Annotated in this window: 142 protein-coding genes, 2 tRNA genes and 4 pseudogenes; 74 read left to right on the top strand and 74 right to left on the bottom strand. The window is 45.8% G+C overall.

Translation table 11 applies throughout. The features are described 5' to 3' along the window. Positions 1-222: 222 nt before the first annotated feature. From RIC07_RS31875 to RIC07_RS31845, 7 genes are all read right to left on the bottom strand, one after another. Positions 223-3,375, bottom strand: coding sequence for a transglutaminase family protein (locus RIC07_RS31875; protein WP_446398020.1), 3,153 nt, complete (start codon positions 3,373-3,375; stop codon positions 223-225). Between the two features lie 431 nt (positions 3,376-3,806). Beyond that, complete coding sequence (locus RIC07_RS31870; protein WP_446383358.1) at positions 3,807-4,379, bottom strand: zinc ribbon domain-containing protein; 573 nt, start codon at positions 4,377-4,379, stop codon at positions 3,807-3,809. A gap of 135 nt (positions 4,380-4,514) precedes the next feature. Beyond that, positions 4,515-4,661: an alpha/beta hydrolase gene (locus tag RIC07_RS31865; protein WP_446398019.1), complete on the bottom strand. Its 147-nt coding sequence runs from the start codon at positions 4,659-4,661 to the stop codon at positions 4,515-4,517. Between the two features lie 234 nt (positions 4,662-4,895). Beyond that, entirely contained in the window at positions 4,896-5,141 is a 246-nt protein-coding gene (locus RIC07_RS31860) for a hypothetical protein (protein WP_446398018.1), read from the bottom strand. Positions 5,142-5,474: 333 nt separating this feature from the next. Further along, the gene (locus tag RIC07_RS31855; protein WP_446383354.1) at positions 5,475-5,618 is read right to left on the bottom strand and encodes a ribbon-helix-helix protein, CopG family; all 144 of its coding nucleotides are present in this window, start codon (positions 5,616-5,618) and stop codon (positions 5,475-5,477) included. Positions 5,619-5,812: 194 nt separating this feature from the next. Continuing rightward, on the bottom strand, positions 5,813-6,067 hold the full coding sequence (locus RIC07_RS31850; protein ID WP_446359448.1) for a hypothetical protein: 255 nt from the start codon (positions 6,065-6,067) through the stop codon (positions 5,813-5,815). 256 nt (positions 6,068-6,323) lie between these two features. Further along, positions 6,324-7,574, bottom strand: coding sequence for a 2,3-bisphosphoglycerate-independent phosphoglycerate mutase (locus RIC07_RS31845; RefSeq protein ID WP_446398017.1), 1,251 nt, complete (start codon positions 7,572-7,574; stop codon positions 6,324-6,326). 329 nt (positions 7,575-7,903) lie between these two features. Here RIC07_RS31845 and RIC07_RS31840 point away from each other — a divergent pair, with 329 nt between their 5' ends. From RIC07_RS31840 to RIC07_RS31820, 5 genes are all read left to right on the top strand, one after another. Next, the gene (locus RIC07_RS31840) at positions 7,904-8,665 is read left to right on the top strand and encodes a hypothetical protein (protein ID WP_446398016.1); all 762 of its coding nucleotides are present in this window, start codon (positions 7,904-7,906) and stop codon (positions 8,663-8,665) included. Between the two features lie 206 nt (positions 8,666-8,871). After that, the gene (locus RIC07_RS31835) at positions 8,872-9,438 is read left to right on the top strand and encodes a hypothetical protein (RefSeq protein WP_446398015.1); all 567 of its coding nucleotides are present in this window, start codon (positions 8,872-8,874) and stop codon (positions 9,436-9,438) included. A gap of 117 nt (positions 9,439-9,555) precedes the next feature. Beyond that, on the top strand, positions 9,556-12,564 hold the full coding sequence (locus RIC07_RS31830; RefSeq protein ID WP_446398014.1) for an HAD-IC family P-type ATPase: 3,009 nt from the start codon (positions 9,556-9,558) through the stop codon (positions 12,562-12,564). Between the two features lie 232 nt (positions 12,565-12,796). Beyond that, on the top strand, positions 12,797-13,987 hold the full coding sequence (gene metK / locus RIC07_RS31825) for a methionine adenosyltransferase (protein ID WP_446398013.1): 1,191 nt from the start codon (positions 12,797-12,799) through the stop codon (positions 13,985-13,987). Positions 13,988-14,037: 50 nt separating this feature from the next. Next, entirely contained in the window at positions 14,038-14,241 is a 204-nt protein-coding gene (locus tag RIC07_RS31820; RefSeq protein WP_446398012.1) for a hypothetical protein, read from the top strand. A gap of 5 nt (positions 14,242-14,246) precedes the next feature. Here RIC07_RS31820 and RIC07_RS31815 read toward each other — a convergent pair whose 3' ends face one another. Together RIC07_RS31815 and RIC07_RS31810 are read right to left on the bottom strand one after the other, a co-directional pair. Further along, the gene (locus tag RIC07_RS31815) at positions 14,247-15,830 is read right to left on the bottom strand and encodes a serine hydrolase (protein ID WP_446398011.1); all 1,584 of its coding nucleotides are present in this window, start codon (positions 15,828-15,830) and stop codon (positions 14,247-14,249) included. Positions 15,831-15,960: 130 nt separating this feature from the next. Further along, positions 15,961-16,767 (bottom strand): RNA methyltransferase, encoded by an 807-nt coding sequence (locus RIC07_RS31810; protein ID WP_446398010.1) that lies wholly within the window; start codon positions 16,765-16,767, stop codon positions 15,961-15,963. A 741-nt stretch (positions 16,768-17,508) separates the two neighbouring features. Between RIC07_RS31810 and RIC07_RS31805 the strand changes: the two genes are divergently transcribed. The 12 genes from RIC07_RS31805 to RIC07_RS31750 all read left to right on the top strand — a co-directional run bounded on the left by RIC07_RS31805 (position 17,509) and on the right by RIC07_RS31750 (position 31,287). Further along, on the top strand, positions 17,509-21,288 hold the full coding sequence (locus RIC07_RS31805; RefSeq protein WP_446398009.1) for a putative Ig domain-containing protein: 3,780 nt from the start codon (positions 17,509-17,511) through the stop codon (positions 21,286-21,288). 321 nt (positions 21,289-21,609) lie between these two features. Next, positions 21,610-21,762, top strand: coding sequence for a DUF2256 domain-containing protein (locus tag RIC07_RS31800; protein ID WP_446337469.1), 153 nt, complete (start codon positions 21,610-21,612; stop codon positions 21,760-21,762). A 23-nt stretch (positions 21,763-21,785) separates the two neighbouring features. Next, positions 21,786-22,718, top strand: coding sequence for an isoaspartyl peptidase/L-asparaginase (locus RIC07_RS31795; protein ID WP_446398008.1), 933 nt, complete (start codon positions 21,786-21,788; stop codon positions 22,716-22,718). Positions 22,719-23,139: 421 nt separating this feature from the next. Further along, positions 23,140-23,547 (top strand): response regulator transcription factor, encoded by a 408-nt coding sequence (locus RIC07_RS31790; protein ID WP_446398007.1) that lies wholly within the window; start codon positions 23,140-23,142, stop codon positions 23,545-23,547. 365 nt (positions 23,548-23,912) lie between these two features. Beyond that, positions 23,913-24,548 carry a uracil phosphoribosyltransferase gene (upp, locus tag RIC07_RS31785; protein WP_446341941.1) on the top strand — a complete coding sequence of 212 codons (636 nt, stop codon included), beginning with the start codon at positions 23,913-23,915 and terminating at the stop codon, positions 24,546-24,548. 32 nt (positions 24,549-24,580) lie between these two features. Further along, positions 24,581-25,072 (top strand): ureidoglycolate lyase, encoded by a 492-nt coding sequence (locus RIC07_RS31780; protein ID WP_446398006.1) that lies wholly within the window; start codon positions 24,581-24,583, stop codon positions 25,070-25,072. Positions 25,073-25,181: 109 nt separating this feature from the next. Beyond that, positions 25,182-26,117 (top strand): Rpn family recombination-promoting nuclease/putative transposase, encoded by a 936-nt coding sequence (locus tag RIC07_RS31775; RefSeq protein WP_446398005.1) that lies wholly within the window; start codon positions 25,182-25,184, stop codon positions 26,115-26,117. Between the two features lie 210 nt (positions 26,118-26,327). After that, complete coding sequence (secA, locus tag RIC07_RS31770; protein ID WP_446378220.1) at positions 26,328-29,126, top strand: preprotein translocase subunit SecA; 2,799 nt, start codon at positions 26,328-26,330, stop codon at positions 29,124-29,126. A 263-nt stretch (positions 29,127-29,389) separates the two neighbouring features. Continuing rightward, a complete protein-coding gene (gene psb28, locus RIC07_RS31765; protein WP_446378218.1) occupies positions 29,390-29,779 on the top strand; it encodes a photosystem II reaction center protein Psb28 in 390 nt (129 codons plus the stop codon). A 7-nt stretch (positions 29,780-29,786) separates the two neighbouring features. Continuing rightward, positions 29,787-30,698 carry a thylakoid membrane protein ThyD gene (gene thyD / locus RIC07_RS31760; protein WP_446398004.1) on the top strand — a complete coding sequence of 304 codons (912 nt, stop codon included), beginning with the start codon at positions 29,787-29,789 and terminating at the stop codon, positions 30,696-30,698. 152 nt (positions 30,699-30,850) lie between these two features. Next, entirely contained in the window at positions 30,851-31,168 is a 318-nt protein-coding gene (locus tag RIC07_RS31755; RefSeq protein WP_446398003.1) for a hypothetical protein, read from the top strand. Beyond that, the gene (locus tag RIC07_RS31750; protein WP_446398002.1) at positions 31,165-31,287 is read left to right on the top strand and encodes a hypothetical protein; all 123 of its coding nucleotides are present in this window, start codon (positions 31,165-31,167) and stop codon (positions 31,285-31,287) included. Before RIC07_RS31755 ends, RIC07_RS31750 begins: the two co-directional genes overlap by 4 nt. A 120-nt stretch (positions 31,288-31,407) precedes the next feature. Here RIC07_RS31750 and RIC07_RS31745 read toward each other — a convergent pair whose 3' ends face one another. The 3 genes from RIC07_RS31745 to RIC07_RS31735 all read right to left on the bottom strand — a co-directional run bounded on the left by RIC07_RS31745 (position 31,408) and on the right by RIC07_RS31735 (position 36,143). Continuing rightward, positions 31,408-33,723: an NACHT domain-containing protein gene (locus RIC07_RS31745; RefSeq protein ID WP_446398001.1), complete on the bottom strand. Its 2,316-nt coding sequence runs from the start codon at positions 33,721-33,723 to the stop codon at positions 31,408-31,410. Between the two features lie 12 nt (positions 33,724-33,735). Continuing rightward, complete coding sequence (locus RIC07_RS31740) at positions 33,736-35,847, bottom strand: pentapeptide repeat-containing protein (protein WP_446398000.1); 2,112 nt, start codon at positions 35,845-35,847, stop codon at positions 33,736-33,738. 83 nt (positions 35,848-35,930) lie between these two features. Further along, positions 35,931-36,143 carry a DNA-binding domain-containing protein gene (locus tag RIC07_RS31735; RefSeq protein WP_446353240.1) on the bottom strand — a complete coding sequence of 71 codons (213 nt, stop codon included), beginning with the start codon at positions 36,141-36,143 and terminating at the stop codon, positions 35,931-35,933. A gap of 577 nt (positions 36,144-36,720) precedes the next feature. Between RIC07_RS31735 and RIC07_RS31730 the strand changes: the two genes are divergently transcribed. Both RIC07_RS31730 and RIC07_RS31725 read left to right on the top strand, forming a co-directional pair. Beyond that, complete coding sequence (locus tag RIC07_RS31730) at positions 36,721-37,344, top strand: type I restriction endonuclease subunit R (protein WP_446397999.1); 624 nt, start codon at positions 36,721-36,723, stop codon at positions 37,342-37,344. A gap of 112 nt (positions 37,345-37,456) precedes the next feature. Next, positions 37,457-38,038 (top strand): sugar O-acetyltransferase, encoded by a 582-nt coding sequence (locus RIC07_RS31725; protein WP_446378201.1) that lies wholly within the window; start codon positions 37,457-37,459, stop codon positions 38,036-38,038. A gap of 777 nt (positions 38,039-38,815) precedes the next feature. Here RIC07_RS31725 and RIC07_RS31720 read toward each other — a convergent pair. Beyond that, a complete protein-coding gene (locus RIC07_RS31720; protein WP_446397998.1) occupies positions 38,816-39,781 on the bottom strand; it encodes a protochlorophyllide reductase in 966 nt (321 codons plus the stop codon). 355 nt (positions 39,782-40,136) lie between these two features. Between RIC07_RS31720 and RIC07_RS31715 the strand changes: the two genes are divergently transcribed. After that, positions 40,137-40,325 (top strand): hypothetical protein, encoded by a 189-nt coding sequence (locus RIC07_RS31715; RefSeq protein ID WP_446364869.1) that lies wholly within the window; start codon positions 40,137-40,139, stop codon positions 40,323-40,325. 365 nt (positions 40,326-40,690) lie between these two features. Here the strand turns inward: RIC07_RS31715 and egtC are convergent, their stop codons facing one another. Then, a complete protein-coding gene (egtC, locus tag RIC07_RS31710; RefSeq protein ID WP_446397997.1) occupies positions 40,691-41,479 on the bottom strand; it encodes an ergothioneine biosynthesis protein EgtC in 789 nt (262 codons plus the stop codon). Positions 41,480-41,657: 178 nt separating this feature from the next. On the opposite strand from egtC, the gene RIC07_RS31705 reads away from it, so the two are divergent. Both RIC07_RS31705 and RIC07_RS31700 read left to right on the top strand, forming a co-directional pair. Continuing rightward, on the top strand, positions 41,658-42,122 hold the full coding sequence (locus RIC07_RS31705; protein WP_446397996.1) for a WG repeat-containing protein: 465 nt from the start codon (positions 41,658-41,660) through the stop codon (positions 42,120-42,122). A 229-nt stretch (positions 42,123-42,351) separates the two neighbouring features. After that, complete coding sequence (locus RIC07_RS31700; protein WP_446397995.1) at positions 42,352-42,993, top strand: ABC transporter permease; 642 nt, start codon at positions 42,352-42,354, stop codon at positions 42,991-42,993. Between the two features lie 81 nt (positions 42,994-43,074). On the opposite strand, the gene RIC07_RS31695 is transcribed toward RIC07_RS31700, so the two are convergent. The 3 genes from RIC07_RS31695 to RIC07_RS31685 form a co-directional block, all read right to left on the bottom strand. Beyond that, a complete protein-coding gene (locus RIC07_RS31695; RefSeq protein WP_446397994.1) occupies positions 43,075-43,347 on the bottom strand; it encodes a hypothetical protein in 273 nt (90 codons plus the stop codon). Positions 43,348-43,539: 192 nt separating this feature from the next. Beyond that, positions 43,540-44,154 carry a Uma2 family endonuclease gene (locus tag RIC07_RS31690; protein ID WP_446397993.1) on the bottom strand — a complete coding sequence of 205 codons (615 nt, stop codon included), beginning with the start codon at positions 44,152-44,154 and terminating at the stop codon, positions 43,540-43,542. 9 nt (positions 44,155-44,163) lie between these two features. Continuing rightward, positions 44,164-44,808 (bottom strand): ABC transporter permease, encoded by a 645-nt coding sequence (locus RIC07_RS31685; RefSeq protein ID WP_006105685.1) that lies wholly within the window; start codon positions 44,806-44,808, stop codon positions 44,164-44,166. A 298-nt stretch (positions 44,809-45,106) separates the two neighbouring features. On the opposite strand from RIC07_RS31685, the gene RIC07_RS31680 reads away from it, so the two are divergent. Together RIC07_RS31680 and RIC07_RS31675 are read left to right on the top strand one after the other, a co-directional pair. Next, the gene (locus RIC07_RS31680; RefSeq protein WP_446397992.1) at positions 45,107-45,745 is read left to right on the top strand and encodes an HAD-IA family hydrolase; all 639 of its coding nucleotides are present in this window, start codon (positions 45,107-45,109) and stop codon (positions 45,743-45,745) included. A 622-nt stretch (positions 45,746-46,367) separates the two neighbouring features. Beyond that, positions 46,368-46,439 (top strand) — tRNA-Asn (locus RIC07_RS31675). 212 nt (positions 46,440-46,651) lie between these two features. Here the strand turns inward: RIC07_RS31675 and RIC07_RS31670 are convergent. Together RIC07_RS31670 and RIC07_RS31665 are read right to left on the bottom strand one after the other, a co-directional pair. Further along, on the bottom strand, positions 46,652-47,731 hold the full coding sequence (locus RIC07_RS31670) for a tetratricopeptide repeat protein (RefSeq protein WP_446397991.1): 1,080 nt from the start codon (positions 47,729-47,731) through the stop codon (positions 46,652-46,654). 42 nt (positions 47,732-47,773) lie between these two features. Next, positions 47,774-48,433 carry an RNA polymerase sigma factor gene (locus tag RIC07_RS31665; RefSeq protein ID WP_446397990.1) on the bottom strand — a complete coding sequence of 220 codons (660 nt, stop codon included), beginning with the start codon at positions 48,431-48,433 and terminating at the stop codon, positions 47,774-47,776. Between the two features lie 289 nt (positions 48,434-48,722). Between RIC07_RS31665 and RIC07_RS31660 the strand changes: the two genes are divergently transcribed. The 3 genes from RIC07_RS31660 (at position 48,723) to RIC07_RS31650 (ending at position 51,403) form a co-directional block, all read left to right on the top strand. Beyond that, positions 48,723-49,319 carry a glyoxalase-like domain protein gene (locus RIC07_RS31660; protein WP_446348101.1) on the top strand — a complete coding sequence of 199 codons (597 nt, stop codon included), beginning with the start codon at positions 48,723-48,725 and terminating at the stop codon, positions 49,317-49,319. A gap of 453 nt (positions 49,320-49,772) precedes the next feature. After that, on the top strand, positions 49,773-49,907 hold the full coding sequence (locus tag RIC07_RS31655; RefSeq protein ID WP_446378182.1) for a ribbon-helix-helix protein, CopG family: 135 nt from the start codon (positions 49,773-49,775) through the stop codon (positions 49,905-49,907). Between the two features lie 683 nt (positions 49,908-50,590). Continuing rightward, positions 50,591-51,403: an SDR family NAD(P)-dependent oxidoreductase gene (locus tag RIC07_RS31650; RefSeq protein ID WP_446397989.1), complete on the top strand. Its 813-nt coding sequence runs from the start codon at positions 50,591-50,593 to the stop codon at positions 51,401-51,403. A gap of 113 nt (positions 51,404-51,516) precedes the next feature. Here RIC07_RS31650 and lexA read toward each other — a convergent pair whose 3' ends face one another. From lexA to RIC07_RS31635, 3 genes are all read right to left on the bottom strand, one after another. Next, complete coding sequence (gene lexA, locus RIC07_RS31645) at positions 51,517-52,122, bottom strand: transcriptional repressor LexA (protein ID WP_446397988.1); 606 nt, start codon at positions 52,120-52,122, stop codon at positions 51,517-51,519. Between the two features lie 318 nt (positions 52,123-52,440). Continuing rightward, a complete protein-coding gene (gene argF / locus RIC07_RS31640; RefSeq protein WP_446397987.1) occupies positions 52,441-53,358 on the bottom strand; it encodes an ornithine carbamoyltransferase in 918 nt (305 codons plus the stop codon). Between the two features lie 163 nt (positions 53,359-53,521). Beyond that, the gene (locus RIC07_RS31635) at positions 53,522-53,656 is read right to left on the bottom strand and encodes a hypothetical protein (RefSeq protein ID WP_446397986.1); all 135 of its coding nucleotides are present in this window, start codon (positions 53,654-53,656) and stop codon (positions 53,522-53,524) included. A gap of 17 nt (positions 53,657-53,673) precedes the next feature. Here RIC07_RS31635 and RIC07_RS31630 point away from each other — a divergent pair, with 17 nt between their 5' ends. The 3 genes from RIC07_RS31630 to truB all read left to right on the top strand — a co-directional run bounded on the left by RIC07_RS31630 (position 53,674) and on the right by truB (position 59,315). Continuing rightward, positions 53,674-56,037 (top strand): adenylate/guanylate cyclase domain-containing protein, encoded by a 2,364-nt coding sequence (locus tag RIC07_RS31630; protein WP_446397985.1) that lies wholly within the window; start codon positions 53,674-53,676, stop codon positions 56,035-56,037. A 112-nt stretch (positions 56,038-56,149) separates the two neighbouring features. Beyond that, positions 56,150-57,838 (top strand): alpha/beta hydrolase, encoded by a 1,689-nt coding sequence (locus RIC07_RS31625; RefSeq protein ID WP_446397984.1) that lies wholly within the window; start codon positions 56,150-56,152, stop codon positions 57,836-57,838. Between the two features lie 583 nt (positions 57,839-58,421). Further along, complete coding sequence (gene truB, locus RIC07_RS31620) at positions 58,422-59,315, top strand: tRNA pseudouridine(55) synthase TruB (RefSeq protein WP_446397983.1); 894 nt, start codon at positions 58,422-58,424, stop codon at positions 59,313-59,315. Positions 59,316-59,455: 140 nt separating this feature from the next. On the opposite strand, the gene RIC07_RS31615 is transcribed toward truB, so the two are convergent. The 9 genes from RIC07_RS31615 to RIC07_RS31575 form a co-directional block, all read right to left on the bottom strand. Beyond that, positions 59,456-60,073: a transposase gene (locus tag RIC07_RS31615; protein ID WP_446397982.1), complete on the bottom strand. Its 618-nt coding sequence runs from the start codon at positions 60,071-60,073 to the stop codon at positions 59,456-59,458. A 2-nt stretch (positions 60,074-60,075) separates the two neighbouring features. Further along, positions 60,076-60,357 (bottom strand): hypothetical protein, encoded by a 282-nt coding sequence (locus RIC07_RS31610; protein ID WP_446397981.1) that lies wholly within the window; start codon positions 60,355-60,357, stop codon positions 60,076-60,078. Between the two features lie 204 nt (positions 60,358-60,561). Beyond that, positions 60,562-62,523 carry a response regulator gene (locus RIC07_RS31605; protein WP_446397980.1) on the bottom strand — a complete coding sequence of 654 codons (1,962 nt, stop codon included), beginning with the start codon at positions 62,521-62,523 and terminating at the stop codon, positions 60,562-60,564. 66 nt (positions 62,524-62,589) lie between these two features. Then, the gene (locus RIC07_RS31600) at positions 62,590-62,916 is read right to left on the bottom strand and encodes a hypothetical protein (RefSeq protein WP_446397979.1); all 327 of its coding nucleotides are present in this window, start codon (positions 62,914-62,916) and stop codon (positions 62,590-62,592) included. Continuing rightward, a complete protein-coding gene (gene kaiC / locus RIC07_RS31595) occupies positions 62,903-64,420 on the bottom strand; it encodes a circadian clock protein KaiC (protein WP_446397978.1) in 1,518 nt (505 codons plus the stop codon). The genes RIC07_RS31600 and kaiC overlap by 14 nt, the downstream gene beginning before the upstream one ends. 50 nt (positions 64,421-64,470) lie before the next feature. Then, the gene (locus tag RIC07_RS31590; RefSeq protein WP_446397977.1) at positions 64,471-64,767 is read right to left on the bottom strand and encodes a circadian clock KaiB family protein; all 297 of its coding nucleotides are present in this window, start codon (positions 64,765-64,767) and stop codon (positions 64,471-64,473) included. Positions 64,768-64,807: 40 nt separating this feature from the next. Then, positions 64,808-65,677, bottom strand: coding sequence for a response regulator (locus RIC07_RS31585; RefSeq protein WP_446397976.1), 870 nt, complete (start codon positions 65,675-65,677; stop codon positions 64,808-64,810). A gap of 368 nt (positions 65,678-66,045) precedes the next feature. After that, entirely contained in the window at positions 66,046-68,478 is a 2,433-nt protein-coding gene (locus RIC07_RS31580) for a PAS domain S-box protein (RefSeq protein WP_446397975.1), read from the bottom strand. A 217-nt stretch (positions 68,479-68,695) separates the two neighbouring features. Continuing rightward, positions 68,696-69,577: an MBL fold metallo-hydrolase gene (locus tag RIC07_RS31575; RefSeq protein ID WP_446397974.1), complete on the bottom strand. Its 882-nt coding sequence runs from the start codon at positions 69,575-69,577 to the stop codon at positions 68,696-68,698. Between the two features lie 232 nt (positions 69,578-69,809). Here RIC07_RS31575 and RIC07_RS31570 point away from each other — a divergent pair, with 232 nt between their 5' ends. The 7 genes and pseudogenes from RIC07_RS31570 to RIC07_RS31540 all read left to right on the top strand — a co-directional run bounded on the left by RIC07_RS31570 (position 69,810) and on the right by RIC07_RS31540 (position 81,652). Beyond that, positions 69,810-70,301 carry a MarR family winged helix-turn-helix transcriptional regulator gene (locus tag RIC07_RS31570; RefSeq protein WP_446397973.1) on the top strand — a complete coding sequence of 164 codons (492 nt, stop codon included), beginning with the start codon at positions 69,810-69,812 and terminating at the stop codon, positions 70,299-70,301. A 93-nt stretch (positions 70,302-70,394) separates the two neighbouring features. Further along, a complete protein-coding gene (locus RIC07_RS31565; RefSeq protein WP_446397972.1) occupies positions 70,395-71,153 on the top strand; it encodes a hypothetical protein in 759 nt (252 codons plus the stop codon). 229 nt (positions 71,154-71,382) lie between these two features. Further along, entirely contained in the window at positions 71,383-72,204 is an 822-nt protein-coding gene (locus RIC07_RS31560) for a TrmH family RNA methyltransferase (protein WP_446397971.1), read from the top strand. Positions 72,205-72,542: 338 nt separating this feature from the next. Continuing rightward, the gene (locus tag RIC07_RS31555; RefSeq protein WP_446397970.1) at positions 72,543-73,613 is read left to right on the top strand and encodes a hypothetical protein; all 1,071 of its coding nucleotides are present in this window, start codon (positions 72,543-72,545) and stop codon (positions 73,611-73,613) included. A 385-nt stretch (positions 73,614-73,998) separates the two neighbouring features. Further along, on the top strand, positions 73,999-76,119 hold the full coding sequence (locus tag RIC07_RS31550) for a S8 family peptidase (protein ID WP_446397969.1): 2,121 nt from the start codon (positions 73,999-74,001) through the stop codon (positions 76,117-76,119). 403 nt (positions 76,120-76,522) lie between these two features. Further along, a pseudogene (locus RIC07_RS31545) lies at positions 76,523-77,442 on the top strand (hypothetical protein); the annotation flags it as partial. 331 nt (positions 77,443-77,773) lie between these two features. After that, positions 77,774-81,652, top strand: coding sequence for a tetratricopeptide repeat protein (locus RIC07_RS31540; RefSeq protein WP_446397968.1), 3,879 nt, complete (start codon positions 77,774-77,776; stop codon positions 81,650-81,652). Positions 81,653-82,000: 348 nt separating this feature from the next. Here the strand turns inward: RIC07_RS31540 and RIC07_RS31535 are convergent, their stop codons facing one another. After that, the gene (locus tag RIC07_RS31535; protein WP_446397967.1) at positions 82,001-84,214 is read right to left on the bottom strand and encodes a caspase family protein; all 2,214 of its coding nucleotides are present in this window, start codon (positions 84,212-84,214) and stop codon (positions 82,001-82,003) included. A gap of 532 nt (positions 84,215-84,746) precedes the next feature. Between RIC07_RS31535 and RIC07_RS31530 the strand changes: the two genes are divergently transcribed. Both RIC07_RS31530 and RIC07_RS31525 read left to right on the top strand, forming a co-directional pair. Then, positions 84,747-85,562 (top strand): ChaN family lipoprotein, encoded by an 816-nt coding sequence (locus RIC07_RS31530; RefSeq protein ID WP_446397966.1) that lies wholly within the window; start codon positions 84,747-84,749, stop codon positions 85,560-85,562. 29 nt (positions 85,563-85,591) lie between these two features. Beyond that, positions 85,592-86,077, top strand: a complete 486-nt coding sequence (locus RIC07_RS31525) for a hypothetical protein (protein ID WP_446397965.1) — start codon at positions 85,592-85,594, stop codon at positions 86,075-86,077. Positions 86,078-86,203: 126 nt separating this feature from the next. Here RIC07_RS31525 and RIC07_RS31520 read toward each other — a convergent pair whose 3' ends face one another. The 5 genes from RIC07_RS31520 to RIC07_RS31500 form a co-directional block, all read right to left on the bottom strand. Beyond that, a complete protein-coding gene (locus RIC07_RS31520; RefSeq protein WP_446375666.1) occupies positions 86,204-86,692 on the bottom strand; it encodes a Dps family protein in 489 nt (162 codons plus the stop codon). 163 nt (positions 86,693-86,855) lie between these two features. Beyond that, on the bottom strand, positions 86,856-87,119 hold the full coding sequence (locus RIC07_RS31515) for a ParB N-terminal domain-containing protein (RefSeq protein ID WP_446397964.1): 264 nt from the start codon (positions 87,117-87,119) through the stop codon (positions 86,856-86,858). Between the two features lie 273 nt (positions 87,120-87,392). Next, positions 87,393-90,068 (bottom strand): AAA-like domain-containing protein, encoded by a 2,676-nt coding sequence (locus tag RIC07_RS31510; protein ID WP_446397963.1) that lies wholly within the window; start codon positions 90,066-90,068, stop codon positions 87,393-87,395. A gap of 325 nt (positions 90,069-90,393) precedes the next feature. Then, positions 90,394-91,005 (bottom strand): hypothetical protein, encoded by a 612-nt coding sequence (locus tag RIC07_RS31505; RefSeq protein WP_446397962.1) that lies wholly within the window; start codon positions 91,003-91,005, stop codon positions 90,394-90,396. A gap of 12 nt (positions 91,006-91,017) precedes the next feature. Further along, entirely contained in the window at positions 91,018-91,569 is a 552-nt protein-coding gene (locus RIC07_RS31500; protein ID WP_446397961.1) for a hypothetical protein, read from the bottom strand. A gap of 578 nt (positions 91,570-92,147) precedes the next feature. On the opposite strand from RIC07_RS31500, the gene RIC07_RS31495 reads away from it, so the two are divergent. After that, the gene (locus RIC07_RS31495) at positions 92,148-95,936 is read left to right on the top strand and encodes a hydantoinase B/oxoprolinase family protein (RefSeq protein ID WP_446397960.1); all 3,789 of its coding nucleotides are present in this window, start codon (positions 92,148-92,150) and stop codon (positions 95,934-95,936) included. A 67-nt stretch (positions 95,937-96,003) separates the two neighbouring features. Here the strand turns inward: RIC07_RS31495 and RIC07_RS31490 are convergent, their stop codons facing one another. From RIC07_RS31490 to RIC07_RS31470, 5 genes are all read right to left on the bottom strand, one after another. Continuing rightward, a complete protein-coding gene (locus RIC07_RS31490) occupies positions 96,004-96,606 on the bottom strand; it encodes a hypothetical protein (protein WP_446397959.1) in 603 nt (200 codons plus the stop codon). 335 nt (positions 96,607-96,941) lie between these two features. After that, positions 96,942-97,400, bottom strand: a complete 459-nt coding sequence (locus RIC07_RS31485; RefSeq protein WP_446397958.1) for a peptidoglycan-binding domain-containing protein — start codon at positions 97,398-97,400, stop codon at positions 96,942-96,944. A 488-nt stretch (positions 97,401-97,888) separates the two neighbouring features. Then, positions 97,889-98,776, bottom strand: a complete 888-nt coding sequence (locus RIC07_RS31480) for an alpha/beta hydrolase (RefSeq protein WP_446397957.1) — start codon at positions 98,774-98,776, stop codon at positions 97,889-97,891. A 205-nt stretch (positions 98,777-98,981) separates the two neighbouring features. Continuing rightward, positions 98,982-100,439: an Asp-tRNA(Asn)/Glu-tRNA(Gln) amidotransferase subunit GatA gene (gene gatA / locus RIC07_RS31475; RefSeq protein ID WP_446397956.1), complete on the bottom strand. Its 1,458-nt coding sequence runs from the start codon at positions 100,437-100,439 to the stop codon at positions 98,982-98,984. Between the two features lie 116 nt (positions 100,440-100,555). Continuing rightward, the gene (locus tag RIC07_RS31470; RefSeq protein WP_446397955.1) at positions 100,556-100,954 is read right to left on the bottom strand and encodes a DUF4359 domain-containing protein; all 399 of its coding nucleotides are present in this window, start codon (positions 100,952-100,954) and stop codon (positions 100,556-100,558) included. A 118-nt stretch (positions 100,955-101,072) separates the two neighbouring features. Here RIC07_RS31470 and RIC07_RS31465 point away from each other — a divergent pair. Next, a tRNA-His gene (locus tag RIC07_RS31465) sits at positions 101,073-101,145 on the top strand. A 322-nt stretch (positions 101,146-101,467) separates the two neighbouring features. Here the strand turns inward: RIC07_RS31465 and RIC07_RS31460 are convergent. From RIC07_RS31460 to RIC07_RS31450, 3 genes are all read right to left on the bottom strand, one after another. Continuing rightward, positions 101,468-103,300, bottom strand: coding sequence for a glycoside hydrolase family 15 protein (locus RIC07_RS31460; RefSeq protein WP_446397954.1), 1,833 nt, complete (start codon positions 103,298-103,300; stop codon positions 101,468-101,470). A 126-nt stretch (positions 103,301-103,426) separates the two neighbouring features. Beyond that, complete coding sequence (locus RIC07_RS31455) at positions 103,427-105,358, bottom strand: ABC-F family ATP-binding cassette domain-containing protein (RefSeq protein WP_446397953.1); 1,932 nt, start codon at positions 105,356-105,358, stop codon at positions 103,427-103,429. Between the two features lie 345 nt (positions 105,359-105,703). Then, positions 105,704-106,165 (bottom strand): SRPBCC family protein, encoded by a 462-nt coding sequence (locus RIC07_RS31450; RefSeq protein ID WP_446397952.1) that lies wholly within the window; start codon positions 106,163-106,165, stop codon positions 105,704-105,706. 201 nt (positions 106,166-106,366) lie between these two features. Between RIC07_RS31450 and RIC07_RS31445 the strand changes: the two genes are divergently transcribed. The 4 genes from RIC07_RS31445 to msrA all read left to right on the top strand — a co-directional run bounded on the left by RIC07_RS31445 (position 106,367) and on the right by msrA (position 108,789). Next, complete coding sequence (locus RIC07_RS31445; RefSeq protein WP_446379082.1) at positions 106,367-106,720, top strand: hypothetical protein; 354 nt, start codon at positions 106,367-106,369, stop codon at positions 106,718-106,720. Between the two features lie 159 nt (positions 106,721-106,879). Beyond that, positions 106,880-107,446, top strand: a complete 567-nt coding sequence (locus RIC07_RS31440) for a Uma2 family endonuclease (RefSeq protein ID WP_446397951.1) — start codon at positions 106,880-106,882, stop codon at positions 107,444-107,446. 384 nt (positions 107,447-107,830) lie between these two features. Then, a complete protein-coding gene (locus tag RIC07_RS31435) occupies positions 107,831-108,091 on the top strand; it encodes a hypothetical protein (RefSeq protein ID WP_446397950.1) in 261 nt (86 codons plus the stop codon). A gap of 239 nt (positions 108,092-108,330) precedes the next feature. Next, positions 108,331-108,789, top strand: a complete 459-nt coding sequence (gene msrA, locus RIC07_RS31430) for a peptide-methionine (S)-S-oxide reductase MsrA (RefSeq protein ID WP_446397949.1) — start codon at positions 108,331-108,333, stop codon at positions 108,787-108,789. Between the two features lie 432 nt (positions 108,790-109,221). Here msrA and RIC07_RS31425 read toward each other — a convergent pair whose 3' ends face one another. Further along, positions 109,222-110,865 (bottom strand): Ppx/GppA phosphatase family protein, encoded by a 1,644-nt coding sequence (locus RIC07_RS31425; protein WP_446397948.1) that lies wholly within the window; start codon positions 110,863-110,865, stop codon positions 109,222-109,224. A gap of 152 nt (positions 110,866-111,017) precedes the next feature. Here RIC07_RS31425 and RIC07_RS31420 point away from each other — a divergent pair, with 152 nt between their 5' ends. The 3 genes from RIC07_RS31420 to RIC07_RS31410 all read left to right on the top strand — a co-directional run bounded on the left by RIC07_RS31420 (position 111,018) and on the right by RIC07_RS31410 (position 113,376). Further along, positions 111,018-111,902 carry a 4-hydroxybenzoate solanesyltransferase gene (locus RIC07_RS31420; protein ID WP_446397947.1) on the top strand — a complete coding sequence of 295 codons (885 nt, stop codon included), beginning with the start codon at positions 111,018-111,020 and terminating at the stop codon, positions 111,900-111,902. A 171-nt stretch (positions 111,903-112,073) separates the two neighbouring features. Beyond that, positions 112,074-112,406 (top strand): hypothetical protein, encoded by a 333-nt coding sequence (locus tag RIC07_RS31415; protein WP_446397946.1) that lies wholly within the window; start codon positions 112,074-112,076, stop codon positions 112,404-112,406. Positions 112,407-112,590: 184 nt separating this feature from the next. Next, a complete protein-coding gene (locus tag RIC07_RS31410; protein WP_446397945.1) occupies positions 112,591-113,376 on the top strand; it encodes a DUF3891 family protein in 786 nt (261 codons plus the stop codon). 396 nt (positions 113,377-113,772) lie between these two features. Here RIC07_RS31410 and RIC07_RS31405 read toward each other — a convergent pair whose 3' ends face one another. The 4 genes from RIC07_RS31405 to RIC07_RS31390 all read right to left on the bottom strand — a co-directional run bounded on the left by RIC07_RS31405 (position 113,773) and on the right by RIC07_RS31390 (position 115,184). Beyond that, positions 113,773-114,186, bottom strand: coding sequence for a type II toxin-antitoxin system VapC family toxin (locus RIC07_RS31405; protein WP_446397944.1), 414 nt, complete (start codon positions 114,184-114,186; stop codon positions 113,773-113,775). Between the two features lie 11 nt (positions 114,187-114,197). After that, positions 114,198-114,491, bottom strand: a complete 294-nt coding sequence (locus RIC07_RS31400; protein WP_446397943.1) for a type II toxin-antitoxin system Phd/YefM family antitoxin — start codon at positions 114,489-114,491, stop codon at positions 114,198-114,200. Between the two features lie 74 nt (positions 114,492-114,565). After that, entirely contained in the window at positions 114,566-114,943 is a 378-nt protein-coding gene (locus RIC07_RS31395; RefSeq protein ID WP_446397942.1) for a type II toxin-antitoxin system HicB family antitoxin, read from the bottom strand. Further along, on the bottom strand, positions 114,909-115,184 hold the full coding sequence (locus RIC07_RS31390; RefSeq protein WP_446397941.1) for a type II toxin-antitoxin system HicA family toxin: 276 nt from the start codon (positions 115,182-115,184) through the stop codon (positions 114,909-114,911). The genes RIC07_RS31395 and RIC07_RS31390 overlap by 35 nt, the downstream gene beginning before the upstream one ends. 251 nt (positions 115,185-115,435) lie before the next feature. Here RIC07_RS31390 and RIC07_RS31385 point away from each other — a divergent pair, with 251 nt between their 5' ends. From RIC07_RS31385 to RIC07_RS31360, 6 genes are all read left to right on the top strand, one after another. Then, positions 115,436-116,062, top strand: a complete 627-nt coding sequence (locus RIC07_RS31385) for a heme-binding protein (RefSeq protein ID WP_446397940.1) — start codon at positions 115,436-115,438, stop codon at positions 116,060-116,062. A gap of 80 nt (positions 116,063-116,142) precedes the next feature. Beyond that, positions 116,143-116,607 (top strand): XisH family protein, encoded by a 465-nt coding sequence (locus RIC07_RS31380; RefSeq protein ID WP_446397939.1) that lies wholly within the window; start codon positions 116,143-116,145, stop codon positions 116,605-116,607. Continuing rightward, a complete protein-coding gene (locus RIC07_RS31375) occupies positions 116,574-116,897 on the top strand; it encodes a XisI protein (RefSeq protein ID WP_446397938.1) in 324 nt (107 codons plus the stop codon). The genes RIC07_RS31380 and RIC07_RS31375 overlap by 34 nt, the downstream gene beginning before the upstream one ends. A 187-nt stretch (positions 116,898-117,084) precedes the next feature. Further along, positions 117,085-118,092, top strand: coding sequence for a toll/interleukin-1 receptor domain-containing protein (locus RIC07_RS31370; protein ID WP_446397937.1), 1,008 nt, complete (start codon positions 117,085-117,087; stop codon positions 118,090-118,092). 71 nt (positions 118,093-118,163) lie between these two features. Next, complete coding sequence (locus RIC07_RS31365) at positions 118,164-119,324, top strand: hypothetical protein (protein ID WP_446397936.1); 1,161 nt, start codon at positions 118,164-118,166, stop codon at positions 119,322-119,324. A 310-nt stretch (positions 119,325-119,634) separates the two neighbouring features. Next, positions 119,635-120,408 (top strand): class I SAM-dependent methyltransferase, encoded by a 774-nt coding sequence (locus RIC07_RS31360; RefSeq protein ID WP_446397935.1) that lies wholly within the window; start codon positions 119,635-119,637, stop codon positions 120,406-120,408. Between the two features lie 140 nt (positions 120,409-120,548). On the opposite strand, the gene RIC07_RS31355 is transcribed toward RIC07_RS31360, so the two are convergent. Further along, positions 120,549-121,172, bottom strand: coding sequence for a hypothetical protein (locus RIC07_RS31355; protein WP_446398024.1), 624 nt, complete (start codon positions 121,170-121,172; stop codon positions 120,549-120,551). A 163-nt stretch (positions 121,173-121,335) separates the two neighbouring features. Continuing rightward, positions 121,336-121,956 carry a DNA-3-methyladenine glycosylase family protein gene (locus tag RIC07_RS31350; protein ID WP_446397934.1) on the bottom strand — a complete coding sequence of 207 codons (621 nt, stop codon included), beginning with the start codon at positions 121,954-121,956 and terminating at the stop codon, positions 121,336-121,338. Between the two features lie 503 nt (positions 121,957-122,459). Here RIC07_RS31350 and RIC07_RS31345 point away from each other — a divergent pair. The 6 genes from RIC07_RS31345 to RIC07_RS31320 all read left to right on the top strand — a co-directional run bounded on the left by RIC07_RS31345 (position 122,460) and on the right by RIC07_RS31320 (position 129,623). After that, positions 122,460-122,957 (top strand): TIGR00725 family protein, encoded by a 498-nt coding sequence (locus RIC07_RS31345; RefSeq protein WP_446398023.1) that lies wholly within the window; start codon positions 122,460-122,462, stop codon positions 122,955-122,957. A 263-nt stretch (positions 122,958-123,220) separates the two neighbouring features. Further along, on the top strand, positions 123,221-123,820 hold the full coding sequence (locus RIC07_RS31340; protein WP_446397933.1) for a superoxide dismutase: 600 nt from the start codon (positions 123,221-123,223) through the stop codon (positions 123,818-123,820). A gap of 119 nt (positions 123,821-123,939) precedes the next feature. Continuing rightward, positions 123,940-124,149, top strand: a complete 210-nt coding sequence (locus RIC07_RS31335) for a hypothetical protein (RefSeq protein WP_446397932.1) — start codon at positions 123,940-123,942, stop codon at positions 124,147-124,149. Between the two features lie 400 nt (positions 124,150-124,549). Next, the gene (locus tag RIC07_RS31330) at positions 124,550-125,413 is read left to right on the top strand and encodes an Npun_R2479 family HD domain-containing metalloprotein (protein WP_446379116.1); all 864 of its coding nucleotides are present in this window, start codon (positions 124,550-124,552) and stop codon (positions 125,411-125,413) included. A gap of 220 nt (positions 125,414-125,633) precedes the next feature. Continuing rightward, on the top strand, positions 125,634-128,849 hold the full coding sequence (locus RIC07_RS31325) for a TIR domain-containing protein (RefSeq protein ID WP_446397931.1): 3,216 nt from the start codon (positions 125,634-125,636) through the stop codon (positions 128,847-128,849). 30 nt (positions 128,850-128,879) lie between these two features. Continuing rightward, a complete protein-coding gene (locus tag RIC07_RS31320) occupies positions 128,880-129,623 on the top strand; it encodes a DUF928 domain-containing protein (protein WP_446397930.1) in 744 nt (247 codons plus the stop codon). Between the two features lie 96 nt (positions 129,624-129,719). Here the strand turns inward: RIC07_RS31320 and RIC07_RS31315 are convergent, their stop codons facing one another. The 4 genes from RIC07_RS31315 to RIC07_RS31300 form a co-directional block, all read right to left on the bottom strand. Beyond that, positions 129,720-130,937 (bottom strand): RNA-guided endonuclease InsQ/TnpB family protein, encoded by a 1,218-nt coding sequence (locus RIC07_RS31315; RefSeq protein ID WP_446397929.1) that lies wholly within the window; start codon positions 130,935-130,937, stop codon positions 129,720-129,722. A gap of 272 nt (positions 130,938-131,209) precedes the next feature. Continuing rightward, entirely contained in the window at positions 131,210-133,882 is a 2,673-nt protein-coding gene (locus tag RIC07_RS31310) for a CHAT domain-containing protein (protein ID WP_446397928.1), read from the bottom strand. Next, on the bottom strand, positions 133,882-138,357 hold the full coding sequence (locus tag RIC07_RS31305; RefSeq protein ID WP_446397927.1) for a two-partner secretion domain-containing protein: 4,476 nt from the start codon (positions 138,355-138,357) through the stop codon (positions 133,882-133,884). The genes RIC07_RS31310 and RIC07_RS31305 overlap by 1 nt, the downstream gene beginning before the upstream one ends. 456 nt (positions 138,358-138,813) lie before the next feature. Beyond that, positions 138,814-140,031, bottom strand: coding sequence for a DUF790 family protein (locus RIC07_RS31300; protein ID WP_446397926.1), 1,218 nt, complete (start codon positions 140,029-140,031; stop codon positions 138,814-138,816). 100 nt (positions 140,032-140,131) lie between these two features. Here RIC07_RS31300 and RIC07_RS31295 point away from each other — a divergent pair, with 100 nt between their 5' ends. Continuing rightward, positions 140,132-141,124, top strand: a complete 993-nt coding sequence (locus RIC07_RS31295) for a tetratricopeptide repeat protein (protein ID WP_446397925.1) — start codon at positions 140,132-140,134, stop codon at positions 141,122-141,124. 314 nt (positions 141,125-141,438) lie between these two features. Here RIC07_RS31295 and pckA read toward each other — a convergent pair whose 3' ends face one another. From pckA to RIC07_RS31280, 3 genes are all read right to left on the bottom strand, one after another. Further along, positions 141,439-143,106 (bottom strand): phosphoenolpyruvate carboxykinase (ATP), encoded by a 1,668-nt coding sequence (gene pckA / locus RIC07_RS31290; protein ID WP_446397924.1) that lies wholly within the window; start codon positions 143,104-143,106, stop codon positions 141,439-141,441. A 675-nt stretch (positions 143,107-143,781) separates the two neighbouring features. Beyond that, positions 143,782-145,038: a leucine-rich repeat domain-containing protein gene (locus tag RIC07_RS31285; protein ID WP_446397923.1), complete on the bottom strand. Its 1,257-nt coding sequence runs from the start codon at positions 145,036-145,038 to the stop codon at positions 143,782-143,784. A gap of 497 nt (positions 145,039-145,535) precedes the next feature. Beyond that, on the bottom strand, positions 145,536-145,673 hold the full coding sequence (locus tag RIC07_RS31280; protein ID WP_446397922.1) for a hypothetical protein: 138 nt from the start codon (positions 145,671-145,673) through the stop codon (positions 145,536-145,538). A gap of 52 nt (positions 145,674-145,725) precedes the next feature. Between RIC07_RS31280 and RIC07_RS31275 the strand changes: the two genes are divergently transcribed. After that, complete coding sequence (locus tag RIC07_RS31275; protein WP_446397921.1) at positions 145,726-147,426, top strand: glycosyltransferase family 39 protein; 1,701 nt, start codon at positions 145,726-145,728, stop codon at positions 147,424-147,426. 140 nt (positions 147,427-147,566) lie between these two features. Further along, positions 147,567-148,775, top strand: coding sequence for a glycosyltransferase (locus RIC07_RS31270; protein ID WP_446397920.1), 1,209 nt, complete (start codon positions 147,567-147,569; stop codon positions 148,773-148,775). A 207-nt stretch (positions 148,776-148,982) separates the two neighbouring features. Here the strand turns inward: RIC07_RS31270 and RIC07_RS31265 are convergent, their stop codons facing one another. Together RIC07_RS31265 and RIC07_RS31260 are read right to left on the bottom strand one after the other, a co-directional pair. After that, positions 148,983-149,435: a DUF2267 domain-containing protein gene (locus RIC07_RS31265; protein ID WP_446397919.1), complete on the bottom strand. Its 453-nt coding sequence runs from the start codon at positions 149,433-149,435 to the stop codon at positions 148,983-148,985. 226 nt (positions 149,436-149,661) lie between these two features. Further along, positions 149,662-152,358 carry a cation-translocating P-type ATPase gene (locus RIC07_RS31260; RefSeq protein WP_446397918.1) on the bottom strand — a complete coding sequence of 899 codons (2,697 nt, stop codon included), beginning with the start codon at positions 152,356-152,358 and terminating at the stop codon, positions 149,662-149,664. A 536-nt stretch (positions 152,359-152,894) separates the two neighbouring features. On the opposite strand from RIC07_RS31260, the gene RIC07_RS31255 reads away from it, so the two are divergent. From RIC07_RS31255 to RIC07_RS31245, 3 genes are all read left to right on the top strand, one after another. Next, positions 152,895-153,521 carry a DUF2459 domain-containing protein gene (locus RIC07_RS31255; RefSeq protein WP_446397917.1) on the top strand — a complete coding sequence of 209 codons (627 nt, stop codon included), beginning with the start codon at positions 152,895-152,897 and terminating at the stop codon, positions 153,519-153,521. Positions 153,522-153,982: 461 nt separating this feature from the next. Continuing rightward, complete coding sequence (locus tag RIC07_RS31250) at positions 153,983-154,984, top strand: adenosine kinase (RefSeq protein WP_446397916.1); 1,002 nt, start codon at positions 153,983-153,985, stop codon at positions 154,982-154,984. Between the two features lie 230 nt (positions 154,985-155,214). Continuing rightward, complete coding sequence (locus tag RIC07_RS31245) at positions 155,215-156,327, top strand: matrixin family metalloprotease (protein WP_446397915.1); 1,113 nt, start codon at positions 155,215-155,217, stop codon at positions 156,325-156,327. A gap of 341 nt (positions 156,328-156,668) precedes the next feature. Here RIC07_RS31245 and RIC07_RS31240 read toward each other — a convergent pair. The 5 genes and pseudogenes from RIC07_RS31240 to RIC07_RS31220 form a co-directional block, all read right to left on the bottom strand. Next, positions 156,669-156,779 (bottom strand): annotated as a pseudogene (locus RIC07_RS31240) (antitoxin TumA); the annotation flags it as partial. Between the two features lie 112 nt (positions 156,780-156,891). Beyond that, positions 156,892-157,158: a ribbon-helix-helix domain-containing protein gene (locus RIC07_RS31235; RefSeq protein ID WP_446397914.1), complete on the bottom strand. Its 267-nt coding sequence runs from the start codon at positions 157,156-157,158 to the stop codon at positions 156,892-156,894. A gap of 311 nt (positions 157,159-157,469) precedes the next feature. After that, the gene (locus RIC07_RS31230) at positions 157,470-158,429 is read right to left on the bottom strand and encodes a ribonuclease Z (RefSeq protein ID WP_446397913.1); all 960 of its coding nucleotides are present in this window, start codon (positions 158,427-158,429) and stop codon (positions 157,470-157,472) included. A 206-nt stretch (positions 158,430-158,635) separates the two neighbouring features. Continuing rightward, a complete protein-coding gene (locus RIC07_RS31225) occupies positions 158,636-159,211 on the bottom strand; it encodes a DUF421 domain-containing protein (RefSeq protein WP_446397912.1) in 576 nt (191 codons plus the stop codon). A 14-nt stretch (positions 159,212-159,225) separates the two neighbouring features. Then, positions 159,226-159,888: a DUF389 domain-containing protein gene (locus RIC07_RS31220; RefSeq protein ID WP_446397911.1), complete on the bottom strand. Its 663-nt coding sequence runs from the start codon at positions 159,886-159,888 to the stop codon at positions 159,226-159,228. Positions 159,889-160,197: 309 nt separating this feature from the next. Between RIC07_RS31220 and RIC07_RS31215 the strand changes: the two genes are divergently transcribed. From RIC07_RS31215 to RIC07_RS31195, 5 genes and pseudogenes are all read left to right on the top strand, one after another. After that, on the top strand, positions 160,198-161,346 hold the full coding sequence (locus RIC07_RS31215; protein WP_446397910.1) for a SpoIID/LytB domain-containing protein: 1,149 nt from the start codon (positions 160,198-160,200) through the stop codon (positions 161,344-161,346). A 79-nt stretch (positions 161,347-161,425) separates the two neighbouring features. Continuing rightward, positions 161,426-162,382, top strand: a complete 957-nt coding sequence (locus RIC07_RS31210) for an endonuclease/exonuclease/phosphatase family protein (RefSeq protein ID WP_446397909.1) — start codon at positions 161,426-161,428, stop codon at positions 162,380-162,382. 173 nt (positions 162,383-162,555) lie between these two features. Further along, a complete protein-coding gene (locus RIC07_RS31205) occupies positions 162,556-162,912 on the top strand; it encodes a hypothetical protein (RefSeq protein WP_446397908.1) in 357 nt (118 codons plus the stop codon). Positions 162,913-163,242: 330 nt separating this feature from the next. Next, complete coding sequence (locus tag RIC07_RS31200; RefSeq protein ID WP_446397907.1) at positions 163,243-163,506, top strand: AbrB/MazE/SpoVT family DNA-binding domain-containing protein; 264 nt, start codon at positions 163,243-163,245, stop codon at positions 163,504-163,506. Continuing rightward, positions 163,493-163,883 (top strand): annotated as a pseudogene (locus RIC07_RS31195) (type II toxin-antitoxin system VapC family toxin). The gene RIC07_RS31200 and the pseudogene RIC07_RS31195 overlap by 14 nt, the downstream one beginning before the upstream one ends. Before the next feature lie 212 nt (positions 163,884-164,095). Here the strand turns inward: RIC07_RS31195 and RIC07_RS31190 are convergent. The 4 genes and pseudogenes from RIC07_RS31190 to RIC07_RS31175 all read right to left on the bottom strand — a co-directional run bounded on the left by RIC07_RS31190 (position 164,096) and on the right by RIC07_RS31175 (position 168,541). Next, complete coding sequence (locus tag RIC07_RS31190) at positions 164,096-164,425, bottom strand: element excision factor XisI family protein (RefSeq protein ID WP_446397906.1); 330 nt, start codon at positions 164,423-164,425, stop codon at positions 164,096-164,098. A gap of 44 nt (positions 164,426-164,469) precedes the next feature. Further along, positions 164,470-164,907 (bottom strand): annotated as a pseudogene (locus RIC07_RS31185) (element excision factor XisH family protein). A gap of 67 nt (positions 164,908-164,974) precedes the next feature. Further along, positions 164,975-165,448: a YbjN domain-containing protein gene (locus RIC07_RS31180; RefSeq protein WP_446397905.1), complete on the bottom strand. Its 474-nt coding sequence runs from the start codon at positions 165,446-165,448 to the stop codon at positions 164,975-164,977. Positions 165,449-165,499: 51 nt separating this feature from the next. Then, on the bottom strand, positions 165,500-168,541 hold the full coding sequence (locus RIC07_RS31175) for an eCIS core domain-containing protein (RefSeq protein ID WP_446397904.1): 3,042 nt from the start codon (positions 168,539-168,541) through the stop codon (positions 165,500-165,502). 543 nt (positions 168,542-169,084) lie between these two features. On the opposite strand from RIC07_RS31175, the gene RIC07_RS31170 reads away from it, so the two are divergent. Next, the gene (locus RIC07_RS31170; RefSeq protein WP_446397903.1) at positions 169,085-171,229 is read left to right on the top strand and encodes an ATP-binding protein; all 2,145 of its coding nucleotides are present in this window, start codon (positions 169,085-169,087) and stop codon (positions 171,227-171,229) included. Here RIC07_RS31170 and RIC07_RS31165 read toward each other — a convergent pair. The 3 genes from RIC07_RS31165 to RIC07_RS31155 form a co-directional block, all read right to left on the bottom strand. Further along, complete coding sequence (locus tag RIC07_RS31165; protein ID WP_446397902.1) at positions 171,200-171,451, bottom strand: hypothetical protein; 252 nt, start codon at positions 171,449-171,451, stop codon at positions 171,200-171,202. The genes RIC07_RS31170 and RIC07_RS31165 overlap by 30 nt on opposite strands. After that, positions 171,448-172,788: an ATP-dependent protease ATP-binding subunit ClpX gene (gene clpX / locus RIC07_RS31160; protein WP_446398022.1), complete on the bottom strand. Its 1,341-nt coding sequence runs from the start codon at positions 172,786-172,788 to the stop codon at positions 171,448-171,450. Before clpX ends, RIC07_RS31165 begins: the two co-directional genes overlap by 4 nt. A gap of 72 nt (positions 172,789-172,860) precedes the next feature. Further along, positions 172,861-173,061 (bottom strand): hypothetical protein, encoded by a 201-nt coding sequence (locus RIC07_RS31155; RefSeq protein WP_446397901.1) that lies wholly within the window; start codon positions 173,059-173,061, stop codon positions 172,861-172,863. A 281-nt stretch (positions 173,062-173,342) separates the two neighbouring features. On the opposite strand from RIC07_RS31155, the gene RIC07_RS31150 reads away from it, so the two are divergent. Beyond that, positions 173,343-173,864, top strand: a complete 522-nt coding sequence (locus RIC07_RS31150) for a transcriptional repressor (RefSeq protein WP_006104329.1) — start codon at positions 173,343-173,345, stop codon at positions 173,862-173,864. A 266-nt stretch (positions 173,865-174,130) separates the two neighbouring features. Next, positions 174,131-176,038 (top strand): 1-deoxy-D-xylulose-5-phosphate synthase, encoded by a 1,908-nt coding sequence (dxs, locus tag RIC07_RS31145; protein WP_446397900.1) that lies wholly within the window; start codon positions 174,131-174,133, stop codon positions 176,036-176,038. A 140-nt stretch (positions 176,039-176,178) separates the two neighbouring features. Here dxs and RIC07_RS31140 read toward each other — a convergent pair whose 3' ends face one another. Further along, entirely contained in the window at positions 176,179-176,553 is a 375-nt protein-coding gene (locus RIC07_RS31140) for a DUF3598 family protein (protein WP_446398021.1), read from the bottom strand. Positions 176,554-176,808 lie beyond the last annotated feature (255 nt).

Below are 176,808 nucleotides of genomic sequence, written 5' to 3'. Positions count from 1 at the left end.
GTGGATTGAATCCTGGGTGTGATTCGTTGGCGCGATATAGCAGAAGGCAGAGGGCAGAAGGTTTATTATTGATTAAATTGAGAGGTTATCGCTAACTATCATAGGGTACGGCAATGCCGTACCCCTACCCAATCAATTATCTCTGAAATGCGGTAGGGGCACGATACCATCGTGCCCTGATATAGGGCTTCTCTCGCCTACGACAAACAGGATTTTATCAAGTTATGTCTCTTTCTTAAACGAATTCACCCGTCGCAAGTCTAATGTCAACGGATATTCCGGACTCAATGATAAGGGTGGAATCGAAATTATTCCCGGTGTATGATCCTGGGGAATAAACCGTTCCAAAATCCGCGACTCCGCTTCTCGGTGATTAACGGGAAACTTATCATAAACGATGCCATTGGGATGATTAACATGATAGCGACAGCCGCCAATTGAGCGTTGCGTCCAAGTATCTACAATGTCAAAGACTAACGGAGAATGCGAATTAATTGAAGGATGCAATAACGCCGCATATTCCCTGGCGCGGAAGCGTACCCCACCCACATAGTCTCCCGGTATTCCGGTAGACTTTAATGGCACTGGATTCCCATTACAAGTAACCTGATAACGGGACGAAAAATTATCTCGATTGGGGGAATGTCCCATAGCTCCCCGCAATCTTACCTGTATCCGTTCCATAGAAGAATCCACATAACGAGCGGTTCCCCCATTACCCGTTTCTTCCCCTAAAACGTGCCAGGGTTCGATCGCGTGTCGTAATTCTAACTCTATTCCCTCTCGGCTAATCTCGCCATAGCGGGGGAACCGGAACTCAAAAAATGGCTCAAACCACTCCCATTGAAACGGATACCCCGCCTCCTGTAACTCGCGGATCACCTGCCGCAAATCCTCGCCGATGTAGTACGGTAACAGAAAGCGATCGTGCAACATTGTACCCCAGCGAATTAAATTCTGGGTATAGGGATGCTCCCAGAACCACGCCACTAGCGCCCGAATTAGCAGCATTTGTAGTAAACTCATTCTCAGATGGGGTGGCATGGCAAACGCCCGAAACTCCAGTAATCCCAACTGATTGCGGTAATTTTCTACCGGATACAGCTTATCAATACAGAAGGCGGTGCGGTGAGTATTTCCCGTTACATCAACTAAGAGATTCCGTAACAGTCTGTCTACTAATTCTGGCGCTACATCTTCACCCGGCTGTAACGTTTGAAACGCAATTTCTAACTCATACAAACTTTCATGGCGTGCCTCATCTACACGGGGCGATTGACTGGTGGGTCCCACAAATAACCCCGCAAACAAATAGGACAAACTGGGATGATTTTGCCAATAACTAATCAAACTGCTTAATAAATCCGGACGCCGTAATAGAGGACTCTCTAATGGAGTTTTGCCGCCAATCGTAATATGAGCACCTCCCCCTGTACTTACCCGCCGTCCATCTAGGGTATATTTTTCAGTTCCCAGACGACAAAGCCGTGCCTCTTCATACAGGGTTGTGGTAATATCAACTAATTCTTGCCAACTTCCGGCTGGATGAATGTTAACCTCAATCACACCCGGGTCAGGCGTAATTTGAAACCCTTCAATTCCCGCATTACTGGGAGGCGTATAGCCTTCAATTAACACCGGAATTTTGACTTTAGCGGCGGTTTGTTCAATCGCAGTGATTAAATCTAAGAAACTTCGCGCCGACGTTAAAGGCGGTAGGAAAATATGTAAAATTCCTTGGCGAACTTCTACACTTAACGCAACCCGAATGCTATTGTCAGGCGAATCAATAAAGTCAGGACTAGGTAGGGCTGGATTCGCCTCCAAGGGGACAATTCCTTCCTGTACCAATTCCTCAGACCAATCGATGGAATTCAGGGGTAAACGGAATCCGGCGGGAGAATCACCCACTAACAAATTCAGCCTCTCATCAGGGAATCGCCAATGACAGGTACTCCAATACAATTGCTCATCTTTTAATACAGGTAATATCGGTAAAACATACCCACCGATGTCCCCTTCATATTCATAGGCGGGAATAATACAGTCAGGATTAACACCTAGATGCTTCGCTAACGCCTGAATAAATATCTCCCCCTGTTTTGCTGTATGTCCATAATCCTTGCCTTCTTCTGCATACCACTCTCGATTCCGCCAAATGGGACGACCATCACTGCGCCAGTAGCATCCTAAAGCCCATCGGGGTAAAATTTCACCGGGATACCATTTTCCTAACCCATAATGCAGTAATCCACCGCCCTTAGAAAACCGGGATTCTAAGCGTTTGAGTAACTGTCCGGCAATTTTGCGTTTCTCGTCCCCAAGGGCGGCAATTTGCCATTGGGGAGATTCAAAATCGTCAATGGAGACAAAGGTGGGTTCACCTCCCATGGTTAAACCCACACCTGCACGGTGTAGGGTTTCGTCTACGGCTTTGCCTAAACTATCAATCTGTTGCCATTGGGCTTCTGTATAGGGTTTACTGGGGCTGGCGATGTTCTCATGACGCGACACCTTCACCGCAAACTCTAACTGAGATTGACAGGGTTCACTTGTACCCATCACCGGAGACGCCGCCTCTGGGGATGGAGTACAGACGAGGGGAATATGTCCTTCCGCCGCTAAGTAGCCGGATGTGGGATCTAATCCAATCCAGCCAGCGCCGGGAAGATAGACTTCTGCCCAAGCGTGAAAATCGGCACAATCGGCTTCGATGCCTGGGGCTCCATCGACAGGGGGATTGTCTGCTTTGAGTTGAATCAGATAGCCAGATACAAATCGCGCCGCTAAACCATAATGTCGTAATATTTGCACCAGTAACCAGGCGGTATCGCGACAGGAACCGACTTTTTTGGTTAGGGTTTCTGCACAGGATTGAATCCCGGTTTCTAAGCGTATGGTATGAGTAATATCCTGGGCAAGCTGTTGGTTAATAGAGCATAAAAAATCGGTAGTGTAGATATCCGTTTTGCGATTGTTTTCTAGCCAAGCAGATAATAGTTCCCCTGATTCCGTTATGTCTAAAAAGGGACTCAGTTCTTTTTGAAGCTGGGGATCATAGTTAAAGGGATAGCGTTCAGCATACTGTTCAACCAAAAAATTGAAGGGATTAATCGGTTGCAGTTGGGCAATAATATCGACTTCAATCGCGAGAGTATCGGTAGGCTTGGGGAAATTCAAGCGGGCTAGGCGGTTCCCGTAGGGGTCATTTTGCCAAGTCAAGCTATGCTCTTGAGGCTGGATAGTTAGAGAATAACTTTGAATGGGTGTGCGACAGTGAGGGGATGGATGTAATCCTAGGGTGTGAGGACCAAGAATAACGGGGCGCTCGAAGTGATAAGCAAGTTGATGATTTAGGCTAACTTTAATGGGCATTGGTCATCCTTTTGTCATTCGTCATTTGTCTTATGTCATTCGTCATTTGTCATTCGTCATTCGTCATTCGTTATGCCTGTTGCCTCATCCCAACCGTCAACATTAGTTTTGTCCGACTACTTATGTTAAGGCGTAGGTTGGATTAGAGTTTGGAAGCAAACCAGAGTTTGTTGGGTTGAGCGAAGTCGAAACCCAACCTACATAATGGCAAGATCTGAGTTAAATCCAAGCGACTGGATTGACACACCTAAAATGGTGGATTAGTCGATTTTATGGGCGCACGCTATGCGCCCCTACGGTTTCTGGATGGAAGTTGTAGGTTGGGTTGACGCAAGGAAACCCAACGGAATCTAATCCACCGAATTAGTTATGCTACACCACGATGACTTGGCAATCGATGGTGTACCTTGTTCGAGTTTCTTCGATCGCAGTTAATTTAGCTGATGTCCGCAACTTGAACAAAAGCGATCGCTAGGCGTCAGGGATGAGCCGCATTGAGGGCAAAAGCTTTTACTGCTTTGAGCCGGAGATGAAGATGACTTCGGTGATCCCATCCGCATCTCCATATTGCCCATTCGCATTTCCATGGGGTTCATGTTCATTTGCATGTCTCCCATATTCATCGGCTTCATCGGTTCCATGGGTTTCATTGGTTCCATGGGCTTCATCGGTTCCATTGAAGGCGTTGATGAAGCGGGTGTGCTATCGACTTGCTGCACTTGCATTTGTTGGGAACTACTAACAGACGGAGTTCCACTGGTTACGCTCATGCTGCTTCCTTGCACTTGGATAAAATGATCCCCTTGCGCTGTAGAAATCTTTAACACCACACCATTAGGCGTGCGGAATACCTCCGGCGGTGATGTCCAGTTTCCGGTTTGAAACCCGTTACTGGCTTGTTGCTGTTGTCCTGGACTACCACTGAGAGTGGTGACAACTGTCTGTGTTCCTTGATTATCGAGGTAAACTCTGTGGCCCGTGCCTATCTCGCATACGTAAGCCATAATAACCTCTCCCAAAAAATTCTCCTTATATCATTATTCAGGGGAAAGGCACCATTGGTGAAACTTCTTAACAATTGTGTTAGATCACATCCCATCAGTCAGTCAGCAGGGGTGAGGATCTTCATTTGTCATTTGTCAGGGAACAGGGAACAGGGAACAGGGAACAGGGAACAGGCAATGGGCAATTGGCAATTGGCAATGGGCAATTGGCAATTGGCAATGGGCAATTGGCAATGGGCAATTGGCAATAGGTAAGGTAGAGTTTTGAGTTAACTTACTCATCTCCCCCTGCTTCCCCTGCTTCCCCTGCTCCCCCTGCTCCCCCTGCTCCCCCTGCTCCCCCTGCTTCCCCTGCTTCCCCTGCTCCCCCTGCTCCCCCTGCTCCCCCTGCTCCCCCTGCTTCCCCTGCTTCCCCTGCTCCCCCTGCTTCCCCTGCTCCCCCTGCTTCCCCAGCTCCCCCTGCTCCCCCTGCTCCCCCTGCTCCCCCAGCTCCCCCAGCTCCCTCTTCTCCCCTCCTCAGTGCGAATCTCCAAGCGGAACCTCTAGGCGTTTCTGGGAAACTATCCCATGTAATGCCACAGTCGAGGTGGTGCGATCGGCGAAAATTGGCTTCTGGGTTCCCAGCATTTCCAGAATCATCTGGAAGTTCTTGGCATCTAAATCAGCGGTGCGTTCTTGTTCACCATCAGCATAAGTAAACCAAAAGTGACCTTTGTTTTCCAGAGATTTCCACAATGCCTGATAGCTGGTAATTCGTTTCATCTCACCTGCTTCATATCATGTCCGGTTGAATGCTTACACGTTGGTACTGCCCAAGGCAGATGGCAGATGGCTCCAGGATTCCAAGATGAATGAGGGAATGAGGGCGATAAGGGAGATAGGGACTCTCTTTTTAATGCTTGCACTTAATCGGGGCGGGTTTAGTGGCATCTGGGAGAGATCAAAAACGATAGTTGTAAAACCCGTCTCTACACAACACTCTCCTTTTTTTCACCTCCCCCATCTTGCCTATCAAAACCGAGGCTGAGAACCCCCGTGTCCCTTCACTTCGTTCGAGGGCAAGTTTAACCGGGGGATGAAAGCTTCGATAAGGTTTTAACCTAATGTGTCCTGTTTTACTTCGGCATATTGTCGAATAGCCTCCCTGATTAGCTCGTTTATTGACCTTTCGGTGCTTGCTGATAGTCTTTTGAGCGCCTCATACTCTTTGTCTGACAACCTCAAGTTGTATCGTTGCATAATCCCATATTTGTGCTAATATAATACCACCTTAGCAGCACAGGATGAGAAACTCCAAAAACAAACGTGTTAGCTAAGTTACTAGTAAAATTAAGCTGAGAGATAAAGTGAAGTGATGCGGTTTTAACCCGTCACTGAACAAGGTCTGGCGAATCCACGTTTTTCAAAGCGTGGAGAAGTCAACTCTGTTCCAATTATGCCCATGCTCCAGTCTGGATATCATTGTCGGGCCAATGTACGGCAACAGCAGATGTGGAGTGATCGCCGAAAATCGGCTTATCTGTATCTAAGATATCGAGCATGATTCGGAAATTGTCTGCATCTAAATCTTCCGTGCGTTCTCTATCGCCATCAAAATAGGTAAACCAAAAGTGACCTTTATTATCCAGGGGTCTCCACAGTGCCTGATAACTGGTAATCCGTCTCATTTGCATTTCAGGTTTTTTCATATCTGGCTGACTTTGAATGCTTTTACTTTCCATCGTTGACAGATGCCCCTGTTGCGTTTTAGTTCTAATTATTTATGTACTTATGTTTCGATTTTACGCTAAAGCTTCCCCAATAGCTGAGGAGGCGATTGAAATCGCGGAACTACACAAACAAAGTCCGCCTGCGCGGACTAAATTCATAGCTATGGGAAGGGCGCATCGCTATGGGAAGGGCGCATCGCTATGCGCCCCTACGTGTCCGCTTAATGTTGATTAATTACGCCCCATACTTGCGTAATCGTCCTGCATGTGCCAACGCTAATCCGATCAACTGCACTCCAGGACGCAATCCTAACATCCCCCGCCCACAAGCATATTCATCAAATGTCGCGACATCATCCACTTGGGCATATTTACTATGAATCATCACGGGGACAGGATGCCAACTGTGTTGTCCCATTACCGCCGGGGTGGAATGATCCGCACTCACGACTAACACATCGGGATTGAGTCCAGTAACTAAAGGCAAAAGCTGATCCACTTCTTCAATGACTTTTACCTTACCCTCGAAGTTACTATCTTCTCCCTTACTATCGGAATGCTTAACATGGAGGAAATAGAAGTTGTACTTTTCCCCATAAACCTCTTGTAGCGCTTGAAACCGTTGTTTCATGCCACCGGGACGGGGGACAACATTCATGCCGATTAAGCGACTCACGCCGCGATACATGGGATAATCAGCCACACAAACACCATCGAGTTTAAAGCGATCGCGGATGGCTGGCAAGGGTTGATAGCGTTCAAACCCACGCATTAAAATCCCAGTAGCTTGGTCTTCATCGGCTAAAACCTGCTGTACCTGATCAATAAACGATCGCACTAATTCGGCGGTTTTCTGGGAGTCTTCTGATTCAGGCGTCGGATCTTTAGCGGGAACGCCTGTGGTTTGCGGATCAGTATCCGGTAAATTTCCCCCTAATCCCTGACCCCGTAACACAAATACCGCCCGGTGTTCGCTGACGGTTTCAAAGAAATAGTCCCCTTCAAAATCCAAGCTAACCTTGTCTCGAATCTTTTCACAGAGACGGCGATTCACATCCGTCGCAATTCGACCCGCCCGTCTATCGGAAACATTACCCTGTTTATCAATCGTGGCAAAATTCACCCGCGCGGCGATATCATTTTCCTTAAGGTCAAACTCGATTCCCAACGCCGATAAAACACCGCGACCCACATTGTATTTCAGGGGATCATAACCAAATAAAGACAAATGACCCGGACCACTACCCGGTGTAATTCCCGGACCGACAATTTCCAATAGACCACAACTCGATTCTTGTGCCAATTTATCTAAATTCGGCGTCTGGGCGACTTGCAATTCCGTCCCACCTTTATCTGGATCAGACAATCCGCCCACCCCATCTAGAATTAAATAAACAATCTTACCACCTTGTTGCCAAGCTAAGTCTTCCCAAACTGTACTAATATCCATAATAATTCGTTTCCCTTGAGCGTCCCTCACTGGCATTGTTAACTGAATTCAGCGAAATAGGCAATTCAACTTAAGGTAGAAAGCTTTTCAATTTGGAATTTTGAAGTCTTACAGACCAATTTAATTACTATACCAACGCTCTCCAATCTATCTACCTTAAGGTAGATATTATTTTTTTCTCTGGGTAGAAGTCAAACGAAGTAATCACCGTTAAGCTTCTTTTAGCTCAATCAAGCAAATCGTGCCATTTTCTGCCAAATTTGGGAGTTAAGACAACCCAGCAGCCTTAAGAGCGCGTTTTGACATAATTTATTTACTCAGAAGGTATACATGTGAAGAGTTTCGCTTTCAGACAAACCTGTTCTTTGATCAGTACTATTGCCTTAATAATAGTATCGAGTATACCGTCAGTTCGAGCGCAAACGGCGGAATCCTCTCCTCACCAAGGAATAGATGCACCCTATCCGTGGCAAAATGTTTCTACCCGTGCGGAAAGTTTAAAATCTCCTGGACGTGCAATTTCTCTTGATCAAAGGAGGTTCCCAACTAATCCTTCACAACTCAACCGCACTGGCGATACAGGAAATATACTCCCCGCAACTCCCCCACAAAACCTGGCTCAGCAAACCGTACCTCCACCGGATGCTCCAACCGAACCCCTGGACATTGATACAACAGATGTGTCGCCCGGTCGAGCAACTCGTTCAGGTTCCAGCTATATCGGAATTGGCGGTAATATCGGAGTGGGAGATGGTGATACGGCTCTGGGTGAAACAAGCTTCGCTGTCTTCAGCAAAATTGGCTTAACCAGCAATGTTTCGGTTCGTCCATCAGTCCTCATCGAAGATGAGCCAACGATTCTGCTACCTGTCACCCTCGACTTTACCCCTGCTGTCACCGACGTGACGGTAGATGTAACTGAAGACGTGGGCGCTAGAGTATCTCCTTATGTTGGCGCTGGAATCGCTATCTCGACAGGAGATGACAGTTCAGTGGATTTGCTGGCTACGGGAGGTGTGGATGTACCGTTGACGACTCAAGTAACAGCAACGGCTTCCTTAAATATCTCGCTGTTTGACAACCCGGCTGTGGGATTGTTGTTGGGAGTCGGTTATAACTTCCAATAATTGGCAGGGTTGATGGTTGATGGTTCATGGTTCATCGCCATCAACCATCAAGGATGAACCATGAACATCCTCGCCTTGCTCAAGTTTGTGATCTAGTTAACATAGGTTTGTCCGGAAATCTTTTCTAATCTAAATCTAAAGAGTGATGCATTCAAAAATTAATTGAATTACATTTCCTCTGTGGGTAAACCAGAGGAGGCTTGATCATGGCGTCAGACTATGAGACTCAAGACGCAACAGAGACATTAACGATAGAAGGACTCAGTGCGATCGCACTCGCACCCATTGTACTTCCCGCCGCCGCTATACTGGATCAGCCGTTAGCCAAAGCTGCACTTAAAGAAAGCATTGCTTTTTCCCAACGCTGTCAGGAAGCCGTAGCCCAAGCCAGAGAACGCCTCGATGATGCGATGGCGGAGATTCAGGCGGATTTAGGGGAACAACAGCAAGCAGAAGCCAATGGGAAAGCTGAACCCACCTATGTTCCTCATACAAAAGCCCGGGCATTTACTGAGGTCATGGATTCAATGGATGACCTCAATGAACAAGTGAAACAGTTAACCAATGGGGTAGCCGATTTACAGGTGTTTTTATCCATAGGATTTGGCGCATTGGCGGTGCGACAGTTACTGACCAAAGGATTACAACTGGATGACGTTCCTTGGATTACGTTTGCTTGGTATTCCTTTGATAGCTTTGTTAAACTCCATGACCGAGATAAATCGCCATTACCTCCAGGAAAAGAGCAAAAAAGGATGACGGATGAAGAATAAAAATGTAGGGGCGGGTTTTACAACTATCATTTTTTGTCTCACCCGGATGTAACTAAACCAGCCCTGACCTAACCGTTCAATTATCACAAATAACGAATGACCAATGACAAATGACAAATGACCAACCACATTCAAGCCATTCATACTCGCGTAAACGGAAGGGCAAGATATAAGGTTAATGCCCTTTACCATTCGCCATCCCTAAAGAAATACCTGGAACGACAACTCTCAGATCGGGCAGAAATTCGGCAGATTTCGGCTAACCCGTTAACGGGTAATCTTCTGGTTTTATTTAATCCTGATAAACGTCACAATCAGATCGCCGAGCTGATTGAAGACGTGGTATTAGATTATGAAAAAAATCAGAAATATGAATCAAAAAAACCTCAAGCCAAATCTGAGACAAAACCAGCGGTTGAACCCAGTGAAGATCAACCGACCAAAGACTGGCATTTGATGGATATTGAGGCGGTATTGGAGGCGTGGAATACCTCAAAAGATTCCGGATTATCGCCGGATCAAGCTGAATCAAACCTGAACAATTATGGTACAAACACCTTAGCCGAATCTGAGTCTCGTTCTGATTGGGAAATCTTAAGCGAACAGTTTAACTCCTTACCTGTCGCCTTACTCGGTGTCGCCGCTGGTATTTCGCTGCTAACGGGCGGATTTGCCGATATGTTAGCGATTGTGGGTGTAGTTGGCGTGAATGCGGCGATTGGCTACACCACAGAAAGTCAGTCGGAAAAAATCATTCGTTCTCTGAAGGGCGATCGCGAATTATCTGCCTTGGTGATGCGAGAGGGGACACAGCAAGAGATTAATGCTGATGATATCGTTCCCGGTGATATTTTAGTCCTGCAAGCGAGTAATTATGTTGCGGCTGATGCGCGATTAATTGAAGCCGATAATTTGCAAATTGATGAGTCGGCTTTAACGGGTGAAAGTCTTCCGGTTCACAAAACCACAAAACCGCTAGAAGGTCAAGACGTTCCCTTAGCTGAACGGGAAAATATGGCGTACAAAGGCACATTTATCACCGCCGGAAAGGGATTGGCGGTGGTTGTCGCCACGGGAAAATTTACCGAAATCGGCAAAATTCAACAAATGGTGGGTGAAACCACAGCAACGGAAACCCCTCTGCAAAAACAACTAGATGAAGTGGGATCTCAATTGGTGATGTTAGGGGGCGGAATTTGCACCCTGGTATTTGGTTTAGGATTGCTGCGAGGGTATGGTTTATTACCGATGCTGAAAACCTCCATATCCCTAGCCGTTGCGTCTGTTCCCGAAGGACTTCCGACAATTGCCACGACAACATTGGCACTGGGAATTCAGGATATGAGAGAGCATAACATCCTGATTCGGGGTTTGGATGCAGTTGAGGCATTGGGTTCAGTACAAACGGTTTGCTTAGATAAAACCGGAACCATTACCCAGAATAAGATGATCGTGACCGAAGTGCATACGGCGATGGGGGTTATTACCCGATCTGAGGATCACTTTGTCACAGAAGATGACCAACCGATTAATCCCCAGGATTATCCAGAACTATTAAAACTGATTCAGGTATCGGTACTTTGTAGTGAAAGTGAGGTGAATCGCAGCGAAAACGGCGACTATGAGGTGAATGGATCAGCCACAGAAAACGCCCTGATTTATATGGCGATTCAGTTTGAAATTGATGCGATCGCGCTGCGACAGGAGTATCCTTTAGTAACGATGAATCCCCGCAGCGAAGGGCGGAATCTAATGAGTACGGTTCATAAAACCGATGAATCTCACAAGTTTGTCGCCGTGAAAGGAAGTCCGGCTGAAGTCTTGGAACTGTGCAATTCCTGGATGAAAAATGGAAAAATTCTCCCCTTGAATGATGAGGATAAACAAGCATTAGAACTGGAAAATGAGAAAATGGCGGGTAAGGCGCTACGAGTGTTGGGAGTGGCGTACACCACGATAGAAAACTCTGATAAAGACGCAGAAACTGACCTAATTTGGTTGGGACTTACGGGAATGGCAGATCCAATCCGTGAAGGGATACCTCAGTTGATGGAAGGGTTCCATAAAGCGGGGATGAATACGATAATGATTACCGGGGATCAAAGTCCCACAGCTTATGCGATCGCCAAAACCTTAAATCTGAGTCGCGATCAGCAATTAGAAATCTTGGATTCCTCTGATTTAGCCCATTTTGACCCAGAAAAGATGCAAGCTTTATTTGATAAAGTAGATGTCTTTGCCCGAATTAGTCCAGCCGATAAATTACAAATTGTCCAAGCTTTGCAAGCATCAGGACAAGTTGTGGCGATGACAGGAGATGGAATTAACGATACCCCAGCGTTAAAGGCGGCGAATGTGGGAGTCGCCATGGGTTCCGGCGGCGGTGAGGTGGTTCACGAGGTTGCTGATGTGGTGGTTGAGGATGACAACCTACAAACCCTAATTAATGCCGTGAGTCAGGGACGCACGATCTACAACAATATTAGAAAATCCGTGCATTTTCTCCTCTCTACCAACCTCAGTGAAATTATGGTGACGACGATGGCGACGGCGATGGGATTAGGAGAACCTCTGACTGCCATGCAACTGTTGTGGTTAAATTTAGTCAGTGATATTTTCCCTGGACTTGCCTTAGCATTAGAACCGCCTGAACCAAATGTTTTAGAATCATCCCCTCGTGATCCGGAGGAACCGATTATCAAGGAATCAGATTTTGCCCGAATTGCTTCGGAATCGGCGGCAATTTCCCTGAGTGCGATGACGGCTTATAGTTATGGTCTTTTAAGATATGGTATGGGGCAAAAGGCAAGCACAATTATTTTTATGAGTCTAACCATGGCACAAATTTTACACACCCTAAGTTGTCGTTCGGAAAGCCAGAGTATTTTTGATGTTGATCAAGATCCCTTGCCACACAATCCTTACATGGATGGGGCAATTATTGGTTCCTTTGCCATTCAACTTTTGCCGACAATGGTTCCAGGGTTAAGAACGTTGTTAAATCTGGCGCCAGTGGATGTTCTGGACTGTCTGGTGATTGGGAGTAGTGCTTTCGTACCTTTCGTGGTGAATGAAAGCACCAAGAAGCAAAATTTTGATCTCAAAATGTCACAGCAGGAGACGTAATTTGTCATTTGTCATTTGTCATTTGTCATTTGTCCTCTGTTGAAAACTGCTTGCACTCTGTCGGGGCGGGTTTAGGGACATCAGGGTCAAAATCAAACGTTAGCGGTAAAACCCTCCCCTACAACTCCCTAAACTTCCCCATCTCCCCCATCCATTTCCCCCATCTCCCAGACGTTCCACCGGAACGTCTCTACAACCCCATCTCCCTGTTCCCAATTTAAGGAGGAAGACTATGAAAAAAAACTTCATGTTCACATCCGAATCCGTGACCCCAGGACATCCAGATAAACTCTGCGATCGCATCAGTGATGCTATTGTAGACCGTTTATTGCAGCAAGACCCTTATGCTAGGGTAATTACCGAATGCGCCGTATCTACCGGAATTGTCTTCCTCGCTGCCCGATTTGAACCCAATGCTAATGTTGATTTCACCAATGTCGCCCGAAAAGTTATTGCTGAAGTCGGGTATGACCGACCGGATTTCAATAGTAAAACCTCAAGTATTTTAACCAGTCTAGAAGAATTACCACCCGATAAAATCCATAATTTTGATGAGAAAAAGCTATCGGATGCAGAAATAGAGGAAATCCCGGTTAAGAATCAAGTTACCGTCTTTGGATTTGCCTGTAATCAAACTCCAGCCTTGATGCCCTTACCGATATGGTTCGCCCACAAACTAGCACGACAATTAGATATTGCCCGACGCGATAAAACACTTCCCTATCTCGCCCCCGATGGCAAAACCCAGGTTGGGGTTGAATATAAAAATCGCCAACCGACTCGCATTCATAGCCTGACGATTATTGCTAGTCAAAATACTGAGACAAAACCCAACCTCGATCAACTGCGCCATGATATTCAGGAGGCGGTGATTCAGCCTGCGCTAAACGACGAAGCGATTCACCCGGATGAAAATACTCGCATCTTCGTCAATCCCGATGGTTTAGTGATTGGCGGGGGACCCTCACTGCATTCCGGATTGACAGGACGGAAGAACGCGATCGATACGTATGGAGAATATTCTAAACATAGTGGCGCAGCATTAAGTGGAAAAGATCCGATTCGGATTGATAGAATTGGGGCGTATGCTGCCCGATATGCGGCAAAAAATGTGGTGGCGGCAAATTTAGCCGATGAATGTGAGGTGCAATTAAGTTATACGATTGGACTTTCTCGACCGGTGAGTGTTGAAGTGGAAACCTTTGGCACAGGTAAAGTTGATGAACAGGAAATTATTGCTCGTTTAAAGGATAATTTTGATTTTCGTCTGGCGGGAATTATTCGTCAGTTTAATTTAAGATTTCTGCCGTCGTTGACTAAGGGAGGATTTTATCAAAAATTGGCTACTTATGGTCATGTGGGCAGGATGGATCTGGAATTGCCGTGGGAAAAAACCGATAAGGCTGAATTTTTGAAGGGGTGAGAAATGAAAAAACGGTTGATAATTCCATAAAAACATTGTAGAGACGTTGCATGCAACGTCTTTACAATCAGGGAAAAAGGGTTATAAAATACAGAATGTTTATCAACTATCAACCTGGGCGAGTTCCCAAAAATAGTTGTAGGTGGGCAAGGACGATACAGCTTGAAGTATTATCCTTGCGATCGCAAACTGGATCAAGGGCGCAAGCCTTGCGCCCCTACAAATTAACGAATGACAAAGAATATAAGACATAAGACAATTACAAAATCGTCCCCTGTAAACCAATCAGCAATCCACTCACCATCATGGCAGGCGTGCTAATGGGCATGGAGTTCAGACTTGGTGTCGCCGTTGGTTTATTGAAATAGTCATAAACCGTGCGGGAAAGGTTGCGAATTAACTCTGAGGCACTCGCATCATTGTGGGGACGTTTTACCAAGGTGACGATGAGATAGCGTTTGCCTGTGGGCATATCCACAATACCCACATCTCCTAATACTGAACCAATATCCCCCGTTTTATGGGCAACCGTCGCCCCTGAATCCAATCCTTGAGGAATTAGGGAATTATTCACAGTACGCTGCATGATATCCAACAACCGATCGCGCGATCGCAGACTCAATAATTCGCCTTGATTCACCTTATACAGCAAGTTTGCCATGTCTCTGGCATTGGTGGTATTCGTTCCTTCTAAATCCGGTAAGGGGTTATTGATTGTTGTTGCGGTTAATCCCCAGGAGATGAACCGTTGATTAACGGCTTGGATACCGCCGAGGCGATGAATAATCATATTCGTGGCAGTGTTATCACTAATCGTGATCATCTTGGTTGCCACTTCCAAGGCACTATACTGCGTCCCAGGTTTTTGATATTGCATGTCCCCTGAACCTTTGGCGATCATTTCCGGTTCCATGGTTAGGGGTTCATCTAAGCGAATTTTGCCCGCATCAACCTCTTGAAAAAATGCCACCAGAATCGCGACTTTAATCGTGCTGGCGGCGGGGAAGATAGAGTGACTTTGCCAGTCTAAGTAGGCACCGGTATCCAAATCCACCACAAAAACACCGGGTTGTAATTTCGGATTTTTGGCGACTAAGGTTTGGACTTGGGCTTTCAGGGGAGAGATTTCTTGGCGCAATGGGAGGGTTGGGGTAATGCTTTGATTCGTCGGGCTTTCTTGAGGGTTTTCCTGCGCCGCCTCACTTGATCGCATCGACATTTTGCTAGTGGGATCTAATACTGATAATAGAGTCCCTGCGATCGCGCCAATGCCCACGCCAAGAATCAATAGGCGAATAACGTGAATCCATATACCCGCCGAGCGTTTTTGGGAACGCCGACTGCGCCGGGATTTCCCCGTCTGAGTGGGTTGAGAACGAGGCGATTGACGCTTCGGTTTCGCCTCGGATTGAGTTGAGACAGTTGAACGCCGCGTTTGCCGACGGGGGCTATTGTCTCGACGTGGGTTCAAGGGTTGGGATAGGGGGGTTGCAGCCGGAGGGCGACGCATCTGACGATTTCCCAGAGGTGTTTCTCTGATGGGTATCCCGTTAATCGTCCGCAGTTTGGGTAGCTTCAGATTGGGGTAAATCGAGGGTTCACTGGGATTCTGGGTAGAACGGTTTAGGGGTATGGGCTTGGGGCGATTGGGATTTGAGGAATTAGGCTGAACCGCACGCAGACGACGTGGTGAGGGGGAAGAGGAGGGAGGATGAAGATCCTGTTCTAAGGGCAAGGGTTGTCGAGGGCGACGTTGACGAGAAGCCCGACGAGAACGATAGATTCCTCGGGGTTTGGACTCGTTGCGATCGGGTTTATACGGATTGCCCCTAGACACTGCCACTGAACATACCTCCAAACACAACTAACGTCTAAATCTCTACTCTTCAAGCCGTCATCAATGCTTTCCTGACGGTGTGAACCTGGCTATTGTCACAATTTATCGACGGAAAGTCTATAGTCTAAGACAGTAGCTAGGATTCTGACTCCTCCTGTTCTGACTCCTCCTGTTCTGACCTCGGCATAAATTGTACCGCCCATTCCGTCTGACGGAGAATACCTCTCAGCATGGCGACATCCTCTGGGGTGAGCATAGCTCGGTAATACAGGCGTCTAAACTTTTCCATGCGGGATGTCGCGGTATGGGGATGTAGGTAGCCAATCTTTAATAATACGGCTTCTAAGTGTTGGAAGTAAGCCTCGATTGCATCTAAGGAAGCTGTGGGAGCCTGTAGAGACGTACCATGGTGCGTCTGGGGAGCTTGTAGAGACGTGCCATGGCGCGTCTGGGAAGATGGGGAGGCGAGTTGAAACAGTTCATAACAGCAAACTGCCACCGCCTGCGCTAAATTTAACGAGGGATACTCTGGATTAGCGGGGATACAGACAAATCGCTGGGCATAGTTGAGTTCATCATTACTTAACCCCCGATCTTCGGGTCCAAAAATCAGGGCAGAGGTGATATTCTCCTCCAATAACCAGGGTAATGCCAAGCGTGGTGGTTCCAGAGTCGTCGGCAAATGACGAGTACGGGCAGTGGTTGCGATCGCACGTTGACATCCCTGTAACGCTTCAGGTAACGTTGCCACCTGTTGGGCTGATTCTAAAACATCGATACCATGAACCGCCATCTGCCGCGCTTCTGATGCCCTCGGATTACAATGAGGATTGACCAACCATAACTGGTGTAACCCCATATTTTTCATCACCCGCGCAACTGATCCTACGTTTAAAGCACCTGCAGGTTCGACTAAGATAATTCGTACATTCGCTAACGTCATGCCTTGTCTGCGGACAGATAGTCTGCTAATTTACTGCCTTTGTTCTTATTCTCGGATAAATATCGCACTTTTCGAGACAAATAGAGCCGCTTCTCCACCCCTTCCCTTCCCTGTCTTCAGAACGATGGTTAGAAATTTGGAATTGTCCTACACTAATACATAGGTAGACATAAATTCAACGCTGTTAGGTTTTGTAATCATGATGTCAATCCCGACCAAGCTTCAATGATCCCAGACAAATGACCCGCCTCACGCACTAATACGGCTCCGCGAAAACCTGTCGTATTTTAGCAGAAAAAGTTTTATCTGAAAGCAAATTAATCGAGACATTATGCACGGCTGTACTAGGTATTTATGTCCCTGTATATTAGTCAACGCTGATCACCTGACAGACCCGATTGAACTCTGGTCACTTGAGAGAGCTTGAGCAACTTTACCTAACCCGGTTTATTCTACTTTAGCTTTATAAAGTCTTCATCATAGAAACAAAAAGTCTTTATGAAGTTTTAGTAAAGTACCCTCAATCCCACCTGTCATTTTCCAATTATTGTTCTATTTATAGATATAGAGGGTGTAATTTCCATGCGTTACCCTAGAAACAGGAGCGAAACTTGTTTATCTCATTTGGTTTGAAAAGAAGAAGGAATCAACTATCGCTACACGACTCTCTACCCTGACAACCCCGCTGAAAACGAAAAGCAAAACACTGTAATTTCGCAAAATATTCTCGGAGATTGAATAATGCCACAACAGCTTATTGTTACCAACACACAAGACAATGGCGCTGGTTCTTTAAGAGAAGCACTGACTTTAGCCCAATCGGGAGACACGATTAAATTCAGTTCCAGTATCGCCGGAGACACGATTACCCTGACCACAGGTCAACTAGAAATTAGCCCAGGGAAAGATATTACCATTGATGGGGCGGACGCTCCTGGTTTAACCATTAGCGGGAACAAAGAATCCCGCATTTTTTATGTCAACTCGAATCAAGATTTCAACGCCAGTCTGACGTTAAAAAACCTTGACCTGATCAACGGCTATACCAATGAACGCGGTGGCGCAATCGAAATCACCCACCAAGGCGCATTAACGGTCGATAATGTTCAGTTTAAGAACAATGTCGCGGATAATGGTGGCGGTGCAATCTACAGCGCCTGGGAAACCGATTTAATCGTTAACGCCAGCACCTTTGATAATAATAAAGCCGTTGCCGGAAATGATGAACGCGGTGCTGGTGCCATTGCCTTTGTTAGTCCCGGAGAAATCACTGTAACCAATAGTGAATTTACCAACAACCAAGGGATTAACGGCGGGGCAATTAATAGTCTCCAAGGCAAATTAACCATTGAGAACTCCACGTTCCTCAACAACCACACTACTGCCGCATTTTACGATACTGGCAACAAAAATCCATTCTTAAGAGGGTACGGGGGTGCCGTCTACACTGACCGCGCTAGTAGTGGAAGTGATGCCACCTCTGGCACAATTCAGATTATCGATAGTGTTTTTGAAGGAAATAGAGGTCGCGGGGAAGGCGGTGCGGCTTACCTCTACACAGGAACTCAAGACAACGTAATTATTGAAGGTAGCCTCTTTGAAAATAACGAAATTTTAGCACTCCCTAACGGCGGAAATAAAGGGAATGGAGGTGCCGTTGTCCAACTCAGCAATGGACTCAACAAAGGATTAGTTGTTCGTGACACAACCTTTGCTAATAATACAGCAGCCAATCAGGGCGGTGGTTTATGGACCTATGACGCCCCGGCGAAAATTATTAACAGCACGTTTTCCGGGAATCAAACCACAGGCGATACATCAGGAAGTGTCGGCGGTGGAATGACATTGTACAGTCCCACGGAAATTATCGACTCGACTATTGCTTACAATAACGCGAGCTGGGTTGGTGGTGGAGTATCGGCTAGCAAGAATGCCGATGTCAGCGTCAAGAATACCATCTTTTACGAGAATACAGCTGATAATGGCACAAATGATTGGGGGATTCAGCAACACACGAATAAGGAATTAACTGACAAGGGTGGGAATGTCCAATATCCACCGAAAGCCACCAATAACTGGAACGATTACAATGCGACTGCCAAGATTAGAATCATCGATGCCCAATTAAGTCCATTGCAGGATAACGGGGGTTCGGTTCCGACGCATACTGTGGGAAATCCTGAGGTAACAGCAGGGGCTTTCTTTGAAGATTCGGGTTCAACTGATGGCGGTGATGTGACAAACAATGACCCCACATTAGTCTCTCCCATCGCTGACCAAACGGTTGAAGCCGAAGACTCCTTCAGTTTAGATATCACCAATAACTTTACTGATGCTGATGGCGATAATTTAACCTACTCTGCCACATTAGCAGATGGAACTGCCCTTCCTTCCTGGTTAACCTTTGACTCACAAACTGGTACATTCAGCGGTACTCCGGACACAGGTGATGAAACTCAACTGAATATCTTGGTCACAGCATCAGATGGGCAAGGGGGTACACAAACTGATGGGTTTGAGTTAGATATTAATCCTGCACCTGTAGTTAACAATGACCCCACCTTAGTCTCTCCCATCGCTGACCAAACGGTTGAAGCCGAAGACTCCTTCAGTTTAGATATCACCAATAACTTTAGTGATGCTGATGGGGATAATTTAAGCTACAGCGCCACATTAGCAGATGGAAATGACCTTCCTTCCTGGTTAAGTTTTGACTCACAGACTGGTACATTCAGCGGTACACCAGACACAGGCGATGAAACTGCACTAAATATTTTAGTCACAGCATCGGATGGGCAAGGAGGAACACAAACCGATGGGTTTGAGTTAGATATCACTCCTGCACCTGTAGTCAACAATGACCCAACTTTAGTTTCTCCCATCGCTGACCAAACCGTTGAAGCCGAAGACGCCTTCAGTTTAGATATCACCAATAACTTTACTGATGTAGATGGCGATAGTTTAACCTACAGCGCCACATTAGCAGATGGAAATGCCCTTCCCTCTTGGTTAACCTTTGACTCCCAGACAGGTACATTCAGCGGTACACCAGACACAGGCGATGAAACTGCACTAAATATTTTAGTCACAGCATCGGATGGGCAAGGAGGAACACAAACCGATGGGTTTGAGTTAGATATCACTCCTGCACCTGTAGTTAACAATGACCCAACTTTACTCTCTTCCATCGCTGACCAAACGGCAAAGACTAAAGAAGTTTACAGTCTAGATATCAGTGACTATTTCACTGACCCCGATGGCGATGCCCTCACCTTCTCTGCTACAGGTTTACCTAAAGGATTAAACCTGAATCCGGGCACGGGTGTAATTAGTGGCACTCCCCGCAATAAAGCTATCGGCACTAACCCGATTACTCTCACCGCTAATGACGGTAATGGCGGGGAAATCAGTGATGTCTTTGACTTAACAGTTAATCGGGGAACAACAAATAATGGCAATGCCAAACCGAAACTCAAGTTCAACAATGATCTGTTGTTCCTCAAGGGTAACTCTCAAGCCAATAATCTCCTGTTCACACTTACGGGTAACAACTCACCTTTTGTCAGTGAAGTTGGCATTTTTGAAGTGGATAACGTGGCGGGAAAGATTAATGGGATTAAACCCGGAGAAACCGGTTATCTGCAAGCCGCTTTGAACGAAGGAAACGTTCTGTTCTCCAGTTTGCCCAATGATTTTGCTGGCAATAACTTGACCCGGATTTTAGATGTGGAGCAAGTTTTCGGTGAGACGACTCCCAATCTGGGATTTTATCTGGTGCAAAACAGCACAACGGATAATGTTCGAGCCGCTTTAGACGCAGGACAAACACCAACGAATGTCTGGTTTAGTCTTCCGGGCGCTAATGCCAACAGTACGGATTATTTTGAGGTACTGAATGGGGAGAGCAATCAGTTTACTCTCAATTGGCAAAACTCCATGGCAGAGAGTAACGATACTCTGACGCTAACCGTTGAACCGACAAATGAGTCTCCAGCGTTAGGAACTCAATTACAAGGAGAACGAGAACTCATTGATTTACGTGGACAAACCAATCCGGTAGACGCGAATTTTATCGAGATCAAGAGTCATGCTGGTTTCGATAATTCCGTCGGCTTGTATGTGATTGAAAACGAAGAGGGAGCCGTTGAAGACCCCATGACAGGTCAACTGATTTACCCAGAAAACGAAGGTTATGCCCAAGCCGCCCTTGCCCAATCAGTGGTTAGTGATGTGAATCGGGGGATGGCGACATTTGACACCCAATTAGAGGGAGGAAGTCTGCTGGCACCTTATATTATCGCCAATGGAACCACGGAGGAATGGTTTGCCGAGAATTCTAACAATCAGTACCTGGGTTATGGAGAACCCATTGCCTACTTTGCCCATTTAGGTGCGAATCCTGATGGGGTTGACCACATTCGCCTTCTGGGTGATAACACCTTTGGCTTTGAGGATTTGTATGGAGGTGGTGACCAAGATTTTAATGATTTCACCTTCCAGGTTGATTTAACCGTTGCCTAACGTCTGGCATTGAAGAGGGCGACCCGATTTTATTGAAGGGATTGGAGTTGTTAATTGATGCAGGCGGGTCGCCCCTACAGGTTATTTGGCATCATTTTCAATCCCACCCAATTGTAGGGTGCGTTAGCGTTCGCGAAGCGTTCCCGAAGGGTAGCGTAACGCACCGTTGTTCTGGAAAAATTAACTATTGGTGGGTTACGGCGGATAGTCAATTAAATAGTATTTGCCCGAATAAAGTTCTGCCTAACCCACGATGGCGGTTTACAGGATTACAGGTTACAAGGAGTTACGATTGAGGAGTTAACTGCTCCTGAACGTAACATGGCACGAGTACGCTCTAAGTCAGATCTACCGACCAAAATCTGCCCCGTCTGCGAACGTCCTTTCACTTGGCGCAAAAAATGGGCGAAATGCTGGGATAATGTAAAGTTCTGCTCGGAACGCTGCCGCCGACGCAAATCCCAAGCCAGTTGACTATCAAGGAGTTCGTGAATTCAATGCAACCCAAATTAATTATTCATGGTGGTGCCGGAAGCGCCCTGAAAACCAAAGACGCCACCCAAGCGGTGCGCGATTCGCTTTATAAAATACTTGATGAGGTGTATGCCTTGTTATCATCGGGTGCAAACGCCCGTGAAGCGGTGATTCGAGGTTGTCAACTCCTCGAAGATGAACCCCGCTATAATGCCGGAACGGGTTCAGTCTTACAATCTGATGGACAGATTCGCATGAGTGCATCGCTGATGGATGGTAAACCTCAACGCTTTAGCGGTGTGATTAATGTCTCACGGATTAAAAATCCCATCAATTTGGCGAAGATTTTGCAAGATTGTCCCGATCGCATTCTCTCGGATTTTGGGGCGGCGGAATTGGTGCGGGAAGTGAATGCACCGATTTACAACCCCTTGACGGAAAAGCGTTTACAGGAATGGTTACAGGATAGACAGGACAACTTTGAACGGACGATGGCGGATGTGGTCAGCGAACCAGAACTCCTTTCTTCGGAAGCCGGACGTGGCACAATTGGAGTTGTGGCATTAGATAGTCAAGGCGGCTTGGCGGCGGGTACATCCACCGGAGGAAAGGGATTTGAACGCATTGGTCGAGTCAGCGATTCGGCAATGCCTGCGGGGAATTACGCCAACTTAAACGCCGGGGTAAGCTGTACCGGAATTGGGGAAGATATCATTGATGAATGCTTCGCCGCACGGGTGGTGGTGCGTGTCACCGACGGTTTATCCTTAGCCGAAGCCATGGAACGTTCTATAAAAGAAGCAAAGGAGAATCGGCGGGATTTAGGTGCGATCGCCATTGACGCTAGGGGTGCGATCGCCTGCGGAAAAACCAGCCAAATTCTCCTTGCTGCTTACCATACCGGACACCAAAAGGGAGACACACTAGAAATGATTGAGGAGGTGCAAACGGTATAGCAGAGGTTATCCTTCATCAATAGGCTCAATCAACCAATCTCGCGGGTTGCCTGGATGGAGACAGTATTTCTGGGCAAGACGTGCTGTTCCATCCCAGCTTCCGGCTAATTATGGATTAATCAGCCTTTGTTTGGAGTTAACCACAACTAACGTAATACGCTTGTTTACAGTGTATTACGCTCTTGTCTGTAGTTTCACTGATCAACTCGCTTGAGTCAAGTTTTGTTTGCAAATCTTTATAAGGATAGATATCTGTAAATTCTAGGAGAGGGTTCCCCAACGATAAGCAACGTCTAGTTTTCCCGAAAACTTGAAAAATCTAGAGAATTCACGGATGAAACCCCTCAACTGTTAGGGAATAATAAAGAAGAACAACATGATTCAATCCAACTAAAACGCCAGTAGGGGAATAGGCGAAACAATGCGAAGAATTCTAATCATTGAAGATGACATAAGCCTGCGTGATAATTTATCCGAAATTTTAGCAATGGAAGGATATAACCCGTCCAATGGCTATGATGTAATTTCCACAGATAACGGGTCAAGTGGCGTCAACTTTAGCTTATGTCTGAACCCAGAATTAATTATTTGCGACATTAATCTGCCCGGATTTGATGGGTATACTGTGTTATCACAACTGCGCCGATTTGGTCGCCAAACCCCGTTTATTTTTTTGACAGCAAAATCCGAACCCAGGGATATTGAACGCGGGATACGTCTAGGAGCGAATCTGTATGTAACCAAACCTTATGTCTTGGAGGAATTTATCAGTATGGTGAAGCGAGTGTTAACGGATATCCCTTCTCCCTCTTCTGCATCAAAAGTATAGCGCTACGCGCCAGGGAATAGGCAATAGGCTTTCTTGCAATAGTGAAGTTGTAGAGACGTTGCATGCAACGTCTCTACCATAAGATGCGTCTCCCAAGATCCAGTCGTCTTTAGACGACTGGATAAGAGTTTTAGTCCATTGCCCACCAACTATGACGTTACCCATTGACTTTGCTAGTGTAAAATAGGCTAATAGTCTCACTGTTATATTGTTTTTATTTTGGATATTGCAAAAATGAATTAAATCCATTTTGCAAATACATTTTATCTTATATTCCTTATCTTTGCTGTGATTTGGCAACAGGAGTGGTATACTCTCAGGAAGATTAACTTTTATACAGATAAAAATCTGTCTACTATTAACAAATGATCCCTCAAGTTACAGTAATCGATCACCCATTCGTACAGCACAAGCTAACCCTTATGCGTCAGGCTGACACCAGTACAGCTAAATTTCGTCAACTGATGAAAGAAGTTGGCGGCTTGCTAGCTTACGAGGTAACGCGGGACTTACCGCTTAAATACGCACCGATTAAAACACCTCTGGCTCCCATGCACGCTCCCATGCTGGCTTCAGATAAGAAAATGGTGATTGTTTCGATTATGCGGGCAGGGCAAGGGCTGGTTGATGGTATCTTAGAATTGATCCCTTCCGCCCGCTTGGGGCATATTGGCTTGTATCGCGATCCAACGACTCGGATTCCGATTGAATATTATTGCAAACTGCCTCATGATATTGAACACCGAGACATCTTGGTTGTTGATCCCATGGTGGCTACAGGGAATACAGCCGTAGCAGCCGTGGATCGGGTGAAGGATTTTATCCCGTTGTCCATTAAATTTTTGTGCTTGCTAGCTGCACCGGAGGGAATCGCAAATTTCCATGATCATCATCCGGAAGTCCCTCTGTATACCGCCGCGATTGATGAAAGCTTAGACGAGCATGGTTATATTTTGCCCGGACTTGGGGATGCAGGCGATCGCTTGTTTGGGACAAAATAGCAGTAAGCTTTGTGTTGCAATTGATATCTGTCATGAATCGCACTATTTCAGTGAAACAGCTTCCAGTAGAAGAAATTAGCGCCGAACGCTTTCAACCCTTCGGTCAATTAATCACACCGACAGCCGATGATAAACCCTATGATGCAACAGATGCCCAATTAGTTCTGCACGACGGTACTCCCCGCTTTTACATCATGCGCTTGTATCACAGAGGTCGCAAATTTCACACAATCACGCGCCATCAGCAATGCACCCAATGTTTGGGTTCTCTAGAAGGGAAAGACTGGTGGATGGCGGTTGCACCTGCTTGTGAACGTGAACAACCTGCCATTGATGACATTAAAGTTTTCCGAATTCCGGGAAACTGTTTCATCAAGTTAGAATTAGGAACTTGGCACGCCGGTCCTTATTTTGAACATGATGTTGTCGATTTCTATAATTTGGAACTGAGTGACACAAATGAGGTTGACCACTTTACCTATGATTTGAAGGAAAGCCACAATTTAGAGTTGGAAATTGTTTGACGTATCACCTCAATAAACTTGTCACTTGTTAGTAAATGAAATACGGGGCGATCGCTGTGCTAGAATCGGACTTTATTCCATCTATTTATATTGAAAGGGGAGACCTAAAATGAGGTTTATTAGTCCCAAAATCGATTATGCCTTTAAAAAAATATTTGGTTCCGAACAAAGCCAAGAGATTTTAATCAGTTTTCTCAATGCAATAATTTATAACGAAGAAAAAATCATTCAATCCCTAACAATTGTCAATCCCTATAATCCGGATCAGGTGATGACCTTAAAAGAAACGTATTTAGATGTCAAAGCTGTTTTAGCGGATGGGTCTATTGTGGTCATTGAAATGCAAATAGCGCCGATGACTGCCTTTAACAAGCGGGTAGCTTATAACTTGACCAAAGCCTATAGTAACCAGTTAAAAACAGGCGATGATTATCCTTTACCGAATCCAGCAATTGCCGTAACAATTACTGACTTTACCTTGTTTGCCAACACAGATCAGGTAATTAACCAATTTGTCTTTCAAGAGAAAACCCAAAAAATTGAACTTCTAGATGGTGAATTGAAGCTAATTTTTGTCGAACTTCCCAAATTCAATAAAACCTTGTCTGAACTACAGAGTTTAACCGATAAATGGATTTATTTCCTGAAAGAAGCAGCGAGTTTGGAGAGTGTTCCTGATAATTTAGGGGAAGTTTCAGAGATAGAACTTGCTTTAAACCTTGCTAATCAAGCCACAATGACGGTAGAAGAGTTGGAGGTGGTTGATCGGCGAGGCATAATGTTGCAAGATGAAAAAGGGCGGCTGGCTTATGCTGAAGAAAAAGGAAAAGAAAAAGGAAAAGAAGAAGGGAAAGAAGAAGGGCGACTACAACAGACCAAAACTCTAGTAGGGCGTCTAATCCTGAAGCGTTTTGGCGAAATCCCGTTGGCAATCAGCCGCAAAATTGAAGAATTACCGTTGAGTGATTTGGAACGGTTAGCTGAGGAAATTTTCGATTTTCAAAGTTTGCCGGATTTAGCCAGTTGGTTGGAGGATCGCCAGTAGGAAGGACGAAGCGCCCCTCAATCTGAGCAAAAATGGTAGGATGATCATAAAAATGCCGCCCTAAGCGGTGGTTTATTATGGGTTAGCCGTTAGCCACTGGGACTCGTGCAAGATTGCCTGTGAACGCTGACTCCCCTATTCATGCCCTTAGTCTTGAGTGTCTAACCTTAACCCTAGACAAAGCGCGATTAGACGTATCCCTCTCCTGCTATGTTAAAAAACTTACTTGGCGATCCAAACACCCGCAAACTTAAAAGATACCAACCGTTCGTTGCCGATATCAACGTTCTGGAAGAAGATATCCGATCGCTCTCCGATGAGCAACTCCAAGGGAAAACCGTAGAATTCAAGCAGCAGCTTGAAAAAGCGACAACCGATCGTGAGCAAGAAGAACTGTTAGAGGATCTCCTACCCGAAGCCTTTGCCGTCGTGCGGGAAGCTGCATGGCGGGTTCTGGGAATGCGCCATTTTGATGTGCAGCTATTAGGTGGTGTTGTGCTGCACCGGGGAGAAATCGCGGAGATGAAAACGGGTGAGGGGAAAACCCTTGTATCCACCCTCCCAGCTTATCTCAACGCTCTAAGTGGCAAAGGGGTACATATTGTTACCGTTAACGATTACCTGGCACGCCGGGACGCGGAATGGATGGGACAGGTACACCGCTTCTTAGGATTAACGGTAGGACTGATTCAGTCAGGGATGGGTCCTGCGGAACGACAGCGCAACTACGGCTGTGATATTACCTATGCCACAAACAGCGAGTTGGGGTTTGACTACTTGCGGGATAATATGGCAACCTCAATGAATGAGGTGGTGCAGCGTCCCTTCAATTACTGCATCATTGACGAAGTAGACTCCGTACTCATTGACGAAGCCCGCACCCCCCTGATTATTTCTGGACAGGTGGAACGCCCTACCCAGAACTATATGAAAGCGGCTCAAATCGCTAAAATGCTTCAGCCGGAGGAGCATTATGAGGTTGATGAAAAAGCGCGTAATGTCATCCTCACGGATGAAGGCTTTATCGAGGCGGAAAAACTCCTAGAGGTTGGGGATTTGTATGACCCGGAAAATCCTTGGGCGCACTATATCTTCAACGCGATTAAGGCAAAGGAACTGTTTACCAATGACGTAAACTATATCGTGCGTAACGACGAAGTGGTCATCGTCGATGAGTTTACCGGACGGGTTTTACAGGGACGACGTTGGAGTGATGGACTGCACCAGGCGATTGAGGCAAAAGAAGGCGTCGAGATTCAAAAAGAAACCCAAACCCTAGCGACAATTACCTATCAAAATTTCTTTTTGCTTTATCCCAAGCTAGCCGGGATGACCGGAACAGCCAAAACAGAAGAAGCCGAATTTGAAAAAATCTATAACCTACAAGTCACGATTATCCCCACCAATAAGCCCCCCGGACGGCGGGATATGTCGGATGTAGTGTATAAAACTGAGGAAGCCAAATGGAAAGCGGTGGCACGAGAATGTGCGGACATGCATGAGCAAGGACGCCCAGTATTGGTGGGTACAACCAGTGTGGAAAAATCAGAAGTGCTTTCGCGTTTGTTAAGCCAATTGGACGTTCCCCATAATCTGCTCAATGCCCGACCGGAGAACGTGGAACGGGAATCAGAAATTGTTGCCCAAGCGGGGCGCAAAGGGGCGGTGACGATCGCGACGAACATGGCAGGACGTGGTACCGATATTATCTTAGGGGGTAACGCGGATTACATGTCGCGGCTGAAAGTGCGGGAATATTTCATGCCGCAGATTGTCATCCCCGAAGAAGAAGATTCTTTTGCGGCTATGGCAGGAGGGGGTGGGAAACGCTCCCAAGCCCAAGGGTTTGCGCCAGGGAAAAAGGTGAAAACTTGGAAGGTAAGTCCGCAGATTTACCCGACTCAGTTGTCTCCGGAAACCGAGCAAAAGCTGATTGAGGCGGTGAAGTTTGCGGTGCAGCAGTATGGGGAACGCAGTCTACCGGAATTAGAAGCCGAAGAAAAAATAGCGATCGCGGCGGAAAATGCCCCGACGGATGACCCAGTGATCCAAAAGCTGCGGGAGGTTTGTCGGGCGGTGCGAAAGGAATATGAAGCCTTTACTCATAAAGAACAGGATGAGGTGATCAAAACCGAGCCGATCGGCGGATTGCATGTGATTGGTACCGAACGCCACGAATCTCGCCGGATTGATAACCAACTCCGGGGACGGGCGGGACGCCAAGGTGACCCGGGTTCGACGAAGTTTTTCCTCAGCTTAGAGGATAACTTGCTGCGGATTTTTGGGGGCGATCGCGTGGCGGGGATGATGAATGCGTTCCGGGTAGAGGAAGATATGCCGATCGAATCGGGAATGTTGACTCGTTCCTTAGAAGGGGCGCAGAAAAAAGTGGAAACCTTCTACTATGACACCCGGAAACAGGTGTTTGAATATGACGAGGTGATGAATAATCAGCGGCGGGCAATTTATGCCGAACGTCGTCGGGTGTTAGAAGGATTAGATCTCAAAGAACAAGTCATCCAATATGCGGAGAAGACGATGGATGATATTGTAGACGCCTACGTCAACCCGGATTTGCCGCCGGAAGAATGGGATTTAGGCAGCTTGGTGTCCAAGGTACAAGAATTTGTCTATTTGCTGCAAGATCTCCAGCCAGAACATCTGGATGATATGACAGTCACGGAGATTAAAACCTTTTTGCATGAAGAAGTCCGCAAAGCTTACGACATTAAAGAAGCCCAAATCGATCAAATTCAACCGGGATTGATGCGACAAGCAGAACGGTTCTTCATCTTGCAGCAGATTGATACCTTGTGGCGGGAGCATTTGCAATCAATGGATGCGTTGCGTGAGTCAGTCGGGTTACGCGGTTATGGGCAGAAAGACCCACTGATTGAGTATAAGCAAGAAGGATATGAAACCTTCTTGGAAATGATGATTGACATTCGTCGCAATGTGGTGTACTCACTGTTCCAATTCCAGCCGCAAGTGCAACCGCAAGCGGTTTAGTCATTTGTCATTTGTCATTTGTCATTTGTCATTTGTCCTTTCCGATACGAGGGTTTAATCCTGCGCTAAGCAAGGGCGCAAGCCTTGCGCCCCTACGAATCATCAAATTACTTCTAAAAACAAAAGAAGGGGGACAATTTTCTCCGACCCCCTTCTTTTCTAGAATCCTTAGTCATTGATGCTAAGAAAAAGTCACGCTGACTCGTCTTTATAATAGGGATCTGTTGGAGTATACTGAACAATATAGTATTCGCCATTTAAAAATGACTTCCCAAACGCCATCGATTCAATTTTTTGAAGGACTTCCTGAAGAACTGAGCAATGTTAGCTTACGGCGAAATCGAAGTTCGGGCGTGCGTTCAGTATTAATGAGTTTCGATTCCTTAAAAGCGATAGAAAAATTCCAGAGTTATACTAAACGATTCGCCAACGCCTTGCTCTTAATTGATGAAGAAGGGCAGATTAGTGTGGAACCATCATCGGTTAAATTTATATTCGGTGGTCCAGAAGGCGATGATTTAAGGCGGGTAGACTGCGAATTTGAAGTCGAACGCCAAGATCACTGGGATCGTTTCATGCGCTTTATGCACCGCTATGCCGAAGCCAATGGTATGGCTTACGGTGACACAAAACAAGCACAGGGAGCAGAGTAGGTTAATCGTGAAAATCGCTATTACTGGAGCAACCGGATTTATTGGTTCTCGCTTAGTCAAGCGTCTGCTTGAGTTAGAGCATCAACCGATGATTTTAACCCGAAACCGAGCCAAAGCAACTCGGCTGTTTCCTGATTTAGAGATTGTCGGCTATACTCCCACCGAATCGGGATCTTGGCAAGACGCGATCGCAGGGTGTGATGGGGTGGTGAATTTGGCAGGAGAACCCATTGGAGAGAATCGCTGGACACCGGAACGGAAACAAGCAATTCTTGATAGTCGCCAACTGGGAACTCGGCGAATTGTTGAAGCAATCAGCCAAGCTCAACCAAAACCCAGCGTTTTAGTGAATGCGTCGGCTGTTGGCTATTACGGGACTAGCGAAACGGCAACGTTTGACGAAACCAGTCCCCCCGGAGATGATTTCCTCGCCCAAGTCTGTCAGGCGTGGGAAGCGGAAGCGCAGAAGGTGAAAGAGGCTGGGGTGCGATTGGTTATCCTCCGGTTTGGCATTGTTTTAGGAGATGGTGGCGCACTAGCGAAAATGTTACCTCCATTTCAACTATTTGCTGGGGGTCCAATTGGTAGTGGGCGTCAGTGGTTTTCTTGGATTCACCGAGAGGATTTGGTGAACTTGATTATCAATGCACTCACCCGTAATGAAATGGAAGGAGTTTTCAATGCTACAGCACCCAATCCTGTGCGGATGTCGGAATTTTGTCAGACTTTGGGGGATGTTATGAATCGTCCCTCCTGGTTACCTGTTCCCAGTATTGCCCTAGAAGCGTTATTAGGAGAGGGGGCTAAGGTGGTGCTAGAGGGTCAAAAGGTGTTACCTAAGCGGACAACTAGCAGTGGTTTTAACTATGACTATGCCAATGTCAAACCTGCGTTAGCTGATATTGTGACTTCTAATTGAGTATTCAACCGGACATAAGTAGGTTGGTGGAAATAAACTCAACTAGATCAAGTTATATTAACAAGCCTCAAACCCTTACAAATGACGAATGACGAATGACAAATGACGATCTCTACCATTAACTTTAATTTTCCCCACCTACTTAACATAATATGACCCAGCAGCAAACCCAGCGCCCCTTACGTCGAGGTCGAATATTTACTCAACATACAATACCGCCGCAAGAACTAGCAAGACGTAAAGCAGAACGAGACGCACGGTATCAATGCTGTTTCTCGGTTTTTGAACGAGTTCGGGATGAGTTAATCGGGGATCACTATAACTGGTTTATACTAATTGAGCCAAATAGTGGGGACTATTTTATTGATCCCGATGAAGATAAGGCGGTGGAAAAGGTGCGTCAAAAGTATCCGACTGGCTGGTTGATGACATTCCGGATTAATCAGACGGGAGCCTGCGGCATGATATGATTTATGGCAGATTTGGCGATATTGGTGAGCTTTTTTTTGAGATTGATTTGATTACAGCCGAGGGTGAAGCGTTTCAAGTTGATGCGTTGTTGGAACGGGATTTACGACAGGTTGGTTAGCGGTTAATAGTCAAGATATCGATGATGCGCCAGTGGGAGTGTTAACGTTAGAGCACCGGGGGAGTAATGGGAGTTAGAGTGATGTTGGGTATTGATTTGTAAGCTTTATCCGGTGGGGGTTTAGCGTTCAAGTTCCATCTGGGCGAAATGTTCCATCAGCATCCGGTGGATGAAGATATAGCCACCACCTACTTTTTGGAGGAAGATGCGATCTGCGGCATAGTCGAGGAAGTGGGCATAGTTCCAGGGAATAGCACCACTGTGCCAAAGGACAAGGCGCAGAAATAGATGTTTGAGCAAAGGTAAATAACTCAAGCAAGCCAAAAAGCCAAGAATACAAGAAATGACTCGATAGTATGTGGCTGGCCTCTGGAAGGCTATGATAGAAGAAAGACAGAAAAGTATTGAACTTAAAAATGCAGTTTTTGAAGCTTCTTTTACTCGATAGTTCGGAGCTAGCGAATCTTCTATTTTTTCTGCTGTCAAAACATTAAATAAGCTTATAAACACATAAAAAATGAATGGCATCAATCCTAGAATAAATGTCAATATTTTTAAAGATAGGTTGATTAACAAGCCTCCTTTTAATTTAATCATATGTGCATACTGATACAGTATCGCATATAGAATATAATTTGAGTTTTGATTGGAATCTGTTGAGTCGTTGACTTCATTAGCAACTGCTCTAGAGTTTTGAATTAGCAACTCAAAATATTCTTTTGAATTGCTGCCTAACCTTTCCATGCCGATTGTATAGGCTAATTTTCCGAAAAGTATATGAATTGGTATGATAATCGGCAATAGCAATATCTTCCACATCCACTCGGACATCAATAAAGCGTGTCCTAGCGAATGTTGCAAAACTTTATCTTTCAAATCTCTCAGTGAAGGGGCTTTTAATCGAAATCTTGAAGAGAGATCGATGTCATGAAGAATAGGTATGTTATCTTGAAACTCTCTTGGTAGCTTCTTCCTGAATAGACAACAAAAAACTTGAACGATGGGATACATTATTAATCGGCGAGCATCAGCTTTGGACTCAGTAGATAAAATAAATCCAAACCATGAGCCGAATAGTAAGATGCGATTAGAAATAGATGACCATGATATTGAATGTTCAGGCAAGAACCATTGCAAAATAACAATCGTAGCAATAGTTCCAGCAGTCACTAAATTCATTATGACAAGTAAAACCCAATATTGCCATTGACGAAATTTATTTTTCAGATAACGAGGCTGCATTCCTTCAATGAAAAATACAGTTTGCGACTCCTGAAGCATTCTCTGTGCTAGCCAACTCAGCCAATGCTTTGTTTGAAATTTTGAATATCTCTGTTCACCCTTTGAACGATTAGGGCGATGAAACATTTTCTCAATGTAATCATCAAATAGCTGCTTACGCCGTTCTTCTGCCATCTCAGTTTTTGGCAAATCCTCAACCGCTACCCCCTGATAAACCAGAGTCATAATATTGAGCATCAAAGGAGATTGGGCTAACTCTTGCAGTACCGTGTCCTCTTCCATTAATGCCCTCAACCCTCTCAAATCACCACCGACATTATCCAAGTAATCACAGATTTGTTCTAAATTCAGCAATCTTATATAAACAGCACTTTGAAAATTCAGACGACTAGATAAGGCTTCATAGTCTTTAATGCGACTGCACACTACCAACTCTGCACCATAATACTCCTGCTTGAATTGGTTCAAGGCTGCAATACAGTCATCTCGATACTCCGCCTTTACTTCATCCAAACCATCCAGCAATGGTAGCAGTTGCTGTTGTGTTACCCAGGTTTGTCCAATTTTCTTAGGCACATCATACTTACTATTCAGTTCCTCTACTAACCAATCAGCTATCTTTTCTCGTTTATCTGCCCAAGATGAAAGAGTAAAAACAACAGGAATCAGCAGCTTAATATTTTGTTCAGCACGGGCGATTAAATCGCGTGTGAGTTCCAATAACGTCGTGGTTTTTCCTGACCCCGGTTCCCCTAAAATGAGTAGCGTTCGACCTATGCCGATTTGGTCAAATATATCGATTATTTTAGTTCCATCGGGGAGAGGTTGAGGTGAGTCATTCGTCTCTATAATGGCACTCCAAGGATTAGTAATAGCGTCGGGGCGTTCCTCCAATCCCAACTCAATCATCACCTGATTGTAGAGGGATTTTTCTAGAACATCTTTGACCCAAAATTTGTTGACTTTATTGAGTAACGCCTGACGATTGCGGTCTTCTTGGCGTGGAGTTAAACTTTTGCCACCCCAACCAAAGAAAAAATTCCAGACCCAGTTACCCTTTCCCTGTACCTGGACATTTCTATCGCCAATTGCCGCCTGTTGTCCACCGCCCATTGAACCTGCATTTTTCTGCTGAACACTTGGTTCAGGCTGGGACTGTTGTGAATGGGGTTCATGGGACGGTGGTTCACACATTTGTTATAACGATTAGAGAGTACCGAAGAAAGAACCTGCGGCTGCACCTAACCAACCTGCAACTTTAACGAGAATTGGCTTAACTTTTGTGAATAAAGTAGTGCCAGCTTCTGCTACCTTACTGGCTTTGTCTAGTTGTTCTGCTACTCCTTCTAGGTTAATGTTTACCCGTTCTTTGTTAGGTTCTTCTTTCTCAACAGCTTTTTTCGCTGCCCCCAAGTAAGTGTTTGCTTCTTCTTTAATCTCTTCTGGGATTTCAGCCGAATCAATCATTTGCTCAATCTGTCCCAGCATTTGCAGAACGTCTTGTTGGGTTAGCTGTTCCCCTGCGGATGCAGCCGCTTGAGTGGACATCGTTTGCTTGTTTTGGTCACCGATAGCGCCTTGCTGTCCACCTCCCATTGAACCTGTATTGGATTGAGAAATACCACCAGGATTGTTAGTCATAATATCTACCTGTTCAACTTGCGTGTTTGTATAAAAACTTGGACGCTGTAGCGCCGTCTCTACCATAGTCTCTAAACTGGAAATTCGGCTATCTTTCTCAGCGAGTAATGCCTGTACTTCTGCCTCAGCTAAGGCTTTGATCTGATTATAAGTCTTGAAATACTCAGCATTCAGCTTAGAATGGTCAGCGTCAGGAGCAGTTGCTGCACGGAGTAATAACTTATCTTTACCCCGTTTCTCCATCGCCACAATCTCTAACTCAGCCTCTGGGTTATTTTCAGCTAACTGTTTGAGAGAAATTGCAATAGCGCGAGGGTCAACCCCCTGATTATGATAGAGGTCAAGGGTATCAACTATAGGCTTAATAAAGTCCGCAAAATCCCCATCTTCAAACTCTTCTTCCCGGTTATCGGGTTTGCGGCGAGGTTCAGGGTCATCTTTAGTCGGTAAACGCATGAAGACATACCGACATCTAATCCCCTGTAATTGGGTATGACTGGTGATGTTCCAATCTTCAATTGTGGCTCCGGTAAGTGTTGCACCTGTTAAATCTGCTTCATCTAATTGGGTTTGTACCAGTTTAGCTCTGGATAAGTCCACGTCTTGTAGATTGGCTTCGTTTAAGTCAGCGCCGATAAAACTAGAGTCGGCTAGGTTTGCGCCTTGTAAGTTGACACCACGCAGGTTTTGGTAGTCAAAATTTTGGTCTTGTCCTTGTCCTGTAATCAGCAATTGGCGTAGGTTGGCATTTTGTAGGTAGGTATTACCAGGGCGAATCCGGTTAAGTTTTTTTGTGTTACGCCAACAAGTTCGGGTTAGAATAGCTCGTCTGAAATCTGTACTTTTTAGCGTGGCAGATGTAAAACCAACGTTGGTTAAATTGGCATGGCGAAAACTGGTTCCACCTTTAGTAGAAAACGCAATGGCATTTGTGTGAATGATGGCGTATTTTTCATCTCCAGCCAATGCTTGCCAGCTAATGTAAGCGCACAACAGAACGAAGGTGGCAGCGAAAGCCAAAGCGACAGCAGAAATTCTAATGAAATTTCCAGTGAAAGCGACAGCTCCAGCGAAAGCGAAAGCGAAAGCAACAGCTCCAGTGACAGCTCCAGCGACAGCTCCAGCGACAGCGACAGCGACAGCTCCAGTGAAAGCTCCAGCGACAGCGACAGCGACAAATCCAGTGAAAGCTCCAGTGACAGCAATAGCAACAGCTCCAGTGGCAGCTCCAGTGACAGCTCCAGCAACAGCGACAGCTCCAGCGACAGTGACAGCGACAGTGACAGCGACAGAATTAATCCCTTTGTGGATAATGACAATCAAAAAGACAATAATTAAACTGAGGGAAACCCAACCAATAAGAACATTTAACAAACCACCAGAGAATAGGATTAATACAAAAAATATAGGAAACCAACATAAAAATCCTGAAAATACTGACACAAGTAAAGCAATTACGGTTAAACTAATCTGCCATCGTCGCTGTAGTCCAGCTTTTGCTCCACAAAACTTGGCATCTTTGAGGTAAGCATTGGTAAAATTTGCCCCTCGAATATCCGCCTCACTAAAATCTGCCCCCTTCAGGTCTTTTCCTTTGAACGATTGACCACGCAGATTTACACGGCGAAAATCCCTCTCCCCGGCTGCATATCGTCTCAGAACCTCATCAGCTTTCATGCCATTCGCTTTCGGTGTCAGTATGACTAAGAATATTGTCTAGGGTTAACTGTTAGTCCTTTCTGCCAACAGGTTGCTGAACATTAGCCTCCCTTAACCAACCCCTCCAACACCATCATTTTCGCCTCAAGAGATGCCACCCGTTCATTCAGGGGAATCTCCTCACTACACCCCATATAAGACGCCAACGCATTAATCACTACCTCCGTCTTTGACAACCCCGTGCGTTCAATGTAGTCAGTCAGACGTTGGTTAAGATGGGTAGGAATGCGGATACCGAGTTGGACTGAGTTCATCGGGAAAACCGGAAAAAGATATTTTAATCTAGCCAATGCCTAGCGGAATTTGACAAGAGGCTTGTATCAAATCTTAAACGTTTCACCCTAACCCCTTGCCCAATCAAGGCATCGCACCCGTTGAGTCATTCCGCTGCAAGCCTTATCCTGTAGAGGATGTAGGGTTCAGAATCCGAGTTTTCAGTTAGCACCAACCGTCGTAGGGGCTTGGTAACCAAGCCCTATCCCAGAAAATCCGAATTCATCGCCCCGATTCGGCTTATACCAAATCCGGGTTAGCTATCCCCTTTATAGCGCTACGCGCTAGGCAATAGGCAATAGGCAATAGTGAAGAAAAACACTGATTCATCAAGGGATTGAGCGATTTAAATTTTTCTTTTTTTGTCCTAACCTTAGAGTGTAGTGCTATATAATCTAGTCCGCGCAGGCGGACTTTGTTTGTGTAGCTGCGACTTCCAGTCGCCATTGCATCAAAGACGGATTCGGCTTACAGGTTGACAATCACCCCCTACAATAAAAGAACGCGCAGGCGTCGCCAACTCCCAGAGAAATCACCTCTTTATCTGAAATCTATGCCATGCCCCAGGTTATTGGTGTTACCAAAGCGATTACAAACTTAAACCAGGCGCATCATACCTTTCAATTGCAGCCGACAACCAACCCCACCTTCTTCCCAGAATGGCTAGAACCCTTACCAGAACTCAGCCTGGGGGAAATCGAAAAGTGCGATCGCCTACGAACCCGCTATCGTTATTACCAAGCCGAAGGTGCGATTACCGAAAGTACCGTAAACCTGATTATAATTGCTCCAATTCTAGAACTATTAGGCTTGTACGATCCCCCCTATCTCATCAAAGGGGAAAAATACATCAAAATTGAAATCGAAGACAAAGACCAAATCCTAGAAGGACTCATTGATATTTTAGTCATGCAGGAACAATTGTGGCTCATCCTTTTAGAAACCAAACGCTATGGTTTTAGTGTGATGCAAGCTTTACCCCAAACCCTCGCCTACATGATGTCTAACCCGACAACCGAGAATCCCGCTTATGGTTTAATTACCACCGGAGAAGATTACCTTTTTGTCAAACTAGACCCTCAGCAAAAAGAATATGATTTATCTGATAAATTTACCCTTTCAACTCGCCGTGATAACCAACTGCATCGGGTGATTCAAATTTTAAAACGACTCATAGAGTAGAAGAAAACTGTTAAGCACAAACGCCCTTTATGGTAGGGGCACGGCATTGCCGTGCCCCTACAGGTAGCTTACAATAAATGGTGTTATGGAGACACGGAAAGACAGGTTTCTGATGAGCGAAAAACAAAAAATGTTAGCGGGAGAGCTATATCTAGCATCTGACCCTGAATTAAAAGCATTACACAATCAAGCCTGTCATCTCACCCGCTTGTACAATGCCACAACCGAAGACGAAGTAGAAACGCGATCGCACCTTTTACAAAACTTATTTGGCAAGCTGGGATCTAATCCTCAAATTAGTCCTCCCTTTTACTGTGATTATGGCAGTAATATCTATGTTGGCGATAATCTCTATATGAATTATGGCTGTGTGATTCTCGACTGTAATACAGTTCACCTAGGCGATAACCTTTTATGTGGTCCCTATGTGCAGATCTATACCGCCTATCATCCCACTGATCCCGCCCAAAGACTCACTGGACGCGAACTGGCTGCACCGATTAAAATTGGCAATAATGTCTGGATTGGTGGCGGTGCAATTATTTGTCCAGGTGTCACCATTGGCGATCACACAACTATTGGTGCGGGTAGTGTTGTGACCAAAAGTATTCCCGCCAATGTTATCGCAGCGGGAAACCCCTGTCGGGTTATTCGACAAGTGAGTCCAACTCAACCTCCAATCTTAGAAGTTTAACCCAAAAAAAGGCGATCGCCCTCTCTTGTTGAAAGAGAATAAACAGCGATCGCGTATTCTTATCTATCAGTGGCGTTGATTAAATAAAGACCCTTATCAAACACGTCACTTGAATCTGAAAATGCACCCTAACATCCATCTGCTATCACTAAAGTTTCACTTACCAGTAACTGTTCGCGTAGAGCCATCTCTTTTCAACGAATTGCTCCACTCAAACAGGTTTTGCCGTTCTACAAAACTTTGTCTAGATTAAAAACACAAAGCTTGAACAACCTAACGGCTTGTTGGGTAAATGCGCCCTATCTAAATACCGTCAACATCAATCGTCCACAGCAATGGAATTTTCTTCTGGCTGTGAGAGTAAATTCCCTTACTGTAATACATCTAAGTCACCTTCTTTAGAAGGAATATTAACTATAGTAGAAAAGGATACAATAATTGTCAACGCTTTCGTAATACACTGTATTATTTCTTCGATTAAGTCGTCAGGACATGGACAAGGGAACAGGAAACGGGGAATAGAGAACAGTCAGAAGTTGACACTTATTAATATTTCTTAATATTTTATATCCAAGGATTAACCAATTTTTTCCAAAATTATAGTCGGGGCAATTTATGAATCACCCCGACTCATGATATGGAGTAATTGGGACGAACGTTGACACCTAAGCTGTTTGGGATTTCAACCTTAATCTCAATAATGGTGAAATCCTTGTCGGGTGAGCATTTTGCTTGCTACCCATTGCCAATTTAAATGGGTGACAGCTTAGTCTCCCATCAAGCAACTCCGACTAACTTGGCGCTTAACTCCCACATCCGTTCCCCTTTTTGATCATCGCGGGCTTGGGGAGAAACCTTCTGCACAAAGGATTTACCCTCTTTCTTCTGTCGGTTCCCCCAACTCCAATAGACACCGGATTGGCTATATTCAGGATCGGCAACGACAGCAGCAACCCGTTCACCTGCCAACTCCTGGGACACATACCCACCCGTGATGTGTTTCTGGAACAAGGGAAAGATTTTCTGAAACAGGGGATAGTGATTGCGGAACAGGGGTGTATCAGCCACACATCCTGGATAAAGCGAACTGAAGACGATACCAGTTGACTCGTGATAGCGCCGATGCAGTTCTCGCATAGTCAGAACGTTACAGACTTTGCTGTCTTTGTAGGCTTTGACGGGTTCAAACTTTTTGCCGTCAATCATCGAGTGAGGCTCTTTGAATCCCGCTTCAAACCCCTTGAGTTCCCCTAAATCTGGACGCGGTGGAATCTTTCCACCCAATTCATCGGGATTGTGAGTCACCGTTCCCAAAATAACCAGCCGGGGAGACTCAGCCGAGGAATGTTTCAAATCCTCCAGCATCAGATGAGACAAGAGGAAATGTCCCAGGTGATTTGTGGCAACGCTTAACTCATACCCTTCTGGCGATCGCAGAGGTTCCTTGAGTAAGGGCATATAAATGGCAGCGTTGCACACCAAGGCATCTAAGGATTTGCCGCTTTCCCTGAATTTAGTTACAAACTGGCGCACACTCTCTAAGCTACCCAAGTCGATATGCATAATCGTGTAGCTGTCCTCCGGCATCCCCACCTCTTGGGCAGCGTTTTGGGCTTTCTCTAAATTCCGACAAGCCATCACGACATGCCAGTTTCCCCGTTGTGCCAGGGCTTTGGCAGCATACAAACCCACCCCTGACGAGGCACCCGTAATTACAACCGTTGATTTTTGATGTTGTTCCATTGGCTTTAAAACTCCGTTAACTGCCGTTAACTGCTTTTTAGGATTTCATCCCACTGATCTAACGATTTTACATTTCAGTAGATCCAGTTGATCAAAAAAGTTTCCGATGGATTGGGTAGAGAGGCAGAGGTAAAATTTGTGACCTCGCTCACCAAAGGGATTCTATCTAGTCACGCTGACGTTGCATTGAAATTACTTATCCAGACCATACAGTATCACCCATCTTCTTGCCAATCATCACCTGGGTTGTGTTATTCAATGCCTAGATCTTTTCTTTACAATTCAATATATTTGTTAAAAGAAGTTTAGAAAATCCGTGACTTGTAGTTAATTAATAATTATCGGAAGATTAATAATGACTTATTACCAACTCTCTCATAACCAATCTCAGCACGGAGATAAATTGTCGTTAAAACTACGGTACAAAATGTTCAACTCAAAAACTGAGGATAAGTTTGAGGCGTGGATTACCCAAATAGAAGACGACTGGAACGATGAAATCGCTGCCTGTCTTCAGGGTCAATTTCCCGATTGGCGTAGCTAATCAGGAGTTGTCTTCGGCAGGGTATGAATGAATAAACCTAGGGTATGAGGCGATAAGTGCAGGCATCTAGAATGCAGGAATCCCACCAGATAACGGGATTCCGCAATACTGTTAAAAGATAGTGAAGCCTGAAAAAAATACCCTGGACTTATCTCAAACTAATCTTAAGAGCTAAGCTATAGAACTTAACCTATGCCTATTCGACTTAGTTAGACATCTAAGAAAACCCGAGCGTGAGAGAGCGCTGGGTTGAGAAAAATGAGATGGTAGGTATTTATTAGAATAACACAAACTGCAACGGCATTGAGATTGCGGTGCATCAGCAGCCTCTGGAATAGGTCAAGTTCCATGACATTATCCGTTCTTTAGAATTGATTGATGCGAACTTCCAAATCCTCTTTAACCACCAGCAGGCTATTGGTTGGGCAACTGTGCCAATTCCCCGCAAATAAGGGTTCAGAGGCAATGAGGACAGCGTTAGGGTAATTAGGATCATCCCGTAACCAGTATAGTGTGGGCGCACTACTACCCGATGCGTAGCGACTAGCAACGAGGCTATGCCCATCACTGATAATCACATTGGCAGAAAAGTTGACGTGGTAGGATTCGGCTAGTTGTGTCAACTGGATCAAGGTTTGCGACAATGCCTTCTCTAAGGAAGCATCGGGAACCGTTTGGAGTTCATTGACAAGGAGGGCAAAAATATGCTCAGAATCGGTTGTACCGTGGATTGACTGGTAAATTTCATCACTCAGGCGATCGCGAATCGGTCGATAGAGCGTTTGGCGGAACCGTTCGATAAAACCATTGTGAATGAATAAGATGCGATCGCGGCGAAAGGGTTGACAGTTTCCCATATCCAACGCTTGACCCGGTGTCGCACTCCGTACATAGGCGAGTACACAGTCAGAGTCCACATAACGGCTCAATTCCGGTAGATTACTATCATTCCAGATGGGTAGCGTATTTTTGTAAGTAAACGGATGAACATCCTGGGTTGAGTGATACCAGCCAATACCCAATCCATCCGCATTGACAACCCCCGATGTCATCTCCTGGGGTAAGTAACTCTGAACAACCAGGGAACGTTCCGGTTTATACAAAAGCTGATCGAGTTGGAGAGGGGAACCTAGGTAGCCTAGTAATCGGCACATGCTTATCTTCCATTGAATCCAATTGCATTTTAGGCTGGAGTAGTAACTTTAGTATAATTTTTTAATTTAACGATTAGGCGACCTACTGGCAAACTTCCCTAACAAGTAAGTCTAGGCAATGAGCGCGACTCTACCTAGTGGATACTTTCCCGAATGACTGGAGAAGGAAGAAATAACCATGAAAAAACCGATGACCGCACTAATAGAGAAATGGGGCTACATTGATGAAACAGGCAATGTCGTCATCTCACCCCAATTTAATCAAGCGACAAGATTTACGGAAGGATTAGCAGCGGTAAAAATAGAGGAAAAGTGGGGCTATATTGATCAAACAGGTAACGTCGTCATCTCACTCCAATTCGATGATGCCAAAGAGTTTGCAGAAGGATTGGCGCTGGTGAGGGTAGAAGCCAAGTTAGGCTATATTGATAAGAGTGGTGAATTAGCCATTCCCTTTCAATTTGCTGAAGCTCATAACTTTTTCCAGGGACTAGCCGCTGTACATTTTAACCGAGCTTGGGTTTACATCGATAAGACGGGAAAAGTAGCGCTACAACCACCAGTAGCAGCGGCTAATCTGGGTATCTTTTCTCAGGGACTAGCACGGGTATGGGTTAATCCTAAATCGGGGTCTCGGTGTTAGTTGATCGTGTTATGAATACCCTCGGTTGTTTGTGTTTTTATCAAGATTAATATAAATTGGGTATTCCCTGTTCCCTGTTACACACCGAGCGTGTTACCGAGCGCAGTTCGACCAAGCTCACTGACCATCGAGGTAAGCGTTCGACGTCTCGCCGAAGTCTGAGCGCTCACGCCGAAGTCCGAGGTGTTCCCTAATCTCAACCATCCACTTTAATTTTGTCTGACTCCTGATGAACTATATTATTAAAAATCCTGAAGATATTATTCAATTACTGCTCGAACATCTCCAGATGACGAGTTTAGCCGTACTGATTGCTATCGCGATCGCACTGCCTTTATCGGTGCTGATCACTCGCTACCGTTGGCTGAGTATCCCAGTCGTGGGTATTCTGGGCATCCTCTACACCATACCCAGTCTGGCGCTAATTATTCTGCTTGTGCCACTTTTGGGGTTAAATCGCCAATCAGTCATTGTAGCAATGATTCTCTATACCCAGGTGATTCTAGTCCGCAATTTTTTAGTCGCCTTACAATCGATTGATCCGAAAATTCTAGAAGCCGCACGCGGAATGGGGATGAATGCTTGGCAACGTTGGTGGTGGGTACAAATTCCCCTAATTTTACCCATTGGTATTGCCGGAATCCGTTTGGCAACCATTGTCGCGATCGCGATCTCCACAATTGGTGCTAAATTTGGGGCGGGAGGATTGGGGGTACTCCTCTTTGATGGGGTGTCTCAGAGTCGCTACGATAAAATTTGGGCGGGGGCAATCACTGTGGCGATTCTGGCGTTTGCTTTAAATGGTATCTTGCTGGGATTACAGTGGCTATCGAATCCGCAACGAAAAATCAAGCTGATGAGTGAGGGTTGATTGGGAGTAGGGATTGGTAAAAGAGTTGGAGCGGGTGTCGTTGTATCTTGATGAGGTGACTGACGTTCAATCTGCCGTAAATCATTTTACAGTACGCTCAATCGCGCCACCAAAGCTGACAGCAACATCATAACCAATCCGCATCGTAAATAACCTGGCGTTTGGTTTCTTCTGCTTTAATTTTAATGCTGTTTCTACGCCAGTTTTATCAATTCCATATTCGCCTGTTTCAGAATCAATCACAATTATTTTGCCAATGTTATCACCATACTCAACTTGTTGGCGAATTCCATTTTCGTAAAATTGTTTAGCTCTGTAGGCAACTTCTTCTACACTCCAAAAAATAGCCTGCATGATAATGACACCTGCTTTGTGCTTTTTAATTATTATATTAGGATGAATATTAATGCTTTATAATAAGTAGGTTGGTGGAAATAAACTTAACTAGATTAAGTTTTGTAAAAGCACCTCAAACCCTTACAAAGGACGAATGACGAATGACGATCCCCACCGTTAACTGTAATTGTCCCCACCTACTTACCATTTTCAATCCCAAACTCGACGCAGATTCAACACAAAACCTGGTAACACTGCTTCACCCGACAATTCAGCCGGATTCTCCAACACCTCCACATCCTTACCCGCTCGATAAATCTCCACCCGTCGCTGCTGCGGATCGATTAACCATCCCAATATAGCGCCATTGTCGATATACTCCCTCATTTTATCTTGCCCAGATTTGAGAGTATCTGAACTAGAGCGTAACTCAACCACAAAATCTGGGCAGATATGAGCAAAGGTTCCTTTTTGTTCCGGAGGAAGCGCCTGCCAACGTTCCCGACTCACCCAGGAGGCATCAGGAGAGCGAGTTGCACTATTGGGTAAAATAAAGCCAGTCGAGGAGTCAAAGGCTTCACCCAAATCCTCATTTTCTTCGTACCAGCGATCAAGTTGTCCGGTGAGGCTGCGGTTGCGTCTTCCAGTTTCCCAGCCTGTTGGTGGGTTCACAATTAACTCTCCTTTGGCACTTCTTTCCAGTCTCAAGTCGCGGTTGGCTGCGGCTAAAGCAGTAAACTGTTCCTGGGTGACGTACAGCCCAATCGCCTTGGGCAATTCAATCGATAGGGTTTCAGTGTCTTGACTAGCAGGTGTCTGTACCATCTTTTTCTCTTACGCGCTATGTGAGGATGTCAATCGTTGTAAAGCAGTCAAACTCACCTCCGCAACTAATGCCAAGATTGCCACAGGAATAGCACCTACTAATAAAATACTTTGATCATAAAGCGCAAACCCCAACACAATAAAACTCCCTAATCCCCCCGCGCCAATAAAAGCAGCCAGAGTCGCACTGGCAATTACTTCAACTGTCGCCGTTTTAATCCCAGCAATAATGACGGGTAAGACTAACGGGATTTCGATTTGTTGCAGAATTTGCCGGGGAGACATCCCCATTCCTTTGGCGGCTTCGATGATAGTAGGTTCAATATTGCGAAAGGCAACATCTGTGCTGATCAAAATCGGTGGTAGTGCTAAAAGCGTCAACGCTACCGCCGCCGATTTGAAGCTTAGCCCCAAATAGGGAATGGCAACGAATAAAATCGCTAAACTGGGAATGACTCGTAAGCCATTGACGGTATTAATCAAGACAGTTGAGGCAGTTCGCGATCGCGCACTCAGCAGCCCTAACGGTAAACCCAGCACCAAGCTGATTGTCAGTGGTACGAGTACCAATAACAGATGTTGCCCTAGGGCTTCCCTAAAGTTGTCTGGATGACTAGCAATATAATTTAGGACTTCAGTAAATTTCTGAAACATTTGAGTTTTTCAGCCATTAACGTTTATCATACAGTCATTCTGCCCGTGCCAGTGGCTGTAGTGATCAGGCTATCTGCCCCAGTGTTTATCCCTACAACCCGGATTTTACTTGGTTTTCATGCTGTCATGTCAAGTTTTTTATCTTTCCCTGCACTATAGATCCTACGCTTACGGAATTCGGAAAAAATCTTGGACAAGAAACTGAGATGTTCCGACGTTGGCGTTTTAGCAGAATGTCTAGATAGATTTTGAGGCATCTGTTGACATTTCGGTTATTGTCAATTGTCGGAGCCAACTCATGAGTATAAAAGTCATTGTTTTTGATTTTGATGGCACTTTAGCGGATACTTTCAACGCGATCGTCCGGATCGCGAATCGTTTAGCAGACGACTTTGGATATAAACCGTTAATGCCATCAGATATTGAGAGAGTTAGAAATTTAAGCGCTCGCCAGATTATTAAAGAATCAGGAGTTCCATTATTCAAGATTCCTTTTTTGCTGAAGCGGATTCAATCAGAATTACATCAGGATATTGAATCGCTCAAGCCTGTTGCTGGAATCCCTGAGTTGTTAAAGGAGTTGAAAAATCAAGGAAAAATTATCGGCATCTTAACGTCAAATAGCGAAGAGAATGTTAGGAAATTCTTAAAAATACATGGGTTAGACTGTTTTTTTAGTTTTATTTGTTCAGAACCTTCAATTTTTGGTAAATCACGCGCTTTAATAAACTTGATCAAATATCACTACTTTCAATCTAACTCTCTTATGTATATAGGAGATGAAACGCGAGATATCTCCGCCGCCAAGAAGATTAACATAAAGGTGATAGCCGTAGCTTGGGGATTTAATTCGTTCAGTGTATTAAACCAATACAATCCTGATTTTTTAGTTGACCATCCTCGTGATGTATTGAACATTATCGCACAATTGGATTAAGTTTATAGGGAAAAAGGGAATAGGCAATAGGCAATAGCAGGAGAGAGATGCGTCTGTCCATCTCTCTCTCACGCCATCTCCCCATCTACTCTATCTGCTACCTTTGAACACAACTTGGGATGAATTCCTGGCGGGTTAACGCTGTCACTTAGCGAGCGAGACGATCGCACTACGGTTTCCTCGCTGAGGGGGTGACAAGAGACTTGATGGTACTACTGGGTTTAGGATGTCGGGTGTCGGGTGTCGGGAAAAATTGACGCTTCGACTCCGCTCACTTCGACTCCGCTCAGCGTCAAACTTTACTCAGGGAGTCACCAAAATTGAGTCACCAAAATTGTTTATTCGTTGACTCGCCTGGAGAGCGCTCGCTCCTTACCCTATCTCATCTTATGGGCTTTTGTGTTTCTTACCGATTTTCCCCACACCCCACACCCCATACCCCACACCCTGCCTACCTTTAACGCGAGTTTGTCACCCCTTCAGGTGTCCTTGAAATTACAGGTATGGCGGGAAATCCGAAGGCGTAACAGCGGATGCTCTAAAAAAAATTTTGCCAGAGGACTTGCCAAATCATCCCTTTACTGGGTAAGATTAGTAATCGTGGCAAGCATTGAAGTCATGATCCTCAGTAGCTCAGTGGTAGAGCGGTCGGCTGTTAACCGATTGGTCGCTGGTTCGAATCCGGCCTGGGGAGTTAACAAATAACTTATTGTAGATGCTCAACACCAAGCTTGTTGCTCGGCGTTGAGGAAGATATAGCGCTACGCGCTAGGCTTTCTTGCAATAGGCAACACCTCGGCTTACCTCGACTTCGCTCGGTAACACGCTCGGTACAAGTCGCTCAGGGTCAAAGCGATTTTAATTTTTCTTTTATGTCCTAACCTTAATGCGTAGTGCTATAGAAGTTCAATCCCCTCTGTCATAAAGGAGTTGGGCTAACTGATTCCGTAATAAGGCTTCTTGCTGAGTTTCGCCGATCGCATTGGCAAGGGCGATCGCTTGTTCGTAAAATTGCTTGGCTTTCACTACATTGCCTCTGGCGAGGTAAAATTCGGCAAATAACCGTAGTGTAACGAGTTCTCTGCTTAAGCTTTCCTGTTCTTGGGCTAAGGCGAGATGCTGATTCAGGTATCGAATCGCCAGCAAATCTGGACCAATGATGCTGTAGGATTTCGCCAATCCCCGCAAGGCGCGAAACTGATTGGGAATATCCTGGCTATCTTGTGCCAGTTGTAAGGTATAGCGATAGGAGCCAATCGCATCTTTGTAGGAGGCGATCGCGAAATAGGCATCCCCTAAATTATTACGGGTATTTGCTTCTCCCAAGGGATCGCCTAATCGCCGCCGCAAGGTTATCGCCGCTTTATACTGTTTAATCGCCTCTAAATAATCACCCGCACGAGCCGCGACTAAACCCAGGTTGCTCAAACTAAGTCCTTCCCCTTCGCGATCGCCCACTGTGCGAGCAATGGTTAGGGCTTCAGTAAAGCTTTCTTGGGCGGCGTCGAGATCGTTCGATTGCAGCAGCACCGTACCCACGTTATTCAAGGCATAAATTTGTCCCTGAAAATCTTGGAGGAAACGAGCCACCCCTAACCGACGGCGCAGAGACTCTTCAGCTTGGGGAAAGCGTCCCAAATCAGCGTAAGCGAGACCGATATAATTGTAAGCTAAGCCCTGTCCTTCAAAATCGCCAATTTTCTGATAAAGATCCAACGCCTGTTGCCAATAGGCGATCGCTTTTTGCAAATTTTCTTGACGCTTTGCCTCTCCGCCGAGGCGCAACAGTACATCCGCCTCATTTCTAGCTTCCCGTTGAATCGTGCTATCTAAGGGAATCGTCAATTGCTCTTGTAAGTCAAACCCCTCGGTGTCATTGGAGACAGTTTGACTTTGAGCCGGGTTACTCGCCAGCAGTACCGCCCCAGAAATCAGAGCCATCGCTGTGCGACGAATCACCTTCACCGAGAGATATCCTCTGTTCATGGCTGATGTTTTAATCGGGATAAGAAATTTCTATCCTATAGTTTATACGGGGACAGGGTTGAATTCGGACTTGCCATCAGCCTGATCCGTCGCTTTCTGTAAGTAAATCTCGCGAATATCATCAGGTAAGTTTGCCTCTAATCGCTGATACCCTTGCTGGAGTTGATTTCTGACTTGAGCGGGTGCGATCGCTTCGCCTTCGGCTTGTAAATAGGCGGCGATGCGGGTTTCACTCCACTTAAAGGTTAAAGCCATGATGATGATTAACCGCATGAGCGCAGGTAACTGCTCTAATGCCGCCTCCAGATAACACCATAATGGCGGTGGTGCGGCTTGCAGGCTATAGTGAATAGACTCCACTGGGGGTAACTCCGCTTGATTGATGCAGACGGCTGTCATGTTAATCAACCAGCTTTGGAAGGTATTGGATTCACTCGCCGCCTCTTTGATAAAGTCCATTCCCCGCAATTCATAGAAAATATGACGCCAAGTAAGGGCAAAGAGGTAGTCAGCTTGCACAGGCGATCGCGCGGAATGACGAATTAAGGTATAGACAATCGGACTATAGCGGCAAAAAATCGCCGTGAAATACTTTCCCTGTTCCGGATAGCGCTGAAACAGAGTCACCAGTTCGCGATCGCTGTAGTGAAACAGGGATTTGACTAGCGGATGGTTGGATTCAGAAAAATGTGGAATATGCACAGTCTTTACGTTCTAGCTAGAATTCCGAATGCGCGGCGTTAACTCTCCAGTAGATGCCTCCCTTATGCAGGTGTTATCCCTTTTGTCAAGGATTTAACAGTGAGTTGCTGACGCCTATCATACTTAGCGTGTAAGTTGTACCTACCAGAGCATTAGCATAGCTCGTTGAGCTTAGCTAAAATTAGTAACATCTAGTAACATCTATAGGACATCAGATGGTATTCATCATAAACCTGTAACAGGAAAACCGATTCGTCAAACTTAAATCAACTCAACATAGCTTGTCAGAATGATTCTATCAGTTGATATTATTGCCTTTCGACTACCGCTCCTGCCTTTGGGTGCTTTTTTACCGTCTCTGCCATTAGATAGCCTTTTTTCCACCCAAGGCATTATGGTTATGCTCTTGGCAGCTTATGCGGTGGCGATGTGGATGTTTCTCACCAGTGCGCCAAAAGTACATACCATTATGGTGTCTGATTTGGAGGTGGCACGGCAGTTTTACGAAGGCTTGCTGGAATTGTCCGCAGCGGAAGTTCCCTTACATTACTACTACAACTATGAGCAAACCCTAGGTGCAACTGGGATCGATCCCCTCTATCTATCTACCAATACCGGAACCACGAGTGCGACTCAACTCCAAGGAACCGAGGGACTTTGGTATCAGCTTAAAAAAAATACCCAACTCCATGTCATTTCCGGTGCCAGCTATGGGAATAAAAATCGACACCGCCATGTCTGCTTTGATCATGATTGCTTAGAACAAGTGTTGATGCGGGTACAAATGCGACGCCTCAAGTATAAGGTTCGCGCTCAAAAACCGTTGAATTTTTTAGTCAAGGATTTAGAGGGGCGCGTTATTGAAATGGCAGAAGTCTCGAATTAAGGCATGATGATTATCGCTTAAGCGGTGAAGGAATGAAAGGGTTTTCATCAAATCCGTGACGATTAGTTTTACTATCGTCACTTTTTTTTTGACTTCTCCACGCTTTGAAAAACGTGGATTCGCCAGACGTTGTTCAGTGACGGGTTAAAACCGCATCACTTCACTTTATCTCTCAGCTTAATTTTACTTAAACTTTGGCGCTTATCATACGCCCTACCCACCTCGACCCTTCGACCAAGCTCAGGGCTGTATGGATACTTTGGTATCTTCCAACCGTGAAGATTTTACGCACCAACGGCTATATTTCTATACTTCTTGGTGCAACCCTATATCTTTAGTTGTCATGGTTCAGTAACTTAGCTGACACGTTTGTTTTTGGAGTTTCTCATCCTGTGGGCTAAGTTCATATCATATTAGCACAAATATGGGATTATTTAACAATACAACTTAAGATTGCCAGACAAAGAGTATGAAGCGCTCAAAAAACTATCAGCAAACACTCAAAGGTCAATCAATGATTTAATTCGAGAGGCAGTTAGGCGTTATGCAGAGCTAAGCCGAGGTGTTGCCTATTGCAAGAAAGCCTAGCGCGTAGCGCTATATCAATGCTCTCATCAGTTGATAGTTCATTGTTGATTGTTCATTGTACTCGCGAAGGGTTAAGCCAGCTACAAGTCAATCGGGACAAGGTTTTCACAGTTTGTAAACAAATGTTACAAGGAATTTATTAAAAAATATTGCCATTGTCTTGAAAGAATTGCTAATGTATGCGTAATGAGTCGATTCTAATAGAAGCTCATCTAGTCTATAGGAGGCTAATTGTATAAGCACTGCGTTTATCTTGACGGTCAGGTGGTTGGCTGATTTAGCGAATTACCAACCAGATATGTATCGGGACACTCGATCAACAACTCACGCTTCCACATTCACCGAGTTCCACTGGAGACATATCATGATCATGATTCACTCTTTGCAGTTACCGCATGACTGGAGATCATGTTCGACTCACGGGTCAGCTTTTCATAGAACCCGTTAATTTCAAAGATTTGATTACTGTTTTAACGCTAAATCACTCGCCAATTCACTTAAAAAATGGCGAAGCGTGAAACAAGTCCTACTCTTCAAAGTTTTAGTGCAACGACAGAAATAATCCAACGTTTTGATTACTTATGTCTCACTTCATGCTGAGGCGGTTAGGAGGAGTTATGTACCCCTGAGCATGAATAATCGGAAAAAACCGAGTGAGACTCAACAAGAGTGAGGTTTTTGCCATGAATATTCAAGGAAAGACTGCTTTGGTTACCGGAGCATCGCGGGGAATTGGTCGCGCGATCGCCCTCGAACTTGCCAAACAAGGTGTTAAGCGCCTAGTCTTAGTCGCACGCGATCGCCAACGTTTAGAAGCCGTGGCGACGGAGATTGAAAACTTAGGAGTCGAAGTCGCTATTTTGGCGTTAGATTTAACCCAACTGGTAGAGGTCAATGTGGCAATTGCTCGCGCTTGGCGCACCTATGGACCTGTTCACATCTTGGTTAACTGTGCAGGCGTTGCCCATCAAACTCCCTTTTTAAACGCGAAACTGCCCAAGATGCAGGAGGAGCTGGCAATTAACTTGATGGGATTATACACGATTACCCGTCTGCTTGCCAAACGAATGGCAGCTCAACGCCAAGGAGTCATTATTAACGTCTCCAGTTTAATGGGCAAAGTCGCCGCGCCGACGATGGCGACGTATTCCGCCACCAAGTTTGCGATTTTAGGCTTCACCCAAGCCTTGCGGGGCGAACTAGCTCCCTATAATATCCGGGTGATTGCCTTGCTCCCCTCCCTCACGGATACTGATATGGTGCGGGGTTTACAGCTATTTCGCTGGGTTATGCCCATGACACCTGAGCAAGTTGCCAAAGCCCTAGTCACGGGACTGCAAAAGGATTGTTCACCGGAAATCCTGGTGGGATGGCAAAGTCATTTAGCCGTGTGGTGCAGTCGGATTGCACCGTGGCTGATGGAGAAGGTATTAAAAATGGCAGCGCCTCTCTCCCGCACGGGTGCATTACCCCCTGCGGTTCCCAGTCATCATTGAGCCGAATTGGACAATTGTGGATAATTAGGGGTTTTGGAACCAAGCCAGTAGGGGCTTAGGAACCAAGCCAGTAGGGGTTTTGGAACCAAGCAAGGGGCTTGGAAACCAAGCCCCTACTCAAAACTACGCCAGACGCCGACTAATACACCTTGTACCTCTACCTTTTCTGTTTCCACTTCTATGGGCGGATAATTAGAATTAGCAGGTTGCAGGGTGATCCTATCCTCTTGCCGATAAAAATGTTTTAATGTTGTACCGTATCCTTCGACTCTAGCGGCGACAATCTGACCATTTTTCAGTTGATCAGGTTCAGGAACGGGTTGCATAATCACCAAATCACCTTCTCGAATTAAGGCTTCAATCATGCTATCCCCTGTAACCCGGAGGGCAAAATTACCGGGTTGGGTGAATAAACCGGATAAATCAATCCGATCCATCCCATCGATAAAGGGTTCAACCATCCCCCCCGCCGCGATCGCACCCAGAACAGGTACTCCTGATGCCGTACTACTGAGAATCCGAATCGTCCGGGCTTTGCCTTCTGTCCAATCAATGTAGCCTTTATTGCGTAGATGTTCGAGCCGACTCTGAATCGGTGCGGGCGATCGCAGGTTCATCGCTCGCATCATTTGCCGGATTGAGGGCGCGTGTTGGGCGGTTTGAATATAACCAACCAGCCAATCATAGAGTTCTTTCTGGGCTTGGGTGAGGGGTTCCATAATCCTATAAATTACACTAGATTTTGACGTTACAAGTTGTCAAGCAGATGGCTCAACCATTCGACTTACCAGTCTTTATGGCAGTCAATCTGCCCTGAGAGGGGTTAAATTGAAACCCATTATTCAACTCAACGAATACTATTTACTATAAGACATTAGTAGTACGAATGTCCTATACTTGTTCCGTTAAAAGCAATGTTTAATCAGTTTTATGTAGGGGCGGGTTTCCCTATTAACGTTTTTGACCTCACCCAGATACAAGTAAACCCGCCCCAACTTAACCATAGGCTTTACCGTTAAACCATCCCCTCCGCCCTGTTAATCAGCGTCTAAAAGACTAGCCAGTAACGCTTTCTGGGCGTGCATCCGGTTTTCGGCTTGATCCCATATCCGCGATCGCGAACCTTCCATCACCTCGTCAGTAATCTCTTCGCCTCGGTGGGCGGGTAAACAGTGCAACACGATCGCATCCTTTGCCGCTAAACTCAACAGTTGTTCATTGACCTGGTACGGTAAAAAGACCGGAATTCGCGCATCGGCTGACGCTTCCTGACCCATACTTGCCCAGACATCGGTATAAATCACATTAGCGTCCTTAACGGCTGCCTTTGGATCATCCGTAATCGTCACTTCACTGTTGACCGCCAGTTGTTTGGCTCGATCTACAATTAAACTATTCGGTTGGTAAGCTGATGGTGTGGCAACTCTGACATTCATCCCCATGAGGGCGCATCCTACCATGAGTGAGTGAGCCACATTATTACCATCTCCCAAATACACTACCGTCGCACCCGCTAGTGAGCCGAAGCATTCTTGAATGGTCAACAAATCTGCCAAGACCTGACAAGGGTGTTCTAAGTCAGTCAGGGCGTTGATAATCGGAATCTGAGCATACTCAGCAAATGTTTCTAGTTCTTTTTGCTCGAAGGTGCGAATTGCCAGGATGTCCAGATACCGATCCAAGACCCGGGCTGTATCTACCACAGGTTCTCCTCGACCCACCTGGGTGACATTGGGGTTCAAGTCAATCACTTGACCCCCCAGTTGGTACATTGCCACCGAAAAACTGACTCGGGTTCGGGTCGATGCCTTATAAAACAAAAGCCCTAACACCTTATTGCATCGCAGGTTAACCTGACCGGTTTTCAACTGGATAGCTAGATGCAACAGTTCGTGAATTTCATCCGCACTCAGGTCAGCTAAACCTAACACGTCTCGTCCTTGTAATGCCGTCATGTTCCTTCTCCGATGACTCAGTGGATCGGCGCTTGTCAGAAAGCACGTTGGCTGAGGTAATCTCACCCAGCACCACTTTTTACCGATGTCAGTCTCCTACGGCTACCCAGGTTTTGGCAAGAAGCACCGTCCTAAAAATTTAGCAGATTTTTATCGGATCAGTTTAATTTTGAGGCGGATGATGTAAAATAATAGTTTTTTTTCGGAAGCGTTGAGAACCGATCGCCAATATCAACTCTTGATCCCTGTAGATTCCGGGAGTTGGCATTGACTTGATTAAATCGATGCATTTAACCATCCTAAACTCTAAACCTTATGAAACGCTCCGTCATCCTTCTCTGTGTCGTTGCCATTATTAGTACCAATCTTGGTTTTTTCTATCTGGCATCTGGGTATCTTACTGAAGAATTTTATCCCACTCAGAAACTCCTCTGGCTGGTTTTGAGCTTAGGGAGTCTGAGTTTAATTTTGGCACTCCCGATCGCCTTAGGATTGATTAAGGCTTTTTCTACTGTTCAAGATAATGCCAAAAACCCTCGGTTTGGTGAGGTTCCCACCTCGCTCCCGTTTCCGGATAACCCTAACAGTAAACAATCCGGCGATCGCATCTCCTCAATCATCGCTGCTCAACTCGCCACAAACCAAGCCTTAACCACCAATAAAGAGACCACCCCCCCCGTTCTCAACCAGCCCGTTAACCAACAGCCACCCTTTCGCGATCGCCTCCAGGAAATCGCTGAATATTTATCTGATCAAGACCTTAATTTTCTTTCCCAGGAGTCAACTATTAACCCTTCTGCACTGATGGCAAACGTTAAGCGGGTTGCCAATTTTACCGATACCCTTTTCGATGCCTTCAGCTTAAAGCCCAATCCTCCTCAACCTCTCAATCCGTCAGTCGATCTACGCTCCATCACTCAAGACGTGTTAGAGCTTTGTCAACCCTTAATCCGGCAAAAAAATTTACAATTACGCAGCTCCATCGCTGGCGATTTCCCCCAATTTAAGGCTGATGCCGATCAATTGCAGCAAATTTTGTATAACTTAATCATTGACATGATTAAGTTTACCGAACAAGGCGCGATCGACGTTTCAGCCACGATTACCCCTGATCAATTAAAACTGACTATCGCTGATATCGGCATCACTATTCCGGCAGAGCAATTACTAGAAAATGCCTATAGTGCCACCATCCAACAGTACAGCAGTACCGCCGTAGGATTGATCTTGACCCGACGTCTGGTCGAACTCAATGGGGGTCAACTGCGGGTTGAATCAATCGGCAACCAGGGTTCACGCTTTATTTTGACGCTACCCATTTCTGGAAATCAACCAACCCGATTAGCGGCACCTAGTAAAAAGTCTCTCTCTCTAGTAAAACCTACTAATAAAATAGCTACAGGATTTAAACCATCCTCCGTTATAATCCAACCTTTCAAGATTTTAATCATAGACAATCAGACTGTCAATTGGCAACCCCTAATTAAACCATTTTTGTTCTCTGACAATTACGCCATAAAACTGGCAAAAAATGGCAATCATGCTTTCGCGGAAATCGAAAAAGGTTTTCAGCCTAACTTACTGATTGTGGATGCCGGAATTTCTCCCATGGATGGCTATGAACTTTGTCAAACAATTCGCAATTTTTTCTCCGCCAATGAATTGCCGATTATTCTCGTTGACGATAAAGAAAACCAACCGGATTGGCAAAAGATAGGGAGCTACCGGATCAATGATTATTGGACGAAGCCGATTAACCCCAATGAGATGCTTGCTCGAATTAATCCTTATCTGAAACTGAACCAGATCAATGCCAACTGTGACCGCTTCATTCCGCCTAAATTACTACAAATTTTAGGGTATACCAACCTCGGTGAGGCTCAATTAGGGGATTGCGTTCAACGAGATATGACGATTATGTTTGCCGATATTCGGTCATTTACGACTCTATCGGAGAAAATGTCGCCCCAGGAAAATTTTGATTTCATCAACAATTATTTTAAGAAAGTTGTCCCCACCATCCGTCAGCACAATGGTTTTGTGGATAAGTACATCGGGGATGCGATCATGGCAGTCTTTCCCGAAAAAGCCGAAGAAGCATTAGACGCGGCGATTGAAATGCAAAAACAGATCGCCATCTATAACGGGAAGCAGGAAGAAAACGGAACCCTACCGATTTCAGTGGGCATGGGACTCCATAATGGTAGTCTAATGCTAGGTACCATTGGAGAAGAACAACGGATGGAGGCAACCGTCATTTCTGATGCCGTGAATCTGGCATCTCGCTTGGAAGGATTGACGAAGATTTTTGGTGCGTCGATTATCTTTAGTGAAAAGTTTTTGCTGAGTTTGGATAATCCGTTAAGCTATAATTATCGGTTTTTAGGTAAAGTTCCGGTTAAAGGACGGAAAAAAGCCGTCTCTGTCTTTGAAGCCTTTGATGGTGAACCCCTGACGTCGGTTAATCTGAAAATTAAGCATCGAGGCAAGTTTGAGTTGGGTATTCATCTTTTTTATAGCCGAAAATTTGCTGAGGGATACAAAATATTTAAAGGAATTTGTCAAGAAAATAATCAGGATAAAACCGCTCTCTTCTACATGAAGCGTTGCCGCAAGTTCCACAAGCTATGGAGGTGGGGGCAATGGGATGATTTTAATAGCAAAAGATATCAATTTTAAAAGGAAGCTGGGGAGCGGGGGAGCGGGGGAGCGGGGGAAGCTGAGGGAGCTGGGGAAGCAGGGGGAGAGGTTTCTAATCAACGAATGACAAATGACAAATGACAAATGACAAATGACAAATTTCAAATTAGGACTTGCCTTAGTGAATCTGGGATTATCGGTTGCGCCTGTGGTGATGGCGACTCCGGTTCAGGGTGCGACGAAAATTTATATTCCTTATGGTCCGTTAGAATTTTCTCTGCCCATTGAGGCACTGGAAATTTACGCCACCGAGGGTAAAATTGAGCCAGAATTGGCGTTTTATGCTAGTTATGTGGAACCGCAACAGTTAGAACGGTTGCGGCAGGTTTTAGTTACCCCCGTCGATGTGAGTCCAGTTGCGATCGCACAGTTTCTCTATTCGCCTCAAGGGGAAGCCATCCTGGAACGGTTGGGGGAAGTGATTCAAACCAAAGCGGGTCAAGAGGGATTTTATGCGATTCGGGCGGCATTAATCAAAGCGGCGGCTAAACCGGGGGGGCTAACCTTATTAAATGTACTGCGGGAGTTTCCCACTTATGGGATACGGATTAACTCTGCCCGGAGTTTTGAGATCATTGAAGAACTATCTCGATTAAGTCGGCAAACCCAACAAGCGATCGCAGGGGTGAATCAGGAGGCGATGGCGGAAGTTCAAGCCCTGATTGAGTCCCAGTTTCCCCAAATGCTACCCGACTTTTCCGAATTACCTGATTTGCGCGAACCCGGACCCGTTGCCTATTCTCAACAAACCCTGACATTGAGTGATCCCAGTCGCGGACGCCGATTTCCGGTGGATTTGTATTTACCGTCTTCGATATCTGCTGGAGAAGGATTAACTCCCCTAATTGTAATTTCCCACGGACTCGGTTCTGATCGGATGACGTTTGAATATTTAGCCCAGCACTTGGCGTCGTATGGGTTTGCCGTAGCCCTACCGGAACATCCTGGCAGTAATGCGGAACAATTACAAGCCCTGAGTCGAGGACTAGCCAGTGAGGTGACGCCACCGTCAGAATTCATTGACCGTCCCTTGGATATTACCTTTTTGTTGGATCAACTGGAACAATCCTATCAAGGACAGTTAGATCTGGATAATGTTGGCGTATTAGGTCAATCCTTTGGCGGTTACACCGTGTTGGCGCTAGCGGGTGCTGAACTGAATTTTGAACGATTGCAGCAAGTTTGTGGTAATGCAGAGGATTCCTTAAATGTATCGCTGTTGCTGCAATGTCGGGCATTAGAGTTACCCCTGGCGGACTATGACTTTCGTGATCCACGGATTCAAGCCGCGATCGCGATTAATCCGGTGGGGAGTGCTATCTTTGGCAAATCGGAGTTTGCTCAGATTCAAATCCCCTTGATGTTGATTTCGGGAAGTAGTGATACTGTAGCACCTGCCCTCCCGGAACAGATTCAACCCTTTACTTGGTTAACCATGCCAAATAAGTATCTGGCGTTGCAGAATAAAGGGACTCACTTCTCTAACCTCGGTGTCTCGACAACGGCGGTAGAATTGCCGCCAGAGGTGATGGGTCCTGATCCCGCGATCGGGCGTGCTTACACCCAGGCGTTGAGTGTTGCCTTTTTTGAAGTCTATATTGCGGGTCAATCGGAATACCAGCGTTACCTGAATGCAGCTTATGCCCAATTCCTCAGCCAAGACCCCATGCCGTTGAGTTTAGTGGAATCTTTAACCCAAAATCAGCTTTCTGAACAGACGGATGAACCGCAAAACTCCTCACCCCCACCACAGGCACCGTTTTTAATCCCGCTTCCGTAAACTTATGTTTCAAAATTTTGTCGTTTTTAAACAAATATAAAAGACTCTATCAAGGGGTTGCCTATCTCAGAGAACGTGCTAAATTGAATATAAAGCTACATAACTTCTGGACGACAGATAAAACAGCTTAGTCTACAAATGTTGAATGAAGTTAGGAGGAAGAAAAAACCTGTCTCATTTAATATCTGTCTCATCAGAAGATAGCAACAAACACCATAACAGCAGCAACATTCATCGAGAACGTTGATAGTTCCTCAAATAGAATCTAGGAAGCTGTGTAACTGAATAATTGATTTATCAGTACCACTTCAAGTTTTATTGCCCACAGGAGGAAATCACTCAGCCAGTATTGCTTGAATGTTGTTGCTGTTTATCGCAACACTGATTTCACGGATTTTATCGAACTGGTAGGGGTGGGGTGGGATAGGTTAGCCGCACTGATTTCACGGAGGTGTTAGTTCTCAATAGGCAAAGGATGATTAGATTGTCGGCGAGATTATTTCGTTGTTTGTGTTAATCTGTGTCATTCACTATTGAGTCTTCTGGAGAATGTCACTGCTGTCTGTGTAATCTGTGTTGACAAATGCAAGGATTTTTAAATTTAAACAAACCCACAGAATTCACGTCTCACGACTGTGTGGCGAAAGTGCGGCGTTTACTGCGGCTGAAGCGAGTTGGGCATGGGGGAACGTTAGATCCATTGGCTACAGGGGTTCTGCCGATCGCACTGGGTAGAGCCACCCGTTTGTTACAGTATATGACCTCAGAGAAGGCATATCAGGCGACGATTCGGTTGGGGGTGAAGACAACAACTGATGATTTAGAGGGAGATATTGTGGCGACGGCTTCTGCTTCTGGATTAACCCTGGAGACAATTGTGCCGTTACTGCAACAGTTTCAGGGAACAATTGAGCAAATTCCTCCGATGTACAGTGCGGTTCAGGTTCAGGGAAAGCGGCTGTATGAGTTAGCTAGGGCGGGTAAAACGGCGGAAATTCCCAGGCGACAGGTTGAAGTGTATCAGATTGAGGTATTAGATTGGCGTCCAGGGGAATTGGCGGAATTGGATCTGGCGATCGCATGTGGTGCGGGAACCTATATTCGTTCCATTGCCCGTGATTTGGGAGAGGTGCTTAAGACTGGTGGAACCTTGGCGTCTCTGATTCGGACTCAAAGCAGTGGATTTAGGTTAGAGAATAGCTTGAGTTTAGAGGAATTGGCAGCACAGGTACAAGCCGAAACCTTTACTCCGATTCCACCTGAAGCCGCGTTAGAGCATTTAGCGAAGGTTATTTTATCGCCAGACGATGCTCGTCGTTGGTGTCAGGGTCAACGTATTATATATCAAGACGCCTCGACTGATTCTTCTGCCAATATCCGGCGAGTTCACCACGAAAATGGCACATTTCTGGGTATTACTCAGGTGATTGAATCAGACGGTGAGGTATTGCTTGCGCCTAAGATGGTTTTGGTGTAAGCAACCCAAGTCAGACTGGCAAATAAATTCTGATTAAATCGAATTCCCCATGCATCTAATTTGAACATTTGAACGTAGGGGCGCATAGACGTGCGCCCTCGCGACTATCCCACTATCCCATCAATCAATTGTCTTATGATTCAGAACGGCAAATCAATTAAAAATTGTTGACTGTTTGAGTCAAGGTGGGTATTTTCGGGGTCATCCGTCCACATTTTTGGATTATTAATAATGTATTCTCGGACAGGGTTAAGAGAATCTGGATCGCGCACAATTGATTCATAATAATTGCGTTGCCAGATTGGTGGATTAGAGGCTTGACGGATAGCGTTAATCCTGATGGTGACAGCGGATTTCAATCCAGCAATAAACGAGGACAACGAACGGGATTGACGCTGGGGAATTACGGATTGATTAAGGGGTTGGTTTTTCGGCGTTGGTAAGGGCGCACATCTATGCGCCCCTACGGGATTACCGTTGGTGTTGGTGTCGGTAATAATGACAATGCCATGGAAATGATTGGGCATAATTACCCATTCATCCAATTGCAGGCTAGGTCGAATTTGGCATGAGCGAATCCATTCTTGGGCAACAATTTTACCAATTTGGTTAAGATACATTTTGCCGTCACGGATATCTCCGAACCAACATTGTCGTTGGTAAGTACAGATAGTGATAAAATAAGCTCCAGGTTGAGCGTAATTGTATCCCTTAAGGCGAATAGAACGGCGATGATGTTTTTGCGGATCAAATTTCATAGTCACAGGGAAAATTGATCAGGATATCTGTAGGGGCGCATAGACGTGCGCCCTCTCATCCTATCAGCGATCGCGATAATCATAAATTGCCGATTAAATCCAACCACCATTCCCCCAATCAAACGTAGGGGCGCATAGACGTGCGCCCCAATCCCCTGGACAAACACCAAAACACAACAAAACCTGATTCCCCATTCACCAACATCAGGCAACGTAGGGGCGCATAGACGTGCGCCCCAATCCCCTGGACAAACACCAAAACACAACAAAACCTGATTTCCCATTCACCAACATCAGGCAACGTAGGGGCGCATAGACGTGCGCCCCAATCCCCTGGATAAACACCAAAACACAACAAAACCTGATTTCCCATTCACCAACATCAGGCAACCTTTCAGACGATCGCAACGGTTCATTTATCTGGGTTGGGGAAAAGATGATCGCACATCATTACCATACCGTCAAAGCCATCGTTTCCGGCGTTTTTATCACTGAATCAAAGTCGCGATCGCATCCACAATCTGATCCGGTTCCACTGGCTTAGAAATATGACGATTAAACCCCGCCGATAATGCCCGTTCGTGATCGGTTTCTCCTGCATACGCCGTCAGTGCGATCGCCGGAACCAACCCGCCGCGATCGGGTGGGAGTTCTCTCACCTGGCGAATTAACTCATAGCCATCCATTCCTGGCATCCCAATATCACTGATTAACACATCCGGTTGCCCTTGAGAAAACACAGCCAGCGCCTCATTTGCTGAAGTCACCCCCTTAACCCTTGCACCATAGCTTTCCAAGATAATCGTGAGCAAGTCGAGGGTATCCACCTCATCCTCCACCAGGAGTACCGTCACCTCGGTTAAATCTAAACCCTCATCGTCTGGCGAGGACTTGTGAGTATTAATTGGTGAATCTGACATTAGTGGTAACGTAACTGTAAACGTTGCGCCCTGTCCAATTCCCTCACTTTCTGCCTCAATTCTCCCTCCGTGCAGTTCAATCAAATGGCGGACAATGGCTAATCCTAATCCCAACCCGCCCACACTCCGGGTTGTTGTACTATTCTCTTGCCGAAAATAATCAAAGATGTAGGGGAAAAAGTCGGGACTGATCCCCTGTCCCGTATCGCTGACTTGGATTTGTGCATGGGAGTCAATCGCTTGTAATCGCACCGTGATCCGTCCACCCCTAGGTGTAAACTTCACCGCATTGGACAGCAGATTCCACACCACTTGCTGGAGACGGTTGGGATCACCCGACACAAATCCCACCCTTGAATCCAATTGGGTGTCAATCTCAATCGACTTGGCGGCGGCGGCTAAACGCATGGTTTCAATCGCCGCTTGAATCACCCGCACTAAGTCTACTCGCAAGGTTTGCAGACTCAACTTACCGCGTAAAATTCGCGAAACATCGAGTAAATCATCAATCAGTTGGGCTTGCAAGGAAGCATTCCGTTCAATGGTTTCTAAAGCCTGATCGACCTTATCTTGATCCAGTTTTCTTGTCCGCAGTAGTTTTGACCAGCCCAGAATTGGATTCAGGGGAGTACGCAACTCATGAGAAACAATCGCCAGAAACTCATCTTTAATCCGATTTGCGGCTTCGGCTTTTTCTAAGAGTTGAATCCTCTCTTGTTCCACAAGCTTTTGTTGAGTAATGTCTCTCAGGGAAACCAGGTAGCCTTTCTTTCCTTGCCACTCAATTTTTACCACACGCATTTGAGCCACTCGACTTTCCCCAGTTCCCGTCCGCACATCCACTTCCGTGTTATCCTCGCCCACGACTGGAAAGCCTAAGACTTGACCCAAGAGTTCATCTTCTTCACGACTAAAGAGGGACAGGGCGGATGGGTTGATAAACCGGACAATACCGTTGGCATCTATCACGATAATCCCATCCGGATTCTTGGAGATTAAAACCTGAAACTGGGTTTCACTTTTGATGAGTGCTGCTTTGATCTGTTCCTTTTCTAAATTTTCCTGTTGGGATTGTTCTGAGAGTTTCGCCACGGTTGCAGTTTGGGCTTGCAACTGTTTCTGTAAATCCGTAGAGTCAACTGTATTCTGGGGTTCACTGTTCTTTGCTTCTAATGCTTGCTTGATAACGTGAGGAAGCTGTGAGACTTGCTCATGAAGCAGATAGCCCGCTGCGCCAGCTTTCATATAATCGACGGCAATCGACACACGCTTACTATGACTAATGATAATGACCGGAATAGTCAGATTCTGTTCTGGCAGATAGGAAATGGCTTCAATCCCATTAAATTCGGCTAAGGGATAGTCGATTAAAATTAGGTCAATGGTGGGATTTAGGTGATCCAAATACTCCGCTTTTGTACTGACGCGCTGCCACGTTACCGTCAGCCCAGCTTCAGATAATAGCGATAGTATTGGTTCTGTTGCCAGAGTCGAGTCTTGTAGAATTAGAAGGTTCAAGTCATTTGTCATTTTTCATTCGTCATTCGTCATTGGTCATTGGTCATTGGTCATTGGTCATTGGTCATTGGTCATTGGTTAGGGAACAGGGAACAGGGAACAGGGAATAGGGAATAGGGAATAGGGAACAGTTAACAGGGAATAGGGAACAGTTAACAGGGAATAGTTAACAGTTAACAGGGAATAGTTAACAGTTAACAGGGAATAGGGAACAGTTAACAGGAAACGTTTTGAGTGAACTCCCCCCGCTTCCCCAGCTCCCTCAGCTCCCCCAGCTTCCCCAGCTTCCCCAGCTCCCTCAGCTCCCCCAGCTCCCCCCAGCTTCCCCAGCTTCCCCCGCTTCCCCAGCTCCCAGACGTAGCATGCTACGTCTCTACAACCCCATCTTCCCTTAAGTCTCTTCAAACAAACCACCGAGGCGGTCAATTTCACTCTGAGTCATATACGTCGGAGTACCGGAGAGAATGCCTGTAATGTTGCGGAACGGTTTACCGATGTGCATCCCGCTTTCATCAATGGTAAACTCCCGAATTTCCTTATCATGTTTTGAACCGCGCATTTTTAGCACCGTTAAGCCCCGGCGAATTTCTCCATAAACTTCCACATAGCGTAGTAATATAATTGAATCCGTATTGGTGGAAATATGGGATTCTGTTATCGACATTCCACCCATTAATGCTGGTGTATTCGCCGTGAGTAGTCCCATAATTCGTGCGTCTTTTAAGATAGCATTTAGGCTGAGTATAAATTCCCGAAATCCTTTAAATGGGGCGAGCTTTTCCAATGCTGAAACGCTATCTACTGCCACCCGATCTGGCTGAAACGCTTCGATAACTTGCTTAATTTTCACCAAATGATTTTCCAGCCCGGTTTCTTCAGGATAGCGACAGAAAACCTTCAAATTGCCCTCTTGTTCCATCGTCTCAAACCCCCTGCCCCAGCCAGCCGCATTTCTATATAGCTGTTCCCGGCTTTCTTCAAAGGCAAAGAGCAAACATCGTTCTCCCTGGTTAACACCCCCTGCCAAAAATTCGGTCACGATTAAGGTTTTGCCTGTACCTGTCGCCCCCGATACCAGAATAATCGAATCGCGGAAAAACCCACCTCCACACATGCTATCTAATTCAGTATTGCCCGATGTAACTCGCCGTTTGGAGGATTGTCGATCTAATCTGGAGGCAGTTAAGGGAAGGACAACAATACCTTGATCAGGCAAAATCGTAAAGGGAAATTCACCATGTTGATGAGGAGTGCCTCGGTATTTGAGAATTTCAATCGTGCGGCGACGTTTCTCTTCCACTAATACATTGCGTAAAATGACTACATTATCGGCGACAAATTCTTCTACACCATAGCGACTAATGTCCCCGTATTCCTGAGTCCGTTCTGAGGTCAATATTGAGGTAATTTCCCGTTCCCGCAATGCCCAAGCAATATCAAATAAATCGCCGCGTACTTGAGCCATATCAGGTACATAAGAGAACACGGCGCCTAAGGAATCCATAGAAACTCGTTGCGCTTGGACTTGTTCTATGGCATATTCTAAGCGAGCCAACAAGGGACCGAGATCATATTCACCACTAACTAAGGGTCGATTTCCGCTTTTCGGAGACGCATCAACAAATGCCCATTTTTTTTCAGCTTCCCATTGTTCAATCTCCCAACCAAAGCCGCGCATATTTTTGCGAATGGCTTGGGGGGATTCTTCAAAGGTGACAAAGACACCGTTTTGTCCTTCTTTGATTCCCTCGATCAAAAACTGACAGGCAAAAATCGTTTTTGCACTGCCTGCTGTACCTGCCACTAAGGTGGTTCGACCTTTAGGTAGTCCCCCTTCTGATAATAGATCAAAGCCAGAAATGCCCGTTTTTACTTTTGCGATAAACTCTGGCGGTTGTTGTTGAGTCATTCCGTTGCTTCTTTAGTAAACTTGGGAAATCTAGAATAGCATTCGGGGGGCTATTGCTCAATCTTGTTGAGGCTGATGCCGATATTCAACCCCCATAAAACCGTTTCCTTGTCGGACAAATCTCCGACAATTCGCTGGACAGGATTGGGAAATTCTTTAATTAAGGTCGGGGTAACCAAAATATGTTCCGCCTCCGCCAGTTGGGGAGATTTGGTCACATCAATAACCGTTATCTTATATTGACCCGGTAGTTCTTGGTCACAGAGTCGATATAAGTTGGCGATCGCGCGTTGCGATCGGGGGGTATCTCCGGTAACATAAAGCTTGAGTTGATATTGTTCACACATGTTAGAGTAATCAAGGACTTTAACATACTGCTGTTTATTTTTACGACGGACTGGACTTGTTAGCATCTTTTTCTAAGTTGATTTTACTCAATCCAATGAAATATCTGCGATAGTAAGCGGTTAAGTTGCCCATAATTTCTAAAAGTAAAAAGCGTCCTTCTGTGGTATAAGCTTGTGCCTTACGCCGATTCACCGCTTGGCTTTTTTGTTTTAAGGTTGTCGTATGTAGCTCGATCAGATCACGGGGAGAGGCTTGGAGTAACCCCAACTGTTCGGCGAAATTCGTTAGATGCATCGATAGCTGATGGTCAACTTTATAGACACGTTCTTCTAATGCCCATTCCATGAAATCACCATAGCGTTGCCTGAGTTCCTCCAATACATCCGGCATTCTCTTATGCAGGGGTTCGACACTGACCGATTTTGGCGTCGAGTGGATCTCGCCAGAGATTAACTTTTCTAACTCTTCCAGCTCTTGCTGCTGCTGATGGTGTTCGAGTTCAGCCAGTTGATATTGTCGCTCCAAGGCGGCGCGAATCGCGTAGACGAGTAAACTGGTATTCAGCTTTGCCTTGGGTAAATAGCCATAAGCTCCCATTTCCAGGGCTTTAACCGCCACTCGCTCATCTTCGAGAACACTTTGGACGATAATCGGTACATCGGGTGCTGTTTGCTGCATTTGTCGGAGGGTGTTCATCCCCCGACTATCGGGTAACATTAAATCTAATAGCACGACATCGATACCTCCTTGCGCCAAATAACCTCGTCCCTGATCTAGTGTCTCAGCACAAAGGAGTTCAAATCCTCTGCTAAATGAGGGAGATTTGGCTTGAGTTATGAGTTTTTCCAGTTTTTCGATGTCATCGGGGTCATCTTCAACCAGTAAAACGCGGCAACAGTGATCCAGCATGAGTGGCGATTTCAGATATTCACTTCTCCAATACTATAATTATCGAACCCATTCATAATGTAGGATTTAAGGCAAGGTTTTAAGTAGGGGTTTGGTAACCAAACCCCTACTGTGTCTATCTACTCCTTGACATTTTCCCCCTCATCCCCTAACCCCTTCTCCCACCCCCCTCGTTCCCCCCTACAAGAGGGGGGAGGACAGAGGATGCTTCGCTTTTTTTGCACGGGAGAAGGGGGATCGGATTTTCTTGCTCCCCTCTTGCTCCCCTCTTGCTCCCCTCTCCCAAGCTTGGGAGAGGGGCTGGGGGTGAGGGCTGGCTTGGGAGAGGGGTTGAGCTTAACTTGACACGGGTGGATATTATCGTGTCCCTACAAGTAGCTTGAAGAGTCAATCTCCTTTGTCGGTAGTGTAATCGTAAACATTGCCCCTTCGCCTGGAACGCTAGAGGCGGTAATCGTTCCTCCGTGACGTTGAGCAATTTTGCGGCAAATTGTTAACCCCAATCCTGTACCCTCATAGTGACGGCGACTGTGTAAGCGTTGAAATGCCTCAAAGATTTGCTCCTCATACTCTGACTTAAAGCCAATCCCTTCATCTTTGACCACAATTTGATCCTGATCCGGGAGTTGATTCGGCTGGGCATAAACCTTGACAACAGGCGCTATTTCTGAATGATGAAACTTCAATGCATTACTTAACAAATTCTGCATCAGTTGACGCATTTGTAGGGGATCAGCATTGACAGTGGGTAACGCTTCGACATCAACAGTTCCCCCCGTTTCCTGGAGTTGAATATCCAAATCAGCTAACACCTCTTGGACAACCGTATTTAAATTGACTGGAACAAAGGGTTGAGCTTGAGTCATCACCCGCGATAACATCAATAAATCATTGATAAAGGTTTGCATTCGCTCTTTGACCTGACGCATCCGTCTCAGGTACTCCTGCCCTTGTTCATCCAAAACCTGACCATAGTCTTCTGTCAGCAAGTCATTCAGCATTTGCAATTTATGCAGGGGGGAGAGTAAATCATGGGACACGACATAAGCAAAGTCTTCTAATTCCTGATTACTGCGTTCGAGTTCAGTTACCAGATTGTTCATCTGGATTTGGGTTTGTTTGATCTGAGTAATATCTTGAATTTGTCCAACAAAATACAACGGTTGTCTCTGACTATCGCGCACCAAAGAAACACTTAATCGTATCCAGATGATATGTCCTTGCTTATGAAAATATCGCTTTTCCATTTCATAAGTTTGAATCTCATCTGCTAACAGTTGACGCACGTAGCGCAGATCCACCTCCAAGTCATCGGGATGGGTAATGTCCTGAAAGGTTGTCGCCAGTAATTCCGATTCCTGATATCCTAATAATTCACATAAAGCACGATTGACGCGAATAAACTGACCATCAGGCGTCACCAAAGCTTCACCTGTTGCAGCATCATCAAAGGCACGGCGAAAGCGTTCTTCACTTTGGCGAAGTTGTTCTTCGATTTGTTTCACTTCGGTGATATCTCGCCCTTCGGGAATCAGCAACACCACTTGTCCGGTATCATCGGTAACAGACTTGAGAGAAAAATCAATCGTGGCAATCCGATCGCCTGCCCCTTGCACATCAACTTCATAGCGGATAAACTCACCTTGAGCGGCTTGCGCGATCGCGTCTTTCAATCGGGCTTGAGTTTGGGCTGAAATCGTCCACCATCTTGCTTGCCAAAAGGGTTTACCAATCACCTGATCACGCCGCAATCCGCCAAAATCCAAAGCAGTTTGGTTCACTTCCAGCAATGTACCATCGGGTTTGAGTAAACCAATAAACTGAAACGTCTGGTCAAAAATGGCATGGAATTTCTGTTCACTGGCTAACAACGCCTGTTGAAACTGTTGTCGCTGGGCATCAATGGCATTCAATCGTCTGGCATTACACCAAATTAATGCACCAAAAATAATGATTGCCAAGACACTGCGAAAAGCAAATCCAAAGACAGGCGGATAGAGATCAGCGCGAAAGCCCAGTAATACCAACCAGCCCAACACAGGCGGAATACTAATCACCACTGGGAGGAGACGTCGTGCCATAATACCCCCAGCGCGATCGCTAATCACCACCTTCATCGCCCCCCAATTGGCAGAAGCACCGAGAATCCCGATCGCCAGTAAAATAAAGCTAATGGCAGTATGAATTGCCATGCCTGTATAAGAACCAACACTATAAAAGAGAGGAACTTGGTACAGGTGACCGATTAACCCAAAAGACGCCACCAAGAAAACCAAAATCGTAAAAAACTGGGCGGAAAGATAAGCCTCTTTCCCTAACAGCAGCAACGCCGAACCCAATAGCAAAAAGTTAGACGCCGTATTCGGTGCCATCCGCCCCCCAGCAGCAACGTCTATCGCATCAGGGCGTTCATGAATGAGCAGTTGGTCAATGCCTAAGTTGAGATTAAAACTATATTGAATAATAGTCAGCAAACCCAGCACGATGACGAATACCGCGAGCACCTGTGAACCAATCAATGATGACCGATAGGGTGAACGCTTTTTGCTTTTCCCTTTACCCATAAGCCACAGATAGAGGGAAGCCCCACTAACAATAAAGCCAATAGCTGTATTGGCTTTCATCGTCACCAATCCCGGTACAACGCTTTTAAATAGGGAAAGGTTAAACATCCAACCCAACAGCCCCAGACAGCCGATCCCGATGACAATCATACTGACAGCTTTAGAAAGGGATTTGAGTTGCTGACTCAGAACAGAAGCCGGTCGAATATTAGGGGGTTGGATGTAGTCATGAGTCATAGCTTAGGAAATCGGAGATGGGGAAGATGAGGGAGATGGGGGAGATGGGGGAGATGGGGGAGATGAGGGAGATGGGGGAGATGAGGGAGATGGGGAAGATGAGGGAGGGTGTAGAGACGTAGCATGCTACGTCTCTACCTTACCTATTGCCCATTACCTATTGCCCATTACCTATTGCCTATTGCCTGACAAATAACCAATGACCAATGACCAATGATTAACGCACCGTTTCCATCCAAGCGATACACTTTTGCATCTGTTGGCGCATCGTTTCCTTATCTGCATGATACCGCCGTCCATGTCCTGGAAGTACCCACTCAAACGGATAGGTAGCCAGACGCCGCATAGAATTCAGCAATTCTGACCAGGAGTACCAGCAGACATGGCGAAAAGCATAGAGTTGATGTAAGTGGTCAGACCAAGCCAGATGATCCCCACTAAAGAGAAACCGTTGCTGATAGAGTAAAACAGTATGACCTTTGGTGTGACCGGGAACCGGGATAATTAACAAATCGGGGGAGAGTGCGATCGCGTCATCCCCGGTTAGCTGAATTTCCACATCGCGAGTCTTTGCGGTAATATCATCACGATGCAGAATGCGATCGCACCCGAAATGATCTCGAAACTTTTGATGGTCGGCAATATCATCACGATGGGTGAGATACAGATAGCGAATATCCCCCTTCTCTTCTAACCGTTTCACCAACGCTGGCGTAAATCGAGGCGAATCCACTAAAATATTCCCCTGATCCCGGACAATCAAATAACTCGCCGCCCCATAAGATCCTTCTGCATGATACCCACAGTGGTAAACATTATCCGCATCCGCGATCGGAATCGGAAACGTCTCCTGAACATCTTTAATATCCTTCGGCTTATCAACCGTCCCAATCGAAGCCGTAGGACAGGATAGCAACGCCTGCATCGCCGCTAACCGTTCAGCCTCATTCGTCGGTTGATGATAAACCGCAGATTGTGCATCCACCCGATGGAAGACATTGGGCGCCATCCAGCGACAAGTATCACAATCAATACAAGTTTCATCCACATAAACATCACCCTTAACATTTTGGGGACGACGTTGATCAAGAGTAGCCATCGTTTTATCGGAATTTTAACTATATGATCAGATGCAATACTTATAAAGTAGGAAATATAAATAAAAATGCCCTCTATCCCAAGGGGAAGAGAGCATTGTGTGGTTTTGAGGTGTGAGGAGTGAATCAATATCACTTAGTTACACTCTAGTCAGTGGATGTGACGCATCTGTGACGCTCCCATGACAATATGTTAGTGGTTAATGTCAAGTCCGATAATATAGAAACAAATCCATGTTGGAATTAGAAGATTTTCCCAACTCTGAAACACTAAAAGTATTCGCCGCACGATTTCCGGAGTTAGACATCAGCGCCTTACAAACCTGGTTAACTCTCATGCACGTTTCCGGTGAGGTTGTATCCTACCTAGAGGATTACTTATCAGATTACGGTCTTTCCCAGCGGAAATTTTTCATCCTAATTCTGCTAGCGCGAAATCCCAATGGATTGAATATTTCCCAACTCGCAGAGAAAACGGGAGTGTCCTGCGCCTCAATCACGGGGGTAGTCGATCGCATGAAAAAAGCCAACCTGGTGACGAGGGAAGAAGACAGCCGCGATCGCCGAGTCATGGTGGTTCGACTCGCTCAAGCGGGAGAGACGCTGCTGGAGAAAGTTCTACCCGATCATTATCGCCGGGTGGCTGAGTTGATGTCATCTCTGAACCAGCAGGATCGGCATAGCCTACAGACGTTGCTTGAACGAATCCGTCTTAACCTGCGCTGAATCGGAGGTTCGCCAATCCGTGACTTGACAGGTTAGCTTTTATTTAGCATATTAAATATTAACTACTTAAACAAAAGCCGTTTCACAGGAATCATGATCAAAACCACTCATGTACTGGTTCTGTTGTCTGTGGTTGTAGGCATTGGCGCTTCCCTGGGATTGACCGGTGCCAGCCAGTTTCCCCAAACCAGCCAACAGAACTCACCCCTAGATAAATCCAAAGACGTACAATCCGAACAGCAAAGCATGATCACCCAATCACTCAACCCCTCTATTCCGGCGAACCAACTGGCTGAAATTGAGCAAAGGGTAGAGATTCCCAGGGGCTTCATTCTCACCACCAGTCAATCCGTCACCATGGATGGCGAAGCCGTTTGGCATCTCCGGTATGAACGAGACGATCAACAGAATCAGGGACTCTATGGAGAACACTTCAGTGTGGTGGTGTCACAGGATAGCAATCGGCTTAAGGGAATCACCCGAATGGATGCCAAGCTAAGTCATGGAGATCTTCCCAACAAACAAAGCGCCCAAAACGTTGCGATCGCCTATCTGCAAAACTATGCTCCTGATCTGTTGAACTCAATGGAGGTTCAGTGGATTAAGCCTCATGACGAACAAATACAGATCCGCCAGGAAACGGGGGAACCACAAACCGTTACCATCACCGGGATGAAGGTAAAATGTTACAACCCAGCCGACGGCAGTTATTTCTGGGTAATTGTCGGACCCCAGGAGCAGATCATCACCTTTGAGCGAGACATCATCTGGTCAACCAATTTGGGACAACGCCAAACAGAAAAATGGCTGCATGATCAATGGGTAGCACAGCAGCAAACGACTCCCAGTTAAGCAGAATGGTAGGGTGGGCAGTGTCCACCTTACTGGACTGACACAGCTAAAATTGTGGAATAGATTTTACCATTGAATCGGGCGCAAAGCTTTGCGCCCCTACGGTTTCGGGGCGTAATTCTAATTCATCAAATAAGGTGTGTCACGCCACTACTGGACTGACACAGCTGAAATTGTGGAATAGATTTGACCGTGAAATTGGGAACGAGCAAAAAATCCCCACCTAACAATGACAGCAAAAAAAACAAAGCATCCCAGAGATAAATTTATTACAGTCTATGGCAGAAAACCCGTATTAGAAGCCTTATCGAAGCCAGATATTATTATCGATAAACTCTTAATTGCCAATAATGCCAGCGGCGAATTCATTGACGAAATCGTAAAACAAGCCAAACAACGCGGTGTCAAAATTTCGCGAGAATCCCCCAAATACATTACCCGAATTTCGCGCAACGGTCGTCATGATCAAGGCGTCGTTGTCGATGTCATTCCCCCCGCGATGGAAGCCCTATCCACCTATTTAGAACGCGAACAATCTCATCCCCCCAACCAGAAACCCCAAACCTGCCAATTCTTGGCTTTAGATGGCGTCAAAAATCCCAGTAATGTCGGCATGATCATCCGCACTTGCCTAGCCGCTGGATTTGACGGAATTATCCTCCCCCGAAAAGGATGTCCTGACTTAAATCCCCTCGTAATTAAAGCCTCAGCAGGCACAGCCTTTTATACCAGAGTATTGCGCTGTGCGGAACTATCTGAAGCCCTCCAGCAATTGCGTCAGGCAAACTATACAATTTATGGCTTAAGCGGCACAGCCACCTCAACACTCTATAACCTATCCTTTTCTCCCTTTTCAGTATTTGTCCTCGGAAATGAAACCGAAGGAATTCATCCCAATCATCACCAATTAATTGATACATGGGTATCAATTCCCATTGACTCCCCAGCCGAATCCTTAAACGTCGCCTCTGCCGCCGCCGTCGTGTGTTTCGAATTAAAACGTCAACATTTAGAGCAGCGTTCCAGTAGCCGCAATTCAATTAACTTGTAGGTTGGGAAAACGTAAGGAAACCCAACGGATACCAAATCCGGATTAGCTACTGATAGTCCAGTCCTTACCTTGCGGACTTGGTTTGTGTAGCAGCGATTTCAACCGCCTTTTCATATAAAAACAAACAATAACCAATGGCTAGCAATTCAAAATATTAAATAATCGATTATCTATTTTCCAGTATAAAATCAATGAATGCTGATAAAAAAATATCGGCACTGGATTTCACGTACAGAATAGTCAGCCGAGATGAGCCTAATAATGTTCGTTGTAACTTCTTCCCTGTTCCCTGTTCCCTATTCCCTATTCCCTATTCCTTATCCCTAATTCCCTGAAAAATGACACGACAACCTCATGACCAATTTGCCAAGCAGTATCTAGAAGAATTGTTAGCCCCTCTAGGTACAGTAGAAACCAGCCGCGATGTACCCAGTGAAGTGCGCCAGGTTGATGTTTACTTTATACCCACACCCTCACCCTCCACAGAAACTTCTAATCTAGGATTACTGGGTCAAATGGCAACAACCGCTTGTCTATTTGAACCCTTTCGCAATGCACCTACCCCAGTAGAAGTGCGAACTTGCATGTCGAAATTGAATTCTGTAGAAGCTGAACTCTTACGAAAGGCGCGACGAGAAAGACGTTCTCTACCAGAAGCGGATTTACCCCGTTTATGGATTCTGTCGCCATCTTGTTCTCGACGCTTACTCAACGGGTTTTGCGCCAAGTTGAGTCAGGATGAGAATTGGGGAGAAGGGGTTTACTTCTTACCGGAGTTTCAAAGAACAGCATTAGTTGCGATTAACCAATTACCCCTAAATCAAGATACACTTTGGTTAAGAGTTTTAGGAAAAAGGAGAACGCAGCAACAGGCAATTGATGAATTAGTCGGGTTAGCCCAAGAGAACCCACGACGGCGCAATATCCTAGAAATACTAGCCAACTGGCGCATCAATGTAAGCAGTAGTGAAACATTAAGTAATGCAGATCGGGAGTTGATCATGAACTTATCACCAGCGTATTTTAAATGGCGGGAAGAAACCTTACAAGAAGGAAGGCGGCAAATGGTGGAAAACTTTCTGAGAGTGCGGTTCGGTGAAATCGATGCAGTATTAGAAAGCGCGATCGCACCGATGTTACAGTTACCACCAGATGTGTTGACTCGTCTGCTGTTTAACCTTTCCAAGGAAGAGTTATTACTGTGGTTTGGCGAGGGTTCTGGGCGAGATCAGAGATTAGGCGAAGGGGGGAGAGAAAAGGTGGAGAACCTGCTGAGAGTGCGGTTAGGTGAGGTTGATCAGGAGTTAGCAGGCGCGATCGCATCCATATTAGAGTTACCCCATCAAGAGTTGACTCCTTTGCTGTTAACGCTTTCTCGTGAGGAATTATTAGAACGGTTTGCTGGGTAGAAATGCTTGATTATTGGGCAGCGTTTACATTACAAGGAGAATGGAATTAAATCCCAAAATTGTCTCAAACCGTAGGGTGCGTTAGCGCAGCGTAACGCACCGAACTATCGCCATAAGCTAAAACGCATTTAAATTGTGTATTCCCTGTTGCCCGTTGCCTGTTGCCTGTTGCCTTTCAGGGTTTTAGGTATCCCAATTTAAATGCCGAACAGCTTACCGAACCGAAACATGGTGCGTTACGGCGCTCTTATGTGTTGAAATGATAAATGTTAATCCTCAAATGCGCCTAACGCACCCTACAACTTATAATTATACTCTCTGATTTGCATAAGCTTCCCTACTCCAGAAGTAGAGATACATCGTAGCGTATACAAGGATACTCAAGATGAAGCGATTTGTATCTGCCATTTTAATCACAGCCTGTTTGTGGAACATTGACAATCTAGGTTCACATCCTCAAGCCTCTCTAGCTCAAACCCAACCGACTGAAGCACTATCCTACTCATTCTATGGCAAACAAATTCCCCTAAATCTACGTAACGATGTGCTGGCGGTTCGCTTCAAAGCCATTCAGCCGCGAGGGAATAAACCCCTATATTTGCAACTCCAAGACGATTTAACTACAAGGAGAATTCAAGGGCGAGGTTCGACGTTACAACCGAATACCAATTTACAAGTTGACCCTCTCGGTAATCAGTTAGCGTTGGTTCGGCTTCCGGCTGGGGTGCGAACGTCTACCCGGTTGTTAACCAATCAGATTCAACAACAGCCTTATGTTGAGGAAACCTTACCCGTTCTCAACCAAGGGGAATCTGAGGATAGGGAGAATGAAAATTTGATTGTGTTACCCAATGAAATCATCATTAGTTTTGCACCAGAGACATCCGAAACCCAGAAGCAACAAGTGTTGAACGAGCAGAATTTAGAAATCATTCGTCCCCTCCGCTTCAGTCAAAATCGCTATGTCGCCCGGTCAAAATCGGCATCAGGGACAGAAATAATTACCGTTGCTAATCAACTCAATCAAGTCAGTGGGATTCAGTCAGCGACACCTAATTTTATTCAAGCCATTTCGGATAAAATTGTCCCCCAAACCAACCTGATTAATTCTAGCCAAGAAATTCTTGATCCGGAGCGAATCCTGCAACAACGCCTTGCTCGTTTACCTAAGCCCAAAGACACTCCCTTTTCAACCGCCTTATTACCGCTACTGTGGCATCTCGATAGTACACCGCAACGAGGCAAGTTTTTACCTCGTACCGATATTGGCGCGATCGCGTCTTGGCAAGCCAGCCAGGGTGGGGAAGGAGTTGTGGTTGCGGTGATTGACAGTTTGATCCAGTGGGATCACCAGGATTTAGCTAACAATATTTATACCACAGATCATTATCCCGACAAACTCCCCGGTGAGGTCAAGGGGTGGGACTTTTCTAGTTCTGGACAAGGCGATCCCGATACTCGATTGAGTCTGAATGAACGGGATATTATTCAGCCCCATTTTCGCGATACCTTTGAGCTATCTTGTCAGGAAATGGTGGAAGAGTATAAAAACATAGCCTTCCTATTCGCTCAGAACAACCCTGATGCGTCTGCTTGTGAAAGGGGTAATTCAATTAAACAACACTTTCGCAGTCAGATAACATCTGAATTTCATGGAACCTGGGTGTCTGGTGTAGTGGCGGCGCATTCTCCAAATCAAAAAGGAATAGTCGGGGTTGCACCCCAGGCAAAAATTTTACCTGTCCGCGTCTTTGGATTAAATGGTGCAATAGATTCCATCTCTTTAATTGAAGCAATTGGCTACGCGGCGGCACGAGATGCTGATGTAATTAATTTGAGTTTAGGCGGATTAATGCCTCATCAAGCATTAAATGAACAAATCTTGAGTGTTTTAGAGGCAAATCCTCAACTGGTAATTGTGGCTTCAGCCGGAAATGAAAATCGGTCTGGAATTAGTTTCCCGGCGGCTATTCCCCAAGTTCTTTCTGTCGGGGCGACGAATATGCAAGGTGAGCGCAGTTCCTATAGTAATTATGGCAAAGGGTTGGATGTGGTTGCTCCTGGTGGAGATATCAGTCGCAGTTTGAGTGGGGGTATTTTAACCACCGGGGGGACTGGATTATCATCATTATGGCAAGGGATAACGAAACCTGACTATGCTTGGGGATATACTCTCGATCCCTTGGGTAACTATGTGCAAGTTCAGGGAACATCCTTTGCTGCACCTGCTGTATCTGGGGTAGTGGCTTTAATGAAAGGAGTGAATAATACCCTGAATCGAGAGCGAATTATAGACGTGTTGGAAGAAACAGCTAGTTATCAGGGATTAACGCTAACGGAAACAGAACAGGATCTTTATCAAAGTTATCAACAAGCCCGTTTAACTGGGGAAAAAGCCGAAGAAAGACCCGAATTTTTAGTATTTCCTGAACCCAGTTCCGCTGAGAATTATTTCTTTGGTCTGGGTTTGGTGAATGCAGAAGCGGCGATTCAAGCTGTGCAGTAAGCTATTCGGTATTTAAACCTGAATAACAATAACGGCGAAATCCTTGTAGTTTGTAGAGACGTTGCATGCAACGTCTCTACAAAAGGTATTATTTGGTCGCTCTTGTTACAGTTTTTTTGAATTATAGGATCAATTTCGATTACTAGACCGATGTTCTAGGGGAGGATGGAAAAGGAGTTAGGAAATGAGGATAAAACGCTCGCTTAGATTGATGAGCGATAAAATAAACAAATTAATCCTACATTATTGTTTTTTTATTTAAATATCGTTAGGCATAAACTCCACGATAAAATCCTTGTATAACGAACGAAAAACTCCAATCGTTGTGGGGGTTGAATTACAGCAGCTTATGCCGGAACGGGAGTAATAAGTTATCGGTTTTATCATCCCTGTTCCTTGACCTATGACACGACAACCTCATGACCAATTTGCCAAGCAGTATTTGGAAGAATTATTAGCGCCACTGGGGACAGTAGAAACTAGCCGAGATGTACCCAGCGAAGTGCGCCAGGTGGATGTTTGGTTTGTACCAGCACCCTCTCCCTCGACAGATTCTTCTAATCTGGGATTATTGGGTAAAATGGCAACTACCGCTTGTCTATTTGAACCGTTTCGTAATGCCCCTACTGTAGCCGAAATACACGGTTGCTTATTGAAATTGTATTCGCTACGAGCTGAACTTTTGAGAAAGGCACGACGAGAGAAACGTTCTGTGTCAGAGGATGAGTTACCCCTTTTGTGGATTCTATCGCCCTCTTGTTCTCAACGGTTACTCAACGGGTTTGGTGCCAAGTTGAATCAGGAGGAGAATTGGGGAGAAGGGGTTACTTCTTACCGGAGTTTCAGAGAACAACATTGGTAGCGATTAACCAATTACCCGTAACTCAAGATACACTTTGGTTAAGAGTTTTAGGAAAAAGGAGAACACAGCAACAAGCAATTGATGAGTTAATCGGGTTACCCCAAGAGAACCCACAACGGCGCAATATCCTGGAAATACTAGCCAACTGGCGCATTAATGTGGGCAGGAGTGAAAGGTTAAGTAATGCAGATCAGGAGTTAATTATGAATTTATCACCAGCGTATTTTAAATGGCGGGAAGAGGCAGTCTTAGAAGGCAGACAAGAAGGCAGACAAGAAGGTAGGCTGGAAGGCAGACAAGAAGGACAGCGACTCATGGTGGAAAACTTCCTCCGAGTGCGGTTTGGTGAGATTGATGCCGAATTAGAAGCGATCATCGCACCGATGTTACAGTTACCGCCAGAGGTGTTGACTCGTCTACTGTTTAGCCTTTCTAAGCAGGAGTTATTACTGTGGTTTGGCGAGGGTTCTGGGCAAGATTTGAGATTAAGCGCAGAGGGGCGAGAAAAGGTGGAGAACCTGCTGAGAGTAAGGTTTGGTGAGGTTGATGCCGAATTAGCTGACAAAATCGCAGCCATGTTACAGTTACCCCATCAAGAGTTGACTCCTTTGCTATTGACGCTTTCTCGTGAGGAATTATTAGAACGGTTTGCTGGGTAGAGATAAATCCCTGGATAGGTGAAAATGGGGACGTAGAGACGTAGCATGCTACGTCTCTACATTGCATAACCTCAACCTCGTAAGACATAGAGGGTAGTGAAGGCGCACTCAACCCAAACGTGAACGTAAACTGATGCATTACCAAAAGCCAACAGAAAAACGTCAAACCTGTTTTCTCAAGTCAACCTTAGCTTCTCGGCAATGGTTGGTTTATTCCTGTCATGCTGTAATCACTATATTCAGCAGCATTTTCATCGTCGCTGTGGGACAAGATCAGGGGTTATCCCTACCGAAACGCACTGGAGAGATAGCGCCGATAATGATCGCCCAAACCGACAAACGCGCTGAAGCCGAACGACTGTCTGAAGAGGCATGGCAACTGTTTCAACAAGGGACAGCCGAATCACTGCAACAAGCGATCGAAAAATTGGAAACAGCACTTCCTTTGTGGCGTGAGGTAGGGGATCAATCAAAAGAGGCTTTGATTAATCTGGCACTGGGTAGAACTCATAATTCACTAGGATTAAAACAAAAAGCGCTGGATTACTATAATCAAGCCTTACCTATCTATCAACAACTTGAAAATCGCGCATCAGAAGCAAGAACCCTGACTAATATTGGTCTGGTTTATTCAGACTTAGGAGAAAAACAACGGGCATTAGAGTACTACCAACAGGCTTTACCCCTATTTCAGGCTGTGGGCGATCGCGCCGGGGAAGCAGCCACCCTGAATAATATTGGTAATGTCTATTCAGACTTAGGAGAGAAACAACGGGCATTAGAGTACTACCAACAGGCTTTATCCTTAAGACGGGCGGTGGGTGATCGCGCCGGGGAAGCAGTCACCCTGAATAATATTGGTCGTGTCTATTCAGCTTTAGGAGAAAAACAAAAGGCATTAGAGTACTACCAACAGGCTTTATCCTTATCTCAGGCTGTGGATGATCGCGCCCAAGCAGCAACAACCCTGACTAATATTGGTGCTGTCTATTCAGACTTAGGAGAAAAACAACAGGCATTAGAGTACTACCAACAGGCTTTACCCTTATCCCAGGCTGTGGGCGATCGCGCCGGGGAAGCAACAACCCTAAATAGTATTGGTGTTGTTTATTCAGACTTAGGAGAAAAACAACAGGCATTAGAGTACTACCAACAGGCTTTACCCCTATCTCAGGCTGTGGGCGATCACGCCGGGGAAGCAAGCGTCCTCTCTAATATTGGTGTTGTTTATTCAGACTTAGGAGAAAAACAACAGGCATTAGAGTACTACCAACAAGCTTTACCTTTAAGGCGGGCTGTGGGTGATCACGCTGGGGAAGCAACAACCCTCTCTAATATTGGTGTTGTTTATTCAGACTTAGGAGAAAAACAACAGGCATTAGAGTACTACCAACAGGCTTTACCCCTATCTCAGGCTGTGGGCGATCGCGCCGGGGAAGCAACAATCTTGACTAATATTGGTCGTGTCTATCATGACTTAGGAGACAAACAACAGGCATTAGAGTACTACCAACAGGCTTTACCCTTAAGGCTGACTGTAGGCGATCGCGCTGGGAAAGCAGAAATTCTGAATAATATTGGTGCTGTCTATGCTGAATTAGGAGAGCAAGAACAGGCGTTAGAGTACTTGCAACAGGCTTTACCTTTATCCCAGGATGTAGGCGATCGCGCCGGGGAAGCAGTCACCCTCTCTAATATTGGTAGTGTCTATGATTCCTTAGGAGAAAAACAACAGGCATTAGAGTACTACCAACAGGCTTTATCCTTATCCCAGGCTGTGGGCGATCGCGCCGGGGAAGCAAGCACCCTCTCTAATATTGGTGGTGTCTATGATGACTTAGGAGAGAAGCAACAGGCATTAGAGTACTTGCAACAGGCTTTACCCTTATCCCAGGCTGTGGGCGATCGCGCCAAAGAAGCAACAACCCTGACTAATATTGGTGCTGTCTATTCAGACTTAGGAGAAAAACAACAGGCATTAGAGTACTACCAACAGGCTTTACCCTTAAGACGGGCTGTGGGCGATCGCGCCGGGGAAGCAACAACCCTTTCTAATATTGGTATTGTTTATTCAGACTTAGGAGAAAAACAACAGGCATTAGAGTACTACCAACAGGCTTTACCCCTATTTCAAGCTGTGGGCGATCGCGCCGGGGAAGCAACAACCCTGAATAATATTGGTGCTGTCTATTCAGACTTAGGAGAAAAACAACAGGCATTAGAGTACTCCCAACAGGCTTTACCCTTATCTCAGGCTGTGGGCGATCGCACCCAAGAAGCAATAACTCTCTCCAATATCGCCTCCGTAGAAAGAAACAAAGGAAATCTCCAACAAGCGTTGACTCACATACAAGCCTCGATTGACATTATCGAAGAACTACGCACTAAAATTGCCAGCCCTGAATTACGCCAAACCTATTTCTCCACGGTACAAAGTTATTACCAATTCTACATCGACCTGCTGATGCAACTGCATCAACAAAATCCTGATCAAGGCTACGATAAACAAGCCTTCCATATCAGTGAACGTTCTCGCGCCAGAACGCTATTAGAATTACTCACCGAAGCCAATGCCAATATCCGAGAAGGTGTCGATCCTGACTTACTCCAACAAGAACAAACCTTAAACGCCAAACTCGATGCGACGGAAAAACAACGGATTGAAATATATAGTAATCCTGACTCTACCCCAGCCCAGAAAACCGCTATTGAACAACAACGGCAACAACTTTTAGCTGACTATCAAAAACTGCAAGACCAAATCCGGACAACAAGTCCTAAATATGCCGCCCTGAAATATCCCCAACCCCTCACCTTAGAACAAGTTCAACAACAGATTTTAGATGACGATACTCTGTTATTACAGTATTCCTTGGGAAGAGACAATAGTTATCTCTGGGCGGTAACCAAAGATAGCTTAACCAGTTATCAACTCCCTGCCAGAGATGAAATTGAAACCCTAGCCCGCCGATTTTATAGCCTCTTACAAATTCCCGGTTATGAAATTGGCAATCCCAGAGGCATTGCTAAAGTTGTCCCCCGTGATAATTTAAATTCTGTGGCACAACTGAGTGAACTCCTGTTCGGACAAGTGGCTGAACAATTAACAAAAAAACGCATCGTGGTTGTTGCGGATGGGGCATTACAATACATTCCTTTTGCCGCTTTAGCCACACCCGAAACCGCCGATACCGATACTCCAATCCCCCTAATCAATCAATACGAACTGGTCAACTTACCCTCCAGTTCCACCTTAGGGATTATTCGTGACCAAATTAACGGACGCCAGGAAGCGCCTCAACAATTAGCGATTCTGGCTGACCCCGTTTTTACCAACAATGATAACCGCCTCAAAACTGCCTCCAACCGAGGCACAGAACCGGATTTAAACCAACTCTTACTCAACCGTTCTGTTCGCGTTTCTGAGATTAACTTAAGTCGCCTTCCCGGAACGCGCACTGAAGCGGAAGCGATTCTCAATTTAGTCGCATCAGAGACACAAACCAATGCATTTGATTTTGAGGCTAATCATGACTTTATCAACAATCCCCAACTGAGAGATTATCAAATCATTCATTTAGCCACTCACGGCATTCTCAATAGTGAAGCGCCCGAATTATCCGGTGTGGTGTTATCGTTAGTGGATGAACAAGGGAATTCCCAAAATGGCTTTTTACGTCTCCATGATATCTTTAACTTAAATCTGCCAGCGGAATTAGTGGTATTAAGTGCCTGTCAAACGGGATTAGGAGAAGAAATTCGAGGCGAAGGATTAGTGGGGTTGACGCGAGGGTTTATGTATGCAGGTGCGCCGCGTTTAGTGGTGAGTTTGTGGAATGTGGATGATGCAGCAACGGCAGAGTTTATGACTCGATTTTATCAGTTAATGTTGAATGATGGGTTAAAGCCTGCCCAAGCGTTGCGGGAAACTCAGTTACAAATGCAGCGAGACACTCAATGGAAATCTCCCTATTATTGGGCAGCGTTTACATTACAAGGCGAGTGGAATTAAATCTCTCTAAAAGTAGGGTGCGTTAGCGCAGCGTAACGCACCGAAATATCGTCATACCGAACGGAAACATGGTGCGTTACGGCGCTTAGGTTTTGAGATGGTGAACGTTAATCCTCCCATGCGCCTAACGCACCCTACGGCACACCTTATTTGATGGCAACATGGTGCGTTACGGCGCTTATGTATTGAGATGATAAATGTTAATCCTCAAATGCGCCTAACGCACCCTACGGCACACCTTATTTGATGGCAACATGGTGCGTTACGGCGCTTATGTATTGAGATGATAAAGGTTAATCCTCAAATGCGCCTAACGCACCCTACGATTACGACTGTTGATAATAGGGGTTAAACCACGTTAAACGTAATCGAAAGCGCTGCCATTTGTGAGGTGCGAATCCGCCGCCTTACTCCCACTTGTGCGCCTCGACTAACATCATCAACTAAATCATTAATTATCTCCAATGAGTCTTCTCCCCGCGTCGAAATTATCCCCTTTTCCCCTCTGGCAAGGGTACGCATTTTGAGTAAGGCTTTATTTAAGGGTTGATCACTGGCGACAATTAATACTTCGCCCAAGCCAGCCTCTTCAGCTACCAAGACAAAATCATCTTTGTTGGGATTGGGAATTAACAGCGTTTGATTGGGCTTAATTCGGGTGGCATTATCCGGATCTTGCCGTGCGTTTTCCTGAAATTCATTAGGAAATAAAACCGTAATTCCAGCGGTGGGATCAACCAGCATAATTCCCAAATGTAAATCCTTCTCTTCCCGATTCGTCACTCGAAACTGAAACGCATCTCCCACAGATAATTGATGACTCAAGAGTTGCCCAGATTCGCTGCGACTCCCTAACGGTGGACATTTGCTCTCATCTTGACGACACCCCCGTGGTGTAAAGGCTTGGGCAACAATTTCGGGACGATTTTCTAAACCCATTGTTACCTCTAAATTCAGCCGCGAGGATTCAGCATTCAGTGTCATTCGCATAATTCGCGCCGCTAACAGGGATTTCAGTTTACCCTGTAACCGTTCAATTCCTTGAGTCACCGTTTCTCCCGGTATGCCAAAGGAATCGGGAATCACTTCTAAGGCGGGAGAAAATAAGCATAAACTATCCACAGGTGGCATTTTTTTCGGCGTTTCTGATGACAATTGACGCTGATACTCATCCGTCATCCGACTAAGAATATAATGCACATCCACCGGATAGGGAAACTCTCCCGGTTGGGGAAGAATCGGTTGAATCCGTTTTAGTGATTCCAGTTCAGTTTTTGCCGTTTCTGTCTCCTGATTTAAGGACGGATCAAGCCCAATATGGAGTTTCCAATCACTGGGAATTGTGCGGGCAAATTCCTGTAATAATTCTCCCGGTTGGACGTTTCCTTCGGCTTTGGCTTCAGCGATTAACCCGTTGCGCGAGATTAATTCAACTTTGGGGGTTTCGCCGCGACTGCGGAATGGGGGAGTAAAAATAGACCCCTCAGAAATCGCCTCTAAACTCTCTTGGGAAATTCCCCCTAACCAAACTTGTACCCGATTATTTTCAACTCTTGTCACCACACCTTCGGCGGGGAGGGTTTTGGGTTCTGTAAAATAAATTGGTTCTCGTTGATGGCGACTATCTGGCGGAACCTCTACCAGAGGGAGTTGGGTAGACAGGAATCGCATATCCCGTTCAATTCCCGCGATCGCACTTTCCACATCATGGTTATTCTGCCATAATGTTTGGGTGAGCAGATAGGTAAACGCTCCCGCATAAAACCCGGGAAAGGGATAATCCGCCGCGAATTGTTCCCGTTGGGCTGAGGCAATCACCGCGCCAGTGGCGACGCCTTGCTGATACAATTTGATAAAATCCTCAGGGGATAGATTCAGCCGTTTTAGCCATTGTTGTTGATACTCGACTTCTTCGGGACTAATCCGGAAATCCACGCCCCCGGGAATCGCCCGGATTTTCACATTTCCCCGGGTTCCGCCCCCCGAATGACAACTATCCAGCACCACGGTAACATTGTCGGTTTTCTGCTTCAGGGCGAACATGAGTAAAAATAGGGTATGTCCGGTAATTTCATTGACGATACCTTTATCAGCTTGCCAATGTTCATCCGCAGGAACAAAGGAACTATTCAGGGGATAAGTCGGATCAATGGGATTGGGATCAATGACTTGTGAACCATGTCCCGAAAAATGAAACACTACCACATCTCCGGGTTTGGCTTGCTGAATTAAATGGGTTTCAAAGGCGGTTAAAATGCCATCACGAGTCGCCTCGGTATCCGTAACTGTCTTGATATCCTCCGGCTGGAACCCGAAGCGATTAATCAGGAGTTGTTCCTGTAAGCGAACATCATTGACGCATCCAGAGAGGCTAGTAAAGCGATCGCTATTGGTGGGATACTGGTTAATCCCCACTAACAGGGCAAGTTTGCGGGGGGTGCTTTGGGCTAAGACTTTACCATAGCGTAAGGATTGGCGCTGTAAATCCAGTTGGTTTAAACCGATGGTTGCTAAAGCCGAGGTAGCAAATTGGATAAACTGACGACGCTTCATAGATGTCATAAATTTATGATCATAGCGATATATCTCTCAACCTGAGAGACTCATGCAGAATGATGTTGTGGGACAATACAAGTTAACCTGACAATGCGCCTAACGCACGATGGCGGCGTGGCACAGCTAAAATTGTGGATTAAGATTTGTCGATTTTATGGGCGCACGCCATGCGCCCCTACTGTCGTGGCACAGCTAAAATAGGGTTTTGTTTGTAGTAAGCACGAAGAGTGCTATAAAGCTTAGCTGGAGAGGGCTGAGGTTCCCTCACTACGAACCAATTCTAATTCATCAAATAAGGTGTGCCATGCCCCTACAATGATGAATTAGATGATAGATTAAAGATGTCCCCGGATTGACGTGCGACTATAAAAATTGTAAGCTTTCAAGCATGGCACAGCTAAACAAGTGGAATCAATTGTAGGTTATTTTGACGTCAGGAAATCTCAGCAAATATAGGCTAAAGCCCTTACTAAGAACCCAACTTTGCGCTTTGTCTTTGGGTATCGTTTGCTTCTGTACCCCCCCGGCTGGCGCTCAAATGTCTCATCTGCTGACACAGGCGAATAATCAACCTGTTGAGATGCAGTTTGAAACATCTCCAGAAACGATTCTCCAGGAATTAGTTAAAGCTGATGTCGTTTATCTAGGGGAAATTCATAGTAATCCTGACGACCATAAAGCCCAACTCGACATTCTGCAAGCCCTTTACCAAGAGAATCCCAAAATTGCCCTAGCGATGGAAATGTTCCAGCGTCCCTATCAGGATATTCTGGATCAATACTTAGCTGGACACCTGACAGAAACTCAATTGATTGAGCAAACAGACTATGAACAACGCTGGGGATTTCCCTGGGATTATTATGCCCCCCTATTACAGTTTGCTCAAACCCATCAACTGCCTGTTTTAGCACTAAATACCCCCACGGAAATTAGCCGCAAAGTTGCCCGGAATGGCTTAGAAAGTCTCACGAGTGACGAACTTCAACAGATTCCTCCCCTGGACGAAATTCGCACCGATAACGCAGACTATCGGCAAATGGTTGAAGCGGTTTATAATCAGCATCAACAGGCAGGTCATGGTAATAGCGATCGCTTTGAGCGATTTTTCACGGTTCAGGTGTTATGGGATGAAACCATGGCTGAAGGGATTGCTGATTTTCTCAGCGTTAATCCGGATTATCAAGTCGTCGTGATTGCGGGTAGGGGTCATATCGTCTATGGCTATGGTATACCCAGCCGAGTTGCCCGTCGTCTGAGTTATCGTCCCTTAATTCAGCGTTCGGTATTGTTCGGTATGCCGGAAGCGGTAGAAGAAAATGGCGCGATCGCAGATTTCTTTTGGCAACCTCGCTAATATTATCAAAGAAGCACGTTGCTGTTGACATGCAATACCTACCCGATTTAACCAACCGTTTGCACTATCAAGGGATTTACCCCTGTCCCATCTGTCGTGTGGGTCAAATTCAGGGGATGCCATTAATGGATGCGATGGCTTGTGAAGCCTGTCGTCATATTTTCGTGGCTGACTTGGAACAGCAATTATTGAAAATGACCGATAGACAGCCTCCCCTCACCTGGCGTTGGAATGGTAAAAACTGGGTGGGGGCGCACCTCCAAGGGGTTGAATGGGGATGGGTAACGTGGATTTTTGCGGCGGCGTTTGTGATACTACCCACCACGTTAATTGGCGTAGCTGCCTACACCTTCCCGCCAACGCCCGGTAGTCGCCTGGCTTGGCTACCTCTGGCTTGGACAGGATTAACCTTTTTCTTCCATTTTGCCGTTATTGTCTGGCTATTAATGGAGTTTTATCAGTTTCCCCTGGGAGTCTATTTGCGAACTCGGCGGCGACGTTTGCTGAGGCGTTAATCAAAAGATTGTAGGGGCGGGTTTAGGGACTCAATTCAGCTAGTCACCAATAACGGAACAACAAAACCCGCCCTCCCCACCAATAACGGAACAACAAAACCCGCCCTCCCCACCGATAATGACCGATTAGTTCAACATACTCCGCAGCATCCAAGCGGTTTTCTCATGAGTCCGCATCCGTTCAGTTAACAAGTCAACGGAAGACTCATCATTCGCCCGTTCAGCCGCCGGAAACGCCTCCCGCGCCGTTCTCACCACCGCTTCATTTGCTTCTACCAGTAAACGTACCATTTCTGTGGCTTCCGGAACCCCACGGGTTTCTGGAATCGAAGAAAGTTCGGCAAATTCGCTATAACTACCAGGCGCTGGATAGCCAATGGTACGAATCCGTTCAGCAATATCATCCACCGCTACCGCTAATTCAGTGTACTCCGTTTCAAACATATTATGCAGCGAGTGGAACATCGGTCCAGTTACGTTCCAGTGAAAGTAGTGTGTCTTGAGATAAAGGGTATAGGTGTCTGCTAGCAGACGAGACAATCCTTCGGCAATCTCTTTGCGGTCTTGTTCTGAAATACCAATATTGACGGGCGCAGATTTATCAGCAGTTTGCATAGTGATCTCCTAATTTGTTCCAAAAATAACGTTAACTTTATCCTGTTGCTCAAGGTATCGGGAATGACTTTTGGCACACCAACTGTTAATCCTAAACTATGAGCGATCGGTTACATATCATCCTAAAGTATGAACTGTTCTCACTCAACAAAAATGAGGCTTCTCAGGCTAAATGTCGCATCAAGACAGCACGAGGGGCGCGGCGAACCCGGCATTTAATCGTTGCTTTCCCTAGGCGCTGATGTGCCTCAAAGCGATGACACCCAGAGAATCCGTAATACTCTCCATCAACTTCGAGTACATCAATGGGTTCTTTTAATCCCTCTTCCTGGATGGATTTCATCAACTCCAGTACCTTTTCGGCGTCGTTTTCGCGGGGAAGGGGACGGCGAATTTGCTGTAGCGGAATTTCTCGAACCTCTACCATCGTGCCAATAACACCTCTGCTCTTATAATGTTTACCACTAAATCATAATCGTTACGAGTTTGACTTGCAACTTAGAGATGGAGTATGGGGGGTGCAGTGAAGCTAGCTGGGGGAGATGAGGGAGTAGAGACGTGCCATGGCGCGTCTGTGTGTAGGGGCGGGTTTTACCATTAACGGGACGGTTTTCACCCAGATGTGACTAAACCCGCCCCTACGGAGTACCATAATTCTTCGACAAATGACAAATGACAAATGACAAATGACAAATGACCATTACTTTTGAATCCGAGACAGATCCATATTGCCAAAATTGACAAAAAAGGCAACATTAAGATTTTCGAGAGATTGAACCAACCAAAAAATATCATTAATTGTTTGACATTCGTAGTGATTGAACAAAATTGAAAATCGCTTTTCTAAATCCGGTTTAACCTTGCCACACAGCAGAATAATTTTCAGCAATAATCCCGTTGTACGAATCGACCCCATATTAGAAATTAAATCAATAAAGACATAGTGATTGGGATGCTGAGGACTGCTGACTAAAAAACTCAATAATTGACTACAGGTTCTCAACAGTAAAAAGTCGTTTATTTTCTTAGAATCGCTATCCGGCAAGGTGTTTTTGAGATGTTGCGCTAAACGCTGATTGAATTGATGTTTACCATAAGCAGGTTCAATTGCCGCTGTTAAGTATTCATATAAATCGGCTTTAAAAGCACGATAAGAGCGCGTTTGATTACTTTGCTTGAGAAAACGTTGGGCTAAGTCTCGGTAAGTGTAAGATCCTTCAACTTTACCCATAAACTGCTTCAGGGCGAAGTAGAGTTCGCGATCGCTTAACAGAGTCGGATTGGGTACAGGTTGAACCAGAGTGGTGTCTGCGGTGGGGGTTTTACTGGACGCCAGTCGCACTCGCCGGATTAAATAGGTGACATATTGAGAGAGGTTCATTTCTAATTGCCACTGGCGTTGAGTTTGAATGTGGCGGATAGTTTGCTGGTGTTCGTAGGAACTATCGGAACTTAGTAAGGCGTGGGTGTATAAATAAGGGTATCGACAAATCAATTGTCCTAACGCGGGATTGGAGTCTTGGCGATCCACATCTGCGGTGTGATCAACAACTTTGACCAAGCGTTTTAGGGTTTGAAAGTCTTCACTTTGAGTAAATACTTGCAAGAGTTGTCGCAATCGCTTTGATAGTCCCGACGTCGCTTTAATTGTCCCCGGTTGAAAGGGTTTTTCAAATAATGCCACCAATTGCGCGATCGCCTGATCGTGGTTGCCTTGCATTTGCCATCGATTAATCAAGATATGGCAGCACCGATTGAGAATATGGGTAAAGTCTTGATGGCGGGGATTAGCGAGGATAATTCGGTGGAAAGCGGCGATAATGTCGGGTTCGGCGTAGTTTTTCGCGGTAATAAATAGTTGATCAAATCGTTCGATGAGTTGCTGGGGGGATTCTCGTTGTACCCAATAGAGTAAATGATCATATAATATCTGCTCGTCGGCACTCAAGGAACGCGGCGGAGACGTCGGTAAGAAGTCTGGAGGGGTAGGTTGTGGAGAGGGTTTTCTTGTCGATGTTGTATCTAATTGTTTCTGGGGGTTGGGATTTCCTCGATAAGAACCAGCGATAATCTGCTGACGACTCGCATTCAGGAATTGGTAGTCCTTTTGATTTAAGCGTTTCCCTTTTGCCCAAACTGAGGCTTGTTGTAATTGATTTCGGTTCAACAAATAAGACGTATCCTGACACCCACTGGCAAACCAAGCCATCATCGGCGAGTGATACGGGCGCAGATTATTCAGGGCGTTGGTTACCCAATCCCGATTAAAGATAGAGGCGTAGATGCGGTTATAGACTCTCAAAACAGGCTGGGCGTAGTTTTTCCCAATTGGCTGTTTCACTACTAATCCTGATAGGCGCAATTCCCGTTGTTCTAGACTATTATCGGCAGGGATTTCTCCCTGATCGAGAATTTGCTGGTAGAGTGTTAAAAGTTGACGGGTAGTACAGCGACAAAGGCGATCGCGAATAGTTTTTAGGTGTTCGGGTTCATCCTTGGCTTCCCAGTTGTCAATGATGTGCGATCGCACCAACTGTTCAATCCACACGCTAATTTGGGATTTATCTTGGGGAATCTTCGTGGGTAACCAGAGTTCGGCTTGATGCAGGACAATCTGACACAGCTTTTGGGTGAGAAAGGGTTTACCCCCTGTCCAGGTTAATATTTCCTGGATAATGGCGGGAGAATAGTTAACGTGGGTGGCTAATCCCTGGGCTAAGGGTAAACATTCATTTAATTGAAACCCTGTCAGTTCAATTGCCCGACCAATATTAAAGGGGGTGCTATGTTTATCTTGAATTAACTCCGAGGGAGTCGCGACACCCAACAGGGCAAATGTGAGGCGTTGGTAGGCGGGATGATCGGCACGACTATCATAACAGGCACGAATCACCGCTAAAAAGTCATCGACGCGAAAGTTTAAGTTGAGAACCGTATCAATTTCATCAATAAAAATAACAATCGGTTGCGGAATCGCCGGAAGCAGGATACGTTCAATAAACTCACTGAAGCGTTGTACGGGCGAAAGTAAATCGCGATCGCGCCACCATCGACGCAAGTTAAATTCTTGGGTCAGATTGAAACTAATCACCAAACGACGGACTAAACCAGCATACCATTGCTCTGGGGTGAGATTTTGGCAACCAATCTTCGTTAGGTCAATCGCCGCACAAGCAAATCCTGCCGCTTGTAAGCGGCGCATGGTTTGCACCCGCAAGCTAGATTTCCCCATCTGTCGGGAGTTGAGGACATAGCAGAAATCCCCTGCCCTTAACCCGTTGTAGAGTTCAACATCTGCCTGTCGCCACACATAAGTGGGGGAATCGGCGGGTAGGCATCCGCCAAATTGGTAGTTATAGGCTAAGGTGGTAGTCATATTCAATGCCCTGACGAAACGCTGCATCGGTAGAAACCGGGTAGAGCGAAGTAATAAAAAAAAGGGGTTACACCCCTCAGCGTAAACTATTTTTAAGTCGTTATAATAGCCTTTTCCAAGTCTTGCCGACAATATTCCATGCTAGATTCACTTAAACCACCCTCTGGAAGGACACGACATATTGTACCCCTCAATACTGCTCGGATAAGCTTGAATTAAATTTTTCCTCCCCCGGTCAAGTATTCCTAGAAACCGGGTTTCTCGTGAGAATGACAATACAATATCAACCTTTGACCCAAAGAAACCTGGTTTCTTGACCGATGTCCTAGTAACCCGATGTACTCACTGTCGGAATTTCGCCTACCTTCTGAGTTCCTTGCGCTATGATTTCTTTCATCGCATTTACCCAGCAACTCTGCCTATCTATGGGAACGATGAATTTATCGGCAATCTGCCCTCCTTCCTTTATCGTGAATTCAACATTTCCTGAATCATCACGTCTGACTTTCCAGATATAATCCCCAATTAAAAACGTACTGGGAAAATCCTTTTCCAAAAACGCCGAAACAATATGATTCCCCATTCTGAATGCTTCGGATACAGGAATATCTATCGTCACAAGTAACTTAAAATCTTGCAATCGATAGCTATTCATAGCCGCGACCCAAAATACAATCAATCCATCGCTGGCAAACTCAAGTTTGAGAGCGGATTCTTGCGAGTTTACCTCTTTGGCTAGATTAAATGCTGCCGTTGAAAATAAGTTCGCGTCTTTCCATCCTCGCCAACATGACCGATGTACAAACCTTCTCGCTAACTGTGCCAGGGAGCTTGAGACCTTTGGATGAATATAAGGGAGTTGTGCTGCATCATAACGATTATCAATTACCTGATCGCAGATAGCACATTTTGTTACATTTTGAATAAAAAATGGCATGGTTTCATCCTCTTAAGTTTCTGGTTTGACCCATCCACTGTACTTAAGTTCCCTGACGATTCTTGCCACACTACATGAAGGTGTATCCCTGGTGAAACGGTAGACTGTTCCATCAACTGTGACCATATAGCTGTAACGTTGATTCAAGTACACTAAAGCGTTTACATCATCCTCAGAGATGAATTTTGCCATTCCAGTGCCATGATCATCAGGGTGTGAGTGCATTAGTAGTATTTTAGTGTTAGGTGGTAGCTCTCCTCCTTTGTAAGAACCCATATTAATTAGAACTGTTCTGTTATCTGTTAATATAACAATTGCGTGTTCGTATCCTGTTAAGGCTGTAAGTGCTGCCAGATCTGTGGCTGTAACCTCGCGCTTACCTACCTCAGCCAATCCTATACCAAAATCATCCTGAGCGGCTAGTCGCTCTAAAAAATCCTGCAAGCGTGGGGTAATTTCACCTTGTCGTATGCCGACGAATTCTGAGGGATTCTCTGCAACACCCGATGCAACACGAACTCCCTTTTGACCTACCCGGCTATATGCAACAGCTTTTTTTAGCATCACTCATCTCCTGTTATCTCCTATGTAGGGACTGTGTACACCTTCACTTGTACAGGAGATGCTGGAGCAATTATTGTATAATATCACGTACCTCACCTAAATTTGGAGGCAAAAGTGATTTCGGTGGTTTAATCGGGGTCTTTTCGTGGCTTGCGATCGCACTCGTGCTAAGTTAATCCTGAATTCTCCACAGCAATACCTGGCGAAATTCTCCCCTCTGTGTCGCTAAAGCTCAAATTTCGCCGTTAATTTGCATCTGATGAACTTTATCAGCTAATTTCTGGCGGCGCTGTTCGCTGAGTTCATCAATCGCCAGCATACCCATGAGTAAGCTTTAGCTTACTTGAGCTTTTAGCCGGAAATTTATTTCCTGGCTATATGAGTCAGCAACATTCCACTTAAGTCGAATGGTACGCTACTACGGTATATTAAGGGTTTCGACGATTCCAAAATGCACGCTTTTCAGCGCGATCGCAAACGGCACAATCAGCAATACAATGACCAGGATGCCGCGTTATTGTACAATTTTTGGACAAGGTGCTGGTATACAGTAGGGCATCAGTACATCAGTAGTAGACATGACTTCTAATCAAGGGTGGCAATTTTGGATTGATCGCGGCGGCACATTTACCGATATTGTGGCGCGTCGCCCCGATGGGCAATTGGTAATTCACAAGTTACTCTCGGAAAATCCCGATCGCTACACCGATGCGCCAGTACAGGGAATCCGCGAAGTGATGGGACTTTCCGCCGATGCAGCGATTCCCACCGAACAGATTGATGCCGTGAAAATGGGGACAACCGTCGCCACGAATGCCTTACTGGAGAGAAAAGGCGATCGCACTGTTCTAATGATCACCAAAGGCTTCTGCGATGCCCTCCGCATCGGCTATCAAAACCGCCCCGATATTTTTGCCCGTGAGATTATCTTGCCAGAAATGCTTTACGAACGGGTGATAGAAGTCGAGGAACGCTACAGCGCCCACGGCGAGGAATTAATTCCGGTGCAGATAGACGCCACTCGCCAAGGGTTACAAGCCGCTTACGATAACGGAATTCGCAGTTGTGCCATAGTCTTAATGCATGGCTATCGCTATCCCAGCCACGAACAGGAACTTGCCAACTTAGCGAGTGCGATCGGGTTTACTCAAATCTCAGTTTCCCATGATGTCACACCATTGATGAAAATAGTTAGTCGGGGTGACACCACTGTTGTTGATGCCTATTTATCGCCGATTCTGCGACGGTATGTTAACCAAGTTTCCAGTCAGTTAGCTGGAGATATTAGCACTCCCTCCATCAACAATCAACAATCGATCCGATTAATGTTTATGCAGTCCAATGGTGGACTCACAGACGCCCGCACATTTCAGGGGAAAGACAGTATTTTATCGGGTCCAGCAGGAGGTATTGTCGGCGCAGTACAAACCAGTCAATTAGCCGGATTTGATCAGATTATCAGTTTCGATATGGGCGGAACCTCTACCGATGTCGCCCATTACAACGGCGAATACGAACGCACCTTTGAAACCGAGATTGCTGGGGTTCGATTACGCACCCCGATGATGTCCATTCATACCGTAGCAGCGGGTGGCGGTTCAATCGTGAAATTTGATGGGGCGCGGTATCGAGTGGGACCCGAATCGGCAGGGGCAAATCCGGGTCCGGCTGCTTATTCTAAGGGAGGTCCATTAACCGTAACCGATTGCAATGTCATGGTAGGGAAATTGCAACCTGACTTCTTTCCTAAAGTCTTTGGACTCGATGGCAATTTACCCTTAAATGACCAAGTGGTGCGAGAGAAATTTAGTCAATTAGCAGCAGATATTGGCGATAAGCGCACACCCGAAGCAGTCGCGGCGGGATTTTTAGCCATTGCTGTCGAGAAAATGGCAAATGCGATCAAAAAAATCTCCTTACAACGAGGTTATGACGTCTCCAACTATACCTTGTGTTGCTTTGGTGGTGCAGGGGGACAACACGCCTGCTTAATTGCAGATGCCTTGGGGATGAAACAGGTCTTTCTTCATCCTTATGCGGGGGTATTATCGGCTTACGGGATGGGATTGGCAGATGTGCGAACCTTGCGGGAACGTTCGGTAGAAGCCAAATTAACAGAGGAGTTACTATCGGTAGGGACACCAGATATTGCCCCCTTGGAGGAAATATTCACCGAGTTAATAGCCAGCGGCAAAGAAGAAATTGCGACGACTCAGATAGGAGAATCCACGCCAATTGATAGTCAAGTCATCCGCAAAGTGCATTTGAAATATCAGGGGACAGATTCACCCTTAATTATCGATTTCGGTAGCGTAGCTGAAATGCGGCAGCAATTTGAAGAGGCGCATCGGCAACGATATGGGTTTATTGTGGAAGAGAAAGCCCTAATTGTGGACTCGGTGTCGGTGGAAGTCATCCAGCCAATGGATGTGCCAGAAGAACCCGTGATTCAGCGTCACCGATCAGAACCGCCGCAACCTGTCGCTAAGGTGCAGATGTATACTGCCGATGCATGGCACGAAACCCCTGTATTTAAGCGGGACGACTTACAACCGGGAGACTCTATTCCCGCGCCTGCATTAATTATTGAAACAACGGGAACGAATGTTATTGAACCGGGTTGGCAAGCCGAAGTAACCGAACGGAATCATTTAATTTTAAAGAAAACCCAGCAATCAACAGTCAACAATCAACAGTCAACAGTCAACAGTCAACAGTCAGAACTTTCCCAGCCTGATCCGGTTACGCTAGAAATCTTTAATAATCTATTCCGTTCCATTGCCGAACAAATGGGAACCACGCTGCAAAACACCAGTTACTCGGTCAATATTAAAGAACGGTTAGACTTCTCCTGTGCTATTTTTGATGGACAAGGACAACTTGTTGCCAACGCCCCTCATATCCCTGTACATTTGGGTTCCATGAGTGAAAGCGTTCGCAGTTTAATTGAGGCGTATGGCGATAGCCTCAAACCGGGAGATGTTTATGCGATTAATAATCCCTATAACGGTGGAACACACTTACCTGATGTCACGGTAATTACCCCAGTTTTTCTAGACGAAAGCGGGATTACCGATACGATTGATCAAACGAGTAAATCTTCGACAAAACCCACAACAAATCAAAATCAACCCCCCTTTCAAAGGGGGGCAAGGGGGGATAAAAATCCATCTCCCTTATTCTACGTTGCCTCACGGGGACACCATGCAGATATTGGCGGAATTACCCCCGGTTCGATGCCCCCGGATAGCACAACGGTGGACGAAGAAGGCGTATTACTCGATAATTTTAAGGTAGTAGAATCCGGACGTTTCCGCGAAAAAGAATTATCCGAATTACTCCTATCTGGCACATATCCGGTGCGAAATATCACCCAAAATATCGCCGACTTACAAGCCCAAATTGCTGCCAATGAAAAAGGCGTACAAGAGTTACGGCGAATGGTGAAACAGTCGGGATTAGATACCGTACAAGCTTATATGGGACACGTCCAGAATAATGCCGAAGAGTCGGTGCGGTGTGTCATTGATGTGCTGAAAGATGGCAATTTTACTTATAACTTAGATACAGGTGGACAGATTCAAGTGACTATTCGCATTGACCGAGAAAATCGCCGCGCCACGATTGATTTCACCGGGACATCCACCCAGTTATCTAATAACTTTAATGCCCCGGCTGCGGTGTGTAAAGCGGCGGTTCTCTATGTCTTCCGGACTTTAGTGGATGATGATATTCCGTTAAATGCGGGATGTCTCAAACCCTTAGACATTATTATTCCCGAAGGCTGTTTATTAAATCCCCGTTATCCGGCGGCGGTTGTGGCGGGAAATGTGGAAACATCTCAGGTGATTACCGATGCGCTTTATGGGGCGTTGGGGGTAATGGCAGCATCTCAGGGGACAATGAATAATTTTACCTTTGGTAATGAGAATTATCAATATTATGAAACCATTTGTGGCGGTTCCGGTGCTGGGCTAGAGTTTAATGGGGCAGATGCAGTACATACCCACATGACCAATTCTCGTTTAACCGACCCAGAAGTTTTAGAATGGCGGTTTCCGGTGGTCTTAGAACAGTTTGGCATTCGTGGAAATAGTGGTGGAAAGGGGAAACAGTGTGGGGGTAATGGTGTGATACGGCGGATGCGGTTTTTGCAACCGATGACAGCCGCAATTTTATCGGGACATCGAGTTGTTGCACCCTTTGGATTACAAGGAGGTGAAGCAGGTGCTGTGGGTAAGAATTATGTGGAACGTCAGGATGGAACGATTGAGGAATTAGGAAATACAGCGGTTGTGGAAATGGATGCGGGAGATGTGTTTGTAATTGAGACGCCTGGGGGTGGAGGATTTGGTGGTTCTGAATGAACCGGAAACCGTAGGGGCGCACTGACGTGCGCCCAACGACGTGCAACAAAACCGAAAACTACAAAATTCAGTTCAACCTGCCATAAAATGCATACTCGGCTTCAGGTCCAGAAACATTCAAGCGCCAACTATCAAATTGTTCAGAACTCATACATTTATTTCCCGTACTCTGTAAGATGAGTTTGAACCGGGTATTATCAGTTATTCCCGGAGCAAAAATCCCGTTACCAGAAACTTTTCCCTCAGCGCGGTATTCCTTATAAAGGTCAACTTGCCCTTCCAATTGACTACCCAGGGAACTGCGAAAATGAGTCACAGTTGGGGGATAGGAGAAGGAAAGATTTCCGGTTCGCCCTTGGTCATCAGTGAACTGGAAATTCCAATTTCTGCCATTGATTGATCGTGATATTGTATAGGGAGGTGATGGCTCACCCAGTCCTTCAATAATGCTTGCCCCAGCAGGAGTCATGTAAAGTTCGGCTTGGGAAGCAAATTGGAGTTCATTGAAGGTTTTGAGTTCGTAGTCTCCGACATCTTGCGAGTATTGCTCCCAGGTTCCTGCATCGATGCAACAGGCGCAGGCGGATGCTGGCTGCGGTTGCGGTGTAAATAGGTAAGTTAGGATAGCAAACGTTACCAGTAGAATGGCGTAGATTAAATTTCGTCTCATCCGATATTCAGCCTCTAATTTGACAATAGAGTTAAAATAGAGGCTGAAAAGATTTAGGTCAACCCACCTCAGAGGGAGAGGGCAAAATTAAAAGTGGCATAGGTTTGAGTCAAATTTGAGCCAGTTTTCGTGCAAAATAGCTGCGATTGTAATGCGGACGAGAATTCAGCTTTGTCAGAAAATTGATCTACTTGGAAATAGAACAGCTTGTTCCTATTAGGTTAGGGCGCACGTCTGTGCGCCCCTACGAGAAACATTGAAAGGTTAGCTGAGGATTTTCCTTGACATGAGATAGTCAACGTCTTGTCATGAGCAAGCTTTTTGTGAGTTCCTAATTACTCGACTCCCAATTCCGGATCAGTCTCTGCGTCAAAAGTAGATTCTTCTTCTACAAGTTCGTCCTCAGTTTCCACTTCAAAAGTGGATTCTTCTTCTACAACTTCGTTCTCAGTTGCTGATTCAGAACCGAGCATAGCATCCCAGGTTTGGCGACCGACAATGCCATCTCTAAACAAGCCCTGATCCTCTTGGAATTCGCTTACGGCTGTACCTGTTCTTGAACCATATACGCCGTCAACTTCACCTGGATTATATCCTTGGTTTTGCAAGAAAGTTTGAACATCTGCAACGGCTTCTCCTGTATCACCATATCCTAGTGTGGGTGCTGTAACATCATATTCATTTAAAGAGGCTTGTGCGTTTACAGGTGCGCCAGCTAAGCCGACAGAGGCTAGAGAAATCACAGACACCACACCGACAGAGACAAAACTGGACGGGAAAAATCTGGTACTCATTATTATAATCTCCTAACAAAATGTAATTTCTAAATTTTTGGATCTTGATCTAGTCAGTCTCAAGGAATCTTGATCGAAAATTTGGCTGAAGTACTTGTCTCCTCACAGTTGTTCTTATCCAAAATGATTTCAACTGACTATATTTCTAAGCTATATAAATTTTTTATAAATAACATGAATCTTAAGTTAGACTTATAAGTTACTCCTTTTAAATCCTAAGTAAGGAGCAAGATGACTGTAAAATTAGCCTAAAGTAAGATGCTTTATTATCAAAGCAAAGGTACTAACGTAGGTGGACACAATTAACGTAAACGGTGAATAACTCGCTGTCCTTGAGAAGCAAGCTACTTTGACGTAAGGGTTTGAGGCTTGTTTACAAAACAAGCGTGGGCGTGCTGTTTTCTTTTGTCCAACTACTTATACTGTCTTCATGATGCATAATAATATTTTGAGTTGAGGCAAGGCAGAAGGCATAAGGACAGATAATTTTAGTCTTTTGATATTTGTGGTTCAGGATTAGATTTGAGTTGAAGAAAATGTCGAATCCTTTGCTGATATTCTTTGCCAGCTACAGTAGCCACATTATCATGATCCGCATCAGGAACCAGAAAGATTTGTTTTGAACCTGTTATAGTATCAAATAAAACTTGGCTCATGTAAGCAGGTACAACGGGGTCATCGGTGCCGTGAATTAAAAGAATCGGCATTTTAAGAGCAGGAACTTTGCTTTTCGAGTTAAACTTTTGCGTCAGCAGCAAATCAGCCGGAAATAACCCATAGATTCCTTGATGATCGACCATATCCCGCATTGAGGTAAATGTACTTTCCAAAATCAAACCCTGAATGCTGGGATTTTTCACCGCTAAATCGATCGCGATCGCGCCCCCTAGAGATTGACCATATACGATAATATTCTGGGGCGGAATATCCTGTTGCTGCACCAGATAATCCCACGCCGCTTGAGCATCTTGGTACACTTGGGTTTCAGTGGGAAACTTGCCCTCACTTTGACCATAGCCTCGATAGTCAAATAACAAGACATCCAAACCCAAGTGGTGAAATTCCATTGCCCGTTCGACATTCGCGCCAATATTCTCCCCATTCCCATGTAAATACAGCAGCACCCCGGTTTTGGGCGAGGTGGCGGGAATCCACCACCCATGGAGACGTTCTGGCTGATCAGGAGAAACAGGTATCCACACTTCCTGATAACTTAAGCCCAAGTCTTCTGGTGTAGTTTGAATCTTTTTAGTGGGAACAAAAACTAGCCGATTTTGCCCTAACCAGATAGAGATGCAGGCTAACAGATAAATGATGGCGACAATTCCCGTTAGAATTAGGAACCTCTTTCCCAGAAATAAAATATAATTATTCATTCCCGTAATAGTCTCCCAGGGCAAATCAAAGCGTTAAACGACTACAAACTTGATGCTATTTTTGACTCACCTTGTTTTCCAATTAGGGCGGGTTGAGTCAAGTTATCGGTTTTCTCGATAATATTATCGAGAAAACCCGCCCCTACAAATTATATCTCCTTGCACCTGTAGCCCCTGTACCCCTCTGCCTCCCTGCACCTCTGCTCTATTTAAGCGGTGGTTGCTTGAGATGCCAATCCGTAGACTGTTCGTAAGCGTAAGCGACTTGAAATACCTGTTCTTCGCCTAATACTTTCCCAATTAGTTGCATCCCAATGGGTAATCCTTGGTCATCAAATCCACAAGGAATACTCATTCCTGGTAATCCTGACAAGTTGACGGGAATTGTCATTAAGTCCGATAAGTACATGGTTAACGGATCTGAGATTTTTTCTCCGGCTTTAAATGGAGGAGTTGGGGCGGTGGGACAAACTAAAACATCCACCTTTTCAAAGGCTTGCTCGAAGTCTTGCTTAATTAGGGTACGAACTTTTTGCGCTTTGAGGTAATAAGCGTCATAATAGCCAGCGGATAGAGCATAGGTTCCCAACATAATCCGGCGCTTGACTTCCGCCCCAAACCCGGCTGCACGAGTTTTCTTGTACATTTCCAAAAGATTTTCGGCTTCCGGCGTGCGAAACCCATATTTGACGCCATCGTAGCGAGCTAGGTTGGCTGAGGCTTCGCTGGGAGCAATAATATAGTAAGCGGGCAACCCATAGCGAAATCGGGGACAAGAAATTTCTTGTACTTCAGCACCTAGGCTTTTGAGCTGATCAATGGCTTGTTGAACGGTTTTGGCAATGACGGGATCTAACCCTTCACCAAAGGTTTCTTTAATAATGCCAATTTTGAGACCTTTGGATTTTAAATCAGGTTGCAGGGACTTGGTGTAGTCGGGAATCTCCAGCTTGAGACTGGTTGAGTCATTCGGATCATAGCCTGCGATCGCGTTAAGCAAAATCGCTGCATCTTCTACGCTTCGTCCAAACGGACCAATTTGATCCAACGACGATGCATAAGCGACTAACCCATAACGAGACACTAACCCATAAGTGGGTTTCATGCCGACAATCCCGCAGAATGATGCAGGTAGACGAATCGATCCCCCTGTATCCGAACCGATCGCAACCACACATTCGCTAGCCGCAACCGCTGTAGCCGAACCCCCAGAGGAACCCCCAGGAACGCGGGATAAGTCCCAGGGATTCGCTGTCTGTTGATAGCTAGAGGTTTCGCAGGAACTCCCCATGGCAAATTCATCCAAATTAGTTTTGCCCACCATGACAGCCCCCGCATCCTTAAGTTTTTGAGTCACGGTAGACTCATAAGGCGGGACGAAGTTTTCCAGGATACGAGAGGCGCAGGTAGTGGGAATACCTTGAGTACACATATTATCTTTGATGCCAATCGGAATCCCCGCCAACATGCCGATTTCTTCCCCCGCTGCGATTTTGGCATCCACTTGACGCGCCTGTTCAAGGGCATAGTCGGCTGTAATATGCAAAAAGCTATGGATTTTGGGTTCTAGTGCCTGAATGCGATCGAGGGCGTCTTGCGTGATTTCAACACTGGTGCGTTCTTTATCGATAAGTTGTTGGTGCAGCTCACGAATGGATGCCATGCTTGTACCTATTTATATTGATTTACCATGTTTGCCTTTCGTATTTTGGCAAAAATTCACAGAAAAAGGGGTTTGGTGACAAAAAGGAAACCAAACAGGGTTTGGAAACCAAACCCCTACTTCTGTTGCGCCTGATAGGTCAGAAATTGTTGCAAAACTCCTACCGTTTCAAAATGGTAAGCGGGTAATAAGGGGCTGATGTTAATATCGGTGCGGTAAATGCTGAAAATTACCCAGTTTTGTCGTTCAGTCTGCTGGTCAATAATTTGCTGGATTTGGGGGCGTCCCGTATCCACAAGGGATCGGCATTGACGTTTGAGGAATTCTGGATCAGGATTGAGAAACTCTAATTGCTTGGGGGTTTGAGTGCAGACTTCATCTTTGAGGTAGGTGCTGAGTTTTTCAACGGCGTACTCCTCATAAGACTCCTTACCCGGATTCGTCCACGCCAGTCCCACTCCTAGCACAACTAGCGCTGTTCCACCCAATGCTGTAATAATTTTTAACGATTTCATGCCACTCCGTTAAGCCTCCATGGGTTATGACTTTCGCCTCTAACGTATGAGTTCCGGTAAATTGCCAAGAAATACTGTTGCAACTCACCGACTTGATGCTATACTAAAAAACTGTATGGCGAGCGTAGCCAAGGGGTTAAGGCAGTGGATTGTGGTTCCACCATTCGTGGGTTCGAGTCCCATCGTTCGCCCTAGTTTTAGGGATTGCTTACAAAAACTTCCCTAAAGTTTCCCTATTTTGGGAGAAAAATAGTTGTGAGAACAGGCGGGATCTGCTGTATTAGCTATTTATAGTAGATTGTCCGCGATCGCGTCATTGATTATTGTGCTACTGTTTTTCAAAAGTTCTAGCATCGATATCTTTGTTTCCTGGCGTCAACCCAACCTACTGGCGTGGCACACCTTATTTGATGAATTAGAATGGGAGACCCGAAACCGTAGGGGCGCAAAGACTTGCGCCCAATTCAATGGTCAAATCTAATCCACAATTTTAGCTTACTGATACGCTAGAAATTATGCTCGATCGATCGCCCGATTCAGATTCCACGCCGCACTAATTAAAGATACATGGGTAAACGCCTGGGGAAAATTACCCAAGGCTTCACCACTTGAACCCGTTTCCTCGGCATATAATCCTAAATGGTTGGCATAACTAAGCATTTGCTCAAAAATCAGTCGAGCGCGATCAAGTCGCTTCGTGTCTACTTTTCCCGCCCTTGTCAACGCCTCAACAAGCCAGAATGTACAGAGATTAAACGTTCCTTCTGTCCCTGAAATACCATCCGGCGCTTCTTCGGGATTATACCGATACACTAAACTATCGGAAACCAGTCCCCCTAGTTCTGGCGGGGAATTAATCGCATCCAGGGTTTTCAACATGCGAGGATCAGTGGGAGACATGAAGAAAATTAAGGGCATAATCAGATTACTGGCATCTAGGGACGTGCTACCGTAATATTGAACAAAAGCTTGACGCTCCTCACTCCATCCCTTTGTCATAATTTCTTCATAGATGCGATCGCGTTCCTTAAGCCATCGCTGGTGATCTGCTGGCAATGAACGCTTTTGAGCCAAACGCAAACCACGATCAAGTGCAACCCAACACATGAGATTAGAATAAATAAAGTCTTTACGTCCCCCGCGTGTTTCCCAGATTCCTTCATCTTGGCGTTGCCAATTATCGCAAACCCAATTCAGTAACCGCCGTAGGGATAGCCACAAGTCATAGGAAATCGGGGTGCCATATTTGTTGAACAAATACACCGAATCCATCAATTCGCCATAAATATCAAGCTGTAACTGCTTATAAGCCCCATTGCCAATCCGAACCGGGTAAGATCCCTTATACCCCTCAAGATGATCCAGAATCTCTTCATCAAGATTATGATAGCCATCAATACCATACATAATCTGCAACGGATCATCGGAATCCAACTCCTGACAGCGATTTTCCAAGAACAGCATGAACTGGGCAGCTTCCTCGGTAAACCCGATACGGAGTAAGGCATACAGAGTAAAGGATGCATCTCGAATCCAGGTATAGCGATAATCCCAATTTCGGGAACCCCCAATCATTTCTGGCAAGCTGCAAGTCGGCGCGGCTATAATTGCTCCCGTGGGTTCGTAGGTGAGTAACTTTAACGCCAGGGCTGAACGTTCCACCGTCTCGCGCCATCGACCTTCATAAGTACATTTGCCAATCCAGCGTCGCCAATACGCCACCGTATCGTCAAAGAGTTGAATCGCTTCTTGATGGCGCAGGGGCAAACTACAACCCCCATCCTGGTCAGTTTCTTGCAGCACAAAAACGGCGGTTTGTCCAGACTCTAACGTAAATTCGGTGAAGACACCGCATTCATTTTGTTTTAAAGGAACATCCGTCACCAATCCCAAACTCAGAGACGGCGACTTAAAACACGCCCCCGTGGATGAGAGAATCGTCTCGTGGCGATCGCGGGCATAATTAAACGCAGGATAGCACTCTAAGCGAAACTTCATCTTGCAGCGAACGACTCTCACTTGCCGCACTAACCAGTGATACCCTTGCTGATTAACGGGCATACCCACAGGCATAAAATCAATAATCTCACCTACCCCACAAGACGCCAGGAAGCGAGTCACCAACACATTCGTTTCGGGCCAATATAACTGTTTATGAGTGACGCCATCCACACAGGGAGCAATCTTAAAATGACCCCCTTTCTCAGCATCCAGTAACGCGGCAAAAACACTCGGAGAATCGTGTCTGGGAAAGCAAAACCAGTCAATTGAACCTCCTAAGCCAACTAAGGCTGTGGTGTGCATATTGCCGATAATGCCGTAATTCTCGATAGATTGATATGCCATTGAATTATGAATGTTTAATGTTCAATTTTGAAATTTAAACCACCGTCCCTTAATCAAGGAAAAATGACGTAGCTTGCTTCTCGCGATAGCGAGTATGACAAATGACAAATGACAAATGACAAATGACTATTCCCCAATTTCCGCCAATTCCAACCAACGTTCTGTGGCTGTATCAATAGTATGAGTCAAGGTTTCTAATTTCTGATAAAGTTCCTGCACCTGATCCACTTTACCAGGAGATGAATTATACAGCGCTTTCTCCACCTCTGCCTTCTCCGCTTCCAGTTGGGGAATTTTATCCTCTAATTCTTCAAACTCACGCCGTTCCCAATTAGAAAGCCGACGCGGTTTTCCATTACCTGATGATTGCGTCTTCGCTGTTTCCCCATTTACAGATGTTTCTGATTTCTGTTGCATCTTAGCACTGGCTTCAGCCGCTGCTGCTGCTTCCGCTTCCTTGTAATCCAGATACACAGAATAGTTACCCGGATACTGACGCAGAATCCCTTCTGATTCTAAGGCAAAAATCTTGTTGACGGTGCGATCTAAAAAATAGCGATCGTGAGATACCACAATCACACAGCCATTGAAATTTTCCAGGTAATCTTCCAAGACTGAAAGCGTTTGCACATCTAAATCATTGGTCGGTTCGTCCAAAATTAGCACATTGGGAGCGCTCATTAAGACACGCAACAAAAATAGGCGGCGCTTTTCTCCCCCAGACAATTTATGAATGGGAATATATTGTTGATCCGGTGGAAACAGAAAACGCTCCAACATTTGCGAAGCCGTAATCAGCGTTCCATCCCCCGCTTTCACATATTCTGCTACTTCTTTGAGGTAATCAATCACCCGCTGATTTTCATTACTTGCCGCTAATAAATCATCAGAATGCTGGTCAAAATAGCCGAAGTGAATCGTTGCGCCAATATCCACCTCACCCGAATCTGGCTCCATCCGCCCAGTGATAATATCCATTAACGTGGATTTACCACTACCATTTTCGCCAATAATGCCAACCCGATCATCGGCACTAAATTCGTAGGTAAAGTCTTGGATTAACGTGCGATCGCCGTACCCCTTGGAGACATTCTCTAACTCAATCACTTTCTTGCCAATCCGGCGACTGGCTGTGGAAATATCGACCTTACCTTGAGCCTGTTTAAACTCTTGATTCTGCATCTGATGGATGCGATCAATTCGCGCTTTCTGCTTCGTACTCCGCGCTTTCGGACCTCGTTTCAGCCATTCCAACTCTCGCCGCAATACATTCTGATGTTTCCGTTCTTGACTGATGGCAGTTTCTTCGGCGAGGGCTTTTTTCTCTAAGTAGTAGGCATAGTTGCCATTGTAGGTATAAATATCACCTCGGTCAATTTCAATAATCCGATTCGTGACTTGATCCAAAAAATAGCGATCGTGGGTAATTAATAGAATGGCTCCCGGATAAGATTTTAAATATCCTTGTAACCATTCCACCGACATGGCATCTAAATGGTTGGTGGGTTCATCCATCAGTAAAACATCGGGTTCTGATAGTAACGCTGTCGCCAAGGCGATGCGCTTGCGATAACCTCCGGATAAATTACCAATTGGTGTATCAAAGTCTTGAATTCCTAACTTCGTGAGGATAACTTTGGCACTGGTTTCTAAGTCCCAAGCACCTAGAATTTCGATGCGCTGTGTCACCTGAGATAAACGTGCCATAACTTGTTTATCGTCTGAATTTCGTGCCAATTTGTGGGATAATTCCTCATAATCCCGGATGAGTCTCATCTGTTCACCACTATCGGCAAAAATCTGTTCTAATACGGTACGATTTTCATCTAAGTCAGGTTGTTGGGGTAAGTAAGCAATTCTCGCGCCGGGATTGACCAAAAATTGACCACCATCAATGGGTTCGAGTCCAGCAATCATTTTTAATAGAGTGGATTTGCCCGATCCATTCGTACCGATTAAGCCGACTTTATCGTTAGCATCGAGGCTAAAGCTGGCATCTTTGAGGATTTCTTTAATGCCAAAATCTTTTTTAACGGATTGCAGCGTGAAGATACTCATTCAGTTTCTAATTTGATCCTATTTCTAAATTTGCCCTATTTATTGATTGATGGGAAAAACAGTGTGCGTCTCTGCACGTAAAACTGTTTCATGTCATGTGCAGTTGTATCGTTTGTCTATCATACCTGTAGTTATTGGGACAAAAACCTTACTCTTCTATTCTTTTACCCTTTTACCCCTTTCCCACTCTATACAACCAATGTTACCGGATTTGATATTATCCCTCATCCTTATTTTCACGCTAACACGTTCACATTAAATTCGCGATCGCAACACAGACAGATCCCCGATTTCTTGAAGAAGTCGGGAATTTTGCTTAAGGCTGTAGTAAATTGACACGGATAGCTACGTCTCCTCCCCGATTCTGCTGCACTCGGTTTGTGTCACCTGATAGCGATAGCTAAATAGTTGTTCGAGTTGGGCGTCTACCCACCAACCCAACAGCCTCTCGACTAGCCATCCTCCCGGTAATCCATATTCAATCCTATCGGTTAAGCGGGTTTTGCCTGCTTCTGGACTAAATTGGTGGCGATGAACCCAATACGCCATCGGTCCTTCCTTCTGTTTATCAGTAAAGATGGAATAGGGTTCGCATTCGGTGTGAATCGCTACCCAGCGCAGCGGAATTGGACCAACAAATAGACGGAATTCCGAAATCGCACCCACACCTAACCCACCTTCGCGACGTACAACCTGAACAGGTTGCCAAGGCGGAGTAAGTCGTTCTAGGATATCTAGACGCTCGTGAAAGTTCCAGACAACCTCCACGGGTGCGTCAATGAGCGTGGACTTGCGATAGTGCAACATAAAACTATTATCACTGATTTTTCAGGTTGATTCCCAGCGCGTTGAACTTGGCACGATCTAGGGTATCGTGATGTCATACTCATAAGTTTTGTCTAAGTTCAGTATCAAGTTACACAATACGTCAACGCGATCGCTAACATCTCGTTTCCATACTGAAAACAGCACAGTCAACAGCGTTGAAAACAGGGAATTGGGGGATTTATGACACGGAATTTGACCAAGCTGCAACTGACGAACATCGGCTGGACAGATGGTTTTGCTATTTGGCGAGTCCGGAACCTGAATGATATCGATATTTGCTATAACTGGGATGTTTATGAAACCGGTCAGGCGGGTCAGGGGATTGCTTTAGCCAAATACGATGTATTTTTCTACACGTCTTTAGTCAGAGGACCAAATACAGCGAGAGTATTAGTCAATGGTATCCAGCAAATGGTTAAATCTGCCCATTTAAACTATGCATTTTATCACAGCATTGAACCCCTGCCTGAACCCATTCCTCCCAGTTTAGAACTCCAGAGTCTTGATCAGAAACAGCTTTGTGTAATGATTTAAGTGGTAACAACTAAAGTTAACGGTGGGGAGCGTCATTCGTCATTTGTCATTTGTCATTTGTCATTCGTAAGAGTTTGAGGCTTGTTTACAAAACAAGCGTGAGCGTTCCGTTTTCTTTTGTCCGACTACTTATCAAATCGCCAATCACTCATTATAGCCATGCAACAGTTAGAGAAGACGCTAACACTGGAAGAATTTCTGGCAATGCCAGAGTCAGATGTAACTCACGAATTAGTCGAGGGCGAAGCAGTACCAAAAATGTCACCAAAACGATTTCATTCAGCTTTGCAGAAGACATTGTTATTTATCATCGATAAGTGGTGTCAGGGAAAAGGTGAAGTTTACCCAGAATGGGCGATCGCGTTAAAACGTCGGGGTAAAGACTGGGTTCCTGTGCCAGATTTAACCTATATTTCTTATCAGCGACTACCGACAGACGTGATGGAAGATGAACCTTGTCCAGTTCCCCCAGAATTAGCCATTGAAATTATTTCCCAGGGACAAAGATTTGGCACGTTGATGGAGAAAGCCGCCGATTATCTGAAAGCAGGAGTCTTACGAGTTTGGGTTGTCGATCCCCACGCCAGAAGTATCACCGTTTTCTATCCCGATGCGCCACCGCGAACCTATACGAAAGATATGGTGATCACCGATTCGTTGTTTGAGGGATTAGAATTGACGCCGCAGCAGATATTTGGCGAAGCGAGATTACCTGAGAAGGATTAATCTGCTTTTGAACTTTATAGCTTGGGTATTTTTTCCTTCTGCCCTCTTCTGCCTTCTGCCTTGTTCCAGGTAGTTGATCTATGTTAGGGCTTGCTGCACAAAGCCAAAACCGCAAAACCCATCAATACTTTGAGCTTTATTGACAGAGGGTTTGATTCAAGGAAATCGGCTAGCATCCTTCAAATATATGGCATCACCTTGCTCAAGAAAAATGTACCCTTGCTCCCCCAGCTCCCCCAGCTTCCCCAGCTTCCCCCGCTCCCCCTCACCACAAGACTTATTCAGCAGACTCTACTTACTCACCAGGCGGTTGGGTAAACCTCACCCCCCGACTCCAGCAGTCACGCTAGGATCTTTACAGAAGTTAACAATCCTAGCGTAACCATGATTAATCTGATCGAATCCACCAAAGACTACTGGAGAAAGCTAGACGAGTTAGAAGCCGCCTACAAGCAAGGCGATGTCTCCATTGAGGAAGTTGATGTTAGAGTGGCTCAACTCATGGATGAACTCGGTCATGAACGTAGAGTAACTTTACGTTCCATAAGGCAAAGTATACTTCGGCTTTGGCAAGAACAACGCGAAACTCTCATTGGCTTCGCGTTTCTAGCAATTTTGACTTATACTTGGTTCATCTTCAATTAGGCTAAGTCGGTGGAGAAACTTAAAGTGGAATGGCACTGACTTAAGGCTGGTGGGCAATGCCCACCCTACTAGCTTGGCAAGGTTAAAACGGTGGTCAAGTATTTTCTCAAACCCTTATGAGAGTAGTGATCCAGAAAAATTTTACCCACAACTTTAAGCTTGCCAGCCTACTACGGCATGTCCGTTGATTTCCACCACTATACTTATACCCAGTTGCCGGAAAAATAGGTGAATATCTCATGGAAAAAGCGACATTTGGAGCAGGCTGTTTTTGGGGAGTAGAGGCTGCATTTCGTCGATTAAATGGCGTTACTTCTACATCTGTCGGCTATATGGGAGGACATTTTGAGAACCCTTCCTATTTGGATGTTTGTGCCAGAATTACTGGACATGCAGAAGTGGTGCAAGTCGAGTATGACCCGTCTCAGATTGCTTACAATGACTTGCTGAATGTTTTTTGGTCAATTCATGACCCTACCCAGTATAATCGCCAGGGACCTGATCGCGGCGAACAATACCGCTCGGTTATATTTTTCCACAATCCTGACCAGGAGAAAATAGCCAGAGACTCAAAGCGCAAGCTTCAGATGTCTGGTAAGTATGACCAGGATATTATGACCGAAATTAAACCCGCTTCTGATTATTATTTCGCCGAAGAGTATCATCAGCAGTATTACGAGAAGAAAGGACGACCTTAATTGTCATTGGTCATTGGTCATTGGTCATTGGTCATTGGTCATTGGTCATTGGTCATTGGTCATTGGTCATTGGTCATTGGTCATTGGTCATTGGTCAGGTAATAATTGGGTTCGTAGTAGGGAACCTTAGCCCTAGAGCCTGTTGGGTTGAGCGAAGTCGAAACCCAACCTACAACCCTATTCCACCACTTTAGTTGGGGCTGGCTGCACAAAGCCAAAACCCTTATCCATCAATACTTTGAGTTTTATTGACAGAGGGTTTGATTCAAGGAAATCGGGTAGTATTCTTTAAATGTATGGTATCACCTTGCTCAGGAAAAATGTACCCTAGCTCCCCTAGCTCCCCCAGCTCCCCCAGCTTCCCCCGCTCCCCCTCACCACAACACTTATTCAGCAGCCCCTAGTTGTGCCATACCACTACGGTTGCTAGAGTTAACTGGGTTGGTTTTCTAGCTGGATGACGACTTTAACATGATACTCCTCTTCAAACGCGACTTTTTTATCCTCTAAACTCCAAACTTCTAAGGCACAAGTATCATCGGGATCTACAGGTGTCAGACGCAAACACAACTCTTTGTCCTCTGGTATATAGTGGCAGCGGATTTGGGAAATTGCTCCAATTTGTCGGCGATCTAGGGCAACCGCTAAACGTAATAAAGGACTGATTTCTTTGACTAGATGCCGATAGTATTTGTTAGGTAAATTAGTGTAATTCTCGTGCTTTTTCTTGGGGGAACTCTTGCGATGGTAGCGAGCCAGGTTAGCAATCACTTCAATTTCAATATCGGTGAAACCCAGTAATTCCCCGTTGCGAATCAGGTAATAGGAATGCTTGTGATGTGAAGAATGACTCACATACAAACCACAATTATGCAAAATTGCCGCCGCCCACAACAATTCTCGTTCTTCATTTCCCCAATTGTGTAGCTGTCCTTTAGTTTGGTTAAATAAGCTAACGGCAAAGTTAGCCACCCGTTCACTAGAGGCTAAATTAACGTGATATTTTTGCGCGACTTTAATGATATTGCGTTTGCGAACTTCGCCTTGATACCGCAGTCTGTCTTCAATTAAGCCTTGGGAAAGCATCCAGTCTACGATGACTCCCTCTCGCAAGGCGCGTTCTCCGACGGTGAGAGACTGAATGTCTAACATCGTCATGGCTTCTAGTAAAATAATTGCACCCGCAACGATAATTTCGGCTCGTTTATCCGCCAGTCCAGAGAGTTTTTCCCGTTCAGCACAGGTGAGTGAAGTGAGTTGTTTTACGATATCCTTGAGGTCATTGCGGTTGAATTCGTAACCATTCAGGGGACTGGGTATCACCCCTAAGTTTTCTTTGGCGTGAAGGGCAGCTAGGGTTTCAATTGTCCCCGATGTGCCGACTAAACGGGGTTTTTCTCCGGGTTCGATATTGGCTAAGATATCTTCAACGGCGCGTTCGATTCGTCCCCGAATATAGGCTTGTAAATATTGAAACTCGCGATCGCTAATCGGATCAGTGGTAATGAATTCGCGGGTCAAGCGTACTGCACCGACTTTGGTGCTGGTAAGGGAACGGGGGGCGTGACTGTCGCCTAAGATTAATTCCGTTGAACCGCCACCAATATCGATGATGATATGAGGTTGGTTGTTAAACTCCATTCCCGACAAAACGCCCAGATAAATCCGCCGCGCTTCTTCTTGACCGGAAATTAGGTTGACAAATAACCCCAACTGTGAATCAACTTGCTGTAAAAAGGCGCGTCCATTGGGGGCTTCCCGTACCGCACTCGTCGCCACAGCAACCAGCTGATCGGCTTGGAAGCTTTTCGCTAACTCCTGACAACGTTGCAACGCCGCGATCGCACGTTTGATGGCTTGGGGGGTTAAATTTCCGGTGTGGGGATCACGTTCCCCCAGTCGCACCGTATCTTTTTCTTTAGCGATAATCGTAAACGAAGGAAGCGTGGGGTCAATTCGGACGATGACCATGTGAATCGAATTCGTGCCAATATCAATGGCAGCCAGAATGCGATCATTGTCTGTGGTTGGAGTCGAAACTCCTGCTGAATTCCCTTGAGCAGCTAAATCGATCATTCTTGTATTCGGGATTACAACTCTAGCCGTGATGCTACTGATAAAGATAACTTTAAATCTGCTCAAATCGACAGTAGCAAAGTGTTGCGTTATCTTAACGATATAGATTTACACCTAATTTGGTGAAGACCCGATAAAAGACCTGAGCATCGATGCTGACCGACCAACACCCTCCCTCAATACCAACTTGGCTCGCGATCGCGCGGCTTTTGCGCTGGGATAAACCAGCCGGACGCTTAATTTTGATGGTTCCCGCGCTGTGGGCAGTTTTCTTAGCCGCCCAGGGTACACCTCCGATTCCCCTAGTCGGTGTGATTATTCTGGGAACCCTAGCCACCAGTGCGGCGGGTTGTGTAATCAACGATTTGTGGGATCGAGATATTGATCCCAAAGTCGAACGCACCAAAGAACGTCCCTTAGCCTCTCGCGCCCTGTCTGTACAGGTTGGCGTGGTTGTGGCATTAGTGGCGATGAGTTGTGCCGGTATCCTCGCCCTGTATCTCAATCCCTTCACCTTTTGGCTGTGCGTCGCCGCCGTTCCCGTGATTGTATTTTATCCATCCGCCAAGCGCGTTTTTCCGATTCCTCAGTTGGTATTATCCATCGCCTGGGGGTTTGCTGTTTTAATCAGTTGGAGTGCGGTTACTGGGAACTTACAACCCGCCACTTGGTTTTTGTGGGCAGCAACGGTAACCTGGACGTTAGGCTTTGACACGGTTTATGCGATGTCAGATCGGGACGATGACAAGAAGCTTGGAGTTAAGTCTAGCGCCTTGTTTTTTGGAGACTACGCCCCGGAAGCTGTTGGTCTATTCTTTGCCACCACGGTGGGGTTTTTGGCGAGATTGGGATTTGTCATGCAGCTACACTGGGGTTTTTGGATTGCTTTAGGTGTAGCCACAATAGGGTGGATTTGGCACTATACGCGACTGCGCCAACCTGATATTCCCAAACCCGTTTATGGGGAAATTTTTCGCCAAAATGTCTGGATTGGTTTTGTTCTATTGGCAGGGATGATTGGAGGTTTAGTTTTATAGGGTAGGGATAATTATACCAAAAGGTAGAAGACAGCAGGTGATTGATTACTGATAAGCTGATGTGCATTGAAATTGTATATCATCTGTTCCCGGTTCCCCGTTCCCTGTTGCCTTTTAAGGATTCAACCGGACATGATATCATTCACATCAACAGCGCTCATTTAAAACATCATGAAAAAAATCCACACCCTATCGGCGGTAATGAGTACCTTAATCCTGGTACTTATGAGCGCACCTAGAGGAAATTCGCAAACGCCTGATGTGACGCCCCAAGAACCGACGAATACCTATCCTCCTGAGATGGTTCAAATTTATATCGAAAACTGTGTTGGCGATCGCCCAGAGGAAATCAGGGTATTTTGTACCTGTACGATTGAGAAGATTCAAGAGACTTACACCCTAGATGAATTCATGCAAATTGGTCAAGACTTGCAAGCGGGTCAGCCCGAACCGGAGGAGTTTAGGCAAATCATCACTTCTTGTGTCCCTAATCAAGTTAATTAGGGTCTACTGAATAATTATAGGGGTGAGGGGAGGGAACAGGTGTCACAGGGAACAGTTTTCATAACTTCAACCAAATTACTCTACGGTATCAGTGGCGGTGTGGCACAGCTAAAATAGTGCAAATTAAACGTATACTCAGGGGAATCAATTCAAAATTAGAATTCTTCGATTTTGAATTCAAATCATGCTACATCGCTTATCAAAAGAGGGACTTATCTGCATTACCCAACCAAACCACGCCTGGGTTTCTGGCGAATTAGCCCGGGCTTGGGGAAATGAACAGTTCGGTCAGTTTGTCCCACCCAAAGAACTCTGTCTCGCCGCCGAACAACATGATATTGGCTGGCTATTGTGGGAACAAGCGCCCACTCTCAACCCCGAAACTGGCTATCCCTATCGGTTCACCGAACTCCCAACCCAAGTCCATATTGATATTTGGACGGGTGCGAAACAGCTAGCAATGCCTTGGGGGAGGTATGTGACATTATTCGTTTCACTGCACGGTACTGGGCTATATGAGCGATATCGAAGTTGGCAGAAAAACCCGGGGTCTAGCCGAATTGTACAGGATTTTCTCAACAGTGAGTATGCCTTTCAAGAACAACTTATTGCTACGTTGAAAAACGACCCCCATTATGTCCCTTATGTGACACCAGACGTGATCAAGCGCAACCAAAAACTGGTAGCGACTTGGGATGCTCTTTCACTAATTTTGTGTCAGAATGTGTCAGGTGAACAGCAGGTTGAGCAGGTGCCTACGGCTGATGGTGAAACTGTTCTAAGGTTGACTCATGTTAATGATGATCCTCACCAGATAATTGTATCTCCTTGGTCTTTTCAGGAGAGTGAGGTAACGCTGGTTTATGAAGGACGGCTATTACGAGAAACGTTTACAGATGAGATGGCGATGCGAGAGGCGCTGAGGCGCGATCGCGGGCTAACTCTAACCACTATCCTGAAACCTGAGTAGAATAGAATTTATGAACAGACTAGATATAATCCCAGAATATTTTTAGTTTAATAGAGGCGATTTTTTAGCACAATACATACAGCATATTTCAGGTTGATGAGGTACAGTCTCTAAGCAAGATCCCCGACTTCTCCAAGAAGTCGGGGATCTGTCTGTGTACCTCACTTACTACCAAAAGCGCTGTAATATCATGTCCGTCCAAACAGTCATTATTCCCTTGTACCTTGCAGCCTTCCTCCTTCCCTTCTGCCCTCTGCCTTCTGCCTTCTGCCTTCTCTCAACCGATAGTGTAAGTATTCCACCGGACATGATATAATTGATCGCTTTGGCGATTAAAATGATATCACCCCGATAAACTGCCAGAATGAGGAAGCTAAAGCGGAGAGCGTTCAAGCTTTAAGACTCGTTTAGAGCGATCGAAATAACCTTGATCTTCGTAACACGATGTATAGGTTTACTAGGTTTCTCAGTTGTTATCAGTTCCTCAGCATTCACCGATAAAGCTGCCGCAACATGAAGCGCATCTATGGCAGACAGACCTAACTGACAAGCCTCCTGAAAGGCATTTGCAATCAGCGATTCTTCCAGTTTAGCCCAGTGAGTAACACCATCAAAAAATGCTTGATAAAAGGCGGCTTCAAGTGTTTTTTGGTTATAAATTGCTTTGGGTAGAACTTCTAGTTTGACAAAAAGGCTGGAGGCAAATTCTCGATTGGGGTCATCCAGAATTGCCATTGCTCTGACAGCAACATCATTTTGTCCACGAGCTGCTGCAATTAAAACACCTGTATCAATGAAGGTACGCTTCATGCTATGTCCTGTCAGTTTTCACCTCGACGTTCAGCCACTTCTTGATTGACTTCATCCCAATCTAATAGGGGTTCACCGGTGGCAACAATCTGCTGACGAATTTGCCAAAGTTTTCTTCCTAAGGGTGTTTGCCCTACTTCTACTCGGTTAGCTGAAAGCAAACGCTCGTATTCAGCAATGGAAAGCATGACAACCTGAGGCTTCCCCTCAGATTCGATAATCAAAGGCTGCTGCTGTTCAACAACCTGCTCGATCAATTCACCAATGTGGTTACCAACTTCTGTTGCGTCAATTGCTTGTGACATTGCTGATCTCCATAATTGCTCTGTTTTCAAGGTTAACCTGTTGAAATGGCAGCGCGATCGCACGCTCTACCCGATCATCCTTGACTCAACACAGACACAATGTACTGATTGAGGCTCACATTTTCCCTGTCCGCTTTCTCAGCTAAACGACGATGCAACGATTTCGGCATCCGCAGGAGTAGCTTTCCACTGTAGGTATCATCCGTACTGGGTAAAGGAATCTCATCTTCAGCTTCATAACTTGTCTCAATCCACAACTCTCGCGCCTCATTTATATTTGCGATCGTCTCATCCAGCGTTTCACCTTGAGTCAGACATCCAGGCAAATCTTTAATCTGAGCCACATATCCCCCCTCTGGATCGGGGTAAAGTGTTACTGGATACTGAAGATTCAAATAATAGTTCAATGGCTGCTTCTCACTCAGCTTGTTTTTCTGGTTCAGTGTCTTCATCGTTCCATTCCTCCAAGTTCAATAACTCAACGATTTGCTGGACATAAACCCCTTTAACTTTCTGTCCGCCTTTTTTGGGTACAGTAATTTTTCTACCTTGTGAATCTCGAAAACTATGGTGGCTACCCTTAGACCTTTTTTCTTCAAAGCCGAAAGCTTCCAGAAGGTAGCGCACGTCCTCAAACCGCACTTCTGGCGGTTTATTCAGGAATTGCTCTACTAATTTCTCTAATTTGCCCATCCAGCAATAGTATCACAGGTAGTATCATAGCAAGCATCTAAACGCACTGTTGTGCTTAAAGTACACTCTTTCACAGCCGAAGCAGTAGGAGATGCGATCGCCTTGGCGACGGTGGCATGAGCGCATATATTTCTGTTGAGTGTGGTTTTGAGAGGGGATTGCGATCGCGCGATTGTATTTTGCCAGGACTATAGATTTGCCCCCCTGAAGAACGGCCCGATCTAGAATAGAAAGAGTTTCTGAGATTCCCTGTGAAGCTAAAGCACTTACTGTTACCCCTAGGAATTCTAGCCGTCGTTGCGATCGCCTTCTTTGCCTACGATGCGGCTACGGCTCCCTTGCCAGAAGGATTCCCGCCGCCAACACCAGATGGAAAAATTGAAGTTAAACACTATCCAGCCTACCGCTCTGCCACAGTTCGCTATTCAGGAGAACTCTCAATGGCTGCTAATAGAGCCTTTGACCCTCTCTATCGCCATATTAGTTCTAACAATATCTCGATGACGGCTCCAGTAGAAACCCGTTATCCAGTTAGTACCCTGGAAGCCAATCCAATGGGTACACCCGATGAACAAGGGGAAGCGCTGGTTTCATTCCTCTACCGCAACACGGATATCTACCCCGATGAAATTAGCCAAAACATTGAAGTCGAAGATATCCCACCCATGACAGTCGTCAGTCTTGGGTTAAAAGGGAGTTACGATTACTCCAGCTATCAACAAAATATCCAACGGTTACGAGAGTGGTTAGCACAGCACCCAGAATGGACTGTTGTCGGTTCCCCTCGGCGTTTCTTCTACGATGCTCCTTATGTCCCCGAACCTGCCAAGCGCAGTGAAATCCAAATTCCGATTTGCCGCGTAGAAAGAGAGAGTTGATCAAGTCGAACGTAACTGATGCTAAAGGCGATCGCGTAGCGTACTATAGGCTAGTCATTCGGCTTATGATCCATTAAGTCATGCCTCAGCGAGATGGGATTCATAATATCATCAGGCAAGCTCTGATCAAGGAGGGTTGGGAAATCACGGACGATCCTTATGTCATATCGTATGGTGAGCGATTTCTCTTTATCGACTTGGCAGCAAGATTAGATGCGCTCAACGGTATTGCAGGACGCTTTATCGGTGCTAGACGCGGCAGTAGTAGAATTGCCGTTGAAATCAAGGAGTTTCGAGGCAACTCGGCAATTGCTGATTTGGAGCAAGCAATTGGTCAATATGTTCTTTATCGACTACTCCTGAAACAGGTTGATCCGGAGCGTGAGTTGTATCTCGCTGTTGCAGACACAACCTTTGAGGAGATTTTCAGCGAACCGATTGGTGAGTTGGTGATGCGGGAGTTACCGATGAAATTGCTTATTGTAGATGTAGAGGCGGTAGAGGTGAAGCGATGGATACCACCACGAGAGAGCAGGACATTATAAAACAGGTGATTCAACGATACGCTCAGTTTAAACCTTCTCACGGCGATATTCGACTCGACACGGTATTTGACGACACGCAAAATCGCTATGTATTGATGCAGGTAGGTTGGGATAGAGGACGACGGGTAAGGGGAAATTTGATTTATGTGACTTTGAGTGAAGGCAAGGTTTGGGTGGAATATGACGGGATGGAACAGGGAATCAGCAAAGACTTAATCGCCGCAGGTATTCCTCCAGAGCGAATTGTTCTAGCATTTCTCCCTGAAGGGCAAACTGCTGCAACGGCTTGAATTTAAACTAGGAAGATAGTTCCTCTGGGAGTGTACTACTGAGGCACAGCTTCCGATTTCTATACCAAATCTGGCTTAAGCTTAGTATTTTGAGTTACTAGAACTGTTGAGCGAAAGGAGCATTAGCTGTTCTAATTTTTGAGCAGGTAAAATGGTGTAGTGCAATTTGTTAATACCCTGAACTAGGATGAAAGACTTTTTCATTAGCTATAGCGGCCACGATAAGCAATGGGCAGAGTGGATTGCCTGGACACTTGAAGAAGCCGGGTATACTGTTGTCCTTCAAGAATGGGATTTTCGTCCTGGTGGCATCTTTCCATTATATATGGACCGGGCAATGCCTGGGACAAAAAAAACGATCGCAGTGTTGTCAGAGAATTATCTTCAATCTAAGTATACCCAGTCAGAGTGGGCGGATGCGTTTGCTCGAGATCCAGAGGGGAAAGCACGAACGCTTATCCCTATACGAGTGGGTAAATGTCAGCCACAGGGATTACTTAGGATAACGGTGTATGTAGACTTGGTGAACTTGTCTCAGCAGGAAGCGGAGACTGCGTTATTAGTAGCTCTTCAGGAACGTGCTAAGCCGACTACAAAACCAACATTTCCGGGTAGTGTAACTACTGATAAAGAACGTTTAATGGTGAATCCAGTTCCTTTTCCTGGTGTCCCAATCACAAGAACCGATAAACATCAAAATCAAGACTTAGGTTTCGAGGATTTCCAAACTACACCTACGTCTAAAGAAATTTTTATACTATACTCTCCTAAAGATAGGAAAATTCTAGATCAATTAGAGATGAGCATTGCTAGCTTAGAGGAAGAAGGAAGCATACGAATTTGGCACGAAGGCAAAATTAAGGCAGGGCAGCGTAGGTCAGTTTGGATTAATGAGCGTTTAAACTCAGCCACTGTAATTATACTACTTTTAAGTCGGCGTTTTATGGCTTTGGATGCCGAGCATCAGCGCTACCTTGAACAAGCAAAACAAAAGCATGAAGCTGAAGGAGTCTATGTTATCCCTATCCTTCTTAGTCGAGTTGCACATTGGAAAAGGAGATGGTTTGGACATCTCCAGCCTTTACCCAGAAATGAGCAACCTGTGAGTGGTGGTAATTGGTCTAACCAAGATGTAGCATTTGCTACTATTGCTGAAGAATTGTGGGAAATAGTTGAGGAGTTAAATGGTTCATAATATTATTTCATAATATTCTTATCAAGACCTAAATTTAGAGAGTAGTACAACTCAAGATATATGGTTTTTTCATGGGCAAGCAAAAAATTGAAGTTTTATTTGTCTACTGCCAACATCGTCAAGATGAAGACCTACAACAAGCTTTAAAAGAACATATTCACGAATTGAAATGGCTAGATGTAGATAGTCAATGGTATAAATACCAAGATGACCCCGAAGAAAACTGGAATAACGAAATTTATGAACACCTAAGTACAGCAAATTTAATTGTTCCCCTTATCAGTTCAGCCTTCTTGAATAATGATGATTTAATTAATCTAATCGAAATTGCTAAAAAACGTTGCGAAGAAGAAGATATTTCACTGATTCCCGTTCTTCTCCGACAAAATACTGGTTGGCAGAGGGTACTGAGAGATTTCACCCCTTTACCAAGTAATGGGAAAGCTGTGAATGATAAGAGTTGGACAAACCAAGATGAGGCTTTTATAGAAATTGCTGAAGGTCTTGTAGAAAAAGTCGAAGAATTGATAGACTATCAGAAAAAGCTACAGGAATATGAGGAACTGTTGTATACAGCAATTCAGCAGGAAGAAGTTCTGAGTGATTCTACTTATGGACAGCTAAATAATTTTAAGCAGAAGTGGGGGCTTAAGGACAAAGATACATCACTAATCGAGGAAACAGTCTATCGAATAAAAAAAGAACAAGAGTACCAGCAAAAATCCTGGGAATGGAATTATCCTTTCTATGGTTCAAATCAGCAAGATTATTCAAAATTCATAGGTGTCACAGTAGCAATTTTCTTAGTTTTATTTTTTTTAGGGGGTTCTTTACATAATAGTCAAATTAGAAACTCATCCGACGATATTTCTTCATCAACATCTAATAAAACTGAAAATGGATTAGTAAAAAGCAATTCTGAAGGTTGGATTTTTATAGGTCGTCTTAATAATCCCACTAATTCAAATTTTGGAGATGCTCTAAGCAGTAGTTCAACCAGTATTAATCCAGCTATTATTCCATCTTTAGGTTCAGTCGTAACTGTTACAAAGCCAGTTAATTTGAGAAATAATAGACCCCAAACACCTGACTTTGAGCCTGCTAAACAAAAATCATTGGGCATAATCAAAGATGGAGAAAAAGTAGTTGTTTTAGATGCCGTCGTAATTCGTCCTAAAAAATTTGCAGTTTGGGCAAAAGTTCGGACGTGCGATGGTGAGTGTACCCCCTAAAGGCGGGTTTTGCTCGCAAGTTGTTAGCATAGCACAAAACGAATTGTTCACACCTGCCCATAGGATACTATCAAATTAGAGTTCAGCATCTCAAGGTTTATCCTATTGGGTTATCAAACTGAATGCAGAGAATGAACAGTTGTCTTACACCATTCTCAGTATGCCCAAATACTCGCGTCTCTAGATATTGCCATTAGCACAAATTTCTAGTAATAGGGAGGGGGCTATATCTAAAACCCCTTTCTTTACTCGACAGACTTGTCCAATGTATAATAAGGGCTAAATTTTTGGAGAAAATAAGGAAAACATTATGAACGAGGAAAATAAATCGATTCACGAATTCGATTTTAAATTAATCTGCGAATATTTTTCAAGCCTAGAACGACAAGGACCTGGGAGTCCCGAAGTAACGATTAAAGCTTTGAGCTTTATTGATAATCTGACGAATGAATCACAAATTGCTGATATTGGTTGTGGAACTGGTGGTCAGACAATGGCAATGGCTAGTTGTACGTCAGGGTATATTACAGGCATCGACTTATTTCCCACCTTTATAGATATATTCAATGTTAACGCCCATAAACTGAATCTTCAGGATAGAGTCAATGGTATTGTTGGTTCAATGGAGAATCTTCCTTTTCAGAATGAAGAATTAGACTTAATCTGGTCAGAAGGAGCAATCTACAACATCGGGTTTGAACGAGGCATAAACGAATGGCATAAGTTCTTGAAGACAGGAGGCTTTATTGGCGTTTCAGAGGCATCGTGGTTTACTGAAGAGCGACCTGATGAAATCAACGCATTTTGGAAAGATGCTTATCCGGAAATAGATACTATTTCAAACAAGGTGGCACAAATGCAAAAAGCCGGATATATTCCAATTGCCAATTTTGTCCTGCCCGAAAGTTGTTGGACTGAACATTTTTATACTCCGCAAGTTTCTGTACAAAAAAACTTCTTGAAAAAATATGCAGGTAATAAAACTGCCGAAGAGTTCATAGAAAACCAAAGACATGAAGCTGAATTATATTACAAATACAAAAAATTTTACGGCTATGCTTTCTATATCGGCAAAAAGATTTAAATTTAACGATTGAATGTTGGTTCTATCGACATGGGATTCGTTTTGAAGAGGACACATCATTTATGTAGAGACGTTGCATGCAACGTCTCTACAATGGTGCTAAGATTTATCCATCATCCCTACATACAGCCAGACCAAACCTACGCGATCGCACCCTCAAAATAAATTCTAAATGGTTCAGCGAGAATGCCTAATATTTGATTTAACTGAGTGATAAAATATTCAGTCAAATCAATTTTTACTATCTGATTTTCTAGCATAATAAACTTCCAATTCGTACCCGTTGAAACTGCACCATATACCACTGGCTGTTCTAGCCCATTACGGGCATTAAATATTTGAGCAGCAACCATTTGAGTGACACATTGTCCTAACCCAATGCGTATATCATTATCTTTCGCTTTAACCAATGTTAAAACAGGAGCAGTAACTAGGGATTGATTCTTTGATGCACTTAAGAGAAAATCACAAGCACCCGTTAACCCTTTTGATTCGTCAACATTAAACGTATTACCCGAAAAATAACCAATTTTATTATTAAATCTACGTCTCAATTCCAATAATATCGGAGTAATAATTAATTCAGACCGAGCTTTTTCTGTACTGATACTTACCGCCAAATCTAACGTTTCATCCAGCGTCTCCTTAAGCCGTTGTGAAGCTTCAATGGGTGCAATGTGACTAAATAAATGAGAAATATCCTCGACTGTTAATTCGAGGATAGCAACGGCTTGGTCAATGGTTTTGAAATCACTGTATGACATATTTCCAAAGCCAGCAGAACTGACAATGCTACTATAATCATTTTGCCACATTCTATTCGGTCAGTGATAAAAAGATTGCGATTGAGCGAAGCTCAGCACCAAAGGCGATCGCGCTTACGTTGCTGCTCTTTTTATCGTAATGTTCCCCTCCCTCCAGTAATCCTCAGATTGGCTTTAGATCCAAGCTGCGCCACAAGTACCATGAGGCAATACTGCAATACGGCTTCCACCTTTGTCCGAAGCGTTTTGCCGTTTTGCGGTCAGGAAGTGCCTCAAGATTATACAAGTTACGAATACCTGTACGTATACCCAAGTCATCCACAGGCAAAACATCCCATCGCTTGAGACGGAAAATCAGCAGCATCTGCACTGTCCAAGATCCAATCCCTTTAACCTGCGTTAAAATCTTGATAATCGACTCATCATCCATAACTTCCAACGCTTCCAGGGTGGGCAATCCATCTATTGAATGACGTGCCAAGTCTTTAAGATAAGCAATTTTCGGGCGTGAAATCCCCACACCTCGGAGAACTTCATCAGGCGTATTCAATACATCCTGTGCAGTAGGAAACGGCGTGTCCGGGTAAACTTGGAGAAACCGACTGTGGATAACATGCGCCACTTTGGTAGACAGTTGTTGGTGCAGAATTGACCGGGATAAGCAAAAGAACAAATCTCCCTCCAACTCGTGCTGATTTAGCTGACATGCACCAATTCGGTCAATCAGTTGTCCCAGAATGGGATCACAATCCTGGAGAAAGTCAATAGCGATCGCGTAATTCATGAACTCTGTTGTTAGAACATCGATTCGGTAGCTACTGTAGGGGCGGGTTTAGAGACCTTGTAGGGGCGGGTTTAGAGACCTTGTAGGGGCGGGTTTAGAGACCTTGTAGGGGCGGGTTTAGGGACATTGTAGGAGCGGGTTTAGGGACTCTGTAGGAGCGAGTTTAGGGACTATGTAGGAGCGAGTTTAGGGACTATGTAGGGGCGGGTTTAGGGACTATGTAGGGGCGGGTTTAGGGACTATGTAGGGGCGGGTTTAGGGACTATGTAGGGGCGGGTTTAGGGACTAAAATCAGCTATTCACCGATAAATGAACAACAAAACCCGCCCTTCCTCACCGATAACGGAACAACAAAACCCGCCCTTCCTCACCGATAAATGAACAACAAAACCCGCCCTGATTCCCCAGTCACCGAAATAACCCTAATTAGAGCAGGACGTTGTGTTGCACAAACAATCCCAAATGATATAACTCCAGTAATCAGCCAATTATACTTTCTACCCATGAGAAAAATCGTTGTCGGCGTAATGGGACCCGGTAAAGGGGCTACCGCCACAGACTTAGAACGAGCTTATGAATTGGGGCAACGTATCGCCCAGCAGGGATGGGTACTGCTGACGGGTGGCAGAAATGCTGGAGTAATGGATGCAGCAAGTCAAGGGGCAAAAGCCGCAGGTGGCTTAACCGTAGGTATTTTACCCAGTAGTGATACTCAGAATATGTCCGATGCTGTGGATATTGCGATCGCGACGGATATGGGGAGTGGGCGCAATAATATTAACGTTCTCTCCAGTGATGTGGTGATTGCTTGTGGTATTGGTGCAGGAACAGCCTCTGAAATCGCTCTCGCCCTTAAGGGTGGTAAACCTGTGGTATTATTATCCGACCATCACAAAAGTCAAAAGTTTTTTACCAGCCTGTCGCCGGAGACGGTTTTTGTGGCAGTAACCCCAGCCGATGCGATTGACGTTGTGCAGGCGATTGTCCAGAAAAGCCATTAACTGTGCGGAACTGGCGCTAAAGCGCAACTACAAACCAAGCGCAACTACAAATCGGCGTCTAACCCGTTTCGCCACGGCTGGATACCACAAACTCAATCATAGACGTAAGGCGATGGCTACCCCTCACAGAAACAATCATATTGTTAATGGTTATTACAACAGGCGTTAATCCCTTGATATAGTAATACTTAACCTAAGGAATACATCTAAAGTCTCGGTTCGTTTTAAGCTAGAACACAGTATTTGAGAGGATAGAACACAATATGGCCTACGCACTTCCTGATTTACCTTACGCTTACAACGCGCTGGAGCCTTACATCTCAGCTAAAACACTAGAGTTTCATCACGACAAGCACCACGCGAAGTACGTCACTAAATTCAACGACATGTCGCAAGCCGCTGGTATGGGTGACAAGTCCATCGAGGAAGTCATTAAGGCTAGCTACAATGATTCGTCCAAGTCAGGGCTTTTCAATAATGCCGCCCAAGCTTGGAACCATACCTTCTTCTGGAACTCCATGAAGTCTGGTGGTGGCGGTGCGCCCAGTGGTGCAGTCGCTGACAAAATCAAGTCTGATTTAGGCGGCTACGATAAGTTCAAGGAAGAATTCAAGAATGCGGCTACAAGCCAATTTGGTAGTGGCTGGGCATGGCTAGTCCTCGATAATGGCACGCTCAAGGTAGTTAACACCGCCAATGCTGTCAACCCCATTGCTTTGGGAATGACACCGTTGTTAACCTGTGATGTATGGGAACACGCCTACTATCTAGATTATCAAAACAAGCGTCCTGATTTTGTGGAAGCGTTTCTCAGCAATCTGATTAACTGGGACTTTGTGAATCAGCAAATGGCTGCGGCTTGAAGATAATCCAGTGAAGTTGTCACGTCAGTAACAGTGACTAGCCCCGCCTGATCTGGATATCAGACGGGGCTTTTGGTAGTTTGGGTTCTTGATGTGCGATCGCGCCTATACAGAAAAAAATGAACAGTAAAGACTTAGCCCAATACATTGAAGCGACAGACGGCATTGCCAAGCCTTGGCTGTTAGTGCAATTGCGTTTACGGAAACTCCAAGAGCGTAAAGCAACCATGACACCAGATGCCTATACTCGTGAGCTAGCTGAGATTCATCAGAATTTGATGAATCTGGGTGAGTGGTGGCATGGTATTGAAGCGGAGGTGTTTGGCTAATCCTATTCAGATAAGCTCTAATTTCCTATGCCTGTACTTCCCCGGCTTCCAGACGTAGCATGCTACGTCTCTACATTGCTTCCCCTGCTCTCCTTCTCCCAAAGCACATCTGTGGCTAATTGCAATCAGGTGATCCGTCTCACAGGGGTTACTTGAAAGTATCACGGTGAGCCAAAAAACGTCATCACAGCCTTTTCCAGTATTTTTATTACATTAGAAGTATCGAGTTTGAGAATTTTTCGCTATACCTGTCCTAGGCGTGAAAATCACCGCTGTTGAGCCAAGATGGATAAATGGCAAAGGATAGGATTACTCAACTCTCAGACAGATTTATCATTATAGTCAACTACTAACTCATAAACTTCGATTGTCCTAACAAGTCCCCTTGAGGTAACCCTCCATGTTTGACACAACCCAAATACTCATCGACAACTTTGTGGATCGGATTCGGGAAGGCTACAGCCGAACTTACGGCGGCTGGAAGTCTGACTATGCTGACATTATCGGCTGGGCGGGCGCCATGGCATTAGAAAATATTGCCAATAGTGACGCTCTCTACCACAATGTTGAACACACCATTTTAGTCACCTTAGTCGGACAGGAAATTCTGCGCGGTAAACATATCCGTGAAGGAGGCATTTCCTGTGAAGACTGGATGCATGCGATTATTTCCCTACTCTGCCATGATATTGGTTACGTTAAAGGAGTCTGCCGACAAGACCGCTTGAGTGAAAACCGCTATGCCACAGGCGTTGATGGGGAAAGGATCAGTTTACCACCAGGGGCGACAGATGCCAGCCTCACCCCCTATCACGTTGATCGCGGTAAGCTGTTTATTGAAGAACGGTTTGGTGGCAATTTACTGATTGACGCTGAAGAAATTAAGCGGAATATTGAACTCACTCGTTTTCCTGTGCCAAGTGATCAAGATCACCTAGACACGAGCAATTGTCCGGGTTTAGTAAGATCTGCCGATTTAATTGGTCAACTCAGTGATCCGCGCTACTTGAAAAAAATTAGTGCCTTATACTACGAGTTTGAAGAAACGGGTGTAAATAAAGCCTTAGGCTATAGTCATCCAGGAGACTTGCGCCAGAACTATTCCAAGTTTTACTGGAGTGGGGTGTATCCCTACATTAAGGACTCATTGCGCTACTTAGAGTTGACGCTAGAAGGGAAGCAAATTGTGGCAAACCTTTATGCCAATGTGTTTGTGGTCGAACATGAACACCCATCCCTCCATGCAACCATTAGCGCAGCATAAAAGATGTAAAAGATTGTAGGGGCACGACATGTCGTGTCCCTACAAATGGTTCAACGGGAAAGCCTGGGTAAGTCTTGATATCCGAGTGTCTCGGTTACATAAAACCAACGATAGGGTTTCAGGTTTTGACAGCAAGCCCTAATTCGCGATCGCTGTTCAAGTCGCATTCAAGTCCTTTTGTTATAGTTGTGGATACTATAATAAATCTATCTCAAGTTAGATGCATGAACAGCGTTCTGGCTTCCACAACGGCTTTATCTCCTATGGACGAGCCGATAGTAAACCCTTTGCCCTTAAGCTCTACCAGCACCTGACTGAATATGGCTTAAAAATTTGGTTTGACTTTGAAAATATTCCTCTGGGGGTAGATTTCCAAAACCAAATTGATGACGGGATTGAGAAAGCGGATAACTTCCTGTTCATCATTGCGCCCCATTCCATCAACTCCCCCTACTGCCGTAAAGAAATCGAACTGGCAATCAAGTACCACAAGCGGATTATTCCGTTGCTGCATGTCGAACAGATTAGTCGCGACACCTGGCAACAGCGGTATCCCCAAGGAACGGATGCTGATTGGGATGCTTACCAAGCAAAGGGACTGCATTCGAGCTTTCCCAATATGCATCCGACAATTGGCAAAATTAATTGGGTGTATTGTCGTGAGGGAATTGACGACTTTGAGCAGTCGTTCTCCGGACTACTAGAACTGTTGGCAAGGCACAAGGATTACGTACATCAGCACACGTATTTCTTGGATAAATCACTAGCCTGGGAACGGCAGCACAAGGGATCACAACATTTGCTCATTGGCAAGGAACGACAGCAAGCCGAAGCATGGCTTAAGGTGCGCTTTAAAGACGAGCAGCCCCCCTGCACTCCAACTGATTTACACTGTGAGTTTATCAGCGAAAGTATCAAAAATGCCTATAACCTGATGAGTCAGGTGTTCCTCTCCTATGCCTACGAAAATGAGGCAGTGATGCGGCAGATTCGCACCAGTCTGTGGCGTGCAGGATTTACGGTTTGGACGAATACCGCTGATATTCAAACAGGAGAAACCTTTGAGGCAGCGATTAAGCAGGGTGTAGCCCAAGCAGATAACTTAGTCTATTTGCTCTCACCTGACTCCCTGAACTCTACCTACTGTCAGCAAGAATTAAACTATGCTTTAGCGCTGAATAAACGGATTATCCCTGTGCTAGTGAGTCCTGTTGAGCCGGAGCAAATCCCGCCAGAATTGCGCTCGTTACATTATATTGATCTGACTGATAATCTACAGGAAGAAGATTATCGGCTTGATGAAAGTCAACTGATCAAAATACTGGATCAGGAGGCAGTGTACTACTACGAGCATAAGATTTTCTTAGCTAAGGCGCTCAAGTGGCAGCAGCAGAACCGCAACTCCAGTATTTTGCTGCGGGATTATAATCTGCGTCATGCTCAAGCTTGGTTGCAGGTGGCGAAAAAGAGGACTCAACATCAGCCAACAGCGTGGCACGAAGAATTTATCACTGAAAGTCTGCGACAGCCACCCGAAGTGTCCCATGATGTGTTTATTTCCTATTCTGATGCTGACTCAGACTTCGTGCGTAAGCTGAATGATGCGTTACAGATGCAGGGTAAAACGACGTGGTTTGACCAGGAAAGTATTTCTACCCAAGCGGACTTGCCCCAGGATAGAGCTTCAGGAAATGACAGCATTGCTTTGCAGCTAGTTATTGATCAGGGTATTGAACGGGCTAAGGGTATTGAACGAGCTAATACAATTGTCGCGGTGATTTCTCTTCCTTTTGTTAACGATGCTGATGTGGCTAAGGAGTTAGCTTATGCCCAGACGCTGAATAAACGAACGGTTGCCATCTTGCATCAAGAAACAGCCACAGCCGAACTTCCCTTGGCTTTAGAGAACGCCCACTGGATTGATTTCCGTCAGCACGGCGGTGAATTTCTACCCAATTTTGGCGAATTAATCCGGACGCTAGATAGTGATCCGGACTATACACGCACTCACACTCGGTTGCTGGTGAAGGCGATGGAGTGGGCACAAAAGGGGCGGGATGATAGCTTTTTACTGCGGGGAAAAGATTTAGTCGCCTCTGAGCAATGGTTGCAGGAATCAGCCGACAAGCAACCGAAGCCCACGGCGCTGCAACTCGATTACCTGAAATTTAGCCGAGAACTGCCCTATCGCAAAATTAAGCGGCGTTCGGTGGTGTTGACGAGTGCTGTCGTTTCGGTGCTGATGGTTGTGGCTCGGTTTTTGGGGGGGATGGAGTCGGCTGAACTGAGAGTCTATGATCAGTTAATGCGGTTACGTCCCAGTGAAGCCCAAGATGAGCGTTTTTTAATCGTTGAGGTGGATGCTGCCAGTAGTGAGGCACTCCGGCAAGACATAATTAAGGAGCGTTATCAGCCCGGAATTGGCACAGTTCCAGACAAAGCTCTCGATGAAGTGTTAGCTCGGTTATCGGCACATCAACCCCGACTGATTGGCTTAGATTTTTACCGAGATTTTCAGGCACAGCCAGAGTTAGCGGAGCGTTTTCGGCAAACGCAGAACCTGATTGCGCTTTGTAAAGCGAGTTATGACGATGAACAGGGTAACCCGAGACAGGGTAATCCTCCGCCCAGGGAGATTCCGATGGAGCGTATTGGATTTAATGATGTCTCTGAAGATGATGAGCTAATGGTGCGCCGTCACTTGCTATTGAAGGAACCCGACCGGTTTTGCAATACGGAAGTGGCATTGAACTTAGTTCTGGCTCGTAAGTATCTGGACGCAGAAGGGATTTCTTATACCTCTCCACTAAATGGTGAAGGGTACTATGTGCGAGATATGCAGTTGGGCGAGACGGCAATTCCGCAACTGCGGGGAATTGGCAGTCCTTATCAAGAAAGGGATAATAAACTACGGGGCTATCAAACCTTACTCAACTACCGCGCCCACAAAGGTGACCCTAACCAGTTTGCGCCAACGGTTAGCCTAGAGGATGTTCTCAATGGCAAGGTATCTGCCGCAGATATTCAAGACCGGATTGTGATTATTGGTTACACGGATCTGGCGGATAAAAGTGCTGACCTTTGGAATACTCCTTACGGTAATATGCCGGGAGTGATGGTGCAAGCTCAGATGGCTAGCCAAATTATTAGTGCAGTATTAGATGAGCGTCCCTTAATTTGGTGGTTCCCGCTTTGGGGCGAAACCTTGTGGATTTTTGGCTGGTCTACGGTTGGGGGTTTGGTTATCTGGTTTTGTTCTCGCTCGTTGGGGCGAGGGGCTGCTGGTGCTGTCGGTACACTGGTCGGTTTGTATGGTGCATGCTACCTCATCCTTGTCAGCCAGAGTGGTTGGGTGCCGTTGGTACCTCCAGCGATCGCCATCGTGGTGACTGGAGGCGGTGTGGGTTATCTGACCTATCGACGGCGACAAGCTTAGACATCAATGTAGAGTTAGGAGTTAATGGAGATGAGCTGGTTATCACGCGATCGCAAATCTGTCCTGATTTTGATCCTCAGTACGGTGCTTTCCCTGTCTGTGCAACCCTTCGACAGTCCCCCAGCCCAGGCGCAGTCGGTGGGAGAGCGGATTGTGAATTTGTTTCGCCGGGAGCGCAAACAAGGAAGTCCCTCGGGGCGAGCGCGGGGTACAGCGGTTCGGGATGAATTCTGTTTCTCTGGGACTAGCCAGCCATTAACTGCTCTAGTCTCGACGGAAAATCTGGAGACGACGGTTGCTGAGTATCCCACGTTTTGGTTTTACTTGCCTTGGCGTCGTTCGGAGACTCAAGCCAGATTTGTGCTATTTGATCAAAATCAACGCCTTGTTCTCGACCAAACGATGGCGTTACCGGATGCGCCGGGGATTGTTAGCGTGAAATTGCCGGAGACTAAACCGCCTTTAGAAGTGGGCAAACAGTACAAGTGGTATTTCCAAGTCCTGTGCGATGAGCAGGAACGCTCAAGAAACCCATGGGTTAGTGGTTGGGTGGAACGGGTGGAAGCGAGTTCTGAGTTGGTTCGGCAACTAGAAACTTTACCCGAATCCGAGCAATATAGGGCGTATTTAGAGCATGATATTTCTCAGGACGCGCTGACGCAGCTAGCTTTGTATCGCTCTGTCCATGCAGAGGCTTGGATGAGTCTGTTGGACTATTTTAAGCTAGAAGAGGTTGCTGATGCGGCTGTTACTCAACTTAATCCTCTATATTAGATTAAAACTATACTAGCCCAACCCAGTCATGGCGATTTCAGCCGTTCACGATGTCCTAACCTTAGTGGCAATCACTATAATGTGAACTGCTCAGGCTTACTTCGTAGAAGCCTGAGCTTCTGATCTCACAGGGGATTGCGTCAGCTTAGACTTACGCCCAAGCTTCGGTCTCACATCCCCTCCATCAGCAGCAGTCCCAGTCCCTGAGACCGATAGAATTCTGATGCCTTCCGCTCTGATATTTGCTGAAGCGTTACCGTCTCTATCGTGGTGAGTGCCACAGCTAGGACAAGTCCATGACCTAACTTCTAAGGGCATCTCGTCTACCTGATAATGGCAGTTTGAGCAGAGTTTAGAGCTGGGAAACCATCGGTCAATTTCTACCAGTACCTTGCCCTCTTTTTCGAGCTTGTACGATAGAAAATTGACAAACATACCCCAGCCAACATCAGAAATTGCTTTGGCTAGTTTATGGTTCCGAACCATGCCCTTAGTATTCAAGCTTTCGACTACGATGACTTGGTTTTCGTCAACAAGCTTTCTGGATAGCTTATGCAGGTAGTCTTGACGAACATTGCTAACACGCTCGTGAACCCTAGCTACCAGTTTCCTGGCTTTATCTCTTGATTTGCTTCCCTTCTCCTTTCTGTCTAATTTTCGTTGCTTCCGCTTAAGGTTGCGCTCATGTTTGGCTAGGTGCTTAGGATTGGCAAACTTAGAGGTCTTGACCCCATCGTTAACAATGGCGAAATCTTTTAACCCTAAATCAATCCCAGCTACTTTGCCATCGGTGTTAGTCGGCGGGTTATCTCCTTCTAGATCGGTCAAGACGGATGCAAAATACTTTCCCGATGGCGTCATGCTCACCGTTACCGTCTTGATTGTTCCTTTAATTGGTCGGTGTATTTTAGCTTTAACCACGCCAACACGACCCGGAAACTTGAGGCAACTATCTATAATCTTGACCGATTGGGGATATTGGATTGATTGCTTATTTCTTTTAGCCTTGAACCTTGGGTATCTAGCTCTACCATCAAAGAAATTTTTATAGGCAGTGACCAGATTTAGTGTGGTAGCTTGCAAAACTTGGGAATAACATTCAGATAGCCATTCAGTATCCTCCTGTTTTTTGAGTTTAGGTAAAAAGGCATTCAATGCAGAACGAGTCAAGCCTTTGCCCGTCGCCTTGTAAGTTTCAATGCACAGATTGAGTGCATGATTCCACCACCAACGAGCGCAACCAAAGTGTTGAGCTAATATCACTTGTTGTTCAGTTGTCGGATATAGCCTGACTTTGACGGCTTGATGTCGCATTACTTCCACCTCCTCTTACCAATATATATTATTTAAGGTAAGATTATCCAGAAGATTGGAAATTTATGATAGGAAATTTCGTTCCTCAATTTCCCGCTGTCCATCCTCACCCTGCTAACGCTGAGGGTGAGGACTTTCGCGATTACGTTAAACTACAGAGCGATTGCAGTCAAACAGGATAATGATCTAGTTTGGTTTTGGATCGGAACACACGCGGAATATGACAAGCTATTAGGCTCAAAATAGCGATCACCGAACCTAAGGCTCATCACTCAAAACCAACTTCCGACTAAGACATAGGCAGCCCAGAAGAGGGGCGCTTGGTAGTCGGCGTTTTGTAACATCGCCTGTTGCGCTAGTTGTAGGGCTTCGGCGCGAGACACTCCCGGTTGTCCTAAGTGTTGGTAGAAGGCTTCTGTAAAGGTAACACTGGATTGATCATCCAAACTCCAGAGAGACGCGATCGCACTGCGGGTTCCTGCCTGAATCGCGGCTCCGGCAATTCCCAATACGGCTCGATTGCTGCCTGTGGCGGTGCGGCAGGCACTGAGCAGGAGGAGTTCAATCCCTTGGGTTGTGGTGGACTGTTGGCGGCGAAATAATTGGCTAAATTGTTCTAAGGGGATCTTCCCGTCAGCCGCCAGAATAAAGGTGTCTTCTGGCTTTTCTCCAAATTGACCGTGAGTGGCTAGGTGTACGATATCGAAAGTCGAGCGCTCTAGGCGTTGTTCTAATGCGGTTTTGGTGAAATCTTCGTCTCGGATGAAGGTAACGGGAATGCCTGCGGCTTTGATTTTGTCTAACTCGTCATTGGCTTTGTCTAACTTGGCGAAGTTACCCTCCTTTGGCGGTGGTTCAGTTAGACTGGCGGCGAGTACATCCATCCGGTTTCGCTCTAGCCGATGAGAATCCCGTACTTCTAGCCCCATTAATAGGGCAGTAGCATAGGTTTGAACCAGATAGGTTTCCCCGTCGTAAAGCGCTGCCATGGGAATATTTCGCAGGGGTTCATCTAGGACAAAAATTAGGGTTTTGATCCCCTGGCTTTCCAGGTAGGGGCGTGCTGGTTTGATTAACCAGTTGTAGAGGGTTTGCCCATCCTTTTTGATAGCTGGGTTGGTGAAGGGATCTTGGAGATTGCTGCGGAATCGTTTTACAGTGGTTTCCACCTTTTCCCAGGATAAGTCAGGGGAGCGATAATGAACCAGATTGTCTTTGCCCGGTAACTTGAGGATGACTTCGATGCGGTCTTTGAGTACAATCGGGTAGATAATGGCAGCCGTTGGGTCTTTTTCATCGACTACTTGGTCAACTTGTACCGTTGAATCCAAACAGGCGGATTGAAAGAAGTTTTCTAGTTCTGCTACCTGGAGTGCCTCGATCACCTCACGGGCTTGTTCCAGGTTCTCTTTGATGTCTCTTTGATGGGTTCGCTGTTGAGGGGATAGGAGCAAGTCTACGAGTTCCCGATAGACGGGTTCAACTTCGTCTCGGAACGTAAATTTGATATCGGGGTTGGCGGCAACTAAGTCTCCTCGCAGGAGTTTTAGGGTTTTATAGGCGCTGGTGTAGGCTTTGGTGGCGACTTGGGGTTTATTCTGGGCTTTTAAGAGTCGTCCCAGTTGCCACTGCCATTGATAGGCGACTTCTGGGGGAATTTTGGCTTGTGCCAAGGCTTGTCGGGTGAGGCGTTCGGCGTCCTGCCATTGTTGGGCTGTTTCGTAGAGGTGTCCTAGGTAGCCGAGGGCATAGGATTCGGCTACGGTGTCTTTGAGGTGTTGCGCCTGCTGTTGGGCGTGGGCGAGAATCTGGGCGATTTCTGGGGCAGATAGGGTGGGGTTCAGTTGAGTTTGATGGTGGGTGAGGGTTTGGGCAAAGTGGATTTGGGCATAGATGGCGGGGCGGGTGGTGGGTAGGTGCTGGGCGAGTTCCTGGAGTTGAGGGATTAAGGTAGTGGCGGGTTGCCTTTGGTTTGTTACCAGGAGTAGGTCGAGTTGATTGACGGATGCTTCAAATTGTGCATTGGGGGAAATCGCGCTGGCAGCGGCTTTTTGATAGTAGTCGATGGCTCGCTCATTCTGCCCTTGGGAACGAGCGGTGTTGCCTAAGCCGAGTAAGGCGGCGCTGATGTCAGCGGGGGAGTTGAGGGTGCGGGCGATATCTAGACTTTTCTGGAGTGTTTCCTGGGCTTCGGGGCTACCGAGGGAGCGGAGTAGGTTACCTAAATTGGCGTAAGCGGCGGCTTTGAGGGGATTGTCGGGTTGGGTTTGTAAGGTGGTTTCGAGTTGCTCTAGGGTGTTGCGGGCGCGACGGTATAGCCCTAAGGCTCGCAGGGCGAGGGCTTGGTTAATTTGGCTGCGAATGATGCCGGGTTCGTCGGGGATTTGGCTATAGAGTTGGGTGGCGTGCTGCCAGGTTTTCAGGGCGGCTTCGGCTTGTCCTTGAGCCAGTTGCAGAGTGCCTTGGGTGTTGAGGGTTTGTGCCTGCACCCGGAGACGTTCTGGGGTGTTGGGGGGGATGGTGTCTAGGAGGGCGAAGCTTTGAGCCATGGCGTGATTGGCTTGGTTCCATTGTGCCAATTCCTGATGGGCGAGTGCCAGGTTACTCAATGTCATTGCCTGGTTGAGGGGTTCTCCTTGAGTCTGGTAGGCAGCAGCAGCTTGTTGCCAAGCGTCTAGGGCGGCGGCAAATTGTCCGGCTTGATAGTGGGTTTTGCCTTGTTGGAAGAGGGAGAGGGGAGTTTGACTCCCCTTTCCTTGTAGGAGAGGGGCTGGGGGAGAGGTTACATGAGTCGTATTTGATGTCAGGTTGTCTGTCTGGGGGACAATGGCGGTAGCGGGAGTCCAGTCTAGGTAGAGTTTCAGCAGGGTGAGGCTGAGACCAATGCCAACGTAGCACAGGAGTTTGTGCAGTTTTGGGCGGCGGGTTGGTTGGGATTTGGACATTAGCGCCCTCCCTGACAGGATACTTGAGGTTGCCATGCTCCCTGGGAATTGGCGGTTGGTACATTGGCGACAAGGGTAATGTTACCCTGTTCGTCAATAATCCAGCCTTGGGCTTCTACGATGGATTTGGGGGAAGCAGGGGGAGTTGGGGTTGGGGTTGGCTGGGTGGTGGTGCTGTTGATGGGTGTACCTAAGTCGGCTAGCGGTTGTTCTGGGGTGAGAATATCGGTGGGGCTAGGGGGGAGTCCGTCGCGTCCAGTTACAGTAAATTCATTATTTCCGCTTCCGGTTGGGGAGCAGGTTTGGTCGAGTTGGGGGGCGGCGGTGTCGGTGGGGAGTTCGATTAGTCCTTGGCTGGGGTCAATCACCAGGGAATTGATGGTGATTTGACCTGGGGCACCAAACTCAGAACTGGCATCAATATCATTCGTGCGGTTGCCGTCTATAGCTTTCCGTTCTTCGATGCCGTAGATACCCAGGGGGGCAGTGATGGTGATGTTGCCGCCAGTACCCCCTGCGGCTTTAGCAATGATATCGCTACCGTTGCTGTTGGATGGTAGGGCAAAGAGGAAGCCACGGTTGGTGGTTAGGTTAATGGTGACGTTACCGCCATCGGCATCGCCAAAGGCTTCGGCAGAGATGAGGCTTTCATTCTCTAGGCGCAACCAATCTGTGAGATTCAGGGTGATGTTGGCGCCTTGTCCATTGCCTCTGGTTTCTGCCGTGATTTTTCCATTGTTTAGGAAGAGAGTCTCGGCGTTAATCGTGACATCGCCAGCGTTACCTCCATCCCCAGTTGCCTGTGCTGATATGCTGCTGTTGTTGAGGGTAACTGAAGCAGCAGGATTTTCCTCGTCGTTGATGGTGACACTACCAGCTTGACCCGTCTGAGTGGAGGCAGAAATGCTGCTGTTATTACTAAGGTTTAGACTATTTAAGTTTCGCAGGGTTATATTGGCTGGGTTGCCAGTGCCTCCAGCATCAGTTTCGGCGGTGATTTCACCATTATTTAGAGTAACGGTGCTAGCCGTGATATCGACATCACCGGCTGTGCCAGAACCATTTTTACTACTAGCGGCAACTTGCGCTTCTTGCTCGATAGATAACTGTTGAGTATTAATCGTGACACCGCCTGCGTTACCATCATCAGTAGCTTCTGTAAGAATACCACCTCGCCCTTTATTTTCCCCCTCGGTTAAAGTACCATTAATTTCTACTGACTCGGAAGCATTTACAATTACATCTCCTGCTCTACCTGTACCGCTAGTTGTTGCATTAAGTTGGGAATTAGTGAGCGAAAGAGAGCCAGTCTTGATCTCAATATCTCCACCTTGAGCTGAGTCAACAGTGAAAGTAGAAAGGCTGCTGTTGTTTTCAATCGAAGTGTTGTCAGTGGCTCTTAACAGGATATTTCCTGCCTTCTTAGCGCCATTAATAACTGCATTTGTAGTTGTTAGTTTACTGTTATCAATCGCGATCGCTTGAGGACGAATACCTGTATCGTTATAATCTTGACTGGAACTAAACCCAACAAAAATGCGCCCAAAATATCCATCTGCCGAGATTGTACTATTGTCTATCGAGAGTTCATCGCTGGCATTGATAAATATATCACCAGCAAAGGCAGAACCCGTATTTTGGGAACTCACTGTCGCCTGATCTAGGTAAATAGACCCTTGCGTAGCCTCAATTTTGACCTCACCAAATCCAGAGCCATTGTTCTGGCTATCACTAGTAACTTGGCTATTCTGAATTGAGATCTGATTTGTAGCACTTAAGGTAATCTCGCCGGGGACAGACTCAGTACTGTTGCTGTCAGCTTTCACCATAGCATCATTACGCATCTCGATGGTTCCGGCTTCCACTGTAATAGTGCCAGCAGCATCCTTGGCATCGCCTGAGTTCACAGCACTAGAAATTGTACTGTTATCTAGAAGTACCTGATCTCCCTTAATCTGAATATTGCCTGCTTGTCCTTTACTGCTGGTATTACTGCTAATTTGACTAGAATTATTGAACGTGACTAAATTAGGGCTATCGATTATGACATTCCCAGCGGAACCGCTGCCTTGGGTGTCACCATTAATCCGACTATGGTTGAATGTGAGATTTCCTGTACTGGTAACAGTGACATTCCCCGAAGAGCCTTTCTTATCAACTTGGAATTCAATTGATGGATTTTTATCATCTGGCGGTGACCTAAAATCACGCCCAGTAGTAATGTTTGTATGGGTAAGGGATAAATCTCCAAAGCCACTTACCTTAACCTTGCCACCGTCTGCACTAGAAGAAATGGTGTTTATCTCTAGATTGCTTACATTGTCTTGAGCTTTTATAGTAACGTCCCCACCATTCTTCGCGGATTTTAATTCTTGTCCAGAGACAGAAAAGGAATCAATAAATAAACGGTCACCTCCTAGAATATCCCCCTCTTTTGCACTGAGATTAATTGAACCTCCACCTCCACTATCCCCTTTTTCTGAGTACGAAAATGACCCAAATGAGTTTATTTTAACAATTTGAATGTTGCCATTAGTAGCAGAGAGGGTGATGTTTCCTCCATTCCCACTATTGCCTGACTTTGAGTATGAGTACGATAACAAAAAATTATCAATAGTAATGTCATTAGTAGCAGAGAGGGTGATGTTTCCCCCATTCCCACTATTGCCTGACTGTGAGGATGAGTCTGAGAAAAAAGTGCCTGTAGTAGTAATCTTGCCATTGGTAGTAGAGAGGGTGATGGCTCCCCCATTCCCACTATTGCCTGACAAGGAGGATGAGTACGATAACAAAAAATCCCCAATAGTAATGTCATTAGTAGCAGAGAGGGTGATGTTTCCCCCATTCCCACTATTGCCTGACTGTGAGGATGAGTCTGAGAAAAAAGTGCCTGTAGTGGTAATGTTGCCATTGGTAGTAGATAGAGTAATATCTCCCCCATTCCCACTATTGCCTGAGTTTGAGGATGAGTACGAGTACACAGTGCCTGTAGTGGTAATGTTGCCATTGGTAGTAGATAGAGTAATATCTCCCCCATTCCCACTATTGCCTGACGACGAGTATGAGTTCAAATTGCCTGTAGTGATCTCCCCACGAGCATCAATTGTTATGGAACCACCATCCCCGCTAAAACTGCTCGTCGAAATATCGCCAACTTTAATATCCCCTGCTACCAATGCAGGATTAGGCTGATACTGATTAGTTAAAAAGACTGTTCCTCCATTATTATTAGTAACATTGCCTCCAATCGTGATATCCGCGCTTGTCCCAGTTCCGTTAATACCTGGAGGATTATTAACGTTAACATTGTCAGGATTTCCAGGAGTACCAAACGCAGTTGTTCCCGCCCGAATATCCAGCGTTGGTTTCGTCTTACCATCAATTTCTACTACTGTTGTCCCATCAGAGAGAGTAACCGTCTCCTGAATTCCATTAGTATCGTCCACATCATTAATCGTGATACCACCCGTAACCGTGACGCTGCCACCCGCGAAAATATGTAAGGAAGCCCCCGTATAACTATCAAAACTGACATCCCCACTCGCCCGAATCACCGGATCATTAGGACTTGACAAACTCCCCAAACTACTATCCAACTGCTCAATCCGAAAACTTCCCCCACTCCAGTAATGAGCATCGCCACCTACAGGATTAGCGGAACGCAGCACCATATCCCCACCGGAAAACAACCCACTATCGGGATGATTCAACGCAAAAATATCAACCGCCTGATTCCCCTGCACCACCAATTCACCACCCGCCTCAGCAATGAACGGATTACTCACACTATCTCGAATCTCTACCGTATCCGTTGCCAACAGGGTTAAATCCCTCCCCGCTTCTAGCTGACCCGACAACGTGAGACGATTCCCGACTAAAGTAAAATCTTGCCCTACCCTTAAATTTCCCTGATTAATAATCTCGGCTTGAGGCTGACTCGCCCCATACTGCAACCCCGGAGTAACATTAATCGTCAACAACGGCGGCGCTTCGGGATTCGTCGCACTAAAACTACTCCCATCCGAAAAATTAAACCCATTCCCCGTCGAAGCCACAAAGGAACCCGCCACATCCAGCCGCGCATTCGGTCCAAACACAATCCCATTGGGATTCACTAAAAATAAATTCGCATTTCCCAATACCCCCAACGTCCCGAAAATAGTTGAACCATTCCCCCCCGTTACCCGACTCAGGATATTCTCAATCCCCCCAGGATTGGCAAAATAAACCTGTTGTCCGTCTAATACATTAAACTCAGTAAAGCTGTGGAACAAATTGACCCCTCGCGCTGCTCCACCCTCAATCCGATCAATATCTACACCTTCGATAAAGCGAGACCCTTCACTCCCCAAGGTAGCATCCGGGATAATCTGAGCCGACACTGGGTTGAAAAAGATACCAACGCCCAGCTTAATCACTAACCCACTAACCAAACACAACCGCATACTCATCATATTTACGTTCATCAGAGCCATAAACTTACTTATTAGTAAACAATCAACCTATCTGTTCTGTAGTGATAGAACTGGATAATTGAGGCTATCAGCATCCGCCTCAAATCGGTATGGCACTCCTGATGATCCTGAACTTGTCTGCATTAACGCCGTGAATGTATCAGACTATAAACATTTAGTAGGTATCCATGCACCCGTTGTTCTTAATTGTTCCTTCTCGCTGTCCCCAAGCAGCTAACTTGGGTTTGAAGTTTTCCTCGCTTTCAACTTATTATAATCATCCTTTTCCAGATATAGGGATATTCCCGATTTCCATGGGTAGAGACGCGCCATGGCGCCTCTCTACATCAATGATCTGTCTAACCGCCTTGGCGGTTGCTATACCCTGGAACCATGACGCCGTAACCGGGAACCATACTGGGGCGCAAGCCTTGCATACTGGGGCGCACGTCGGTGCGCCCCTACGGTGATCACCGTTCATTGATCTAATACCTCTAGTACCGCCTTGGGTGATAACTTATCCTTAAACCAAATAATTTGGGCTGGCACACGTTCCAGCTTAACCCCAGCTTTATCCAAATTAAGTCGCTCAGAAATTGCCAAAATCAAATTATCACAAGCCGCCCGCCGGACTTGAGAAAATTTCTTTTGCAGATAGTCGGGACGCCAAAACCCAACAATTTCTAACAACATATCTCGCCCATCGGGATGCACCAACCGAAAATCCGGAATCATCACACTCCCCGGAATCGGAACCAAATCTACTTCTCGTTCCAGAATCCACTCTGTTTTCAGCGAGTCCCAACGGTTGGCAAAGGATGCCTCAATCATACTGTCGTAAGGCTTACCAGGGGGATAATGAGTCACCAACCCACACTTATCATTGAGGCAAAATCGTCCAGTTTTCCACGTTCCCGTGTAGGGATCACGCATTTGTAACGTGGCTTTGAGACTCCAACGAGTAACATGGAGTAGAGCCGGAATCAGTTTCGCGATCGCGAGTCCATAGCGGGTACTGGTTTTAAATAAACTCGCTGGTCCATCAATAGTAATCGTAAACCCATGATCCGCATCGCCTTCGATATAGGTCATTAAGCCAAATAACTTTAAATAACGAAACAGTAGTTTATATTCCCCCGGTACATTCCGATGAGCATTGAGAATCATCTCAGAGGCTTTGTAGAAAATCCCCTGAACTTGAGATAAGTTGTAACGGTGTAGCAAGGCTTCCGGCGCGGGATCATCAAACTGGGTCAAAATCCGATTTTCTGGCAAATCCGCATAAAGCCCTGTTCTAATTTGCGACGGTAGCACCTCTTGATGTAATTCTTGAGTAAGCGTACTACTGAGGGTTTCCAGAGTCGCTTCCGTAGCAGCGCGACAGGGGAGAGATTTGGCAGATAGGGTAAAGACTCGTTGTCGCAGTTCTTTTGGTTCCAGGGGGCTAACAATTTCAAAGGTACTGAAATTATTTTTGAGCAGATGTGCCAGTCCCCGTTTAAGGCGATAATCAGGACTATCCCCTTCTAATTCAGAAAGCTGGCTCTTGAGTTCACCTTGGGTATGACCCACCGCCTTCCGGAAACAGGTGATTAAATCCGTGGCGATATCACAGGTGCGTGGGTTAATCGGCAATCGCTTGGGGATGATTTCTTCCCCATTTTGTCGATAAATTAGCAGTGGTGTGGGTAACATGAGCGATTTGTCTTATGTCAGTGGTCATTAGTCTTATCTCTTATGTCATTGATTATTCATCACCACTTCACTATCTGTTACAGAATTTCAAGATTAAACTATGAGTACAAAATTATCGATGCGGCAGACACCTGCCCATACTATCTACAGAGTGCTAGAGTGCAGACCTGATAGCTATAGAGATTGGTTAAATCAAGGGCATGGATTGCGAGATGAAGGACGCTATGAAGAGGCACTGATCAGCTATAATCGGGCGTTGGACTACAAGCCCCATGATTTTTGGGCGCTGTACTGGCGAGCCGATGTTTTAGATGCGTTGGGATACTACTCGGAAGCGTTAAGCAGTTATGACCAAGCTTTAGCCGAAAAGCCCACCGATTACTGGAGTTGGTGTCAACGCGCCACGGTACTACGAGAATTACAACGTTACGAAGACGCGATCGCAAGTTATGATCACGCCCTGGATACTCGACCCGATGACTATTGGGCTTGGTACAATCGGGGACGGGTCGCCCTAGAAGATTTGGATTGGTACAAGGAAGCGATTACCTCCTTTGAGGAAGCCCTGAAGCTTCGACCAACCGATTACTGGAGTTGGTATCGCTTAGGTGACGCCCAGCGTCATTTGGCGCGGTATGGAGAGGCAATTGCCAGTTATGAAAAAGCCTTAGAAACCCGACCGGATGATTATTGGGCGTGGTATCGACGGGGAGATTCCCTGCGACATTGGGGACGCTTAGAAGACGCCTTGGCTAGCTATGATCGGGCGTTGGAGATCAAACCCACTGATCCTTGGAGTTGGTACCATCGAGGGGAACTGCTGCGGAAACTGGCTCGATATCTTGAAGCTGTGGCGAGTTATGACCAAGTATTAGACTCTGATCCAGAAGACGAATACGCCTGGTACAACCAAGCCTGTTGCTATGCCTTACTGGGAAATCAGGAGAGTGCGATCACGAGTTTACAAGCAGCGATTCGCCTGAATCCGAGTGAATATCTCACCTTAGCCCAAACTGACTCAGATTTTGATAATCTACGGGCAAATGAGTCCTTTGTAGCTCTGCTCAACGGTATGGGAACAGATGAGCGGTAGATCTCAACCATCATTTTTTTGTGATAATCTAGTGAAGTCTAGTCCTTCTATGTGCCCCAGCGATCTCTCACGCTAGGGTTTCCTCAACTCTGGAAGGCTATGCATCTCTACATACTTCCCCTATAGGGGCGGGTTTAGTATGGTTATCGGTTTTTTCCAAAACTTTATCGGTAAAACCCGCCCCTACAGACCTAAATGGAAATGTAGAGACGTAGCAGGCTATGTCTCTACACGTTATAGGATTAGTTCTTGTCCCCAACAACCCTACCGTAATCAGTATCAGTAAAGGTTGTTGTAACCAGACATCGAAACAGTTACTCAAAAACAGGTGCTGCTTCCTTCACTTCACGCGGCGCATTGGGAAACTTCTTAAAGTTTTCCACAAATCGTTTCGCCAAATCCTTCGCTTGTGTCTCGTAGGCTTGGGGATCACTCCAGGTATTTTGGGGATTGAGAATGCTGCTGTCAACACCGGGAACTGATTTTGGCACTAAGATCTTGAAGATGGGATGGTGATAGTATTGCACCTTTTCCAACTCCCCACTTAACGCCGCTGCAACCATCGCACGACTGTCTTGAATCCGGATACGTGTGCCAACGCCGTAAGGTCCACCTGTCCACCCAGTATTCACTAAATAGACATTGGCATCATATTTAACCAGTCGTTCAAATAACATCTCGCCGTAGACAGTTGGCGACAGAGGAAGGAACGGTTGACCGAAACAAGCGGAGAATGTGGCTTGAGGTTCAGTAATTCCCCGTTCTGTACCCGCGAGTTTGCTGGTGTAACCCGACATAAAGTGGAAAATTGCCTGATTATTGGTCAGCTTGGTAATCGGGGGTAATACTCCAAAAGCATCTGCGGTGAGGAAAATGACGGTTCCGGGATGACCACCGATCCCCGGAATGACACAATTAGGAATATAATCGACCGGATACGCGACTCGTGTGTTTTCAGTGAGGCGACCATCATCATAGTTGGGAATGCGGGTTTCTGGGTCAAGCACCACGTTTTCCATCATTGACCCGAAGCGAACCGCTGACCAAATCTGGGGTTCATTCGTCCGCGACAGCCGAATGGTTTTGGCGTAACAACCTCCTTCAAAGTTGAAGATACCCCGTTCTGACCATCCATGTTCGTCATCCCCAATTAGATGCCGGGTAGGATCAGCTGATAAGGTGGTTTTTCCCGTACCCGAAAGTCCAAAGAATAACGCGGTGTTCCCTTTTTTGTCCATGTTGGCGGAACAATGCATGGGCAGAACATCGCGCTTCGTCATCAGATAATTCATGAATGAGAATGCCGATTTTTTGATTTCACCGGCATAGCGCGAACCACCAATCAAAACCAGCCGTTTGGCAAAGCTGACGACAATAAAGGCTTCACTATGGATACCATTAATTTCTGGGTCTCCCTGTAAACCAGGAATCGCAATGATGGTTAGTTCACGGTTATGGGTATTCAGTTCCTCTGGGGTGGGGCGGAGGAACATTTGATGGGCAAACAAATTTTGCGAGGCGAGTTCGTTAACAACTCGTACACCTAGGCGGTATTGCGGATCAACGCCGACATACCCATCAAAGATAAACAGATCTCTGCCTTGCAAATAAGCCAACATCTGTTTATAGAGTAAGTCAAATTTTTCCTGTGATATGGGAACATTGACTTTATTCCAGTTCACTTCCTCATGCAATCCCGGCTCATCAACGATGAATTTATCCGCCGGAGAACGTCCGGTGTATTTGCCTGTTTCCACACAAAGAGCGCCATTAGCAGCGAGAACGCCTTCATGCCGTTTTAGGGCTTCTTCAATAAGCTGGGGAACCGGGAGATTGTGATACAGATGACCAAGGTTCCTTAATCCCAGAGATTTGAGTCCATAACTCTCATCATTCATGTGAGGATTGACTTCAGACAAGGTTTGATAGACGTGGTTCAACGTTTTCAGTTCAGATTCCAATTTGTAAGTCTTTTCGTTCATATCAGCACCTTCTACACTCTATAAGCGTGAACTTGCGTTTGCCATAAGAAATATTTCCTAGGTTTATTTGTATCAGAAAAATCGTGTTGTATTTTACGAATTCACAATTATTTAAATTAGTTAATATTTTTTGTTTATTTTTTGTAAATAGAAATGAGCATCAGCATTCCTATTGCTTAACTCCTAAATTTTGTCAAGCTTAAATGGGGCAAATGTCAACATTTAATGACAATTCAGCTTGGCTAATTATTGGGAATATATTATGCTGACAAAAAGTATAATACACTATTGTCGGAACAGATCAATGTTCCTTGGTTTATCATGGTTGATAAACTTAGCGGCAACGACGCTATACGGCTCGACCCAAAATCCTCCCAAATGGTAACATTCGCTACTTATAAGTAGGTGAGGACAATTAAAGTTAACGGCGTAAATCGTCATACTCGCTTCGCGAGAAGCAAGCTACGTCATTTGTCATTTGTCATTTGTAAGGGTTTGAGGAACATTCACAGAACTTAACATCGTTCGGTTTATTTCCACCGACCTACTTACCTCCCTTTTATGACGAGGGGCGGGTTTTGCTGAGAGGTTATCGGTAGGATTCCAACATTAAATGGCTAAACCCGCCCCTACAATTAACAAACTAGACTTTCCGGCGGAAGCTTGAACTATTGATTATCTAAAGATACAAATAGATTCTGGCTCTACAGGACACTTTAATTCAGCAAGTGGATTACCCATTAGGGATAGTCCAGAAAGATTTTTCAGTCCAGATAGGGAACTTACATCTGTTATTTGATTATTCCGGAGATTGAGGTAAGAAAGATTGGTGAGTTCGGCGATGGGGCTGATGTCTGTTATTTGATTATCACGGAGATTGAGGGAAGAAAGATTGGTCAATCTGGAGAGGGAATCTATATCGGTTATTTGATTACCACTGAGATTGAGTTGAGAAAGATTGGTGAGTCCGGAGGGGAAATTTAGCTCAGTTATTTGATTCTCACTAAGGTCAAGTACAGAAAGATTAGCAAGTCCGGAAAGAGAGCTTAGATCTCTTATTTGATTATCCCAGAGGTAGAGTTCAGAAAGATTGGTGAGTCTGGAGAGAGGACTTAGATCTCTTATTTGATTTTCACTGAGATCAAGTTCAGAAAGATTGGCAAGTCTGGAGAGAGGACTTATATCTCTTATTTGATTACCCCGGAGATCGAGTTCAGAAAGATTGCTGAGTCCGGCGAGGGGGCTTAGATCTCTTATTTGATTCTCACTGAGGTCGAGTTCAGCCAGATTGGTGAGTCCGGAGAGGGGGCTGATGTTTGTTATTTTATTGAAACTAAGGTCAAGTTCAGCCAGATTGGTGAGTCCGGCGAGAGGGCTTATGTCGGTTATTTGATTCTCTATTTGATTCTCACTGAGGTCAAGTTCAGCAAGATTAGTGAGTCCGGAGAGGGGGCTTAGATCTCTGATTTGATTGCTACCTAGATCCAGTTCAGCCAGATTGTTGAGTTCTGAGAGAGGGCTGATATCTGTTATTTTATTACTACCGAGGTCAAGTTCAGCCAGATTGTTGAGTTCCGAGAGGGGGCTGACATCTGTTATTTTATTACTGCCGAGGTCAAGTTCAGACAGATTGTTAAGTCCGGCGAGGGGGCTGACATCTGTTATTTTATTACTGCCGAGATTGAGATCATAAATTATCGCGATTTCTTGAGCAGCTTGCTGACAATCATTAGTTTCGACATACCGGAGCAAAGTCTGAACAGTATGTTTAGCGCCTCTTGACAGCTTCTCTTGATTGAGACACCAATCCATAAAGGTTCTAAATTCAGTGGTTGATTGAGATAGCGCCGCCTGTCTAAAATTAGGAAAGGAGAAAGGATTTAAACTGATAGCTAATCCTAAACCCAGCAATTGCGATAATTTTGTAATCATTTTATTTATACTATTTATTCAGTTGACCAGTAAAATGAGTGATCAACTTCATCCCTGATTATAACGATCCCAAGTAGTTGGGCAGAATGAAAATTGAAGGTTGAGATTAGGAAACAGGGGAGGAAAAACAAGGAACAGTAAGGATTTGACGCTTGTCAAGTTTATTAGTACAGCAGAAAAAATTTATGTCCAAGGACTTAGACTATTACTGGGGTTGGACTGAGTAACCAGAAGAAGCTGCGATCGCGGCTGGGCATTTTTAGTCAGACTAATGACTAGACTGGTATCTTTTAGTGAATTTAAAACCTAGAAATAATTTAGAACTATTGATGAGTTGGGCTAAACGATACTCAAAGTTGTAACAGGGTTTTTACCCAACGCGCTTGCTCAAGGGAACCGGGAGGCGAAGCATCTGGTGAGATTCTGACGCTCGTTCCTCGCTATAGCTTCGCTTTTCCTAGACATGATAGAACGCAACTTCGGTATCACTCATCCCCCTACCAACTCGGTTTCCAGACTTCCCGTGAAAAGTCAGCTAGGGGAGAAGGCGATCGCACGATAAACTCTCTGGGAGGATGGATTGCACTCCCGCCTTTTTCGTCAAGATTAATGTAGCGAAAGAAAAATACCGCCAAATGATCGATTAAACTGGCAAAGAACCTACTCTTGTGTCTATCGCCCTCTCTGATGAGCCGAAGTTTTCCCCTCTCTAAACTCTCCCGGACATTTTCTTGGGCATTACTGATCGCGATCGCGATCGCAGTACTGTTAAGACTCGTTAACTTAAGTAGCCGAGAATTTTGGTACGACGAGGTGTTGTCCCTGCTGCTGTCTACGGGTCAAAAAACGTCCTATTCCACGCCGAAGGAGTTGCCTGTTACCTTAGCCGAGTATACAGCATTACTAAGTTTACCGGTAGAAAACGGTATCGGTGCTATCCCAGCCACTCTAAAAAAGTTACTCCAAGGATTAGCTGGTGAACCCCATCCGCCTCTATTTTTTCTGGGTCAACATCTTTGGTTACGACTGTTCGGTAATGGGGTAGCCGCGACGCGCAGCTTGAACGTTCTGTTCAGTATCGGTGCAATCGGTAGCGCTTATGGTTTAGGTCGTCGTTTGCTGGGTCATCAAGGCGGTTTGTTATTGGCGGCTCTTTTAGGCACTAATGCTTATTATCTCTTTCACTCACTCAATGTCCGCATGTATGGTCCACTATTGTTGTGGGTGATTCTTAGTGCTTGGGCGGCGCTGGAATTGATTGAACCCAAAAGGCTAACGGTTCCAGATAAAGAACACAAAGATGGTGAGGGATCAAGTCTCTATACTAAACTCTTATGGAATCTAGTCTTCATTGGTTCCATCACCGCCGGGTTCCTCACCTTTTATTACTTTGCCTTTTTTATTGCCGCTCTGGCTGTTTTAGTCTTATGGTTAGATCGGCAACATTGGTGGCAACACGGACTACGGTTTGCGGCGGGGATCACATTAACGATTCCTTGGGTATTATGGGGAACCCGACAACAGCTACGGAATGCTGATTTAGAGCGGTTTGGCGGGACTCAAACCTGGATAGAAACGGTGGGAAAACACCTAGAAGGAGTAACCCAAACCCTAGGAATTCATTTAGTGTTGGGGGATTGGATTACCAGTTTACCCGTCGTCAGTGCTACTATCGCTGGGATAGGCGCGATCGCACTCTTGGTTGTCTGTAGTATCAGGCTGTGGCGTCAGCATCACTACAGGGTTTTGGGTGTGGCGTTACTCTTAGGGATTTTTCCCCTTGTTCTGGCGTTAATGGTGGATATCCTTAAAGGTCAGTTTACCGTTGGCTTTGGCTGGGGGCGATCGATGATCTTTATTTTACCCGGATGCTTGCTCTTAATCGCCGCCTGGATTGAGCGGACAATGGGAAAATGGCGACCCCTCGCCGCCGCGATAGTGTTAGGGTTCTATTTGGTAATCAGTATCGGGGATTTCACATTACGCGATCGCCGGATGTTCCATCAAATTGCCGACATCATCGAGCAAGAACCGACAACTCCTACCTTAATCGCTATGAATTCTCAGGCTTGGGGTCACGTCCTCCGTTTAGCCTATTATATTCCCCCAGATTTGCCCGTCACCTTATTGGCGCAATCCCCGGCGAAACTGGCTCCGGTATTAGAGAAAACCTTGAATACTCAAACGGGTAACTTTTCTCGTGTACTCTGGTTAGATAGCGGTGATCCGATATGGTCAAAGCCCAAAACAGAAGCCGAAAAATTGAAGTTTCAACAAAACATCCAGACCACTTTAAAGTCCCAATACCAGTTGGTAGAAACCCAGCCACTGGTGGGAACAATGGAAGAAGACCAATTCACTGTTCACCTCTATCAACGTTCTCAATAAGTCGGTGAGAAAGATGAACGTTAACGGCTTGGATCGTCTTATGTTATTTGTTATACTCGCTCCTGCAAAGAAGCAAACTACATCATACTCGCTGCGCGAAATGCCATAAAGCTGCTTAGATCAAACGTAAAAAACAGCTAATGAATGTCAATCCCCCAAATTCCTTGCTCCCTGTTCCGTCCGGTTCCTTTGTGGTTCCGGATGTAACCACTGTCTTAGCGACAACGAAAGAACGTCCCTTACAGTTTTCCCTAATTATTCCCACGTACAAAGAAGCGAAGAATATTCCCCAGATTGTCGAGCAATTGAGCCGATTACTCGATTCCCAATTAGCGGGGGACTATGAACTCATTGTCGTCGATGATAATAGTCCGGACGACACCTGGAAAGTGGCACAGGAACTCACGGCAGATTATCCTCAGCTACAAGTCATGCGGCGGATTGAGGAACGGGGACTCTCTACTGCCGTAATTCGGGGATGGCAAGTGGCGCGGGGAGAGGTTTTGGGAGTGATTGATGCGGATCTCCAGCATCCCCCCGAACTGTTATTGCCGCTATGGAGCGAGATCCAACGGGGCGCCGATTTAGCTGTGGCTAGTCGCCATGTTGAAGGTGGTGGTGTGAGTGATTGGAGTATTATCCGCCGCTTTTTATCCCGTGGCGCTCAGACGATTGGCTTAATCCTCTTACCGGGAGTCATCGGGCGGGTTTCTGACCCCATGAGTGGTTATTTTATGGTACGCCGTCAATGTTTAGTCGGTCGTCCTCTGAGTCCCCTGGGTTACAAAATTTTAATTGAAGTCTTGGGTCGAGGGAAAGTCCCTTGGATTGGGGAAGTGGGTTATGTGTTTCAAGAGCGTCAAGCGGGGGAAAGTAAGGTAACTTGGAAACAGTATGTAGAGTATTTGCAACACTTACTACGCTTGCGTTTATCTCTCGGACACATTGGTCGATTCATTCGCTTTGGTGTAGTCGGCTTTAGTGGTGTATTTGTGGATATGGCGGTCTTTTATCTGCTGCGAGAGCATGTAGAATTGGGATTAACTCGCAGTGCGATTCTGTCAGCCGAAGTCGCAATTCTCAATAATTTCTTGTGGAATGATTTATGGACGTTTGGCGATATTTCTCGACATCAACGGGGATGGCGTAAGCGACTGAAACGATTTTTGAAGTTCAATTTAATCTGTTTAGCTGGACTTATTCTCAATGTTTTACTTGTGAATTTATTGTTTAATGTCTTTGGCATCAATGAATATGTTTCTAAGTTAATCGCGATCGCGGCGGTGACGGTGTGGAATTTCTGGATCAATCTTAAGCTGAGTTGGCGTGTAACCGATGTGCGACAGTAATTGACATCACAGCGTTTGACCCCCGCTTAAATATTTAAAATTATCGGACTTGGTCGGGGCGGGTTTAGGTCAGTTAGTGGTTTGAACCGCAGCGTTATAGGTAAAACCCGCCCCTACACATTCAAACAAAGGACAAAGGACAAATGACAAATGACAAATGACAAATGACAAATGACCAAGGACAAATGACAAATGACAAATGACTAACTAGGCTTGCTGCCACATTTGTTTAATTTTAGACGGTAAAAACTCAGCAACTTCTTTGACTCGTTCCTGAGACAACTCGTCTTTCGTGGCGGAAAAAATTGCTTTTACCACAGTTTCTGGACTAACGCCTTTGGGTAAGCTGGCTTCTTGACGAACTCTAAATAAGAAGGTATCAGCATCAAATTCGAGAGGGGGACGAACTCGACTCAGGAAGCTGACAATTGGATTAGTATCTTTCCACAGATCGGCAATCTCTTTTTGCTGTTGTTCGGCTGGAGTCGGTACAGATCCATCGTTTTGACGCAATTCTGATTCGACCCGATCTGAAGCGTCTGTGTTCATTAAGTCGCGCATGGTGCGGAACACTACTTCAGTGACATCGCGGGCGTCGTAGATGTCTTCTAATTGACCCTGCTTTTTGATTTTTTCTAAGAAAGCTGTATTGTCAGCCATAGTTTTCTCCTTGTGTTTCAGGTCATGGTTGAGGACTTTGAATGTCCTGATTTCCCAGTTTTATGTGAATGATCCAGTAAAGACAGAAAAACGATTTGTATGAATTTCAGATTATTTTGAGGATTTTTCAGGTTCTGGGTTAACACTTTAACCTAGGATAGCAGCGTTAGGGCTGACATCTACCTCAAGAGGCATATTTTATTCGTCATTCGTCATTTGTCATTTGTCATTTGTCATTTGTCGTTCGATCCGCGATTAATTTGGCAATTTGCCCAATGACTAAGGGAACTAAACTCATTCCCAGGATGAGTAACCAACCCTGAAGGCTAGGGGCATGAGTTTGCAGGATATCGGAGAGGATGGGTAGATAAATGGCAATGGCGAGTAATCCAGTACACAGGATCAGAGCGCCCCAGACGTACTTATTGCGGGTGACTTCGTTAACCAGTACACCTGATCCGCGATCGCGCATATTGAAGACGTGCCACAGTCGGGAAAAGGCGATGGTGAGAAAGGAAATGGTAACGGCTTGATTTTTGTCCAATCCTAACCAGTTGAATGCCAGGTAAAAGGAACCCAAAACCGGGGCAGCTATGATTAAACCATATCCCGCGATCGCAAACCAGTGACGCTTGGTGATAATCGACTCCTTGGGGTCACGAGGGGGTTGTTCCATGAGGGTGGGAGAGCCTTCACCCACACCCATCGCCAGGGCGGGGAAGACATCGTTAATGATATTCAGATATAAGATTTGTAGGGGCAAGATCGGTAAGGGCGCATTGACTAACGAGGTGGCGGTGACTGCCATAATTTGACCGACATTCCCGGATAGTAGATAAATCGTGAACTTACGAATATTGTTAAAGATGGCTCGACCCTGTTCCACCGCCGCGACAATGGAGGAAAAGGCATCATCTTGCAGCACCATATCCGCCGCTTCTTTTGCCACCTGGGTGCCTCGTTGTCCCATGGCGACACCGATATCCGCTTTTTGTAGGGCGGGGGCGTCGTTGACCCCATCCCCCGTCATTGCCACAATTGCTCCGGTGTCTTGATGCAAGGCAATCAGGTTTAACTTTTGTTCGGGAGATACCCGGGCAAAAATCGGAGTTTTGACTAAGCGTTCACGTTCCTCAGAAGAGGCGTCATCGGGGCTTTTTAGGTCTTTCCCCTGCACCACATCCGCTTGTTCATCATCGGTTAAACCCACCGCGATGCCAATATTCCGGGCGGTGACGGGTTGATCGCCTGTCACCATAATCACCCGAATTCCCGCATCTTGACATTCATCTATTGCCGCCCGTACCTCTTGGCGAGGGGGATCAAGTAAACCCACAACGCCTAAAAAGGTCAGGTCTTCGTAGGGTTTAGCCTCTTCACTATTCACCCTTTTTTGTGCCAATGCCAAAATCCGTAACCCTTGCGCGGCTAAGTCATTACTGCGTTGCTTCCAGGAATCGCGATCGCGAAGTTCTTTTTCCCCTGAAGAGGTTAAAATCTGAGTACACACCTCTAGGACAGATTCCGGTGCGCCTTTGACGGCAAAGCGATAATCACCATTGCTTTTGTGCAGGGTTGCCATCATTTTAGTGTCGGGATCAAATGCCTCTTCCCGCACTTCCGGCATATCTTCTAATAATTTTTCGCGCTCAAGTCCAGCTTTTGCTCCCGCAATCAGCAGCGCCACTTCCATCGGATCACCGACAACTCGGCTTTCATTGGAGTCCTCCGGTTGTAATGCTGCATTATTACATAAGACGCCAACTTCTAAGGCGGGGCGGAGACTATCATGCTCTAAGGGGTTCAGGGTTTCATTGTCTTGGCTGAACTCTCCTTCGGGTTCTAATCCCTCCCCACTAATTTCAATGTCACCGGAGTCGAGGACAACATGACTCACCGTCATCCGGTTTTCGGTTAAGGTTCCGGTTTTATCCGTACAAATAACGCTCGTCGCCCCTAGGGTTTCCACCGCCGCCAGTTTATTAATTAGGGCATTCCGCTTAGCCATGCGCCACATCCCTCGCGCTAGGGCAATCGTCGCCACAATCGGTAGTCCTTCGGGAATTGCGGCGACAGCGAGGGCGACAGCCGTTTCCACCATCAGGCGAATATCCTTGCCCACGATAATGCCGGAAATGGCAATCAGGGCGACAATAATCAGAGTGACCCAAATCAAACGGCGTCCCAGTTGATTCAGCCGTTTTTCTAGGGGGGTGCGTTCCTCGGTTTTGGCTTCTTGGGCTAACTCAGAAATGTGACCCAATTCGGTCTGCATTCCTGTGGCTACAACCACCCCTTCCCCGGAACCACGAGTTAGGGCGGTTCCTTTAAATAGCATATTGGTGCGATCGGCAAGTTCCACGTCTCCTTCTATCGGTTCTGTGGTTTTGGAAACGGGGACGGATTCACCCGTGAGGGATGACTCATTCACCTGCATTTTCGAGGTTTCCGTCAGCCGCATATCTGCCGGAATCAGATCTCCACTTTCCAGGAGTACCATGTCGCCGGGTACCAAGTTTTCCGCGTCAATCTCTTGCATCTGTCCTTGACGACGCACTTTGGCTTTGGTGCTACTCAGGCTTTGCAAGGCTTCCATGGAACGCACGGCTTGATATTCCATGAAGAAGCCAATAGCGGCGTTAATTAAGATGGCAAAAACAATGGCAATCCCTTCAATCCACTGAGCAAAGGCAAAGGATAGAATTGCGGCAATGGCGAGAATCCCAATCACCAGACTTTTGAACTGTTCGATCAGGATTTGTAAGGGTCCCCGACGCTCGGCTTCTTGCAGACGGTTCGCGCCATACTTTTCCCGTCGCTGCTGTACCTCGGCGTCAGAGAGTCCGTCATCCTCAGAAACATCTAGTTTCTTAAATAAATCGGCTGATGAAATTGTCCACGGTTGGTTGGGAAGATCCGCCATAATTGGTTTGATTGTGGTTAACCTAACTGAGATTGGGTAACGAATTTGGGGATGGTGCCAAGGGGGGTTGGAGGTTAGCGCGATCGCACTACAGGATTACCCTATTAGGGTTATATACTAGAGAGTTAGGCTAAAGAATCCTCCTTTTGAAGGAAGATTCAGCTCATTCTGGAGAACAAACGGCTCTAGCGTGGTAGAGCGTAAGCGTTACCCAATCGGCTAACGATGGATTGAGTTTCGTTTCTCAACCTTTAATCAGTCGCCCATTAATATTCTGTCTCCACCGTGCGGTTAAATTGAATAAGGGCGGGTTTTGTTGTTCATTTATCGGTGAGGAGGGCGGGTTTTGTTGTTCCGTTATCGGTGAAGAGGGCGGGTTTTGTTGTTCATTTATCGGTGACTATCTAGTTGAGTCCCTAAACCCGCCCCTACAATTGTCCCTAAACCCGCCCCTACAATTGTCCCTAAACCCGCCCCTACAGAGTCGGTGGGTTGGCTTGTCCTGTACTCGCAAGAGAGAGGATTATTTGTGACTCATGGAATTATTCAGGCGAAACCGTATTTTTTCGCGCTATACGGCTATCGTGATTTTGTCTGTCTTGGCTTTGGTCTTTATTGGCTTTGCTTTAATTCGTTCTCCTACGTTTATCATCCCCCCAACTGACCCCGCTAATCCAACCACTGTTTATGTCATTGATTACGGCTATCATTCACGTCTCATTTTGCCCGATCGCCAGGGCGGATTGATCCAGTATACTTATGGAGATTGGCATTATTTTGCCCTAAATCAGCAAGATTTAAGCGATGGATTAGCGGCACTGCTAATTCCCACCACCGGCACCCTCGGCAGAAAAAGAGCGAACGATATCACTGAACTTCAGCAAGAACTTGGTTCTGACTGGCAGGAGACTCTATTGAGTTTTGAGGTAGCAGGAACTCAAGCTGCACAATTATTAGAATCATTAAATAAACGTTTCAATCAAAACATTGATACGCGCATCGTCAATTCGCGTCATAACCTAGCTTTTGTTCAGGATGAGCAAGATTATAGTTTATTTCACAATAGCAATCACGAATTGGTTAACTGGTTAGAAGAATTAGACTGTCAAGTTGAAGGCTTTATCACCTTACCCAATTTTCAGGTCAAGCATTCAGAGAAGTAGTTTTACTTTTTGCCATCATCAAGAGTGCCTTCACTTTTGAGGCTGGCGTAGAGCGAGAGAGGAGTAAAGAATGTCCTAACCTGTCAAGGTAGCTGCTATCAGAACCTACTGTCGTGGCACACCTAAAATGGTAGATTAGAATTGTAGGGGCGTAAAGCTTTGCGCCCAATTCAATGGTAAAATCTATTCCACAATTTTAGCTGTGTCAGTCCACTACTGGCGTGGCACACCTTATTTGATGAATTAGATTCGGCTTGTAGTAGAGAACCTTAGCCCTAGATCCCGTTGGGTTTCCTTGCGTCAACCCAACCTACAACCTAATCAAGTTCATGACTCACACTTGAGTGGTAAAGGATGGCAATATAGGATAGCAGTTGGACTGAACAGGACTATAATTAGGAGCTTGGCTTTTCTGCGTAACCCATACCCAGTATGGACGAGGGATTTAGCCATGAATGAAGATGACTCAACAATACGATGTATATGGTCTCGGTAATGCCTTACTGGACATTGAACTAGAAGTTTCCCCAGAGGTACTTCAAGAATTGGGCATTGATAAAGGGGTGATGACGTTAATTGAAGAAGATCATCAGCACAAGATCCTGAAACACTTGGAGGGTCAGTCAATGAAGCGCGGCGGTGGGGGATCGGCGGCAAATACAATGATTGCCCTGAGCCAATTTGGGGGTAAAGCCTTCTATTCTTGTAAAGTCGCCAATGATGAAGACGGACAGGTTTACCTGGGGGATTTGCTCCGCTTTAATGTAGAGACTAACCTGCAATACCATCCTCCTGAAGCTGGAATTACAGGTAAATGCTTGGTGTTTGTCACGCCAGATGCCGATCGCACGATGAATACGTTCCTGGGAATTTCCGCAAGTTTCTCAGAAACGGAATTAGTCCCTGACGCGATCGCACAGTCCAAATATACCTATATTGAAGGGTATTTGGTCACGGGTGCTGCTAGCAAAGCGGCGGCGATTCAAGCCAGAGATCTTGCCAAAGCGGCGGGTCAAAAAATCGCCCTATCCCTGTCTGACCTGAATATGGTGAAGTTCTTTAAAGATGGATTACTTGAAATCATCGGTTCGGGCGTGGATTTCCTCTTTGCCAATGAAAGCGAAGCCCTAAAAATGGCGGACACTGAGGATCTTACAGTTGCTGTTGATTACTTGAAAGGGTTGGCTAAAGGATTTGCGATTACCCGTGGACCGAAAGGATCGGTAATCTTTGATGGACAACAGATAATCGAGATTGATCCAGTTCCCGTTAAAGCAGTTGACACCGTTGGCGCCGGAGATATGTATGCTGGCGCGGTTCTTTACGGATTGACGCATGGGATGAGTTATGCTCAAGCTGGAGAGTTAGGATCTAAAGCGGCGGCAAAGTTGGTGACAAGTTTTGGTCCCCGCATGGACACACAAGACACTCGTTCTTTATTAGAGGAGAGCGGAGGGAGATGAGGGAGATAGGGGAGATGGGGGAGATGGGGGAGATGGGGAAGATGGGGAAGATGGGGAAGAGAATTTACAAATGACAAATGACGCTTAAAATCCCAATCATCCTATCTTGATGAGAGAACTAAATTCTCTGTGTAATCAGTGTCAATAAGTTCTCACCTCCCCACCCCTATCTCCCCAAAAAATCCGTGAAATCAGTGTTTTGACAAATGACTTAAATTAGGAGAACTCTTATGGTTCAATCGAATACAAACCCGTTCAATGAACAAGAGCAATCAACTGTACCCGTACCTTCTGACGAAGGCGGTAACTATTCCTATTGCTCACTTCCCGAAGTTGCCCTGCGTGACTTGTCAGGGATTGTCAATCGTCATCGTGCCAATCTGATCCAATTTCTGGATAAGAAATGGGTGAACGGCACAATCTTACATTACTATTTCTTCGATCAGCCAACCTATTTGGCAACGACTGAGACCGAAAAAAATGTTGTCCGTAAAGCCTTTGATGTCTGGAAGCAGGTGGGTATTGGACTGGAATTCAAGGAAGTGAACTCACCAGACGAAGCAGAAATCCGGATTGGCTTCCAGCGCGGAGATGGCGCTTGGTCTTATGTTGGCAGAGATGTTCTCAATATTGGGCGAGATGAGCGGACAATGAATTTTGGTTGGGATTTAACCCGCTATCCTGGAGAAATTGACACCGCCGTGCATGAGATAGGTCATACCCTAGGATTTCCTCACGAACACCAAAACCCTAATGCTGGGATTGTTTGGGATGAAGAAGCCGTTTACGCTGCACTCGCAGAACCTCCGAATAATTGGGATCGGGAAACCACGTATTACAATATCATTCGTAAAATTAACCCGGATACGGTACAAGGGTCAAACTGGGACCCCAACTCAATTATGCACTATCCCTTTGGCGCGGGTTTAATTCAAGAACCACCAAAATATCGGAATGGTTTAACTCCAGCACCTGGGTTATCAGAACGGGATAAAACTTGGGTCAAGCAGTTTTACCCACTCTTAGAAGAGAAGGATTACACTGAACTAAAACCCTTTCAATCGGTTCCCTTAACCCTCACACCTGGGGAACAAATGAACTTCCGTATCGAACCTGATGCGACACGATCCTATACGATTCGCACCTTTGGCATATCGGATACCGTTATGGTGCTATTTGAAGAGGTTAATGGTGAACTCCGTTATCTTACCGGGGATGACGATAGTGGCGAGGACTATAATGCCGAGATTCAGGTCAGGTTATTTCGGGGGCGTCGATATGTGTTACGTATCCGTCTCTACTATAGCGATCGCGCCGGAGAAACAGCCGTGATGATGTGGTAGGCTGTTCGGCATTGAGATTGAGATACCTATCAAGGAACTGGTGTTTAGACTAACCCATGATAAATGATGCCTGGGAACCTGGGAGGAAACTAGATCAGGGCACGATAGTATCGTGCCCCTACTAAATCAATCCTTAAGCTGTGGTAGGGACACGGCATTGCCGTGTCCTAAGCTGTTCGGCATTTACACCTTAATATCAATAATGCCGAAATCCTTGTAGTGCGTTAAGCGAAGCCATGCCGCAGGCTTTGCATCTTGCTCGCTACCCATTCCCAATTTGCTTGAAACCCAGGTATAGTAAGGGTTACAGTTTTGAAAATTGCCACAACCTAAATAGGATTGCTATAGCGATCAAAAAAATCCTCAGATTTCATATTTTGTTGATTTTCATACAAACTAAGTCGCTTGGCTACGGCTATCAGTGCATCCAAAGGCGACGTATGTATTGACACTTTTTAGTGAACTCCTGAAATAACCTCTCTCCAGCGTCCACATTCCTAGTCAAGAAATAGTCAGCAATAGCATTCAAATCCCGACTCGCAGAAGGTGAAATCAGATAACGACTCATTCTGTCTCTTGACGTGCTTGTTTAAATCTCTCTAAAATCCCCGCGACAACAGCGTCCCCATCTAATCTTTCCCCTCGATCAAGTTCTGCAATCCCTACATCAATCTTATTCCGCGTTTCCTCTATCCATTGTTCATACTCACCCTGAGGCTTTTTTAATAAGCGAAAAGCCATATCAATTACTTCCTCTTGATTGGCAAATCTCCCACTCAACACTTGAGATTGAATGAATTCTTCATGTTCCGGTTTTAAACTAATATTCATGGTTCCTCCTACAAGTTCAATAACTACGCCACATTCTCTGCAATCTTCTCTTCCAACTCCCGCGCCTGATTGTATAGCAATCGCCATAGCGGTTAGGACGCATCTTATGGTAGAGACGTTGCATGCAACGTCTCTACAACAGTTCGTTTGTCCTAATCGATGTGTCTACTGCTATAAACCTCCTGAATTTACCAACACCCAACACCCAACACCCCACACCCCACACCCCATACCCTACACCCCACACCCCATACCCTACACCCTGTCTCCTTTTTAGCTGTCTTAACCCGCCCCTTGAGCTTACACACCCCTCATCTCCCCTCTACCACTAACTCTGGAACACGACGCCGGGGAATTTCATAGGTTAAGAAATCATACGCCAACTTGGTGTTCGGGAAAATGGCTTGGGCTTCCGCCAGCAAATCCTCTAATCCAATGTCATTTCCAGGTGCATAACGTGGGCTAAAATGGGTCATAATTAACTGCTTAACTCCAGCGCTTAACGCCACTTGTGCCGCCATCGTAGATGTGGAATGTAACCGTTCAAATGCCAGTTGAGAATCTTGATGAGCAAACGTCGCTTCATGAATCAACACATCAGCATCCTGGGCAAGGTCTACCGCTCCATCACAATAGACCGTATCCGTACAGTAAACAAATTTACGTCCAACTTCAGGTTCTCCACACAAGTCTTTGCCCTGAATTTTACGCCCATCGGCTAGAGTGACTGTTTCTCCCCGTTTAAGTTGACCATAAATTGGTCCGGGTGGAATCTTTAATGCCTTCGCTTTTTCCACATCAAATCGTCCCGGACGATCTTTTTCAACGATGCGATATCCAAACGCCGTCACACGATGCTTGAGCGCTCCACAGATTACCGTATATTCCTCATCGTCGTAAATAACGCCGGGGCTAACGGTGTGTACTTGAGTAGGGAATGAAAAACGAGTATGAGAGTATTTGCCGCACGCTTTTAAGTAATCATTAAGACCAGGAGGACCATAAATATCAACCCGATCAACATTACCCGCTAAACCACAGCTAGCCAGTAGTCCCATTAAGCCAAAGATATGGTCACCGTGCAAATGGGTGATAAAAATGCGGCGAAGTTGACTGGTTTTGAGTTCACTGCGTAAAAGCTGATGCTGAGTGCCTTCACCACAGTCAAACAGCCAAAACTCTGCCCGTTGAGGGAGACGCAACGTCACACTGGACACATTGCGCGATCGCGTGGGTACTCCGGAACTGGTTCCTAAAAATGTAATTTGCACAGGCTTGATCCTTGAACCTTAGTCGGGAAACAGACTCCCCTATTCATGTTACAGTTTTGCGTTGGTCATTGGTCATTGGTCATTGGTCATTGGTCATTTGCGATAATTGAACGGTGAGGTCGGGGCGGGTTTAATTACATCTGGGTGCAACCAAAAAGATAGTAGTGAAACCCGCCCCTACACAATCTCCCCCATCTTCCCTGCAATCAATCCACCTCGATTCGCACCGTTTGCACACCCGCTTCCACTGACACCTCGATCACCCTCGGTGGCTTAGGTTTGGGCATGACACTGATGTCACCATTACTTTCTAGACGAGCAATTTCCACCTGCGTAGGTTCGGTGATTTTTCCCTTGAGACGCAACGATGATTCTAAATCTCTGTCACTAATATGACTTTTTCGCATCGCCTTGCGATTCACTTGACCCTCGCGAATTAATGTCCGAGGCTTACCCTTGACCCAAACATCAAAGCGCTCAACATGAAACGCCAGTGCTGACACCAACCCATGCATTCCCACTAATACTAACGCTGCGCCTAGTGTGGGAAAATAGGGCGCAGCCCCATTAATCGCCCGACTCAAGGTAGACCCCAGAATCACACCCAACAGCACATCCATCGCTGCATGTTTGCCAATAAAGCGGCGATCGCCAATCACCCGCACCATGATCAGCGCCGCCCCATAGATAATTGCTGCCCGTAATCCCATCTGCCACACATTGAGCGTTGGGGCTTCGAGTCCCAATGCCCAGCTAATTGTATCCCCAAGTGCCTGCATCATCTTAATCCCTGACGTTAACTTGACGGCTCAGATCCGATCATCAGCACCGTAATCATACCTGCCAAGATAATTAACCCAACATTAATCGCCAGCAACTCCAAGCCACCAACACCCCGAAGCGGATCATGGGACATAAACGCGATCGCAGCAGCAGCCGCAGCAGGGACTAATGCTAAAGCTGCAACCGTTCCCACTAATGTATCGACTTTCTGTTTCACTAAAGCAATGGTTCCAGACACCCCCGCCGCCAAAGCCACCACCACACTGTACCAACCCGGTTCTACCCGTTCTTCCAGTAGGGGTTTATTCAGGAGATTGTCATGAGAAGGCAGAATTGCGCTGGTATTGAATACCCATACCGTCGCCATGGCTGAAATTGTCGCCACGAATAGCCCGACTAGAGCCACAGTGAAACCTCGTAGCGCCAGCCTGGGTTGACCTGCAACTAGGGCAAAGGCGACTAATGATAACGGTAGAAACGCTGGGGCAATAATCATCGAACCAATCAGAATTGGAATCGAATTGGTCAACAAGGCAATGGCGGATAAAATGCCCGCCATACCCATTAACACTAAATAAGAGGGTGAAAGCACCACTTCTTCCGAGAGTTGCTGGAGAATCTTGGGTTCAACCAGAGGGGGCTGGGGAGTTTGAATCAACTCGTTTGGTTTGTCCATGATTTAGAAAATAGGGAACAGGAAATAGGGAATAGGACTCTAGGCAATAGGAAATGGGAAGGGAGAGATTTCCCTGACAGGAGATTATACCGCTGGGATCGCCCCGCACTAGCCGATGAGCAAGAAACATGTTAAAAATATGCCTGTCAATCTTTTTAAGGGATGCAATCTTAGCCAGAGCAAAAATCAGCGTGCGGATTCTTGGTTCCAGTATCGGGAACGGAATAATCTAGCGACGACCAAGATTGGCAATTCCATCTCTGTTAATTATGAAACCGAGAGTAGTCTTCGGATAAGGAAGTTTTACAGATGACATCTAGACGTTTTCCCTTCACTGTGGTAAATATGCTCAAGTTAATGATTCGCTCTGGAGGGCGTCATTGGTGGCTCTCTTTTTTATTGTGGATGATCTTAGTCAGTCCCGCCCAAGCCCTAACCGAATTACGGGTGGCGATTGAAGAAGGCGTCAGTCGCGTTAAGGTGGGAAGTTCAACCAAAGCCATTGTTCGCGATAGCGCGGGTCAACCTGTGGGAGAACTGGCGCCGATGAATGGTTTTGACGCCCAATCTGGAGGAAGTGGGGTTCGTTTAGGTAACTGGAGTTCAGGATCACTGTGGATTGAACCCACTGAGGATGGTTTGGTTTGGATAGGCGATCGCTGGTATCGGGGGCGGACTCGATTAGTGGCGACAGGAGGGCGATTAACGGCGGTTAATCATGTTGACTTCGAGCAATATCTCTACAGCGTGATTGGCTCAGAAATGAGTCCGAGTTGGCCCCAAGAAGCCCTCAAAGCCCAAGCGGTTGCGGCTCGTACCTACGCCCTCTATAAACGCGCTGAATCAGGGAATAGCATCTACGATGTCGGTGATACGGTCAAGTGGCAAGTCTACAAGGGAATGGACACTGAAGCCGAAAGCACTCATACCGCCGTCAACGCCACAGCCGGACAGATTTTGACCTACGGCGGTGATGTGATTCTATCCGTTTTCCATTCCTCGTCGGGTGGACATACTGAAAATGTCGAAGATATTTGGAGTAAACCCCTAGCCTATCTGCGAGGAGTTCCCGATTATGATGTGGGCGCACCTGTCTATCAATGGACTCAAACCTTTTCCGGTAGCGAATTGGGACGCCGGATTGGTGGAGTTGGGCGCGTCACTTCTATGACCCCAGAACGGACAACTCCCCATGGGCGCGTTGTCACCATGAGAGTAAAGGGAACAGGCGGTAGCAAGCGGGTTAGTGGCAATACTATGCGTAAGGCGCTGGGACTGAAAAGCACTCTGTTTACGGTGAGTAACTTGGGGGGGAGTTTTCAAGTTAGTGGTCGCGGCTATGGTCACGGATTAGGATTAAGTCAATGGGGGGCGCATAATCTAGCGCAACAGGGTGTTAATTATCAACAGATTTTGAGTCACTATTATCAACAGGCAGCAATTTCTCAGCTTCCGTAATTTAAGAACAGTAACCCAGCTTTGAGGGGCTTGGTAACCAAGCCCCTACTATTGTTTATTTGGGTGTATAATTCTGTTTATGCCTATTCACTTAATTGCTCGACTCAAAACCAGGGCTGTCTATTTTTTTAGGGGACTAACGGTTAGTATCATTGTCTTGTCTATCACAGGTTATTTTGGTCGATTCAATGTCTTTTTCGATATAACGTCTAATTTTAAAATTCAGTATTTAATTTTAGGAATATTGCTCTGTATTTTCTTTACCATAACGCACCAGCGAACCTGGCTAATTGTCAGTTTAGCTTGTGTCTTAATTAACCTGATAGAAATTGTGCCATGGTATATTCCCCAAGGAAATGTTGCTTCCGGTCAACCCCTGCGACTCTTATCCCTCAATGTCTTGGCGTCCAATCAGCAGTATGATCAGGTGATTGCTTTAGTTGAGCAAGAAAAACCTGCGATCGCGGCTTTTTTAGAAGCTAATATTATCTGGTCAGAGAAGTTGCAGGTTTTAGCCAAAAGTTTTCCTTATCATATCAGCGCCAAGATACTTGAGATGGAACTCTATAGTAATATTCCCTTAGAAAATTATTCGATTCAGCGTTACGGACAGAATCGCGGCAATCTCTTAGCGAATTTAATGATTGAGGGTAAAAAAGTCTCTCTAATTATCAGTCATACGATGCAGCCATTGATGTTTGATAAAGATGGGTTCAAGTGGCGCAATCAACATCTAGAAGAAGGAATTGGGCGTTATGTCAAACACCTCAAAACACCCGTTATTTTAATGGGGGATTTGAATATAACTATGTGGTCACCTTACTATAAAAAAGCCATTCATTATTCTGGACTGCGGAATGCCAGGGCAGGATTTGGGCTTTTACCAACGTTTCCGGCTGGAATCCCTGGGCTTTCTATTCCGATTGACCATTGTTTAGTCAGTCCAGATATTTCAGTTCTCAATACTAAAACAGGTAATTATGTAGGTTCCGATCATTTACCCATAATCACAGATGTGACCATTCCGAATAATTAAAGAAGAGACGTTCTCCCTTGGCTCGCTCTCGCACTTGTTAACGTACTGTCTCATTAACGGTCATTTTTGAGCGAGGAGCATAGCATTGATGCTGGTATACTTTTACCATGGAAAAATGTGTCCGCCTGTAGGGGCGCACCGACGTGCGCCCTCTTACAAAGTACGCTGAATTATTGATACAATTGACTCAAGAGACGATCGCGAATCGCACTCTCTTCCCTTCAACATACCGCAAACGCGATCGCACTCTATTCCCAAATCTTCTCACTGTGCGAATCGCATCCCCTCTATTCAACCCAATTAACACGCGATCGCACTCTATTCCCAAATCTTATCATCACGCGCTCGCATCCCATCTCCTCAACCCAAACAAAGCGCGATCGCATTCTATTCCCAAATCAAATTACCCCGCGATCGCATCCCATCTCTTCAACCCAATTAACACGCGATCGCACTCTATTCCCAAATCAAATTACCACGCGATCACATCCCTTCTCTTCAACCCAATCACCACGCGAATTTCCTCGTAGCTGTTAAAGGTGAAATATGTCATGCTGAGTGCAGTCCGCAGCGAAGCGGAGGAACGAAACGAAGCATCTGTCCAAATACTCGACAAGGCGTATCAATGACATGATAGAACGCAACTTGGTTTTTTGTATGCTGATTGGCAAGTGTACGCCCGGTTGGGGATGTTAGTTTTCCAAGCGCGATCGCTTTTTTTCTGGTATACTTTCACCATGGAAAAATGTGTCCGCCTGTAGGGGACACGCCCCGTGCGCCCTGTTTCCAAGTTGCGCCATAAGTTAGCTGATAATGTTAAAATACTTATACATTTAAGGCGTTTAGGGCTTGATAGGTTTATGGAAATAACAAAGTTGTCGAGCCAAGGTCAAGTGATTATTCCTAAGTCTCTGCGAGAGGCTCATCACTGGGAGGTTGGGATTGAGTTGATGGCGATTGATATGGGTGATGGGATTCTGTTGAAACCGAAGAAGCCTTTTTTAGAAACAAAATTGAATGATGTGGCGGGTTGTTTAAAGTATCACGGAACTCCTAAAAGTCTTGAGGATATGGATGATGCCATTCGCCAAGGGATAGAGGAGTTATGGCATGATCGCGGTTGATACAAATGTTGTTATTCGCTTGTTAACTCAGGATGATGAGTTACAGTTTAACAAGAGTGTGGAGATTTTTGGAAAACATGATGTTTTTATTCCAGATACGGTGATTCTGGAAACCGAATGGGTGTTGCGTTTTGCTTACAAGTTTAAACCAACGGATATCTGCAAAGGGTTGAGAAATTTGTTTGGTTTGCCGAATGTTCATGTTGGCAAGGCTAGCTTGATTGGTCAAGTTATTCAATGGCATGAAAGTGGTTTAGACGCAAGCTGATGCGTTTCATTTAGCACAGAGTCAGCATTGTGAAGCGTTTTACACGTTTGACGAGAAGTTTGGCAAAAAAGCTCAAGGGTTGACTTCTTGTCGGGTGAATAAGCTGTAAAAATTCAATTTTTGCCCTGGAAACTAGCAAAATATTAATTGTACGTGCTTTTTTTCTGGTATACTTTCATCATGGGAAAATGTGTCCGCCTGTAGATGGGGTTTCGGTTCTGTTGAATGATGGCAAATCCATTGCCAATAGCACGACATGACTCTGGTACTGAGTGGGTTCTACCAAAGTATGGGCTATTGGCGTGCAACTCCTTCTACAGATTACAGGTGAGCATATTCAGTAAATTGCCGTTTAAAGGGAGACTTATATCCTAAAACTATATCCTGTCGTGGAATTCCGGCTTCAACCAATTCCTTGGCTACTCCTATTTCAGTTCCATCACTCTGAATCCATATTTTGTTATCTTTAATATCAATATGAATTAGGCTCTCATATTCCCGTCGTTGGTCATACCAACCCACTACCATTATTAGGTAATGATTACGCTCATTATCAAAAATGAGTTGTACTTCTGTCTGATCATCTTTAAGATTGATAGCGTGCGCTTTGATGATTTTCTGGACAATCTCTTGTATGTTTAAGCTTTCCATGCTGAAATTTCCTGTTTATTGGGGTCAAAAATTAGTAGTTTTAGTTAATCTTCTCCGATAGCGTCCTGAATGAATGGGCGACGGAATAAGGTATTATAAGTATCTGTAGGAATGGCTAGGTATAAAACAAAATTGGGTAATTTTTGCTTTAATGCCAAGCGATAGTTCAGAAATTGACCAAGGGCTAAGTGAAATTCAGTTATAGCAACCGCCACAACGGTTAGGACACTAGGCATGGCTCAAGACAATACATGGCATTGATCTTAATGTCCTAATGACCCTGGCGACTGCTATAGTTCCGATTCTCGCAAAAAAAATTTGATTTCAAAGGCTATCTTTTGACCATTTTTCAGGGCAGCAATTAATCGTTCTGCGGCTAAGTCTATATACATTTCTGTTCCACCTACTTTCAGGTGTAAAGGATCATCGGTGATTACCAAACCATCTTTTTCTAGGGCTAATCGGACGGTGTTGTGAAAAATATCTTTGGCTGGTATAGACAGATAAGTAATTTGACATGACTTAGTTTTCCATACTCAAAACTGGCGATCACACTGTATCATCAGATTTAACATTTTCGATCCGGTTAACAGCCTCTTCGGGGCTTGCTTCCTCCTTTAGTACTGCTTCAATAGCTGGGTAATATTTATCCATGATGAAGACATTATTATAGACTAGCTGTTTTATTAAAGCCCAATTAAGTGTTGTGCCTTCGACATCTATGCTAGTTTTATAGCGAAGGTGTCCCCCATCCAAATTCAATTCAAAATTTCCGATAACCAGATCGTAATTGATGAGTGTTAAGAGTACTGCTATTTGCTTCCGTTTCTTTTTCGGTATCACTTCTGGATATACAGAATAAAAGATAATTTGCTGTTCCGCTTCACGTATTTGGGCATAACAACCCCAGCGTCCATTATGACCTCCGAAGGCAACACGGACTACTGACTCATCTTCATTTTTGGCAAAATGCCATTGATCTCTGTAAAAAAAATGTATAACTTCGTCTATCAGCGGAGACATTTGTTATTGCTTGATTGGATGTAACGATTATGTTCATGAACTCCAACAAACCTATCGAGATGGGTAATACTGATAGGCTTCAAAGTGAAGTTGTTTTTGATTTTTAATTGAAATTGCATCAGTCTTTTTATTATTCATTGCGCTACTAATTTTCCACCAATGGCGGTCGCTATAAGAGATTTCCTTCGTTGTCAAGTCGCTGTAATCATAGTAGGGAAAAGCCGTATTTCCTGTTTTTTTTGTTTTATCAGGCTTAGCCGTTTTTTCCTTAAATGTGTATGCCGGATCGCCAATTTTTGCGTCTAATACCCAGCGGTATGGGATACGGGACTTTATTGTAATACTTCGATTTTGCCCAGATGTGGGTATACCCGAATTGTTTGGAATAATGTTTGCTTGGGCAAGCTCATTCTCTGTCACAGTATACTCGTCATCAGGGTAATAAACGCTAGCTATCATTGAAATTGGGATTGTGGTGCGTAGCTTACCCTTAGCATCCATTACTCCCGAAGCTATAATGTTTTCCATCCACAAGCGATATGACTGCTGATTGAGTACCTGTTCCTGGGGTGCGAGATTCCACTCCACAAATGTGTCGTATGTCTTATTGGGTAATAATTGATCGCCAATCAAATGACCACCATCGTAATAACTTAGCCACTTGCTTTTGTCATTTAAGTTTAACAAGATGATCTCGTGGTGACCAAAGTGGGCAACTGCTGCTGGATTGACTGTCCCTGTCTGTCTTCCTCCCTGCATTCGACGTGCTCCATAAATTATAGCATGTACCCGTTCTGGTCGAATTGCCTTTTGCATATCACCTTTTGCTGGCAAATTGATGTCATTAATCGTCAGACCGAGTGTGGACATTATCTGACCGAGTGGTGTCTTTTCCTGTGTGGCTGATCCGAGATTCACTAAGTCCGGTTTCTTTGTCTTAAAGGCATTTGGAGGATGTTTTGATTCATTAGCAGCAGACAAGGAATTGACAGGTTTAATGTGAGAGTAATCAGGAGGTGAAGCAATATAAGCAATTGTGATACCATCGTCCGCAATGATAGCAGAAACAGATGTCAGTTGAAATTTTTGCTTTAATTTCATAAGATACTCAAGAATCTCTTTGATTGAAGAAGGGGAGTAGGTTACCCATTTTTCAAAGGCTTTTTTAGCTTCTTGCTTGCTTTTCGTTGCAGTACCTAAATTTTCCTCTACCCATTGTTCTGTATGGAAATTCCACCTACTCGTGGTTTTGAGAAACTTCGGTGGCTCAGGAACAGCTTCTTCAAAGGTTGCGAAGCGTGTTGAACTTGGTATTTCCCAAAGCGGTTGATCTACTGCATCATAGTCTTCGTCAAATTGATCATACCTATCTTCTTCATCATCCATGTCTTCGTCTTCTGGTATATACTCAGCGCTAGAATCTTCTTCCGCTATACTGAATGCAAATTCTTGTTGGGTAATGAATGGGTCTTTTTCTCCTTGCTGGCTTTGTCCCAACATGAACTTGAGCAATTGGCTATGGGCAATGATCTTTTGGTCAAACTGGTTAATAATACTATAGAATGTATCATTTATTTCTGGCTGAACTTCAACTACTTGGAAGAATATAGAGTCACTAATCTTGATGATGCTTCCTACTGCTAATCGGCGCATATATACTGGCAGCAAAGCTTTCTGCCCCTCTGAAGTAACAACTAGCATTTGCCTACCTTCAAGAGCCTGAATTATGACTTTTTGCCCGTTGTACAGTTCCTCGAATTGTAAGTCTGGGTAGTTTGGTTCTCGAAATGAACTAAAACTACTAGGTTGAGAGGATTCACCATAACTCATTTCTTGATGAATTTCGTCCCAGTCGAATTCGGGTTCTGGCAAGTTGTAAACACTATCTGCTTGACGGATCTCCTGTGTCCGTTTGTTTTTAAACCAACCTCTTTGAATAACAGCAGCGTTTCCCTCTAATTGTGGTTCTACCAGAAGCGTTTCATCAATGGCTACTTCCTTTACCTGTGTCTGCATTGATCGGACTGTATTGCCGTTTTGTTGCACAACATGAGTCAACTCATGCGCCAACAACTCCTGTCCCCCCCGACTCCCCGGCTCATACGCCCCTTCTCGAAAGAAAATATCCTCCCCCGTCGTAAACGCCTTCGCCTGAATCGCCTGATTCAACTCATCTGACTTTGCATCCGTATGCACCCTTACCCCACTAAAATCCGCCCCAAACGCCCCTTCCATCGGTTCTCTCACCGACTCATCCAAGGGTTGTCCACTCCCCCGTTTCCCTTGTATCGACGCCTCCAACTCCGCCGACGCCTCTTGGGTTTCCCCTGCACTATTCACCGCTCGATTAATCGTCAGCCTTTGTATCGGGGACTTCCTTACCCCCGTCACCCCAACGCCTGCTTCACCCTTTTCCCCACTCCCCGCTTCTGACTTGAATCTCACCTCATCCTCATCCCCCATCTCCTCACGCTGCACCGTCTCTGGTGTCGGGGAATGAATCTTATCCACCACCTGACGCGCTACCCTATCCGCTTCCTGTTCATACTTATCATTGGGTTCCCCGATTGTCAGCTTCGCCTGGATGGGTAGACTTATCTCAGTTTCCGCTAACCCCTTCTCTTCTCCTCCCGCATCATCCATTCTCCCCTCGCCTTGCAGGAGAGGGGTTGGGGGAGAGGTTCCCTCCTCTTGCTTCTGCACAGGTGTCGGTTCCAAATTGCCAAACATCCGCCGCCGAATCTTATTCCGTACTTCCCGACTGGGAACCCCATACCCTTGGGATTGACTCAACCCCGTCTCCGCCTTCGCCTGAATCTCCCCACTCGCCGCTTCCTCTGACTCCTGCGTCGGGTTCTGCACGTCTTTGGCTTCTGTTGGCGCAGTTTCCGCCTTTGCACCCGTCATCTCCCGGATATCACCAAACAGACTGCGGCGAATTTTATCCCGTTGCGCCTTACTGGGAAGGTTTCCCACTAACTCACTGCCCTTCTTTGCCTCGGTTTTCGTTTGGATATGAGAAGGCGGGAAAAAAGAAGACTTACGGGGAGTGGGTGTCCAGGATGAGGATTTGGACTGGTGGTCATAAACCATGGTGAACCTCTTTGATGCTTTTGTCGGGGCTTTTCTTTTGCTTGGGGTTGGTTTTCTGGTTTGTCCTATTATGCTATCCTTTTCCTGTTTTGCACACCCCCATCGGACATAAGTATTTTTCTCTATAAAAATCTTTTCTCTTCGGTTTGTTCGGGATAGTTCTGTTATCTGGAAGTTGCCTTTTATCCTCTTTCTCGGCTCCCTAACCCCATCAAAATACTTTTTCAGCAACCCCTTCCTCGCTCCCCTCTCCCAAGCTTGGGAGAGGGGCTGGGGGTGAGGGCTGTTGCTTGGGTTGAAACGAGCGCACGTCACGTTGATAAAGGGCGCACGTCGGTGCGCCCCTACATTTCCTCTTCCACTTTTTCTCCACAAAACGTATTTTCTACATCCCGTTGATTAGAGCAATAACTGTATACTTGGATAAACTTTTTTTGCTTTATTTTAGCTTTTATAAACCTATGTTATCTCCTTTGCCATTTCCCGACTTTGCCGCCTACCATCGATAACAATTCCGATTAGAATCCTCTCATCAAACAAAAAATGCTATCCCCAACAACCTGGAACCAAACCAACACCCACACGATTAAAACAGTTGTCGCTGCCATTGAACAACGCCTCGACGCCTACATTGCTAGAGATGCGAACCCGACTCCTGAATCCATCCCCGATATTGACTCCATCCTCAACAGTGCCGCCGCTTCCACATCTCCTCCCCTCGCCTTAACCCACCTCTGCACCACGTTCAACCTCTCCCCCTTTGAACGCAATGTCCTGCTTCTATGCGCCGCTTCTGCCCTAATTCCCTACTTTCCCCAACTCTGCGTCGAAGCCCACAGTTGCCCCCAGTCTGCCTATCCCACGTTTAATTTAGCCATGCAACTCTTTGGCGATGCTGAGGCTTGGCAGGCACTTTCCCCGACATCTCCCCTACACTATTGGCAACTGGTAAAAACTGACCCCTCTGTGGAACTTCCCCAAAGCCGTCTGCAATTGGATAATGGGATTCTGCTGTATCTGTTGGGTCAACCTTACGAAGACGCCCAGTTGATGCACCTGATTCAACCGATTCAGGCGGGTATTGAGAGTACCCTTCAGCCCTCTCACCAACAAATAGCCGATCGCATCGCCCAGTTATGGCAGACTAATCCTAATAGCCAGGACTCTCTCGCTGAACCCTTAGTCGGGGCGGGTTTAGTTACATCTGGGAACAATGGAAACGAGAATGGTAAAACCCGCCCCTACACCCTCGACATTCAACAATCAAACCTACCCATCATCCAACTCTGTAACACCACCCCCAGCGCCGCCCAGGATATCGCCACCACGGTTTCCACTCGCCTCAACCGCCCCCTGAAATCCCTTCCCGCCCATCGCCTCCCCACTCATTTAAATGAGATATCCCACCTCATCCGCCGTTGGCACCGAGACGCTATCCTCTCCCAGAGTATCCTCCTCCTCGATTGCCAGGAACTCAACACCAGCGATACTCCCCTAATGGAGGCACTCTGCCACTTCCTCAACGCCATCTACACCCCCCTGATTATCAGCACCCCGGAACGCCTCCCCTCTGCCCAACGCCCGTTCATCAGCTTCGATATCCCCTCCCTGACGCATCTGGAACAACTCCACCTCTGGCAAACCCACCTAGGCGAAACCGCCAACCAACTCAACGGGGAAGTGGAATCCCTCGTCGCCCAATTCAACCTCACCCACACCGATATCCAAGCCGCCTGCATTTCCCTACACAGTGATATCGCCCAACTCCAAACCCAACCCAAACCCAAGAGACGCAAAAAAACCACCACCGACAACCAACCCTCCCCCCTCACCACCCATCTCTGGGATATCTGTCGCCTGCAATCCCGCCCTCGTTTAGAAGATTTAGCCCAACGCCTGGAACCCAGCGCCACTTGGGATGATTTTGTCCTCCCGGAACCCCAACTGAAACTCCTTAAAGATATGGTGACGCAGGTGCGCCAACGGGTTAAAGTGTATACCGAATGGGGATTTGGTCAGAAAAGTAATCGCGGTTTAGGCATCAGCGCCCTATTTGCCGGACAAAGTGGTACAGGGAAAACCATGGCAGCAGAAGTCTTGGCAAATGAATTACGCTTAGATTTATATCGAATTGACCTATCTGCGGTGATTAGTAAATATATCGGCGAAACGGAGAAAAATCTGCGCCGTATCTTCGACGCCGCCGAAACCGGAGGCGCAATTCTCCTATTTGACGAAGCCGACGCCATCTTTGGCAAACGCACCCAAGTCAAAGACTCCCATGACCGCCATGCTAATGTAGAAGTCAGCTATCTGCTGCAACGGATGGAAGCCTATCAAGGGTTAGCGATTCTCACTACCAATTTAAAAGAATCCCTTGACCAAGCCTTCTTACGCCGCATCCGATTTATCGTCAAATTCCCCTATCCCAATGCCGCATCCCGTACCAAAATTTGGGAGAGAATCTTTCCCAAGGAAACCCCAACTCGGAAACTGGATTATGCTAGATTAGGCAAACTCCAAGCCACCGGGGGAAATATCCGTTCCATTGCCATGAATGCCGCCTTTTTTGCTGCTGAAGAAGGGAAACCCGTCACCATGCAGCATCTCTTAGACGCCACCAAACAAGAATGCGCCAAGTTAGAACGGGGTATCACCTCACCCGAAATTCAAGGCTGGGTTAAATAGGGGTTGCTGAATCAGGCTTGTGGTGGGGAGAGGCGATAGGGAATAGGGAATAGGCAACACCTCGACTTCGCTCGGTGTGTCATAGGCAATGGGCAATAGGCAATAGGCAATAGGCAATAGTTTCAACCTTTCCCAACACCCAACACCCGACACCCGACACCCGACACCCAACACCCGACACCCCATTGTCCCTTGTCGCCCCGTCAAGCCATTAATCCTCATGCTGATTCAGGATTAAGTAACCAAGAGGGATGGACTAATAATTCCGCCGCCGATCGCTTTTCTACCATCTCGCGGGTAATGGCACAACGGGTAATATCTTGGCGTGAGGGAATCTCATACATGACTTCTAACATCACCTCTTCTAAAATCCCCCGCAGCGCCCTAGCCCCGGTTTTGCGACGAAAGGCTTCTTGGGCGATCGCACGTAGGGCTTCTGGGTGAAATTCCAAGCGCACGTTATCCATGTTCAGCAGTTTTTGGTACTGTTTTACTAAAGCGTTGCGGGGTTGGGTTAAGATTGCCACTAAGGAGTCTTCATCTAGGGGTTCTACGGCGGTAATCACAGGTAACCGCCCAATGATTTCCGGAATTACCCCAAATTTGATTAAGTCGTCTGATTCCAAGTGTTTGGACAATTCAGCTGAAGACAGTTGACGCGATCGCGTCTCACTGGGTTGAATGAAGCCTATCGAACGTTTCCCTAAGCGTTGTTCGATAATTTGCTCTAACCCGACAAACGCCCCACCACAGATAAACAGGATATTACTCGTATCTAATTGAATGAACTCTTGATAGGGATGCTTGCGCCCTCCTTGGGGCGGTACATTCACCACCGTTCCTTCCAAAATCTTCAGCAAGGCTTGCTGAACCCCCTCACCGGACACATCCCGCGTCATCGAGGACTTTTCACTCTTGCGAGTAATTTTATCAATTTCATCAATATAAACAATACCTTGCTCGGCGGCTTCTATATCGAAATCAGCCATCTGTAACAGTCGCAGCAGGATATTCTCAACATCATCTCCCACATAACCCGCTTCTGTCAGTGTTGTCGCATCCGCGATCGCAAAAGGAACCTGTAACAAATTGGCGAGAGTTTGAGCTAAAAGGGTTTTACCGCAACCCGTTGGACCGATTAATAAAATGTTGGACTTTTGCAGGGTAATGCTGTCATCAAGTCCACTAGCGTCATAATCATCCTGAGCCAGGTTAAGCCGCTTGTAATGATTATAAACCGCAACGGAGAGGACTTTTTTGGCTTGGTCTTGACCAATAACATACTTGTCTAGCACTTGTTTAATTTCAACGGGCTTGAGCAAGTGATATTCGGTGCGACGGGGAGAATAGTCAGGTTGTTGGTAAGGGGGTTCAGCCGTTAAGGGGGGATAATTTGGGCTTTCTGAGTGAGACGTCAGCAGTTCTTCCTCTAAAATTTGGTTGCACAGTTCCACACATTCATCACAGATGTAGACGCTAGGACCAGCAATCAATTTACTAACCTGTTCTGAGGATTTACCACAAAAAGAACATCTTAGATAGGAATCGTATTTGGACATATCAAAATCCGCGCTGTTGGGTTCAGTGACAGCAATCTGGCTTAAGAGGAGAGTTCGGCTATCCAAACCGCTCTATTTCAATTGTAGTTTCCAGCGATCGTAAAAGGGGAGCTTCAGGTGAGGAGGTGATGGGGAGTAGGTAAGCAGGGGAAGCTGGGGAAGCAGGGGAAGCTGGGGAAGCTGGGGGAGCTGGGGAAGCTGGGGAAGCTGGGGAAGCTGGGGAAGCTGGGGGAGCTGGGGAAGATGAGGACAATCATGGTAGAAACGTACCATGGTGTATCTGTGTGTAGGGGCGGGTTTAGGGACTAATATTGATGGTTTTCCTTAGCGTGGCTGCAAAACCCGCCCTGACCAAATGACAAATGACCAAATGACGAATGACGAATGACAAATGACGAATGACGAATGACAAATGACGAATGACGAATGACAAATGACAAATGACAAATGACAAATAACGACTGACATTAATTGTCAATTAACCGATTTTCTTGCAAATAGGTGGGATCAGTAAGTATCATTGTCAATAATCGGGTTTTTTTGAGAGGGTGATTATGCCTCCGTATACAGCCGCTTCGCTGAAAGCTGAACTTAATTCCCGGGGTTGGCGGTTAACGCCGCAGCGAGAAACGATACTCCACGTTTTTCAGAATCTTCCCCGAGGGAACCATCTCAGCGCTGAGGAACTCTTCCATTTGCTGGACAAGCGGGGAGAACCCATCAGCCTGTCTACAATTTATCGCAGCGTCAAGTTGATGGCTCGCATGGGTATCCTGCGAGAATTGGAGTTAGCCGAAGGACACAAACACTATGAACTGAATCAACCGTTCCCCAATCATCACCATCATCTGGTTTGCATTCAGTGTAACCAGACGATTGAATTTAAGAATGATTCGATATTAAAACAGGCAATGAAACAGGTGGACAAGGAAGGCTTCCAGCTCATTGACTGTCAGCTTACCATACACAGCATTTGCCCCGAAGCCCTCCGTATGGGATGGCCCTCTGCACTTCCCAGTAATTGGCGCTGCACGCGAGCGATCGTGGCAGAAGATCCCCAGGAGGTAGACAATTAGCTTAAACACGTCATCAGGAATTTGTCCAATGGTTGAACCAAGGACAGCCAAGCGGTGATATTCGGTGAGTAAAACTTCAATATATTGTGATTTTCATCACTGACAAGGGTTGAGTGGTAGCTAAAATTGCACGGATTTAGCTGTTTTCGCCAGATAATCTAGGGATTTGTTAATTTCATTCCCCCTAACCCCTAAATTGTTAGATACTTTAGACTATCAAACAGACGAATAATATCCAGTAGCGATTTAAAGAAGATTACGGCGGTATGCATATCAGCGAAATTACCCATCCGAACCAGCTACACGGTTTGTCGATCCGTCAACTGGAGGAAATTGCCCGTCAAATTCGGGAACGGCATCTGCAAACGGTAGCCAAAAGCGGTGGTCATTTAGGTCCAGGGTTAGGGGTTGTCGAACTGACGTTGGGATTATATCAGACACTCGATTTGGATCGGGATAAGGTGATTTGGGATGTCGGTCACCAAGCCTATCCCCATAAGATGATTACGGGACGCTATAATCACTTCCACACCCTACGGCAAAAGGACGGGGTGGCTGGTTACCTCAAGCGGTGTGAGAATAAGTTTGATCACTTCGGTGCGGGTCATGCGTCTACCAGTATTTCAGCCGCCCTGGGAATGGCGCTGGCGCGTGATGCGAAAGGAGAAAACTTCAAGACAGTGGCGGTGATTGGTGATGGTGCCTTAACTGGAGGTATGGCATTAGAAGCGATTAACCATGCTGGACATTTACCCCATACCCGGCTGTTGGTGGTACTGAATGATAATGAAATGTCCATTTCGCCCAACGTGGGCGCGATTTCCCGCTCTTTGAACCGGGTACGCCTGAGTAAGCCGATGCAGTTCCTAGCGGATAATTTAGAGGAACAGTTCAAGCATTTTCCCTTGTTCGGGGAATCCTTGACTCCCGAATTACAACGGGTGAAAGAGGGGATGAAGCGGTTAGCGGTTCCCAAAGTTGGGGCGGTGTTGGAAGAACTGGGCTTCACCTACATGGGACCAGTAGATGGTCATAATTTAGAAGACTTGATTACCACGTTCAAAGCCGCACATACCTATTCCGGTCCCGTCTTGGTGCATGTCGTAACAACTAAAGGAAAAGGGTACGCGATCGCAGAACAAGACCAAGTCGGTTATCATGCCCAAAGTCCCTTTGATTTAACCACCGGGAAAGCGATTCCCTCCAGTAAGCCGAAACCCCCCGGCTATTCCAAAGTCTTTGCCCACACCTTGGTTAAATTAGCCGAAAACAATCCCAAAATCATCGGCATTACGGCGGCGATGGCGACGGGAACCGGGTTGACTAAACTCCAGGAAAAACTGCCCAAACAATACATCGATGTGGGAATTGCCGAACAGCACGCCGTTACCCTAGCCGCAGGGCTGGCTTGCGAAGGAATGCGACCTGTAGCCGCAATTTACTCCACCTTCCTGCAACGGGCGTATGACCAGATCATTCACGATGTCTGCATCCAAAACCTACCCGTGTTCTTCTGCTTAGATCGCGCCGGGATTGTTGGTGCTGATGGTCCGACGCACCAAGGGATGTATGATATTGCCTATCTGCGCTGCATTCCTAACATGGTGGTTATGGCACCTAAGGATGAAGCGGAACTGCAACGGATGCTGGTAACGGGTGTGAATTATACCGAAGGACCGATTGCCATGCGGTATCCACGGGGGAATGGGTATGGCGTTCCCTTAATGGAAGAAGGATGGGATGGGCTACCCATCGGTAAAGGCGAAATTCTCCGCAATGGCGATGATATCCTGCTGATTGGCTACGGTTCGATGGTGTATCCCGCGATGCAAACGGCGGAAATTTTGAGCGAACACGGAATTGAAGCCACTGTGGTTAATGCCCGTTTTGTCAAGCCGTTGGATACGGAGTTGATTTTGCCCCTAGCCCAGCGCATTGGTAAGGTGGTTACCTTAGAAGAAGGATGCTTGATGGGCGGTTTTGGGTCAGCCGTGACGGAAGCGTTATCGGACAATAATGTTTTGGTACCCGTGAAGCGGTTTGGTGTCCCGGATAAGTTAGTCGATCATGCTAAACCTGATCAGTCGAAAGCCGATTTAGGGTTAACACCGTCCCAAATGGCGGAACAAGTGCGCGAAGCGTTCTTTAACAAACAGCCGTCGGTGGTGAGTTAATGTCCAATCCTGTAGAGACGTAGCATGCTACGTCTCTACAATTTTGCTGGTGTGATACAGCTAAAATTGGACGAGATTTGACCATTGAATCGGGCGCAAAGCTTTGCGCCCCTACCATTTCCGGGCGTAAAGTTAACGCTTCAGTTGTTTACTCGCTGTTCCTGGACTAAGGTTAAACTGACCCAAGAACCGCGATCGCTATAGCGGCGAATCATTCGTTGGCGCAGGTTGGGTTCGATTAACCAACCCACTTCAAGGACAAAACTGTGACCAGATTTAATCGTTAATGGACAGTTAGAAGACGCGCCATCGGGAAGCAGTACCACCTGAACGGGTAATGAACTGTCTTGAAAATGAAGGATCGATCCATCAATCCTCGCACTGGAAGTTAGGGTGCGGACGGATTCACCGACGCCAAAGGTTAGCTGTTGAACGAGGCGGTTACTGTCTTGGCGTTCAATCGTAAGTTTAGTGGAATAGGTATCTGGCGATCGCAAGTCGGGATAGAGGGTGATGGCTTCACCTTGCCATTCTCCCAGTAATTGATCAACGGTTAGGGGGGGACGTTCTGGGGTATCGGTTCCGGCGCGTTTTTCCCGAATTAAGGTTAACTGAGACAGTTGAGCCTCTTTATCTTGATCCGCCGTAAAACCTTCGCTTTTAGCGACGGGATATAAGGCGGGGGAATCGGAGGTAAGGAGATTCCCAAACTACGCCGCGCAATTGAGCGATAAAACTCCTGATTAACTCAGATTGAGTCATCCCTCTTT

Source organism: Coleofasciculus sp. E1-EBD-02, assembly GCF_040218245.1.
Classification (GTDB): Bacteria; Cyanobacteriota; Cyanobacteriia; order Cyanobacteriales; family Coleofasciculaceae; genus Coleofasciculus.
Note: the sequence above shows the minus strand (reverse complement) of the source record. Positions and strands in the feature narration are given on the sequence as shown.

Excerpts from the sequence above, each read along its gene's own strand:
- RIC07_RS31535 (WP_446397967.1), bottom strand. The coding sequence starts at position 84,214 with ATGACATCTATGAAGCGTCGTCAGTTTATCCAATTTGCTACCTCGGCT.
- upp (WP_446341941.1), top strand. The coding sequence starts at position 23,913 with ATGATCCCTCAAGTTACAGTAATCGATCACCCATTCGTACAGCACAAG.
- RIC07_RS31650 (WP_446397989.1), top strand. The coding sequence starts at position 50,591 with ATGAATATTCAAGGAAAGACTGCTTTGGTTACCGGAGCATCGCGGGGA.
- RIC07_RS31585 (WP_446397976.1), bottom strand. The coding sequence starts at position 65,677 with ATGCTGGATCACTGTTGCCGCGTTTTACTGGTTGAAGATGACCCCGAT.
- RIC07_RS31555 (WP_446397970.1), top strand. The coding sequence starts at position 72,543 with ATGACACGACAACCTCATGACCAATTTGCCAAGCAGTATCTAGAAGAA.
- gatA (WP_446397956.1), bottom strand. The coding sequence starts at position 100,439 with ATGGCATCCATTCGTGAGCTGCACCAACAACTTATCGATAAAGAACGC.
- pckA (WP_446397924.1), bottom strand. The coding sequence starts at position 143,106 with ATGAACGAAAAGACTTACAAATTGGAATCTGAACTGAAAACGTTGAAC.
- RIC07_RS31445 (WP_446379082.1), top strand. The coding sequence starts at position 106,367 with ATGACACGGAATTTGACCAAGCTGCAACTGACGAACATCGGCTGGACA.
- RIC07_RS31515 (WP_446397964.1), bottom strand. The coding sequence starts at position 87,119 with ATGGTAGAGGTTCGAGAAATTCCGCTACAGCAAATTCGCCGTCCCCTT.
- RIC07_RS31295 (WP_446397925.1), top strand. The coding sequence starts at position 140,132 with ATGAGTACAAAATTATCGATGCGGCAGACACCTGCCCATACTATCTAC.
- RIC07_RS31530 (WP_446397966.1), top strand. The coding sequence starts at position 84,747 with ATGTCTCATCTGCTGACACAGGCGAATAATCAACCTGTTGAGATGCAG.
- RIC07_RS31320 (WP_446397930.1), top strand. The coding sequence starts at position 128,880 with ATGAGCTGGTTATCACGCGATCGCAAATCTGTCCTGATTTTGATCCTC.
- RIC07_RS31505 (WP_446397962.1), bottom strand. The coding sequence starts at position 91,005 with ATGCCATTTTTTATTCAAAATGTAACAAAATGTGCTATCTGCGATCAG.
- RIC07_RS31150 (WP_006104329.1), top strand. The coding sequence starts at position 173,343 with ATGCCTCCGTATACAGCCGCTTCGCTGAAAGCTGAACTTAATTCCCGG.
- RIC07_RS31625 (WP_446397984.1), top strand. The coding sequence starts at position 56,150 with ATGACAAATTTCAAATTAGGACTTGCCTTAGTGAATCTGGGATTATCG.
- RIC07_RS31380 (WP_446397939.1), top strand. The coding sequence starts at position 116,143 with ATGCCTCAGCGAGATGGGATTCATAATATCATCAGGCAAGCTCTGATC.
- RIC07_RS31845 (WP_446398017.1), bottom strand. The coding sequence starts at position 7,574 with ATGCCAGTGAGGGACGCTCAAGGGAAACGAATTATTATGGATATTAGT.
- RIC07_RS31345 (WP_446398023.1), top strand. The coding sequence starts at position 122,460 with ATGAGAAAAATCGTTGTCGGCGTAATGGGACCCGGTAAAGGGGCTACC.
- RIC07_RS31860 (WP_446398018.1), bottom strand. The coding sequence starts at position 5,141 with ATGAAACGAATTACCAGCTATCAGGCATTGTGGAAATCTCTGGAAAAC.
- RIC07_RS31725 (WP_446378201.1), top strand. The coding sequence starts at position 37,457 with ATGAGCGAAAAACAAAAAATGTTAGCGGGAGAGCTATATCTAGCATCT.
- RIC07_RS31590 (WP_446397977.1), bottom strand. The coding sequence starts at position 64,767 with ATGTGTGAACAATATCAACTCAAGCTTTATGTTACCGGAGATACCCCC.
- RIC07_RS31265 (WP_446397919.1), bottom strand. The coding sequence starts at position 149,435 with ATGGCTGACAATACAGCTTTCTTAGAAAAAATCAAAAAGCAGGGTCAA.
- RIC07_RS31605 (WP_446397980.1), bottom strand. The coding sequence starts at position 62,523 with ATGACAAATGACTTGAACCTTCTAATTCTACAAGACTCGACTCTGGCA.
- RIC07_RS31720 (WP_446397998.1), bottom strand. The coding sequence starts at position 39,781 with ATGGAACAACATCAAAAATCAACGGTTGTAATTACGGGTGCCTCGTCA.
- RIC07_RS31810 (WP_446398010.1), bottom strand. The coding sequence starts at position 16,767 with ATGACGTTAGCGAATGTACGAATTATCTTAGTCGAACCTGCAGGTGCT.
- dxs (WP_446397900.1), top strand. The coding sequence starts at position 174,131 with ATGCATATCAGCGAAATTACCCATCCGAACCAGCTACACGGTTTGTCG.
- RIC07_RS31255 (WP_446397917.1), top strand. The coding sequence starts at position 152,895 with ATGGAATTATTCAGGCGAAACCGTATTTTTTCGCGCTATACGGCTATC.
- RIC07_RS31560 (WP_446397971.1), top strand. The coding sequence starts at position 71,383 with ATGACAGCAAAAAAAACAAAGCATCCCAGAGATAAATTTATTACAGTC.
- RIC07_RS31260 (WP_446397918.1), bottom strand. The coding sequence starts at position 152,358 with ATGGCGGATCTTCCCAACCAACCGTGGACAATTTCATCAGCCGATTTA.
- RIC07_RS31175 (WP_446397904.1), bottom strand. The coding sequence starts at position 168,541 with ATGGTTTATGACCACCAGTCCAAATCCTCATCCTGGACACCCACTCCC.
- RIC07_RS31370 (WP_446397937.1), top strand. The coding sequence starts at position 117,085 with ATGAAAGACTTTTTCATTAGCTATAGCGGCCACGATAAGCAATGGGCA.
- RIC07_RS31470 (WP_446397955.1), bottom strand. The coding sequence starts at position 100,954 with ATGAAATCGTTAAAAATTATTACAGCATTGGGTGGAACAGCGCTAGTT.
- RIC07_RS31745 (WP_446398001.1), bottom strand. The coding sequence starts at position 33,723 with ATGTGTGAACCACCGTCCCATGAACCCCATTCACAACAGTCCCAGCCT.
- RIC07_RS31460 (WP_446397954.1), bottom strand. The coding sequence starts at position 103,300 with ATGGCATATCAATCTATCGAGAATTACGGCATTATCGGCAATATGCAC.
- RIC07_RS31310 (WP_446397928.1), bottom strand. The coding sequence starts at position 133,882 with ATGTCCAAATCCCAACCAACCCGCCGCCCAAAACTGCACAAACTCCTG.
- RIC07_RS31180 (WP_446397905.1), bottom strand. The coding sequence starts at position 165,448 with ATGTCTCCGCTGATAGACGAAGTTATACATTTTTTTTACAGAGATCAA.
- RIC07_RS31485 (WP_446397958.1), bottom strand. The coding sequence starts at position 97,400 with ATGAGTACCAGATTTTTCCCGTCCAGTTTTGTCTCTGTCGGTGTGGTG.
- RIC07_RS31520 (WP_446375666.1), bottom strand. The coding sequence starts at position 86,692 with ATGCAAACTGCTGATAAATCTGCGCCCGTCAATATTGGTATTTCAGAA.
- RIC07_RS31580 (WP_446397975.1), bottom strand. The coding sequence starts at position 68,478 with ATGACTCATGACTACATCCAACCCCCTAATATTCGACCGGCTTCTGTT.
- argF (WP_446397987.1), bottom strand. The coding sequence starts at position 53,358 with ATGACGGCATTACAAGGACGAGACGTGTTAGGTTTAGCTGACCTGAGT.
- RIC07_RS31365 (WP_446397936.1), top strand. The coding sequence starts at position 118,164 with ATGGGCAAGCAAAAAATTGAAGTTTTATTTGTCTACTGCCAACATCGT.
- RIC07_RS31480 (WP_446397957.1), bottom strand. The coding sequence starts at position 98,776 with ATGAATAATTATATTTTATTTCTGGGAAAGAGGTTCCTAATTCTAACG.
- RIC07_RS31540 (WP_446397968.1), top strand. The coding sequence starts at position 77,774 with ATGCATTACCAAAAGCCAACAGAAAAACGTCAAACCTGTTTTCTCAAG.
- RIC07_RS31415 (WP_446397946.1), top strand. The coding sequence starts at position 112,074 with ATGAAAAAAATCCACACCCTATCGGCGGTAATGAGTACCTTAATCCTG.
- RIC07_RS31340 (WP_446397933.1), top strand. The coding sequence starts at position 123,221 with ATGGCCTACGCACTTCCTGATTTACCTTACGCTTACAACGCGCTGGAG.
- RIC07_RS31390 (WP_446397941.1), bottom strand. The coding sequence starts at position 115,184 with ATGGGCAAATTAGAGAAATTAGTAGAGCAATTCCTGAATAAACCGCCA.
- RIC07_RS31170 (WP_446397903.1), top strand. The coding sequence starts at position 169,085 with ATGCTATCCCCAACAACCTGGAACCAAACCAACACCCACACGATTAAA.
- RIC07_RS31700 (WP_446397995.1), top strand. The coding sequence starts at position 42,352 with ATGAACTATATTATTAAAAATCCTGAAGATATTATTCAATTACTGCTC.
- RIC07_RS31690 (WP_446397993.1), bottom strand. The coding sequence starts at position 44,154 with ATGGTACAGACACCTGCTAGTCAAGACACTGAAACCCTATCGATTGAA.
- RIC07_RS31575 (WP_446397974.1), bottom strand. The coding sequence starts at position 69,577 with ATGGCTACTCTTGATCAACGTCGTCCCCAAAATGTTAAGGGTGATGTT.
- RIC07_RS31455 (WP_446397953.1), bottom strand. The coding sequence starts at position 105,358 with ATGAGTATCTTCACGCTGCAATCCGTTAAAAAAGATTTTGGCATTAAA.
- RIC07_RS31315 (WP_446397929.1), bottom strand. The coding sequence starts at position 130,937 with ATGCGACATCAAGCCGTCAAAGTCAGGCTATATCCGACAACTGAACAA.
- RIC07_RS31550 (WP_446397969.1), top strand. The coding sequence starts at position 73,999 with ATGAAGCGATTTGTATCTGCCATTTTAATCACAGCCTGTTTGTGGAAC.
- RIC07_RS31670 (WP_446397991.1), bottom strand. The coding sequence starts at position 47,731 with ATGAACAGAGGATATCTCTCGGTGAAGGTGATTCGTCGCACAGCGATG.
- RIC07_RS31405 (WP_446397944.1), bottom strand. The coding sequence starts at position 114,186 with ATGAAGCGTACCTTCATTGATACAGGTGTTTTAATTGCAGCAGCTCGT.
- clpX (WP_446398022.1), bottom strand. The coding sequence starts at position 172,788 with ATGTCCAAATACGATTCCTATCTAAGATGTTCTTTTTGTGGTAAATCC.
- RIC07_RS31750 (WP_446398002.1), top strand. The coding sequence starts at position 31,165 with ATGATTTATGGCAGATTTGGCGATATTGGTGAGCTTTTTTTTGAGATT.
- RIC07_RS31165 (WP_446397902.1), bottom strand. The coding sequence starts at position 171,451 with ATGAGGATTAATGGCTTGACGGGGCGACAAGGGACAATGGGGTGTCGG.
- RIC07_RS31705 (WP_446397996.1), top strand. The coding sequence starts at position 41,658 with ATGAAAAAACCGATGACCGCACTAATAGAGAAATGGGGCTACATTGAT.
- RIC07_RS31440 (WP_446397951.1), top strand. The coding sequence starts at position 106,880 with ATGCAACAGTTAGAGAAGACGCTAACACTGGAAGAATTTCTGGCAATG.
- RIC07_RS31355 (WP_446398024.1), bottom strand. The coding sequence starts at position 121,172 with ATGTCATACAGTGATTTCAAAACCATTGACCAAGCCGTTGCTATCCTC.
- RIC07_RS31525 (WP_446397965.1), top strand. The coding sequence starts at position 85,592 with ATGCAATACCTACCCGATTTAACCAACCGTTTGCACTATCAAGGGATT.
- psb28 (WP_446378218.1), top strand. The coding sequence starts at position 29,390 with ATGACTTCCCAAACGCCATCGATTCAATTTTTTGAAGGACTTCCTGAA.
- RIC07_RS31865 (WP_446398019.1), bottom strand. The coding sequence starts at position 4,661 with ATGAGTAAGTTAACTCAAAACTCTACCTTACCTATTGCCAATTGCCCA.
- RIC07_RS31325 (WP_446397931.1), top strand. The coding sequence starts at position 125,634 with ATGCATGAACAGCGTTCTGGCTTCCACAACGGCTTTATCTCCTATGGA.
- RIC07_RS31565 (WP_446397972.1), top strand. The coding sequence starts at position 70,395 with ATGATCAAAACCACTCATGTACTGGTTCTGTTGTCTGTGGTTGTAGGC.
- RIC07_RS31410 (WP_446397945.1), top strand. The coding sequence starts at position 112,591 with ATGCTACATCGCTTATCAAAAGAGGGACTTATCTGCATTACCCAACCA.
- RIC07_RS31190 (WP_446397906.1), bottom strand. The coding sequence starts at position 164,425 with ATGGAAAGCTTAAACATACAAGAGATTGTCCAGAAAATCATCAAAGCG.
- msrA (WP_446397949.1), top strand. The coding sequence starts at position 108,331 with ATGGAAAAAGCGACATTTGGAGCAGGCTGTTTTTGGGGAGTAGAGGCT.
- egtC (WP_446397997.1), bottom strand. The coding sequence starts at position 41,479 with ATGTGCCGATTACTAGGCTACCTAGGTTCCCCTCTCCAACTCGATCAG.
- RIC07_RS31425 (WP_446397948.1), bottom strand. The coding sequence starts at position 110,865 with ATGATCGATTTAGCTGCTCAAGGGAATTCAGCAGGAGTTTCGACTCCA.
- RIC07_RS31275 (WP_446397921.1), top strand. The coding sequence starts at position 145,726 with ATGAGCCGAAGTTTTCCCCTCTCTAAACTCTCCCGGACATTTTCTTGG.
- RIC07_RS31660 (WP_446348101.1), top strand. The coding sequence starts at position 48,723 with ATGATTCTATCAGTTGATATTATTGCCTTTCGACTACCGCTCCTGCCT.
- RIC07_RS31450 (WP_446397952.1), bottom strand. The coding sequence starts at position 106,165 with ATGTTGCACTATCGCAAGTCCACGCTCATTGACGCACCCGTGGAGGTT.
- RIC07_RS31510 (WP_446397963.1), bottom strand. The coding sequence starts at position 90,068 with ATGACTACCACCTTAGCCTATAACTACCAATTTGGCGGATGCCTACCC.
- RIC07_RS31695 (WP_446397994.1), bottom strand. The coding sequence starts at position 43,347 with ATGCAGGCTATTTTTTGGAGTGTAGAAGAAGTTGCCTACAGAGCTAAA.
- kaiC (WP_446397978.1), bottom strand. The coding sequence starts at position 64,420 with ATGACTCAACAACAACCGCCAGAGTTTATCGCAAAAGTAAAAACGGGC.
- RIC07_RS31735 (WP_446353240.1), bottom strand. The coding sequence starts at position 36,143 with ATGAACTCAGTCCAACTCGGTATCCGCATTCCTACCCATCTTAACCAA.
- secA (WP_446378220.1), top strand. The coding sequence starts at position 26,328 with ATGTTAAAAAACTTACTTGGCGATCCAAACACCCGCAAACTTAAAAGA.
- RIC07_RS31395 (WP_446397942.1), bottom strand. The coding sequence starts at position 114,943 with ATGAAGACACTGAACCAGAAAAACAAGCTGAGTGAGAAGCAGCCATTG.
- metK (WP_446398013.1), top strand. The coding sequence starts at position 12,797 with ATGAAAAAAAACTTCATGTTCACATCCGAATCCGTGACCCCAGGACAT.
- RIC07_RS31215 (WP_446397910.1), top strand. The coding sequence starts at position 160,198 with ATGACATCTAGACGTTTTCCCTTCACTGTGGTAAATATGCTCAAGTTA.
- RIC07_RS31400 (WP_446397943.1), bottom strand. The coding sequence starts at position 114,491 with ATGTCACAAGCAATTGACGCAACAGAAGTTGGTAACCACATTGGTGAA.
- RIC07_RS31360 (WP_446397935.1), top strand. The coding sequence starts at position 119,635 with ATGAACGAGGAAAATAAATCGATTCACGAATTCGATTTTAAATTAATC.
- RIC07_RS31680 (WP_446397992.1), top strand. The coding sequence starts at position 45,107 with ATGAGTATAAAAGTCATTGTTTTTGATTTTGATGGCACTTTAGCGGAT.
- RIC07_RS31635 (WP_446397986.1), bottom strand. The coding sequence starts at position 53,656 with ATGGTTAAATGCATCGATTTAATCAAGTCAATGCCAACTCCCGGAATC.
- RIC07_RS31730 (WP_446397999.1), top strand. The coding sequence starts at position 36,721 with ATGCCCCAGGTTATTGGTGTTACCAAAGCGATTACAAACTTAAACCAG.
- lexA (WP_446397988.1), bottom strand. The coding sequence starts at position 52,122 with ATGGAACCCCTCACCCAAGCCCAGAAAGAACTCTATGATTGGCTGGTT.
- RIC07_RS31270 (WP_446397920.1), top strand. The coding sequence starts at position 147,567 with ATGAATGTCAATCCCCCAAATTCCTTGCTCCCTGTTCCGTCCGGTTCC.
- RIC07_RS31350 (WP_446397934.1), bottom strand. The coding sequence starts at position 121,956 with ATGAATTACGCGATCGCTATTGACTTTCTCCAGGATTGTGATCCCATT.
- RIC07_RS31850 (WP_446359448.1), bottom strand. The coding sequence starts at position 6,067 with ATGAAAAAACCTGAAATGCAAATGAGACGGATTACCAGTTATCAGGCA.
- RIC07_RS31330 (WP_446379116.1), top strand. The coding sequence starts at position 124,550 with ATGTTTGACACAACCCAAATACTCATCGACAACTTTGTGGATCGGATT.
- RIC07_RS31335 (WP_446397932.1), top strand. The coding sequence starts at position 123,940 with ATGAACAGTAAAGACTTAGCCCAATACATTGAAGCGACAGACGGCATT.
- RIC07_RS31820 (WP_446398012.1), top strand. The coding sequence starts at position 14,038 with ATGCAACGTCTTTACAATCAGGGAAAAAGGGTTATAAAATACAGAATG.
- RIC07_RS31855 (WP_446383354.1), bottom strand. The coding sequence starts at position 5,618 with ATGCAACGATACAACTTGAGGTTGTCAGACAAAGAGTATGAGGCGCTC.
- RIC07_RS31420 (WP_446397947.1), top strand. The coding sequence starts at position 111,018 with ATGCTGACCGACCAACACCCTCCCTCAATACCAACTTGGCTCGCGATC.
- RIC07_RS31200 (WP_446397907.1), top strand. The coding sequence starts at position 163,243 with ATGGAAATAACAAAGTTGTCGAGCCAAGGTCAAGTGATTATTCCTAAG.
- RIC07_RS31740 (WP_446398000.1), bottom strand. The coding sequence starts at position 35,847 with ATGAAAGCTGATGAGGTTCTGAGACGATATGCAGCCGGGGAGAGGGAT.
- RIC07_RS31155 (WP_446397901.1), bottom strand. The coding sequence starts at position 173,061 with ATGGTACGTTTCTACCATGATTGTCCTCATCTTCCCCAGCTCCCCCAG.
- RIC07_RS31300 (WP_446397926.1), bottom strand. The coding sequence starts at position 140,031 with ATGTTACCCACACCACTGCTAATTTATCGACAAAATGGGGAAGAAATC.
- truB (WP_446397983.1), top strand. The coding sequence starts at position 58,422 with ATGCAAGGATTTTTAAATTTAAACAAACCCACAGAATTCACGTCTCAC.
- RIC07_RS31285 (WP_446397923.1), bottom strand. The coding sequence starts at position 145,038 with ATGATTACAAAATTATCGCAATTGCTGGGTTTAGGATTAGCTATCAGT.
- RIC07_RS31495 (WP_446397960.1), top strand. The coding sequence starts at position 92,148 with ATGACTTCTAATCAAGGGTGGCAATTTTGGATTGATCGCGGCGGCACA.
- RIC07_RS31795 (WP_446398008.1), top strand. The coding sequence starts at position 21,786 with ATGCAACCCAAATTAATTATTCATGGTGGTGCCGGAAGCGCCCTGAAA.
- RIC07_RS31715 (WP_446364869.1), top strand. The coding sequence starts at position 40,137 with ATGACTTATTACCAACTCTCTCATAACCAATCTCAGCACGGAGATAAA.
- RIC07_RS31225 (WP_446397912.1), bottom strand. The coding sequence starts at position 159,211 with ATGATGCAGGCACTTGGGGATACAATTAGCTGGGCATTGGGACTCGAA.
- RIC07_RS31610 (WP_446397981.1), bottom strand. The coding sequence starts at position 60,357 with ATGGGAAATCAGGTTTTGTTGTGTTTTGGTGTTTGTCCAGGGGATTGG.
- RIC07_RS31870 (WP_446383358.1), bottom strand. The coding sequence starts at position 4,379 with ATGGCTTACGTATGCGAGATAGGCACGGGCCACAGAGTTTACCTCGAT.
- RIC07_RS31780 (WP_446398006.1), top strand. The coding sequence starts at position 24,581 with ATGAATCGCACTATTTCAGTGAAACAGCTTCCAGTAGAAGAAATTAGC.
- RIC07_RS31875 (WP_446398020.1), bottom strand. The coding sequence starts at position 3,375 with ATGCCCATTAAAGTTAGCCTAAATCATCAACTTGCTTATCACTTCGAG.
- RIC07_RS31210 (WP_446397909.1), top strand. The coding sequence starts at position 161,426 with ATGCCTATTCACTTAATTGCTCGACTCAAAACCAGGGCTGTCTATTTT.
- RIC07_RS31630 (WP_446397985.1), top strand. The coding sequence starts at position 53,674 with ATGAAACGCTCCGTCATCCTTCTCTGTGTCGTTGCCATTATTAGTACC.
- RIC07_RS31615 (WP_446397982.1), bottom strand. The coding sequence starts at position 60,073 with ATGAAATTTGATCCGCAAAAACATCATCGCCGTTCTATTCGCCTTAAG.
- RIC07_RS31220 (WP_446397911.1), bottom strand. The coding sequence starts at position 159,888 with ATGGACAAACCAAACGAGTTGATTCAAACTCCCCAGCCCCCTCTGGTT.
- RIC07_RS31570 (WP_446397973.1), top strand. The coding sequence starts at position 69,810 with ATGTTGGAATTAGAAGATTTTCCCAACTCTGAAACACTAAAAGTATTC.
- RIC07_RS31500 (WP_446397961.1), bottom strand. The coding sequence starts at position 91,569 with ATGCTAAAAAAAGCTGTTGCATATAGCCGGGTAGGTCAAAAGGGAGTT.
- RIC07_RS31235 (WP_446397914.1), bottom strand. The coding sequence starts at position 157,158 with ATGAATATTAGTTTAAAACCGGAACATGAAGAATTCATTCAATCTCAA.
- RIC07_RS31250 (WP_446397916.1), top strand. The coding sequence starts at position 153,983 with ATGACTCAACAATACGATGTATATGGTCTCGGTAATGCCTTACTGGAC.
- RIC07_RS31755 (WP_446398003.1), top strand. The coding sequence starts at position 30,851 with ATGACCCAGCAGCAAACCCAGCGCCCCTTACGTCGAGGTCGAATATTT.
- RIC07_RS31375 (WP_446397938.1), top strand. The coding sequence starts at position 116,574 with ATGGATACCACCACGAGAGAGCAGGACATTATAAAACAGGTGATTCAA.
- RIC07_RS31685 (WP_006105685.1), bottom strand. The coding sequence starts at position 44,808 with ATGTTTCAGAAATTTACTGAAGTCCTAAATTATATTGCTAGTCATCCA.
- RIC07_RS31830 (WP_446398014.1), top strand. The coding sequence starts at position 9,556 with ATGACCAACCACATTCAAGCCATTCATACTCGCGTAAACGGAAGGGCA.
- RIC07_RS31800 (WP_446337469.1), top strand. The coding sequence starts at position 21,610 with ATGGCACGAGTACGCTCTAAGTCAGATCTACCGACCAAAATCTGCCCC.
- RIC07_RS31835 (WP_446398015.1), top strand. The coding sequence starts at position 8,872 with ATGGCGTCAGACTATGAGACTCAAGACGCAACAGAGACATTAACGATA.
- RIC07_RS31490 (WP_446397959.1), bottom strand. The coding sequence starts at position 96,606 with ATGAGACGAAATTTAATCTACGCCATTCTACTGGTAACGTTTGCTATC.
- RIC07_RS31305 (WP_446397927.1), bottom strand. The coding sequence starts at position 138,357 with ATGGCTCTGATGAACGTAAATATGATGAGTATGCGGTTGTGTTTGGTT.
- RIC07_RS31790 (WP_446398007.1), top strand. The coding sequence starts at position 23,140 with ATGCGAAGAATTCTAATCATTGAAGATGACATAAGCCTGCGTGATAAT.
- RIC07_RS31245 (WP_446397915.1), top strand. The coding sequence starts at position 155,215 with ATGGTTCAATCGAATACAAACCCGTTCAATGAACAAGAGCAATCAACT.
- RIC07_RS31775 (WP_446398005.1), top strand. The coding sequence starts at position 25,182 with ATGAGGTTTATTAGTCCCAAAATCGATTATGCCTTTAAAAAAATATTT.
- RIC07_RS31805 (WP_446398009.1), top strand. The coding sequence starts at position 17,509 with ATGCCACAACAGCTTATTGTTACCAACACACAAGACAATGGCGCTGGT.
- RIC07_RS31435 (WP_446397950.1), top strand. The coding sequence starts at position 107,831 with ATGATTAATCTGATCGAATCCACCAAAGACTACTGGAGAAAGCTAGAC.